The sequence below is a fragment of the Ruminococcus flavefaciens genome (assembly GCF_900143025.1).
GTDB lineage: Bacteria > Bacillota > Clostridia > Oscillospirales > Ruminococcaceae > Ruminococcus > Ruminococcus flavefaciens_I.
This window is the reverse complement of sequence record NZ_FRCT01000007.1, coordinates 1-174,819: the sequence shown is the minus strand read 5'-3', so window position 1 is coordinate 174,819 and position 174,819 is coordinate 1. Positions and strand designations below refer to the sequence as shown.

Below are 174,819 nucleotides of genomic sequence, written 5' to 3'. Positions count from 1 at the left end.
ACGACCACAACAAGTAAGCCTACTACAACTACAACATCAAAGGCAACGACCACAACAAGCAAGCCTACTACAACTACAACATCAAAGGCAACGACTACAACAAGCAAGACAACTACATCTACAACATCAAAGGCTACAACAACAACCACTACATCAACCACCACAACTACTACAACGACTACTACTACAACTACATCAACCACAACTACTTCAACTACAACAACTACTACCACAACTACTACAGAGACCACAGAAACAACGACCGAAACAACAACAACCTCTGAAACTACAGAAACTACCACAAGCACCACAACTACAACATCAACAACTTCAACGACCTCAGAAACAACAACTACGACAACATCTACTTCAACCTCAACTTCCACAACGACATCAACTACTACCACAAGCACTGTAACTACAACTACAGAAATTGATGAAGGACCTGATATTGAAATGGGCGATGCATCTGGTGACGGAAAGATAGACGCAGTTGATGCAAGCATTATCCTTACAATTTATGCAAAGAATTCAACTTCGCAGACAGTACCGCTGACCAAAAAGCAGAAGGAAGCATATGACGTTAACGGTGACGGTAAGGTAGACGCTCTTGACGCATCTTACGTTCTCTGTTACTATGCATACATTTCTGTATCTCATGACGGTGATTTGCTCACGCTGAAGGAATTCGTTCAAGGCAAATAACATTAAGAAAAGCCGTATTCGCAATGAATACGGCTTTCTTTTATATTCAGATGTTAACAGTCTCCGCAGAATAACTGGTAAAGACGGTCTGGCATATGTGCTTCTTCTTTACCGTTTCGCCATACCCAACGTTCTCTGAAGTTGAGCTGGTAAACAGTTCCGTCACTGTCTGTAATTGATGTGTCCGGCAACCCGTCACAGGTGTAAGGCATATATGAAAGGCTGCGGACTATCTCGAACATTTCGGGACAGGTATAACAATAAAATGTAATAGGTTCGTCAGATATATTTTTTTCAGGCTGTGCAGGAGAGGTAACAGGTTCAGTTGGCTTAGTGACAATTATTACGTCAACAGGCTCTGACGGTTCGGTAAAGGTATAATCCTTTGGCTTTGTAGCAATTGGTTGTTGGCTGCCGTCAGGCGAAGTTACCACAGGAAATTGCTGTGCACGGCTTACGAATTCTTCAACACCGCCTTTATCAGCCTGAGTAGTTACGGTTTTACTGTTGCTTTGAGATATCATATTTGTCTCAGCGTTTACAGGTTCTGAATCAGTTGTTACAGCCGATTTGTTTTCTTCATTTACGGCAATAGTTACGGCTGTATCTTTATTTGTACTTTCTTTTGTTGTTGTTTCTTTTTTCTTTGTTTCTGTTGCAGACTCGCTATCGGTCTTCTTTTCAAATGGCGAAGTCTCATTAGTTTCCGATATATCCGAGGGGAGAGCAGGATCATCGAGCATAGGCGGACGATTTCTGAACATCAGTGCTCCGCCTGCACCGAGACCTGCAACAAGCAGGAAAACCGCCGCAATAAGAGCATATTTCTGCCATTTGCTCTCGTGATAAAGCTCAACTCCTGAAACCGTGATATTCTTTTCATTTTTACTATCTGCTGACGACATATGCTTTTGTTTTATCTCAGCCTCTTTTATAAGATCGTCGTCGATAAGGTCAATTACTTTAAAAAATTTCAGCTTATTCATAATCGTAACCCTCTTTCTTTAAATAAGCCTTCAGCTTTTTTCGCGTCCGAAAAAGATAAGTTGCAGCTGTACGCTCCTTGATATCGAAGTATTCTGATATTTGGGCAAGACTGTCACCGTACCAGTAACGTCTTACGAATACCTTTCGCTGCAGCTCGTCCTGAGTTCTGAGAAAACGGCTTATAGCCTCGGCGAGTGCTTTTTCCTCACCCATATCCTCTCGGTAGTCTGGGATACATTCGGAAAGCTCGTCCAGCGAAACGGCAAACTTGTTGCTGCGTTTTTCTGCGGAATTGTATTTGAGCTTGTCCAGAGCCTTGTGCTTGACTGTGTGGCAGAGATAGGTTTTCAGGTCAGTGGGAGAGTCGGGAGGGATATTGCTCCAGACCTCATAATATGCTGAATTCACACATTCCTCTATGTCCTGTAGGTGAGAAAGGATATTTCCTGCGATATAAAAGCAGAGCTTATGATATTTTCGCTGCAATTCTGCTATTGCTGTCTCATCTCTTTTGCGGAACAATTCTATTATTGAATTATCGTCCATGGCTGAGCCTCCTTTCGTGAGGCGTGAGGTCCTCTTACTTATATAGTTGAATTATTTCAGAGTATATTTCACTTTTACGGAAATTTTTCGGAGACGATAAAAACAGCCTGTACTTTAAGTACAGGCTGTTTGCGGTATAAGCTGAATATCAGGTTATTGCGTCAACACCCAAGCCGTTAGCAACGGAAATATCAAGTCCGTATCGTGCTATATTATCAAGGGAAAGTGCTTTGAATTCATCGACAGTTACGTAAATCACCAGACGCTTCGGGTCGTTCATATACTCATATCTGATGTTCTGTTTATCAAGCTGTTTTACGGCTTCATCAGCTATGTGCCTGTAATAAGCCTTTTCAGCTTCGTCATTGGCAATACGGTTTTCTTTCATTAATTCGTTGATATCAAGTCTGAGTTTTTCCTCAAGGAATTCTCCGTCAACGATATATTTTGAAAGGAGCTCCTCACCGAAGTATTCGACTCTGTCCTCATACCATTCCTTCGTCCATTTCATGCCGGTGGGAGTACCTGTTGTGTAGACTATTTCGCCGTATTTCAGTGTAGGACCGTATCCCATAAGGTCGCGGAGCTTCTCCATGTACTCACTGTAATTTGCGTTTGCATACTCTGATAATTTTTTACCTTTGTATACGTAATTGTAGTCTGGACTTGATGAAAGCTTGAAGTTTATCGTGAGCACTTCGTTACTTGGCTTGCGGAGCTTTTCGTACAGGTTGGACATTACTTCTTTTCCGTTCCATTTCACATAGATCGAGTCATAGAACATGATGTCATCATCGGATTTAGCTTCATAGGCTATCTGTGCAGCTTCCCAGCCGTTATTGCTGATACCGATACCGTTTTCACCCACATAGAAATACATTGTCTGCTCCATAAAACGTTTTTTTTCGTCAGCTTTCCAGCCGAATCTGAATGTGATACAGCCTGTGTTTCCTGTTTTGTAATTGGAGAAGTCTATCTCGGCAGTTTCATGGTGGTAAAGGTCATAGCAGCCGATGTTGGCGCTGATATCGATCGACTCCAGATCTTCCTTTGCAAACTCTTTTGTGAACATGCTTTTCTCACCATTTATGAGGAGTCTTTCATCGTCGATTATTTTGTAGTTTTCTGTAGCCATGATGCTGTATTCATGGTGTCCTGAATTTGGATAGCCATCCGAATCGTAATCAGAATAATTCTGACGTGATAAGATATCTCCCATAGCCATATCTACTTTGAGAACTTCGCCCTTTGCACAGAATGAATCGCAGTTCAGTACAAGTCTCTGCGTTGTTGAAGCACTGCTGCTCTCGGCTCCGCCTATAAGGTATTCGGAGTTGTCAATGTTTGCAGAGCTTATGTCAAGGAGCTTAGCCATATAGGTGTTGTCCACCTTCGGATAATCATTAAGCATTGGATTTCCTATGAGAATGTAAGCGTGCTTTTCATCGAACCACTTTATCTGAGCAAGATTGCCTTTTGAGTAAATGTAGTACTTATCATTAAACTCATAATATGCGTTGTCTGCATTGGTATTTGCAGTCCTCATGTCGGACTTGTTTATCTGAGCATCAGTGAGCTTTGGATAAGCAACTAAATCCTCTGAATACTGCGGAAGATCATTGATTATCAGATCGTAGTTCTTGCCTGAGCCGTCATTAAAGATGTAGAAAAGGGAGAAGGAATTATCATACATCCAGCGGCTATTTATAGAAAACTGAACGAACTTTCCGTACTGAGTGAGCTGGTCATAGGTAACTATCTTGTCTGCAAGACCGTTTTCCTCGATATACTTTGTATATTCCTCATAGCTGTTGAAGCCTATCGTCGTAGGCTCGGAAGGAGTAATATCTTTTTCAAGGCTTATCTTTTCGCAGCTTAGAACGTTGAGCAGCTCTGTAAGATCAGCTTCGGAATCATATGTCCTTACCTTGCAGTAATGACTGTCGTCAATGTTGAAAAATGCGCTTATGTCATTCTTGCCGTTATCAAGGATAATGTACTTATCATCAATAGTTTTTGCGACTTTGAAGCCAAGTCTGCTGTCAAAGTATTCCCTGAAGCTTGCCGAGGCATAATCTGAGTCATTCAGATAGTAGCATATCTGGTATTTCTTGCCCTTATAGTTCACATTGTAGATTATGCCGATGTCCTCATAACTCATGCGCGACATAAGAGCCATTCCGCTGAGCTGAATTTTTTCAGCACCGTCTTTTTCTGTGAAATGATAGATATATCCGTCATTTTTGAAGCTTGCGAACATCTGCTTATAGCTGTCGTGGTAGTGTTCATCATAATCCTTGAGATCATAATTGGCGATAGTAGTGACAGCGTCATTAAGGCTCTTTACTCCGATAGGCTGAGTCAGGGGAGTAAGGGGAGCTGTATCAGGCATTTCAAGTGAAGCAGTAAGCTTTGAGCTTTCGCCCTGAGTTACATATATCTTGCCAAGCTCAACGGACTTATCGCCATTTGTTCCCTTAACGATTATTTCTGTTTCATAGTTCTCGGGATAGCGCAGGTCATCGGGAGTCCAGAAAATATAGCCGGTTTTGCCTATTTCATATGTTGTGCCCATATTTTTTATTGGTCCGCTTCCTGCTTTTATATCCCAGTATGTAAAGTGACCGTCAGCGGCTTCAAGTGAAACATTATATTCGGGAGAATCAAATTCCAGTAAAATGCCGATACCCGACCAATTGCTCATAGCAGGATCGTAAGGAGTCCTTATTGATACGATATCGCCAAGAGCGGACTGTACATCGGACTGAGCACCGTATTCAGCGATATATCTGAGCTTTGCATCATCAGCACTTGCTCCGATAGCAATTGCCTTTTCACCTACATAGAAGCCTATTATTGTACTCATTCCCGAATATTTACTTGATGCATCATATGGATTTTCTTCATCATAGATCCAATAGAAATGGAAGTCTATGTTTCCCGAGCTGCCTATTTCATAATTGGAGAAATCTATCTCGGCAGTTTCGTGATGATATGAAGCATAGTCATCGTATTTACGGCTGATATCAAGGGATTTCATATCATCTTTTGTATACACTTTTTTGTATTCGCTTTTTTCTCCGTTTATGATAAGCGGGGAATTATCTATTTTCTTATATGTACCGAGATCGCAGGCGTTTATTCCGTATTCGGCGTGACCGGGAGTATCGAAAGTCGGATAGCCGCCATATTCTTCATGATATGAGTAGCTGTCGCCCATTGCAGCATCGACTTTGAGCGTTTCACCAAGCTTGCAGAAGGACTCATAGTTCAATACTATCCTCTGTGTCGGGCAAGGCTTACTGCTAACTGTAGAGTCGGTTATACCAAGCAGCATCTTCTGTATTGCCTGTGCATCGCCTACGGTAAGTCCGTCGCCGTCAATATCTGCATTTAACTTTCCCTGTGCGGTAAGGTGTGTCTCTGCTGTACCGCCTTCGCCGTACTTGTTAGGATTTGCAAGAGCCTGCATTATAAGCACGATATCGGACATATCAACTTCGTTGTCGCAGTTGGCATCTCCCTTGAGAATGTCCCTTGAGGGTGCGCTTTCAGCAGCATATGCTGTTGCTGTGCCTGCAAAAGGAGCTGTAAGACAGGCTGCTGCAAGCATTATGGACATGATCTTCTTTTTCATAATAACACCTCTTTTTTCATTTTTTCAATACATTTCTCCAAAGCTTAATATTCCTTAACTTCCGTGATCTTATATCATGAGTCTTTAAGCACGGCAGTGAATGAATTGTCATCGACCTGAGTTATAACGATCTTATCATACCTTACATTGTTGTCTTTATCATAGCTTTCAAGAATTATCGTGCTTTCGGAATGGTTCTGTGTGAGCGGTTCCCATAGAATCGTTCCGCCGTTGCCTATACTATATGTTGAGCCGAAGCTTACAACAGGTGCACTGAGATTTCCTATATCCCACCACCTGAAGTTTCCGTTATCGGTGGATAAGTAAGTGGTATATCCCTGTGACTCGATATCAAACAGGATACCGATTCCCTTGCTGACGTCCTGACTGTTTGAGAAGTCGTTATTTACGGGTATGACCTTGCCTGTGACCATTTCTGTATTTATAGGGGAATTATCGGCAGATCTGTGGTAATATGAATTATAAACGTTTACCGTAAGAGATGCCGTGGGCTTATGAGGAACATCTGTTGTTGATATAGGGCTATATGAACCTCCATTCGTAGTGGTGGAAATACCCGGAGATGCATGAATAGGTTCTCCGCTTGTTGTCTGTGTAACCTCAGGGAACGGCTCGTCTTTTTGAGCTGCCGCTTTAGTCGATGTCGAAACCTGTGTATTTGTGAATGATGCAGTAGTTTTAGCTGTCTGCGTTGTGGAAGGAGCTGCGGAGCTTGGCTTTGTACTGCGGGTTGCAGCCGTATAGGTAACAGCAGTTGTATGTATATGATTTACCGCTGTTGCAGTTGTTTTGTTCGCTTTTGAAGCAGTTACAGCAGTGGTGACGGCTTCTGTTTGTGTGACAGTCTGAGTAACAGACAGCTGCGCAGTTGTTGTCGGAGCAGTTGTTGTTTCAGTTTCGATCAAAGCATCGTCAGTCACCTGAGGCTTTACAGGAACATCTGACGGTCGGTCGAGGTGCTTGTAATAACCGAGCCCGATGACTACTGTCAGGCAGAAACAAGCTAATATCGGTACAGTGCGCTTGATGAAAAGTCCCCGTTTTTTCTTTTTCTCCTGATATTCGTCATATCTGGAAAGTAAGCTCTGATACATCTCATCGTTATTCTTCATACTCAAAGCCACTCCTTTCCAGTTCGGTCTTTAACGCTTTTTTGGCGTTATACAGCAATGCCTTTATCTGCTTATTGCTTTTGTGCATTATTATGGCTGCCTCCGAATTGCTGAAGCCCTCAAAATAGCTGAGATACAGTATCTGACGGTATTCAAGCTTCAATCGGTGCATAGCCTTGTGGACTGTGCGCTTTTGCTCACTTTTTATGTAATCGCCTTCGATATTTTCCTCGTCGGCATGATTATCCTGTTCTTCCAACGGAACGACACTGAGCTTTGTATGCTTTCGGAAATATTTTGCGGTAATATTCCGCCCGATAGCATACAGCCATGTTTTGAACGAGCTTTTCCCCGAGAACTTAGGACGTTTTTTCATGAGCTCAAAAAAAGTGTCCTCGGTCAGTTCTTCAGCTGTATGGATATCCTGAACAAAGCTGTTCAAATAAAGTATCAAACCTGCCCGATAGGCACAGATTATCTCATGAAGTCCCTCATTGTCGCCCGCAAGAAAACGGCGGTAGCTACTTTCACCGTTATCCATAGGGGGAGCCCTCCTCTCAGGTCATTTTTTAAACCCTTTCACTTTATTAGTACCATTTTTTATGAAAAGGTCAAAGCATATCTAAATATTTTTTATTTTTAATCATTATATCATGGCATAAAACTTATTACAACAGTTTTTTATTAACGCTATTAATTAAAATATAAAAATATCTTGTAGCCTGTTATGTTTTGCTGTATAATTTACAATAGATATAGTGAAAGCCATAATAAATGCATTTATAAAGCTTGAAGGCGGTGAGGAGAATGACACACGAGGAGTTTCGCAATAAAATGAAAATATCCCCTCAGCAGGCTCATAGGGAGCTGTTTGAGACTTATTGCAATTATGTTTATACCATAGTTTTCAACAGGCTCAGAAGCTGCGGCAGCCGTGAGGATATTGAGGAATGTGTATGTGATGTATTTGCGGACGTTTACTGCTTTTATGACACTGAAAAGGAGATCAGCGGTGACATTTCGGGCTTTATCGGTACAATCGCAAGGCGAAAGGCAGGGCTTATCTATAAAAAGAAATGTTCAGTCGTTGATACTGTTTCCATAGACGATGATCTTGTGCAGGAGCTGAGATCAGAGCATGATATTGAAAGTGAAGCAGATGCTAATGAGAGGCGCAGGATAATACTTGATATGATCGCGGAACTTGGCGAGCCTGATGCAACGCTGATAATGCAGAAATACTACTACGGACGAAGTGCAAAGGAAATAGCCGAGATAGTGCCGATGACTCCCGAAAATATAAGAGTCCGCAGCGGACGAGCCGTCAGGAAACTGAAGGAAATGCTTGAAAAAGCAGGTATCTCTTTATGAGGAGGGTTATCTATGAATAATAATGATCTTAACCTTGATATACTTGAAAATGCTGATGATAAAACGGTTGACAGGCTTTCGGAAAGCTATAGAGCAGTTTCAGATAATGACATCTCCAGACTGTATGAAAGGTCTGAAACTCTTTATAAAAGCAGGGCTGGGAAGAGCGAGGACGAATATTCCGAAACAGTTTCGGGTACCGAGATATACCGCAGACCTGTGTGGAAAAAGCTGTTTACTGCTGCGGCTGTATTTGTGCTCTGCGCAGGTGTGGTGACAGGCGGAGCGTTGCTTATGAAAAATCGCCCTGTAAGAGATGGCAGACGTACAGGCAGACCCGATGATTTTTCTGCTGCTGAACTGATAGGCTCAACAGAGGAGATACCATACGAGGATATTCTTGATAAGGATATGTTCAAAATGTCCTATGAAAACTATACCTCGCCAGAAAATCCTTTACAGCTCAGCGGCGGACCTTATGAAAATGCCGCTGTTGCAAAGCCGTTCAAATCCGTTCTTGTTGATAATGACTCTGTTATCGCAGACATGAATTTATGGATATTTCCTGTAGTAAACGAAAACAGCTACATCGGATTTATAAATTGCGATATGCGCTTTCCTCTGAATGGTGAGCCGTCGTTTTATGGCAGTGAGGGCTATGCACCTAAGCTCAATGAGGCATTGCAGAAGGGCAGTATAGCGTTGTTCGGCACAGTTGACGGAACATACGGCATATATGAGGACAATACCGTTATTGAGCTTGATGCGGGTATTCCGCCATACAGCGGAAATATCACCTTTGAGCAGGTAAATAAGGGATATAATCTTGTAACTGTTGATTCTGCGGCTGATATCATATATAATAAGAATGGTGAGGTATGGGCGAATATAATATCTGTTCCCGAAAAGATATTTGAAGCTCCTACTCTTCCCGATGAGCTTAAAGGCAAGCATATAAGAGAATATGAGCCGATATGTGAGTATGTTTTTGATTTAGAAAAGATAGAGAATGATGCTGCTCACGCCGATAACCTTATTATCGGTACTGTTGACAGCATATCATATAAAACAGAGCTATTTGAACACGGCGGTACTCCCTATACTCAGATAGATGTCACCGTAACAGATGATATTGCAGGCAAGGTTTCTGTAGGAGATAAGGTCAGCATAGCTACTGGCGGAGGCTATATCTCCTTGAGAGAAATGAGAGGTGATGATCTGTACAATACGGGCGGCAAGTACGGTGACGGAATAAATATGACAGAGGAGGAGATAGACAACGAATACTATCATGAGATAGTTTTCAGCGGAGAAGTTCCTATTATCGGTAAGGAATATGCCTTTTTCGTATCCGAAGGCAAAAATGGTCTGTACAGCTCTGTGGGAAATGAATTCGGTATGCTTTACAAGTGTGGAAAAGTCTATATACAGCGTAACAGTAACGGTTACAGCTTATTTGAGCTTGATGATATAAAGGCAATGATGAAGAACAAACTTGAAGCCGATACTCTGCCACATTACGATATCCCTGAGTCTACGGAGCAGGTAACGGTAAATGTTGAGAGCGGAAAGTCTCTGATAGTTGAGCTTGATTGAGCGCATATAACCGTGATTTATATAGAAGCTTATACCTTTTATCGGGGGAAACATTCTGAGGAAAGACTCTTCCCAAATCCATTTCCAAATAAATATCAAAAAATCTATGTATCAACCAAAGGCATCCTGTATTTGCTTTACAGGGTGTCTTTGTTCTTATTGATGAAGTCATTAATGCATACAGGAGCTATGTTGCGGTTGTTTTTTGGAAAAATATTGGTTAGTGCTATATTACAATAATATAATAATTTATTGAATTACTGCAAAAATAATTTGTTAGCCGTGACTATCAAAAATCGTCATATACATAACAATGTTATATATAATTTTTTATCAATTCTCAAGTGTTTTTGTGTTAATAGATGATAATTGTTTGCACATATTGACTTTACTATAACAGTGTTATATAGTTAAGAGGAAAAGTGCTTTAAAAGAAGTGATAAAATGTCTGAAAAAAACAATGATACATATGAACGTATACTTAATGCTGCAAAAGAAGAATTTTTGAGAAATGGATATCATTCTGCTTCTTTGAGGAATATAGTTAAGAGTGCAAGTGTTACTACGGGCTCGTTATACTGGTATTTCAAAAGCAAGAAGGAACTTTTTGATGCTATAGTCGGCGTTCATTATCGGCAAATGCTTGTTCTTTATGATAAAGCGAGAAACAAGGTGTTTGATTTTTCGTACAATAAAAATAATGAAGCTGTAAACGAGGTAGGCAGTAATTGTTTTATGGAAATGCTTGATTATATGTATCTGCATATTCCTGAATTCCGAATACTCATATCAGGTGCTGAGGGAACTGAATATGATGATATTGTACATACGCTTGCTTTGCGAGAGATCGAATCGTCTGAGCTCTTCATCGGAACTGTTTCAAAAAAAGAGGAAGTTGTTTCTCCCGAGCTTGCTTACATTGTAGTAAGCGGTATGTTTTCAGGCCTTTTTGAAATGATAAAACACGATTATCCTTTGCCTAAAGCCAAAAAGTGCATGAAGGAATTGTATGATTTTTATGCAGCAGGTTTTTCTTATATTATGAATTCCTCTTGATAGTATATATCATGAGTATTTTTTTGATAAATATGTTAGTGCATACTAATTAGCTGATGCTAATTTTTTGTAAATATTATAAAAGGAGAAGTATTTATGAGTCGAGCAGATAAGAAGTTTTTAAAGGTCAGCGGATTGACCAAAAGCTTTGGTACGGGGGATACCAAACAGGATGTGTTGAAAGGTATTGATTTTACTGTTGCAAAAGGAGAATTTTGTGTGCTTCTCGGTCCGTCAGGTTCGGGAAAATCCACTCTTTTGAATATACTTGGAGGTATAGACAGTGCTGATAAGGGAGAGATACTGATAGCAGGGGATAAGCTGAGTGCTATGAATGAAAAGGGACTTACCAACTACAGGAGAAAGCATCTGGGATATGTTTTTCAGATGTATAATCTTATCCCTAATCTCAATGTTAAGGAGAATATAGAAACAGGTGCATATCTTTCGGATTCGCCGCTTGATATTGATGAGCTTTTGAAGACCCTTGGACTTTATGAGCATCGTCACAAGCTGCCTAACCAGCTTTCAGGAGGACAGCAGCAGCGAGTATCTATTGGCAGAGCTATAGTTAAAAATCCTGATCTTCTTCTGTGTGACGAGCCGACAGGTGCGCTCGATTATACAACATCTAAAGAGATACTTCAGCTTATCGAAGAAATAAATCAAAAATACGGCAATACAATAATCATGGTTACTCATAACGAGGCGATAAAACTTATGGCAGATCATGTTATAAAGCTGCGTGACGGAAAGATACGTCACGATGACATGAATACCAAGAAGATCACAGCTGCCGAGCTCGAATGGTAATGGGAGGATATAATGGAGAATGAAATAAAAAACGGCGCACGCTGTAAAAATCCTCTTAGAAAAAGGGTATGGCGCGATTGCTTAAGAGACTGGAAACGCTATCTCATGATTTTTTTAATGCTTGTTTTGACAATAGCGTTTGTATCAGGTATGTATGTTGCTAATAACAGTATGGAGCATTCACTTGCTGAGAGTGTTGATACATATGCTCGTGAAGACGGCCATTTTGAGCTTTCTTCCGAGGCAGATGCTGAGCTTTTATCAGCACTTGAAAAAGGCGAACAGGCAGATGTTGCAGTAATACTTCGTGAAAGAGCCTACAAAGAGGCGGAAGGAGAGGTCGAAAAGGCTGTACGCGACGCTATAAAGGAAAATATAGAAGAAAGCGTTGCTTCTGCAATAGAACAGCAGGTTAAAGAAAAGATCTATTCTGCGTCTGCGGAAACAGAAAATGCAATGACCGATGAGCAGAAGGAAGAGATGTTCAAAAAAGCTCTTTCTGCTGCAATGGACGAGAATTACGATAAAGCTGTAAAGGAAGCATTGGAGAAAGCATATGACTCTGATGAATACAAGGACGCTTTGGAGGATGGCCTTGAAGAGGCAAAGAAAAAGATAGACGAAGAGATAGATGAAAAAATCGGAGAAGCAAAAGAAAACTATGAGCTCGATGCAAATGCAGTTCCTGTGCCAGTTAATATATATGAGCTTTTCTACAAAGAGCTTGATGAAAGGATAAATTCCGATGCTTCGTATGAGGGAACTGTAAGAGTTTATATTGATCGTGATAAGGTCGACAGGTATGATATCCTTGAAGGAAAAGCTCCGCAAAATGCCGATGAGATAGCTATTGATCGTATGCACGCCGATAATAAGAAGCTTAAAGTCGGTGACAGCCTGATCGTGGGCGGAAAGGAATTCAAAATATGCGGTCTTATTGCTCTTGTTGATTATACGACTCTTTTTGAGAGCAATACCGACACTATGTTTAACGCTCTTACTTTTGATGTTGGCGTTATGACAAAGGAAGGCTACGATGGTTTAAATTCATCGGAACATAAAAACTATGCGTTCAGATATACTGAAAAGCCGTCTGATGAGATCGAAGAAAAGGAAAAATCAGACAGCTTCCTGAAAGTTCTTATTTCGCAGACAGCAGTGTCAGAAGAAGAACAGGAGATAAAGGAGTATGTTCCTGCATATCTTTCCGAGGCAATCAATTTTGCTACGGACGATATGGGCAACGATAAGGCTATGGGCGGAGTTCTGCTTTATATCCTTACAGCGGTGCTTGCGTTTATATTTGCTGTAACCATCAGCACGACGCTTGAAAAGGAAGCTTCTGTTATTGGTACTCTCAGAGCTTCAGGCTACACTAAGGGCGAGCTTGTCAGATATTATATGAGTGCTCCGCTTATAATCGGAGTGTTTGCAGCAATAGTCGGAAATATATTAGGATATACCGTTTTCAAGGACATCATAGTCGGAATGTACAGAGCAAGCTACAGCCTGCCTTCATATAAAACGCTCTGGACAAGTGAAGCGTTTATCAGAACAACGATAATTCCTATCGCTATAATGCTTATCATAAATCTTATCGTTATAGTATATTCTCTCAGGCTCACACCTTTGAGATTTCTCAGGCATGATCTGAAAAGATCGCGCAGAAAAAAGGCAATACGTCTGCCGAGGTGGAAATTCTTCTCAAGATTTCGTATGCGTGTTTTCCTCCAGAATATACCAAATTATATAATGCTTTTTGTAGGTATTACTTTTGTAATGGTGCTGCTTTCAATGGCAGTCGGAATGCCTACAACGCTTTCAAGCTATAAGGAGTCGGTCGATGAAATGATGTTTGCAGATCATCAGATTATTCTTACCTCTACTAAAGATAGCGACGGCAATGTTATTGAAACAAATTCAGAAGGTGCGGAACGTTTTTCTATGGTTTCGCTGAACTACAAGAGAAAAGGTTTTACCGAAGAGGTAATGGTATACGGTTCGGAAGAGGGCAGTCGCTACATAAAGCTTGACAAGGGCTATTTCGGATCAGGCAGCAATGCTGTATACGTTTCAAAGGCTTTTGCGGATAAATATGACATAAAAAAGGACGATATGATCGATCTTTCCGAGAAATACGAAAATAAGGATTATCGCTGGAGAGTATATGATATATTCGATTACTCCGCAGGAATTGCCGTGTTTATGTCCAATGATATGTTCAGATCTGAATTCGGCAAGAAGGAAGGATATTTTACAGGATATTTTACTGATGAGGAAATAACGGATATTGATGAAAAATATATTGCAAAGGTGATAACATCTGATGATGTTGCAAAGATAGCTAATCAGCTTGATAATTCACTGGGAGCATATATGTCGTATTTCCAGTATTTATGCGTTATAATATCAGCAGCTGTTCTTTATCTTCTGACTAAGATAATTATTGAAAAGAATGAGAGGTCTATATCAATGGTCAAGATACTTGGTTATCGTGACGGCGAGATATCTTCACTGTACATGATAACGACTGCGCTGGTTACTATAATTACCGAGCTTATAAGTCTGTATCTTGGATATATTTTCATGAAGAGCTATTGGCGTTCAATGCTGATGGAGCTGGGCGGCTGGTTTGAGTTTAAGATGACTGCATCAGGCTTTGTGAAAGAATTTGTCATGGTATTTATTGCTTACCTTATCATCACGGTGTTTGATTTTATACGCATCAAAAAAATACCAAAGGTGCTGGCACTAAAAAATACAGAATGATCATATATTGTATCGGGTCTCCGAAGCGACTGCTTCGGAGACTTTTTACTTTTATCCGGATTTTTTAAGCGATTGTGAAAAAATAATAATAATTCTTATCAAAACATAAAAAAATTAGGGTATTAGTAGATTATTAATGATTTGCTTGATTTGAAAGAAACGTTATGATATAATGCATAAAGGAATTATGCTGTTATTGAGATCAAGCTGAATTGAAAAGATATTAGTATTCTTCGCTATCCTAATTAAAATCAGGAGTAAGGTGGAGTTTTTCTTTTGTCTATTCGTTAGCTATTACTAACTGGAGGAGAATTGTAATAATGGTAACTTTACTGGAAGGATTTATCAGGTCTGTCCAAAGCAGATCTGATAATATTGCACTGGTTGAAGGCGTGAACGGAAGGAGTATTACTTACGGAGAGCTGAATTGTTATGCTGCTGCAATAGCAAAGAAGCTTTCTGAGAACGGAGTAAGACCTCATGACAGGATCGCAGTAAGCTTCAAACGCGGAACAACGCTTATTGCCGCTGTTCTTGGAGTTTTGTATGCAGGTGCGGCTTATGTGCCTGTTGATCCGTCACAGCCATTGAACAGGCGTGCTGCAATATATGAAAAAGCAGGGATAAAGCATTGTCTTACGTTTAGCGGGAGCCTTGCATCGGAATATAATGATTGCTGTAATATAATAGTTGATGAACTTCAGGATTTAGAGTTAGCAGAACTTCCTGAGGCTTATTCTGCTGATGTGGAGGATACAGCTTATATCATTTTTACGTCAGGCTCCACAGGTGTTCCTAAGGGCGTTGAAATACAGCATGGCGCTGCTATGAACACTATAACCGATATACAGAAAAGATACGGTATAATTGCAGATGACAGAGCGATAGCCGTCTCGTCCATAGATTTTGACCTTTCGGTTTTTGATATCTTCGGACTTCTTTCTGTTGGCGGAAGTGTTGTTCTGCTTGATGAAAGCACTAAAAAAGAGCCGCAGGAATGGATAAGATATGTAAACAGATATTCTGTTACACTATGGAATTCTGTGCCTGCTCTTTTTGAAATGCTTATGTACAGTCTTGAAGAAGATGAACAGCTTGAAAGTATGCGGCTTGTACTTCTTTCGGGAGACTGGGTAAAGAAAACTGTTTTCACTGAGATGAAAAAGCATTGTAAAAAAGCAGAGCTCGTTGCTCTCGGAGGAGCTACCGAGGCTTCAATATGGTCGAATTACTTTGAAGTCAAAGAAATTCGTGATGAGTGGAATGCAATACCTTACGGCTATCCTCTTACAGATCAGAAGTTCAGAGTCGTTAAGGATAAAAAAGATGCTTCTGTGAATGAGATCGGAGAACTCTGGATAGGCGGAAAAGGTCTTGCAAAGGGATACGTTGGCGAAGATAAGCTTACGGCTGATTCTTTTGTGTATGATTCAGGCGAAAGATGGTACAGAACAGGTGATCTTGGATACTTCAATGATGAAGGAGTCATGATTTTCGCAGGAAGAATGGATCAGCAGGTAAAGGTCAATGGTATGCGCATCGAGCTTGGTGAGGTAGAAAGCAAGCTTGCGTCATGCGAGGGGATAAAGACAGCCTCTGCAATGGTAAAAAGGAATGACGATGCATCTGTACTTGTGGCAGTGCTTGAGCCTGAACAGCTTCAGCCGTCAGATGATCTCAAGGCAGATTTTGTATCATCTGCTTTGAATTCTGCTTCTTATCCAAAACAGGCAGAAGCGGCTGTAAGACGATTTGCTGCGGATATTATTTCTGATTTTAAAGATGAAAGCATGGTGGCTGAAAACCTTTCAGAGGCTTTTGGACTGTGGAGAAAATGGAGCGCTTCTAATCCCGCGGACGAAACCGACGGCGGTAAATGGGACGATATACTCTCTTCAAGAAAAGAATTATATAAAAAGATCTTCAAAGGCGAGGAAATGCCGCAAGTTCTGCTTGAAGACGATGTACTTTCGCCGTCTGAGCTTTTTATAAATTCAGAGGAAGGCAAGGCTCTCATACAGAAGCTGAATGAACAGGTAAGAAACTGCATAATTTCAAGGGAGACTTGCGGAAGAAAGATAAATATAGCCTTGCTCAACGGAAAACAGGGAGATATTTATATTTCGGCTTTAAACAATATCATTGATTTGAAGGATAACGTCAATATTACATATTATGAGAGCAGTGAGGGACTGCTTTCAGATGCAAAGGAATGCTTTGCAAATATTGATATTGATATCGAGTATAAAAAGCTGATATACCCATACGCAGATATAGCATTGGCAGAAACTGCGGATATAGTTGTGATACCAAACGGACTTCACGCTTTTTCCGATGTTGATAAGGGGCTTCGCTTTGTTCAGATTATCATGAAAAATGATGCCCTTTTGTTAGCTTTAGATAACAAAGATATAGGAACAATGGGCATTATAACCGCAGGCGTTTTAGAAAACGGTTTTGCCGGCTATGATGAAAAGAGAAAAAAAGCTTCATCTCCCATGCTTACAAAAGAAGAGTGGTGCAGTGCTCTTAAACGTACAGGCTTCAGATCAGTGAGCGGAGAAGAGTTTACCGACAACGGATATTTCATCTTCAAGGCTGAGGGCAAGACCGCGTCAAATGCTGATTATGATACGATATATTCGCATTGCAGGGCAAATCTGCTTGAATATATGATACCGCATCAGATGCTTTATACTGTTGATTGGCAATTATCGGCAAATGGCAAGGTCGACAGAAAAAAGATACTTGAGCAGTTTGAACTGGAGAACAGCTCAGTCGGAACAGAGCCTGCAAGTGATACCGAAAAAGGTCTTGCAGAGATATGGTCGGAGCTGCTTGGCGGAAGAAAGATCTACAGAGAAAACAGTTTTCTTGAGATCGGCGGCGACAGCTTGACAATTTCAAGAATGATAGCAGATATAAGAAATAAGTATGGTATCCAGCTTGGTATGAAGGATGTTTTTTCAAAACCTACGCTTGTTTATATCGCTTCTTTGATCGATGAACAGCTTGCAGAAACGGAATTTGAAGAAGGCGAGCTTTGATGTCTAAAAAGGAGGATAATATGGAATATAATAATATAGCTGCTGTTATAGAACGCTTTGCAGGAAGAAATGTAAGATTATGGACTGAAAACGGCAAATTGAAATACAAGGCAGCAAACGGTACTTTGTCAGACGATGATATTGCTCTTCTTAAAGCCAATAAGTCGAGCATAATAGAGTTTCTTGAAAATGAAGATGTAAAGATTATCAAAGATGAAGAACACGCATTTGAGCCATTTGCGTTAACCGAGATACAACAGGCTTATATGCTGGGCAGAAGCAGTGCTTTCGATTACGGCGGAGTAGCTTGCCATATCTACATGGAGCTCAGATATGATGAGCTTGATCCGATAAAAGCTGAGGATATCTGGAATGAGCTTATCCGCAGACATCCTATGCTTCGCACAAAAATGTCCTTAGACGGCTATCAGACTGTTATGAAAGAGGCAGACAGGTTCAAAGTCGGTTTTTATGATCTCAGGAATATGGCTCGGTCTGATCAGGAAGTGAAGAGAAAAGAGATCAAGAAAGAGCTTGACCATAAGATATACGATCCTGAATCATGGCCGTTGTATACAGTTACGATAAGCCGCACAGAAAATGATGCGATCATGCATTTTTCCATTGAATTCCTTGTTGCTGATTGGCTCAGCATATGGAGTATTATTTCAGAGTTTGAGAGCAGGTATTTCACACCTGAAAAAGTACTTCCCGAAATAGATGTTACATTCAGGGATTATCAGATAGCCGAGCAGAAGCTTCGTCAGGGAATGAAGTACTATACTGACAGGAAATACTGGCTTGAACGTATAGAGAATTTCCCTAAGGCACCCGAGCTGCCTGTTATTGCAAAGAATGATAAGCTTGCTCCAAGATTTGAAAGACAGCAGTTCTTGCTTGAAAGTGAAAAATGGGAAAAATTCAAGTCTTTGACAAGAAAATACGGAGTTACTCCTACATCGGCAGTTATGACAGCTTATGGAATGTGCCTTGCAAAATGGAGCCAGAACAAGGAATTCTGCCTTAATCTCAGTATACTTAATCGTCATCAGATCCATAAAGATGTTAATATGATAGTGGGCGATTTTACTGCAAGCAGCTTGCTTGAAATCAACTGTGGAGGAAAAGGCTCATTCGCGGATAAGGCAAATGCTGTAAACAGTCGGCTTTTTGAGGACCTCGATCACAGACTTTTCAACGGAGTACAGGTACTCCGCGAACTGCAAAAGGCACGCGGCAACGGCGAGCTTATGCCTTATGTTTTTACAAGTGCTATAGGACTGCTCACAAATGAACAAAGCAGCATAATAGGAAAAATGACCGATAACGGAATTAGTCAGACTCCGCAGGTATTTCTTGATTGTCAGGCTATGGATACAGTTGAGGGACTGAATATTAATCTTGATTCGAGAGCGGGGATTTTTCCTGAGGGACTTATCACTGATTTCAGAAAAGTCTTCCATGAGCTTCTGGTAAGACTTTCCGAAAACGAGGAGTTATGGGACGATGAAAGCTTTGAGATCGACATTCCCGATTGGCAGCGCAAGGAGCGCGAAGCAGTAAATGATACCAAAGCATTACAGGAACAGCATCTTCTGCATGAGTATGTTCTAAAGCACCTTGAAAGCGAGCCGGAAAAGCTGGCGGTCGCCGATGCCGAGTGTGAATGGAGCAGGGCAGAGCTTCGTAAAGCTGTGATAAATATTAAGGCATCGCTTGTTAAAAATGGCGTCGGAAGAGGCGATATAGTTGCAGTCTCGCTTACGAAATCACGTTGGCAGATGGCGGCGTGTCTTGGAATACTCAGCGCAGGTGCGGCATATGTTCCTCTGGATCATGCCAATGCAAAAAAGAGAAGTGATATCATACTCAGAAAGACCAATGCGAAAGCTGTTATCACACTTAAAAGACAGAATTATGATGAGTCTCTCATCGAAATATGTATCAGTGAGCTTTCTGATGCGGAAGAGAATGAACTGACAATAGAGCAGAATAGCATAGACGACCTTGCTTATATTATATTCACATCTGGTTCAACAGGTGAGCCAAAGGGTGTTGAAATAAGCCATAAGGCTGCTGTGAATACGATAGAGGCTATGAACCGGTTATACGATATATCAGATAAAGACGTTATATTCCAGCTCTCACAGCTCAATTTTGATCTGTCTGTATATGATCTTTTTGGAGTGCCGTCCGCAGGCGGCGCAGTTATCATTCCCGATGCAGAGCAGTACAAGAACCCTGCGCATTGGGCAAAGCTGCTTGAAAAATATGGTGTTACGGTATGGAATTCCGTACCCGCACTTATGCAGATGCTTATGATATATCTGCAATACGGCGATAAAAAGGAGAATATTCCGCTCAGGCTTGCTTTTCTGTCAGGTGATTGGATACCAACAGAGCTTCCCGATCAGCTTATGGAAAGGTTTGAAGGAATAAGGGCGGTAAGTCTCGGCGGTGCAACTGAGGGCGGTATCTGGTCGATATATCACGATTGCATCAAGGGCGAAATAAAAGAAAAGCAGCTGAGCAGTGTTCCGTATGGCAGACCTCTTCCGAATCAGGGATATCTTGTACTTGATGCGGAAATGAAAGATTGTCCTGTCTGGGTCGCAGGAGATCTCTACATAACAGGAGAAAGTCTTGCAAACGGCTACTGGAAAGAGAAGGAATTAACAGAAAAAGCGTTTGTCGAATATGACGGAAATATCATTTACAATACAGGAGACAGAGGCTGTTATCATCCGGGCGGAGAAATAGAATTCCTTGGAAGAGCAGATAATCAGGTCAAGCTTCGCGGACACAGAATAGAGCTTGGTGAGATAGAAGCAGTTTATAAGAGATTTTTTGATATTCAGGCTGTCAGCTGTATCATATGTGAAAAAGCAGGCGAAAAAATGCTTGCTGCGGTTTATGTTCCTAATGAGGGCTGCGGCGAAGAGGTATTGAAGGAAAGGGACAGCGTACTTAAAGAATGGCTCCCTAATTATATGATACCTTCTTATGACATCAAAATAGACAGCTTACCGCTTACAGCTAATGGCAAGGTCGATATAAAGACAATAAGGAAATTAGCCGAGGAAACGATAAAAGGCGTAAAGAAGCAGAGTAATGATGGTAATGAGCTCACTGGACTCGAAACTGATATCGCGGGTATTATAAAGGAATTGCTCAAGCTTGAAAGCATAGGAGCTGATGATGATCTGTATGAAGCAGGTGCGAATTCTCTGATACTTTCAAGGGCAGCAGGAAGGCTCAATCAAGAGGTGGAAAGCAGTATTTCATTTGAGGAATATCTTGTACATATACTCAATGCCCCTAAAATTAGAGAGATAGCTGAATTCATATGCAGTAAGCAGTCAAAGGCAGTTGATGTGTCTTTGGAAGAGAATGTTCCGAGAGAAGATGCTTTAACATATGAGCTGTGCGCAGACAGTGAGGTATTGATAATAGTTTTCAATGAAAAACTTGATAATGATGTAAGGGAAGCATTTGACGGTATTTCTGCTGATATCGTGTTTGTTGACACTAACTTATCAGATAATGATAAAGCACAGCTGAAAGGCTTTATATCCGAGCATAAGGAGCATCGTATATATATTGCAGCCGGCGATCATATGTTGGGAAGCTGTCTTGATATTGCTTCTGAACTTATCGAGGACGGTATCATACCCAAAAAGGTAGTTATGATCGAGAGCGGTGAGGAGACCGAGGCAGAAAGAGAAATGCCTTATATGGGTGATATGGTCTATGTTGTCACTGAAACGGAAACCGAATATGCTGAGGAGGTGCGAGAGGCACTTGAAGATATATGCTTGGGAGAAATAGATGTAATATCAGGTTATGAAAGCATATCATCTGTGATCAAGGAGCTGATATCATGATAAAGAAGCCTAAAAATAAGTGGTTTGCACATCAGACAGAAAATAAGAATGCGCTGGTAAATCTGGTATGCTTTGTGTTTGCGGGAGGAAGTCCAAGCTTCTTTGCGCCGTGGAAGCAGCTGATGCCTGATTGGATAAATCTTATGCCCGTACTTTATCCTATGCGTGAAAAACGTCTTAAAGACAGTATGCCCGAGGATATAGAAACGTTCGTAAACGAATTCTTTCGTGATAATAAGCATCTTCTTGACAAGAAGATAGTTGTATGGGGACATTGTTCGGGGTCACTTATAGGAATGGAATATATAAGGCTTCTTGAGGAAAACGGAGTATCACCCTCTGCGTTTATTATCAGCGGAAGCGAGCAGCCTGAATATGTACTTGTCAGACTTCGCGGCGACAAGGGTGAGAGACCGATTTCTGAGCTTAAAGATGAGGATATAATTGCCGATCTCACAAAATATCAGATGATGGACACGGATATGCTTGAGAATAAGGTGTTCTGCAAGTATTTCATTCCGCTTTTTAAAGCTGATCTGGCTTTGTTCAAAGGATATGTGCCTGAACGGGAGCCTGAATTATCATGCCCTGCTGTGGTAATGAACGGAACTGACGATAAGTCGCTTAAATGGGATTCGGTAGAACAATGGCAGGAGTATTTTAATACCGATGTTGAGTTCAGGACTTATCCGGGAGCACATTATTTTGTAAACGATCAGAAGGAAAGGATAATCAGTGAGATAGCTGATTTTATAATCAGTAATGACAGCGATATAATACCGATTCTTCCGCAGCAAAAAAAGCTTGTACAGAGCGAATTGATCGATAAAAGCAGAGGTTGTCAGAATACGGGCATTGCCTTTGAAATAAAGGGCAGGATAGATAATGAGAAGCTTGACTGTATGCTTGAAGAGCTTCAGAAAAGGCATGATGCCATAAATTATTGTCTTGTAAAAAACAGCCGCGGAGAAATATTCCAAAGACGTATACCTGTTTTTCAGAAATGGATAGTACATGAAGCCGCAAACGAATATCCCGATTTTGAAGAGAAGAGAAAAGCTGCTCTGCGTTATGCTGAAGCAGTAAACAATGAGTATATGGATCTCTTTTCCTCACCAATGTATGAATTTCATAAATATATCATTAATGACGATCACATTATCCTTCACATAAAGGCAAGTCATATTATAACGGACGGTCCTTCAATTTCGGTATTGTATAAGGATATGGGTGACTGGTTCAGCAATGGTGCTTTTATGAATGATGATGTATGCAGTTGGCATGACTTTGTTATAGCTGAGAATGAATATTTTTCTTCTGAAAAAGGAAATGCTGACCGTACATACTGGGAAGAAATAAGCTGCGGCTGGAAAAAGGAACAAGAGCTTTCAGGTCTGAGCTTTGATAAGCAGAATAACGAGTATGAAGAAAAAAGTGAGTTCACATTAGAACTTGCTGCTATTAATTCTATTGCCAGACAGAAGAGGATGTCGCCTTTTAATCTGATGCTCTTTGTTTACAATGCGGCACTTATTAAAATATGGGGCGTAAATGAGCTTTCTGTGGGTTATACTATGACAGACCGTTTCAGCAAAGGAAAGCGAAACATGGTCGGTATGACCACACATCATTTGAAGCATCATCTGAAAAAAGACGGCAGACCCCTTTCTGAGCATATAGAAGAAAGCAGATCACAGGTAAACAACAGCTTCAGTCATTATATGCTTGGAGAGTGTATCGGTGAGGCTGAATTCACTCTTTCTTATCTTAGCCAGATCGTCCTGTTTCCTGAGTGGAAGGGCGTAGATATAGAGGTGCATACTATGAACGGAAATCAGAGATATGCATCGCTTGATTACACGCTTATGTGTCGGGAAGAGGGAGATGTGCTGAAAATGTCAATGTGTGCTGATCATGATGTGTATGACCTTCGCTTCAATTCGATGCTGGAGAAGTATATGAAAGAAGTTTTGAATGAATTGATATCGTGAATGAAGAGGTAAAAAATGGAAAATGATATTAAAAACAATGTAAGAAAAATGCTGGGAGTTCTTTGGAAGGAATCGCTTGAACTGGAGGAAGTTCCAAAAGATGAGGATAATTTCTTTGATCTCGGCGGCAACTCCTATAAGGCGTTCTTTCTTGTGGAGAACCTTCCGGATGAATACAGGGATAAGGTCGAACTGACAGACTTTTATGATTGTGAAACATTCGGCGAAATGGTAGATATCATAGCCGAGAAAATTTCAAACTGAAAAGGAGAAGAAAATTATGAAATACAGACTTACTATAACTCAGAATACCTATGCAAGAATGGAGGTAGGCGAAGGAAAACGCGGAAGCATTAATCTTTCAAACGGATTTCTGCTTAAAGGCAAGTGTGATGTTGAGCGTCTTGACAGAGCAGTAAAGGCACTTCATAAAAGACATGACGCAATGAGAATGAGTATGTCGGAGGACAGCGAGGGATTATATTTTGAGTTCAATGATGAAGAACCATACGGACTTGAAATGATCGAGCTCAGATCCGAGGGAAGAGACGAGAGATTCAAGGAAGCGTATGCAGATGCTTCCAATAGAGTAAGAACTCCCGTATCACTTGATAAAAAGAGTATGTACCGCTACTGGATCTACAAGATAACAGATGAAGAATATATGCTTTATTATGTAGCTAATCATCTTGCTACAGACGGCGGTTCAATGGCTCTTCTCAATGCTGAGCTTGCCAAGCTTTATGAGGATCCTGATCGTATAGATCTTCCTGTTTATGCAAGCTTTGCAGATTTCCTCGGCGAGAGGGAAAGACTTTACAGAGAAAAATTCACTGAGGAAGAGAAGAAATACTGGGATGACCGTATGGCAGGCTATGAAAATCCAAAGATGGAGCCGCCAAAGGTTCAGGAAACAGAATCGACCATGCAGTACGGCAGATTTACAGTTCCGCTTGAGAAGCTTGAAAAGATCTCCCGCAGCATGAGATCATCTAATTTTAACGTACTTTTCACACTGATACAGTTAGCTGCGGCAGAGCTTACAGGACAAAATGATATAGCTCTCAGATATGCGTTTGCAAACAGATTTAAAAAGAAATTTCAGGGAACTATCGGTTTCCTTACACATGGCGTTACAATAAGGCATATATTCTCACCTGAGGAGCGTTGGTCTGAGCTTGCAGTATTACAGCGAGATACTATGAATCACGATATGAAGCATCTTACATTCAGCGATTGCATAGAGGTCAAGGAGTATCTTCTTTCCTACATACCAAATAATGGTAAAAAGAGTGAGAAAATGAAGTTCGGCGATCTTGATGTTGAACCGCTCGTGTTCCATTCGCATTTTACTTCAGGAAGAAGATATGTGGGCTTTGTAGCAGTTGAACACGGCGAGGATCTGTATGTTACTCCATATTGTGATAACAGATTATACGGCAGAGAATTTGTTCTTGGTCTTGGAAGATGCATCAATAAATATGTTGATCGTATACTTGCTATGGAAGATCCGACTGTTGAGGATCTTTTTAGGGAGTGATCATATGAAGGACTTAAAGCTCATAAAGAATTATCATTCATCCGTAAATGAGAAAATACTTTTCTGTTTTCCTTATGCAGGCGGCGGAGCTTCTGCGTTCCGCGAATGGATATCGGGACTTGACGGAGTTATAGATGTGTGTCCGATACAGCTGCCCGGAAGAGAGGAAAGGATCTGCGAGAACGGTTATACGGATATGAAAAAACTGGCTGTGGACATTTCCGATACTATTGAAGATATAGTTGAAAACCGTGAATGTTATTTCTACGGACATAGTATGGGTGGCAAGATAGCTTACGAAACAGCTTTAGAGCTTTCCCGCAGAGGGAAGAAAATACATCATATGTTTATTTCAGGCTGCGAAGCTCCTCATGTGGAGATATCAAATAAGATATATGATCTTCCCGATGAAGAGTTTTGCAGCGAGATCATAAACTTTGAGGGAACTCCGAAAGAACTGTGTCAGAATAAAGAGCTTTTCAAGTTCTTTCTGCCGCTGTTAAGGGCAGATTTTACACTTGCAGAGACTTATTGTTCAAAAAAATGCAGTCCGTTGGATTGTCCTATATCTGTTATGTACGGAACAGAGGACAGAGAAGCAGAATATGAGGCAGTTAAGGAGTGGAAGCCTTATACAAGAAAAAGCTTCGATATAACTTCATTTGAAGGCGGACATTTTTTTATTAAGAGTGAAATGGAAAATATATGGAAGAATATGCTTAGCCGCATGAAGGTAGCATATGTTAAAGTGAGGTAAAAATGTATAAAAAAGATTATACCATATATGAAGGATTGAAAAACTGGGAGAAAAAAACTATCGGTAAGCATCTTTCCGAATGGGCAGAAAAGTATTCCGAAAGGACAGCCTGCTCGGATCAGGATAAAAGTATCACATACAGCGAATTATATCGCCGTGCCCGTGAAATAGCATCGGGGCTTGCTGATAAAGGGATATCAAAAGGCGAAAATGTTGTTATACAGCTTCCGAACAGTGTAACATTCGTTGAAGTTTTCTTCGGAGTTATACTTCTTGGAGCAGTTCCGATAATGGCGCTTCCTGCTCACAGAAAGGGCGATCTTGAAGGCATTTTCGCTCTTGCACAGCCTAAGGCATATTTTATTCCCGATTCTTATATGGGCTTTGATTATATTCCAATGGCAAAGGAGCTTTGCGGAGAATGCAGCTCAGTTAAGTATATTTTTGCAGACATAAGCTCTACTGATGCAGATGTAGAGAGTATCAGCAGCCTTAACGGAGCTGTCAGAGAATTTGATGAAGCATCTCCCTATGATACAGCACTTCTGCTCCTTTCAGGCGGTACAACAGGCACTCCGAAGCTGATACCAAGAACACATTCAGATTATATGTACAATTCAATGACAGCTGCCGAAAAGTGCGGGATAGATGAAAATTGTGCATATCTTGAAATACTTCCCTGTGCGCATAATTTTTCTCTTTCCTGCCCGGGGATGCTGGGATTTTTCAGCAAGGGAGGAAAGGTAGTTATGTCGCCGTCAAGCAGTCCTGATGAGGTGTATCCGCTTATTGAAAGCGAGAGGATAACTCATACTGCTATGGTACCTGCTCTTATACCTATTTTTACAGAAGTTCTCGAATGGGATCTCGGATACGATCTGTCATCATGGAAACTTGTTCAAGTAGGAGGTGCGCTCCTTGAACCTCACATCGCATCAAAGATCATACATAGCTGGCCCTGCGATCTTATGCAGGTTTTTGGCACGGCAGAGGGTCTGATCTGCTTCACTGACAAAAATGATAGTGAAGAGATCATATGCAACTATCAGGGCAGACCTATTTCACCTGCTGACGAGATAAAAATAGTTGATTCATACGGTAATGAAGTACCTGAAGGAGAATATGGCGAGCTTCTTTCAAGAGGACCGTATACGATAGACGGATACTATAAGCTTCCTGAGGTCAATAAGCATTGTATAACCGAAGACGGTTTTTACTGTACGGGTGACCGCGCAGCATGGAGCAGTGTTAACGGTCTCAAAATGGGCGGAAGAATGAAGGAGCAGATCAACCGTTCGGGAGAAAAGGTTATGCCTGCCGAGGTAGAAGGCTATCTTTGTCAGCACCGGCTTATTGATGAAGCAGCGGTCGTAGGTGTTCCTGATGAAGAACTTGGACATAAGAGCGTTGCATTCATAAAGCTTACTGAGGGAGAGAGCAGTGAAAGCATAACAAGACAGGACGTAGCAATGTTTTTCAAGGAGATAGGAGTTGCTCACTACAAGATACCCGATGCAGTCCATGTTATCGAGCAATGGCCTGTAACAAGCGTAGGAAAGATCGACAAAAAGTGTCTTTATAACATAGCTATTGAAAAGGAGCCAAATTGATGCAAAGTATAAGTTTTGATGAGCTGAAAAAGCTTATTGTGTCGAATATAGAGGGCGCAGATGATGTTTCAGGAGATCAGAATCTTATTGAGCTTGGATTGAATTCGCTAAAAATAATGCGTTTTGCAGCAAAATGGAAGAAACAAGGCATAAATGTAACCTTCTCTCAGCTTATGAAAGAGCCTTGTCTGGACAGCTGGTATAAGCTCATAGAAAGCAATTCACATGAAGAGAAAAGTGCTGAAGAAAAGAAGATATCATCAGAGTTTGAACAGATAGTATATGACAGGGAATTTGATCTGACAGATGTACAGTATGCTTATTATATCGGCAGACAGGAAGATCAGCTGCTCGGAGGAGTCGACTGTCATGCTTATCTGGAATTTGACGGTAAAGGCTTAGAGCCTGAAAGATTGATAAAGTCATGGAAAAAGCTTATTGGATCTCACCCGATGCTCCATGCAAAATTCAATGATAACGGAACACAGGAGATAATGCAGGATCCTGCCGATATTGATGTGGCAGTACATGATCTTACAGCTATGTCTGAGAATGAAGTTGAGAGGGAGCTCTTAAAGATAAGAGAAAAACTTTCTCACAGAAAGCTCGATATCGGACACGGAAAATGCGCAGGACTTGAAATAAGTCTGCTTGCTGATAATAGACACAGACTGCATTTTGACCTTGCCCTTCTTGTTGCAGATGTACAGAGCCTGAATATAATTCTGCGTGATCTCGCAAAGCTTTATAATGGCGGAAGTGTTTCTCCAGCGGCTGAAAAATTCAACTTTGAAAGCTACCTTAAAAGAGAAAAAGAAGATACAGCGGCATTTGATGAAGCCAAAGAATACTGGCAGAAGAGAGCTGCGGAGCTTCCATTGGGACCTCAGCTTCCGCTTGCTAAAAAAATGGAAGAGATAAAAGATTTCAAGGTAAAAAGAAATCTTATGAGGATAAGCAGTGAAAGGTGGGAGAAAATAAAGCAGCGTGCTGCTGAATATAAAGTTACGCCTGCTATCGTTCTTCTTACTGCGTATGCCGCTGTACTTGAAAGATGGAGCAATTCGCCTGATTTCCTTATAAATATTCCGCTGTTCAACAGAAAGACAGATATTGACGGGATAGATGATGCTGTTGCCGATTTTACAACATTGGTTCTTCTTGAAATAAACAGTAAAAACAATACAAGCTTTGAAGACTTCATGGCATCTATAAAAGAGCAGTTTTACAAGGATATCAGCTACAAGATGTATTCGGGAGTAAAAGTCCAGAGGGATATGGCGAAATATCATCCGGGACAGGTAGGAATAGCACCTGTAGTTTTTGCCTGCAATCTTGGAACTCCTCTTATCGAAGAGCAGTTCAGGAACAGTCTTGGAGAATTCGGATACATGGTATCGCAGACTCCGCAGGTATGGCTGGATTATCAGACCTATGAGGACGAAAACGGACTTATGCTTGCATGGGACGAGCTCGAAGATCTGTTCCCACAAGGAATGATAGAGGATATGTTCAAGGCTTTCGGACATCTTCTTGAGCGTCTTGCTGATGAGCCGTGGGACAAAAGTTTTGATGTGCTTCCCGAAGAACAGAAGCTTCGCCGTGAAAAGGCATTGACTACAGAAAGCTCAGAGCCTCATTATATACATACTGCCTTTCTTGAAAAAGCTGTAGCTGCTCCCGAAAAGGCTGCGCTTATAGACGGTGAAACAGGAAATGTTATTACGTATGGTGAACTTGCCGAAAACGCTATGAAGATAGCTGCATTTCTCGGCAGTATGGAGGTGCATGACGAGCCTGTGGCTGTATCTATACCGAGGGGAACAGCTCAGATCAGGGCTGTATATGGTATCTTGTCGGCGGGCTGCTTTTATGTGCCTGTAAGCGTAGGGCAGCCATTCAAGAGAAGATCGGTCATTCACGAAAAAACAGGTATCAGATATGTCATTACCTCGGAAAGTGTGGTCGGTGATATAAAGTGGCCCGATAATGTGACGGTATTCACTATTGAAGATATACTAAGCTCGGATATAGAGCATATCAGTGCTGAAAAATACCTTGGCACACTTGATGCCGCCGATTCGGACAGATCTGCATACATCATAATGACATCAGGTTCAACAGGTGAACCAAAGGGCGTAGAGATACCTCACAGAGCTGCATGGAACACGATCTCTGATATTAATAACAGATATGATATCGGAGAAAACGATACCGCTTTTTCAATATCAGCAATTGATTTTGATCTTTCGGTATATGATATTTTCGGAATACTTGGTGCAGGCGGAAGACTTGTTTGTATCCCTGAAGCTGAAAAGAAAAATGCGTTCTACTGGCTGGATATTATTGATAAATACAATGTCACGATCTGGAATTCTGTACCTGCACTGCTTGATATGCTGCTGCTTGCGCATGAGGAGAAAACTGAGAAAAGGCTTCCGCTCCGCACTGTAATGATATCGGGAGACTGGATAAATCTTAGCCTGCCTGCAAGGCTTGAAGAAGCTGCCGGCGGTTGCAGATTTGTTGCAATGGGAGGAGCTACAGAGGCATCTATATGGTCCAATTACTGCGAGGTCAAGCTTCCTCTGCCATTATTCTGGAAATCCATACCGTATGGTGCTCCGCTTAAAAATCAGGTATACAGGGTCGTAGATGAGCTCGGACGCGACAGACCTGATTGGGTAATGGGCGAGCTTTATATAGGAGGAGCAGGTGTAGCCGCAGGCTACAGAGGCGATGAAAAATTGACATCCGAAAAATTCACCTGTGAAAACGGTATGCGTTTTTATCATACAGGTGATATGGGAAGGTTCTGGAGCGACGGAACTATAGAGTTTCTTGGAAGAAAAGATCATCAGGTCAAGGTCGGAGGACACAGAATAGAACTTGGTGAGGTAGAATCGGCACTGGAGAAACTGGTATCTGTGGACAAGGCTGCTGTAACGGTAGTGGGGGATGAGAGACATCTTTCTGCATTCATGGTGCTTAACGAAGCTGATCCTGATGAGATATGCGATACTGTTTCTGTCAGTGAAGAAATGCTTGATAAGGAATGGGAGTCCTGTATGTCTGTATCAGCAGAAGATGTTCCTGGAACAGACTCTGATACTGACAGGTATATATCAGATGAAATAAAGCATATAACGGTAAGGACTGTATCCGAGGTGCTTGGCAAGCTTGGATATCAGGCTGATGCAGATATAAAGGCTTGGCTTGAAAATTCTGATATTATTCCCGAATATTATCAGCTTGCTGAACGCTGGGTGAATTTTATAAGCAAAGAGTGCTGTGAAATTGCAGATAAAAAAAATAATGGGGATTTGGTTGATCTGTCAGCGATAGAAAGCTATGCAGCAGTTTTTTCCGAAAAAGCAGGAGATGTTTTGACAGGCAAAAAGACTGCATTGGGATTATTCTATGATGAAGCACCTGAGCTTTCTCCGTTTTCTGCTCTGAAGAGCCTGTCATATTTCGGGAAAGCTTCCGAAAAATATGTTGAGCAGGTAAGCAACATTATCTCGTCTTTCGGAAAAGAAATGGATATTGTTGAAATAGGCGGTCAATGCTGTGAGATAACAAGGGCTATACTTGAAAAAAACAGCAGAAATATAAGATCGTATATCTGCATTGTCCCTTCGGCTGCTTTTCTGTCTGATGTTAAGAAAGAACTGGGCGAATTCAAGAACGTATCATTTGAAGTGAGCGGAAATGTTGATATCTCGCCGCACAGTTGTAATATGCTGATCTCATTCCATTCACTGCATCAGTGTGCTGATATAAATAAAGCATTGAGTGAATACAAAAGATATCTGACTACAGGAGCAACAGTGGTCTTTGCAGAGCTTACAGGAAAAGAACAATATCTTCAGGAATTGTCGGCAGCCGTACTTGAAAGAGGATTTACCTGTTATGAGGATAGCAGAGCTGCTTCGGGAACACCTCTCTTTACGGCAGCGCAGTGGAGCGATATTCTGAAAAATAATGGCTTTATCAGGAGCAAAAGTATAGTATCGGACAGCTGTACAAGCGAGTTTACCGAGGTATTTACTGCTCAGTATTGTGAAAAAGTAAGATCGCTGAATGAAGCAAGGCTAAGGGAGATACTTTCAGGTTATCTTCCTGATTATATGATACCGAAGCTGATGACTGTACTTGATGAAATGCCTATCACTGCGAACGGAAAGGTTGATCGCAAGAGACTTGCGGCATATGGAAAAACACAGGTAAAGACTTCAAAGACCAGACGCAGCCTGACTTCTGCCGAGGAGTGGCTTGCCTCTTATTGGAAGAAGCTTTTTGGTGTAAATGAGATCCATGCGGACGATAATTACTTTGAACTCGGCGGCGATTCTTTAACGGCTACAAAGCTGATATCATGGCTCAGACAGGATAATATAGAGATCTCGGTATCAATGATATTTGAAAACCAGACACTGGAGTCATTAAGCGCTGCAATCGAACACATAAAGGATAACAAGAGCGTGCTTCAGAAAACACATCGTCTGATCCCAAAGGCTGAGCCTGATAAGGAAAATCGCGGAGAAGCATTTCCGCTTACCGATGTACAGTATGCATACTGGATCGGCAGAAGCAATCTGTACAGTTTGGGTCAGGTCGGTACACACTGCTATTTTGAGTTGGATATGACAGACTGCGATATTGAAAGACTCAACAAGTCATTTAACACGCTTATAAAAAAGCATGATATGATGAGGGCGGTCATTCTTCCCGATGGAAGGCAGCGTATACTTGAAAGCACTCCTGATTATCTGATAGAACTTAAAACTGCCGATAATGATATGGAAAGTGCAGCGCTTCTTGATGATGTCAGAAAAAAGATGTCGCATCAGGTGATAGATACTTCTAAGTGGCCGTTGTTTGAAATACGCGCAACGAAGTATGACAGCAAGCATACAAGGCTGCATATCAGCTTTGATAATATTATTTTTGACGGCTGGAGTATGTTCCATATCCTTGGAGAATGGAAGCAGGCTTATACCGATACTCTTGCAGCAGAGGAGCTTGAATTCTCATTCAGGGATTATATACTTGCGATCGAAAGCGTCAAGGATACACAGGTCTATGAAGAGGACAAGAAGTATTGGTTCGATCGTGCTGACAATTTCTCCAAAGCACCTGAGCTGCCGCTTAAAACAGAGCCTGAGAAAGTCGGAACTCCTCATTTTGCAAGAAAGGAAGCTGTAATAAGCAAAAATGAATGGGAGCTTATCAAGTCCAGAGCAGGAAAGATAGGAGTAACTCCTTCTGTTCTTCTTATCGCAGCTTATTCCGAAGCTCTCAGAAAGTGGAGCAATAACGATAAGTTTGTTCTCAATCTTACACAATTCAACAGATTGCCTGTACATCCTCAGGTAGATAGACTTGTGGGCGATTTCACAACCCTTACGATGCTTGAAATTGACAGCTCGGGAACGAACTGCTTTGCGGACAGAGCAAAAAAGATACAAAAACAGTTATTCAATGATCTTGAACACTCGTTTTTCAGCGGTGTTGAGATGCAGAGACTTCTTACCCGAAAAGCAAATAACCGCAATGTGAATATGCCTATCGTATTTACCAGCGGACTTGGTATTGATCAGTGGAATGAGGGCAGCTGGATCGGTAAGCTTGTTTATAATATCTCTCAGACACCTCAGGTGTGGCTGGATCATCAAGTAGTAGAACGCGACGGTGCGCTTTGCCTGTTCTGGGATTATGTTGAAGCATTGTTCGATCAGGATATGATAAGAGAAATGTTCGATGCTTATACGGGACTTATAAAAAAGCTTGCTTCTGATGAAATGATATGGAAAAAGAGCTGTTCAAGTACAATAAATGCTGAAATATCCGAAGCCAGACTGAATGCTAACCGAACAGAGGGAAAGCTTCCTGACGCTGCAATGGATGAGATGTTCATTGAAAATATCAGAAAATACAGTGATAAGATGGCTGTTGCCGATGAAAACAGACAGCTTACATATGGCGAGCTGGGAGGATATGCGGGCGGTATTGCTTCCGCACTTATCGGAGCAGGCTGCGGCAAACAGGACGTTGTAGGAATATTCATGCCTAAGTGCTGGCAGCAGACAGCAGGAGTCTACGGAATTCTCTTTGCAGGAGGTATTTATCTTCCTCTTGATGTAAAAAATCCTGTGGAGCGTATCAGAAAGATAATATGCGACAGCGGTCTGAGTACAGTTATTACTTTGGCAGAATACGCAGACAGGCTTTCTGATATAGAAGGACTGAGGGTAATAAATGTTGATGATATAAAGAAGGACAGAACGGGTATCCCCGAACATTCAGTAAATGAGCTGACTGATCTTGCTTATATTATCTATACATCAGGTTCTACAGGTCTGCCTAAAGGTGTTGCGATAACACACGGAGGTGCGATGAATACTATCATCGACATCAACGAAAGATATGGCATAAATGAAAATGATACGGCGATAGGTCTTTCAAATCTTCATTTCGACCTTTCTGTATATGATATATTCGGTATGCTTTCAGCAGGCGGAGCTTTGGTATTGCCGCCTGATAATAAGCTCAGAGATCCGCAGTACTGGCTTGAGATGATGAACAGATATCACGTAACTGTATGGAATACAGTTCCTGCATTCATGCAGATGCTGACAGCATATATGTCAAGAAATTCCGAACTGCGTAAGGAAAGCCTGAGACAGGTGCTTCTTAGCGGAGACTGGATACCTGTAACGCTTCCTGATGAGATCAGACATTTCTTTAAAGATGTAAGGATAAGTGGTCTTGGAGGAGCTACCGAAGCGTCGATATGGTCAAATACATATGATATTCCCGAGAACGTTCCGTCTGACTGGAAAAGCATACCTTATGGAAAACCGCTGAGAAATCAGAAATACTATGTTCTTGATAATGATCTTTCGGATTGTCCCGATGGAGTTGCAGGAATGCTTTATATACAAGGCGAGGGACTTGCTAAGGGATACTATCACGATGAACTCAAAACACAGGAAAGGTTTATTTTCCATAATGATAAGAATGAGAGACTTTACTGCACAGGAGATCTGGGACGTTACTTAAAAGACGGTAATATTGAATTCTTGGGAAGAAATGACGATCAGGTAAAAATAAGCGGCTACAGAGTAGAATTGGGAGAGATCGAAGCAGCTGTAAAGAACTGCTGCGGTGCAGAACAGGTTGCAGCTGTTGTCGTTTCAGCCGGTGAGCTCCATTATACTGCTGTATTTGTACAGGACTTCAATGACAGCTTTGATCCTGACAGTATCATATCTGAGCTTAGAAATAAGCTGCCCGATTATATGGTCCCTGCGGTGGTAGGTAAGATCGAAAGGATACCTCTTTCCTCTAATGGCAAGGTCGATAGAAAGCAGCTTGCAGAAAAAGCCGAGGAAATGTATGAAGCAAAAGAAAACGGCAGTTCAAGAGAGATCGTTCCTCCACGCACAGAAACAGAATCGAAGATACATGATATTTGGTGCGGATTGCTCGGCTTTGACAGTATATCCGTCGAAGATCATTTCTTCGGTATCGGAGGAAACTCAATACAGGTGATACATATGACAAATTCTGTAAGTGCGGAATTCGGCTGTGATGTTAATGTGACCAGTTTCTTTGAACATCCTACAATAAGAACACTTGCGTGTTATATAGATGATATTCTTGCATCGGGAGAGTGAATGATGGACAAGAAGCTAAAGGCTGTAGTATGCGGTGCCGGCTTTGGACAGTTCTATATGGAGGCTCTTTCGCGCATGAAAGATCGTATAGAGCTTGTCGGACTTGTAGCAAAGGGCAGCGAAAAAAGCATTAAATGTGCAGAGGTATATGAAATACCGCTTTTCACCTCTAAAGATCAGATCCCTGAGGATATAGATATAGCTTTCGTTATATTGAGATCGGCAATGCTTGGCGGAGCTGCCAATGAGTATACGGAGTTCTTTTTCAATCGGGGAGTTCATGTTCTTCAGGAATTCCCCATACATCCCGATGATGTACGAAATAACTTCAGAAAGGCAAGAAAAAACGCAGTATGCTTTCATGTCGGGGATTTTTACCTTCACCTTCCGCAGATCAGAAAATTCACGGAGTATGTGAAAAGGCTGAATGAAATATGCCCTCCGAGTCATATACAGATGAGTCTTGCGGCAGCAGTATCAATGCCTGCATTAATGATGCTCAGGGATATGTTGCCAAGTGCAAATAAAATGGAACTGAAATGCGTTTCGGATAATGAAACTCCTTTTCAGGTAATACTCGGAAATATTGACGGTGTACCTGTTACAGCGGAAATACATAATGAAGTCAATACTGATGATCCGGACAGTGCGATGTATCTTCTTCAGGCGTTCAATGTCATATATGAAACGGGAAGATTATCGCTTCAGGATCCGCTGGGAGATATTTTCTGGTATCCTAAGATAAAAAGCTCGGTCAGCCGATACAGCAGCGGTGCTGCCGCAAGAGAGGCAGATAAGGACAGCGGACTGAAGGATGGTGCAGTATCACTTTCGTTTTATGGAGCTCAGGCAGCGGAAAAAGGTACAAATGAAATATGGGTACAGGCTATCATAAGCGACATAGAGGAAATGCTTGAAGGTATCACAGACAAAGCCGCATATATGAGATATTCACAGAAAACAATGACAGGCACAGCTCAATGGGAAAGCTTTAACAAGCTGATAGGATTTCCTAAAAGAATTGATGGAGTAAAGGCTTCGCCTGAACAAAAGGATATGCTCATTGAAAGAATAACAGAATTTATCACTGAAAAATAAGAGAAGGTGAAAAATGAATAAGATACTAACTCCCGAAGAAGAAATATATATATTGAAAAGACTGAATTATTATAAATCATATGGTATAAACTTATGGGCTGATGGGGAAAAGCTGAAATTCCGTTCAGAGCAGAAGCTCTCGCCTGAAATGCGTGATGAGCTTATGAATGATAAGGAATTGCTGCTTGGATTTTTCTTGTCCGAGACTGAAAGAGAGGCTGATTATTTCAGCCTCACCCCTATTCAGTCAGCCTATATCACCGGATGTCAGAAGGATTATGAACTTGGCGGGACTAATGCGCATTACTATGTTGAATATGAGATAGAGGATATAGATATAGCCTGTATGCAAAAGGCTATAAATCGCTCGATATGCGATAACGATGCATTGCGGCTGGTAGTGTGCGGCGACGGCAGGCAGCGTGTCCTTAAGAGTACGCCTGAGTATTTGTTGGAACTCAATGAAGTAACAGGTGAAGAAGGCATAATGGCTGAAAGAGAGAAATGGTCGCATCATATATATCATCTGGGTGAGTGGCCGATGTTTCATTTCGGAGTCACTAAAAAGGCAGGAAATACGTATATTCTGCATTTCAGCTTTGATTGTATAATAATGGACGCATGGAGCGCAAAAATGCTTCTTGACAGGATCTTTTCTCTTTACAGGGGAGAGAATGTACCAAAGCTGGATTACAGCTTTGAGAAGTATATGAGACAATTCTCTGCGAATGAACGATGTGATGAAAAAGCAGAAAAATACTGGGACAGCAGGATAGATGATATGCCAGAATGTCCTGTGCTGGATTACAAATGCAATTTCAGCGATGTGGGAGAGATCAGATATAAACGCCTGATGTACAGATTCAGTGCGGAGGATACGGTAAAGCTCTACGACAGACTGAAAAAAATATATATTACTCCATCGGTATTCATGTGTACGATATTCCTGAAGGTAATGTCGCATTACAGTTCAAAAAAGGATATTACAATTGACCTTACTTTATTCAACAGAATGCCGTTTGACAAGGAAGTAAATGAGACTCTCGGGGATTTCACGAATATCGGCTTTGCGTCCTATCATGCGGCTGATGAGACATTTATGCAGGAGTTGCAAAAAGTGTCTGCTCAGTTCTGGAAACTGCTTGAATTCCATGATTATGACGGAACGAAAGTGCTTAAAAAGCTGGGAAGAAGATTGCCCGGAAAGGCTCTCATGCCGATAGTATTCACAAGTACACTACAGGGCTTTGTGAAGGAACAAAGGCCACTGGGATTTCGTGAAGTATATGCCATAAGTCAGACTCCGCAAACAGCTATCGATCATCAGCTCCGCGATGATACGGGCGCCCTTTCACTTTCATGGGATTATATAACAGAGCTTTTTGATGAGGAATATATCAATAAGATATTTGAAGCGTATATTGCCCTTACAAAAAAGGTTATGTTTGCTGATAGCTGGGATCAGATTATCAGTACAGTGGAAGGAGGAGAAGGATAATGGTCGGGATTCTTGGCGGATACGGTGATATCGGCAGAAATGTCACGGCATTCCTTGAAAAATACAGTGATGTTAAGATCAGGATAGGAAGCAGACATCCTGAAAGGAAATTAAGCGGAGAACATTCAGACAGGATATCATATGAATATGTGGATATTACCGATATTGAAAGCGTCAGGCAATTTGTAAAAGGCTGTGATGCTGTTGTTAATTGTACGGGATGCAATGATGATAACGTTGTAGCGGCAGCAGCTGCTATTTCAGCAGCAGAGTGCGGATATGTAGACCTGTGCATGAATGAAAAACTGAAAAACACAGGCAAAGGCAAGGTAGTTTATGGGTGCGGAAGTATTCCGGGACTTGCCGAGCTTATGATGCTCTATCTCGGCAGAACATTCGTGCAGCCCGAAGATATGACCTTTATATATGGTGCTCTCGGAAGTTTTTCTCTGACAGCAGCTCAGGATTACCTTGAAGGTGTTTTAAAAAGCAGCAACAGATCAATGGTGTGCTGGAAGAACGGAAGTGTGACCGAATGTGATAGCTTTACAGAGCTTGAACAGCGGTTTCCTTTTACTGATGAAAAATGTATGATGTTCCCGTATATGGACGAAGGAGCGGTATATGCGGCATCTGAGCTCGGACTGAGTTCGGGGAGCTGGTATATGGCTTTTGCGGGGAAAAGGACGCTTCAGGCTCTTGAAAATTCATCAGCGGTCTATACCAAAGACAGGAACAGAGCTATACAGGCATTGAGTACTGCTTCACAGCTTGACTGTGCTGAAAAAGGAAAATTCGCAGGAATTCTTATTGAGGTAAAAGGTATCATTAATAAAGAAGGGGATAAAGGTACAAGAACTCTTTATCTTCGCTGTGATGATCCTTCAAGGCTCACAGGAGCGGTCGCAGCGGCAGCTCTTCTTGCACTCGGAACGGATATACTGCCCGAAGGCGCTTATCCGCTGTATAAATGCGGGCAGCCCGGGAAGTTCATAAAATATCTTGAAGAATTCCGTGACGTATTCGGATTTTATATTGCAGATGGCGACAGATCAGTATTTATGGAAGATATTGAAGGTGAGATCTAATGAATAATAAAGATAAAAAGGAAAAAAGCAGCAGACCTGAGCAATATTCTTTTTCCAGAGAACTTGGCGAATTTATGAAGCCCTATAAAAAAGGCTATAACAGCTCGGTGCTCATAAGTATCATAGCGGTTTTATGCGGTATTTTCTCTTATGCAGCAGCAGGCAAGCTTATAGGCAAGGTTTTTTCGGGAAATGCAAAGACCTCCGTGGTCACAGCTCTTATCGTTGGTATCGCGGTATTGAAGATAGCAAATATAATTCTTGTAAATATATCCACATGGATATCGCATCATGCGGCGTATAACACTCTTGCAGACATCAGAAAAGCGGTATCCTCAAAGCTTGTGAATATGCCTCTTGGTTATTTCGAGGTAAACGGAAGCGGAAGATTGAAAACAGTCATAGTTGACAGGATAGAGGGAATGGAGAACACGCTTGCACATCTTTATCCTGAAATGACGGGAAACCTTACAGCACCGCTGTTTATATTTGTCTGGATGTTCTTTATAGACTGGAGAATGGCTTTGATAATTCTTGGCTGGGTAGTTTTCGGAATGTTGTTCTTCAGCGGAATGATGATAGGTTATGAGGAGAAATATAAAGGACAGATCGCAGCGTCAAAGTCAATGAATCAGGCTGTTGTTGAATACATAAACGGTATAGAGGTCATAAAGACGTTCAATCAGACAGATTCAAGCTATAAGAAGTACTCGGATGCGGTCATGCACAATGCCGAATATTCAATAAACTGGACAAAACAGACTCAGATATTCACATCTATAATTCTTTCTATAGCACCGTTTTCGGTATTCCCTACAGTGCTTGCGGGAATTAAATTCTGGAGCGACAATACACTGTCAACGGAAAATCTGTTTCTTCTTATTATCCTTTCGCTTGGCATTTACGGACCCATTCAGAAGGCGTTCAGCTTTTTTGATACGCTTGCGCAGATGGGTACAACAGCCCATGAGATCAGAGAGATCCTTGATCATAATGAGATCGAAAGAAACGGTTCCGACAATAATGAGGGCGATCTTGAGCTTAAAGCGGAAAATATTTCTTTCAGATACAGTGATAAGACGGATAACGTACTTACGGGCATTTCGTTCACTGTTCCCAAGGGCAGTATGCTTGCCCTGGTAGGTCCTTCGGGAGGAGGAAAATCAACTATCGCCAAGCTGCTTGCAGGATATTGGGAGCCTGCTTCAGGAGTAATAAGTATAGGCGGAAACAGTATCAATAATTTTTCGCAGGAAAAATTCAACAGCCTTGTTTCAAGTGTGGATCAGGATACATTTCTGTTTGATATGTCCATAATGGAGAATATACGGATCGGTAAAAAAGACGCTACGGATGAAGAGGTCATAGCTGCGGCAAAGAGAGCAGGGTGTGATGAATTCATAAGATCGCTTCCCGAGGGCTATAACACCTCTGTGGGAGAAGCCGGAGGCAAGCTTTCGGGAGGAGAGCGTCAGAGAATTGCGATCGCAAGAGCAATAATGAAGGACTCTCCGATAATGATATTTGATGAGGCTACTGCAAGTGCCGATCCCGAGAATGAGGCACTTATACAGAATGCACTTTCTGAAGCGGGCAGAGACAAGACGCTTATAGTTGTTGCTCATAAGCTCTCGACCATAACCTCTGCGGAACAGATAGCATATATAGAAAAAGGAACTGTAAAATGTATCGGAACACACGAGGAAATGCTCAGAAAATGTCCCGAGTATCTTAATCTCTGGAATATAACATCATCAAACGGAGGTGAAGTATAATGTTTCAGGCAATGAAAAAAATGTGGACATTCAGTGAAAAAAGACGCGGAATGATGCTTGCCTCGCTTGCAGCACAGTTTATCATGGGTATGCTCATGATAACAGAGATAATAGTTATAATAATGGCATTCAGGTGTGTAAACGGGACCATGACGCTTTCCGAATGTCGCGGTAAGATAATCATGGTTGCAGTCGGAGCTATAATAGGTTCTTTCATTATAAGTTATTTCGGTACGATAAAGAACATACAGACAGGCTTTTATATGGCTGCTGACAAGAGGATATCAATAGCAAATACCCTGAAAAATGTTGCTCTCGGATTCTTCAATGAACAGTCTGCGGGCAGAATAAGCTCGGTACTTACCACAACTGTTTCGGATATAGAGGTGTTGGCAGTAAATGCGCTTACCGCTTGCTTTGGCGGCTTTTTAGGAGCTATAGCAATAATTATCGTTTCCCTTTTTTATGAATGGCACATAGGTCTGACTATGCTTATCGGAACGGTTGTGTATCTTATGCTTGTAAAGGCATCTATGAAGAATACGGAGAGAAATGCACCTTTTCGTACAGAAGCACAGCAGAAGCTCAGTGCTGCGGCAATAGCCTTTGTTCAGGGCATAAAAGTTGTAAAGAATTTCTCATGTAAAAACGGAGATGAAAAGCTTCAGGCTGCTATTGAAAGCAGCAGAAAAGGGAATATCAATATGGTCGATAAGACCCTTTTCAGTCAGACATTGAGTCATCTTTGTATAGCTGTATTTGAGACCCTTATAATTGCTCAGGCTGTGATACTGCAAAGGGCTGAGAGCGGTATAAGCATAGAAAAGGCAGTTATAATCATAATCGTCAGCTTTATGGCTTATTCATCGCTTCATCAGGCAGGTTCTACACTTTCAATGTTCGGTATGCTGGATACTGCTATCGAAGCTGTTGAACAGATCGAGAATACAAAGCAGCTTGAGGTCAAGGCTCCTGTTGAACATATAGCATCCTCAAAAATAGAGTTCAGCAATGTTTCATTCTCATACGGAGAGAATGAGGTGCTTCATAATGTATCGGCTGTTATTGAACCCGGCACCTGCACAGCTGTCATCGGACCATCCGGCTCAGGAAAAACTACATTCTGTCATCTCATTCCCCGTTTCTGGGAGATCGACAGCGGAACAATAAAAGTCGGAGAGGCAAATGTAGAAAACATAGAAATATCAGAGCTTGCAGACAACATAAGTATGGTATTTCAGAGAGTTTATCTTTTTGAGGATACTGTATATAATAACATCTGCTTTGGCAGACCTGACGCGACCAGGGAAGAGGTCATCGCCGCAGCTAAAGCAGCAAGATGCGATGAATTTATATCGAAGCTTCCCGATGGATATGATACTCTCGTTGAAGAGAACGGCAACAATTTTTCAGGCGGTGAAAAGCAGAGGATATCTATTGCAAGAGCTATCCTGAAAGACGCGCCCATAGTTATCCTTGACGAGGCAACAAGTGCTCTTGATCCCGAAAACGAAAAAGAGATTCTTGAAGCTGTAGATGAACTTACAAAAAACAAAACAGTCATAATGATAGCTCACAGAATGAATACTCTGAAAAATGCCGATCACATAATCTCTGTTGAGAACGGCAGGATCGTTCAGGACGGTACTCCTGACGAACTGATCAAACAGGACGGCATTTACAGCAGATTTATGAGGGAGCGCAAAAGAGCTTCTGAGTGGACTGTAAGATAACATCATTATTTAAAAAGGAGAAGATTGAAATGTCAAATGAAAATAATAAGCTCAACGGAAAAGACCTTATAAATATAGGTGTTTTTGCGGCTATTTACATGGTAATAATGGTAGCTATCTCGATGCTCGGTTTTATACCGATATTTATGATATTGCTTGATGTACTTGTTCCGCTTATATGCGCGATACCGTTTATGCTTTTCCTTACAAGAGCAAAGAAGTTCGGTATGATATGGATATTTACAATTCTCATCGGACTTCTTCAGCTGCTTACCGGTATGGGACCGTATGCTATAATCACAAGTTTTGTTTTCGGCTTGCTTGCCGATCTTATTGCAAAGAGCGGAAAGTATCAGAGCCGTTCAAAAGCTATTCTGGCAACGACAGTTTTCAGCGGCTGGGTATGGGGAGATTTTATCCCTATGTTTGTAAACAAGAATTATTTTGACAGCCTTAGCAATTATGCGGACGGCTATGCCGAATCACTTAAAAAGCTTTGTCCGCCGTGGATGCTTATAGTTCTTTTCTTTGCAGCATTTATAGCAGGCTTTATAGGAGCTCTCATCGGTCAGAAGGTACTGAAAAAGCACTTTGAAAAGGCTGGTATAGCATAATGACTGATGATATTATGCCGGGAGCTGTACACGACAGAAAGGGTGTGGTCCTTGATCCAAGGACCAAGCTCCTTTTATTGCTTATGATATCTGTTTTTTCGTGGAGCAGCATTGGCGGAAGAGCAGGCTGGATAATTCTGCCTGTTATAACACTGATACCTGTGATTTTGTTGTATTTTTCGAGGAAATGGAAGGGAGCTGTTATATCTACACTTCTGTTTTTAGCTGTAAATCTCATCAGCTATACCGATCTTAACAAACTGTCAGGCGGAGTATATTATATCATACTTATGATAGTTGGTATATTCGGCAGACTTATGCCATGTATAATAATGGCTTACTATCTTGTTTATACAACAACAGTCAGCGAATTTGTAGCTGCAATGGAAAAAATGCACGTTTCCGAAAAGATAACGATACCTTTTTCGGTAATATTCAGATTTTTTCCTACTGTCAGGGAGCAGATGCACTTTATCAAGGATGCAATGGACATGAGAGGTATAAAGATAGGTGGAAAGCACAGCAGCAAATACATCGAATACAGGCTTATCCCGTTGATGATATGTTCTGTGAAAACAGGAGATGAGCTTTCGGCAGCTTCTCTTACAAGATGCCTTGGCGGATCTGTCAGGAGAACGAATATATGCAAGATCGGGTTCGGATTTCCTGATTATGTTATTATTCTGATATTGATAGCATCAGTTGCAGCTTCGGTTATTGTAAGGCTGGTCTGAAAGTATCATGGAGGTTGAAATGATAGAATTCAAAAATGTCTCCTTCAGCTACAGCAATGACGGTTCGGCAAATGGCGGGGGCTGCTTAAAAAATATCGACCTTAAAATAAATAAAGGAGAGGCAGTAGTCCTTTCAGGCGAGTCAGGCTGCGGAAAAACGACGATAACAAGGCTTATCAACGGACTTATCCCTTATTATTACGAAGGAACACTTACAGGAGATATAATTATCAACGGAAAAAACAGCAGGGATATGTCTCTCTATGATATATCAAAGAATACAGGATCGGTATTTCAAAATCCGCGTTCTCAGTTTTTTAATGTGGATACGGATTCTGAGCTTGCGTTTTCGTGTGAAAATCAAGGAATGCCTGTTGAAGAGATAAAACGAAGAATAAAAGAAACAGTTGAACTTTTCGGCATACAAAGGCTCATGCACAGGAGCATATTCGATATGTCGGGAGGAGAAAAGCAGATCATCGCGTGTGCTGCCGTATCGGTGGCTGATCCGGATATTATCGTACTGGACGAGCCATCCTCAAATCTTGATATGAGAGCTACAGCGGAACTTAAAAAATGTATAAGGATATGGAAGTCTCAGAAAAAAACTATTATTATTGCTGAGCATCGTCTCAGATATCTCAGTGATATTGCAGATAGGGTGTTCTATATCAGAGAGGGCAGGATAGAGAACAGCTTCACGTTTGATGAACTGAGAGAAAAAAGCTTTGAGGAGCTTAAAAGTCTCGGACTTCGTCCTGTAACGGACGACCAGTTCAAAAAGGCAGGAAATGCTGTCTCCGAGAGTCAAAACGGTCTTACGCTAAAAAACTTCGCCTTTGCTTACAAAAGGTCTGCACCTGTATTGAAAATAGAGGAATGTTCTATTCCCTTCGGTCAGATAACAGCGGTCATCGGCAATAACGGTGCGGGCAAATCCACGTTTTCACGATGTCTTTGCGGACTTGTGAAAAAGTGCAAGGGCATTGCGGAATATAATGATAATACACTGAAAAGGCGTGACAGACTGAAAAAAAGCTTTATGGTCATGCAGGATGTGAATAATCAGCTTTTTACAGAGAGCGTGCTTGATGAAGTAATGATAAGCATGGAAGAAGAGAAAAATGACAAAGCCATTGAGATACTGAGATCTCTTGATCTTGAAGAACTTAGTGACAGACATCCCGCGTCTCTTTCAGGAGGACAGAAACAGAGATGTGCAATTGCCTGCGCTATCGCTTCCAATAAGGAGATAATGATATTTGATGAGCCCACCAGCGGACTTGATCTAAGGCATATGTATGAGGTCGCAGATAATATTCGCTTTGTAAACAGCGATGACAGATGCATTATAGTTGTGTCCCATGATCTTGAACTCATATTGAGCTGCTGTACTTATGTTGTAAGACTTGAAAAGGGCGAGGTCATAGAGCATTATCCACTTGACAGCAATGGTATAGGCAGACTTGTGGATTTTTTTGAAGAGCCCTTCAGGAGTTCATCAAAAGATGTATCCTGAGTTCGTATCAAAATAATATCATGGTTGAGTTTATAGTATACTGGTTTACAGTATCAAACTATAAAATTCTGATGAAAGGAGGGAAAACGATGAAATTAAGAGTATTAGCATTAGCTGCTGTATTTGCTGTTGCGGCTGTAAGCATGGTATCCTGCATACCGCTTCCGATTTAAGCCAATGAAGAGCCTGTAAAAGATCAGCCGACTGTGGTAAAATAAATGATATCACATGAGGCTGATCTTTTATTGATGCTCGAACAGAAAGGATAGTTTTCAGGTGATATGGATATACGGATCCGTACAATAGATGAAATAAAAAATGCAAGATCACTGCCTGAGGCTGATGTGATCGAAATATGGTATGTTGATATATGTAAAGACATAGATATCATAAAGCGCAGTATGTACCTGATAAATGATGCAGAAAAGGAAAGATATAACAGATTTCTAAGGGATAAAGATAAACTCAGATATGCTTGCGGGAGAATATTTACAAAAATGATCTCAGCTGCATATCTCGGATCAAAAGCAGAGGATATACTTATATATGCAGACAAGTATTACAAGCCACATATAAAGGAACATAGCGATATACTCAAGTATAACATTTCTCATTCGGGAGATATGGTGCTTCTGGCGTTTTCTTCTTCGGGAGAGATCGGTATCGACATAGAGCAATTTGATCCTTGTATCGATGAGAGCGAGATATGCTCTGCATTTCATTCGGAAGAGATCAAGGCTATGGCTGTAGGAGATAATAAAAGGCAGTTTTACAGGATATGGACTGCAAAGGAAGCATATGTCAAGGCTGTAGGAAAGGGATTTATGATCGCTCCGAACAGCTTTTTCGTAGACGAAAATGGGATAGTACATGATGAGAACGATGATAAGGCATATCTTTACAGAGTAACAGGACTTAATGATTTTAACGGCTATTTTGCGGCACTTTGTTATAAATCAAATGGTATTCGATAACCGACGTTAGATGGTTATTGCCCTGAGCTTTGTTCAGGGAGCGCAAATTTCTTTATGTCAAGCTCATTTTGCTTTTTCGTGCAGAATAAAGTGCAGGGAGAATTTTTTCTGCACTTTGGCAACTTAAAATTAGCTGTAAAACGTATAATACAACCGATTTTAAACTGTTGAGCAGACATTGGATTCAGAGGAGGAAAAATGAGTACAATAGAAAAGCAGCTCTGTGATATTGTAAACGAGCTTCAATGTGATTTTGAACAGGATAATAATGATGATATCACTATATTCAATCACCCCGACAAGGAGGCGATAATAGATATTCTTACCAATTTAAGGAAGATAGTTTTTCTTGGCTATTTCAGAAACAGAGCAATAAAGGTGCGTACACAAAGAAACAGTCTTTCCATGCTCGTTGAAGATGTTTTTTTCAAGCTTGTAAAGCAGATAAAGATCGTTCTGAATGCAGAAAGCGAAGATGACGATGTTGTTACCGAAAAAGCAATGGAGATAACATTTTCCTTCATAAACCGTATGCGTAAGATAAAAGAATATATAGATTCTGATGTGCAGGCAGCTTATGACGGTGACCCCGCAGCTTACAGTATAGATGAGATAATCTATTCATATCCGGGATTGTTTGCGACCTTTGTCAACAGAGTGGCACATGAATTGTATCTGCTTGGTGTTCCGATAATTCCAAGAATGATGACAGAATATGCACACAGTAAAACAGGTATAGATATACATCCCGGAGCTTCTATAGGAAAGAATTTTTTCATTGATCACGGTACAGGTATAGTCATAGGTGAAACTACAGTTATAGGGGATAATGTAAAAATATATCAGGGTGTAACGCTTGGCGCATTATCAACAAGAGGCGGACAGCAGCTTAAAAATAAGAAGCGTCATCCGACTATAGAAGATAATGTTACGATATATTCGGGGGCATCTATTCTGGGCGGAGATACTGTGATAGGCAAAAATGTCGTTATAGGCGGAAATGCATTTATAACTTGTTCTGTTCCCGAAGGAGCAAAGGTAAGTATCCGCAGTCAGGAACTAAAGTATGATTACGGTAAGGATAAAACTATAAAAACAAAAGAATATTTTGATGATGATAGTTGGTTTTACGTGATCTGAGATATAATAAAGTCGGAATTTTGGAATATCGGGCAGCTTTTTTATCTTATATGCAGGCGAAGGTATAATATATAGCATTGGACATCAAACTCAGCAGATCAGGGTACACTTCAGTTTCGACGTTGCAGTCGCTGCAAGTGAATATACCAAAAAGGAAAAGGCTGCGTAGGCTATTCTACGCAACCTTTACTAAAAAAATAATATTTCTTTATTAGCGCTGTGATTGAGAGAACCCCTTTTTTTAAAGGGGTTCTCTTAATAATCGGTGTAAAATTGCCATATAAATATCCCGGTTATATTTGCGAGCTTTTCTGTATCAGTTATCGTTTTTCTTGTAGTTCGGATCGGTGAACAGGTAGTATCCTTCGGTAAAGCCGTATTCGTTTCTCAGTCTTACGGCTACGGATTCTTCCATGTTCACATCTTTTATAGTGTATACACCCATTGATATTATTTGCTTGGTACCGTCAGGGTGTACCATTTTTACGGATATCATACTGATAAAGTCGCCTATTTTTTCGGATTCTATAAGGGTATTATGTTTTTCATAATCAACGTAAGTACCGTTCTTTTTTATTTCGACTGTAGCGGTTGATGCAAGGAAGATCTCGGTCATAGTATTTTTATCGGGTGGGGGACTACATATTCCTCCGGGTTGTGTTGTAACATCAGAAGATGCAGATGTTACAGGTGCTGTAGTAACTACGAAAGCTCCTGTAGTGGGGGAGGCGGTTGTTGCATGGCTCTTGCCTGTAGATGTTGTGGGCAGAGTTGTTTTTGTTGTCACATCTGACGGATGAGCAGTCGTTGTCAAAATCGCTTTGGTCGTGGTGATTTTTCTTGTAGATACCGGGATTGGAGTTGTTCTGTCAGGCGAAGATGTTCTTATAGGAATTGCTGCGGTAGTTCTTTGTGTTGTTATGATCGCAGCGGTACTTGTTGCAGCCGCAGTTGTTTTTGGTGTTGAAGTAGTTTTGGTTTTCACTGTGGTCGTAGATGAAAGGGGTGAGGTTTGAGTGGTAGTCACTGTATTTTCTGTTGCAGTTTCTGTTGTAATTACTGTATCGGTATCCTTAAAGCCTTTAGGCTCCTGAATAGCAGGTCTGAGCTTCCATATACCGAAGCATACAAGTACAGCTGCGCAAAGTCCCGAAACAGTCAGGGATACTTGTTTGATACGTGCTGCGCGTTTTTCCTTTTTCTCAAGAATGGCATCGACTTCTCTTGTAACTATTTCAGCCATTTCTTTATAGTCCATCATACGAATATCCCTCCTTTTCAAGTTGTTTTTTCAGTGCGCCCTTGGCGCGGTACAGCAGGTCTATGACCTGCTTTTTTGATTTTTTCATTATCTTTGCCGTTTCTTCGTGATCGAAGCCTTCAAAGTAGATAAGATACAATACCTGGCTGTATTCAGGCTTTAAACGATTTATAGTCCTGCGCAGCCTGATCTTTTCCTCGTCCTTTATATAGTCCTGTTCTATGCTTTCTTCACCTGAGATATCGGCAGCTTCTTCAAGTGCGACTTCACGGCGCTTCGAGCATTTTCTGATGTGATCGAGAGCAGTATGCCTTCCTATGGCGTACAGCCATGTCTTGAAGGCTCCTTCACCCTTGAATTTGGGCTGTTCGGAAAAAAGCTTGATAAATGTATCTATAGCCAGTTCCTCCGAGCTGTGGATATCACCGACTATACTGAAAAGGTAAAAAATAAGTCCATCTTTATAATCGCGGATTATTTCTTCGATCGCTTTTTTATCTCCTGAGAGAAAACGGCTGTAACATTCGGCACCGTTTTTCATAGTATTCTCCCTTCAATAATTGATCGTGAAATGCAATTAGCAATACATTCTTCTATCAATTAGTCGTAAAAAAACACTTGAAAATCGCATTTCTGTATGAATTATCCTGAAATTTGTAGTATATGAACAATAAAAGCGAGCTTTGTATAGTTATTATAACATATTTTTGGGGATATGAATAGTTTTTTTGAAAAAAATGCGATTTGGGTATTGAAAACTGCGACTAATTAGTGAAAAGGCAAGAAAAGTACATCAGATACATTCCCAAAAACTTTATACGATATCGTATATCTGATTATGCGATATTACCTTTAAAGGAGGTCTTACTATGAAAAAAATGATAAATATTCTGCTGACGGCTTCAATGCTTGCAAGCTGTATCGCTGTCCCGTTCACTGCTGTTGCAGCTGATAATCAGACTGCTGTGGTACAGACGAGTGAAGCTGAGGAAAACATTAATATTTCAGAGAAGCTGAAAAATGACATCAATGCAGGACTTGAAAAGATAGACGTAATGATGTGGTGTACATTCAGGATCGATTATTCCAAGATCTATCCTCGTGTAAACAAAGCAACGGAGGAATACAAAGAGTCACTGGATACATCATTATATTCAGCAGAAGAGATCAACGAAATGGTCGGAGCTTATAAAAACGATCTTTCCCAGAAGAAATATGAGGAAGCTTATGCTGCTAAAACAAAAGAAGTCTGTGATTTTATAGGAATTGACGTTTCAGAGGCGAATTTTACGGGTACAGCTCTGAGATGCTCATTAACTCCCGAACAGATATACAAGATAGCAGGCACAGACCTTATCAAGGGCGGAGTTATCGAGCAGTCTGAATTCGTATCAGGCGAGGAGTTAGGATATACGCCTGTTGATTGCAACGACTCTGATATCACATTCAATGAGATCAGAGTGATGTCACTTGATGAACAAAAGGCTTTGTTTGCAGAAAGGGAAATGACAGAAGGTCTGAAATACAGGTTATGGTCAAAAGATGATATGGCACAAATGAATAAGATCGGAAGAGTATGGGTCCTTCTTGAAGCTAATCCGTTCCCTGTATCAAATGAAGCTCTTGCAGAAGATTACAAGGTATGCTGGGAAGATGACAAGATCATCGAAGAAATGGGACTTCCGACAGATATGTTTGCAATAAAACAGAGAGGAGCTTTAACTGTAGATAAAGGCGAAGGTTACACTAAGTACTGTGCTTTTGAGATTATACCTATAACAGCTCAGGCGGATAATAGTATGTATGCGGCTTGGAACTATGTTCAGTTCAATGAATATTTTGCAGGCTTCTACTACGATTACATAGCTTGTTCTGATCCGCCGAAAGAAAATAATGATACACCGATAACAACTACTACAACACTTCCTAAAGATGTACCAATAACAACTACAACAGTTTCTGCAGAGGTACAGGAAGCAATGGATAAGCTTAACAAGTATATTGAAGACAATGGTCTTGATGCAAAGTGCCTGACAAGCGCGGAGTACCCGAGCTACTATCCGCCTCTCGTTATTGAGTACGTTACAGAAAATGTAACGACTGAGCAGAAGAAGCAGTTGATCGAATTTGCCGAGCAGAACGGTATCAGGGAGCTCTTTACAATGGTGCACATTATCAACGGCGAAAAGGTATACTGGGTCTATGATGCAATTAATGTAAAAGGCGATGCAAACTGCGACGGTCAGGCAGATATGGCAGACGTAGTTCTTATCATGCAGGCTCTTGCAAACCCAAACAAGTATGGTGAGAATGGTACAGCAGAGCTTCACCTTACAGCACAGGGCAAGGCGAATGCCGATATGGACGGCGACGGTCTGACAGTTGGAGATGCTCAGGCAATACAGAAGCTCATTCTTAATGCAAATTAAGGGTCACAATGTATGTTTTATCAATAAAAGCAATAAAGAGCGGTTCGATTTGAACCGCTCTTCTATTTAGCTGCTATGTATTTGGCAGCCTCAACAGGCTTAATAACAGCTTCTATTACAGTCACATAATATATACCGCAGGCTCAGACGGCTGTAACTGCCCGTTTCTGAGGGACAAGCAAATAGTCAGTGGAGGATCGTTTTATCATTTGATTGTCAACCTAAGCCGCAACTATAGGTTGACATTGTGATTACTCAGTGCTATAATACTGAATGAAGGAAGTGATCGACATTAATAATGCAAACAAAACAAAAAATATGGTTCTGACTGCAATGTTCACGGCTCTGATAACAGCAGGTGCATATATTCGTATCCCTGTTCCTGTTTGTCCGTTCACATTACAATTCCTGTTCACCACTCTTGCAGGGATAATTCTCGGAAAGAACAGAGGAGCTGCGGCAACAGCTCTGTATGTTGTTCTTGGACTTGCGGGACTTCCTGTTTTTACAGGCGGAGGCGGTATAGGTTATGTGTTGCAGCCTACATTCGGCTATCTTATCGGATTTATAGCAGGCTCATATATTACAGGAGCTATTGCCCATAGCGGAAAAGCTTCTGCAAAACGTATTCTTATGGGCTGTTTCGCGGGACTTGCAGTTGTCTATGCAATGGGAATGATTTATTACTATATGATAAGCGCAGTGTATATGCATGAGCCGATCGGTCTCGGTACTTTGTTCCTGTACTGCTTTGTACTTGCAGTTCCGGGAGATATTGTACTCTGCATATTATCTGCGGCTTTAGCGAAACGGCTTATGCCTGTAATTCATGCGAAAGGAACAGTATAATGGATATTAAGGATATTACTGAACAGATAATCAACGGAAAAAGGCTTACGAAAAATGATGATCTGAGTTTTCTGCTGAAAAGTGAATTAGATGAACTTACAGAATGTGCCGATAAGCTGCGAATACATTTCAGCGGCAGCAGAGCCGATCTTTGCAGTATCATCAACGGAAGAAGCGGTCGATGCTCCGAGGACTGCAAGTTCTGTGCGCAGTCTGCACATCATTGCACGGGTATCGAGGAATACAGTTTTCTTGACAAGCAGAAAATCGCGGCTGAATGTCAGCATAATGAGGAACAGGGCGTAAACCGCTTTGCAATCGTTACCGCAGGGCGCAGACTTAGCGGTGACGAATTTGAAAAAGCCCTCGATACCTACCGCACACTATCATGTGAACATAAAGTGGGCTTGTGCGCTTCATTCGGTTTGCTTGAAGAAGAACAGTTTTCAATGCTGCACCGTGCAGGAGTTACAAGGTATCATGCTAATATCGAGACTTCGAGAGCGAATTTCAAAAACATCTGCACAACTCACACATTCGAGGACAAGCTCGAATGTATACGCAGAGCTAAGGCGGCAGGACTTGAAATATGTTCAGGCGGTATCATAGGTATGGGTGAAAGCTGGCTGGATCGTATCGACATGGCACTAACGCTCAGTGAGCTTGGTGTAAGTTCGATACCGATAAATGCACTGATACCCATTAAAGGTACGCCACTTGAAAACATAGACCGCATCACCGAGCCTGATATACTCCGCACAGTTGCGATATTCCGCTTTATTGTTCCCGAAGCTGATATACGTCTTGCCGCAGGCCGTAACCTCATGACAAACTGCGGTGAACACGCTTTCCTTTCGGGAGCAAATTCAGCTATCACGGGCGATATGCTAACAACATCAGGCAACCGTATCCGCGAGGATATTGCTATGCTGAATAATATCGGCTATTCTACGGGGAGGGATAACAATGCATAACGGGATATTCGTTACAGGAACGGGTACGGATATAGGAAAGACCTATGTGACAGCTCTGCTGATCAAAAAGCTTCATGAAGCAGGCTGCGGTACTGCATATTTCAAGGCGGCTGTCAGCGGAAACGAACGTGATGAAAACGGCAGTCTCATACCCGGTGATGCTGCCTATGTAAAGACAATATCGGGTATATCTCAGCCGCTCGATACCATGTGTCCATATATTTACGAAACGGCTGTATCGCCTCACCTTGCCTCAAAAATAGAGGGTGATCCCGTGGAGCTTGAAAAAGTCAGGGCGTGTTATGAAAGACTCTGCCGTGAATATGAATACGTCATCTGTGAGGGGAGCGGCGGTATCGTATGTCCCATTCGTTTTGACAGCAAAACGATAATGCTGGAGGATATTATCAAATCTCTCGGACTTCCGACAATTATAGTTGCAGATGCAGGGCTTGGGACGATAAACAGCGTTGTGCTGACCTGTGAATACATGAAGTCTCACGGTCTGGTTATCCGCGGACTGATACTTAACAACTTCCATAAGGGCAGCATAATGGAAGAAGATAATAAGCTTATGTGTGAAAAGCTCACGGGACTGCCTGTTATTGCCTGCGTCAGTGAGAACGATACTGATATAGACATTTCAGCAGAGGAGCTTAAACGGATTTGCAGCAGGGGAGGGGGAATATGATCTGGTATCCATACGCGCAGATGAAAACACTTGATGCTCCCATAAAAATAGCCCGTGCGCAGGGCGTACATCTCTATACGGAGGACGGCCACGACCTGATAGACTCTGTATCTTCGTGGTGGAGCGTTATTCACGGCTACAATCACCCTGAGATAAATGCCGCTATAAGCGGTCAGCTTGAAAAGTTTGCTCACGTTATGCTCGGCGGAATGACGCATGAACCTGTTCAGAAGCTTTCTGACAAGCTGGCACAATGGCTGCCCGGTGATCTTGATTACTGCTTTTTCTCCGATTCAGGCAGTGTAGCAGTTGAAGTGGCGTTGAAAATGGCTCTGCAATTCAACACAAATCGCGGCTCTGAACGGGATATGATACTTTCTCTCGAACACGCATATCACGGAGATACCTTTAAGGCTATGGAGGTCGGTGATGATGAGGATTATCATTTTGCGTTCGGCGTGAACAGCGAGAAAAAACGCGGTGTTGTTCATATCCCTACTGAAATTCCGTCACTTGAAAAAGCATTTTCGGAATACGGCGAACGCCTGACCTGTTTTATCGTTGAACCTCTGCTGCAAGGAGCAGGCGGAATGCGTATGTACGATGTCAGCTTTCTTGAAAGAGCAAGGCAGCTATGTGACCAATATGACGTATTGCTGATATTTGATGAAGTCGCAACAGGCTTCGGACGTACAGGCAACCGCTTTGTGGCTGATCTTGTGCTGCCGGACATAATTGTACTCGGCAAGGCTCTGACTGGTGGATACATCGGTCATGCTGTTACAGTAGCCAACCGCAGAGTATGGGAGGGATTTCTGAGCGACGATGCAACTCATGCGTTCATGCACGGACCGACATTCATGGGCAATGCTCTTGCCTGCTGTGCAGCTCTCAAATCCATTGAGCTGTTTGAGCGTGAGGATTACATTTCAAAAATACATCGTATAGAGGAGATCACACGCCGTGAAATGTCGGGATTTACCGATCCTCGCATAAAAGAAGTGCGTATCATGGGCGGCTGCGTCTGCATAGAGGTATATGACGGTAAGGTGCTTGACGGATTTAAGAAGTTCGCATACGAACACGGAGTGTTCAGCAGAACTTTCCTGAAATATATGTATGCTATGGTACCTTATGTTATAAGCGAATCAGAGCTTATTCAGATACTTGATACCATGAAAGCATGGTTTGCGTAATTATTCGTGACTCTGACGGCTGTTATCAAACGAAGTCCATATATTGATCCGATGCAGCCGTCATGTCAATTTGTTCGCTGTACGTATTCAAAAATACAAATCTGAAAACATTTATCGCTGGCTACTTGACTTTTTTATTTTCGTATGCTATACTAATCTCATTAAATGATATTAGTGGAGGGCATATGGAAAAGATCATAAAAATCCTAACTGATCCGATATCAAACAGGATCATTCAACTGATACGAAAAAACAAAAAAATGACTGTATCTGAAATACTTACTGCCACGCCCGATATTCCGAGGGCAACTATATACCGCAGGATCGAGAAATTGACTGCGGCAGAATTGATAGAGGTTGTTGAAACACATAAGGTCCGCGGACAGAACGAAAACACATACGCAATCAAAAACATATACATAACTTCAAGTAAAAACAGTTCTGACGATATGAAGATAATGACGGCGACCTTTATCAGAATATTCAATCTTTGCAGCGAATACTTTAAACGTGCTGACGCTGATGTTGACAGAGACAAGCTCTTTATATTAAACTATGCAATTGCTCTTTCTGACAACGACTTTTCTGATATGGTCAATGAACTGTATGCTGTTGTTGACAGATACCAGAATAAAAAAATTACGGAAGATGCAAAAACACGAAACCTATATCTGATGTCATTACCAACAGGAGGAGAATCAAATGAGCCGTAAAAAAGATATCCTGCACTGCTATTCTGAAAGAGGGATCTGTTTGTATGATACAGTTGAAATCAACGGTATCATGCAGTATATTCAAGTCAGAGGCGAAAATAAAAGTGCACCTCTGCTGCTGTTTCTTCACGGAGGTCCTGGCGGTTCAATGGCAGGACTGTGTCACATTATGCAATCCGAATGGGAAAAGAACTTTACGGTTGTAAATTGGGATCAGCGAAACACCTGTAAAACCTATCTTGCAAATAAAAACAATGCAGCAGCCATTGCACAGACCGGCAGCATTTCTGACTATATGGCAGATATTGATGCAGTGATCGACTATCTTCACACGATATATGATTTTGAAAAGATCATTCTGGCTGGTTTTTCCTGGGGCAGCCTGATCGGTGCTGAGTATGCCAAAACACACGGCGATCGTGTATCTCACTACATCGGAATCGGTCAGCATATCCACTACATTGACGGACTACAATATTCCTGTGAATGGCTGAAAGATGCGGCAAAGGACTCTGCTTCGGACATAAATAAAATACAGCGCTTTCTTGACAATATACCGCAACCACCTGAAATGAATGCTACATTTCTGAGATCATTACAAGGCTTTTCTATGCTCGGTGCGAAATATATCGCAAAGGACGGAAGACCGTTTCCTTTAAAAGATCTATTGACCTCGCCATTTTTGAATCTTTCCGAAAAGATGTCCATGCTGCGGTCAGATCCCAAACTGTTTACAGGAACTTATCATACACTCATGAACCATGATTTCAGAAAGAATCTGCATTTTGATATGCCTGTTCTGTTTGTCAGTGGTGATGAGGATTTTGTATGTCCGAATCAGCTTTTAGAGCGATGTTTCGATGATATTTCAGCGCCTTTTAAGAAGATTGCTGTGATACCGAAAGCAACACATCTATGCTTCTACGATCAGCCTAGGGTATTTCTGAAAGAAATTACCGAATTTATAAACATAACAATGTAGCCTTTTTCGGGTATAACGAGGAAAAAAGGCTGGATTTGCCTGTTTCAGTGAAACAAATACAAAAGTTCGGCATAGGGGAGATCGCGATTGCAGCGGCAAACGTTATATCTTTTCTGTGGAAGGTTAGGGGAGCAGTGGTAAGCTGTATTTATTTGAAGCACCGATAGATATGTTGAGAAGTGCGACTATTGCAAATAGTATAATAGGCAAAGAGGACGCATGGACAGCTCATTCACAAATATGTCTTGCAGGAACGTCAGATGCAGATCCGGAGCATTACTTCAAATCACATTCAGAGGGCGAAGAGATACGTTTCGTTCTTGATAACGACAAGGCAGAACGTGAAGCTGTTCACATGATCTTAATTTCTATCGTTATCCGGAAAAAATGATAAAGGGACATATTCTGCCGCCAAGTTTTAAGATAACAAATGAAAAAATCGTACAGCGTCATATGAATGCTTGCTGTCTTGCTGAATTTTTTAGGCTTTATCCGGATAGTTTTTCATCAGTAGAGGGATTTGTTCTGTCGGAGTATTACGGCGAATTCAGAAAATTCATTAACGAAAGACAGGATAGTCTTATGCATATACTCTATGAATCTATTCCAGCTGAACTCCATTCGAAAATAGATAAATGGCTCAATGAACTGTCTTCTGAAAATGGAAATCTATATGATGCCTATGTGCAGACGATCAATGATATAGATCAACTTGAAAAGTATTCAGATGAACTGAAGAAAAGCGGTACTCCTCAGGAACTTCGAATGGCTGCAAATGTTCAGAATGCGATCAACACTATAAAAGATACAGATATACTCAGCTTTTTATCAAGGAAGAGTATACTTCCTAAATATGGTTTTCCTGTGGACAGCGTAGAATTGTTCACAAGTCCGGCAAGTTATAGCTTTCAGAATACTTCGAAGCTAAGACTTTCTCGTAATCTGGCAATTGCAATAGCTGAGTATGCTCCTGATTCAGAGGTAATTGCAGATGGAAAACTATACAAAAGCCGATATATAAAAATGCCTCCGAAGAAGAATCATGCGCTTATTGAGAAATCTTTTGCGATTTGTACTAATCCCGAATGTGGCTGTGTAAATACGGCATTAAGCCGTACCGATCTTCAATATCAATGCAAGATATGCGGCAGTGACGTTGAGTTGATGGGAAACTATATCGTTCCGCAATATGGCTTTGTCTCAGAGTTACGCTCAAAAAAGCAACGATGAAAAAGCCTGACCGTACTTATCGCGGAGATGTTCACTATATTGGCAACAGCAGCGGTGATACGGAAGAATTCAAAATCGGAGAGATAACTGTAACAGTTACTAAAACCAAAGATGATGAGTTGCTGATAATGAATAGAACCCCTTTTCATATGTGAAAAAGCTGCGGATTTACAGTTAGAAATAACGGTGGTTTGAACGAACTCTCTCAATATAAAAAAGAACAGCATAGATCATCTGAGGGAAGGGTTTGTACAAATAAACTGTTTGACAAAGTGTATCTTGGTCATGAACTTAAAACTGACGTAGCCATAATAAGTATTTCTAAGCCATTCCAATCAGATTAGGCACTATCTGTACTTTATGCTCTTCTGGAGGGGGTTAGTTCTTATTATTCTATCGAACGAAAGGATATTTCCGGATGTCTGTATTATTCCCGAATCGGCGATAAACTGCACACTGTATTCGTTCTATATGATACGGTACCGGGTGGAGCTGGTCATGTTTCACGCATCACCAATGGCGGTGATAATGAACTTTTAGCTGTACTGAAAGAGGCATATAAGGTCGTTGATGAGTGTAACTGCGGCGGTGAAGAAGGCAACGGAGCTTGTTACAGCTGCCTTTGTAATTATGAAAATCAGCGTGTTCACGACAGACTTAACAGAGGGCTTGCGAAACGTTATTTATCAGAAATACTGGAACATGACTAATCAGGTTTTTAATAATATGATATTATGGCCGTCTCATGACGGTCATTCTTTTTGCTTCAAATATAATATGATATAATGAATTTTATATTTGAGAGAGGATGTATTTATAATAGATATTATGATAACGGAGAGAAATAACATCATATGTTATATTTTCTTTTCTTATCATTATTTTGGGGAATGTCGTCTATATTTGATAGCTCCTATAATGATACCTTTATTGAAGAACTACCTGAGCCTACCAAATCTTCGATAATCGCTGTATCAAAGTGCTATACAAATAAAGTATTAAGGCTAATTATATACCGGAATATCTTTGATTATTTCAAATGCCTATTATTTTGATTTTTGAAATATATATAATTATTAAGATAATAATTATTATCTTAATAAAAGCTTTTATATTTTCTTCCATATATTGTATTTCCCGATTTTTCTTGAAAATGAAATATATATTATTTCAGTGATAGTAATTATTATCACCACTATCTTATTCATTTTCAGAGAAAGGAGGAACGAGAAATGTTCGACAACAGCCGATATCTTACCTGTGGTGTAGACAGCACTATTCCATTGGAACTGCAGTTATTTCTATGGGAATGCGTAGAGCATATGCCTGCTCCGAAGGACTACTTACAGGTGTTTGAGCTAAGTCCATCGGGTTCTATGCAGTCTATCGTTCACAGCTCGGAAGAGCCAGAATATCGCAAGGTGTACATGATACCGTCAGGTGCATCGATTACTGAAAAGCTGTATATAATCGACGACGGCGACCACAGCACAATGCTACTTGCAGAAGAATACTAAAATGAATGCCAGCCCCTTCGGGGGCTGGTTCTTTCTATTTACGGAGGTTTTTACAATGGAAGATAACAAAAATAATGCATTATACTGCTCTCACTGTGGAGCACTTATTGGCGAGGATGAAGACTATGAAGAAGTTAACGGCGAGGTAGTCTGCACAGACTGTTATGAACGGCATACTACAACATGTGACCGCTGCGGTGCAGTTATCTGGACAAATGATAGCTATGGGGATGAATATACGTCTTTATGCCATCACTGTTACGAGAATCATTATACCCGTTGCTCCTGCTGCGATACCCTGCTCCACGAAGATGACGCCTACCATCTTGACGGGTACGACTATTGCAGTGAGTGCTACCACGATGAAGTCGATAAATCGCGTAGTATCCACGACTACGGCTACAAGCCCGAACCGATTTTCTATGGTAATTCTGAGCGATATTTCGGCGTTGAGCTGGAGATTGATGGAGCGGGCAAAGACAGTGATAATGCTGATGAATTGCTTAGAATAGCCAATTCTGACGGCAGCAGCGAACACATCTACATCAAAGGAGACGGATCCCTAGACGACGGTATGGAGCTTGTAACGCACCCGATGAGTCTTGAATATCACAAGAACTATTGCTGGGATGATATCATGAAGAAGGCTATATACCTAGGATACCACTCACATCAAACTTCAACATGTGGTCTGCATATACACGTTAATCGCAACTGCTTTGGCGAAGACCGTGAGGAGCAGGATGTAGTGATAGCTCGTATTCTATATTTTGTTGAACATCACTGGAACGAACTTCTCAGATTCAGCCGTCGAACTGAGTACAGTATGAACCGTTGGGCCGCCAGATATGGCTTTGAAAAAACAGGTCGTGAGATACTGGATAAAGCTAAAAAAGGAAACAATGGCAGATATGCAGCTGTGAACCTCATGAATTATGCAACTATAGAGTTTCGCCTGTTCAGAGGTACGCTCAAGTATAACACGTTTATCGCAGCGTTGGAGCTGGTTGATGCTATCTGTAACCTCGCTATCAGTCTCACTGATGAAGGTATGCTTAGTTCTGCTGCAGAGTGGGACATTGCAAAGGTACTTAATTATATCAAGTATAATGATGATACATACATAAGGTCTATTACATTTCTTTTTCCGAGGGTAACACAGAGCAAGTTTTTGAAGTACAGCAAAGCATTTCGCAAATCTGGCATTAATACATACAGACTCTTGGACAGCCCTGACTGGACGGCTCCTGTCGAGGGCAATATAGCAGTATATAAGCATATTATAGAGAACTATAATATTGCAAAGTCTGGCAAGCCGTCTAAGAGAAAACTCCTTAAGATAAAATAAAATTGTGCTATTATAGCACAATTCGGGAGTGATATTTATGAGAGATAAAAAAAGATAGCCCGAAAAACACGCTTACTCGGACTATCCTTTTATACATCACGGTTAAATAATGTACTCTCATATTATAAAGCATTAATATTCAAACGTCAAGTACCCCGAGTATAAAATGTGCTATTATAGCACATTTCGGGAGTGATATTTATAAGAGATTAAGGGTAGCCGAAAACGTCTTATTCTCGGTCTACCCTTCTACATCTCTCACGGATAATGTAACCTGATATAATATGTCAAGAGCTTATATAACTGTAGCAACTCCAATTGAGTTAAAATAATACCTATGTAAACCTATGGCTGCTGTACAGTCTTTATACATTCTTCCTCCTTCTCCTAAATAATATTTATAGCCTTTATAATTTAACCATGTATTTTCTAACCTTTTGCCATCTTTGCCATAATAATACCATTCGCCACCAGATTCTACCCACGCATTGCACCATTTAGCACCACCACTGGTTTTTTTACCACAATAATAATTATCCCCATTAATATTAAGAAAACCAGTAACCAGTGCTCCCTTGCCATTTACATAATATTTATCATCTATCCATTTGTCTCTTTGCAGGTTACCTTTTTTGTAATAATGCCATTCCATTTCGTTGTTAACAAAATTTTTCTCTAGTTTCCAGCCAGTATAATTCTTATCAACGGCAGCATAAGTAGTTATTATATAGCTATCAATTGTGTTTGGTGAGATGGTCTTAGATAGTATTTTTCCTGTTCCAAGAATTGTGAATGCCATTGTGATTGCTGAGATTGTTTTGATTACTTTTTTCATTTGTTTCAAGTCCTTTTTGTAATATTTAAGGTTGTTTTTATAACCTTATGTGTAATATTATATATAAACAAACATTAATTGTCAAGATATTCGAGAATTAATAGTGCAAATTTCATAGGAGGTATAAAATGCGTATCACAGACGAACAAAAACAGGCAGCTCATGAGGTTGACCTTGTGAGTTACCTTGAAAGCAAAGGATATGAATTCAATCATCGTGGAACAAGCTATAAACTGAGAATTGCCAAACCTTTCCCCGGGGATATGTCAAGTATAAGTATATTCGATGACCGAAAAGGTTGGAAGCGTTGGAGCAATGGTGAACACGGTGGTGACGCTATTTCTTTTCTCCAGAAGAATATGGGAATGAGCTTCCAAGAAGCTATACTTGAACTTACAGGAAGTGGTACAGCTTATGTTGCACCGCCGCCAAAGGCTGATAATCATATACATGAAACGAAAGACCTTGTGCTGCCTAAGAAATGTGAGGGTAAGTATTCAAGGGCTTTTGCATATCTGAACAAAACACGGTTTATTGATCCTCAGATAATATCCAAGATGATAGCTGACAAGAAGATCTTCCAAGACTATCATAACAATGTAGTCTTTGTAGGCTATAATGAGGACAAAAAGGCTGCATTCGCCTGTGTCAGAGGAACAAATACAAAAGTCCAGTACCGTGGAGACTGTGACGGCAGCGACAAACGATACGCCTTTTCTATGGAAGGTAAAGGCAGCAGCGGTAAGCTGTATGTATTTGAAGCTCCGATAGACCTGTTAAGCCATGCTACAATGGCGAACATGATAACAGGAAAAGAAGACGCATGGATAGCTCATTCACGAATAAGCCTTGCAGGAACGTCAGATGTAGCTCTGGAGCATTACTTATCATCACATCCAGAGGTCAAAGAGATACACTTCGTACTCGATAACGACAAGGCAGGAAGAGAAGCTGTTGCAAAATATAAGCCTAAGTATGAGGAAAAGGGCTATAAGGTCGTAGATCATATGCTAAAAAATAAGGATATGAACGATGAGCTGAAAGAATACATAAACGCTGCAACTGTAATAAAACACAACAATGAAGGTATAAAATGATAAAGGAATAAAATGACATAAAAGCAGTATAGTGTAAGACTATACTGCTTTAATTGAATTCCCATTATGTATATAAAGCATCCATAATAACTTCGAAAGAGAACACTGATATTACCTTATCATTGAAAAATGATATATTAACCATATTTTTTCTTTAATGTATCATTTATTTCTGCAATACGAGGGTCAGAATTTCTTTTTAATAATTCAACCTGAATAATATCACTTGTATCAATAATATATCCATTTAGTTTTCCTTCGTAATTTATTCTATACCACTTTAAGCCAGTAGCATCATCTACTACATATTGAGTCGAGCAAACTATTTCTCCTTTTTTAATTGTTCCTATAACCGATTCTGTTTTGTAAGAGGAATATAGTTCTATGTCGCTATCTACTAAAAGAGCACCTGCATCATTTTCGATACACACTCCATCAGAATCAAAATTACACCATCCTTCTAAATTATTTCTTGTAGGTGCACACCCTGTTACCATAACTCCGGTATTATCGAATAAATAGTACATTTTGCCGTTATATTCTAGCCAGCCAATATGAAGTGAACCATCTGCATTAAAATAGTACTTTTTATCCTGTATTGTCTGCCAGCCTGTTTGCATAATGCCTTTGGAATTCAGATAGTACCATTTGCTGTTAATTTCTTTCCAACCAGTATGCATCATTCCGCTTGGATTGAAAAAGTACCATTTACCATCAATTTTTTTCCAACCTACCTGCATCGATCCATTGGTATTCAGATAGTACCATTTGCTGTTAATCTCTTTCCAACCAGTATGCATAGTTCCATTTGGATTAAAATAGTACCAATTGCCACTTATCATATGCCAGCCTGTTTCCATCCAACCATATATATCAAAGTGATACCAGTAATTATCGATCTTTTCCCAGCTGTTTTTTGTGTATGAACTATCGTCATGTTTATACCACCATTTGCCTGTATTTTCATCCTGTATCCACTTTCCGCGGACATTCTCATCATAGGCTCCATAGGCAATTAAGTGATTACTTTGTTTTTTTAAGAAATCGTTTGATGTGTTCCAAAGTACAGGTGTTGAAAAAATTGCTAACGATAGGATTGCGTTGAGTATTTTCGCTTTTTTCATAGTAAGACTCCTTTTAATTATTTTGAATGCTGGTATTAACATTCAATTATATTTTACATTATTTAATTATTAAAGTCAATAATCAAAAAATTGGGATAACCACTAATTTAAGCGAAAAGATAGAATTATAAATAGCATCATAGTCATGTATGACTAAGATGAGTTTGACGGCGAGATCATCAACGTGGAAAACTTCGATAGTATCGAAGATATGGTTGAAAATGGTCTTTCAGATCTTGACTTCGATACTCTTATATCCGTTGACGATGATATACTTGAACGTCATGTTGCAGCAGCTGCGCCAAAGGTAAGCGATCTCAGCATAGGTGATGTTATCATCTATGAGGGAGCACGCAGAGAAGTTGAGAATATCAGCGATAAGAGCATTATGCTCAAAGCTCTGGATTCTCCTGACTTCGGCGGAGTTCTTGTAGGTACTGCGGAAGTCCTTGCTTATGACGGTTGGCAGGAAGAAATGAATAATAAGGGATTTGTTATTCTTTCTAAGGGAAGCTCGGTTGTAAAGGAAGAAAGTCCTATTCATTTCGGAGTGCTTGGTTATGGCGTTACTGCTTATGATACGTCCAGAACCGATCCAGAGACAAATGATTATCCGATAGTGGCACATATAACACCAGAGGGCGTTGTAACAATTCGTGACAAATCCCTGTCTGCCGAGGATTTGGAGCGTATAAACGAACAGGCAGCTCAGGCTCGTGAAAAGTTTATTGCTGACTGGAACGAACTGTCAGTTGCAGAGCAGTACAGTAAGCTTCTGAACGCAGCTGATATTACTACGTCAGTAAATATCAGCAAGGATAGCCTTTCTATGGAAGAAACGATAGAGAAATATATGCCTTTCGTTATCTTCAAAGAGGGAGAACGTCCAGAGCCACAGGATATAGTCAGCAATGCAGTTGAGAGTAAACCGACAGTTGCCGTATAATGTTGCTGAGAGTGTTATTATACCTAAAAACTTGCAGCGCGAAAATAGTGATGTACAATGCTTTACAGATGATGAAGTAGATAAAATTGTAAAAGAATCGGTACGCTGCTATAAGAACGGCAGAAGAATTTATCGTCTTGGTGAAATAGCAATTTTTATTGTCAACACAGGTTTGCGTATAGGAGAGGCTCTTGCTCTGGAATGGTCGGATATTAATTTTAAGAAGAAAACGCTGAAAGTCCGAAAAAACATGGTATATGTCAAGTCAAGATCAGACAATGGAAAGGCTTATCAGTATATAAAGCAGAAATCGACAAAAACAAAGAATGGCAGTCGTGTCGTTCCACTTAATTCCACTGCCATACGTGCGCTTATAAGCTTAAAAGGGATAAATGGTAAAACACCGTATGTTTTTGCAACTTCAAATGGAAACAGAGTTACCCCTAGAAACATAGACAGGATGTTTCGTAGTATTCTCCGAGGTTGCAATATTAAAGAGACAGGAATACATACTCTTCGTCACACATTTGCTAGTAGGCTATTCGCCAAAGGCGTGGATGTTAAGATCGTCAGTGAACTGCTCGGACATTCAGATGTTGGAATAACATATGATACGTATATTCACCTTATTCAAGAGCAGCGTATAGTTGCTGTTGACGTTTTAGAAAATGTGCTATAATAGCACAAAATGCCATCTGTTTAAATAGTATAAGTTTTTTTTGATGGTGAAAAGTAAATTTAACGTATATTCTAAACATTATCAAGAATGACAGCATATTTAAAAGGAATTAGTTATGTTCTTTTAAGTGTTTTAATAGAATTCTGAGAGAAAGAGAAAACAGGCAAATTGCGAATATAAAATGCAACTTACCTGTTTTTTTTGCAACTTACTTGTCTAAATATACATCTTACCTGAAAAGCATTGATTATATTCAGAAAATAATATAATATAACGTTAGTCCGAAATATATCAGGTGGTACCACAAATTAAAAATTATTGAAAAATTGTAAGGAGAATTATTATGAATATTAAAACTAGAAAAAGTATTGCAGCTATTCTTTCTATGGCAGTAATATGCAACTCAGTGGGATTCATCGGAAGTTCATTAAACAGTATAATAGCACAATTTCTGTACCCAAACTAATGTTGAGCAAAAATGTATTAAAAGATATTGACTTTTACTGTGTTTTGGGCTATAATATTGAGTGTAAAAAGAAACGCTCGTTAGATTTGATACGAATGGAGATGATAATAGTGGTATTCGGATATTGCCGTATATCAAAGCCAACACAGAATATAGAACGACAAGAAAGAAATATCCTTGCTTCTTTTCCAAATGCAAAAATCTATAAGGAAGTCTATACAGGAATAGTGTTAAGCCGTCAGGAATGGCAGAAGCTTATTAAAAAGGTTCAAAAGGGAGATACTATTGTGTTTGATAGTGTGTCCAGAATGAGCCGTAATGCAAGTGAGGGTATAGAACAGTACATGGAGCTGCTTGACAAAGGCGTAGAGCTTGTGTTTCTTAAAGAGCCGTATGTCAATACCATTAATTATAAGCAAGCTCTCAGCGGCGGCATAGAGCTTGTAGGCAACGATATAGCAGATGTTTATATTGAAGCCACAAACAAGGTCTTGAAGCTTCTTGCAGCAAAACAAATAGAGCTTGCATTTGAGCAGTCTGAAAAAGAGGTAATAGATATTCGGCAGCGAACAAAAGAGGGAATAGAAACAGCTCGTCTGAATGGCAAACAGATTGGCTGCGTAAAAGGCAGTAAGTTGCTTGTAAAAAAAGAAGCTCCTGCGAAGGAGCTTATAAGAAAGCATTGTAAAACTTTCGGTGGCACTCTGAATGATATTGAGTGCATAAAACTGGCTAATTTAAGCCGAAACACATATTATAAGTACAAACGAGAGATAAAGGAGGAGCTGCTCAAAGAATAAATTGTGCTATAATAGCACAATTTTACGCTTATACTAAATAAGTTGATTTATAGCAGTTTCTTTTCTCTAATATGCCGATTGACAATGATTAAATTATATGATATTCTAAAGAAAACAAGGAGGTACATCATGAAAAGAGTATTTATATCAATAGTAGCATTAGCAGCAACACTTAATCTTTGCGCTTGCGGAGATAATTCTGAGAATAAATCGAAGAACAGAGAAAAATCAAACTCTAAGGTTGAAACTCAGCACACAACAGAAAAGGAAATACTTCCTGATGTAGCTAATAAGTATACAATGGTGGACGCTTTTGATAAAATAGATGGTAGTTTTTCGGGAGTTTATCCAACAGACCTAAGCTTCTTTTATAATACATCGGAGTCTGATTATAATCAAAAAATCAGTTATGATTGCACAATTAAGGTCGCAGATACCGAAAAAATAATCATTGAAGTTAAAGCGGATTATTCTAAGTATGAAGCTGATCTCGAGGAAATGGGATACAAGTTTGAGACTGATTCCAAGATGTATGAATATAGTACTGGTGATATTCTGACAAATCTATTAAGAGAAGATCAACTTACAGATGAGAATGTAAAGACTATTAAGGAACATATATACAGTACTATATGTTCAGAAGAAAGCAAGGAAAACATTTTAGGAGTATACGCTTTACTTCCCAAAGAAGAAGTTTTTTTGAGTGATTTCAAGTGCTATGATAATGGAGAAACTGGATTAACGTCCAGTGGGTATGAGAAAGAATTGCTGCAAAAAATACCATCAAAACAGTTCTTTGTAATATCAAAATCTCAAAAAAACTTTTCTGAAGAAACTGAATATGAAATAAATTCGTTTGAGGTTCGTTTTGAAAAAGGAAAGGTAGCACAATGCACTAATCCAAATTCAGAGTACTTATTAGATGAAAATGGAAGAGTGGTAGAAGAAACAATAGACGAAACAAATTATGGTGAATACTTTAATAAAATTCTCGCTGCATACGAGCAGAAAGGGTATTCGTTTGATGTAAAAGAAATTACAGATACCATGAAATAACTTCCATAAAGATAACCGCCTTACAAAAAAGTAAGGCGGTTATTGCTATATTCGGTCAAAAATTGCTAAGAAAAAATAAATTAAATTTTTTTGGCGAAAGGGGTTGACATGGGATATATAAATGTGATATAATGCTATTAGCTAATAAAAAGCACCCCCACAAGGCATAGACGGTCGCCAAACCGACTACGCCTCGTAATCATACAGATGACGTCAACATCTGAATGACTTAGTGAGAATGCTATTTACGTGCGGTGTAATGATTTTACATTATATTATAGCACTTATAATAGACCTTGTCAAGCCTTTCAGTTACGTTGCGGTGTCTGAAGGGCTTGTCTTTTTGCCTTGTAGTAGGCTTTTTATTGCATTGCAAATTCCCAAACCGAAAAGGAACTTGACAATTGAATACGATTTGAAGCGAGTTTACTAAGACCTATCTTTATTGTTATGCATTACCGAGATCTGTTGCGAGATTAGTCGAATGAGAACAATCGGGAGAATGTGCCAAGACATGAGCCTGTTTAGCTATGCTAAAATAATTCTCAGAAATCGTTGTTTGTATTTTGGTCTGAATGTTTGACCAATCTGAAAAAAAGAAAAGGCAGTAACCCATTAATATCATATATTAAGGTATCATGAGCCATGAGGTTTGAGTAACAGCGAATGTCGTGATGTGAGATAACAATTGGAAGCCGCAAATTCTTCCTCTTGTGAGACATAGCGTAAACGCCATTCGACAGCTAACAAACAAGCATAGCGACAAATCTAATTTTTTTATATATGAAAATTTGTCAGAGTACATACAGTGTCCTCTGACAAGTTATCATATAATCGTTCTGGCAGGGGCAGAAGGACTTGAACCCTCGGCACGCGGTTTTGGAGACCGCTGCTCTACCAACTGAGCTATACCCCTAAATTTTATTGCTTGTTTACTGCAACATAATAATTATATCAGAAAATGAATAAAATGTCAACAGTTTTATAAAAAATTTATTTTTTAACTTTATGCTTGCTGCAATTCATATAATAATGATGATTCACCCCCTCGTTCTGAGGGGGTGAATCAATTATCATCAGAACTTTAATGCTGAACGGATTATCTGGAAACGAGCGATGAGGAAGTCAATAACGGAAGTGTTGTTATTGAACATTCCGCCGCCACCGCCGCCGAAGCCGCCGAATCCGCCGCCGCCAAAGCCGCCGCCGCCGAAGCCGCCGCCGCCGAAGCCGCCGCCGCCGAAGCCGCCGCCACCGAAGCCGCCGAAGCCGCCTTCAAATGCCCAGCTTTCTTCTGTGGTTACTGTATCGGTGTCTGGCTCATCGGAGTTGAACTGGAAGCCCCAGTTGCCCTGCTGCTGGTTCCACTGGTTGTTGCCCTGCTGCTGGTTCCACTGGTTGTTGTCCTGCTGCTGGTTCCACTGGTTGTTGCCCTGCTGCTGGTTCCACTGATTGTTGCCCTGCTGCTGGTTCCACTGGTTGTTACCCTGCTGCTGGTTCCACTGATTATTGCCCTGCTGTGTATTTGTATTTACCTGAATACCATTAGCGCTCTTAGTTGTATTTGCGTTGAACTGGTCAACAGTAAATGCTGAAAGGGGATCAGCCTGAACGTGAGGACGGATCATGTCAGCATATTTTGAAACATATGCTTCAGGATCACTGTAGTAGTTAAGGATATCCTTTACATAGCCCACATACATATCGTAGTATTCAGGAACCTGGAGAAGCTTAGCAAAAGGTCTGTTATCAACAGTTGCCTGATAGAGGCTTGTTGTGATATCAGAGTTTACGGAGTCTGTACCGCCCATGAAGTTACCTAAGCAGAGGTTGTAGTCCCAACCTACGAAATAGTGTTTGCCGCCTGTATAGATAAGGTAGTAGTTATGTGCAAGTGAACCGTTGTAGCTGTCGTAGTTACACATTACAGCATTTACAGCAAAGCCCTTGAGGAAGCTTGGAACGTCCATTATATCCTCGATGAACTTATAGTTTGAAGAATTTAACTTGTTTATAGCAGATTTGAGTTCTTCAAGGTGAGCGAGCTGTTCGTCCTTGCCGAATTTAAGGTCAAGGTTGTTAACAGGCATTTTCTCGGTAAATGTGCTGTAGCTGTCTCCGCCGCCGAAGCCGCCGAAACCGCCGCCGCCTGCCTGATTGCTTCTCTCAGTAGCCTTATAGAGGTTTGTATCATCGTCAATAGCATAACGCTCTGCAAGTGTAGTACCCGGCTGTTCAGCGATCATATAGAAGCTGTAAAGCTTTCCGTTGAGGTACATATCTGAATAGCCTGCAAGAGGAGCAACGCCGTCTATCTCATACATAGCGTTGTAGCAGATGATATCTCTCATACATGAAGGGTCTGAGTAGAAGTTGTTAACGCAGAACTCTGTAAGACCGTGATAGTTATTGAGCTTCTCGTATTTATCCAGCTTGAAGCGGAAGCTGTACTTGCCGTTCTGAACCATCATTCTTGAGCTGTTGCCCTTTGTTCTGATACCAACGTTCTTGATCTCTTCGCCGTCGATAATAACATCACAAGGAGCCCATTCTTCCTGCTGAGCAACCTTCATAAAGTTGTTCCAGTCATTTTCTGACATCTTAACTTCTACTTTATGAACTGAAGTCTGATCGAAGAGCTGACCATAGAGCTGCTCGTCATTTTCCATATCATTGTTTACGTCCTTGAATGAAGCAGGCTTTCCTGCCTTGAAGGTATTTCCTGAGCTGTGCTTCTGCTTTATACCGCCTGCGAATACCTTATAGCTGGTACCATCTGCAAGGTCTGGAGAAGAAACGAGAGCGAACCTATACTTCTTTACAGTATTTGTTTCGATAATGATCTTATTTGAAGAATCTGTAACAGCTATAGGATTGTTCTTTGACCATTCCTTTGCGAAGTCAAGGAGCATAGCTGACTGAGCAGTAGAAGTAAGGTTCTCTATCTGGCAGTCTGTAGCAGTAGCAACGATAGTACCGCCTGTAAGGTTTATAGCACCAGTGCTTGTAAGGCTCTTATCGCCGCAGGCACTGATATCACCGCCTGAGATATTGATATCTGTTTCAGCCTGGATAGCGTCCTTGCCGCTCTTTATAACTACTGTACCGCCCTCGATATCAACATTGCCCTTTGAGGACTTGAGACCGTCGCCTTCAGCGTTGATGTTGAGAGCGCCGCCCTTTACGACCAGTGAGGTCTTGCCCTTTACAGCATCGTTTCCGTCGTTCATGTTGAGAGCGTCGATATTGAGTGTACCGCCTGTGATCTTGATATCGTTGTTACATACGATAGCAGGCTGAACATTAGCTGTTATAGTGAGAACGCCTGTACCTGCATCGCCGCCCTTGATAGTGAGATCGTCCTTAGCCTCGATTACAGCACTTTCAAGGAAATCGCCTGCGTAAGCAGTTTCGGTATCGGAAATGGTATTCTCTGTACCGTCGGCAATAGTGATAGAGGTCTTGTCTGCATTCTTTATAAGAATAGCAGGAGCGCTCTTGCCTGTGATCTTTGCACCGCTGAGAACAAGCTTTACGGTATCGGGGTCAGCCTTGTCATCCGGAACTTCAACGTAGATCTGACCATCGTTGAGAGTACCGTCGATAGTGAATGTACCCGAATGTGATATAGTTACCTTTGAGCCGTTTGCTGTAGCGTATTTGCCGTCAACAGTAATAGAGTTTCCGTTAAGGTGGATCTTTGTATTTACGTCCTCCTTAGGAACGGTAACAACAGTTTCTGTTGTGGTAGTTACAGCAGTTGTAGTAACTACAGCGGTAGTCTGACCGCCCATGTCCTTATAGGACTCGGGAAGTGCTGTGATAGCGTTGAGCAGATAACGCTGTATTGAAAGAGCATCGCTTGAAGTAAGACCAGAGCCTCTTTCAAATACATCGGCTCTGTCAGCGCCTTCCTGAGTGAGATGACCTTCGGAGCTGCCTGTTACTCCGTACTTACTTGGATTTGCAAGGGACTGCATTACAAGTACAGCGTCGGACATATCGACAGTTCCGTCACCGTTTGCGTCACCGTAAACAATATCTGCTGCTGAAGCCGCGGTTACAGCTACAGCTGCTGAGCTAAGTATACAAGCAGACATTAAGCCTGCAAGCATGGTTTTCTTTTTCATCAGTACCATCCTCCTAAATATCTTTTTTGAGAGATATTGTTAATAGATGATTACATAATAATGAATATATCTTAAAATAGTCTTAAATCAACCTTAAAAAACAGCATTTTTGCCGTAAAACGAACAAAATAATTTTGTTTTGACTTATTTTGTGTATATCAATTAATAAAACTTTTATAGAATATATGTATACTTATGATATATTTCACTTAAATTATATTACTTTAATCTCATAACGTTATAATATTATCAAAAATAAAGCCCCGTAAAAACGGGGCTGAGATCAATGTCTGTTCGTGATCTTTTTTATTGTTGTAAGCATTGGTCGGAAATTAAGTACTGTTATGAAAGCGGTAAATGCTGCCTCATAAAATATGCAGCCCTTGAAGCTGAATATAACAGGTATGCACATAAGCAGAAGTATAGCTGTATTAAGTACAGTCCTTGGCATTGAGAAGCTGAAAGGAACATAGCGTCTTGCATCTATCATTCTTATACAGTAGCACAGCAGATAGCTCAGGAAGGTAGCAAATGCTGCGCCCTGAATTCCCCATATAGGGATAAGTATGAGATTGAGGACGATATTAACTACAACGACAGCTATTATTGTATAGAAAGCATTTTTAGTGTGCTTTGTAGCCGTATATATACCCGAAAGGAAAAGATTCAGACAGGTAAAAGCGGAAGCCGCGATGAGAAGGGGAGTGAACAGAAATGCGATCTTGTATTCGGGGAAGGTGCTGTAGTTTATGAGTATAGCTGATACAGGCTTTATAAAGAGTATCAGCCCAGCCGAGCCAATGAAAAGGATAGCTTCGTAAGCCGAATACACCTTTGAATAGAATTCATTGCGGTCTGCCGAATCGTTTTCGGTTATTGCCGACATATTCCATGCCTGGAAGAAGATAGTGGAAAGCATTGTAACGATATTGGGTATCTTGGTGGCAGCGGAATAAATACCTGCCGCTCCCTCGCCGAGAAAGACCTTGTCACTGTGCATATTTCCGATGAATATCTGATCTGAAAAGCCGGTGAATGTCCACATTACGGTCGTTGGTATAAGTGGGATAGTAAACTTGAGCATACTTTTTCCGAGGCTTTTGCTGAAGCTGTGAATATCTGCGTATTTGTGCAGCTTTGCGGTTATAAGCAGGAATATAGTCGAGCACAGATCCGAAAGGATTATAGATATTACAAAACCTCGTACACCCATTCCGAGCTTTGATATAAACAATATATTGAATATGAAAAGGGCTATGGTTACGAATATACCTTCGATAGCAAACAGAGTGACCTGTCCTCGCGCTCTTACGAACTGAGAACACAGAGTTCTGAGCGCTGATGCAAAGACGAGCAGATACAGCAGAACGGCGTATCCCGTTATCGGCTTCAGTATAGGTATCATATGCAGCAGCGGGACAACAGGCAGCATTATGACGAGTCCGCCGAACATTATTATTCCTGCCGTGGTAAAGACTTGTTTTTTATCGTAGTCATTATCAAGACCATATCGGACTATGGCTTCTGTAAGTGAGAACGTGAACACAGGCAGAAGAAATACTACAAGTATCTCAAGAAGTGATTTCGTATACAAGTCAGACGGGCTTATGTGTTTGGTGTAAAGATTATTGAGCAGCAGCGAGAAGATTTTTGCGCCAAAACTGCCCACAGCGAAGATCACCGTGTTGACGGCAAGCTTTTTATATTTGTTCATTGTCGATTCCTCCGAAAATCAATACTACCATTTTACCACTCTTTTCAAAGGAAAGCAATGCATTTTATGCCGAAACATAATAAAAAAGCATTCCAAATTATGTTTGGAATGCTGTAGTTTATTGTTAAAGAAGCAAATCTGAGTACTCTGTCATCACTTTTTTTGCCATTTCGCATGCCGATGGAGACATGGACTGGATTATAAAGAGGAATTTTTCGCCGTCCTCTACAGTGGTCCATATTATCCTTACATCTCTTAGGATAAACTCTCCGTCCTGATTTCTGATATGGAACGGTTCCTGCAGGATAGGATTTTCAGTTATTTCGATATGCTTTTTTACGAAGTCGAAGTCCGTGAATTTTATAAATCTTTCTCGCTCGTCTTCAAGGACCTCGTTCTGGGCAAAAAGCAGTCTTGCCTTATCGAGCGGCATTGTGATATACTCGCTGTTAATGCCGATTTTTGAGTAGAGTCTTGTTATAATACGGTTTTTGGCATGATCTATTACGGTTATATGGTCATAAGTATCAATGAGGACATGGCTGTACTTTTCAAACAGCTGCTCACGGTTGGCATTTCGTGTAGGGTCAAATGACTTTATACTTGCGGCAAGCATATATTTATTTTCGGTCTTGGCAATGCATTTGGTTGAATATGTGAAATAAACATTGTTGGCATAGTGATCCTTTTTTATGAGCTTGCCTGTTTTCAGCGATTGCTCTATCTGCTCGGACATATTCTGAAAATATACCTTTGGCATATTGGCTATTGCAGCCTCGATCTCGCCGGTATTGTTGTAACCAACTTTCTTCACTTCTTCAAGATAAGCCCTGTTTGCGTACTGGAATTTGACCTTGTTGCCGCACACCTCTACAAGAGCGAGAGAAGTAGGGCTTTCGCGCAGAACGGAGGTATCGTCGATAGGGAAGTCGTCTGAGGAGATGACGTTGAACGGATCGGGACTGAGGAAATTCACCTGTCCTATAGTGTCCCAGTATTCGCTTTCGTTACGGTTCTCGACGGATATGTCGGCTTTTGCGAGATATTCTATATACATTTCGCTGCTCATAGGCTTTGAGTAGTAATAACCCTGGAGCATTTCGCAGCCGATAGTGCGCAGAAAAGTTATCTGCTCCTTTGTCTCGACACCCTCTGCAAGAGTGTGTATGCCTATGGCTTTAGCCATATTGACAACGGAGGAGAGTATCTTTTTCGAGCGCATACCGATATCGCTGAGGAAACGCATATCTATCTTCAATACGTCGAAGCTGTAGTCTTTAAGCACATTCAGCGAGGAATAGCCGCTTCCGAAGTCGTCCATGAATATAGCGAAGCCTGCCTCGTGGAAGCTGTCGAAAATCCTGCGGAAATAAGCCGTATTATCCAGCATTACGCTTTCTGTTATCTCGATGTGGATAGCGGTAGGAGGAACGTTGTACTTTTTTAAGATATCGGAGATAGCCGTCAGCATATCCATTTCGTTGAAGTCCAGACGGGAGAGGTTTATTGAGAACGGGTGCAGGGGCAGACCTTTCTCGCGCATCTCATTATAAGTATAGCAGATATTTTCGAGGATCATCAGATCAAGCTTATGGATAAGCCTTCTTTTTTCGAGGACGCTTATGAAAAGGTAAGGGGAGAGGAGTCCCATTTGCGGATCCTGCCAGCGAGCAAGAGCCTCGACACTGCATATCTGTTCTGTAAGTGTACGTATAACGGGCTGGTAATAAGCGCGGATATAGCCTTTTTCCAGAGCATCATCGAAATTATCGATAATATATTGTTCATCAATATGCTGCATAACAACTCTCCTTTATAAGATAGTGTAAAAGCAATTTAGCAGAAAAAGCTGAAACAGGCTTTCGTTACGCTTGTGCGCGTACATAGTGAAAGTGCTCTGACAGCTATAATTATGTTATATCAGCTCATAGCTTTTTTATATTATAACATATATGGACAAGTAAATCAATGAAAAATGCAAAATTTATTGAAAAAATAGAAATATTAGATTTTTGTGTGTAGAAAAAATGATTTTACTGCTGAATAAAAGTCATTTTTGCAAAATATCACAAAAATGCTGTTTACAACAGTTTAACTCAAAAAAATAATATACCAGAAGTATTGAAAACAAGGCTTGAATTATACTCATAAAAGCTCCTGATTGTGCAAAATAACAAAAATAAAATGAAAATAAGAAAAATTTAGGAAAGTTATTGACAAAAGCAATTGCGTGGTGTATAATATGATTGTAAACAAAAAGTATAAAGCAAACGCACTAAAGGATATGAGGCAGCCGAGCCGTTAACTCGGCAAATATATTTATGAAAGGAAAATGACCTATGATGAAAAAGAATAATACAAAAAAGAACAGAACAGCGAGAAAGTTGTTACCGGCTGCTGGAATGTTAGCAGTTTCGGCTTCAATGCTGGCAACCTCCACCTACGCGTGGTTCACAATGAATAAGGAAGTTCAGGTTAATGGTCTTGCAATGCGCACAAAGGTTAGCAGCAACTTGTTGATTTCTTCAAATAATGAGGAAGGTACATATAAGGCAGATACGCTGGTTGAAGGACGTAAGGCACTTTTGGAGCCTGTATCATCTAATTCGGCAAATACTGGTGATTTCTTCTATACGCTGGATGCTGCTGAAGATGGTAGCAAAGCTCATGGATTGACAGGTACAGGAGCTGTAACTTACGATGCCTATAATGAAACCGCAACTGGTAATGCTACTGCGGCGGCTGCTGGAAAGTATAAGCATGATGCAGCTTTCAATACCGCATATGGTATCGATCCTGCGGCTACTGATTTTGGCACTGCATATGGATACATTGATTATGTTTTCTACCTCAAGGCAACTGGTACAGCAGATGATCAGGAAATACGAATGACGAAATGTGATCTTGATATGGCTGCTAATTACAGTGCAGAGACACTCTCTTACGGAGCTTTAGGAACAGGCGATAATGCGTGGAGAGTAGCATTGTTCGCAACCCAGTTAACAGAGGATCAGGCTGGTAAGGGTAATTCTGGAGAAAATGGCGCAGCGGTTGGGCAGATTGATCCTGCTGCATCCGGAAAAAGCGCAAAGTGCATTCTAAAGACTGCGAGTGCAGCGTATTTTAATGGCACTGCTGCGGATACTGCTTCTACCAAAGCGGCTGTAACAACAGGCTCTGGTTTGATTGATACGATCGATTCTGGTGAAACCAAGTATTATAAGGTTCTTGTACGTGTATGGCTTGAAGGTGAAGACACAAGCTGTAATTCCAAGACTTACGCTGCTTTGCAGGATGGTCAGTGGAAACTTGATCTCGACTTCTGGCTTGCTGAAAGCGGTGCTGAATCTGTTACAGTTGGTAATGAGACAATAAATGTTAAGGCTGCTACTACAATTACCGGTAACACTTGGAATGCTACCAAGACACCAACTCAGACTGCGGATACTGATCCAATTGAAGTTGTAACAGCAGCTCCTTCAGGCGGCTAATAACTAATCACTTAAATTGCTAATAACTGAATAAGAGCTGCCTCCCTAAGCTCTTAGAAAAAGTTCAGAGCATTAAGCTAACATAAAAAAGCTTTCATGATCATTCCTCCATAAATGGGATTTATAGCCTCCCCGATAGCTTCTTCCGTTAGGCAGCAGTCTGACGGGTGTTAATAAAGAAAGTTTCATCATAGGCTCATAAATACCTCTATAACGTAACGACCCCCTCTGAGCACGGAGGGGGTCGTTATTTGTACTAAAAGTAATAAAACGTGCCTGTTATACATTTTTGTATGCACATTTATTACAAATAGTAAACGCTATTATTATATATTCTGCACATTGAAAAGGATATATAAAAATGATATAATAAAGTAGAGCTATTGTGCTTTAATGCCATAGCTATGCCCTTTTGCAATCATAACACACACGGAGGTGAAGCAGATGAACGATAATAATTTAAAATATAATATCGGTGAGCTTGCTCATGCATCTGCTTCGTACCCGCCTCCGCCTTCCGATAAGCAGAAGGAATCAGAGCAAAATCGCAGAAAATCTTTAGTAAAGCTTATAATTATCGGTATCATGCTGCTGATCGTCATTATCGTAAGCGCACTTTCCTGGTTCACCATGAACACTCAGGTGGAAAGTTCTGGGATGAATATTAAAACTGCGACATTGCCGTTTGATATTGCAACGAAGGGCGCAAGCATCAGAAATACCGATATTATGAGTACATCAGATGGTAAGTACATCTTGAATACAAGAAATGGTATTTATAGTGAAGGAAAATTGGGGACTTTTGAAAACCAAGCTGGAACAAGCGGAACATATTACACAGGTGATAGTATTCTGCTGAGATATGATACGGGTGCTTCTGAAATCGGTCCCGATGACAGCGGAGAATTAAGCCTATATGTGATCCCCAAGTCAGATGATGCTATGAAGGTGAAAGTTTCTCTTAATGTAGTTGCTTTCGCTGAAATAGAGAAAAAGGACGCTCAAGGAAAAACGGTTACAAAAGTGGTAGATGGCAAGACAGTTCCCGACACCGTTCTTGTTGAAATTACAGATGAAGCGGCAATAAGAACAGCGGCAGCGAATGCAGGGAATACAGAAGTTGCTGATTCAGCTTCCGATTATGTTTCGGCTGCAAATTATCTGAAAGGTCATATCATGTTCTTTGGCGGACGGGGTGATACAACAAATGAGACCGAAAGCCTGAGATATTCTTATGTGACCCCGTACACCACAAGAACGATCAGCAAATCTATTACTGCCAATAATGAGGGGAAAGCTATACAAGTGCCGATCTATTGGATGTGGACGAATACGCTTGGTCAGATAGCGTTTAAGAAAAACAATTCATTAAGAAACGGTATGCCGGTCGTAGCTGATATGACAGATGCACAGATAGCTGCGATTCCAAATGATCCTGTAACCGATAAAGAAAAAGTAATTCAATATTTGAAGGATAATAAGAATTCGGTATTGAAGGATTGGAATGATATTCTTACAGGCGATGAATTACTTCAAACGCTTAATACGAATCCTAACCCTAAAACCATATCGGAAGTTGTTGACGGTTTGATCGACAATATTGATAACACCAACAATTTCAACAGACTAAGTGAGTGCTATAATGCAGCAGACTTTTTGATCGGCACTAAGGTTGCATACTTCATGATTGAAGTGACGGTTGAAGCCGATACATAAACGAAGAAAGGAGGGTAGCTCATATGAAAAAAATAATAAAGAAATTCAAGGAGCTGCCTCTCTCGAAGAAAATCCAGCTATCAGCAGCGGTATTCATGACAATGGTTTTTATAACGGCAATACCCGTTTATGCTTGGTTCACGAACCAGAAGAAAGCAGCAGAGATGTTTAAGGTCATGTATCCAAATGCCTTGTATATCAATGCAGCTCATAGAGAGGACAGGATCAATTTCGAGCTTGATGGAATTGATGTGGATAATACTTATGCCGAAAGACCCGATGGAACGCTGCTGACGGACGGCGATGGAAAGCCGATCAAAAAGACTAAGAAATACTATATTTTCTCTGTTTCGGGTTCAAATGCAAATGGGTACATACTTCAAATGGCACATACAAACAATAACTTATTCAACTATAAAATATATGATGCAACCCAGTATGACTATTTAACCGGTGCTGATGCCCCCGACGATACACCTACTGATAAAATAGTTCCCAGCGGAACGGATACGGAGAGGATAATACCATATACGTTACACGCCGACAGCCATAATGAGAATACAATTCAAGTTGTTGGTGACGAGTATGTTGATGGCGAGACTTCGACCAAGTATTATGTTCGTGCTGAAAATACTGTTTCAAGCGGTGAATACAAAAACGTATCAGGAAATAAATCGTACCCAGCGAATACAGGTAATAAGTATTATACCAAAACATACGGAAGCAACACAAATGTAGATACTTACTCTGTTCCTTCTTACTGGCAGGCAAGAGTAACTCTACAGAATACAGAGATAGATGGCAATAAACAATTCTGCAAATATTATATTCTTGAAGTAAGCTGGGGTTCTGAACAGGATACACAGGAAGATAAGGAAACAGATATGATCTATTTCTCTGTTGAGCGTACAAACGGCTGATTATAAATACTAAATAAAAAGAAAGGAGCGGCTGCTTATGTATAAGAATATTAAGAGCTTTATCAAGAAGCAGTGGCTTCTTATATGGATAACTGTTGTTACGGTATTATTAACTGCAATGAGCGTTTCGGCAGAGTATGGGCTTACAACAAATATGATGAATCGAGTTGTAAGATCAATTTCATCGCAGGGTATGATGTTTTCATCGAATTATCTTGTGGAAAACGGAAGTCAAACATATATAGCAAAATATGTTTCCAAAACAAATCCTTTTGAGATAGATGTTTACCTATGGAATTACAGTATGGACAATATTTCAAAATGGTATCCGGAGGACATTGACTACACATTCAAAGCCGAACTTGTTGACAGCAAAGGCAATACGTTGACTTTAGAAGAAAGTGATACACGTTCAGTCATATTGTTAGATAGTGTCGGCAATGAAATCGTGACGCTTAGAAGAACAACAACGGAATACACCAGCGGTGTTCAGACTTTAACATATGATGAAGCGCAATCTGATGAAAACCGGTTCACTATCAGATATCCAAGTGATTGGGATCTTAATGACATAGACTTTTGTGTGCGGATAACCGTTTCTCCGTACAGAGGAGATAATAGCAATAAATATAAAGACCTGAAAGATATATCTGCTGTTCTCGGTCTGAAAGAATCTTTAAGCTCCGGATCAAGAGGCTGGAGAGGATATATAAGTGAAGAAGAAAGCTCAAAGTCCATATCTGACTGCGACGCATATAATGTTGTTGTCACCGGTTCCGGTAAGGCTACGATAACCTTAACATGGGATACAAGATACCTTGACTTCAACGAGTATTTTTACAACAGCAGTAAGAGCATTTATGATTTTGGAAGCGGAGAAGTAGGTTACTCAGTCAATGCTTCTGAAAACACAGCAACAATAACGATCAATGCAGATACAGGCAGTTCTGTAACTTCAAACAGAAACAGATACGATATACAGCTCTATAAAACCGGAACGGCTGAACCCGCTTCGTGGGAAGTGCTGAATCAGTGGCTTACAATGAATGTTTCGACTGAATAACGACAGCTGTTATACATTCTGCTGTCAAGCCTTTAGGGAGTATGATGCAAATGAAAAAAATAGCATATAATTTTTTACACAGCAGAGCATCAAAAAGAATAATTAGCGGTATAACTGCTATCGTTATGATGTTTGGTGTTTTGCCTGTTAATGAGATAAACGAGGAATTTAAGGGCTTGCGTTCGCAGTATTTATCAGCATCGGCTGAATCCGAAACAACCGAGGACGATGATCCTATCTATACCCATGTTCCCGCTGACAGCAACAAAATCTCCGTTAAGATAGAGGATCTCGTTAGTTATTCGGAGGCGTGCGCTAAGTACCACAAGTATCATAAAGATGATGAACTTACTATTTTAGGTTCTCAGGGCGATACGCTGTATTTCCAAGCCGGGTTTAAGGGGCTCGGAACATCGACTTATCCCTTCGGCGGCTCGGTAACAATTGAAAATAATGCAAATGTTACTATCAATTTAGACGCTCCGTTATTTAATTATGTTTACGATGATGTAGCATTAAACGGCAGCAATTATATCAATATTTCAAGAGAATATGATGGCGGACGTTCCGATATTGCCCATAACACCCCTATACTTGCACAGAATGTATTGCATAGAAACGGAGGAGCAAGCTGGAAGGCAAACGTATCAAAGCCGAGTGATGATCAGGACGGTTTAAGCTATAATCTTTCTGTTTTTGGCGGAATGATCGGCACAATGGAAGATAATGCTTCACTTTCTGTGGACATCACTATGAATACATCCGGTGGAGATACTGAGCCTGCAGTAATTGACGGCTATGATTCACTCGGTTTCGCTTGTGGAACTATGAAGTCCGGTGCTAATCTAACGTTTACAATGTCCTCAGACAGAAAAATTGCTGATATTAACACAACAAGCGGCAATGTTGGCGGACTCGTCGGAACGGTTGAAACAGGTGCAATATTTACATATAATGGAATTAATAACCAAAATGCAACTAAGCTCATAAAAACCGAAAGCGGATATGCTGGCGGCATAGTAGGCAGTAACTCAGGAACTGTAACTCTTAACCTGCCGAGCGGTACAACTTCGTATACTGTCGATCAGTATATCGAGGGAACTTCGGGTGCAGGCGGCGTTTATGGCTATTACTCTCCATCTGAGGATATGATCTCGGCTACGGTGCATAATGATGAGACCGGTCAAGACGAAACTTTAGATAACAGCTTTAATACAGGGAATTATAATATTGACTGTCAGGTAAACGGAAATGGTTATGCCGGCGGTCTTTTCGGCGTGCTTGATACCGTTTATGATGTGACGATCAATGGCGGAGAAACGGTTACTGTCAACCATAATTCAGGAGATTGCACAGCATATGGCGGACTTATTGGACAGTACAAGGCTGATGCATTGAGCAGATCGTTAACAATAGGCACTGTGACTGCAAATCCGTCTAAGGGTGGAAATGCCGCTTATTACGGCGGTGGTATAGGACAGATAGAATCCACGACACCTTCTTGTGTGAAGTTTAACGGCTTTACAGTGAACAAGGCATATAATGCAGGCGGTTTGACCTTTGGCGGTCTCGTAGCTTCGGCTGATAACGCCTTTGTTGATGCAGCCAATGTTACTGTCGCTGTTGACGGCACATTTAAGGGCGGAGCTATGATCGGTCATACCGAAAGCGGTATTCTCCGCATGAGTGGTTCTACGGATATATCAGGTGCAAAATCAGCTGAGCCTATTATAAATGATACCACTGATGAATCCATATATGTCGGGCAGCTCGTAGGATACCGAAATAATGCTCTTGTATTTGCAGCAGATGATAACTGGAGCCTTGTCAGATATGACGGAGATGTCAGCGTAGATGATATTGGTGCATGGGGAGAAGTACTCAGATATTCTTCGGTTCTGACTGTTGATGAAACTGCCCATACCGTGAAAGTCAATTCTCCTTCAAGCTCCTATACCTCTATCGGAAGCACATCTGATTTTGTTATCAGTGCGTTGGATTTTCAGTTTGATGAAACTGATTTGCTATCGTTTACAACTACGCATACTGATATAAGCAGTTCGGCGATTACGATCTCATCAGCTATTGATCTTTCCGGTACAGGAATCACCGGACTTACAAGAGATAATGATATCGGTTCGGAAGGTGCGAAATGCACATACTCAGGAAAAATCTCAGGAAGTAAGATCACACTTGCCATCGGCGAGCCTTATGGCAGCGAGATAACGAGCCATGACAAGGAAGGCAGAGGAAAGATCTATCGCCATTCCTATAACGGGCTTGTGGGTATTGCGAACAATGTCGAGTATAGCGGTGTTCAATTTGACGGAAGTGTTGATGTTTCAGCACAGAAAGCCATTTTTGTCGGTACTGCTGCTGCACAGGCAAAGGGAACGTTTACTGCCTCAAGCGTTAAAACACTGACCGCTCTTAAAATGTCTATTGACGGCAGTAGTGTCGTATATGCCGGAAGAATGATCGGATGCTGTACAACGGGTATTGCAGGGATCACTGTTTCTGAAAGTGAGTTTGACGGCAAGCTGACCGGAAGCAACAACGCTGACACTACCTGTTTTGGCGGTGTTATCGGAAGGATCACTCATGCATCAAATACTGATTTAGATTGGAGCTTCAGCACCGTATCACTCAAGGGTGAGGTAAGCAATACAGCGACAAAGGAACAGCGTATTGGCGGCTTGATCGCAGAAATAAATGGATTTAGCTCTAATGGCGACCTGAGAACGATTATTCTGGACGGCGTAACGATCAACGGTTTGAAAGTGAGCGGAAAAGTCAACGACAATTCTCAGGGCGGACTGCTTGGTTATTCCTGGCTCAATACAAATGTTGACGTTACCTCAGTTACTTTATCAAACAATCCGACTGTTTCGATGACAGGAACGGGATATACCGCAGGTCTTGTTTATCGTGCAACGGGGCATTGGGCAGTTGCCTCTCTTGATATGTCCGGTATCAATATTATCGCTCCGAACGCAGGTTCGATCGGCATGATCGTAAATAAAGGTATTTCAGCCGATGATGCAAAGCAATACACGAACGAATCAAGGTCTGCGATCTATCTTGAACTTCTTTCTGCTGACGCATATACTTTGTCGTGGGGTTCACAGAAGAGCTTGCCTTCTGAAAGAGCAGACTATGTTTTTGATGAGCTTTGTGCTTATAGTGCGGCAGGAGCTTCAAATATCATGAGAAATGGTAACGGTATCATTTCAGTTCCTACATCCGGCTTAAAAATGGATACAACCGCCGAAGACAGCCTGAGCTATGATGCACAGACCACAGAAGGTGAGACGGCGAATCCGAATACAAGATACTATTATAATCTCCATAATATTGATAAAGGAAAGACACTCTCGGCTGACGCTGAAAAGCTCATGGCTTGGGGTGTACGTCAGTATGCCTGCAAGAACCTGACAGGCTGCTTTGCGGATCCTTCTTTTTCAAATAATACGATTCCTAATGCAACATACTCTATGAAGGGATATAGTTGGTATCCTGTTACTGTAGATGACAATGTTACTATCAGCGGAACATTCAAACTTTTTAATAAGGAATTTGAGCTTTGTGAAGCTATGAGTTCCAATACGTGGTCATCGCTTTCTCAGGGAACAGCCGCAACACAGCATTATATGCTTCATAATGGTCTGTTCTATAATATGAAGGGCAAGAAAACGCTGACTGTAAACAATGTTACACTTCAGGGTAATGTAGGAAAAATAAGTGACGGTTCAGGCTCCGTTATCTGCGGTTTTCTTATCTGCGGTACTGCACAAGGCAGTTCTGCTACAAATAAGGCTTCCGTTTCTATCAACGGGTTGACTTTAGATGGTGCGTATATTCATGATATTTCTTCAAGTGATTATGCTCCGCTTATCATCAATAATATAGGAAGTCATACTAATCTGAATGTAAAGAACGTCAGCACAAATAATACATATAAGTCTATGACAGCGACTTCATATCCCGGTTTGCTTGTAGACAGTTATCCAAAGGCAGCGAGCAGTTTGATCGGTAATGTTGGCTTGGATACCTCTGCAACAGGTCTTAGTGTTGAGTTCTCTGCTATAAGGCTTGACGGAAGAACAAGCGCTGTAGATGATACCAATGGATTTAATACCGAGCTTGATAATGCTTATGGAACAGAACGTACTATCTTCACAGCAGCTACCTTGTTGAATAAATTCCAGTATGATTCCGGTTCTAACGGAAAATATGATTACAAACTGAACGAAGACTGGAACAGCGGACATCACTATATTGAGGACAGTGAGCATAATAAAACATATCTGGGCGTTACTTACGGTAAAGAAGTAGGCTATAAAGATACTGATACAAATACTGAATATCCGGGAAAAGAACGCATCTATATTGAGGGTAATAGGTATACTAACCCCATAGACGGCAATGACGCTACAGGTACTTATCTCGACTTTAACGGTTTTCTTCCTTATGTTGCTGTTTCGTACAATAAGTCTAACAAAACGCATCAGCTTAAAATCAATCACGGTGCTACAGTCCTTTCGGGCTGCGGAACTTACAATGATCCATATATTTTGGCTTCTGGTGACCTTGAAACCGTTGCGGCCATTATAAACGGTGGTACAACAGGTACGATCATTCTACCTATAAAGTCTTCAAGTGCGGAGTACAATGCTACTGGGCTTCTTGCCGCTGATTGGGACAGCTATGGTGATGCAGCGTACAAATGGGATAGTTCAACTTCAAAATTCAGACAGTTTACCACAACAAACGGAACGACTACGTATTCTGGTACAGGCTTTGATAAAGATACAGTCAGACAGTATCTTGCACACGCATATTATTCACTCAATGCTGATATTGAAATAGCAGATGGCTTTGTTGGCTTAGGCAGCATTCAAGATGATACAACTGGCAAGTATTATTTCCGTGGCGTTATAGCAGGTAATGGTTATACTATTACTAACAAATCAAGCGAGCCACTGATCAAATATAGCAATGGTTCTGTTGTCAAGAATGTAAATGTTATAGTGAATAAGGGCATAACAGCAAATGGAACAATTACGAGCGGAGCAATAGATAATCTTACTCAAAATTCTGCTGGGTCATTTCCTTCTGCAAAAGCCTATGGTGCAGTTATCGGTCAGGTTCTCGGCGGAGATAACATTATTGATACGGTTTCTGTGGCTTTTACAAATACTACGATTACAATAGACGGAAGCAAGGCACAACTTGTTCCGGTTGGCGGCTATGTTGGCGTAATTGAGCGTGGTGGTGTTTATTTCCGTGGAATGAGCAGCTTGAATGCTACCGATATTCAGGGATTAACAAGTGCTGTAAACAGCCATGTTGCTGAAAATGATAAGCAGTATTTGTATGTAAATCCTATCATCGGCAGAGTTATCAATGGTTTTGCTGTAACAGAAAGCAATGCATACAGACCTTATGAGACAGGCACTCGTAAGCTCACCGGCGGCGAGACAGAGCAGACTCTTACGAACGAGAACGGCGCCGTTACCATGAAAAACGGCAACAAGCACTATTCCATAACCGATATCAGCGCAAATGAAGAAAAACTTGGTAATACCAGCACAACTTTATCCGTTCCAAACGGGCAGGCTTTCTTTGTTATGTCGCTACTTGTGAACAGTGGTATGTCAAATAATTCGCTTGGTTATAATGCAAATAATTACCAGGTTTCTCGCTGGGCGGCATATAATAACATTGGTCCTGATGCTGTTAATACGACCGGCTCTGACTATAGTATTGCACATGCTGATCTGACACAGAGCAACACATCGAACAAACGTGTAGGTTGGTTGATGCATAACTATACCTCCGGCACTACTGATATCAGTGGTGCAAACAATACTACGATCACACTTACCCAAAACACACGATATGTTCTCCCCGACGGCTACAAAGGAATCGGAAATATCTTCCAGAATAACGATTATTATCGTATGAAGATATCTACCCTCACTGGAAACGGCGCAACGGTTGAGCAGGGAACGTATTATTATTATTATGATCGTGATTTTGATTATCACCCTGAAACTTCCGGCACTTTTACCGGATATCTCCCGAATGGTAATTATCAGGGTGGATTGGGTCTTATCAACTATACAACGCATGCGCTTTCAGTTACGAATCTCTATTTGACAGGAAGTGTCAAGACTGATCTGATAAACGACAAAGACGGGAAAACGATGACTAAAACCTGTAAAGAGATTTCCAATGATAGTAATCATAACGATTCAAATACTGCATACTACAATTATTTATGTGCAGGAATGCTTATCGGTACGATAAAAGGAAATCTAACTGCAAATAATACAATTCTTAATAATATTGATGTACTTGGAATAAGCCATAGCGGCGGAATGACGGGCTTTTTTACAAACAATGGTAATACTTTATACACGCTCAACTATACTGTAAGTGGGGACATTTCTGTATACAACTCGAAAGACATTAGAGTACATGGCAGAACCTGCGTTGGCGGACTTATCGGAAAGATCAATAAGGGCTACGCTAAAGTAGATATGAATAAGCATACATTTAACCTTACAAAAGTAGTATGCGATACGGAATCAAGGAATAGTGATTATTACTATGACTATGGTGTCGGCGGTTTTGTTGGTATGATGAGAGCGGGTCAAAATAGTGTGGATTCTGATTCTACTTTGAGTAGCAATCCTACAAATTATTTTAAGAATATCATTATTGGAACAGAGGATAAAACACAGACAGTAATGAGTAAAGGTGATGTCTTTACCGGCGGCGTAGTTGGTATCATGAACAAGTGTAAAGGTATCAGCATTGAGAATTGTGATTTCTATAATTTGTCTGTCACATCTGAATTAGCTGCCGGCGGACTGGTGGCATTTCCAACAACCTATACCCCTGCACGAGCAGTCAATGTTAATCTTTACAGTCCTCTTGGTTCAACAATCGAAAGCACAAATGATTATGCAGGAGGACTTATTGCAAGTTCTGATCCAAGAACTGGAGTTGGAGACGGAAGTCGAGAATTTACATTTGACCGCTGCTTGGTAGAAAACTATACAATCTCGGGTAAAAATGGTGCAGGTGGTGTTATAGGCTTCAGAGGTTCTTGCGAGCAGAAGCCATTAGTTCTAAAAAATATTGAGGTCAAGGACTGTAAAATAAAATCAGATAAAATAGCTGGCGGACTTGCGGGCGAGATCATCAATCCTCTTATCGGATACAATATTCTTCTGAATAACGTTACATTGTCTTCAATAACAAATGGTGCTACTACAGACAAATCCGGGCACATATGTGGCTATGTTGTTAAAAAAAGACCAAATATGTTAAACTATGGCAATATCAATCGAAATAACGAAACCAACACGCCATTCATAAAACTTGCCGGCTTTTCAAGACAAGGTACAGATGCAGACATGGAGAATGATATTGTCGGAAATTGCTATTTTGCAGATAATATATACGGTGACGGCGGTTATGTTATTTTTGCTGACTATGACGGTAAGGCACTTTCAAATAAAAATGATAAATTCTCGAATGTGACCACGAGCGGTACTAATGTTGAAAGCAGTGACAACTTCCGCCCCTATGTTTCTACATCACCGAAGTTCAACATATCTGCTTCTCAGTTTCTAACCGGTGACGGAGTAAGTTCGGCGTTCTATGATGCTTCAACATTTAAGCATATTATAGACGATATTACATCTGAAAAGAATAAAAGATACAGCTATGCTGCGGCACTTACGACTGAACAGAAAAAAACGGTAACAGACCACATCTCAAATTCCGCTAAAGAATATAATAACTATGCAGGTCTGCCGAACTTCCCATTGCTTGTTGTTGATGACACTGATTATATGGCTATCACGCCAATGATAGATGATTATCTGCATATGTTGACAAATACGACCTATGGCTACGAAACTGATCTTACAGGTGTATATGAGGTCGGTTTGCACAAGTGTATATGGAACGGTTCATCTTTCGAGGTGAACACCGACACAGCGAGCGGCTGCCTGAAAAAATACAATTCTGGCGGTAAAGACTATTTCAGGATGACAGCCGATGATGTTGATACTGGTGTAATCCCACAGTTTACACTTATGGACATCAAATTCATAGATCCGAATGACAGCTCCAAGGTGGCATATCATCTTTATGTACCGATCTATGTGAAAAAGCTGCTGCAATTTAACTTTACAGCTTCGTTTGCTTCCAATACTGACTACTTTACCTCAGCATACATATATTATGGCAATACCATGTTTGAGAATCTCGGAAACCCTGTAACGCTGAAATTTGAGTACCAGTATACAAGAACAGTAGACGAATGGAAAGCATCTATCAACAGCGGCGACAGCGTATTGACTAACTACTCCAAGAGCCTTATTCTTAACAATCAGACCGGAGCATGGCCTGCCAATACAAAAATGGTGCTTGTTGATGCATCGAACGGCGACAAGAGATACTATCTTGATACTCCGCCAAGTGGAGCATCTGTAGACCTCATCGACTTCACTTCTGATGCAGAGCGAACAGAGCATTATACACCTGTTCCGCTTAATGATCTGATGACTGTTACCATAGAAGGAGATGAGGGCGGAAAACTTTTGAAAACCGATTCTGAAGGAAGATCGGAAACGTTAACTATAGGTACAAAATCATATCCTGCAACTGTAAAGGGAGCAGATGGAAAATTCTATGCTTATGTCAGCGAAGACGTAATCCCGAGCGGAGCGGAAAGGTATTCAGTTACGAGTGTTACTTACCCTAAAGCCGAACGATATTACCTAAGTATTTTTACTCCCAAGAGTAACGACACCACGATATATCACTATGAAATATCCTCGAAGGAGAGCTTCCCGAAGCCGGATGGAGATGATACTTGGAGACCAAACAAAATACTGAACAAAAGTCAGGTCGTTCATCTGTTCATAGGTGATCTCTATGTCAACGATCTTACTCTTGAGGTAGAGCCGAGAAAGCACGGTATTCAGCTCATGGATAAGGATAATAACTTCCTTACTGTAACAATGACCGCAAACATCTCGCTTACACAAACTGCTAAGAGCGCTGGTATCGGCGGCAATATGGGCAACAATCTCAGTACCTCCAAGATTTATCAGACTTTCGTTCAAACCTATGATATGCTGGAAGATATTCAAAAAGATTCGGAAATTGGTATCGTTCCCGAAGCCGGATTGAGTATAGGCGACCGAGAAGGAGCATACTATATCAAGGCGGGCATCATCACAGACGATACTATAGAGAGCGATAGCTACAAAATCGATAACCCTGAATATCTCTATGATCCGAATAAAGATACGCAGATAGAACTTCGCAATAACGAAAACCTGATCGGCTATCTTGCAGATACAAGCAACGGCAATGCTGTTACACTTCGTGTCAAGTATGACCTTGCTTACTCTGCCAATGATCTAAGCTATCAGTTCCCTAAAAAGGGCGAAGGCGTTGATGACAATATCGGAACTAAAGTTATAGGTTATTCAAACATATCGTCATCGGTAGAAAGTGCTGCATATAGTGCTACTTCGGAACGCAAAGAAGATAACTATTCAAATGGAGAGGCGGCAGGAATACGGTACTATACCGCTGATGATACGAAGGCATCCTTGAATTATATGGTTGTCGAAACAAAAAGTGATCCAGCCGGACCGTATAGCTATCTTGGAAAGAATGCTGTAGAGCTGGGCAATACGTTATCGTTTGTAGATACAAATGCAGTGTATGATACCCGAAACCTGAAAAACTCTGATGAATACATCGAACTCACTATGGAGCTTTATGGTAAATGGGATAATTATACAAGCAGTGTTGCCATTACCGACTATCTCAAGAACATCAAAATAGACGGAATCGGTACTAATGTACTGTTCGACCAAACAAAGACTGATGCGGTGCAAACCAATACGGGTGTTAAGGTCGATACGACCGGAGGCAAGATCAGGCTTTGGGTGAAGAAAGATCAGCTAAGTACACAAGCTGATGGAATATATCTATTCCCGATCAGTTACGATGTTCTGACAGGAGATGAAGCATTTAACAATGGAGGCTTCAAGTATTCTAACTATAAAGTATCGCTTACGGCGGTAACTTGCAATACACTTGGCAGTACGACATATTCAAAATCTTCATATGCAACTGATCATTTGATCTACACTAATGCCAAAGTCGAGCCGAGCGTAATAAAATGAAACCTCATAACGATAAGACGAGATACAGAGCAAAATCTGTATCTCGTTTTTTTATATACGCGCCATAGCCTACTATATCCATATGCCTAATATGATATATTGAAGTAACTGTATGCTATTCCCCCCGCAAAAATGTTGGCGCAAATTTCTGCCAACATCTTGCCAACATTCTGCCCACCACAAACATCGAAATATCTGCTATACTGGAATTGTGGTCAAGGCACAGCAAACGGAAACCGCCGAGACCAAATAATATAATCGGAGGTATGCTAATGAAGCATTACAACGACTTCCTGATCGTTGGCATCGACCACGGTTACGGAAACATCAAGACCGCCAATACGGTCACGCCGACGGGCATCACCAAACTCGATGCCGCACCGACCTTTACAAAGAACACTCTTTTCTTTGAGGGAAACTATTATCAGATCGGTGAGGGACACAAGGAATATCTTGCCGATAAGTGGCAGGACGATGACAACTACCTTTTCACGCTTATGGGCATCGCCCGTGAGCTGAACCGTGAGGGTATCACATCGGCTAAGGTTTACCTCGCCGTGGGACTGCCGATTACCTGGGTAGGAAGACAGCGTGAGAGTTTCCGTCAGTATATGCTCCAGAGGGAGAGCGTGGATTTCAAATACGAGGAAAAGCTCTACTCCGTCCGCATTATCGGGTGCTATGTTTATCCGCAGGGGTGCGGGTGTCCGGTGGACACCTCTGCGAAGCAGAAGCACCGACCGAGGCGACAGCCGAGACCGCTGCCGTGGTGGAGAAGCTGAATGAGATGACAGGTCTGAGCATGATCGCTGATATCGGCAACGGAACGGTCAACATCATTTTTGTCAGCAACCGCAAGGTTATCAACACCAAGACCTACACCGAGAAAATGGGTGTGAATCAGTGTGTAAAGGCTGCATCCAATGCGATGATGAACAAGCTGGGTGTCACCGTGGACGAGACGATTATTCAGAGCATGATCCGCTACGGAACAGCCGACATTGACAGCGAGTACGCCGAGGTTCTCCGTCAGGCGATTTCCGAGTATGCCGAGAGCATTTTCGCTCTGCTCCGCAAGTATGAATATGACCCGAAGATGATGCGTCTTTACATCACGGGCGGCGGTGGAAAGCTGATAGAAAATTTCGGAAGCTATGATAAGGACAGAGTGACTATCATCGGAGATATATGTGCATCGGCTAAGGGCTATGAGTTTTTCGCTGTCGCACAGCTCAGGAAGGAGGGTAAGTGATATGGGCAAGGACAGAGAGTACGTCAGGACAACCTGTTTCCGGTTCAATATGGAGAACCCCGAACACGCCAAAGCCTGGAACTATCTCCATAACTATGATAAGGATAAGATCAAGTCCACCAATGTGGCAGCCATTACAGCGGTCAATGACTACTTTGACCGTATGTGGAAACTTGCCGATGATCCTTATTTCGAGACCCGTCAGCGTGAGGAGCGTTTTGTGGAGCAGATCGTATCGGAGGTGGGCAAGGCATTTATCGCTGAAATGCCGAAGTTCCTTGCAAGTCTAATGCTCAGTCTGAACAGGGGCTACCCTATGCAGACAGCACCGATGCAGGCTGTCTCCGTAGGAACGGAGAACAGCAGAGGATATGCCGAGGACGGCTATAACAATGTCACGGAGGACAAAAAAACTGCCGATGATGACGATTATTCCGGTATTGATTTTGATTTTATCGGCGGCTGATACTGCTTGAAACAGCTTTTTCACCGTACTAATATCGGAGTGTTACAACAATAGCAACAAATCAATAGACAGTGGAAAAATCGAGGGTAAACCGCAAAAATGCCCGATAGCATTTTATGCGAAAAAAGAAAGCCTGCAAATATCACAGATGAATTTGCAGACTCGAACGCAATTGGCGGAGAGAATTGCTTATGAAAAAACGGCTTATCGCCGTGATGTCTTGTAACAACAAGACCGTGACCCGTCGGATTGCGCCGGGCTGGTAGTACCAATGTAGTGACACATTGGTCTCCCAGCTCAGAGGGCGTGTCTCGGTTGTCGCCTCGGTCGGTGCTTCTGCCTTCGGCAGAGGTGTCCACCGGACACCCGCACCCCCTCCGAGACCTTCCCCAAGAGCCGCACAGCGGCAGAAAGGAGCGACTATGCCAAATCGCAGGCGCTATCACTCGATCAGCCTGAAACTGACTGAAGAGGAGCTTCAGCTATGGAACACCAAGCATGAAGCAAGCGGTCTGAGCAAGACCGACTATCTGATGAGTGCGATTCAGGACAGCGAGGTAAGGATTTACAGCGTGGCAGATGACATTGCACCGCTTATCCACGAGATTCGCAAGATCGGCACGAACCTCAATCAGCTTGCCTACTACTCCAACATCGGGCAGGACAGCAAGGTGAGAGCCGAGATCGGGGCTATCCGAATTACCAACGAAGCTGTTATGAAGCGGATACTTGCATTTCTGGATAACCCGAAGTTTTCAATCAAGGGCAGTAGCTGATGTACGGAAATGTCAACGTAGATTACAAGCCCTGCAAATCGCAGATACAGCTTGACCGGGCTTCACGGTATATGCTGGGTGAGCTGCCCGAACAACAGCAGGCAGGTGTCATAAAAACTGCACCGCACTTGTGTTGGGAGATGAACTGTGACCGCAACATTTATTCCTGCGACATACTCACCACACGAAAGTTGTTCGGCAAGCGTGATAACAAGCGGACGAACCGTGCATTCAAGATGTCGCTGTCGTTCTCACCCGATGATAATGATAAGCTGACCTTTGAAGAAGTGTTCAATATTGCAAAGGAGTTCGCCGAGAAGTTTTTTGACGGCTATCAGGTCATGTTCGCAGTCCATACCGACAAACCGCACAAGCACGTCCATTTTCTTGTGGGCAATTGTCACATTGAGACAGGCAAGGCATACCGCCGCAGTCAGAAGGACTTGCAGACCATGTGTTAGTTTTTCGGGGAGCAGTGCATGAAGCGAGGTCTTACCAACTCTGTCCGCAAGGATTATTATAATGATAATCCCGACCGTGACAAGGAAACATTTGCCGAAAAGCAAATGAAAGCCAAAGGCAAGGAGACCTTCAAAGATGAATTTCGGTAGGTTATCAGAATCGAGTGTGCCGATCCGAACAACAAGACCTTAGAAGATGTGGTAGCTGCCTTAATGAAGCATTATCATGTTGAGTGCCGTGTCAAGGGCAACACCATATCCTACCGTCACCCAAATTATACCAATAAAAGCGGTAAACTTGTCTCGGTCAGAGGCAGTAAGCTGGGTGACAAATATACAGTGAAAGGAATCAAATATGAGCTTACCAAGATTCAGCGAGGACAAGAAGCCGAAAGAGCCGAAGCCCTCACCGCCGACACCACCCAAACCGCAGACAGAACCCAAACAGCAAACGGCGTACTTCACACGGGAACAGATGATAAAAGAAGCGGAGCGTATCCACAGGGAGTACGAACAATCACGCAAGGCACAGAGACAGGGGGCAGCAGTAATGGAATCTCAGAAACCGCACAAACAGGAAACACCGCTTCCGGAACTGAACGCAATCGAAACGAGAGTTCGGGAAATGGCGGAGGAGATCGGAGTATCCTCGGTGGACGCTCAGAGGGACGAGAGGGTTCTCCTTCTGGTAACGGCAACGCTAAAGATGTGCCAACTTTTGAAGAACTATTCGACAGCTATAAACGGCGAAATACAAAGGTTGTCCGAACATCAGATGCAGAATCTGAGCCTGCAAGAACAGTACGCAAAAAGCGTCAGGACAGAGGTCTCTGACAGCGTTTACAGCATCTATCATCAGGTCAAGGCGCAGGAGAAGGAAGCTATCAACGAGCTGATGCAGTATGTGCAGGCAAACAGCGATCAGATGGAGAAGGATATTACTTCTTGCACCGATAGCGTGAAATCGGCAACAATAGCGGCGAAAAATGCTTCAAAACAGATAAGTGAGTCGGTGAAGCGGTTCTGCACTGTCAGAACGATAGGAGATCTTCTTTACTACGCTGCACCTGTTGCGGTGGTTATAGATGTGCTGCTGAGACTATTTAATTTCACCTGATGAGTTGGATTCCTCGGTGTCCTCCTCATCATACTCCTCCTCCTCATCATCAAGGTCATCATCGTAATCATCTTCATCTTCAAACAGGTATTTCAGCGGCTTCGTTTCCATAATATCCGAATCAACATCTAAGGCGAAATTGAATACCCATTCGAGCTTGTCTTCAATGAAATCGGATTCTCTTTTGTGATCCATTAAATATATGTGGAAAGCATTGGAAAGATCGGATTTTGAACTGCGATCATTCATTTTCAGCAAATGGCACAATCCTCTGACATACAGTGCATCGGCATAGGATTCGTATCTGAGAAGTAATCTTGACCTTATCCGAATATGCGTAATAACGGCTCTGTCAGCCTACGCAAGAGCTTCATCTGTTTTACAGGTCATGAGGAGCAAGTGAGCGTAACGGGTGATGACACGGCACTCTTCCACTTTTTCGCCGTTATCAAGGTCAAGACCTTCAAACAGTTCAATACTTCTTTTGTAGGCTTCATACAATTCTTCGGTGGAATCAGCCGTGTCCGAAAGGTCAAGATAATAGGCATAGCTGCCTGCGGCTTCTGCTTTCAGATATTCATCGTCAAGTGCCATGATCTTTTCAAGAGCATTTTTCTGAATCTCTAATGCCTTGACATAATTTCTCTTTTCGGCTTCGATAGCGGCTTCTTCCAGCTCTTGTATCGCAAGCTGTCTCGGCTCACTTAGTCCACGCAGGGCAAAGGTTCTCTGATTCAGTTCTTCCATACGGTCAACATCATGCATCCGCCAAAAGAATTTGAAACAGTCATAGGCGACTTCCACAGCCTCAGAGGCAGGCTTTACTATGGGGAAAAATGCAAACTCAGCTATGATATTTCTTATATCGCCGAAATCGTACTGAATACTTTCATCATTGCCAATAAGTCTGATTCGGTCTATCAGCTCACGGCAGGTATTCTTGTCGTGTTTCAGGACGCTGAAAACAATCTCCGATATGAAATGGCTCATCTGTATCATGCCGTTTGAAGTCTCCGATACAAAACCTGCGTCGATCAGATCGTCTATCGGCTGAACACTGTTAAGCCCAAACATGGCTATGGCTGCATCTTTTCGTATGGGGGCTTCTACTGCAACGTGCATCATACACAGAACCTTGCGGTGGAGTTCCGATAATTCGGAAAAGCCGAACATATTTATCAGGACACCGATGAGCGACTCCTTCATGAGCTTGCCGTCTTTTGTAAAGGTCACTTTCTGATCATATTTGGTATAATCTCCGGCGAGAAGCTCAAAGGTCAATCTTTCTGTCGTACAGCCGCCCTTTTTCAGCATTTTGCCGACTATCTCTATGAAAAGAGGGTTTCTTCCGAGCATACAGACAATGCCCGAAAGCCGAAATTCATCTAAGGGCGTGGGGTTATCAAAGAACTTTTTTGCAAGCTCTACGCCGTCATTTTTGGAGATACCATTCAACCTGAATGTGGTCACTCCCTCATACCGCCTGCGTGAAGTAAAGATGACTCTACATTTCAGTTTGGGAATATCGTCCACGCATTCATCATCTTCAACGCCAATATTAAAATTGTCAATGACGATAAGAGTGCTTTCATCAAGTGTGCGGAGAGTATTAAGGCTGCCGATATATAGATCGTCATTAGCATCACTAAGCGAAACAGGCACTTCCGAGTTCATATTTGAAATGACACGGCGCAGACTGCCGTTATAGAAATAATATCCGATCTTCTTATATTGAGAGCCGTATTTTTCTATGTAGGCACGAACGAACTCACTTTTCCCAATACAGGGAAAGCCTGTCACAAACACCTTGCTGTCTCTTTCTAACAATGTGTTCAGAGCATCAATATCAGGCGCATGACCGCAGAAATGCGGACACGGCGGCAGGTATTCGCTGTTGGCAAATAATGTGTCGGGCGTTGCCGGTGAATTTGTGTTTACAGAGGGTACATCAGCTTTTTTCTCTATAACTCTTGTACGTCACAGCAAGGAAGGCGTTGACAGCAATATCAAGGGTATTGAAAATGCGACGATAACAGGTAAATACAGCATTGATTCAGAGGTAGACGCAAACAGCTCTGATTGTAGGCTTACCGTTGATCCGAACGGTAACTATCTATGTTTTCAGACTGCATCAGCTGATGAATCCGTGACCCTGAGAAATGCATTAAGCAATACCAGTGGCAAAGGATATTTTGAGATCTATTCAAAGATCACAGTGGATTTTGCTGAAGAATCATTAAATGATGAGTTCCCTGAAAGAGATTCGACAGAAAGATACGGTGTGAATGTTGAGGCTGCATCAAATCTGGCATATGATGATAGGACCCTTGCGTATACGAGTATGTCAGAAAGATATCCTGATGATGACCACTTCTATTACATTGAGTCGATACCTTCTGCAACACTGCGTTATTCATCTTTGAAAGATGATTCAGAGCTTTATGATAATATTGGTTTGAACAGTAAAAATCAGTCAACTCTCGGCGTGAACGGAAGATCGGCTAATGAAGCAAACAGAACATCAATGCCCGTAAATACAGAGGCTATATACAATGTTCAGGCATTGTCTGATGCTGAACGAGCAAGTATATTAAAGCTTACGTTTTCGTTGAGTAAAAAGGAAACGGATCCTTAAACGGGGGCTATAACTTACGAGCACATAGACGATATGCAGAATTATATCAGCGGCAAGATCAGCTTCAGTTCAGGCACTGCTGTGGTCAATGTAGATGCTCAGGGCGAAACGGCCGAAGTAAAGCTCAATGCGGCAAATTGCTCAAGAGCAGGCGGAGTTTATGATATTTTTGTAGTTTTTGATGCTATAACGGGAGAAGGATTTACAGACTATTCAAATTATAAGATCGATCTTAAAGCAGAGCTTTATGAAACAGATAATGAAGAAGGAAACATAACAAACAGTGTTGCAAACGATTATCCTATCTATACCAATGCAAAAATAAATCCAAATATTATTAAAGCGTTGAAAAACACATAATACATAATTATTGACTGCGTTTGATTTTAAGCGGTCGCTGAAGGAGAAAAATTCTTCTGATGCGGCCGCTGATTTTTGCATATAGCTTATTGTGAGCATGAGAGCGAAATGGTATATATTTTTTGTGGAAAATGACAATATAATAAAAGATAGGCGCTGAATTTTGGTTGTTTTTTGTAGCAATTAATAGTTATTTCATTGACATTGCGCAGTAAATATGGTATAATAAAACAAATATAAAAATTATATGTAGTTAGAAAGTGGGTGGAGAAATGGCGGAAAAAGTAATACAGACCACCGTTGGCGGTCTCAGAGCAGTAGAGCTTTATTTTCGTCCTGTCAGAGAGATATCGAACGGAAGTACAGCCTTTTATCAGTCTCAGACGCGTCTTAACTCTCCAAAGCTGGGAGTTCTTTCACCCGATAAATATCGTGATGTATGCGAGATGACAAGTCAGGCTGAAAAGCTTTTTCAACTGGAAATGCTGCAGGCGCTGGAGGCTTGTGAGAGATTTACGGAACGAGAGCTGAATTACGGCTGGATATCGGTATATATGCCTGTTCGCTTTCTCAAAAACGAAAAGGCTGCAAAGACTGTTGTTGAGATATGCCGAAAAAGGGAGATACCGACAAACCGTATTTGCTTTGAGCTTTCCGAAAATCTTCTTGCCGAGGACGACGGAAAGGCGGCTGAGTCAATACAGACTATGCGAAATTTCGGCTTTCACTTTATGCTTACGGGATTTGGCGGAAGCTACTGTCCCATGATGCGATTGTCGAATTTTTCGGTAGATTACGTAATGCTCAGTCCCGAGGTGGCTAACTACATAGGAAGGGACGAAAGATCGGACAACGCGGTCAAATCCATAATATCCTTCGTCAACGACATAGGCTCGGAGCCTGTTGCTGACGGAGTATTCAACAGCCGTCAGGCTGAAACGCTTTACTCGTTTGAATGTTCCTACTGTGCAGGAAGTCTTTCGGGAAAGTATGTGACAGAAAGATATATCAGAAGGAGAACAGATACTTGAAAAAATGTATATACGGTTATTTTCCCTATGGATATGGTATAGGGGAAATGCTTCTAAATTGCAGGAAATGGAGAGTTCGCTGTGGATAAAAAGGTAATTGATGTCCTTGAACTCAGAAGAACCGCCAAAGAGGTAAAACGTCATGTTATCCTGATGAGGATACTTGCTCTGCTTGTTATAATCCTTGTACTGATAATCGCCGTAGCATATGCGATATCGTATTTTTACGACAAATTCGGCAGCTTTACGGTAAAGGTAAGCAAGTATGACATGGTGCATCAGGGACTTACACTTTCAGAGACACCTGAATTTGATAAGGCGACTGCTGTGCTCAATGCGAATATCGTTTATGATATGACGAATATAAGCGGAAATGACCTTCCCGATAATATAGATAAGATAAACGGAAGCCATAATGGTCCTAACTATATTGCGTATACGTTTTATCTTATAAATTCGGGAGATGATACGCTCACTTATACAGGGGAAATGTCAATAGAGAATGTGACGAAAGATGTCGATGAAGCTATCCGAGTCGCTGTTTACAAAAACGGTGAGAAGACCGTATACGGTAAAACCAAGTCAAACGGCGGCGGAAAGGAAAGTGACTGTGACAGTGAGTTCCTTTCATCTTCATTGGTCATGCGTACCTCTACCGAGGGTTTTGAGTCCAACAAAAAGGACAAATACACTGTGGTCATTTGGCTCGAGGGAAACGATCCCGACTGTCTTGATAATATAATAGGTGGAACATTAAAGCTTAGTATGAACTTCAAGATAACAGAGTCTACATAATAAATCCCAAAGGAGTTTTTACAATATGAAAAAGGCACTGAAAATAACAGTAAATATTTTCGCATGGATAGTACTGATAATAGCACTTCTTATTACTATAATCGTATTTTCCTCCGACAAGAATAACGGAGTAGCCAATTTATTCGGCTATATACCGATGACTGTTGAATCAGACTCGATGGTACCGACGTTCAATAAGGGTGACCTCATAATCTGTAAGGATATTGATGATGTAAATGCACTTAAAGAAGGCGATGTCATCACATTCTGGACAATAATCGACGGAAAGAGGGTAAAGAACACCCATAGAATAGTAGGTGTCAATGACACTGACGGTGCTCGCAGCTTTGTTACACGAGGTGACAACAATCCGATAGACGATACACTGCCTGCATATGCAAGCGATATCATAGGCAAATGGACAGAGACTAAGATAGCCAAATTAGGTAATGCAATGAATTTCCTTCGTACCAAAAAGGGATTTTTCATCTGTATCCTCATACCTATGGCAATATTCTTCCTGCTCGAGCTTTATAAGTTTATTATCGCACTTATCGAGGTAAAGCGTCCCGAGACTCCGGAGATAGATGAAGAGGAGATCAAAAGACGCGCTATTGAGGAGTATCTTGCAAGCAAGGGCGAAACAGCAGAAGCTGCCGAAGCTGTTAAGGATAAAGCTGAAAAGACAGCCGAGACTGTAAGCGAAAAAGCAGAAGAAACTGTAGAAGCAGCTGCTGAAAAGGTTGAAGAAACAGCTGAAAAAGCAGCAGAAGCTGTAGAAGAGGCTGCTGAAAATACAGAAGAAACAGCAGAAAAGGCTGAGGAAGCCGCTGAAAAGGCAGCAGAAGAGGCTGTAGGAGACTCCGCCGAATAAGTTGACACGATATATGCGGAAGCATAGATCTTCAGGAGTTTATTATGAATGAATTTCTAAAATGGTTTTTTGAATTTATTTCGGAAATGCTCAAGGGCTATTCGGAAATAGTCCGCGGCATAGGGCACGGAATAAAACAGATATTCAATATAAAGAACTATATTGACATATTCAAGCAGCATTCCCAGAATTACGGTGCATTAAGCTGGGTGCTGTCCATACTGGCGATAATCATAGTTGTGGCTATCTATGTGCTTATTATACTTATGATAATCCTTGGTATAAGAAAGTATATCAGATTCCGTCATTCCATTGTCAGCAACGAAGATCTGTTGGAGGAAATATCAGACCTCCAGCGAAAGGTGCTGAAAATGACTAAGGAGAAGGACGAGATAATGGCTATGAAGGTCTCGCAGATGGGACTTCCCGCAGGCTCGGGAGCACTTTCTCTTGCAGACGGAAGTATGGCTGCCGATGCAGAGGGCGGCGAGACTGCACCTGCTGTTGTTGAGAGCGGTGTTGTACAGACCACAGAACAGAGATTTTCAAAGCTCATCGAGGTCGATGCATTTTACAAGGAATATGCTCCGCCTGAGTATGACAATGAGATAGACCTTGCAGGCATATGCGAGAATTTCCGCAATTTCGCCTGCTCAAGAATGCATCTTTACTATGAACCAAAGGTAATATGGCTTTTCCTTGCAGGTATGGCTTCTACGAAGCTCATTATCCTTCAGGGTATATCAGGTACAGGTAAGACATCTCTGCCGTACTCCTTCGGTAAGTTCTTACAGGTGGATACTACTATCGCTTCAGTACAGCCTTCATGGCGTGACAGAACTGAGCTTTTCGGTTACTTCAACGAATTCACCAAGAACTTCAATGAGACCGAAGTTCTCAAGAGAATATATTCATCGGGCTATAACAACGATATAAACCTTATCCTTCTCGATGAGATGAACATTGCCCGTGTCGAGTATTATTTCGCTGAGATGCTCTCCATTCTCGAAATGCCTAACGCAGACGAGTGGGAGCTTGATATCGTTCCGAACGTATGGAGCACAGACCCTGTAAATCTTGACAAGGGCAAGATACGTATTCCTCAGAATATCTGGTACATCGGTACAGCGAACAACGATGACTCTACATTCGCTATTTCCGATAAGGTATACGACCGTGCTCAGCCTATAAACCTTGACTCTAAGGGCGTTGCATTTGACGCTCCCGATACGCCGCCTATGAACCTTGGCTTCGATCATCTTGACAAGCTGTTCAGAGAGGCGTTCGACAAGTACCCTATATCACAGGAAAACTTAAAGAAGATACAGCAGCTTGACCTTTGGGTAATCGAAAAGCTGAGAGTTGCCTTCGGTAACCGTATCTTAAAGCAGATGAACCTTTTTGTTCCTGTATATGTAGCCTGTGGCGGCGATGAGCTGGACGGAATAGACTACATTCTTGCTACAAAGATATTCAGAAAGTTTGAGTCTCTCAACCTTGCGATGCTGAGAGAGGAGCTGCGCGAATTATGCGTATATATGACTAAAACTTTCGGTAAAAATAAAATGAACGAATCTATAGCTTATCTCGAAAGACTACAGAAGCTGTTCTGATATGGAAGAGCAGGTGAGAGCAAGTGAACGGCTTGTACAGCAACTGGTACCATGAGTTTGAAGAGATCATGGAAACAATGGGCGGCGATGAGTTATATGGTACACTTGGTTCTCTCCTCGAAGCCAGCAAAAACAATTTTGCCTTCAATAAGAAGATAATGGAAAAGGCGATAGATGTTTCGTGGGTAGAGGCGATCGAAAACGGAATAGTCCACCTTGACAATTTCCTGAGAAACCCCAGACGTACCATAGAGGACGTTGAGGAGATAGTCCCCATAGCTCTTTCGCGCAAGACCACCATAGAATCTGTCAAGCATCTGGCACAGCATACAGACCTGATACAGAGCGTTGACAGAAAAACGGGGAAGATAACCCCTTCAAAGATACTCAATGTGCATAAGGAAGAAAGCCTTATTACATACGAGAACAGGTTTATAAACACACTTATAGACAGGCTTTACATTTTCATATCACGAAGATACGAAAAGCTTGCCGAGGTATCAAAGGACGAGGAGGTCTTCACTCTCGGGTATGATACCGTTATAAATGACAGCACGGGCGGCAAAATGAAGATAGACGTTAAGATAGAGACTGTTGACAGTCTCGACTCCTACGATGCTAACGGCTATACCGTGTGGCAGAGAGTTGAAAAGCTCAAAAAAGCCATAGAAGGCTATAAGGGCTCGGAGCTTTGCAGGACTCTCGGAAACAACTTCATACGCCCCCCTGTAATGCGTACAAACGCTATCATGAAGAATGTCGACCTGAAAGCCTGCCTTACGCTATGGCAGTACATAGAAAGCTATGACAAGGTCGGCTATGAGATAAACATACAGAATAAGGCTGTAGCACCTCAGAAGGAATACGTTGAGGACTTTTACAAGCTTGTAGTGCTTAACCTGCTGCTGTTCCGTTCGTACATGAACAACGACAACGAGGATAAGCTGAAGGAGCTGAAAAAACATACCTCAAAGCCTATAGCACCGAAGTTTCTGAAGAAATTCGACAAGGAGCTGGCGGCGGATTACAGTGTATCATCTGAGACTGTTGCAGGATACATAGCTGCGGATTCCGATTTCCGACTGGAAAAGCGGCTTCCAACCGACCTTAACCTCATGTTTGAGCAGATAACTGAGTGTATCAACATCGAGACCGCTTATATGGCGGAACGCGAGAAGCTCAGGCAGGAAGAGGAGAAACGCCGAAAAGAGGAGGAAGAACGCCTCAGAGAACAGCAGCGTATCGAGGAAGCAAGACGTGCAGAGCTGGAGCGTATCCGACTGGAAAAGGAAGAAGAGGAGCGAAAGCTTCAGGAAATGCTGGCGAAGAAGCGTGCCGAGCAGGAGGCTGCGGAGCGGGAACGTCAGCGGCTTGAAGAGGAAAGACTTGCCCGTCTCGAAGAAATACGCAAACGCGAGGAAGAGGAAAGACTCAGACGGGAGGAAGAAGAACGAATTGCTGCCGAGCGTGAACGTATCAGGCAGAATAAGGAAATGGCACGAGCCGAACTCGGTGAGGCTGAGGGAATTGATGAAGAGACTCTCAATAAAGCTGCTGATGAGTCAGAGCTTGAAAAGCAGGCGTACAACGAAGTTACCGAAGATGAGATCGAGGAAGCTAAGGCAGAGCTTGACAAGTCTGAGGAGCAGGATGAATTTGAGGATCCCAGAGCTGTTGCAGCCCGCAAAAAACTTGAACAGCAGAAGCTTGAAAGGGAACGTGCCGAGGCAGAGCGTGCTCAGCGTCTCAAAGCTGAAAGACAGCACTTTGAGAGCAAGCCATTCAAAGAGATATACCGCGAATATTCGTGGAATCCGATATATGCACTCATACGCCTTATAAGGCATATACTTGCTGTGGTATTCGGCATCATACCTGAAGATACCGATAATCCGCGCTATAAACAGCTCCTTGCAGAAAAGCAGCAGAAGAAGCAGGAAAAGGAGCGCGAAAAGCAGGAACGCGAGCATATGGAGATGTACTACAAAAAGTACGGTCAGGACTTCAAATATCGTTTCAGACGCTTTATCGCTGACATGAAGTTCAAGCGAAAGAAAGCAAAGGAAATGAAGAACAAGCCTCGTCCCGCATATACTCCGCCTGTAAGGACTCCCGAGGAGCAGAAGGCTATTGACATGGAAATGAAGCGTCTCTACAAGGAGTACCGTGTAAGCCTTGTCAAGAAAATACGCAGAGCTGTTGAAACTCGAAAAAAGGAGAAAAAAGAGCTTGAGGAAGCTATCCGTGAGAGCGAGGCGCGTATTGATGATTATAAAGTCAAAAATGAGGAGAAGGAAGACAATTCCTCAAAGATAGCTAATATCATCGTTGCAGTCATAACTGCCGTGGCACTTGCTTTCGTAGTATATGTAATGGTCTGCTCGGCTCGCGGAAAAGCCGTGAATGTATTCGGTAAGAGCGTATTGAAGGTAGTTACAGGAAGTATGGAGCCTTCTATCCATACAGGTGACTATATAATCGTTGAAAAGACCGATGTTTCCGCACTTTCAGACGGGGATATAATCACGTTCTATTCCGACCAGAGCGACATAAAGGACAAGCTCATAACTCACAGGATAATCGGTAAAAATCCCGACGGTACATATATAACCAAGGGCGATGCAAATCCCGTGCAGGACAGCACAGGTGTAAGAGAAGAACGCATAGTCGGAAAATATACCCGTAAGTCAAGATTTTTCATATGGGTGAATTCCTTTGTTGACCTGAAAAAGCTTTTGCTTATTCTGGTCGTAGTGCCTATGACATTGATAGCACTTTATGAAGCTAAAACAGTAACGAAAATAGGCAAAGAGGCTGCCGAAAGCAGCAGAGAGGAAGCCGACAGAAAGCGTGAGGCTGCTGTGAGAGCGGCTATCGAAAGAGAAAAACGCCGTCTTGAAGAGATGGGCTATGATCCAGAAAACGAGGTGAAGCTGAGTGAATCAAGAGAAACTGATGAAGAGGAGAATGATTAGAGCAATCATACTTTTCATTATCACCTTTATTGCTCTCCTCGTGTTCATAGCTCTGTATATGGACGAAACAAAGCGGGTACAGGAGACTTACCGCAAGCAGTACAGAACAAATCTGACAAAGGTCATTGAGGATATCGACTCCTACAAGAAGGGTGAGGGCGATCACGAGCTCAGATATATGCGTATAGTAAGCGATATGAGCGGTGCTAATTCCTTTGCCTTTCTCCTGAAGGACTTCGATGACAAGCAGATAATAATTAATGAGCTTACCACCTGTACGATGAAATATCCCGAGCAGATGAAGGAAAAGCTTGACGATATGAGACAGGCACTCAGTGATATCCTTGATAATGTGGACAAGGGCTATGAGGAAGCGTCAGCGGTGGTAAGTTCGGTTGATAAAAAAGGCTATTGATGCAGGGGGAGGTTTCAGCATGGGCGAGAAAAGAAAGCTTAAAAAGGAGATAAAGCTCTGCATGAGTACGATCAAGGAGATCGAAAGAAAACGTTCGCGTTCTCAGTCGGCACTTGTTCAGGCTATCCTGCTTCAGGAGCAGCCTGACGAAACTGATGTAGAGTGGTTCAATAAGTATACGGGAGAGATAACAGCCTGCCGTAATCATATGATAGAGCTTCAGAAAAAGCTCAAATCGCTTGGATAAATTATCAGAACGGACATTATCGGACATACGATAGTGTCCGTTTTCTTTTAAGAATCAAGATGTAAGAACTAAGAGCTAAGATATAATGATTTCTTCCTCCTATAAAAGGGCATAAAAAAGCACTTTTTCAACGGAAAACCATTGATTATTGAAAAAATAGTTTTCAGTTTCTATGCGTTGCACAAAAAAGATACGCTGAATTTGTAGATTTTTAATAATAGGAAGGCGGATAAAAATAAAAAACGCCCTGTAAAACAGGACGTGTCATTAAGAGTGGAGGCGAGGGGAATTGAACCCCTGTCCGAAAGCCCATTCATGCAACTTTCTACGAGCGTATTTTACCTATTATGATTCCCTGAGTCTGCCGCCGATAAACGGGCTGTAGTCACAGGTAGTCCGTATACAACTGACGGACACGGACACTTCCGACAGTCGTTCACCGCTCATCGATGCCCAAGCGAGAGCCGCGGTACTCCCTCGGTGGACAGAAGCTGACTTAAGCAGCTACCAGTTCGCTATTTCTAGAAACTGTAATGTTATTTCTTGCGTTTATATTTAAACGTGGCGCAGGTTATGGAGATCACGCCATTCTCCGCTCGCTTATCACACTTCAAGACCCCCGTCGAAACCTTTACGCCCCCATAAATTATGAGGGTACAGGTTGGGGAGCTTTAGTGCTCCAACTGATATTATACTATATTTCCGAGAATTTGTCAACAAAAGATTTATACCTAAACTTACGGACTTTTAAAGCCTTTAGCCATTAGCCGTTAGCCCTTAGCTATTAGCTTGTAGGGGCGCACAGTGTACGCCCGTCTGATATCATAACAATGTTATCTCTTGTTTCTCCGCGTCAACGTGTGCTATAGCACCGTATGGCAGTATCGCACGGGGACTTCCGTGACCGAAGTTTACATTATAGAGCATGGGGAGTTCCGCATTATCAACGACCTCGCGCCATACGCTCTTGTACTCCTCGTAATATTTCTCGTTCATGGGCTTACCGATGATGATGCCGTTAATATTTTCAAAAACTCCCTCATTTTTAAGTGCTGCAAGGTATTCTCTCAGGATTTCGGGAGTCGGCATGACTTCGCTTGTTTCCGCGAAGAGTATCTTTCCGCGCCATTCATCGGCAGTGGGGAAGATATTGTATTTCCTTGTTATTTCGCTTTGTTTGGCGAATTCTTCTTTAAGCTGAGGATATATCTCGAATTCATGGGCGAGTATTTCGCCGAACCTGTCTGTATTGCCTGCAATGAGCATCTCGCCCATGCTGTCGATACAGCCGCCCAGCAGTTCGCCCTCAAAAACAGGACTGCCCTGCAAAAGCTCATAGCCGTGTTCTTCCTTGTGGAAAATTGGCATAGTTCCCACAGCGCCTGCGGAGAAGTCTGCTCTTTCCTCGTACCACACATCTGACGGAGTTATCCTCCTGCCGTGATATGGTGCAAAACAGCTCTCGAACTGTGCCTTTGAGTAGGGGAGCATATCTCCGGAAAGCTCCGCTAAATCGCACATGAAAGCCTGACCGTAGAAGGTCTGCAAGCCTAATCTGTGGAACATAAAGTGGTTATTGGTAGTATCGGAAAATCCTAAAAAGAACTTAGGGTGCTCTTTTACAGCATTTATGAACTCCTTGTCCTCCATAAGATAGGGGAAGGTGCGAAAGGTCTCTATACCGCCGATAGCGGTTATTATGCCTTTTACGGAGTCATCGAGAAAAGCGGATTTCAGGTCAGCTGCACGAGCCTCGGGGTGACGCATGATAAAGTCATTTCCCATGAGTGCGTATTCGGTGAAAACGGGTTCAAGCCCGAATTCGCGGAGCTTCTTTTCGCCCAGTTCTTTTTCGTGGGCGCAGTATGGCTCGCCGATAATACCGCTTGAAAGGCTTATTACAGCGACTTTATCGCCCTTTTTCAGTGGCATTGGGTATAACATGGTAGTATTTTCCTTACCTGTTGCGTGTTTTCATATTGCGGTCTATTTCGCGGTTGGCATCGCGTTTTGCGATATCTGCACGTTTGTCGTAGAGCTTCTTACCCTTGCACAGACCCACCTGCATTTTTACGCGGGAGTCCTTAAAGTATAGACTCAGGGGGATAAGCGACAGTCCTTCCTGTTTGAGTGTGCCGTAGAGCTTATTTATTTCGCGCTTGTGCATGAGGAGCTTTCTCACTCTCATGGGGTCGCGGTTAAAGATGTTGCCTTTCTCATACGGAGATATGTGCATACCGCGGACGAAAAGCTCGCCCTTGTCGATAGAGCACCACGAGTCTTTAAGGTTAACGCCGCCCTGACGGATAGATTTTACCTCAGTTCCCACAAGCTCAATGCCTGCTTCGTAGGATTCGAGGACAAAGTAATCGTGACGGGCTTTGCGGTTTTCAGCAATGGTTTTAGTGCCTTTTGAGCGCATTTTATCATCTCCTGTTCATGTTAAAATTATACACTATCGCAGTGTAAAAGTCAACAGCAAGACCTTGAAATATGCGTATATATGTTGCAAAAACCACGGAGCTTCACACTTTTCCTCGCTTTTTTATCAAAAAGGGTATAAAAAACAGGAGTATGCTGCTTTATCTCAGGCATAACTCCTGTTTGTTTTATTCTTTTTGTAAGAGCATTTATCAGCCGCAGAACAGCTCATAGAGTCTGTCAGGCATTGGAGCATAGCCCCAGTCTGTGCCGTCAGTTCCGTACTTCAATATCCACCTGTATTCAAAATTCAGCGCATATACTCTGTTGTTATCGTTTGCGTCTATGAGATAAGTATTTGGCATACTGTAGTTATCATCGGGAGTATACGTGAGGCTTCTGAGTATATCAAACATTTCAGTACACTGATATGCACGCCATGTTATATTTGGGTCTGACGGTTTAATAGTACAGGGCAGATGTATTTGCCATTGCTCTGTTGTTATTGCTTCTGTTACATTTGGGGTTGTTGTTTTTGCTGTAGTTACAGGAGCAGGCGCAGAGATCGTCACGTTACCGCTTGTTCGCGGAGTACTGCAAACAAGGGTAGTCACATGAGCAGGGGCTGTCCTTGCAGGTTCTGTTGTTTGCTTTTCATCGGGAGCGTTATTCTCGGTAACTACGGGTTGCTCGTCGTTATCATCAGGAGATGTGACGGCAGCAGGCTTATCCTCCTCATTTGCCTTGCTTGTGGCAGCTGTATTATTGCTTTCCTTTGTTTTTTTGATTTTATCCTTTTCTTTCCTGTCAGCATCTGTGACCTCAGTTTTCTTATCCTCGGTCACTGTTGTGCTTTCAGTAGCCGCAGGTATCACTACTTCAGGCGGCTCTGTGTGTCTTGTGGGGCGCTGATTGTAGAGCATAGCTCCTACGCTGCCCAAGCCAGCCATAAGTATGAACGCCGAAGCGATAGCGGCAATGCGCTGCCACCTGATACTGTTACGAACCTCAACTCCTGATACAGTAATAGCAGGCTCCTTACTTGTGCTTGCTTTCATTTCTGAGCTTATTTCGGCTTCTCTGACAATGTCGTCGTCAATGAGGTTAACGGCTTCAAATATATCCATTTTATTCATGCTTGAAACCCTCTTTCTTCAAAAAATCCTTTAGCTTTTTTCTTGTCCGAAAAAGATATGTAGCAACTGTTTTCTCGTTCATACTGAAATATTCGGCGATCTTTGACAGACTGTCGCCGTACCAGTAGCGTCGCACGAAGATCTTCCTGTGCCGTTCGTCCTGTGTCCGCAGAAAGCGGCTTATGACCTCTGCAAGCTTCTGAGCGGACATATCGTCCTGCTGCCTGTCTGGGATACACTCGGCAAGCTCGTCCAGCGATACACTTAGCTGAGGACCGCGCTTGGCAGCTGAGTTATATTTCAGTTTGTCTATAGCCTTGTTTTTGACTATGCGGCACAGGTATGTTTTCAGGTCGTCGGGTTCTTCTGGCGGTATCTTGCTCCATATGTCATAGTAGGCGGAGTTTATGCACTCCTCGATGTCCTGACGCTGAGAAAGGATAGTGCCTGCGATATGATAACATAGTCTGTCGTATTTCAGCTTCAGCTCTGCAATTGCCTGCTCGTTTCTTTTTTGGAAAAGCTCTATGATACTTTTATCATTCATGGAAAGTTCCTCCTTTCGGGAGGTTGAGGTCCCTCTTGCCTATATAGTCGATTTTTTTCGTGGGATATTTCACTTTTCTGAAAAAAGTACTCTTTCAAAAGTTTTTGAGTCGATCATAATTATTATACCACAGCAGGAATAATAAAAGCAGCTTTTTGCATATTTTAGCTTTATTGTAATAAAGTGAAATAATGTATTTTTTGTGTCGTGAATATCAATATTTTGCTGTTTATGATAAAATTCAAACATAAAACGTGATATATTAATATAAATAGAGTGTTTTGTCCACCAAATCTGTATTATTTAGGTTGTTTAGATTAGTGCAAAGTGTTAAAATTAATTAGAGAAATGCTATAAAAATCGTCAATATATTACATATAGAAATATACTGACGACTGTAGAGATAGTATTTGGAACGTTATTACAGGGGAAATTAAATAAGGAGGAATTACTCATGAAACACTTTATTCCGAAAAAGGCTGCATTATCAGTGATTTTGGCGGCTTCTATCGCTATGCCGTCAACGGCGGCTACGGCAGGTATGATGACCTCTGCGGCATCTACTATTTCAAACCCGATCATATGGGCAGATGTTCCCGATGAGGACGTTATCAGAGTAGGCGATACATATTATATGGTAAGTACTACTATGTATTTCAGCCCGGGAGCTCCTATTATGAAGTCAAAGGACTTAGCTTCGTGGGAGATGTGCGGCTATGTTTACGACAGACTCGCTGAGGGCGACGGCGAAAATCTCGTTAACGGCAAGCACGATTATGCAAAGGGACAGTGGGCTGCAAGCCTTAGATATAACGAAAAGAACGGCAAGTTTTATGTTTTCTTCGGCAGCTACAGTACTAACAAGTCATATATTTATTCTACAGATGATATCGAGCATGGTGAATGGTCAAAGGTCGAGCTGAACGGTATGTACCACGATGCTTCTATCCTCTTTGATGATGACGGAAGAAATTATCTTGTTTACGGCGGCGGAGAGATCAAGATAAAGGAATTCAACTCCGATATGACAGGTTTCAAGTCAGGCGGACTTGACAAGACCTTATTCAAGACGAATATAACGGGATATGTTGCTGGTGAGGGCTCACATATCCAGAAAATAGGCGATTATTACTACATATTTATTATTGCATGGCCCAGCGGTACAGGACGTGTCGAGATATGCTACCGTTCAAAGAGCCTCACAGGAAACTGGGAGAACAAGACAGTTCTCGACTCCAATTTAGGTTCTTATAACAGCGGCTGTGCTCAGGGCGGTATAGTTGAAACTCCCGAAGGAAAGTGGTACGGACTTCTTTTCCAGGATCACGGCTCTGTAGGACGTATCCCTGTACTTGTTCCCGTAACATGGCAGAACGACTGGCCTATGATGGGCGTGAACGGAAAGGCGCCGCTCACTCTTGATCTTGGTTCCGGCAAGGGCACAGACCTTGCAGGCGATGACAGCTTTGACTACTCCACCAACGACCTTGCTCTCGAATGGCAGTGGAACCACAATCCCGATAACAGTGCATGGTCGGTTACAGAGCGTGAGGGCTGGCTCCGTCTGAAAAACAAGACTATTGCTTCACATCTGCTCAATGCAAGAAATACCCTTACCATGCGTACAGAGGGTCCTGCCTGCAGCAGCTACATAAAGCTTGATGCATCAAATATGAAGGCTGGTGACTATGCAGGTCTTTCCGCATTCCAGCTCAAATACGGCTGTATAGGTGTCCGTGTTGATGACAGCGGCAATAAGAAGGTATATATGTCGATCAACAGCGGAAATGAGGTAGGAAACAGCTCAAATAAGATAGTTGCCGAGCAGAATATGAGCGGCGATGAGGTATACCTCAAGGTTGACTTCAAGTTCGCTAACGTGGCATCTGACGGAAGCTCCTCAAATAATATCGACAAGGCTAATTTCTACTATTCTTATGACGGACAGAACTGGACAAAGCTTGGTCAGGAGCTGTCAATGTCATATGATCTGAAGCTCTTTACAGGCTACCGCAGCGGTATCTACAGCTATGCTACCAAGACTACAGGCGGCTATGCTGATATCGACTTCTTTGAGTATGAGCGTCAGACATGGAACGGCTGCAACGGCAGCAAGGTACTCAGCGGCACTCCTGTTATCATCGAGCCCGATGAAAACGGCTATTACTTCCATAATACATTCGACAGCGGCAGCGATTCATGGACAGGCAGAGGCTCTGCAAAGGTTGCAGCTGACAAATCCGAGTATTATGCAGGTTCAGGTTCTATCGCCTGCACAGACAGAGAAGCCAACTGGAACGGTGCAGTACGTTCACTTTCCTCATCAGTATTCAAGGGCGGTCAGGAGTACAGCTTCAGCACGGTTGTAAAGTATAACGAAGGACCTGCTTCACAGAAGTTCTATCTTACTCTCCAGTACAATGACGGTACTGAGGTCAAGTATGACAAGATAGCTACCGTTGATGCTGTGCCGAAGGGCGAGTGGGTACAGCTTTCAAATACCAATTACAAGATACCCGAGGGTGCATCTGATCTCCAGATGTATGTTGAGACAGATGCCGACGAGTACAGCTTCTTCGTTGACGAAGCTATAGGAGCTGTTGCAGGTACTGTTATAGACGGACCTAAGGCAGTCGTGGCTACAACTACGACTACAGCTCCTGTTGTTACGACACCTACAGTTTCAGCTCCTTCACAGGACCTCAAGGATATACTTGATTCAAAGGTATCAAAGTGGGGAGATGCAAACGGTGACGGCGAAGTAGATATGGGCGACGTTGTTCTTATCATGCAGTCGCTTGCAAATCCAAACAAGTATACTCTCAGCGACCCAGGCATATACAATGCAGACGTAAGCGAAGCAGGCGGCGGTATTACTTCAAACGATGCTCTTGCTATACAGAAGTATCTCTTGGGTATTACCAATAAGCTTCCCGAGAGCTACTCCGATAATATCAAGACAGTTACCGCACCTGCAACAACAACTACTACCACAACTACAAGCACCACCACAACAACTACTACGACTACAGCTCCAAAATCAAACTTCAGATATAACGCAAATCTTCAGTACCGTGCAAACGACAGCTACCTTAATCAGTGCTCACAGGCAGGCAAGATAGTTAAGGAAAGCTACACAGGCATCAATGGCAAAAAGTCGCTTAATGTTTATCTCCCATACGGCTATGACGAGAACAAGAAGTACAATATCTTCTATCTAATGCACGGCGGCGGAGAGAACGAGAATACAATATTCAGCAATGATGTCAAGATGCAGAATATACTTGACAATATGATAAAGAACGGCGAGCTTGAGCCTATGATCGTTGTAACTCCTACATTCAACGGCTGTCCTTCAAATGACGGAAACATGGGAGCAGGCACAGTATGGAACGAGATGCGTCAGAGCATTATTCCATTTGTTGAGGGCAAGTATTCCACATATGCTGAGAAGAATACTTCACTCGACAACCTCAAGGCTACAAGATATCACCGTGCATACGGCGGATTTTCAATGGGCGGCGGTTCTACATGGAATATGCTTATAAACAATCTTGATATATGCGCTTACTATATGCCGCTGTCAGGTCACTGCTGGGGCGGTGTACAGGGAGTTCAGAACGCTATCGACAAGTCAGGCTTCAGCCAGAGAGAGTATTTCGTACTTGCTGCTACAGGCGACAAGGATCTTGCATACAACAATATGCTCGGACTTATCAATCCTCTCAAGCAGGATACAAAGCGCTTTACTTATACATCTGACTTCTCAAAGGGCAACTTCTACTTCCTCGTTGCAAACAGTAACGACGGTATCGAAAAGACTCACTGGTGGGGATATGTAAGATGGTACATCTACGATGCACTTCCTTACTTCTTCCACGAAGGACAGTAATATACATTACTTTATAGTTTGTTTGTATATAATTTAAAGCTTTATCCTCTCTATTTGATACAACAAATTCCTCAAAACGAGAAACACCGCAGCTTCTACCCTCGAAGCGGCGGCGTTTCGCTATGTTCATATATCATCAACGATGTTGTTTATCCACACATTGCTGCGCACCATGAAGTAGCCGATGAATACCTTTACGATCTCTGAGAAGGTAACTGCTGCAAAAACGATGCGTATGTCAAGTGATGTAAAATAAGAAAGCACTGCGGCAAGCGGTATCATCAGTAACCATGTGAAGCCGAAGTCGAAAAGGAAGGTGATACCTGTTTTTCCACCGCTTCTCAGAGTGAAGTAGCAGGCGTTTGTATAGCCCCACATAGGCATTGTAAGAGCTTGAATGAGTATCATGTATGAAGCGAGAGAGCGAACGGAGTCTTCCGTGTTGTAAAATCTCGGGAAAAGCTCTGCAAGTGGCAGCATACAGACAGCAACGGTCGCTGCGGCGGCAACTGCAAAAAACAGCAGCTTATTGTCAAGGTCACGGGCTTCCTTCAGCTTGTTCGCACCCAGCTTTGCTCCTACGAGTATAGCTATGCAGGCTCCCATTTGAAGGTATACCGAGCTGAAAAGGTTTGTCATGGTGCTGGAAATGTTCCTTGCAGCTACTACCTCAGTGCTGCGCACGGAATAGCACTGTGCGACTATGGACATTCCCAGCGACCAGAGAAATTCGTTTATGAAAAGGGGAGTACCGCGCCTGATTATATCGGCAGTAAGCCTTTTAGGTATGGTAAAGCCGCGAAATGCACCAACAATGTATTTGTTTCGCTGAGGGTGAGTGTGCGCCCAGACTATCACCACAAGGGCTTCCACAGTCTTTGCAATGACGGTTGCGATAGCAGCTCCCTTTACGCCCATTGCAGGCATACCGAGCTTGCCGAAGATAAGACCATAGTCCAGCAGCACGTTTATACCCACAGCGGACATAGCTCCTACCATAGGGATACGTGTTTCCCCGCATTCGCGGACTATGCTGGAATATGCCTGACCAATGGCAAAGGGGACAAGGCTGAATATCATTATCCTCAGATAATCCATTCCATAGCCGAGTATCTCCCGAGCCTGCTGAGGGTCGCTTTCCTTGCTGATGAAGAGCTTTATCAGCGGCGAGCCGAAAAGCTCAAATATAGCGGCGGCGACAAAGATTATAGCCGTACATATGAGCAGTCTGAAACGGAAGGTATATTTCTGACCTTCATGGTCACCCTTGCCGAAAAACTGCGCTCCGAAAATGCTCGGACCTGCGACTGCACCGAAAACGGTAACGTTAAAAACAAAAATAAACTGGTTGACTATGGAAACACCGCTCATAGGCTCGGTACCCATGCTGCCAACCATGATATTATCTATGAGACTTACGAAATTGGTGACAAGATTTTGCAGTATCATGGGAATGACCATGCTGAGGACCGTTTTGTAGAATGTCCTGTCACCGATGAATTTCTTTCTGAATTGCGAAAACATATCTACCTCCTGCTGAATAGGACATATTATAACATAATGGGCAGGAAAAATCAAGGGGGCGATATAGTAATATTACCAAAAAAGAAAAAATAGTTGTATTATTATGCAGCTTGTTGCATTATAATTGTTATATAGAAGAAAAATATAGCTATCATGCACAAAGTGAGAGAATGAATGATAGTATAGAAGGGATATTAAAATTTAATAAGGAGGAATACTATGATCCTGAAACGAATGTCAGCAATTGCTGTCAGTCTGGCAGCAGTCATGTCGGCTGTTGACACGGGAAATATTGCAGTTAACTCAACTGCCGCAGGTACTCAGGCGGTCTTTTTTGTTGCGCCTGACGGAAGCGACAGCGGTGACGGCTCCGTGGAAGCACCATTCGCAACACTTGAGAAAGCCCGTGACGAGGTGCGAAAGATCAACGGCAGCATGACGGGAGATATCGTCGTGTATCTACGCGGCGGTGATTACCGCGTAACAAAGCCTGTTGAGTTTGATACCCGTGACTCCGGTACAGGAGGCTTTACCATAAGGTATGAAGCCTATGGTGATGAAGAGCCTGTTATCAACGGCGCACAGAAGGTCACAGGCTGGACTAAATTCAACGACAAGCTCTGGTCGGCACCTCTTGACAGAGATATCAAGCTGAGGAACCTTTATGTCAACGACCGCCGTGCCAATATGGGCAGCGTGCAGGTGCAGGCAAAGGGCGGCTACGGCGACTACAACATAACCGCAGGACAGGCCGATTGGGCTTGGGACTCTGGCAAAAAGAGTGATGGTATCGTTTATGATGCAGGCTCTATGCCTCGTGTAACTTCAAATTTCGATGACCTTGAGGTAGTAAACGGTACTACATGGAACGAAAATATAGTCTGCTCCCGTGATATCAAGTACGACGGCAGCAGAATGATACTGCTCATGCAGCAGCCCTACGGTGCTATAGCTCAGACTCCCGGCTGGGGAGCAGGCTTCAGTACAGGCGGTACTCATACTATCTACAATGCATTTTCGTTCGTTGACAGCGAGGGAGAATTTTTCTTCGACAAGACTCAGAAGGTGCTGTACTATTACCCACGCAGCGGCGAGGATATGACTACCGCAGATGTTGAAGCTCCTGTTGCTGACGGACTTATAAAAATCGCCGGAAATTCTTTGACCGAACGTGTTCAGAATATCAGCTTCAGCGGCATAACCTTTGCAAATACGGATTATCAGCTCACAGAGGTAGCAGGCTCACACGGAAAAACTACCTGTCAGGCTGCTCAGAGCTATACTGCCTTTGCGGACTCGAACTGGCACTCCAAGAAGTACGAAATGGTAGATACTCTGCCTGCTGCTATACATATCACAAGCAGCGACAACATAAAGCTCACAGGCAATGTTGTAAAGCATACAGGTGCAGACGGTATCTCAATGACCAATGACGTTATAAATTCAGAGGTGCGCGGAAACTTCGTTACCGATATCACTTCAAGCGGTATTACAGTGGGTCACCCGCAGCATATCTACATAGGCGATGCTGCGTGGAACAATCACGAGAAGTTCCCGAAGGAGGTCGAGGGCTTATGCAAGAACGACCTCATCACTGAGAATTTGCTTTACGATATAAGCGTAGTTCACGGTTTCGGCGGCTGTGCAGCTATTACGGCATATTTCGTTGACTCTGTGAAGATACTCAATAATACTATCGAAAAGACTGCCTACAACGGCATACATCTGGGCTGGGGCTGGTGCAATTTCAAGGACAGCACCACCTGCCGCGATAATATGATATGCTATAACAGAGTAATAAATTCTCTGAACCGTCTCCACGACAGCGGCGGTATCTACACTATAGGTCAGATGCCTGGCACTATAATCAACGAGAACTACGTACAGGGCATACCCGCAGGCGGTCCGGGAGCACCTACCTACGGACTCCATAACGACGAGGGTACTACATATATCGAGGAGAACGACAATGTTCTCGAAATAAGCCCTAATGTAACTTATACTATCAACTGTGAGGAATACGGTGACAAGCACCACCTCACAATAAAGCGTACATACGCTACTGTGAACAAAATGGGTAAAAATCCGCCGTACAGCGACATTGATACTCCTATCGTAGTATCCGATAACGTATGGCCTTTTGCTCAGTACAAGGTATGCCTTAATTCGGGTATCACCGATGAATATCGCAGTCTTATGCCCTCATGGCTTAAATCCGCGGCTGATTATGCATTCCCTGCAAGCTGTGCAACTACAGGCGGCAGCAAGCTCCCCGTAAGAAAGGTAGACGGCAATGTATGGATAGCTCCCGACGGCACAACAAGCTTCAAGGCAGGAGCTGATATGACAAGAGCAGGCGGAAGTACGGGAAGTATAAGGACTCCCGCAACGGAAGGCGAGTACCGTATTTACGTCCTTGACAGAGAAGGAAAGATACTCAGCAAATCAAGCCATATCCTCCGTATAAAGGGTGTGGGCGGAAATGACAGCAATGTTATCGAAGCTGAGAATTACGATTATAAGTCAGGTATTGACGTTGAGAACTGTTCTGAGGGCGGAAGTGATGTAGGCTACATCGAGGACGGCGACTACATAGGCTTCAAGGATATCGACCTTACAGGCGCAGATAAAATTGATCTCCGCGTAGCTTCAAACGGCTCGGGCGGCAATATCGAGGTAAGACTTGACAGTGCTGACGGCAAGCTCATAGGCAAGGCAGAGGTTTCAAGCACAGGCGGCTGGCAGGACTGGACAACAACGACCTGCAATATCGAGGCTGTAAGCGGTAAGCATGACGTATATCTGGTATTCACGGGAGGAGAGAGCTATCTCTTCAATCTGAACTGGTGGAAGCCCAATACTCCTGCGGGTGAATATATACTCGGCGACCTTAACGTCGACGGTGAAGTTGACGTATTCGACCTTTGCAGTATGAGAAATGCAGCTGTTGACGGCGACGCAGAGCGCTTCGAGGCAGCAGATATCAACGGCGACGGTGCAATAACCGAGGACGATCTCGTTCTGCTTAAAAAGTTCTTATCAGGCGAAATAAAGGCATTTGTCTGATAATGGTATGAGCTGTGCATAATAAGTGCGGCAATGAAGTCCGAAAGCGGTCAGGAAGACTGCTTTCGGACTTTTTTCATCTGTATTCTGCGACTTCATCAAGAGACTTGCGAGGTCTCGGAAATGGAACTTCCGCAGCATAGCCGAGTGCAACTGCGCCGATAAGCTGTGACTTCGTTCCGATAAATTCAGCAAGCTCATTGTAGGCATAGCAGGTGTTTGCTATCCATAATGTTCCGAGCCCCAGCTCTGTTGCTTTGAGAAGCATATTTTCGATAGCTGCACCAATGGAAAGACTGTCGCAAATCTCGGTGATACGGGCAAAGGTGTCAATTTCGCTGAATGGGGAGCTGCCGTTTGTATTGAGCACCATTATTATCACAGGAGCTTCCTGCATTATTTTAAGTGTATTGAAGGCATCGGACAGCATATATTCCGAATTCGGCATATTTGCAAACTCTGCTTTTGTTTTTATGAGTCCTTTTTCCATTGCGGAAAGAAGCTCCTTTTTGGAGTTCTCGCTGTAGACAATGAACTTCCACGGCTGTCGGTTTTTAGCTGACGGAGCAAGGATAGCGGCACTGAGTACTTCATCTATGAGCTCCTTTTCAACGGGCTGTGAGGTGTATTTTCTGATGCTTCTTCTGTTTTTTATCTGATCCATTGTTATTCCTCCCGTGTTTTAGATTTATATATTTATCATTATACAGTAATATTTTTTTAGTGTCAATATATCCTCTTCAAGCATCAGAAATAAGCGGTTTTCTTGTTGACGTTGGCGGAAAAAAGTGGTATAATCATTTTTGCAGTTAATGCGAAAGGAAGATAATATGAAAAAGGATATCAATATTCGTGAGCTTGCTCCTGACGACAAGTGCGAGGTAATGGCTATGATGAGGGAGTTTTACGACTCTCCTGCGGTGATACACAAGTCATCGGACAGTGTGCTCGAAAAGGACTTTGAGGACTGTATCAGCGATATGCCTTTCCTGCGGGGCTTTATGCTTGAATTCAACGGCGAGGCTGCGGGCTATGCAATGACAGCACTGGGCTATACCACGGAATACGGCGGTATTTGCGTATGGCTCGAAGACCTTTACATAAAGCCCGAATACCGAAGATTTGGGATAGGTACTGCGCTTTTGAAGTTTATAGAAAAAGAGTTCCCACAGGCTGTCCGCTTCAAGCTTGAGATAGAAGAGGAAAACGAAGCGGCTTTTTCATGCTATTTCAGCAAGGGCTACAGGCTCTCGCATTACGGTCTTATGACTAAGGAGACAGTATGACGGGATTGCGTAAATATATAAAGGCTCAGCCTGTACTTGTTATATCTCTGCTGCTTGCTGCGGCGACAATGTTCATAATACCGCCCGATAAGGAGTATATCGGTTACTGCAACAGGACAGTGCTCATCGAGCTTTTTGCGCTCATGGCGGCTGTTGCGGGACTGCGTAGTATTGGCATTTTCGATAAGCTTACAAAGGTGCTTTTGAGCAAAACAGGCACAGTCCGCAGACTTGGTGCGGTGCTTACGCTCATATGCTTTTTCAGTGCCATGCTTGTAACAAATGACGTTGCACTTATTACCTTTGTGCCCCTTACGCTGCTTATTTTCGGCAGTATCAATGACAGCAAGAGCCTTATACTCACGGTAGTCCTTGAAACTGCGGCGTCAAACTTAGGAAGCATGATGACTCCCGTGGGAAATCCACAGAATTTGTTCCTATACGATAAATACGGGCTTACGGCAATGACTTTTCTTAAAACTATGCTGCCCGTCGGAGTTGTGGGACTTGCGGCTGTAATGGGACTTACACTGCTTCTGCCGAAGGACAAGTGCAAAGCCCCCGAAAGCAAGGATACGGAGATACCAAAGCTGAAAGCGGCTGTGTATACGGGACTTTTCCTTGTGTGTATCGCGGCTGTGTTCAGGCTTATCCCTGACTGGGGGTGCCTTATAGCGGCGGTTGCGGCAGCGGTAATATGCGATATAAAGCTGCTTGGCAAGGTGGATTATGCGCTTCTTGCTACTTTTGTGGGCTTCTTCGTTTTCGTTGGAAATATCGCAAGAATAGAAGCTGTAAGCGACTTTTTCTCCCGTATACTTACAGGCAGAGAGCTTATATCGGGAGCACTTCTTTCACAGGTCATCAGTAATGTGCCTGCGGCTGTAATGCTGGCGGAGTTCACTGATAACGGTACGCAGCTTCTCCTCGGAGTGGACATTGGCGGATTCGGAACGCTTATCGCGTCGCTGGCAAGTCTTATATCCTTCCAGATATACCGCAAGGATAAAAATGCGCAGACAGGACGATATTTTGCAGTATTTTCAGTCATAAACTTTGCACTTCTGGCACTTCTTTTAGGAGTTCAGTTCTTAATAGGCTGATATAAAGGACGGATAACTGTGATACCTATATATCAGCTTATACTATTTATCGGGGGAAACCTTTCTGAAGAAAGGCTTCCTCTGACGGAGGCGCGCCCCTCTGCCCTTCGGGCATCTCCCCACACTGTGGGGAGTAACCCCGAACCCCTTTCCAAAGACTTTTTTAGCTGATTTTTTCTCAGATAGGGCTCGCTCTGTGTATTACAGAGCTTTTTGTTTTCTGCGAGCCCTATCTGAGAAAAAATAAAACTGAAAGTTTTAGGGAGAGAGTTTGAGAAAAGCCCTTTTTCAAAAGGGGGTCTCTCAATAATAAGCGTAAAACTTCTATATAGATGTCACGGCTATTTAGCCCTTTCTATAATAGGGCTGAAAAACCAAGAAATTCAATGGAAAACCATTGATTATCAGAAAAAAATATTTTCAGTTCTATGTTTTGCATAAACTTAGCCGTTTGTATTTGTTAGATTTTACTGTGCAGACGGCTTTTTAGTTGAGAGTTGAGAATTATGTAGTCGTGGGCGGCAATATTCAAAGTTGATAATTGTACTTTGACGGGACGCTGAAATTCGCTCTCAAAAGGCTAACGGCTAAAGTCTAAGGGCTCACAGGCGAACTATCAGTCTGCCTTTGTGTAATATAATGATGTTATGCTGTTTTTATATGTCATTATTTTACATATAAGCACATTTGTGCGGTAAAATCGCGTAAAAAAGAGACAATAAATCATTGCCAAATCGTGAACAAAATAGTATAATAATATTGACATGGGACATTATGTCCAAAAAATATAAATCATTGGGGGAATAATCAATGAATTTTAAATTAAAGAAACTTACAGCCGCTGCTGCCTCTCTCGCAGTTGCTGCAAGCTCAAGCCTCAGCATGAGTACCTCTCTCATTGCTGACGCCGCTTACGGAAATGGCGGAAACGGTTCTGCTGTAATGGAGTACCTTGACCGCGGAGTTTACGCCATAAAGTCTGGCAACGGTATGTTCATAAGCTGGAGATTTAATGCAAATGACGACGATAACGCTGAGTTCCAGCTCTTCCGCGATGGTCAGCTCATTTACACGAGCAAGTCGGGCGACCCTACGAATTACTGGGACGCAAGCGGCAATTCAAGCTCAAAGTACCGCGTTGATACTCTCGTTAACGGCAATGTGGTGAATTCAGAGGACTGCCGCTTTACGTCGGGCTCGAATTACTTCGATATACCGCTGAAAAGTCCTGGAAGTATCTATTCGCCCAACGACTGCTGTGCAGGCGATGTTGACGGCGACGGACAGTATGAGATATTCGTGAAATGGGATCCTAACGACTCGCAGGATAACTCCAAGACAGGCTATACGAGCAAGGTTTATATTGACTGCTACACCCTCACAGGCAAGCAGCTCTGGCGTATCGACATGGGCAGGAATATCCGCGCAGGTCAGCACTATACTCAAATGGCTGTTGCAGACTTCGACTGCGACGGAAAGGCAGAGCTTATAACTAAGACCTGCGACGGTACTGTTGACGGTACGGGTAAGGTAATAGGCAATGGTAATGCCAATTATGTTGACAGCGCAGGTACTATTCTTACAGGTCCCGAGTACATGACACTTTTTGAAGGCGCAACAGGTGCGGCTCTGGATACCATAGATTTCCCTGTACCGAGAGGTACTGCTACAGGCAACGAAGCCAAGAGCACATGGGGCGATAACTACGGAAACCGCTGCGAGCGTTACAACTGCGCTATTGCTTACCTTGACGGCGTTCACCCTTCGGCAGTTTACGGCAGAGGATATTATACAAGACTCACACTTTCGGCTGTTGATGTAAAGGACGGCAAGCTGGTTAAGAAGTGGGTATTCGATACTGGATTCAATAAGAATGACCCTGCTTACGGCTGCGGAAACCACAACGTAATGGTGGCTGACTTCGATAACGACGGCAGACAGGAGGTCTGCATGGGCGCTTGCTGTATCAATGACAATGGAAAGCTTCTCTGGTCCACAAAGAAGATGCACGGCGATGCTATGCACATCGGCGACCTTGACCCCAACCATGAGGGTCAGGAGGTATTTATCTGCCACGAGGACGGAAATTACGGTATTTCTCTCGTTGACGGCAGAAACGGTCAGATAATCTGGCATTACGACGGCGATAAGGATACGGGACGCTGCTGCGCAGACAATATCGTTGCTGGCAACAGCGGTGCGGAGTTCTGGGGCTCAAGACCTGCTAATGCAGTATTTGATGTTTCAGGCAAGCAGATAGGCAACAAGTGGCCTGCTACAAACTTCCTTATCTACTGGGACGGCGATCTGGAGCGCGAGCTTCTTGATGATATCAACATTACAGACGGTGCGGCAATAAACAATTATCCGACAATTTTCACAGCTACAGGCTGTGCTTCAAATAACGGCACAAAGGCTGTTCCTTGTCTTACAGCCGACCTCTTCGGCGACTGGCGCGAGGAGCTTGTTCTCAGAACTGAGGATAACTCAAAGCTTCGCGTATGGTGTACAAATACTGAGACAAAGTACAGACTGACAACTCTCATGCACGATATGCAGTATCGTATGCAGTGCGGCTGTCAGCAGTCCTCATACAATCAGCCGCCACACCCAAGCTTCTATCTTGGCACAGAGGCTCAGCTTCCTGCAAGACCTAACGTTAAGCTGAACAATACTCCTCCCGAGCCTGTAAACGGCAAGCTTGTGAAGAATTTCCTCGTTAAGGACAACGCTAACTCAGGTTCATGGAAGCTTATGGAGTCCAACAAGACAGGCGGTCCTATCTACGGCGACAGAGACTTTACATATACTTCACTTTCGTCCGAGCTTGAAAACTGCGAGTACATTATGACTGCCTGCAATTCAAAGAATACAGATGCGGACCTTGCGGAATTCACAGCAGCAGCCAAGTCGGAGGTCTATGTTCTCGTTGATACCCGCGAGGAGGAGGCAAATTCCGTTCCTTCATGGCTGGGCAGCTACACAAGAACAGACCTTACAGCAGCTTCAAGCAATGGTGTAAGCTTCGTGGCATACAAAAAGACTGTTGAGGCAGGCGAAAAGGTAGTTCTCGGCACAAACGGAATGACAGGCAATGTTATAAACTATACTGTTTTCGTGAAGGAGCCGACTGTTGTTACAACAACAACTACTACCACAACCACGACAACAACTACTACAACGACCACTGAGACTACAACTACAACAACAGAAACGACTACCACTTCAACGACCACAACAGAGCCTGTAACAACCACTACAAACGGCGGTGTTACCGTAACTGTATGGGGCGACTCAAACTGTGACGGCGAAGTTGATATGTCAGATATAGTTCTTATCATGCAGAGCCTTGCAAATCCGAATAAGTACGGTGAGGGCGGCTCGGATAAGTCCGCTATAACTGCACAGGGCAAGGCTAATGCCGATGTTGATATCAGCAGCAAGGGCATAACTTCAAATGATGCACTGAGAATACAGGAATATCTCCTCAATAAGATATCGACACTTGACCCTATGGCTAAGTAAATATTAAAAAAGCTGCATGATATTTCATGCAGCTTTTTTGTAAATATGCTGTTGCACTTGACAAATATTTTCAAAACTGATATTATTAAAATAATAGATAGCAGGGGATATGTTTTCCGCAGCAGAGGAAAATGTTTTTTGAAATTTGCACTATATGTTGTATCTGCACTGTGATCTATGGTTAGAATTTTGAGTGATCGTATCAAGTCTTTGTTTTCGTTACAAAAGGAGTTTGCAGTATGGAAATAATAAAGGAAAAGATCGACAGCGGAAAAGCATTTGATTTTGGCAGGACATCTAAGGGATACGCAAAATATCGTGACATATATCCAAAAGAATTCTATGAAAAGCTTGTAGAATGCGGTATCGGTGTCAACGGTCAGGAATGTCTTGATCTCGGTACGGGAACAGGCGTTATACCGCGTAATATGTACAAATACGGCGCAAAATGGACAGGTACGGATATTTCGGAAAACCAGATAGCACAGGCTAATCTTCTGGCGCTGAACAATAAAATGGATATCAGATTCCGTGTTGTTTCAGCTGAGAATATGGATTTTCCTGATGAAAGCTTTGATATCATCACAGCCTGTCAGTGCTTCTGGTATTTCGATACCAAGGAGCTTGCACCTAAACTGGCAAGAATGTTGAAAAAGGACGGAAGACTTGTCGTGATGCAGATGGCATGGCTCCCCGAGGAGGACAGGATAGCAGGTCTGAGTGAAAAGCTGGTGCTTGAGTATAATCCTGAGTGGAGCGGCGGCGGCTGGACTCGCGGTCCTGTATATATATCCGATGATGTGCTGGAATCGTTTGATATCGTTCACAGAGAAGGCTTCGACCTTAATGTGCCTTTTACTCGTGAGAGCTGGAACGGCAGAATGAAGACCTGCCGCGGCATCGGCGCTTCGCTCTCGGATGTTGAGATCGCAGCGTGGGAGCGCGAACACAGAGCTTTACTGGCGCTTACTGCTCCTGAGGAGTTCGATGTGCTGCACTATGCAGCTATAGCTGTATTGAAAAAGAAGTAATACAGAGGGGGAACGGGGATTATTTGATCCGGAATAAATTTTTATATAAGGATCAAGGAAGATAAAATGAAAAGATTTTTTGCAGGAATAATTGCATTATTCACAATTGGCGTGGCTGTAACAGGCTGTGTTGACAAAAAGAGTGATAATGGAGCGGCTGCTGTTGAAGCAGAGGAGAAGGAAACTGTTCTGACCTCGGAGGAGATAGCAGAGTATATCGAAAAGGGCGCAGAGATCAATGGTTTTGAGAAGGTTGAGGACGCTGCCGATCATTTTATAAAGGCTGTAAAAGAGCGTGATACGAGTCAGCTTGAAGATGTTTTCTATATCAGGGACGAGGTAGAGTATCTGATGCCCATTGATCAGGGCATCTTCGGTCTGATCTATAAGCAGGCTGTAGCTCTTATGGCAGAGCCTGATTATGAAGTCGATCATGCTAAGGAAATAAGAAGCTATAATGATGAGGAAATGCAGCAGGCTGATGATATTGCGAATATGTACTATGTTTATGCAAGCATAGAAAAAGCTGTTACAGGCGGCAGGGAGCTTACCGACGAGGAGAGAACTGCTGCAAGCAAAAAAATATATGCCTTTGATTTTGATTTCAATGGTATCGAAAGACCTGTAAAGGTAACAGAAGGAAAGTTTTATGAGGTAGGTCTCAAAAAAAGCGATGACCTTATAACGATGCTGTTCTCGATGTACAATGTGAACGGTGAAAAATGGCTGATACAGAGCGTGGAATGTAACAGAAAGCTGCATAATGACGAGTAAATAAAAAGCGGTCCGTTTTTCGGACCGCTTTGCTTTAGTCAATATAGAAAATTCTGTCAGGCAGACGCTCTGGAATAGGCTCGTGCGGAACATCAGGTATTCCGAGGGCGAGATGACCTATGCCGATATACTCTCCTTTGAGACCGACTTTTTCAAGTATCTCCTTGCCGAGATCGCTTTCCATTTCTTCTTTTGCACGATGTATCCAGCAGCTGCCGAGACCGAGCTCCTGTGCTTTCAGCATCATATTTCCGAGACTGAGACTTCCGTCATAGACAGCGGTAGGGATATCCTTAGGAGCAATTACGAGAATAATAATAGGTGCGCCGTAAAACGGGTCAAAACCATCTGCCCAGCCGCCGATCTTTCTGTTTTCTTCTGCAATGGTATCACGAAGCTCTTTATTTGTGATAGAGATAAGTACAGGTGCCTGCTTTCCTCTGCCTGAAGCAGCGTAAATACCTGCTTCCAATATTTCGTCAATAAGTGCCTTTGACGGCAACAGCGATGAAAATTTGCGGACGCTTCTGCGTTCCTTGATTATTTTTGTAAGCTTGCTCATTATACGCTCCTCCTAAGCATTTCAAGATATATACATTATACCATGAAAAATCAGAAAAATCAACAATTTTCGGAAAGTTTTTGTCATATTTTTATAATTCTTATAAAAATAGTGTTATTTCATAACCGGTCATATTTATTTTGCAAGTATTGACAGCTTAGATGGTTTATTATATAATTGTCACATGAAGGGAAGTGCATAGAATGATGATAAAGAAGGCTGAAAGCTCAGACCTTGAAGCAGTAAGAGATATAGCTCACAGTGCTATTAAGGCGGTATATCCTCATTATTATCCTGCGGGGGCAGTAGAGTTTTTTCTTGAGCACCACTGTGACGGAAATATAATCAGGGATATCGAAAAGGACAGGGTATTCCTGCTGAAAGATGATAATGGATTAAATGTGGGAACAGTAACAGTTGCTGAGAATGAGATGACAAGGCTTTTTGTGCTCCCCGAGTATCAAGGAAATGGCTATGGAAGCGTACTCATAGGATTTGCGGAGGAGCGTATTGCAGAGAAGTATGATACGGTCATGCTTGATGCTTCATTTCCTGCAAAGCCTATATATCTGAAAAAAGGCTACAGCTTTGTGAAGTATAACTCTATAGAGTGTGCAAACGGAGATAAGCTTTGCTATGACGAGATGATAAAGAAAATAAAGTAAATGAAAGCCGCTGGTGCAAACGCATCAGCGGCTGTTTTCATTCATTATCAGTCAAGCTTTGTAAATCGCCTGACATCACCTGCTTTTCCGATGAACATTGACTTTGGGCGTGCCCATACCTCGCCGTCCTTGACAGACTTGTATATTACAAGCTCCTCCATAGTTTCGGTATGACGGGCTACAGCAAGAAGCTCATATTCGTTGCCCTTGAAATGACGGTATTTTGCACCTACTTCTATTTCGGTCTCCTTGTCAACGGGGACTTCTTCGTGCTTTGGCTCGTTATTTACGATATCGTCTGCAACGATTATCATTGAAGAATATGGAGTCATACGCACATGAGCGTTTGAGTTTTCAACGCTGATAGGTGAAGCGGTGAAAACGTCAACAAGTCCCGAAAGGTGAGTCTGGAAATTAAGGTCGTACTCACGGTCTGAAAGGTTGAGAGCAACATAAACAGTCTGTTCTCCAAGTACCTTCTTGAAGAGAAGCTGCTGATTTGTTATCACTATGCGCTCATAGCTTCCGTTTCTTACTGCCGGATATGCGCGGTAGATGCGGCCGAGCTTTACTATGTGGTTATAAAGGGAAACGTTTCCGTGCTCTGCCATATCGTTGAGATGCAGACATGGACGGAGATTATCGTCGGAATTGTTTTCCTTTCTTCCCTCTACACCGTATTCGCTACCGTAGTAGATAGAAGGTATACCGGGCATGGTGTACATAAGTGTGTATACAAGCGGCAGATGAGCGTTATTGCTGAGAGTGCTTGCAAGACGGTTGACATCGTGGTTGTCGACAAAGTTATAGAGGTCGATATTGCGGTAAATGCCGCCGTTAGCACCTGACTGCCTGTTGATAGAGTAGTCTATCTCGAAGTAGTTCTTATCGTTGTGGGACGACCAGAGTCCCTTATAGCATTCATAGTTTGTAACGGTATCCAGCATCTCGGGATTAGCCCAGCGGTTGTAGTCGCCGTGGATTATTTCGCCCATAAGCCAGAAATCGGGCTTTTTGCTCTTGCAGAAGGTTCTTATCCTCTTGATGAACTCGAAATCAAGACAGTCGGCAGCGTCAAAGCGTATACCGTCGATGCCGAAGGACTCTATCCAGTAATTTATAGCGTCGATGATATGGTCACAGACTCCGGGATTGCGGAGATTGAGCTTTACAAGGTTGTAATGACCGTTCCAGCCCTCATACCAGAATGGGTCTCCGCAGGGGCTCGGACCTCCGAAATTAAGGTTCTGGAACCAGTCACAGTACTGTGAAGCCTGTCCTTTTTCCTGTATATCAACGAACTGTGGGAACTTTCTGCCTACATGATTGAAAACTCCGTCAAGAATGACTCTTATACCGTTTTCGTGAAGTCTGTCACATATAAAGCGGAATGAATTATTATCGCCAAGACGTCTGTCTATCTTTTTGTAATCGATCGTATCATATCCGTGTTCAACGGATTCAAAGACGGGTCCGAAATAAACTGCGTCAACGTTCATCTCCTTTAAATGGGGTATCCATAGAAGCACTTTGTCAAGACGATAAGTAACGTCTTCGTTTCCGTCATTGAACTTGGGTGCACCACAAAATCCGAGAGGGTAGATGTGGTAGATTATGGCGTTATCATACCAGTTCATAATCAAAACTCCTTACATTTATTTATTTGAGCCTTCCATATAGTAGGATGCTTCCATATCGGCAACATTCAGAGCCAGAGCCAGAGGATACATTTCCAGTGCTTTGCCTATAGAACCTCTTTCCTCTGTGCCGCCGTATGAAAAGCCCATGTGGTAGCGTATTGCAAATGCCTCCTCGCGGGTCAGGCGATTATCGCCGTAAAAGAAACCAGAGAGTATGTATACGGATTTTTCGCCGTGTCCGTAGGGGAGAGTGTCGTTTATAGCGTAAAACGGTACTTTTTCCCATTGACCTGTTTCGTCGTTCTTTTTATTTCTCATCTCGACAGTATAGAAATTGACCTTGCATACATCGTGGAGAAGGGCTACAAGAGCAATAGTTTCTTCGGAATAATCCATACCGTAAAGCTCTTTTGTGCGCGGACGCGAAAGATAGTCCTTCAGACAATGGTAAACGTTGAGACTGTGCTGAACGAGACCGCCTTCATATGAACCGTGAAATCTTGTACTGCTGGGAGCAGTAAAAAAGTCGCTTTTTTCAAGGTATTCCAGAAGCTTGTCAGCTCCCTCACGTTTTATGTTTTCCTTATATATCGAGATAAATTCTTCTTTTGGTGTCATATATGATACTCCTTACACTACTATATAAATATTATACCACAAATTGCAAGTAAATTCAATAGGTGTATATAATTTTTTTATTAATAATCACTATAATTGGTATAACCTCTTTGTATTCGGTGAAAAAACCGCAGGAAAGACTTGAAATTTTCTTTGAAATATGGCATAATTAAAACATAATTTAGCGAAGCAAAATTATGTTTTGAGCCATTAGCCTTTATTCAATAGTCATTAGCATTTTTAGTTTCGGATATTATCCGCACGATACAGCGGCAGATCCGCTTCCTAACGGCTGAGAGCTAACGGCAGACGGCTTCAGAAATACGGTATCCGCTGCCGTAAAGCGGAAGTTAAGGAGGAAAATATGTCCAATCAGCTTTGTATCGTTCTTGATTTCGGCGGTCAGTACAACCAGCTCATTGCACGAAGAGTACGTGAGTGCGGTGTATACTGCGAGATAAAACGATTTGATACTCCTATCAGCGAGATAAAGGCTATGAAGCCTACCGCTATCATTTTCACAGGCGGTCCGAACAGTGTGTATGATCCTGCATCTCCCCATATTTCTAAGGAGATATTTGAGATAGGCGTGCCTATCCTCGGAATCTGCTACGGCTGTCAGTTAATGGCATACACTCTCGGCGGCAAGGTTGAAAGCTGCGAGAAGAGCGAATACGGCAAGATCGAGATAGATCAGAATACAGACAGCCTTATATTCAGGGACGTTCCCGAAAAGAGCATAGTATGGATGAGCCATACCGACTTTGTAAGTCAGCTCCCCGAGGGCTTCAGCGTAACTGCAAAGTCTCAGGACTGCCCATGTGCAGCCTTTGAAGCTCCCGAGAGAAAGCTCTACGCTGTACAGTTCCACCCTGAGGTAACTCACAGCGAATTCGGCAAGCAGATACTCCATAACTTCCTTTACAATGTCTGTGGATGTACAGGTGACTGGGTAATGAACGACTTTATTGAGAATACTGTCAAGAAGCTCCGCGAGCAGATCGGCGACAAGAAGGTAATTCTCGGACTGTCGGGCGGTGTTGATTCCTCTGTTGCAGCAGGACTTCTCAGCCGTGCAGTAGGCAAGCAGCTCACCTGCGTATTCGTAGATCAGGGACTCATGCGCAAGGACGAGGGCGACTTCGTTGAAGAGACCTTTACAAAGCTTTTTGATATGAATTTTGTCCGCGTAAACTGCAAGGACAAGTTCCTCGCCGCACTTAAAGGCGTAACTGACCCCGAGCAGAAGCGTAAGATAATCGGTACTGAGTTCTATAATGTTTTCTGGGATAAGATCAGAGAACAGGGTACAGACGGATTCTTTGCACAGGGTACTATCTATCCTGACCGTATAGAGTCTGGCAGAGGAAATCAGGCAGGTCACGGCAGTACAGCTGTTATAAAGACTCACCATAACATGGTCAAGATGCCTGATGATATCAAGTTCGCGGGAACTATCGAGCCTCTTGGCGACCTCTTCAAGGACGAGGTCAGAGCAGTCGGTGAAAAGCTGGGAATCCCCCACGATCTCGTATGGAGACAGCCGTTCCCGGGACCCGGTCTTGGAGTTCGTATAATCGGCGAGATAACAGAGGAAAAGATAAAGATATTACAGGAAGCAGATGCTGTGTTCCGCGATGAGATACGCAAGAGCGGTATCGAGGAGCAGCTCAAGCAGTTCTTTGCAGTCCTTCCCGATGTGCGTACAGTCGGCGTTATGGGCGATCACCGTACATATGACCATCTTATCGCTATCCGTGCGGTAACTACCGACGACTTTATGACTGCCGACTGGGCAAGAATACCATACGATGTACTGGCTAAGGTGTCCAACCGCCTCTGCAATGAGGTCGAGCACGTTAACAGAGTAGTGTATGATATAACCTCTAAGCCTCCGGGGACTGTGGAGTGGGAATAATAAACAAGACCTCAGAAACGGCGTAGATACGCCATTTCCGAAGCCTCAAAATCTCAGTGATAACAATTTGATAACAGGGAGCTAAGCGGAATTATTCTGCGGTTCAAGTGGCTTATAAGTTGCGCCACTCTTTCGCAGGTTCATGCTTACCGCAATCATCGGTCGTTTTCGGCCAATTGAGCTTCCATTCTGTATATTCGGCCTTGCTGATCTTACCGTCAGCAAGGTCTTTTTTTCGTCTCTGCCACTCAGAAAGGAGGTCAGTCATCAGGATAGAGCCGAAAACAATGCCCTTTCTTCTGTTGTCGTCCTCGTCCTCGCAGTCCTCAATGCTGATAGGGTAATGCTCGTCAAGCTCAAAGAGCATCATCATAACGCCCTCAGCTCCGAGAATCTCATCGTCTGCAAGAAAACGAGGGTTCACGTCCAAGGCCTCGGCAAGCAATTCGACAAGTGCCTGCTTGGGTGTGCGAGTGCCTGATTCATACTGTGCGATGCGGACATCGGCAGACCTCTCGTCAAAGCCGACTGCCATACCGAGCTGTTTCTGCGTCATTCCTCTGAAATCACGAATGCGGTGTATCTTATCTCCTATAATGCTCATGGTGGTTCACTCCTTATATATTTCTGTGTTAGCAAAATCTCATACTATCCAGGTAAAGACCTCGGCTGCACTTTCATAGTCATCCATATGAGCTTGGATATTCCAGATCCACGCAGTTGCAATATAGATGAATTCTTTCTCTCGGTCAATCAAATAGAAAGAGACAGCCTTTGTGCCTGACGGTGCTTCCCCATTAAAGTCATACCATTCCAATTTATTATCAAATTCTTCGGGAAATAGCTTAGCCATGTCATTGGGATCTGGAAAACTGATTGCAAATGTTTGAGAGCCTTTTGTATAACCATATGTAAACAAACGCTCGTCAGAATCTCTGCTTTCAATAGGAACGGAAGTCTTAACATAATATTTCTTTCCAATTTCAAGGGAATCCGTTCTTATTCTGATCTGTTTTTCTTCATAGTCAGTCGCTTCAATGATATGGTTTTCATCATTATTGATATACACTCCATGTGATGTGTTCCAGCTATCCACTATATCGAATGAGATATTCTTTTCGTCCTCATCTACGATCTCAATGTCAACAAGCGGTGTTCTGAGTACAGTCACATTGCTTTCAAGCACCTTATCTTCTATCATATGATTCACCTCCAGGATAGTAGCTTTACTGCATTATAACATATTTGTTTAGGATAGTCAATAGATACTAAACAAAAAAATTTAGAAAAATTTCGATTTAGGGGTTGACAAAAACAAAAATGTTTAGTATAATAAGACTAAGCAAAAATGTTTAGATAGAGAATTTTGCTTATCGGATACGCAAATGCGCCCGATACCACACAGAACAATATTTTAAGAAAGGGTTGACTACTATGTCAGAAAAGTTTATCCGTGCAGAGGAACTGGCAGAGATCTGCTCGAAACTCTCGATGTCGAGGAGGAGCCGCCGTTCTGATTCTTATGATCTCAGAGCGAGTATTTTTACAAAATCCGAGCTGAGATTTTTGCTGAAAATATCATTTAAGATATGATGTTTTTGAAAAAAAGTAATGCGGATTTTTGAATAAATGTACCCACAATTTCGGCTGCTGAGTCAGCCGATAAAAGCCCCGCAGGGCACAATAGATACTTTTGATAGACGGTCGCTCGGCTGTCGAAAGTATCTTTGCGTTACTCTTGCCAAGAGTAACAGAAGCTAATTCGGCTCCAGCCGAATTATTCGGTGCTCCGCACCGATCGCCTGCTGTGCAGGCTTATCCATTTTCTCAGCCGCATCAGCGGCATATTCATAAGGAGAGTGATCGTATAGTACAAAGAACTCTGAGCGGCTGTTTCGGTCGTGGAGACCTCAACCACAACAACCGTTCTATCATAACCGAAAATGTCAATAAGGACAGGATCCGTGATGATATAATCATCTGTCAGCGTTCATTGAAACAGCTCTATCATGAACTGTTCGATGAAGCGCTTGCGGAGTATAACAATAAGCAAACCAGACGTGACCGGAAGATCACAAATTATCAGGAACATATCCGCCACAGCCGACAGGAAAAAGAATTCCATGAAGCGATATTCCAGGTCGGCAACCGTGATGATACCGGAGTGGATTCCGATATGTGCAAGGAAGCGGCTGCGGTGCTTGAAGAATATGCCCGCAGCTTTGAAGAGAGAAATCCCCATCTGAAACTGTTCAATGCTGTGATCCACATGGACGAAAGCACACAACATCTGCACCTTGATTTCGTTCCGGTATGTGATGAAAAACGCAAGAACGGAATGCGTGTCCGCAACTCTCTGACCGGAGCTTTACGGCAGCAAGGACTTGAAGGTGAGGGCATCTCCAATACCATTACTATGGCGTGGCTCGAACAGGAGAAAGAGCATATCGGTCAGCTCATGCTCGAACATGGTATCGAATGGGTAAAGCTCGGCACACATGAGAAGCATAAAAGCGTTTCAAAGTACAAGGCTGAGAAGCTCCGTGAGGAAATCGATTCTGCCGACAAACTGTTAGACATGAAAATGTCTGAACTCAGCTCGGTCGAAGAGCAGGTCAGAGCGGCAGAGAGTACGCTTGAAGATAAGAAACAGGAACTATCCGAAAGCGAAGAAAGGCTCTCCTCGGTGACAGCAGAAACAGAAAAAGCAGATGCCGATCTTTCAAAGAAAGTCGAGCAGATCAACAAGGCTCTGAAATATCTGCCTGACCTAAGGAAACATGAGGACGCTGACCACGAATATCTTGTTGCTGTATCTGAGCTGCACGATATGCTGAAAAGCGGAATGTCTATCCTTAGAAACAAGGATTCGATCATTAGTCGTATCGACACCTTAAAGCGCCTTACTCAAAAGGCAATGGACAAACGTGACAAAGCTGAGCTCACCATTTATGATCTTCGTCAGCGAGGCGAAGAAGTTGTTACCGAGCGTGATAATGCTCTTGAAAAGCTGAACGCTGTCAGGGCGGAGAAATCTGCACTGTACTCCGAACTGAAAACAGTCAAGGCTGAAAACATGGAGTACAGCGAGGTACTTGCTATGCTCGAAAGTATAGCACCTACTATTCTCAGACATGCGAAAGAGATGCTGAGAGAGCAACAGCAGAGAGAACAGGCACAGCAGTTAGCGTATCAGCCGCCAAAAAAGAAAAAGTCTTGGGACTTGGAATAACAGGAGGAATTATTATGATCATCAGAAGCAAAGACAAGGTTCAGGAAAATGGCAAGAACAAGCCCGTATGGGTTCTCGACACCGATGCCCTGACCGTTACCCACAACACACCAGATGCCGCACCGAGCGTTACAGAGTTCAGCTCTGATCACATCAAGTATCACCTGCACTACTCGGCGGAGTACCGTCCAACAAGGCTGAAAAAGCTCGTCAATGACGGTACGATACTCAGCTACCTGACCGAGCTTGACCGTTCCGTAGCAGAAGCCATAGAACGCCAGGTCGGAATGATGCTCGAAAATGATACCGAGTATCTCAGAGCCGTGGCGGTCGGTGATCTTGCAAAAGCGAGAGGTCTGGAGAATATGGATCGCCAGATTGCCAGAGAGCCTGTGTATGCGGCTATGGTGTATGTGTGATGAAGTAAAAAATCTATAAACAAAATGAGAAAGCTGAGGAAAAATCCCTCAGCTTTCTTTCACTATTCTTTTATTCAATTTATTATTGTTATCAACGAAGCATTCATAGATTTTAGGAATTCCAGCTTCTCGAGCCAATGCAACAATTAAATCTCGGGTTGGCTTTTTAGTACGCAAACCGATGATTACTCCACTGGGCTTAAATGTTATGAACTTTGACCCATTCCCCTCTAAATCATTATGAAGAATTCTCCATTCCTTGTCATATTCATGGCATTTATGCTTGATAAGGCATACTCGTTCATATTGCCAGCATTGTGAAGGGAGAATACTATATATCATTTTACGAAAATCGGGATGATAATTTTTCAAAGCAGAATCAATTGCAACGAACCGTGCATAGTCCGTAGCATCATACGTTTGATTTGAGTAATATACGGGATATAGAGAATAATTAGGATGAGAAAAAGGCATTTCAGCATTTTGGGGGCGAGTTACCATCTCTGGTGTAATGTTATACATCAGTGCAAATCCATAATGATTATCAGCATATTTTAACCATAGGACTTCGTTAAGATCTTTTTCAGTAAAGCATATTGAACGATGTCTTTTTTGGATTTCTTTTCTGGTTGTATCAATGATATTTGTTCCTAATGTTGTCCAATCCTCTATACTGCGAAAACTAAAGAACTGAGAAAGCCTAGCCTCTGGAATATTGAGTAGAAGCGCTAATTGATTTAGGTTTTGCGGATTAAGCAGAGCATTTAATATTCCATTTTCTACAGTATTCCAGTTAATTGAACAAAACGAGTCAAATGGATCATCATAATACTCAGCAGAAGAAAAAAACAGACGATTGGTACGCATTGCTTCAAGGCTATTTGTATCAGCTTTTCTAAATCGGTACAGTTTTTTCGGGTACTTTATAGTTTCGGTTAGTTTTCTACATTCTTCTGGAATGTTCTGACCTGTTAAGGAAGTCAATGTTTCCCAAAATATTTTTCTATCCTTGTTATTCATGTAATCCCTCTTTTCACATATTATTTGGCTTGCAATTATTATACCATAGTTTCATTCTTATTTCAAGTGATAAAGCCGAAGGATTCTGCGTGAGTCCTTCGGCTTTATTTTGTCAGCTCGGCTGTGATTTTCCCCAGCACAGCAAACTGCTCCTGCGTGAGCTGCCTGCCCGTCTGAGCGTTTTTGATACGATAGGCATCGACCAGGGCTTTGACAGTCTCGGTCTGTGCTTCGGTCAGTCCGTGAGTAGAGAGCGCACCCTGATGCTTCATACCGCAGAGGGTGTCCATTGAAACGTTGAAGATGCTGGCGATAGAGCGAAGTGTCTCAAATGGCGGTGTCATGGTATTAGCTTCATATTTGCTGATAGTACCCTCGGTAACATCGAGCATTTCTCCGAGCTTCTTCTGCGTTATTTTTCGTTCCTTGCGTAATGATCTTATCAAAGCACCGAGATCATACACTTGCCCTCACCTCCAAGTTTCTCATTTGGAATATTATACCCGATTATACTTGCTAAATGCGATAGAATATGCTATAATATATTCTATACACGAAAGTTTTGGCGTGAAAAGTTTCAGTAGATGCAAGTTTTCGGAGGTGTAATATGGCAGGTAACAGTAATCTCCATATGTCGAAGGCAGGAAAGTGTGGGCTGCGGTATGATGTGAATTTGAATGAATAAAACAAAAAAGAGCTAACCAATAACCGTGGTACTAATATAGAAGCTTATATTATTTATCGGGGGAAACCTTTCTGAAGAAAGGCTTTCCCCCGAACCCCTTTCCAAAGACTTTTTTAGCTGATTTTTTCTCAGATAGGGCACACCAAAAATAAAAAAGCCCCGCAAGTAATGCAGGGTGTGCCCTATCTGAGAAAAAATAAAACTGAAAGTTTTAGGGAGAGAGTTTGAGAGAAGCCCCTTTTTCAAAAGGGGTTCTCTCAATAAATACTACAAAACTGCTATATGGGTATCGAGGTTAACGGTTAGCTCTTAGTTTTTATTCCATTATCCAATCAATATAAATGGACTTGGATATGGTCTTGGTTGGGAGTTTCAACATAGTTTCGAGGCTGTTGCAGCCGTCGGCGCAGGCGGCTTTTGCAAGGGCTCTGTACCTTGCATCGGAGGGATGCTCAAAGCGTATCTCCTCGACTCCCTCTATCTTTTTGCCGAGGGACGAAGCTATCATTTCAGCTTTTTCGCGGGAATTGTTAATAGCGGCGTCGATAACCTGCTTTTCCTTGTCTGCTTCATCGGAAAGATAAAATGCAACATCATACTCCACGTTTGACAGTTCTTCCAGCAGGGAAGTGAGCTTTGAGAGTGCAGAGAGCTCAGCCTTCATGTCGAGGGTTATGCGCTTGGTGTAATTGTATGAATTCCTGCTGCTGTAATCCTCGTTAACTGAGTCGGAATCAAGCTGAAAACGGTCAGGCTCTATGCCGAGGTTTTTCTGCATAAGTGCAAGGAACTGCTCGGTTTTCTTTTTGCCAGACTGTATTACCTCTCCAGAGGAAGGGGCGTTTGCACGTATGGTAACTGTAACTTTAAATATGTCCACAGGAAAATCTATTTCGGCTGTTCCCGTAACGCTGAGCCTGCTCATATAAACACTCCTTTATATAGGTTTATTCAGATACTGTATATCCATATCCACATCGCCGTTGATACCGGGGATATGACCGTATGCACTTGCCTGCCAGATAGCGTATTCACCGTCGTAGTCGGTCTCGTCAACGAAGTGCGCCAGCCATACGGGAGTTGAACTTTTAGTTTTTTCGCTCCATATATTATTGAGGAAGTTCTTACTGCTGTAGAGCATAGGTTTGTAGCCGTTCTTGGTGACTTCATCGGCGAATGCGGCGTATATTTCATTGATATCGTGTATGCTCATGCCGTATTTCTGGAAGTTTGTGAATTCCTCCCAGTCGAAAACAATAGGCATATCAAGTGCATGACCGTCAAGCTGGTCGATTATCCAGCGGACGTGCTCGCGGACTCCCTCCTCGGTATTGTCGGTGGTGTAGAAGTACACTCCCACATCGAGACCAGCGGCAGTAGCGTTTTCAAGATTCTGACGGAAGTAATCGTCAAGGGTGACTTGACTGTAGTAATATCCAACACGGATTATTACGAAGCTGCACCCTGCATCGCGTACTGCGTTGAAGTCGACATCGCTCTGCCATACCGAAACATCAATACCGAAGCGCACATCGTCGGTGTTGTAGTTATTGATGAAATCGCTGTAATTCACACGGGGATTGTTGTCGGCAGGCTTTGGGACTTCATTGACTACATTGATGTTCATATCCCATGAAACATAGTTGCCTGCGCTGTCCGTAACAGTAGCGACAATGGGGTATGAGCCCACCTTATTCGGGTCAATTTCGCCCTCATAGGTGAGTGAAGGGTGCTTGTCGAAGTTGTCGGCAAAGCCTACATAGTTGTTAAGGTCAAATGCTGTACCGACCTTGTGATTAGGCGACCAGCCTGCATTGATGATAAGGGGCTCGGTTGTATCAATAACGCTGTATTGCAGCTTCTGGCTGAATTCGGCGCCATTGTAGATGTATGGGACATCGACCTCGAATACACCTGTATCAGAGGTATTGACCATTACAGAGCCGTCCTTGAGTTCAACGTTTTTATCGGTTATGAAGTCATCAAGCTTTATGTCCTCATAGACCTCCAAAGTATCGCGGCATCTGAGAACAAGGTCTTTTGGCGGATCGACCTTAGCCGTGGTAGTGACCGCAGTTGTGGTCTTTTTGGTAGTAGTTGTAGTCTTTGCGGTAGTTGAAGAAGCGGAAACCGTAGTTGTCACAGTTTCTTTTGTAGTATCGCTGCTGCTGTTTTTGACTTTTTTATCGCCGCAGCCGGCAAGCAGGCAGCCTGCAAAGACGACAGGTAAAATATATCTTAATTTCATAAGTTTCCTTTCAGGTATTTATTTTTTATAATTATAACATATTAAATTTGATAATGCAATGAAAGAATTGAAATATTCTTGACTTTATCTCGGTAATATGCTATCATAAAAATATAAGCAAGGCGATAATGCTAAAAAGGAAGTGATACTCCCGAAGTTACGGCTGCTGCCAAAAAGCAGTAAGCGTATGTGTCGGAAAGTGCGGACGATCAGAATTTAATGAAGCACAGGCTGCGGTGGCGGTCTGGTTCGTTATGCAAATTGATCGCTCTGCAAATAAATGTGAAAATGCCGCAGAGTGATCTGCGGTTTTGTTATTTCACGCCTTGTTTACGAAAGGAGTATTGCTATGATAATTGATTCGCATCTTCATCTTCCCGTGGACTATCCCGACTTTGCTTCAAAGAGAGAAGCTCTTTTGTATGAACTCAAAAAGAATGGTGTTGACCGTGGTATTGTTATCGCGGACTCGGAACTTGAAAGCGTTATCGGTTCTGTCAGGGACTGCGCCGAGCTTTTCGAGGGCAGCGAAGTTATAAGTGTTATTGCGGGGATAAGTCCGAATTTCGGATTTGAGACACAGCTTGATTATTGTCGTGAACTGCTTGAAAGCAGGAAAATAGTGGGACTGAAGGTCTACACGGGACACGAGGATTTTTACTGTACAGACTTATGTCTTGCACCGATCTATGATCTTGCTGCGGAGTATGACGTTCCCGTGCTTTTCCACAGCGGCTGGGATAATTCTCACTATGCTGTACCTGAACTCCTGAAAAAGCTTGCTGACAGCCGTCCCGAAAATGTATTCGTATATTGTCACTGCTTTTATCCAAAACTGAAGGAGTGTTTTGAAGTTCTGAGCGATTGCGGTAATGTTTATTTTGACACCTCATCGGTGGCAGACGATGAAAGTCTGATACCTCAGATAAAGCCTGCACTTGAAGAAGCCATGCATCATATGCCGACGCGATTTGTTTTTGGCTCTGATTTCGGCAGCTGTTCGCAGAAAGTACATCTGAAATTAGCTGAAAGTCTTGATATTACCGTGGAGGAGAGAGAACTGTTCATGCACAAAAATGCGGAAAGAGTTTATAAGCTGTAAGGAAAGTATTTTTGCTGTTGCTTTTTTCTTGACCTTATGATATAATATTTAAAAAATGTGGGAGGCGAAAGGATAGTGTCGCCTGATGTGTTCATTTGCTGTCGGCTGACGGACGAAAACGGTCGTGCAACGCCCGAAAGGGAGATTGCCGACGAGATATATGACCAGCTGACCATAGAAGGTATAAATGTTTATTATGAGCCTGTGGCTGTGCGCGAAAATGCAGGGGCTGAAGCAGATACGGAAACTGTCGTAAAAGATGCAGGTATTTACATTGTAATAGCGGCAGCGGAGGAAAGCTTTTATGCAGAACCGTTCAGAAGCCTGTGGATAAGATGTGCTGCCGAGGTTCGCAGAAATGCCGAAAAGACTATCATAACCTGTGTCAAGGGAATAGGCTCGCAGCAGATACCGCAGGAGCTGCTTGACAATATGGTGCGTGATATAACGCGTATAGACTTTCTTACGGAGCTTATCAGAAGTGTTAAGAAGCTGACGGAGGGCAGTGATGAGGTGGGACTGAGTACACCGCCCGACAAGCTGCTGAAAAGGATAGAAGGCTTTCTTTCGGCTGAGGATTTTGAAGCAGCAGGGGAGTACTGCCGCCTTATAACAGAGGCTTCTCCGCAGAACTGGCAGGCATATTATTATGCTTTCCTTGCTGACAGAGGCTTGCGGAGTGAAAACGATCTTTTCCTTGAAGATGTTGTTGACGGTTTTGCCTGTGAATATGCAGAAAGCTATGGTGCAGATGTTTCCGATGATGAATATTTCCGCAGCACTTTTGCAGACCTGCTCGGAAATCATATGCGCAGAGCGCTGGAGTATTCATCGGGGGATGACAGGGTAAGGCTTGCGACTGTATATGAAAGATTTGTAAGCGCAGTGCAGGACGCGGTTTTCGCTATCGAGCAGGAGGAGATAGACGGAGAAGAAAAAAAGGAGCTTGAAAAGCTCCGTATTAAGCATGAACATGAGCAGTCGGAAAGAGCGGCTGTAAAGCTGAAAAAGCAGCGTATACGCACACGTTTCCTCACATATATGTCAGTGATACTGACTGTTCTGACAGTGCTTGCAGTGCGCTTCGGATTTAAATGGGCGATAGTTCTAATTGTTGTCGCAGCTGCCGTCACTGTGCTTGGCATCGCAGGGCTTGAAAAGTAAAAAACGCCTTCATGGAGCATCTCATCAGATGCCCCATGAGGGCGCATTTATTTTTCTTCTGTTTGTCTGAACTGCAATGGAGTAACACCGTAAAAGCTTCCGAACAGCTTTACAAAGTATGAGGTGTTTCCGTAGCCGACGTTTATGCCGACTGTTTTTACTGACATATCCGTAGTTTTCAGAAGCTCGGCAGCCTTATTGAGTCTGCTGGTTATAACGTCTTTGTTTACGCTTACGCCGAATGTTTCGGTATAAAGATGCTGAAAGCGTGAACGGCTGAGGGAAAGCTCCTTAGCCATATCGTCAATGGAATAGTCTCTGCCCGGCCAGCGGTATATGGACTTCCTTATCCAGAGGAGCTTTTCAGAGTATATACCCTCGGGACGGTCGTGATTTGCTTCCTTCTGCATCAGCTTTTCCGATATTTTATACATGAGCAGCTGGAAATAAAGATCAATAGCCTTCTCCCTGAACGGATCCGAGGAGTAGTGCTCAAAGCACATACTGCGTATCATTGCCGACATATCTGTTATATCGGCTATATCAACAGGACGGTCAAGGGGGATATTCAGGTCGCTGAGCATTTTCTGTTCCTTTTCGTCGGGGAAGAAATGCATCCAGTCGTCGAAGTATTCACTGCTTGCAGGAAAATAATACTGTGGGGTATTTGGTCTGTATATTATAAAAGAATGTGCAGAAGTACGCATATCCTTTTTTCCTATTTTGAAGTGCGCCGGCGTTTTTACGATCAGCAGGAGCCAGCTTTCTGTTCCGTCAGGTCTGTCTATACAGAAGCTGCGATCGTGCCTGTGATTGTAGCCGATCTCTATCATTTTCAAGGTTTTCATCCTCCAAAAGCTAAAATCATATTAATATTATACCATAGCGCGGATAAAAGTGTCAATAAGAAGCAGCACGAAAGTAATATATAAATATATGATTTCCCGATAGTTGATATCAGATACATAATATGATATGTTTTTTATAGCTGAATAAGAGTATTAATGTTACGTTTTTGTTACAATTATGTTGAAATTTTATATATTTATTGCAAAGTAGGGAAAAGTATGGTATAATAATAACATACAGAGATCAAGCGGCAATAAATACATATTCAGATTAAGTAAGGGGGCTTATATATGGATTTCCAGTCTTTTGTTGACAGTATACCGACTGCGGCTTGTGTTGTATCGGTAGAAAAGCTTGAAAACGGTAATTACGGAAAACTGCGTATCGTTACGGGAAACCGTCCTTATATAGACAGTATCGAACGTCCTGCCGAAAATATTGTAATGCTTACTAAGAAATTTGTTCCTAACAGTGAATATACAAATTATCTGAACCGCGACCTTAATTTCGAGGACTCATGCTACAGAGCGGCAGTATTGAAGAAGTGTATCCATGCATATGCACACCCTGCGAGGTTCGATGTATGGTTCAATATGTCATTCCTGCCTCTTTGCCCTGATGAGGGCAACATATGCTATTGTATGTATATTATGGAGATCAATTTCAAGCCTGATGCAAAGCGTATGTCAAATATATCCTCTGAGATAGCAACAGCTGTTCTTGAGACCTGTATCAAGCTTAGAAGTGCAGGGGATTTCAAGGAAACGATGGACTCTATCTGCAAGGATATACGCGACCTCTGTGACTCCGAGCACTTCTGTATCCTTATGATGGATACTGAAAAACGCAAATGCTCTGTGCTTGGTGAAGCATTATCAAAGGATACGAAGCTTGTATCTATGAATAAGTATCTTGATAATTTCTATGATATTGCAGAATCGTGGAAGGATACAATTGCAGGCAGCAATTGCCTTATTGTTAAAAATGAACACGATATGGAGGTCGTTAAGGAACGCAATCCTATATGGCATAATTCTATCACCAGCGCAGGCGGAAAGACTATCGTTCTTTTCCCTCTTGAATTCAAGGGTGAATTGCTCGGCTACATATGGGCTATCAATTTCAGTTCGGAAGCCGCTGACAATATCAAGGAAACTCTTGAACTGACATCGTTTATTCTTGCATCTGAGCTTTACAGCTATCGTATGATAGACAAGCTGCATATCCTGAGCTCTACCGATATGCTCACAGGTGTGATGAACCGTAACGAGATGAATAACTATATTGATGCATTGTCTGCAAAGGAAATAGACAAATCTGTAGGAGTATTGTTTGCCGATCTCAACGGCCTGAAGAGCGTAAATGATGATATCGGACACGAAGCAGGTGACGAGCTCCTTAAAAATGCTGCAAACGCATTGCGCGATGTATTTGCAGTCTATGAGATATTCAGAGCAGGCGGCGACGAGTTTGTAGCGGTAGTTACAGATGTGACCGAGGAAGAGCTTAACGCGAAGGCTGAAAAGTTAAGAACGGTAAGCAAACGATATCCTAATCTCGTGTTTGCAATAGGTGCGGCTTACGAGAGCAGCGTTAAAAATGTCCGTACAGCACTCCAGAACGCGGATAAGCTTATGTATGAGGACAAGAAACGCTATTATGATCTTCACCCCGAGAAAAAACGCGGATTTATCGATAAAAGAAACGGATGATCCGAAAGGACTTCTGACATGACCTCTATGTCGGAAGTCCTTTTGTTTCCCTTCCGAGACTTGACAATATCTTCCATAAAGTGTATAATATTCTAAGTGACTTTATAATGAATATAAGGTCCTTTTTTGTTCGGGAGGAATTAACATAAGTATAATGAAAAAAATCCTGCTGATCTTTCTGAGACTTCTTTCAATACCGTATGGCTACATGGTATTGGTAATAACGCTGCTGCACAGACAACCTACAGGCACACACAATGTTAAGCCGCCTTTCTGGGAAATTGCAGAGCTTATTAAAGGCAACGAAAAGCTGCTTTTCGATATAATCGGTAATATATTGCTTCTTTTGCCGCTTGGCATATTCCTGCCGCTATGGATAAAAAAGATTGATGAAGTAAAAAAAGTGGCTTTAGGCGGATTTCTTGTTTCTTTATTGATCGAGATAACTCAGCTGATAACTACACGGGGATATTTTGAGATCGACGATCTTTTCCATAATACTCTTGGTGCAGTTCTTGGCGGACTTATTGGCTGCCGCCTTGCAAGGAGGATATTCCCGAAGGAGGAAACATCTCAGGAACAGTAAAAAAGGCTTCCTTTTGTTAAAAAATGCAAAAGGAGGCTGTTTTTTGTGCCTGAAAGCATATGCTCGCGGAGCTGTCTGACAGCATATCACTTTCAACTTGTTTATCTTTTTTTGGCACTTTTGGAAATGCCGGATAGTAAAAAATATATATGTGATATTTTGTTACATATGTTATATAATTACGCGTTGGATAGTGCTGTTTTGGCAGGCTAATTCGCACCGTCACAATTATTGGGCCTTGTGTGAACAAATAGCAACTTTTGGAAAAAATATATCCAGCATATTTAATATATTTAATGTTGAAATCTCTACAAAATGTGTAAGGAATGGATAATATTACGAATAGTCTTTTTCCCCCTTGACAGGGCGTATATAAATATGATATAATTACACAGAAATTACGGAAAGTAACCTATAGCTTTAATTATACAATTTGTCATAACATTACACTTCGGAAAATATTTTACTACATAAATTTAACAAACAACGTAATTGTTCATATTTTGGAGGGTATATGTTTATGAAAGTTTCTTTTTCACCGCCTGATATTTCGATCCTTGAAATACATGAGGTTTGCGAAGCGTTGAAGTCGGGCTGGATCACAACAGGTCCGATGACAAAAAAGTTTGAAAATGAAATTGCAGAAATGATCGGTGTAAATAAGGCTTGCTGTCTTAACTCTCAGACTGCCTGTGCGGAAATGGCATTGAGATTGCTTGGGGTAGGAGAGGGCGACGAGGTCATAACTACTGCATATACATATACAGCGACAGCTGCTGTTGTATGTCATGTGGGAGCAAAGCTTATCCTGGTAGATACTATGCCAAACAGCTTTGAGATAAATTATGATCAGGTCGAAAAGGCAATAACCGAAAAAACCAAGGTGATCATACCTGTTGATCTCGGAGGCGTTCCTTGTAATTATGCAAGACTTTTTCAGATCGTGGAAAGTAAAAAGTCCTTGTTCAGACCTGCCAACAAGATACAGGAAGCTATCGGCCGCGTTGTCATAAGTGCTGACGCAGCTCATGCGTTCGGAGCTAAGTGGCGCAATATGTATGTCGGCAATATAGCAGATTTTTCAAGCTTCAGTTTTCATGCTGTCAAAAATCTCACAACTGCCGAGGGCGGCGCATTGACATGGCGTCCCATCGACGGTATAAGCGACGAGGAAATATATCATCAGCTCCAGCTTTTCAGCCTTCACGGTCAGAGCAAGGACGCTCTTGCAAAGACACAGCTGGGTGCATGGGAATATGATATCGTCGGAACATGGTACAAATGTAATATGACTGATGTTGCAGCTGCTATCGGACTAAAGCAGCTGGAAAGATATCCGCATATGCTTGATTACAGACGACAGATAATCGAGTATTATGACGAGGCGCTCAGTGATATCGGTGTTGAGACACTTCCGCATTATACCAACGAGCACACATCTTCAGGTCATCTTTATATAACAAGAGTACCTAATATTACAATAGAAGAAAGAAATGAGATAATCCGCAGAATGGCTGAGGAGGGCATAGCAACGAATGTCCACTACAAGCCTCTTCCTATGCATACGGCATATAAGAAGATGGGATTTGATATAAGCGATTATCCTAACGCTTATGCTCATTTCGCTAATGAGATCACTCTTCCGCTTCATACCTGTCTTACCGATGAAATGGAAGATTACGTAATAAATAATTACGTAAATATCGTAAAGGAGTATCTCTGATAATGCGCCGCTGGGAGAATCTCCCTGCTTTTATGAGAACGGACGAGGTAAGACCATATTGGGAGATTCTATGGAAAAAGCGCAGACATATTGCAGTGAAGAGAGTATTCGATGTTATCACTGCAATGATACTTCTTATAATTGCAGCGATCCCGATGTTAGTGATCGCTGTGATGATAAAGCTCGACTCAAGAGGATCTGTGCTGTACAGACAGGAAAGAGTAACTGCTTACGGAAAGCATTTCAGGATACATAAATTCCGCACTATGGTCAAAAATGCCGACCGCGTAGGAACAGCGGTCACTGTAAGCAATGACAGCAGGATAACAAGAGTCGGTTCTTTACTGCGCGGATTGCGCCTTGATGAGCTTCCGCAGCTCATAGATGTGCTTGAGGGCACTATGAGCTTTGTGGGCACTCGTCCCGAAGCATCGAAATACGTTGACGAGTATCGTCCCGAATACAACGCTACATTGCTTATGCCTGCCGGTATAACCAGTGAGGCGTCTATCAGGTTCAAGGACGAATACCAGCTTTTAAGTGCTTCTGAGGACGTTGATAAAACATACGTTGAGCAGGTACTGCCGCGAAAGATGAAATGGAACCTGGAATCCATCGAACGCTTTTCATTTTTACGCGAGCTGCTGACCATGCTAAGAACAGTAATGGCTGTTTTCGGAAAAGATTATGATTGAGGGGTTTGTCAGATGATTACCATCAGAAATATGACAGCGTCAGATAAGGAAAGCATACGTGTTTTGTCTCGGCTCCATACCCGTGCTTTCCCTGATTTTTTCCTCACCCAGCTCGGTGTGGGATTTCTTGATGCTCTGTATGAAGGTTACCTCTCTGATGAGAGGTCGGGTATAATAGTTGCCGAAGAAAACGGTAAGCTTGCGGGGTTCATAGCTTACTCGTATGATTATCCGAATTTTTATAAGGGACTGATAAAAAATCATCTTTTTAAGTTTGCTTTCTGCTCTATGGGAGCAGCTATAAGGCATCCTTCATTTATCAAAAGACTTCTTGGAGCTTTCAAAAAAAGCGATTCAGTAGTCAAGGACGAAAAATATGTTGAGCTTGCGTCTATATGCGTTGATCCCGATATGGGCAAGAAGGGTATAGGCTCAAAGCTGATCGACCACCTTAAAGGCATGGTTGATCTCAACAAGTTCGCATATATAAATCTTGAGACAGATGCTGTAAACAATGACGGCGTAAATCGTTTTTACAGAATGAACGGTTTCAAGCTTGCAAGAAGTTACTTCTCCTCTGAGGGAAGAAAAATGAACGAATACAGATTCGAGGGATGATATGTCGGTCAAAATGCTTTATATCCTTAATGTTGCGGATAAAGTGAATAATTTCTCGTATTCTGCCATGGTCGCTGCACAAAAACTCGGGATAGAATTTTCAATAGCAGGAAACTGGAGCTATCCCGATGAGGCAGCGAGGAAAGCTGATGAAAAAAAATATGGTATAAAGATCTATCAGGTCGATTTTATTCGTGCTCCTTACGATCCTCGTAACTATAAGGCTTATCGTCAGATAAAAGCTATTATAGAGCGCGAAAAATTCGACCTGATACACTGCAATACGCCTATTGGCGGTATAATCGGAAGATACGCAGCAAGGAAATGCGGTGTGAAAAAGGTCATATATCAGGCTCACGGCTTCCATTTCTATAAAGGGGCACCATTCATTAACCGCACTCTTTTCTATAATATAGAAAAGCATTTTGCAAAGGATACAGATGTTCTTGTTACAATAAACCATGAGGATCTTGAAGCGGCAAAGGCTTTTAAGCTGAAAAATGGCGGAAAGCTGAGCTATGTCCACGGAGTTGGAATAGATCTTTCGGTTTATGACAATATAGCAAGGAACAGAGATGAAAAACGAGAAGAGCTGGGGCTTGAACACGATGATATCGCAGTTATCTCGGTGGGCGAGCTCAACAGGAATAAAAACAATATCGCTATAGTGCAGGCTATGTCAAAGGTAAACAACAAGCACCTGCATTATTTTCTGTGCGGCGTGGGTCAGGAGAAAGAAGCTATAGAACGCTTTGCTTCCGAGCATGACCTTAAAGAGAATATCCATTTTCTCGGCTACAGAAATGATGTCAAGGAGCTTTTATCAGCCTGCGATATTTTTGTGATGCCTTCATTCAGAGAAGGACTTTCACGCTCTCTCATGGAGGCTATGGCTTGCGGCCTTCCTTGTGTTGTTTCAAAAATAAGAGGCAATACAGACCTTATCAAAAAGGGCGGCGGTTTTCTGTGCTCACCTGCTTCGTCAGATGAGTTTGCCGATGCGCTCATAGCTTGTCTGATAGCTGACAGGAATACTATGGGCGAAAAAAATATGCAGGCTGTGAAAAAATACGATCTCAGCATTGTAATAGCTGAATGGGAAAAGATCTATAAAGATGTATTATTGTAAGGATTGTTGTTATGACAAGATCTGAAAAAGGTGTATCATTTAGCATATCTTCAGTTTGCTTTCTGATATATTTTCTGTTAAAGCCGTTTTATATTTTCGATAGCGGTACTTTGCAGCCGGGAGACTTCTTCCTGCTGATGTCCTTCGCTTTTCTGGTATACGAAAGAAAACGAGGACTTAGAAATGATGATTACGTATTCGGAGTATTCCTCCTGTGTGTTATTATTATAAATAGTATTTATTTTCTGATTTTTCGTTCAAGTTTTTTTGTAAAATCCTGTCTTTATTACGTATTCAATTACATTGTTATACTATGCTTCCGGCATTTTATGTATAACAAACCATGGCTCAATGCACTCGGCTTGGTCTGTAAAATGAATCTCCTGATACAGCTGGCTATTTTCCTGCTTCACAAGGGAAGCTACTGGGAAGGCACCTACAGATATATGGGAACCTATACTGACCCTAACCAGCTTGGATTTGCGATAATTTCCACATTATCAATACTCTTCCTGCTGAAGGACAAATGGAAATATCTTTTTGTACTTGTAGCATTGTTCCTCATTATGCAGACCTCATCAAGCGGTATGCTGATAGCGCTGTTCATACTTGTCTCAATGGATAGTATGATAATGCTGAAAAGAGCAATGGATAACGGCGGTATATCCTATACCGTATTATTCCTTATAATACTTGGTATTGGCGGCGTTATCGCACTTTTCATGCTTGATATCATCCATATCGACTGGGATCACTTCCGTGTATCGGATAAGCTTAACAGTAATAATTCGGTATTGCAGAGCTTCATAAATGACCGAGCACTGAATGTAGCTCAGGACCACCCCGAGTATTTCCTCTTTGGATATGGTGAGGGCTTCCAGTTCCCGAGATATGGACATCAGGAAGAGATGCATTCAACATGGATATCATTATGTTATTATTACGGAATTGTGCCGTTCTGTATACTCCTTGCATGGATATACTCGAATGTAAGACGGATAAAGCTTGAGGTGCTGCCGATATACTGTGCGATATTCCTTGAGGCATTCACACTTGTAAATCATCGTCAGGCATCTTTCTGGATGATAATTCTTCTTGCAAATGTATGCTGCCGTGACGACAGCGATAACGGATATGAATTTTATGATGTATTAGAAAATGAGGGGAATAAAAGTGCGTAATTGTTTGGTGACGGTATTTTGTCTAGCCTATAATCACGAAAACTATATCAGAACTACATTTGAGGGTTTTATTAAGCAAAAGACTTCATTCAAATTCAAGGTACTTGTCCATGATGATTGTTCAACAGACGGTACCAGAGACATAATAAGGGAATATGCCGAAAAGTATCCTGATATCTTTGAAACGATACTTCAGGAAGAAAACAAATATCAGAAGGGAATAGATATTGAAGATGAATATGTATTCCCGAATATAGACAGTAAGTATGTAGCCGTATGTGAGGGTGACGACTACTGGACAGATCCGTATAAGCTTCAGCTTCAGGTGGATTATATGGAAAAGCACCCTAAATGTATGCTGTGCGTACACAATACAAATAAAATATTTGAAAATGGAAAGTCTACAGGCACTATCTTCAATCCCTCACGAAAGGCAAGGGATTATTCTATGGAGGATATTATCCTTTCGGAGCCTGCGGCATATTTCCATTTCAGCTCCTTTATGTGGAGAAATGAGACCATGAGGAGAAAAAATCCTGCCTTTGATATGGACGGTATCGGTGATTATCCTATGGCACTGTATTTTGCATCTATCGGATATATCCACTACATACCGAGAGTTATGTCGAGCTACAGACTTAATTCTGTAGGTTCATGGTCATCAATGATGCATTCAGACAATAGCAAAAAGGTGCGTCAGCATAAAAACATTATCAAAGGCTTCAGATCAATAGACATATTTACAAAGCATAGATATTCCTACACAATAAGGAAGGCTATAAATCGTGAAAGTGCTAAGATCATGGTACTTGAGGACGATTATGCTTCACTTGTAAGATCCCCCCGCTGCATTGCCGCATTATGCAGGACTCTGACTCATAAGGCAGTCAGGAAGTTATATGAAATATTTCAGGCGGTGCGCAGCAGATGAGTAGCAGAGATACAGTAGTAAAGAACCTTTTCTGGAGACTTGGAGAGCGCTTCGGGGCAAAGATGGTACAATTCCTTGTACAGATCGTCCTTGCGAAGATGCTTGCTCCAAAGCTCATGGGTACTATAGGACTTATCCTTGTCTTTATCGAGATATTGCAGATATTTATCGAAAGCGGACTCGGAAATGCTCTCATACAGAAGAAAGATGCAGACGATCTTGATTTTTCAAGCGTTTTCTACTTCAACTGTCTGATATGCGGTCTTGCGTATCTGTTGATGTTTTTTGCCGCACCTTTTATTGCGGATTTCTACGAAAAGCCTGAGCTTACGCCTATAATAAGGGTAATGAGCCTTGTTCTCATAGTTTCGGGCATGAAGAATGTTCAGCAGGCTTACGTCAGCAAGAACATGATGTTCAAACGCTTTTTCTTTGCAACGCTCATCGGTACTATCGTTGCCGCTGTTGTGGGAATAGCGATGGCATACACAGGCTTCGGATTATGGGCAATAGTTGCACAGAATTTAGTCAACATTACCATAGATACCATAATACTCTGGATCACTGTAAAATGGCGTCCGAAGAAGTGCTTTTCGTTCCAGCGTCTTAAATACCTTTATTCCTATGGCTGGAAGCTCTTTGCTTCATCGCTTATGGAGGTAATATACCTAAAACTCAGAAACCTTATTATCGGAAAGAAATACTCAGATGAAAGCCTTGCTTTCTATACCTACGGCGAGTATTTTCCGCAGTTTATAACGAGTATACTCAACTCCTCGCTTGACAGTGTTCTGCTGCCGTCTATGGCTAAGGTGCAGGATTCCCGTGAGAACGTCAAAAATATGACAAGACGTTCCATAAAGATAGGCACATTTTTAATGATGCCCTTTATGGTCGGCATAATGGTATGTGCAGAGCCTATAGTAAAGATCGTCCTTACACCGGATTGGCTCCCTATCATTCCGTATCTGAGAATCCTTTGTATTTCCTATGCTTTTATGCCTATACATACAGCAAATCTAAATGCCATAAAGGCTATCGGAAGAAGCGATACTTATCTCAAGCTTGAAGTAATAAAGAAATTTGTTGATTTTGGTGCGATAATCGCAACGATGTTCATATCTGTAAAAGCAATGGTATACGGAATGTTGGTATCATCTGTAATAAGTCAGGTCATAAATGCATGGCCGAACAAAAAACTGCTCAATTACAGCTATTTGGAGCAGGTGGTCGATATGCTTCCGCAGATATTAGCATCGGCTGTCATGGGCGGAGTTGTATATCTTGTTAACTTCACAGGGCTTCATGACATACTTCGGTTAGTTATACAGGTACCTTTAGGTGTTATAGTGTATCTGCTTTGCTCAAAGCTTATGCACATCGACAGCTATGAGTATCTGGTCGATACCTTAAAGAGTCTGTTAAACAGAAAGAAGGATAAAGAAATATGAAAAAACTTATGATACTTGGCGGATCGGCTTTTATAATCCCCGTCATCAAAAAGGCACAGGAGCTTGGCTGCTATGTTATCACCTGTGATTATCTCCCTGATAATATAGCACATAAGTATTCGGACGAATACTGCAATGTAAGTGTCATTGACAAGGAGGCGGTACTTGAAGCGGCAAAGAAACATGAAATAGACGGAATTATTTCATTTGCCTGCGATCCCGGTGTTGCATCTGCGGCTTATGCAGCAGAAAAAATGGGGCTCCCGTTCCAGGGACCTTATGAATCCGTAAGGATACTTCAGGATAAGGGATTATTCCGAAAATTCCTTACAGACAACGGTTTCAATTGTCCTCATTCAAAGAGCTATAACGATAAGAAGGCGCCATTCGATGATATTGATTTTTTCGACTGGCCTGTTATAGTAAAGCCTGTTGACTCGGCAGGAAGCAAGGGTGTTACAAGAGTTGATGATCCCGCTAAGCTTTCCGAGGCAATTGATATCGCCCTTGATGCAGGACATAACGGACACTTTATTATTGAGGACTTCATCACATTCAAGGGCTTCCATTCCGACGGTGATTTCTTCACCGTAGACGGAAAGATAGTATTCGGACCCTTTGCCGACCAGCTCTTTGACAAGAAGGCAGTTAATCCGTATACGCCTGCTATGCTGATCTGGCCATGTACTATGGACGCTTCCGATGACAAGGCACTGCATGACGATCTGCAAAGACTCATGTATGCACTGAATATGAAAACAGGTATATACAATATCGAAGTATGTGTGGGTGCAAACGGCAAGCCTTACATCATGGAGGTATCACCTCGCGGAGGCGGCTGCCGAATAGCTGAGATACAGAATATGGCATACGGTGAAAATGCTGATCTTATCGAGAATGAGATAAGAAAGGCTGTAGGACTTCCTCTGACAAAGATAGAGGAGAGCAAATGCGACGGACACTGGGTACAGTTCGATATCCATTCCGAAACAGACAGTGAGCGTATCCTGAGATCGCTTACCATTGATCCCGAGATCGAGAAAAAGTATGTTAAATACTCTATGATAACTGCCAGACCCGGAGATGTAGTAAAGCCATTTACAGGAGCTAATATGACATTAGGCGATCTGTTCCTGAGATTTGATACCCGTGAGGAACTTGACGATGTAATGTCCCGCTCAAATGAATGGGTAAATTTTGAATTTGAAGATTGAGATGCAGAATTTAACAGAGAGGAAAGGGGATCGGTACCTTTGCGGTGAAGGAAATACTTCATCACGCATTTTATAATCTTAACCGTCACAGGTTAGAGCTTGAATGTCTTGCAGGAAACACTATATCATCAAGACTTTATGAACATTGCAGATCAAAAAAGAAGGCGTCAAGCGCAAAGCTGTATTTAAACAAGGTGAGTATACAGATATGTTTGTGTACTCGATATTAAAAGAAGAATATATGGAGTTAAAAGAAAATGGATGAGAATATTTTAGTTACCAGATCTTCTATGCCTGATTTTGAGGAATACTGCGATGAGATAAAAGGATTCTGGGACAGCCACTGGCTTACAAATATGGGCGAAAAGCATATGCAGCTGCAACAAGCCCTTGAAGAGAGATTTGACGTTCCTCACGTTACACTGTATACTAACGGTCATCTTGCTCTTGAAAACATACTTGCTGCAATGAACCTGCCAAAGCACGGCGAGGTCATCACATCTCCGTTTACATTTGCTTCAACCACACACGCTATCGTCAGAAACGGACTCAATCCTGTTTTCTGTGATATAAATGACACTGATTATACTATAAATACCGATCTTATCGAAAGACTTATAACAGATAATACCTGTGCTATCGTACCTGTTCATGTATACGGAAATCTCTGCGATGTTGAAAAGATACAGAAGATAGCCGATAAATATGATCTCAAGGTAATATACGATGCAGCTCACGCATTCGGAGTAACATATAAGGGCGTAAGTGCTGCCTGCTTCGGAAATGCATCAATGTTCAGCTTCCATGCAACAAAGGTTTTCAATACTATCGAGGGCGGTGCGCTCTGCTTCAAGGACGACAGTCTTGTTCAGAAGCTCAATGATATGAAGAACTTTGGCATACACGGCCCCGAGGACGTTGCATACATAGGCGGAAATGCCAAGATGAACGAATTTCAGGCTGCTATGGGTATATGCAATCTCAGACATATTGATGACGAGATAGAAAAGCGCCGCAAGGTCACAGAGCATTACAGGAGCCGTCTTGAAAATATAAACGGTATAATCCTCTGTAAGCCGCAGAAGGACGTAACTCCTAACTATGGTTACTTCCCTGTGGTATTTGACGAAAAGCTTTTTGGCGCAACAAGAAACGAAGTATTCAAGGCACTTGCTGACAATGGCATAAATGCAAGAAAGTACTTCTATCCTATATCGAATACCTTTGAGTGCTTCCACGGCAAGTACGATGTCAGTGAGACTCCTGTTGCACTGCATATAAGCAAACGTGTGCTCACACTTCCGCTGTATGCTGACCTCAGCGAAGAGATCGTTGACAAGATATGCGACATAATCCTCGGCTTGAGAAAAAGCTGATTAAAAAAACTAAAGCAAAAAATATATCATTTTTAGAAAGGCTGAAACCATGAGGAATGATGAAAGAAGCGTAATTAACTTTAAAGAGATATTTTCTCTTATTTTCAGAAGATTATGGCTTATAATCTTATTTGCAGTTTGCGGTGGAATAATCGCTTTCTGTGTATCAAAATATCTTATCTCACCAAAATATGAATCACACATCAAGCTGTATGTTCAGGGAGATTCACCTATGCTGGCTAACGGCGGTGCAGCAGGAAATGAAGGAAACGACGTAAACAACCTGAAGCAGCTCACCAATACTTATATCGAGGTCCTCAATGACGATCTCGTTATGCAGGAAATAGGAACTAATCTCGTAACAAGATTCGGACGCGATATAATAAGCAAGGTTTTCACTGTTAACGAGGAGAACAATATCCCTGCAAATGAACTCCGTGACACTATATTTATCGAAAGTGTTCCGGATACTCTCGTTCTTAATGTGCAGGTAATCACAAAGGATCCTGAGGTCTCTGTGGCAATATGCAACTACTTTGCTTTATATTCAGATCTTTATCTTCAGAAGGCTATAGGAACAGGATGTAAGGCACAGTATATGTCATGGGCAAAATACAACGGAACTCCTGTATCACCAGACAAAATGAAAAACACAGCCATCGGTGCTGTTTCGGCAGTGCTTTTCGCACTTCTCCTTATATTCCTTATGGACTTCTTTGACGACTCCGTAAGAGATGTAAACGCTCTCAGCAACAGATACGACAGAGCTGTTATCGGTGAGGTCGGACGCTTCAAGAGCAAGTCGAAAAAGGGCGATAAGAAGGGCGGATTTGTGAGCCTGTTTGATAAATATGTACCTCTGAGGATCGTTGAGAACTATAAGGCTATCCGTACAAGTATAATCTATACTCTTCAATCTTATGATAAGAAGGTCATATCCGTTTCATCGGCAGAACCGTTTGAAGGAAAGTCTATCACAGCTGCAAATATAGCTATTACTCTTGCACAGGGCGGAAATAAGGTGCTTCTTATTGATGCCGATCTCAGAACTCCTGTTCAGCATGAGATATTCCGCATGAGAGAAAAGAACGGTCTTGCAAATGCGCTGACACGTATTTCCGATCTTGACAGCTGTATCAAGAAAACATTTATGGATAAGCTCGATATCATTACCGCAGGTGATGCAGTATCAAATCCTTCAGAGCTTGTTTCATCCGAAAACATGGATATGATAATCGAAAGACTTGAGGACAGATACAATTATATCATCATAGACACACCTGCTGTAAACTTCTTCACCGATGCTGTAGAGGTCGCAAAGAAGGTTTCGGGCATGGTAATGGTCGTAAGATATAACGAGACCTCATCAGCCGACATTGACTCGGCAATGAGCAGAATAGAATTCTTTGAAGCTAATATGTTAGGCTTCATTCTCAATGATGTAAAGAACAATAAGAAGTATAATAAATTTGTAGCTCCAAACAGAAATGTGACATCATCTGCCAAGAGAACAGATGCACAGATGATGAACAGAAACAACTCATCATACAGATCAAATAACGGCAGCAGAAACAGGAGCGTAAACAACAACAGACCAAGAAGATGACAGCTTCACAATAATTTTGGTCTGAATTGATATGATAAAAAACAGCGGCATATACTTTTAAAAAGTATTGCCGCTGTTTGATTTTTTCGCATACCGTGATATGACATACATGATATATAACTTTCATGCGCAGAGAAAAAAATAACGCCCCACATTAAAGTAGGGCGTTAAACTATCTGCGGCGACTTGTCGCTGTGTATGTGTTACAAAATGAATACTACTTCCGTAAGCGAAAGGAGAGTAAGCCGTCTGTAAAAAGAAAGCGAGCCTGCGAGCGCCAACGTGGTTGGGCGCGCAGGCTCTGTGCTGTGTATGTGTTACAAAATGAATACCACTTCCGTAAGCGAAAGGAGAGTAAGCCGTCTGTAAAAAGAAAGCGAGCCTGCAAGCGCCAATGTGGTTGGGCGCACAGGCTCTGTGCTGGTGCCGGTGGCGGGGGTCGAACCCGCACGGTGTTGCCACCACGAGATTTTGAGTCTCGCACGTCTGCCAATTCCATCACACCGGCACATTGTTATAATTATAACATATGATAAAAACAATGTCAATAGTTTTTTACAAATTCAGGCTGCCGATTTTATGGCAGCCTGATCATTTATCGTAAATATAGTCTTTTTCGAGTCTCGTCTCAAACTCCTCAACGGGGAGAGGTCTGTCAAAGTAGAAGCCCTGAGCGAGATTGCAGTTATTATCTGCCAGAAGCTGGACCTGTTCCTTTGTCTCAACGCCCTCCGCGATACATTCAAGACCCATTTCCTGAGCCATAGCAACGATATACTTGAACATAACGCTTTTCTGAATCGGGTTTTCCTCATTTTCCGCAGGAAGCAGGCTTCTGTCCAGTTTCAGTACGTTCCAGGGTATCTCCTTGATAAGATTAAGTGAAGAATAACCTACACCGAAGTCGTCAACAGATGTGGATATGCCTGTTTTCTGGAGTCCGCTGATAGTGCGCTTCAGGTCCTTGAATTCCACATCGGTAGTAGTTTCGGTAAGCTCTATTTCGATATATTCATGTGGAACATTGTTCCTGTCGACAATATCAACGATATGCTCCAGCAGATCCATATCCGAAAGGTGACGGCGTGAAAGATTTACAGAGATGCGGACGACATTTTTACCGCTGTCAAGCCATCTGCGTATATCCTTGCAAACGGCGTCCAGCATATAGAAATCCAGCTTGCAGATATCGCGTCCCTGTTCGAGAACAGGTATGAATTCGGCAGGTGAGACAAGCTTGCCGTTATGCAGCCAGCGGCACAGCGCCTCAGCACCTGCAACATATCTGCCGTTGATAGCAACCTTTGGCTGATAATATACAAGGAACTCTCTTTCCTCAAGAGCCTTTGGAAACTGAGCGGATATATCGTTATTTCTCTTGTTCCTTGCCAGCAGTGCGTCATCGAAGTATGCGACATCGACATTTGAGGCGTTTTTGGCAAGGTGAAAAGCAAGACTGACTCTGTCCATGATATCTGTAGGGAGTATAACGCTTTCGGTATTCTGGATAATATATACACCTACCGTAGCGCAGATAAATATACGCTCCTTTTTGTTTTCGTCGTAGTATACTCCTGTACCGTGAAGTATATCGAGGACCTTCTGCACCTTATGGCTTTTTATGAGAGTAATGAAATTATCTCCGCCTATTCTGCATACAGTCTCGTTTTCGTCGTCAAGGAGCTCCTCGATAAGGGCAATGAACTTCTTCATTACCATAGTACCGTTTTCGCGTCCGATATGCTGATTGACAACGGAAAAACGCCTGAGATTAAAGCGTACAGCGGAATAAAGAGCTATTTTATCAGCTCTGCATATATTTTTGGCACACTTCATAAAATGCCTCAGATTATACATATTCAGCTCACTGTCATAAAAGGTGAGTTTATGTGTAAGCTGAGTGAGTCTTTGTTTACCCGAAAAAAAGCTTAACAGCGATATCAGGGTATCTATATATTCAAGCTCTTCGTCCGTCCATATCTGGTCGTCATTAAGTGAATGGACGTTATATAAAGCAATTTTCTCATCAACAGTATTTATACGTTTGGAAATAAAATTGGTTTCTGAAAAGTGGCTGCATTTATAAAAACTTATTGTTTCGTAAACACCGAAGTGAAAAGAAGCTTCATTTTCATAGCCTAACATTTCAGCCTTGCCTATCCTGAGGGCACAACAAAGCGCAGCTATATCCCTGTAAAATCTTTCATTATTCAGATTAGGGTAAAGCCGAATTTGTGTAATTATTTTGTTTAGTAATGTCAGGTGCTCATTTGTATTCATTCATATCCACTCCGAATACAGACAAAGGTCTGTATCAGATTTGCCTTTTTATACAAATTTATTATAACATATGATAGAGAGAAAAAAATGTATATATTATTAATATAATGTAAATTACACAAGATGTTAGGAATTATTTGATAATACTATTCAAAATATACAATTTTAATAGGTTTTACAGTGCTAACATACATATAAATATGTATGCAGAAGCAAAAAAATTAAAATTCAGCAATTAAAAGCTTTACAGCAGAAAAGTGTTGACAGTCAAGGCTGTGTATGGTATAATTTTTATGGACCTTTATGCTGTAAAACAGCGTTGAACGTTGATAGGAGGCACTTTGATATGAAGAAGATAAATGTCAGGACAAGTCACCCTTATGAGGTGCTCATTGAGAGGGGCATACTTGCTGACTGCGGAAAATATATAGCCAATGTTACAAAAAGCCGAAAGGCAGCAATAATCACAGATGATATCGTTGAAAAGCTGCATTTGCAGACTGCTCTCGACTCTCTTAAAAAAGAGGGATTTGAGTGCAGTGTTTATTCATTCCCGAATGGTGAAGAGTCGAAATGCCTTGAAACTCTTGGGAAGATATACGATTTTCTCTGTGAGAGCAAGATGACAAGAAGTGATATAATAATCGCTCTCGGCGGAGGAGTTGTTGGCGATATTACGGGATTTGCCGCAGCTTCATACCTTAGAGGCGTAGATTTTGTGCAGATACCAACAACTCTGCTTGCACAGGTGGATTCCTCTGTAGGCGGAAAAACTGCTATAGATATTGCAGGAGGAAAGAACCTTGTAGGCGCATTCAAGCAGCCTGCGCTTGTTTTATGCGACAGCAATATACTTAAAACCCTGTCGCAGGAGATACTTGCAGAGGGCATGGGCGAGTGCATAAAATACGGTATGATACGTGATGAAAAGCTATTTGAGCTTATGGAGTCCCACGACCTTGCTTCGCTTGATGAGATAATTGATGAAATGGTATACAAATGTGTTGATATCAAACGTGTGATAGTAGAGCATGACGAATGTGACAAGGGAGAGCGCATGGTGCTGAATTTCGGTCATACTCTCGGTCATGCAATTGAAGCATGGCACAATTATAAGAATATTTTCCACGGCGAGGGCGTTGCGGCAGGTATGTGCATGATAACAGACCGCCTTGCACCGCAGCTTTCGGAAAGACTTAAAAAGGTTTGTGCAGCCTATAAGCTGCCTACAGGAAGCGATATCCCCATGAAGGAGCTTCTGCCATTCTGTTCGCAGGACAAAAAGAATGAAGCTAAGGACATCAATTATATAATATGCAATGAGATCGGCAAGGGCGAGATAGTGAAGGTGCCCTTTACTGAATTCTGCCGACTTATGGAGGGCTGAGAATGGATATACGCATAACCCCTTCAAAGCTTAAAGGAAGTCTCAGCGTTCCTGCTTCAAAAAGCTGTGCTCACCGCTCTATAATATGTGCTTCGCTTGCTGACGGAGTTTCACACCTCAGTGGAGTTACCATGTCTAAGGATATCGAAGCTACCATAGGAGCTATGACTGCTCTCGGTGCTGAGTTTGAAGTAAATGGCGAGGACATCACCGTTAAGGGAAACGGCGGAAGAAATGCGGATAAATGTATCGTTGACTGTAACGAAAGCGGCTCTACGCTCAGATTTATCATACCTATCGCAGCGGCTGTCGGTACAGAAACGGAATTCCGCGGCAGAGGCAGACTTCCTCAGCGACCTATTGATATTTTTACAAGAGAGCTTGGCAAAAACGGTGTTGACTTTGATTATCACAACACTATGCCCTTTACTGTTTCGGGCGGACTGAAAAGCGGCAGATTTGAGATAGAGGGCGATGTTTCCTCACAGTTTATTACGGGACTTCTCTTTGCACTTCCGCTTCTTGAGGGAGACTCCGAGATAATACTCACTTCTCATCTTGAATCGCGTCCCTATGTGGATATAACTATTGATACCCTGCGTCGTTTCGGCGTTTCCGTGGAGGAGACAGCCGACGGCTTCAGAGTGAAGGGCGGACAGAAATACAAGCCCCATGATGAAAAGATCGAGGGCGATTACTCTCAGGCAGCTTTTTTCTGTGTTGCAAATGCCCTCGGTTCGCAGGTAGAACTTCATAACCTGAACGAAAACAGTGTTCAGGGCGACAAGAAAATCCTTGAAATTATACGTGATATGTGTTATAATGGCAATATTGGCAATTATAACGCCGACTGCTCGGATATTCCCGATCTTGTACCCATACTTGCGGTGCTGGGAGCTTTCGGCAGCGGAAGATCAGTAATATACAATGCTAAACGACTTAAAATAAAAGAAAGCGATCGCCTTGAAACAACTTCGGCTTTACTTAACTCACTTGGCGGTAAGGTCACCGTTACAGATGACGGACTTATTATCGAGCCTACGGGAGCTATGCACGGAGGTACGGTTGACAGCTTCGGCGACCACAGAATAGTAATGGCGGCAGCAATAGCAGCTACCTGTATCGACGGGGAAGTAGTCATAAAGGGTGCTGAGGCTGCTGAAAAGTCCTATCCTGCTTTCTTTGACGACTACAAAATGCTCGGAGGTAACGCTAATGTCATCATTCTGGAATAATCGGATATCTGTCTCCATGTTCGGCGAAGCCCACGGACCTGCAATAGGCGTTACCGTGGATAATCTTCCCTCGGGAGAATATATAGACTCTGAGGAGCTTGCACGCTTCATGGCGAGAAGATATTCCTGCGGCGGTCAGACTGCCGTAAATTCCATGCCTCATATAATGTCGGGTATTTTCAACGAGCGCACAACGGGTGCTCCGCTCTGTGCCTTCCTTCAGAATACCGATACTTCAGCACCTCAGCATGAGGAGACCGATAATCTTGTTCGTCCGGGTCATGCGGATTATACAGGTGCGATGCGATACAGAGGCTTCAATGATGTCAGGGGGGGCGGACATCTCTCGGACAGGCTCACAGCTCCGCTGTGCTTTGCGGGAGCAGTCTGCGCTCAGATACTCGAAAGACGCGGCATCTATACAGGTGCTCATATATTACAGATACACAATGCAAAGGACAATCCCTACGACCCTGTGAATATCACAAGGGACGGAGTTCTCAGCGTGAGAATGAAGGATTTTCCTGTTATAAATGACCGTAAGGGCTGGAAGATGATAGAGGATATCAATAAGGCTTATGAGGGCGGAGAGTCCCTCGGCGGCGTTATCGAGTGTGCTTCGGTGAATGTTCCTGCGGGTATAGGCTCGCCTATATTTGACGGACTTGAAAATACTATCGCTCAGCTCATATTCGGTATCCCAAATGTTACGGGACTTGAATTCGGAGCAGGTTTCCTTTCAGCAAAAATGGTGGGAAGCCAGAACAACGACGAATTCTATGTGAACGAACACGGTCATGTGCTTACAAGGACAAATAATCACGGCGGTATCATCGGAGGTATATCCTCGGGTATGCCTATTACTCTGAGAGTGGCTTTCAAGCCCTCGGAGTATATACCACAGACTCAGAATGTGGTGAATTACCGTGAAATGACCAGTGAGACAGCTGAGAGCCAAAAGCATATCCCATGCGCTATCCCTTCGGCTGTTCCGTGTGTTGAGGCTGCTGTAAATATCGCGCTTCTCTCACATATGCTGGATTACCCAAATTTCTGTTAAGGTGACTTTTATGCAGGACGAAAATATAATGAAAATGGCAGAACGCGCCGATATTGAGATAAAGGACGTACCGACGCTGAATATTCTGCTTTGTTATCTGCTTTATAAAATAGACAGACCCGTAAGTCCCGACCAGCTTTATGATATAGCTATCGGTACGGGCGTGGTGAATTACTTCTACTATCAGGACTCTATCGGCTATCTGCTGAAAAACGGTCATATCACCTCCGAGAAGGACGATAAGGGTGAGGACTGCTATATTTTGCAGCAAAAGGGCAGAGAGTGTGCAAAGCAGCTTAAAAACTATGCTCCAAAGTCTTACAGGGACAGGCTCGTGCTTGCGGCACTTCGCTATTTTGCCCGTGTTCAGTACGAAAAGGAGCTGAAAATAGAATATGAGCCTGTTGGAAACGGCTATTATACTCACGTAAGATGTGTAGATGCTAATTTTGACCTTATGGACTTGAAGCTCTACGCTCCCGACCTTGCACAGGCAAAGATGATAGGAGAGAAGATACTTCTCAATCCTGCGGGATTTTACGGAAAAGTAATAGAGGTCGCTCTCTCAAATGAAGAGCCGCCATACGATCTTAGTGACAATTGACATGAGAGCTGTTTTATGCAGCTCTTTATTTCGTTTAGAAACGCTTTTCACTATAGGGCAGAAAAAAGCTTTTTTTCAACGGAAAACCATTGATTATAAGAAAAATAATTTTTGACTTTGTACAGGTGAACAAAAACGATATTGCTTAATTGTAGATATTGTACAGGAGATGTGGCTGTAATGGAGTACAGTATAAGACCTTTTGAAGAAAATGAGTATCCGCTTCTTGAAGATTTCCTATATGAAGCTATATTCGTTCCCGAGGGAGTTGCTCAGCCGCCCCGTGAGATCATCGAAAAGCCCGAACTACAGGTATATATCAAGGATTTCGGGAGGAATTACAGTGATATTGCCCTTGCAGCAGAGGTCGGCGGGAAGATAGTCGGAGCTGTATGGGGACGGATAATGAATGACTACGGTCATATTGACGATGATACGCCTTCGCTGGCAATATCTCTTTATGGGGAATACCGCGGTAAAGGCATAGGTACGGCACTTATGAGGGCAATCATAGCCGCTTATGCTCAGTCGGACTTCAAAAAGCTTTCGCTGGCAGTACAAAAGGCGAATTATGCTGTTAAGATGTATGAAAAAGTTGGATTTAAAACAGTTTCTGAAAATGATGAAGAATACATAATGCTGTGTGAGTGGTGAAAATATGGATACACTGAAAGCTTCAAACTTTATAAAAAACAACGCAAGACCTCTTGAAAAGGCTTTGTACAGCTATTTTTACGAAAATGGTACAAGGGGAAAGGTCATTCATGAGCTTCTGAAGTATATGAACGATGACTGCGGTTTCGGAAATGCCCTTGAACCCGATAACTGGAACAGGAATTCCACTCCTATTACAGTGAATGATGCTGTGATGACACTTTTTAAAACAGGTGCACTTGACGAAAAAAGCAGACTTACTGACAGGATAGCGCATTATCTCAGCTCTCACGACGGCTTTGACGAGGATAAAAAACGCTGGCTCTTTGCTGTTGAAAGCAATAAGGATTTTCCTCATGCAGTCTGGTGGGAGAAGAAGGGCGACGGGATACGCGGTTTTAATCCTACGGTGTCGCTGGCGGCGTTTATGTGCTGTTTCAGCGAGGAAAGAAGCTATTATATGCAGATAGTTCTCGAAGCTTTTCAGTCTCTTTCGGAGCAGGAAGAGATGATAGCTGACGACCTTAAATGCTATCTTTTAGCCTATGAGCTTATGGAAAGGCATGGTATGGCTGTTATCGGTGACAGCGGTTTTGACGCAAAGAATTTTCTGTGCAAAAAGCTGGGACAGGTCATATGCGGTGATATTTCAAAATACGGAGTCGAGTATGTTCCGGTGCCGTCGGACTTTTTCTGCGGTATTTTCGGGCAGTTCATTACTGATGATATTCGTCCGCTTATCAAGGCGGAAAGGGAAGTCCTCGGCAGTTTGCAGCTTGACGACGGCGGCTTTGACATATCGTGGCAGTGGCACAACGATTATGAAGAATTCGGGCAGGCGAGAGAGTGGTGGAGACCAAGAGTTACCCTCGATAAACTGCTATTTTACAAGTATAATGCTTGATTTTACAGGAAGGATAAGAAAATGAAATACGGACTTGTTCTTGAGGGCGGCGCTATGCGTGGACTTTTTACCGCAGGTGTCATAGATATCCTCATGGAAAATGATATAAAACTTGATGCGGCTGTGGGTGTTTCCGCAGGTGCGGCTTTCGGCTGCAACTATAAGTCGGGACAGATACGCCGTGCTATACGTTATAATACAAGATTCTGCAAAAATAAGAAGTATTGCAGTGCGCTGTCATACATAAAGACAGGAGACCTTTTCGGTTCGGAATTCTGCTATCATACTATTCCCGAGGAGCTTGACATTTTTGATACGGAGACATTCAATGCTTCGCCCGTGGATTTCTGGGTGGTATGCACAGATATCACAACAGGCAGGGCAGTATATCATAAGTGCGGAAAAATCGACTACACCGAGCTTGAATGGATACGCGCGTCGGCTTCTATGCCGATTGCGGCAAGGATAGTAAAAATAGGAGAGCATAAACTGCTTGACGGCGGTATCTCGGACTCTATCCCTTTGAAGTTCATGGAGAGCCGCGGCTGCGAGAAGAACGTTGTCGTACTTACTCAGCCTCGTGATTACGTCAAGAAGCCTGCCGGCGGCATGAAGCTTATGAAAATGAAGTATCATAAGTATCCCGAGCTTGTTAAGGCGGCTGCAAACCGCCATAAGATGTACAACAGTGAGCTGAAATATATCCGCAGTGCAGAGGAGGAGGGAAGAGCATTTGTTATTGCTCCGCCCGAAAAGCTGCCTGTAGGTCATGTGGAGCATGACCCCGATGTTATGCGAGAGGTCTACCGTATAGGCAGGCGTACTGCTTCAAAATGCCTTGATGAGCTGAAAGCTTTTCTTGAGAAATAAAAAAGACCTGTCCGAATCAGGACAGGTCTTGCGAAAATTATATCAGATGATACTTTTTTACACGGTCTGTTATGATGAGCGCGAGTATCAGCTTTATGAGATCGAAGGGGACAAAGGGCGTTACACAGAGCTTCAAAGCCTTTGAAAGCGGCATTGCGTTCCCGTCTTTGGAGAATACGTATATGAACCATACTGTGCCGAAGGCGTAGCAGACTGCAAGCCCTATGAGCATGAGCGTTATCTTTAATGCAAGCTTTTTGCCCAGGAGCTTTTCACCTGCCATGTAGATGAGTGCCATGAAAATAAATCCCAGTATATAGCCTCCTGTAGGACCTGTGAGGACTCCTATGCCTCCTTTGAAGCCCGAAAATACAGGAAGTCCTATTGCTCCGAGGAAAATGAATACCAGTATGGAGAAAAGACCGTTTCTGCCGCCGAGTATGCCAAGTGCGCAGAAAACAGCGAATGTCTGCAATGTTATAGCAATAGTTCCTATTGGTATGGATATCCATGAACATACTGCCATTATGGCTGCGAACATGGCTGTAAGTACCATTTCCTTTGTTGTAAAGCTCAGTTTTTTGCCTTTTGCTGTATTATTGACCATCGAATACAACTCCTTACATGATATAAACGCTGTATACCGCATATCAGCAGGTATGCGATGCCTTGCGTAAAGTCATATTTATAAGATCTTACATATGCATTATAGCACAGATGTCTTCCTTTGTCAACCTAAATTTAAAATTTGGTTGACAATAAAATTTTGAATAATGATTGAAATTGTTAAAGAAATATGTTACAATAAAAAAAGTATATATTTGCGAGGTGTTATTTGACATAATGAAAGTGAGCGAATTTAACGACGTTATAGTCCCCGATAGAGTTAAGGCGGACTTCAATGAGGGACTTACCTCTGCACAGGTCAAAGAAAGAGCAGAGGCGGGACAGGATAACAAGCCTGTTGAATCACCCTCCAAAACCGTCAAGGAGATCATTGCCGATAACGTATTGACGTACTTCAACCTTATATTCGTGATATTGTCCGTGCTTCTGGTAGTAGTAGGCTTTTACCGTGATCTTACGTTCATGCCTATAATCATTGCCAATGCTCTTATCGGTATCATACAGGAGATGCGTTCAAAGTCGGTGCTGGATAAGATAAAGGTACTCAATGCACCTGTTACCACTGTAGTCCGTGAGGGTCAGATAATGACAGTACCTTCAAAGGATCTTGTAATTGACGATATCGTAATATTCAAGGCAGGAAATCAGATAAGTGCAGACGCTATCGTTGTGGACGGAAACGTTTCCGTAAACGAGTCGCTGCTTACGGGTGAGTCCGATGAGATAAGCAAAAAGCCCGGTGATACACTTATGTCGGGCAGCTATATAGTTTCGGGTACCTGCCGTGCGAGACTTGAAAAAGTAGGACGTGAGTCCTATATTTCAAAGCTTACTATACAGGCTAAGAAATCCCGAAAGGGCGAGCAGTCAGAAATGATACGCTCTCTCAACAGGATAGTTAAGTTTGCGGGCGTTGCCATAATCCCTATAGGAAGCATACTTTTCTATCAGTCCTACTATATCAACCATGATACTATCCGCGCCAGCGTTCAGTCAATGGTGGCTGCCGTAATAGGTATGATACCTGAGGGACTTTTCCTGCTTGCCAGTGTTACCCTTGTTATAAGTGCCATGAGACTTGCTCTCAGCAAGGTACTTGTCCACGATATGAAATGTATCGAGACACTTGCGCGAGTTGATGTGCTCTGCGTTGACAAGACAGGTACTATCACTGAAAACGAGATGTCGGTAACAGCAGTTGTTCCTGCTTCCGATGAATATGACATAGACTCTATGCAGGGACTTATCAGCGACTTTGCTGCTGCTCAGGATGCTGATAATCAGACTATGGAAGCCATAAAAAATCATTTCCACCGTCCTGCCGGAAGATCGGCTGTATCTATAACAGGCTTCTCGTCAGAATTCAAATACAGCAGCGTTACATTTGAACGCGAATCATATGTACTCGGTGCTCCAGAGTTCGTATTAAAGGAAAAGATAGAAGAATACAAGTCAAAGATAGATGAATACAACCGCAAGGGCTACAGAGTCCTTGTGTTCGGAAAGTACAGAGGAGTTCCCGACGGAAAGGCGCTAACTGCTACTGTTGAGCCGATGTGCTTTATAATGATGGCTAATCCTATACGTGAAAATGCTCCCGAGACCTTCAAGTATTTTGCGGAGCAGGGCGTTGAGATAAAGGTTATCTCGGGCGATAACCCTGTTACCGTATCAGAGGTCGCAAAGCAGGCAGGCATAAGACACGCTGAGGAATATGTCGATGCTACTACGCTCACTACTGAGAGTGCTATAAAGGACGCTGTTGTGCGTTATACCGTATTCGGACGAGTTACTCCCGAGCAGAAGCGCAAGTTCGTAAGGGCACTTAAAAAGGCAGGCAAGACCGTTGCTATGACAGGTGACGGTGTAAACGATGTTCTTGCACTTAAAGATGCGGACTGTTCTGTTGCTATGGCTTCGGGCAGTGATGCGGCAGCACAGGCTTCACAGCTCGTTCTCCTTGAGTCAGACTTCTCTAAGATGCCGGATGTTGTTGCAGAGGGCAGAAAGGTCGTAAATAACCTTGAACGCTCGGGAAGCCTCTTCATTGTAAAGAATATATTCTCGCTGATAATATCCGTGCTCTTTATCTTCTTCGGACTTGCTTATCCGCTGAAGCCTGCACAGATATCCCTTATAAGTGTGTTTACTATCGGTCTCCCAGCGTTTTTCTTGTCGCAGATGCCTAACCGAGACCTTATCAAGGGTAAATTCATCACGAATATACTGCTCAAAGCTCTTCCTGCGGCACTTACAGACGTACTCGTTGTTTGTGCTATGGTATACTTCGGAAACATATTCAATGTTGCACCTACGGATATAGCTACGGCTTCAACGATACTTATGAGTATCGTCGGAATGATGATCGTATTCCAGATATGCAAGCCTATGGATATGTACAAGATGTGGATGTGGATACTCTGCGGCGTGGGACTTGCCTGCTGTATGATATTTATAAGCAAGATGTTCGATATAACTTCAATGTCTAACCGTTGTATCCTTCTCTGCATAAACTTCTCGATAATCGCTGAGCCGTGTCTGCGCTATATGACACTGGTGACAAAGAAAATACAGTCCTTCTTCATAAGTGAAGATAAAGACGACTAATAATAAACTGGCAGATGCTTCGTATGAGGTGTCTGCTTGTTTTTTTAGGCTGCGGCAGTGAGGAAATATTACGTGAATATACGACATAACAGGACAGGATAAGCAAGGGAAAAAGGTTTTAATTAAAGGAGAGAATGGGAAGAACTGCGGGAAATCGAATTTTTTATCGTAAAAAAGAGCTTTCGGCTGTACAGTGCAGATGCTATACTTATCATAAAGGAGGGATAGGTATGAAAAACATCATACTTGCAGCTGCGGCGGTATTTTTTATGTTTATTGCCTGCGGTAAAAAGGCTTATGCGGAAGAAAGCAGCGGCTACGAATATACTGTTATTGACAGGGAGGTGACTATAGTAGGATATAAGGGCGAGCCTGAATTTATTGAAATACCGGAATATATTGAGGGGTGCCCCGTTACTGAGGTACGTGACAACGCATTCTATAACTGTCATTCACTGAAAGAGGCTGTACTGCCCGATACTGTACTTAAAATAGGACATCACAGCTTTTATGCCTGCTATGAGCTGGAAAGCATCAGGCTTCCTGCTGAGCTTGAAGAAATAGGAATGGGCTGCTTTTGCGGTTGTGCTGCTCTGAAAGAGATAGAGCTTCCCGAAACGCTGGAGATACTGCCAGATTCCTGCTTCCGCGCCTGTACATCTCTAAGTGAGATAAGGCTTCCGCGTAATACAAGGGTGATAGAGAAGTTTTGCTTTGCAGGCTGTACGGGACTTTGCAGTGCGGAGCTTGGCGACAGTATTGCAGCCGTGGGAGAAAGAGCGTTTTATATGTGCGAAAAGCTGTCCTGTGCCGTACTGCCGCGAACCTGTTATGACATAGGAGAGCAGGCTTTCGGCTATAGCTGTGACGGAAATAAGATGACAGTTAAAACAGATATGATGCTCATAGGCGTGAATGAGTCTGCTGCTGAGAGATACGCGGCGGAAAACGGGCTTAGATTTGCGGAAAGCCATGAGACCATAGATGCTTTTGCAGAAGCCGTGGATGTTGAAAAGGGCAGGAAAGCTCCCGAGCAGGTCGGCTGGTACGGACTTGCGGTATTTGGTATGCTTGGTGTGATAACTGTGGTAATATTTTTTAACGGTAAAAAAGAGGGATAAGCTTAAATAATTGCTGTTTCGGACTGGTCTGACCAGAAATTGCGCTTTTAGTAAAATCGGCTAATATTAGTAATGTTTTATGAAATCCCTTGCAATTTCATAAGAAATGTGATATGATATATACGTATAAGTGCGTTAAGCTGATAAAGTAAGGATAGGCACTTAAATTATCGGTTTAACATATAAAATTTAATACGCACGATCTGGAGGGATCAAATTGAAAAAAGAAAACATGAAGCGGGCTGCGTGCACTGTTGCAGCTGCGTTCATCGCAACGTCGGCGATGAGTTTTCCTTCAGCCCTGGCAAAGCCATCGGCAGTTTTGGCTGCTGATGAGGTCCTCAAATACGAATTTGAGGACGGCAAGACAAGCGGAGGAAAGATCCATGCTGATGGTGCTTCCGATGTGAAGATGAGCGATTTCCCCGAGGGTACTGATCTCAGCGGCTTCTCGGGCAAGGGCTTTGCTTATCTCGATCAGAAGGGTACTACCCTCAGCGTTGAGGTAGATGTTCCCGAGGCAGGACTCTACGAGCTCAACATCGGTTACTGCGAGCCCAGTGACCCGAACAAGAAAGTCCAGTATCTCAATGTCAACGGAGTAAATCAGGGTGAGCTGACCTGCCCTTACACCAAGACCTTTGCCGAGACATCGGGAGGTGTTGTGAATCTTAAAAAGGGCAAGAACACTATTGAGCTGAAGGCTTACTGGGGATATACCTTCTTCGATTATCTTACGCTGAAGGCTGCTCCCGAAAAGCTTACCAACCTGTCTCCTACAAGACAGCTTTCAAATCCGAAGGCTTCCGATACCACAAAGAGACTTTACAGCTATCTCTGCGACCAGTATGGAAAGCACATCATATCAGGTCAGCAGGAGTATTGCGGAGACCATAACTACAACCTCTGGAACAGTCCCGATGTTTTTATCAAGGACAATGAGGCTGAGTTTGAATACATAAAGGAAAAGACAGGCAAGCAGCCTGCAATACGCGGGATCGACTTCCTTGCGTACAATACTTCGTCCACATGGCGTGACCATGCGCCCGAACGAGTTATCGAGTGGGTAAACAAGTATCATGGCATAGCCACTGTATCATGGCACTGGAACGTGCCGTGCGAAAAGGGAAGCGATGATATTGCTTTCTATGTTGAGTCGGCAAATCCTAAGTTCACTACATTCAGCTGTACAAAGGCTGTTGAGGAGGGAACATGGGAAAACAGCGTCGTTATGGCTGATATCGAGCTTATTGCAGGTGAGCTGAAAAAGCTCAAGGACGCAGATGTTCCCGTGCTCTGGAGACCTCTCCATGAAGCCGAGGGCGGCTGGTTCTGGTGGGGAGCTGAGGGCGCAGAGCCCTGTAAAAAGCTGTACCGCCTCCTTTATGACCAGCTTACAAATGTATACGGTCTGGACAACCTTATCTGGGAATGGACAGGCTCTACTTCTCCTGCGGCTGCCGACTGGTATCCGGGTGACGATGTAGTTGATATAGTCGGCTACGATAAGTATAACTGTGCGGACGGACTTGCTAATCTCAGCTCTATCTCGTCCACGTTCTACAGCCTTGTACAGGGTACGGACTGTCAGAAAATGGTGGCAATGACCGAGAATGACTCCATACCTTCGCTGGAAAATCTTGTGAACGACAAGGCTGCATGGCTTTATTTCTGTCCGTGGTATATGAATTACCTTACCAGCGAGCAGAATAACCCTGTTGACAATCTTATAGAGGTTTATCAGAGCGATTACTGTATCACTCTTGATGAGCTTCCTGATCTTAAAACATACCCTATAAACGGAGAACAGGGTGCTGTGACTACAACTGTCACTACAAAGCCTGTGACAACATCGGCTTCTAAGACAACAACTACTTCAACGTCAAAGGTCACATCGACTTCAACTTCAAAGCTCACAACAACTTCGACAGCTAAGACTTCAGCTGTTTCAACAACTTCCGCAGTGCCTTCAAAGAATTATAAAAAAGGCGATGCGAACTGCGACGGCAATGTTGATATGTCGGACGTTGTTCTTATAATGCAGTCCCTTGCAAATCCTGATAAATACGGAGAAAAGGGCACTGACAAGCTTCACATCACCGAACAGGGAAAAGCTAACGGAGATGTGGAAACAAGCAGTAAGGGACTCACTTCAAATGACGCGCTGGAGATACAAAAGTATCTTCTCGGTCTTTCAAAGTGGGATTAAATAAAAAATGATTCACATTAAAAGGGAGGAATACATGATGAATCACAAAAAACTGACTGCGGCGGTATTGAGTATCGTTACTGCTGCAACATCACTGTGTGCGGCTGTTCCCGTATATGCGGCTGATACAGAGTCTGTACAGGAATTCTGCGCACCTATCAGCGAGGTAGTCAAGGACTCAGGTCTTGACATCGACTACGCTCGTGCTCTTCAGTACTCGCTCTATTTCTATGACGCAAATATGTGCGGCGATACTGCTGACAGAGACAGCCTTCTTTCATGGCGCGGCGACTGTCATACCTATGATGCACACGTTCCTATGGTTCCGTGGGACGGAGTTACGACAAACAGCAGTAAGGGCGGTACTAACCTTTCAGCTTCCTTCATGGAAAAATACAAGGACGTTCTTGATCCTGACGGCGATGGCACTATCGACGTTGCAGGCGGCTTCCATGATGCAGGTGACCACGTTGAATTCGGTATGCCTGAGAACTATTCGGCTGCTACGCTTGGCTGGGATTACTATGAATTCCGCGACGTATTCAAGAAGCTCGGTCAGGACGAACATATGGAGACTATTCTCCGTCACTTCAACGATTATCTTATGAAGTGTACATTCCGCGATAAGGACGGCACTGTTATAGCTCATTGCTATCAGGTCGGCGAAGGCGGCATCGACCACGCTATCTGGAACAGCCCTGAGGTAGATACTATGCCTCGTCCTGCATTCTTCCTTACTGCGGAGAAGCCACAGACAGACTATGTTGTTTCTGCCTGCGCTTCACTGGCTATCAACTACCTTAACTTCAAGGATACTGATGAGGAGTATGCTGCAAAGTCACTTGACTACGCAAAGGCTCTCTGGAAGTTCGCTAACGATAATCCGAAGGAACTTTCTGATAACGGCGACGGTCCCGGTCAGTTCTATGGTTCTTCAAAGTGGGAGGACGACTACTGCTGGGCTGCTGCATGGATGTACATTGCAACAGGCGATGCAAGCGTATTTGATTACGCTGTAGAGATATTCGATTACTATGCTCCTTCAGGCTGGTGCTACTGCTGGAACGATATGTGGAGCGGTGCAGGCGTTATGTGGGCTGTTGTAAACCAGGAACACCCTGAGCTTGAGCTCGTACAGAAGATCAGAGATGCACAGGGTAAGAACCAGTACGTTTTTGACAACTTCTGGGATGATGACTGTGTAGGTAAATGTCTCAAGGCATGGAAGCAGAAGGAAACTCCTCAGGGCTTCGCATGGCTCAATCAGTGGGGCAGCTGCCGTTATAACACAGCTATGCAGCTTATCTGTCTCGTTCACGATAAGTACACCAACGACGGAAAGCCGGGCGAATGGGCTGAATGGGCAAAGAAGCAGATGGACTACGTTCTCGGTAAGAATGATATCACTTACAAGGAAGAGGCTAAATACTCTGTTCTTGCCGGCAAGAACGGCACTCACGGTCCGAGAAGCTTCATTGTAGGTTATAATGATACATCTGTAAAGAATCCTCATCACCGTGCAGCATCAGGTCTTCTTATGGCTGAAGATGCTCGTGAGCAGAGACATATCCTTTGGGGCGCTCTTGCAGGCGGTCCTGACAATGACGACGGACATGATGACGCTACAAAGGACTGGACAGAAAATGAGGTTACTATCGACTATAACGCTTGTCTCCCGGGTGCAGCTGCTGGTCTCTATGCTTTCTTCGGCACAGAGGATATGGCTATAACTCCTAACTTCCCTCCTGAAGATGAGAAGAGAGTATACGGCGGCCCAGGCGGCGAAGGCGGCGGCGGCGGTTACTGGGTAGAGGCTATCGGCCTTGACAGCCGCAACGATGACGGCACAGGTGCTGTTGAGGTTTCACTGAAGGTCCTTTCAGGTGAAACTTCTCCGTCAAAGAACATCACAGTAAGATACTTCATTGATGCTTCAGAAGTTGCTGACCCGACTATCATCGACACAAAGAAGCTTTACGATCAGTCCGAAATGGAGATCGAAGGCGCTAAGTGTACAGTAAGTCCGTTAAAGAAATATAAAGATTCAGATAGTATTTACTATGTTGAGCTTTCATGGGAAGACTGCACTATAATCAACTCAGGCAAAAAGAGCCAGTTCTCAGTCGGCTTCTACGGAAAGGGATATACAGACCCTGATACTCATAAGTATGTAGTATATAAGTGGGATCCTGAGAATGACTGGAGCTATGAGCATCTTAAAATGGGTAAGAAAACAGACTTCTTCGCAGTTGACGATCCGCCTGAGGAGCGCTGCGATTATATCTGTGTTTATGCTGACGGCGTTCTCGTAGGCGGTACTGAGCCTGACGGTTCAAAGCCTGCTGAGAAGGAGCCTGCAAAGACAACTACAACAACAAAGCCTGCTGTAACAACTACAACTACTACAGCAAAGGCAACTGTTACATCTACAACAACAACCTCCAGGGCAACAACTACTGTTTCCAATGTGAATGATGTTGCAGTTACACTTGCAGGTGATGCAAACTGTGACGGCGAGGTAGATATGTCCGATATCGTTCTTATCATGCAGTCACTTGCAAATCCTGACAAGTACGGCAGCAATGGTACAGACAAGAACCATATCACAGAGCAGGGCAAGGCAAACGGTGACGTTGACAAGAAGAGCAAGGGCATCACATCAAATGATGCACTCAAGATTCAGGAATTCCTGCTCAACAAGATATCTTCACTTTAATATTATGTAAGAAAGCGGCTCATAACCGTGGTACTCATATAGAAGCTTATACTATTTATCGGGGGAAACCTTTCTGAAGAAAGGCTTTCCCCCGAACCCCTTTCCAAAGACTTTTTTAGCTGATTTTTT

134 protein-coding genes, 2 tRNA genes and 1 other RNA gene are annotated in these 174,819 nt (G+C 42.5%); 102 read left to right on the top strand and 35 right to left on the bottom strand.

Going from position 1 to position 174,819, the window contains the following annotated elements; translation table 11 throughout:
- On the top strand, positions 1 to 705 hold a 705-nt coding region (locus BUB28_RS17045), incomplete at its 5' end, for a dockerin type I domain-containing protein (RefSeq protein ID WP_242939977.1).
- Between the two features lie 53 nt (positions 706 to 758).
- Here BUB28_RS17045 and BUB28_RS09475 read toward each other — a convergent pair.
- From BUB28_RS09475 to BUB28_RS09455, 5 genes are all read right to left on the bottom strand, one after another.
- On the bottom strand, positions 759 to 1,691 hold the full coding sequence (locus tag BUB28_RS09475; protein ID WP_072950915.1) for a hypothetical protein: 933 nt from the start codon (positions 1,689 to 1,691) through the stop codon (positions 759 to 761).
- On the bottom strand, positions 1,684 to 2,238 hold the full coding sequence (locus BUB28_RS09470; protein ID WP_072950913.1) for an RNA polymerase sigma factor: 555 nt from the start codon (positions 2,236 to 2,238) through the stop codon (positions 1,684 to 1,686). The genes BUB28_RS09475 and BUB28_RS09470 overlap by 8 nt, the downstream gene beginning before the upstream one ends.
- A 148-nt stretch (positions 2,239 to 2,386) precedes the next feature.
- Positions 2,387 to 5,875, bottom strand: coding sequence for a dockerin type I repeat-containing protein (locus BUB28_RS09465; protein WP_072950912.1), 3,489 nt, complete (start codon positions 5,873 to 5,875; stop codon positions 2,387 to 2,389).
- A gap of 74 nt (positions 5,876 to 5,949) precedes the next feature.
- Positions 5,950 to 7,008, bottom strand: coding sequence for a hypothetical protein (locus BUB28_RS09460; protein WP_072950909.1), 1,059 nt, complete (start codon positions 7,006 to 7,008; stop codon positions 5,950 to 5,952).
- A complete protein-coding gene (locus tag BUB28_RS09455) occupies positions 6,998 to 7,549 on the bottom strand; it encodes an RNA polymerase sigma factor (RefSeq protein ID WP_072950907.1) in 552 nt (183 codons plus the stop codon). The genes BUB28_RS09460 and BUB28_RS09455 overlap by 11 nt, the downstream gene beginning before the upstream one ends.
- A gap of 266 nt (positions 7,550 to 7,815) precedes the next feature.
- On the opposite strand from BUB28_RS09455, the gene BUB28_RS09450 reads away from it, so the two are divergent.
- The 24 genes from BUB28_RS09450 to epsC all read left to right on the top strand — a co-directional run bounded on the left by BUB28_RS09450 (position 7,816) and on the right by epsC (position 47,297).
- On the top strand, positions 7,816 to 8,379 hold the full coding sequence (locus tag BUB28_RS09450; RefSeq protein ID WP_072950905.1) for an RNA polymerase sigma factor: 564 nt from the start codon (positions 7,816 to 7,818) through the stop codon (positions 8,377 to 8,379).
- A 12-nt stretch (positions 8,380 to 8,391) separates the two neighbouring features.
- Positions 8,392 to 9,975, top strand: coding sequence for a hypothetical protein (locus BUB28_RS09445; protein WP_072950903.1), 1,584 nt, complete (start codon positions 8,392 to 8,394; stop codon positions 9,973 to 9,975).
- 444 nt (positions 9,976 to 10,419) lie between these two features.
- Positions 10,420 to 11,031: a TetR/AcrR family transcriptional regulator gene (locus BUB28_RS09440; RefSeq protein ID WP_072950901.1), complete on the top strand. Its 612-nt coding sequence runs from the start codon at positions 10,420 to 10,422 to the stop codon at positions 11,029 to 11,031.
- A 96-nt stretch (positions 11,032 to 11,127) separates the two neighbouring features.
- Entirely contained in the window at positions 11,128 to 11,844 is a 717-nt protein-coding gene (locus BUB28_RS09435; RefSeq protein WP_072950899.1) for an ABC transporter ATP-binding protein, read from the top strand.
- A 12-nt stretch (positions 11,845 to 11,856) separates the two neighbouring features.
- The gene (locus BUB28_RS09430) at positions 11,857 to 14,613 is read left to right on the top strand and encodes an ABC transporter permease (RefSeq protein WP_072950897.1); all 2,757 of its coding nucleotides are present in this window, start codon (positions 11,857 to 11,859) and stop codon (positions 14,611 to 14,613) included.
- Positions 14,614 to 14,933: 320 nt separating this feature from the next.
- A complete protein-coding gene (locus tag BUB28_RS09425; protein ID WP_072950895.1) occupies positions 14,934 to 17,660 on the top strand; it encodes an amino acid adenylation domain-containing protein in 2,727 nt (908 codons plus the stop codon).
- A 20-nt stretch (positions 17,661 to 17,680) separates the two neighbouring features.
- Positions 17,681 to 21,544 (top strand): non-ribosomal peptide synthetase, encoded by a 3,864-nt coding sequence (locus BUB28_RS09420; RefSeq protein WP_175547830.1) that lies wholly within the window; start codon positions 17,681 to 17,683, stop codon positions 21,542 to 21,544.
- Entirely contained in the window at positions 21,541 to 23,535 is a 1,995-nt protein-coding gene (locus BUB28_RS09415) for a condensation domain-containing protein (protein WP_072950891.1), read from the top strand. Before BUB28_RS09420 ends, BUB28_RS09415 begins: the two co-directional genes overlap by 4 nt.
- Before the next feature lie 15 nt (positions 23,536 to 23,550).
- On the top strand, positions 23,551 to 23,799 hold the full coding sequence (locus BUB28_RS09410; protein WP_072950889.1) for an acyl carrier protein: 249 nt from the start codon (positions 23,551 to 23,553) through the stop codon (positions 23,797 to 23,799).
- Between the two features lie 16 nt (positions 23,800 to 23,815).
- Complete coding sequence (locus tag BUB28_RS09405; RefSeq protein ID WP_072950887.1) at positions 23,816 to 25,075, top strand: condensation domain-containing protein; 1,260 nt, start codon at positions 23,816 to 23,818, stop codon at positions 25,073 to 25,075.
- A 4-nt stretch (positions 25,076 to 25,079) separates the two neighbouring features.
- Entirely contained in the window at positions 25,080 to 25,832 is a 753-nt protein-coding gene (locus BUB28_RS09400; protein ID WP_072950885.1) for a thioesterase II family protein, read from the top strand.
- 2 nt (positions 25,833 to 25,834) lie between these two features.
- A complete protein-coding gene (locus BUB28_RS09395; protein WP_072950883.1) occupies positions 25,835 to 27,442 on the top strand; it encodes a (2,3-dihydroxybenzoyl)adenylate synthase in 1,608 nt (535 codons plus the stop codon).
- Complete coding sequence (locus BUB28_RS09390) at positions 27,442 to 35,124, top strand: non-ribosomal peptide synthetase (RefSeq protein WP_081373464.1); 7,683 nt, start codon at positions 27,442 to 27,444, stop codon at positions 35,122 to 35,124. The genes BUB28_RS09395 and BUB28_RS09390 overlap by 1 nt, the downstream gene beginning before the upstream one ends.
- Positions 35,125 to 36,222, top strand: coding sequence for a Gfo/Idh/MocA family oxidoreductase (locus BUB28_RS09385; RefSeq protein ID WP_081373463.1), 1,098 nt, complete (start codon positions 35,125 to 35,127; stop codon positions 36,220 to 36,222).
- 13 nt (positions 36,223 to 36,235) lie between these two features.
- Complete coding sequence (locus BUB28_RS09380; RefSeq protein ID WP_072950880.1) at positions 36,236 to 37,720, top strand: condensation domain-containing protein; 1,485 nt, start codon at positions 36,236 to 36,238, stop codon at positions 37,718 to 37,720.
- A complete protein-coding gene (locus BUB28_RS09375; RefSeq protein WP_072950878.1) occupies positions 37,720 to 38,808 on the top strand; it encodes a saccharopine dehydrogenase NADP-binding domain-containing protein in 1,089 nt (362 codons plus the stop codon). Before BUB28_RS09380 ends, BUB28_RS09375 begins: the two co-directional genes overlap by 1 nt.
- Complete coding sequence (locus BUB28_RS09370; protein WP_072950877.1) at positions 38,808 to 40,583, top strand: ABC transporter ATP-binding protein; 1,776 nt, start codon at positions 38,808 to 38,810, stop codon at positions 40,581 to 40,583. The genes BUB28_RS09375 and BUB28_RS09370 overlap by 1 nt, the downstream gene beginning before the upstream one ends.
- Positions 40,583 to 42,316: an ABC transporter ATP-binding protein gene (locus BUB28_RS09365; RefSeq protein ID WP_072950875.1), complete on the top strand. Its 1,734-nt coding sequence runs from the start codon at positions 40,583 to 40,585 to the stop codon at positions 42,314 to 42,316. The genes BUB28_RS09370 and BUB28_RS09365 overlap by 1 nt, the downstream gene beginning before the upstream one ends.
- 29 nt (positions 42,317 to 42,345) lie before the next feature.
- Positions 42,346 to 42,930, top strand: a complete 585-nt coding sequence (locus tag BUB28_RS09360) for an MptD family putative ECF transporter S component (RefSeq protein ID WP_072950873.1) — start codon at positions 42,346 to 42,348, stop codon at positions 42,928 to 42,930.
- Positions 42,930 to 43,664: an energy-coupling factor transporter transmembrane component T gene (locus BUB28_RS09355; RefSeq protein WP_072950872.1), complete on the top strand. Its 735-nt coding sequence runs from the start codon at positions 42,930 to 42,932 to the stop codon at positions 43,662 to 43,664. Before BUB28_RS09360 ends, BUB28_RS09355 begins: the two co-directional genes overlap by 1 nt.
- Before the next feature lie 19 nt (positions 43,665 to 43,683).
- Positions 43,684 to 45,183 carry an ABC transporter ATP-binding protein gene (locus BUB28_RS09350; RefSeq protein WP_072950870.1) on the top strand — a complete coding sequence of 500 codons (1,500 nt, stop codon included), beginning with the start codon at positions 43,684 to 43,686 and terminating at the stop codon, positions 45,181 to 45,183.
- 20 nt (positions 45,184 to 45,203) lie between these two features.
- On the top strand, positions 45,204 to 45,356 hold the full coding sequence (locus BUB28_RS17270; protein ID WP_207647099.1) for a hypothetical protein: 153 nt from the start codon (positions 45,204 to 45,206) through the stop codon (positions 45,354 to 45,356).
- 108 nt (positions 45,357 to 45,464) lie between these two features.
- The gene (locus BUB28_RS09345; RefSeq protein ID WP_072950868.1) at positions 45,465 to 46,157 is read left to right on the top strand and encodes a 4'-phosphopantetheinyl transferase family protein; all 693 of its coding nucleotides are present in this window, start codon (positions 45,465 to 45,467) and stop codon (positions 46,155 to 46,157) included.
- A gap of 198 nt (positions 46,158 to 46,355) precedes the next feature.
- Entirely contained in the window at positions 46,356 to 47,297 is a 942-nt protein-coding gene (gene epsC / locus BUB28_RS09340; protein ID WP_072950867.1) for a serine O-acetyltransferase EpsC, read from the top strand.
- A gap of 316 nt (positions 47,298 to 47,613) precedes the next feature.
- On the opposite strand, the gene BUB28_RS09335 is transcribed toward epsC, so the two are convergent.
- On the bottom strand, positions 47,614 to 48,558 hold the full coding sequence (locus tag BUB28_RS09335) for a hypothetical protein (RefSeq protein ID WP_072950865.1): 945 nt from the start codon (positions 48,556 to 48,558) through the stop codon (positions 47,614 to 47,616).
- Positions 48,545 to 49,099, bottom strand: coding sequence for an RNA polymerase sigma factor (locus BUB28_RS09330; RefSeq protein WP_072950864.1), 555 nt, complete (start codon positions 49,097 to 49,099; stop codon positions 48,545 to 48,547). Before BUB28_RS09330 ends, BUB28_RS09335 begins: the two co-directional genes overlap by 14 nt.
- Positions 49,100 to 49,427: 328 nt before the next feature.
- Between BUB28_RS09330 and BUB28_RS17580 the strand changes: the two genes are divergently transcribed.
- From BUB28_RS17580 to BUB28_RS09265, 13 genes are all read left to right on the top strand, one after another.
- A complete protein-coding gene (locus tag BUB28_RS17580; protein WP_072950862.1) occupies positions 49,428 to 50,987 on the top strand; it encodes a dockerin type I repeat-containing protein in 1,560 nt (519 codons plus the stop codon).
- Between the two features lie 273 nt (positions 50,988 to 51,260).
- Positions 51,261 to 51,836 carry a biotin transporter BioY gene (locus BUB28_RS09320; RefSeq protein WP_072950861.1) on the top strand — a complete coding sequence of 192 codons (576 nt, stop codon included), beginning with the start codon at positions 51,261 to 51,263 and terminating at the stop codon, positions 51,834 to 51,836.
- A 5-nt stretch (positions 51,837 to 51,841) separates the two neighbouring features.
- Positions 51,842 to 52,810: a biotin synthase BioB gene (bioB, locus tag BUB28_RS09315; RefSeq protein WP_347497327.1), complete on the top strand. Its 969-nt coding sequence runs from the start codon at positions 51,842 to 51,844 to the stop codon at positions 52,808 to 52,810.
- Entirely contained in the window at positions 52,803 to 53,501 is a 699-nt protein-coding gene (bioD, locus tag BUB28_RS09310) for a dethiobiotin synthase (protein WP_072950858.1), read from the top strand. Before bioB ends, bioD begins: the two co-directional genes overlap by 8 nt.
- Complete coding sequence (gene bioA / locus BUB28_RS09305) at positions 53,498 to 54,697, top strand: adenosylmethionine--8-amino-7-oxononanoate transaminase (RefSeq protein ID WP_072950856.1); 1,200 nt, start codon at positions 53,498 to 53,500, stop codon at positions 54,695 to 54,697. The genes bioD and bioA overlap by 4 nt, the downstream gene beginning before the upstream one ends.
- Positions 54,698 to 54,882: 185 nt before the next feature.
- Positions 54,883 to 55,410, top strand: coding sequence for a helix-turn-helix domain-containing protein (locus BUB28_RS09300; protein ID WP_072950854.1), 528 nt, complete (start codon positions 54,883 to 54,885; stop codon positions 55,408 to 55,410).
- Complete coding sequence (locus tag BUB28_RS09295) at positions 55,400 to 56,392, top strand: alpha/beta fold hydrolase (RefSeq protein ID WP_072950853.1); 993 nt, start codon at positions 55,400 to 55,402, stop codon at positions 56,390 to 56,392. The genes BUB28_RS09300 and BUB28_RS09295 overlap by 11 nt, the downstream gene beginning before the upstream one ends.
- A 169-nt stretch (positions 56,393 to 56,561) precedes the next feature.
- Complete coding sequence (locus BUB28_RS09290; RefSeq protein ID WP_072950851.1) at positions 56,562 to 56,783, top strand: hypothetical protein; 222 nt, start codon at positions 56,562 to 56,564, stop codon at positions 56,781 to 56,783.
- A complete protein-coding gene (locus BUB28_RS09285) occupies positions 56,780 to 57,622 on the top strand; it encodes a hypothetical protein (RefSeq protein ID WP_072950849.1) in 843 nt (280 codons plus the stop codon). The genes BUB28_RS09290 and BUB28_RS09285 overlap by 4 nt, the downstream gene beginning before the upstream one ends.
- Positions 57,619 to 57,777, top strand: coding sequence for a hypothetical protein (locus BUB28_RS17265; protein WP_207647098.1), 159 nt, complete (start codon positions 57,619 to 57,621; stop codon positions 57,775 to 57,777). Before BUB28_RS09285 ends, BUB28_RS17265 begins: the two co-directional genes overlap by 4 nt.
- Before the next feature lie 213 nt (positions 57,778 to 57,990).
- Complete coding sequence (locus BUB28_RS17650) at positions 57,991 to 58,332, top strand: DUF1998 domain-containing protein (RefSeq protein ID WP_081373468.1); 342 nt, start codon at positions 57,991 to 57,993, stop codon at positions 58,330 to 58,332.
- A gap of 522 nt (positions 58,333 to 58,854) precedes the next feature.
- Complete coding sequence (locus BUB28_RS09270) at positions 58,855 to 59,139, top strand: DUF960 domain-containing protein (protein ID WP_072950846.1); 285 nt, start codon at positions 58,855 to 58,857, stop codon at positions 59,137 to 59,139.
- A 55-nt stretch (positions 59,140 to 59,194) separates the two neighbouring features.
- Complete coding sequence (locus BUB28_RS09265; RefSeq protein WP_242939976.1) at positions 59,195 to 60,487, top strand: amidoligase family protein; 1,293 nt, start codon at positions 59,195 to 59,197, stop codon at positions 60,485 to 60,487.
- 295 nt (positions 60,488 to 60,782) lie between these two features.
- Here the strand turns inward: BUB28_RS09265 and BUB28_RS09260 are convergent, their stop codons facing one another.
- Positions 60,783 to 61,322, bottom strand: a complete 540-nt coding sequence (locus BUB28_RS09260; RefSeq protein ID WP_072950845.1) for a hypothetical protein — start codon at positions 61,320 to 61,322, stop codon at positions 60,783 to 60,785.
- Between the two features lie 128 nt (positions 61,323 to 61,450).
- On the opposite strand from BUB28_RS09260, the gene BUB28_RS09255 reads away from it, so the two are divergent.
- Positions 61,451 to 62,419: a DUF3991 domain-containing protein gene (locus BUB28_RS09255; protein WP_072950843.1), complete on the top strand. Its 969-nt coding sequence runs from the start codon at positions 61,451 to 61,453 to the stop codon at positions 62,417 to 62,419.
- A 137-nt stretch (positions 62,420 to 62,556) separates the two neighbouring features.
- On the opposite strand, the gene BUB28_RS09250 is transcribed toward BUB28_RS09255, so the two are convergent.
- Positions 62,557 to 63,543 (bottom strand): PspC-like choline-binding domain-containing protein, encoded by a 987-nt coding sequence (locus tag BUB28_RS09250; protein ID WP_072950842.1) that lies wholly within the window; start codon positions 63,541 to 63,543, stop codon positions 62,557 to 62,559.
- A 184-nt stretch (positions 63,544 to 63,727) separates the two neighbouring features.
- Here BUB28_RS09250 and BUB28_RS09245 point away from each other — a divergent pair, with 184 nt between their 5' ends.
- The 4 genes from BUB28_RS09245 to BUB28_RS09230 all read left to right on the top strand — a co-directional run bounded on the left by BUB28_RS09245 (position 63,728) and on the right by BUB28_RS09230 (position 67,490).
- Entirely contained in the window at positions 63,728 to 64,489 is a 762-nt protein-coding gene (locus tag BUB28_RS09245; RefSeq protein ID WP_072950834.1) for a hypothetical protein, read from the top strand.
- Positions 64,455 to 65,168 (top strand): tyrosine-type recombinase/integrase, encoded by a 714-nt coding sequence (locus tag BUB28_RS09240; RefSeq protein WP_072950832.1) that lies wholly within the window; start codon positions 64,455 to 64,457, stop codon positions 65,166 to 65,168. The genes BUB28_RS09245 and BUB28_RS09240 overlap by 35 nt, the downstream gene beginning before the upstream one ends.
- Before the next feature lie 561 nt (positions 65,169 to 65,729).
- Positions 65,730 to 66,434, top strand: coding sequence for a recombinase family protein (locus tag BUB28_RS09235; protein ID WP_242939975.1), 705 nt, complete (start codon positions 65,730 to 65,732; stop codon positions 66,432 to 66,434).
- 129 nt (positions 66,435 to 66,563) lie between these two features.
- On the top strand, positions 66,564 to 67,490 hold the full coding sequence (locus BUB28_RS09230; RefSeq protein ID WP_072950829.1) for a substrate-binding domain-containing protein: 927 nt from the start codon (positions 66,564 to 66,566) through the stop codon (positions 67,488 to 67,490).
- A gap of 840 nt (positions 67,491 to 68,330) precedes the next feature.
- Here BUB28_RS09230 and BUB28_RS09225 read toward each other — a convergent pair.
- From BUB28_RS09225 to BUB28_RS09210, 4 genes are all read right to left on the bottom strand, one after another.
- A tRNA-Trp gene (locus BUB28_RS09225) sits at positions 68,331 to 68,406 on the bottom strand.
- 160 nt (positions 68,407 to 68,566) lie between these two features.
- Positions 68,567 to 71,620 (bottom strand): carbohydrate-binding domain-containing protein, encoded by a 3,054-nt coding sequence (locus tag BUB28_RS09220; RefSeq protein ID WP_072950827.1) that lies wholly within the window; start codon positions 71,618 to 71,620, stop codon positions 68,567 to 68,569.
- A 283-nt stretch (positions 71,621 to 71,903) separates the two neighbouring features.
- Entirely contained in the window at positions 71,904 to 73,334 is a 1,431-nt protein-coding gene (locus BUB28_RS09215; RefSeq protein ID WP_072950825.1) for a lipopolysaccharide biosynthesis protein, read from the bottom strand.
- Between the two features lie 124 nt (positions 73,335 to 73,458).
- On the bottom strand, positions 73,459 to 75,135 hold the full coding sequence (locus tag BUB28_RS09210; RefSeq protein WP_072950824.1) for an EAL domain-containing protein: 1,677 nt from the start codon (positions 75,133 to 75,135) through the stop codon (positions 73,459 to 73,461).
- A 538-nt stretch (positions 75,136 to 75,673) separates the two neighbouring features.
- Between BUB28_RS09210 and BUB28_RS09205 the strand changes: the two genes are divergently transcribed.
- The 13 genes from BUB28_RS09205 (at position 75,674) to BUB28_RS09160 (ending at position 94,822) form a co-directional block, all read left to right on the top strand.
- A complete protein-coding gene (locus BUB28_RS09205; protein WP_072950823.1) occupies positions 75,674 to 76,825 on the top strand; it encodes a hypothetical protein in 1,152 nt (383 codons plus the stop codon).
- Between the two features lie 444 nt (positions 76,826 to 77,269).
- Positions 77,270 to 78,541, top strand: a complete 1,272-nt coding sequence (locus BUB28_RS09200) for a hypothetical protein (protein WP_072950821.1) — start codon at positions 77,270 to 77,272, stop codon at positions 78,539 to 78,541.
- Between the two features lie 23 nt (positions 78,542 to 78,564).
- The gene (locus tag BUB28_RS09195) at positions 78,565 to 79,461 is read left to right on the top strand and encodes a hypothetical protein (protein WP_072950819.1); all 897 of its coding nucleotides are present in this window, start codon (positions 78,565 to 78,567) and stop codon (positions 79,459 to 79,461) included.
- Between the two features lie 37 nt (positions 79,462 to 79,498).
- Complete coding sequence (locus BUB28_RS09190; protein WP_072950818.1) at positions 79,499 to 80,524, top strand: hypothetical protein; 1,026 nt, start codon at positions 79,499 to 79,501, stop codon at positions 80,522 to 80,524.
- 50 nt (positions 80,525 to 80,574) lie between these two features.
- Complete coding sequence (locus BUB28_RS09185) at positions 80,575 to 90,750, top strand: hypothetical protein (protein WP_072950816.1); 10,176 nt, start codon at positions 80,575 to 80,577, stop codon at positions 90,748 to 90,750.
- A 272-nt stretch (positions 90,751 to 91,022) separates the two neighbouring features.
- Complete coding sequence (locus BUB28_RS17645; protein ID WP_431767974.1) at positions 91,023 to 91,532, top strand: ParM/StbA family protein; 510 nt, start codon at positions 91,023 to 91,025, stop codon at positions 91,530 to 91,532.
- A complete protein-coding gene (locus tag BUB28_RS17640; RefSeq protein WP_431767973.1) occupies positions 91,520 to 92,002 on the top strand; it encodes a hypothetical protein in 483 nt (160 codons plus the stop codon). Before BUB28_RS17645 ends, BUB28_RS17640 begins: the two co-directional genes overlap by 13 nt.
- A 1-nt stretch (position 92,003) precedes the next feature.
- Positions 92,004 to 92,468: a hypothetical protein gene (locus tag BUB28_RS09175; protein ID WP_072950814.1), complete on the top strand. Its 465-nt coding sequence runs from the start codon at positions 92,004 to 92,006 to the stop codon at positions 92,466 to 92,468.
- A gap of 422 nt (positions 92,469 to 92,890) precedes the next feature.
- Complete coding sequence (locus tag BUB28_RS09170; protein ID WP_072950813.1) at positions 92,891 to 93,244, top strand: plasmid mobilization protein; 354 nt, start codon at positions 92,891 to 92,893, stop codon at positions 93,242 to 93,244.
- Entirely contained in the window at positions 93,244 to 93,705 is a 462-nt protein-coding gene (locus BUB28_RS17395; protein ID WP_242939974.1) for a relaxase/mobilization nuclease domain-containing protein, read from the top strand. Before BUB28_RS09170 ends, BUB28_RS17395 begins: the two co-directional genes overlap by 1 nt.
- Before the next feature lie 18 nt (positions 93,706 to 93,723).
- A complete protein-coding gene (locus BUB28_RS17500) occupies positions 93,724 to 93,855 on the top strand; it encodes a hypothetical protein (RefSeq protein WP_278290939.1) in 132 nt (43 codons plus the stop codon).
- Between the two features lie 63 nt (positions 93,856 to 93,918).
- A complete protein-coding gene (locus tag BUB28_RS17390; protein WP_242939973.1) occupies positions 93,919 to 94,539 on the top strand; it encodes a hypothetical protein in 621 nt (206 codons plus the stop codon).
- Entirely contained in the window at positions 94,481 to 94,822 is a 342-nt protein-coding gene (locus tag BUB28_RS09160) for a hypothetical protein (protein WP_072950811.1), read from the top strand. Before BUB28_RS17390 ends, BUB28_RS09160 begins: the two co-directional genes overlap by 59 nt.
- Here the strand turns inward: BUB28_RS09160 and BUB28_RS09155 are convergent.
- Both BUB28_RS09155 and BUB28_RS09150 read right to left on the bottom strand, forming a co-directional pair.
- Positions 94,805 to 95,017: a hypothetical protein gene (locus BUB28_RS09155; protein WP_207647097.1), complete on the bottom strand. Its 213-nt coding sequence runs from the start codon at positions 95,015 to 95,017 to the stop codon at positions 94,805 to 94,807. The genes BUB28_RS09160 and BUB28_RS09155 overlap by 18 nt on opposite strands.
- Positions 95,018 to 95,179: 162 nt before the next feature.
- Entirely contained in the window at positions 95,180 to 96,649 is a 1,470-nt protein-coding gene (locus BUB28_RS09150) for a hypothetical protein (protein WP_207647096.1), read from the bottom strand.
- Positions 96,650 to 96,716: 67 nt separating this feature from the next.
- Here BUB28_RS09150 and BUB28_RS09145 point away from each other — a divergent pair, with 67 nt between their 5' ends.
- The 9 genes from BUB28_RS09145 to BUB28_RS09105 all read left to right on the top strand — a co-directional run bounded on the left by BUB28_RS09145 (position 96,717) and on the right by BUB28_RS09105 (position 105,767).
- Positions 96,717 to 97,457 (top strand): hypothetical protein, encoded by a 741-nt coding sequence (locus BUB28_RS09145; RefSeq protein ID WP_072950807.1) that lies wholly within the window; start codon positions 96,717 to 96,719, stop codon positions 97,455 to 97,457.
- A gap of 33 nt (positions 97,458 to 97,490) precedes the next feature.
- Entirely contained in the window at positions 97,491 to 97,817 is a 327-nt protein-coding gene (locus BUB28_RS09140) for a hypothetical protein (protein ID WP_072950805.1), read from the top strand.
- A 272-nt stretch (positions 97,818 to 98,089) separates the two neighbouring features.
- A complete protein-coding gene (locus tag BUB28_RS09135) occupies positions 98,090 to 98,848 on the top strand; it encodes an EAL domain-containing protein (protein ID WP_072950803.1) in 759 nt (252 codons plus the stop codon).
- An 81-nt stretch (positions 98,849 to 98,929) separates the two neighbouring features.
- Positions 98,930 to 99,643 (top strand): hypothetical protein, encoded by a 714-nt coding sequence (locus BUB28_RS09130; RefSeq protein ID WP_242939972.1) that lies wholly within the window; start codon positions 98,930 to 98,932, stop codon positions 99,641 to 99,643.
- A gap of 25 nt (positions 99,644 to 99,668) precedes the next feature.
- Positions 99,669 to 100,517 carry a signal peptidase I gene (locus tag BUB28_RS09125; RefSeq protein WP_081373460.1) on the top strand — a complete coding sequence of 283 codons (849 nt, stop codon included), beginning with the start codon at positions 99,669 to 99,671 and terminating at the stop codon, positions 100,515 to 100,517.
- Between the two features lie 44 nt (positions 100,518 to 100,561).
- Complete coding sequence (locus BUB28_RS09120) at positions 100,562 to 102,130, top strand: hypothetical protein (RefSeq protein ID WP_072950801.1); 1,569 nt, start codon at positions 100,562 to 100,564, stop codon at positions 102,128 to 102,130.
- 23 nt (positions 102,131 to 102,153) lie between these two features.
- Entirely contained in the window at positions 102,154 to 105,105 is a 2,952-nt protein-coding gene (locus tag BUB28_RS09115) for a signal peptidase I (protein ID WP_242939971.1), read from the top strand.
- On the top strand, positions 105,098 to 105,520 hold the full coding sequence (locus BUB28_RS09110) for a hypothetical protein (protein WP_072950800.1): 423 nt from the start codon (positions 105,098 to 105,100) through the stop codon (positions 105,518 to 105,520). The genes BUB28_RS09115 and BUB28_RS09110 overlap by 8 nt, the downstream gene beginning before the upstream one ends.
- 19 nt (positions 105,521 to 105,539) lie before the next feature.
- Positions 105,540 to 105,767 (top strand): hypothetical protein, encoded by a 228-nt coding sequence (locus BUB28_RS09105; protein ID WP_028518188.1) that lies wholly within the window; start codon positions 105,540 to 105,542, stop codon positions 105,765 to 105,767.
- A gap of 271 nt (positions 105,768 to 106,038) precedes the next feature.
- Here BUB28_RS09105 and ssrA read toward each other — a convergent pair.
- The 5 genes from ssrA to BUB28_RS09080 all read right to left on the bottom strand — a co-directional run bounded on the left by ssrA (position 106,039) and on the right by BUB28_RS09080 (position 109,871).
- Positions 106,039 to 106,408, bottom strand: a transfer-messenger RNA (tmRNA) gene (ssrA, locus tag BUB28_RS09100).
- A gap of 181 nt (positions 106,409 to 106,589) precedes the next feature.
- Positions 106,590 to 107,711 carry a S66 family peptidase gene (locus BUB28_RS09095; protein ID WP_072950798.1) on the bottom strand — a complete coding sequence of 374 codons (1,122 nt, stop codon included), beginning with the start codon at positions 107,709 to 107,711 and terminating at the stop codon, positions 106,590 to 106,592.
- A gap of 13 nt (positions 107,712 to 107,724) precedes the next feature.
- Entirely contained in the window at positions 107,725 to 108,189 is a 465-nt protein-coding gene (smpB, locus tag BUB28_RS09090; RefSeq protein WP_072950796.1) for an SsrA-binding protein SmpB, read from the bottom strand.
- 211 nt (positions 108,190 to 108,400) lie between these two features.
- A complete protein-coding gene (locus BUB28_RS09085; RefSeq protein WP_072950795.1) occupies positions 108,401 to 109,324 on the bottom strand; it encodes a RodZ family helix-turn-helix domain-containing protein in 924 nt (307 codons plus the stop codon).
- Positions 109,317 to 109,871, bottom strand: a complete 555-nt coding sequence (locus BUB28_RS09080; protein ID WP_072950793.1) for an RNA polymerase sigma factor — start codon at positions 109,869 to 109,871, stop codon at positions 109,317 to 109,319. Before BUB28_RS09080 ends, BUB28_RS09085 begins: the two co-directional genes overlap by 8 nt.
- A gap of 454 nt (positions 109,872 to 110,325) precedes the next feature.
- On the opposite strand from BUB28_RS09080, the gene BUB28_RS09070 reads away from it, so the two are divergent.
- Positions 110,326 to 113,763, top strand: a complete 3,438-nt coding sequence (locus BUB28_RS09070; RefSeq protein WP_072950790.1) for a family 43 glycosylhydrolase — start codon at positions 110,326 to 110,328, stop codon at positions 113,761 to 113,763.
- A gap of 126 nt (positions 113,764 to 113,889) precedes the next feature.
- On the opposite strand, the gene BUB28_RS09065 is transcribed toward BUB28_RS09070, so the two are convergent.
- On the bottom strand, positions 113,890 to 115,287 hold the full coding sequence (locus BUB28_RS09065) for an MATE family efflux transporter (protein WP_072950788.1): 1,398 nt from the start codon (positions 115,285 to 115,287) through the stop codon (positions 113,890 to 113,892).
- Positions 115,288 to 115,506: 219 nt separating this feature from the next.
- On the opposite strand from BUB28_RS09065, the gene BUB28_RS09060 reads away from it, so the two are divergent.
- On the top strand, positions 115,507 to 118,353 hold the full coding sequence (locus BUB28_RS09060; protein ID WP_072950787.1) for a carbohydrate-binding protein: 2,847 nt from the start codon (positions 115,507 to 115,509) through the stop codon (positions 118,351 to 118,353).
- Positions 118,354 to 118,429: 76 nt separating this feature from the next.
- Here the strand turns inward: BUB28_RS09060 and BUB28_RS09055 are convergent, their stop codons facing one another.
- Complete coding sequence (locus tag BUB28_RS09055) at positions 118,430 to 119,017, bottom strand: nitroreductase family protein (RefSeq protein WP_072950785.1); 588 nt, start codon at positions 119,015 to 119,017, stop codon at positions 118,430 to 118,432.
- 166 nt (positions 119,018 to 119,183) lie between these two features.
- Here BUB28_RS09055 and BUB28_RS09050 point away from each other — a divergent pair, with 166 nt between their 5' ends.
- From BUB28_RS09050 to BUB28_RS09030, 5 genes are all read left to right on the top strand, one after another.
- A complete protein-coding gene (locus tag BUB28_RS09050; RefSeq protein WP_072950784.1) occupies positions 119,184 to 119,639 on the top strand; it encodes a GNAT family N-acetyltransferase in 456 nt (151 codons plus the stop codon).
- Positions 119,636 to 120,742 carry an SLC13 family permease gene (locus BUB28_RS09045; RefSeq protein ID WP_072950782.1) on the top strand — a complete coding sequence of 369 codons (1,107 nt, stop codon included), beginning with the start codon at positions 119,636 to 119,638 and terminating at the stop codon, positions 120,740 to 120,742. Before BUB28_RS09050 ends, BUB28_RS09045 begins: the two co-directional genes overlap by 4 nt.
- A gap of 810 nt (positions 120,743 to 121,552) precedes the next feature.
- Positions 121,553 to 124,267 (top strand): rhamnogalacturonan lyase family protein, encoded by a 2,715-nt coding sequence (locus tag BUB28_RS09040; RefSeq protein ID WP_242939970.1) that lies wholly within the window; start codon positions 121,553 to 121,555, stop codon positions 124,265 to 124,267.
- Positions 124,268 to 124,506: 239 nt separating this feature from the next.
- On the top strand, positions 124,507 to 125,298 hold the full coding sequence (locus BUB28_RS09035; RefSeq protein ID WP_072950781.1) for a class I SAM-dependent methyltransferase: 792 nt from the start codon (positions 124,507 to 124,509) through the stop codon (positions 125,296 to 125,298).
- A 66-nt stretch (positions 125,299 to 125,364) separates the two neighbouring features.
- Positions 125,365 to 126,072, top strand: a complete 708-nt coding sequence (locus BUB28_RS09030; protein ID WP_072950779.1) for a hypothetical protein — start codon at positions 125,365 to 125,367, stop codon at positions 126,070 to 126,072.
- A 34-nt stretch (positions 126,073 to 126,106) separates the two neighbouring features.
- Here the strand turns inward: BUB28_RS09030 and BUB28_RS09025 are convergent, their stop codons facing one another.
- Positions 126,107 to 126,634, bottom strand: a complete 528-nt coding sequence (locus BUB28_RS09025; RefSeq protein WP_072950777.1) for a nitroreductase — start codon at positions 126,632 to 126,634, stop codon at positions 126,107 to 126,109.
- Positions 126,635 to 126,837: 203 nt separating this feature from the next.
- Between BUB28_RS09025 and BUB28_RS09020 the strand changes: the two genes are divergently transcribed.
- Positions 126,838 to 127,299 (top strand): GNAT family N-acetyltransferase, encoded by a 462-nt coding sequence (locus BUB28_RS09020; protein ID WP_175547829.1) that lies wholly within the window; start codon positions 126,838 to 126,840, stop codon positions 127,297 to 127,299.
- A 47-nt stretch (positions 127,300 to 127,346) separates the two neighbouring features.
- Here BUB28_RS09020 and BUB28_RS09015 read toward each other — a convergent pair whose 3' ends face one another.
- Both BUB28_RS09015 and BUB28_RS09010 read right to left on the bottom strand, forming a co-directional pair.
- Positions 127,347 to 128,936, bottom strand: a complete 1,590-nt coding sequence (locus tag BUB28_RS09015; protein ID WP_081373459.1) for a DUF1653 domain-containing protein — start codon at positions 128,934 to 128,936, stop codon at positions 127,347 to 127,349.
- An 18-nt stretch (positions 128,937 to 128,954) separates the two neighbouring features.
- Positions 128,955 to 129,557 (bottom strand): HD domain-containing protein, encoded by a 603-nt coding sequence (locus BUB28_RS09010; RefSeq protein ID WP_072950775.1) that lies wholly within the window; start codon positions 129,555 to 129,557, stop codon positions 128,955 to 128,957.
- Between the two features lie 364 nt (positions 129,558 to 129,921).
- Here BUB28_RS09010 and guaA point away from each other — a divergent pair, with 364 nt between their 5' ends.
- Positions 129,922 to 131,475, top strand: a complete 1,554-nt coding sequence (guaA, locus tag BUB28_RS09005) for a glutamine-hydrolyzing GMP synthase (RefSeq protein ID WP_072950773.1) — start codon at positions 129,922 to 129,924, stop codon at positions 131,473 to 131,475.
- 112 nt (positions 131,476 to 131,587) lie between these two features.
- Here guaA and BUB28_RS09000 read toward each other — a convergent pair whose 3' ends face one another.
- Both BUB28_RS09000 and BUB28_RS08995 read right to left on the bottom strand, forming a co-directional pair.
- Positions 131,588 to 132,079 (bottom strand): helix-turn-helix domain-containing protein, encoded by a 492-nt coding sequence (locus BUB28_RS09000; RefSeq protein WP_072950771.1) that lies wholly within the window; start codon positions 132,077 to 132,079, stop codon positions 131,588 to 131,590.
- A 39-nt stretch (positions 132,080 to 132,118) separates the two neighbouring features.
- Positions 132,119 to 132,676: a hypothetical protein gene (locus BUB28_RS08995; RefSeq protein ID WP_072950769.1), complete on the bottom strand. Its 558-nt coding sequence runs from the start codon at positions 132,674 to 132,676 to the stop codon at positions 132,119 to 132,121.
- Positions 132,677 to 133,213: 537 nt separating this feature from the next.
- Between BUB28_RS08995 and BUB28_RS08990 the strand changes: the two genes are divergently transcribed.
- Together BUB28_RS08990 and BUB28_RS08985 are read left to right on the top strand one after the other, a co-directional pair.
- Positions 133,214 to 134,707, top strand: a complete 1,494-nt coding sequence (locus BUB28_RS08990; RefSeq protein ID WP_175547828.1) for a plasmid recombination protein — start codon at positions 133,214 to 133,216, stop codon at positions 134,705 to 134,707.
- Between the two features lie 14 nt (positions 134,708 to 134,721).
- Positions 134,722 to 135,126, top strand: a complete 405-nt coding sequence (locus BUB28_RS08985; RefSeq protein ID WP_072950765.1) for a hypothetical protein — start codon at positions 134,722 to 134,724, stop codon at positions 135,124 to 135,126.
- A gap of 48 nt (positions 135,127 to 135,174) precedes the next feature.
- Here the strand turns inward: BUB28_RS08985 and BUB28_RS08980 are convergent, their stop codons facing one another.
- The 4 genes from BUB28_RS08980 to BUB28_RS08965 form a co-directional block, all read right to left on the bottom strand.
- A complete protein-coding gene (locus BUB28_RS08980; RefSeq protein WP_072950763.1) occupies positions 135,175 to 136,146 on the bottom strand; it encodes a DUF2971 domain-containing protein in 972 nt (323 codons plus the stop codon).
- 104 nt (positions 136,147 to 136,250) lie between these two features.
- Positions 136,251 to 136,610: a helix-turn-helix domain-containing protein gene (locus BUB28_RS08975; protein ID WP_072950761.1), complete on the bottom strand. Its 360-nt coding sequence runs from the start codon at positions 136,608 to 136,610 to the stop codon at positions 136,251 to 136,253.
- 537 nt (positions 136,611 to 137,147) lie between these two features.
- Entirely contained in the window at positions 137,148 to 137,756 is a 609-nt protein-coding gene (locus BUB28_RS08970; protein ID WP_072950759.1) for an SIMPL domain-containing protein, read from the bottom strand.
- Between the two features lie 12 nt (positions 137,757 to 137,768).
- Positions 137,769 to 139,079, bottom strand: coding sequence for a GH25 family lysozyme (locus BUB28_RS08965; RefSeq protein ID WP_072950757.1), 1,311 nt, complete (start codon positions 139,077 to 139,079; stop codon positions 137,769 to 137,771).
- A 349-nt stretch (positions 139,080 to 139,428) separates the two neighbouring features.
- Between BUB28_RS08965 and BUB28_RS08960 the strand changes: the two genes are divergently transcribed.
- Positions 139,429 to 140,181: an amidohydrolase family protein gene (locus BUB28_RS08960; RefSeq protein WP_072950756.1), complete on the top strand. Its 753-nt coding sequence runs from the start codon at positions 139,429 to 139,431 to the stop codon at positions 140,179 to 140,181.
- Positions 140,182 to 140,256: 75 nt separating this feature from the next.
- A complete protein-coding gene (locus BUB28_RS08955) occupies positions 140,257 to 141,345 on the top strand; it encodes a hypothetical protein (RefSeq protein WP_072950755.1) in 1,089 nt (362 codons plus the stop codon).
- Positions 141,346 to 141,392: 47 nt separating this feature from the next.
- Here the strand turns inward: BUB28_RS08955 and BUB28_RS08950 are convergent, their stop codons facing one another.
- Positions 141,393 to 142,178 (bottom strand): AraC family transcriptional regulator, encoded by a 786-nt coding sequence (locus BUB28_RS08950; RefSeq protein ID WP_242939980.1) that lies wholly within the window; start codon positions 142,176 to 142,178, stop codon positions 141,393 to 141,395.
- Between the two features lie 306 nt (positions 142,179 to 142,484).
- Between BUB28_RS08950 and BUB28_RS08945 the strand changes: the two genes are divergently transcribed.
- From BUB28_RS08945 to BUB28_RS08885, 13 genes are all read left to right on the top strand, one after another.
- Positions 142,485 to 143,906: a GGDEF domain-containing protein gene (locus BUB28_RS08945; RefSeq protein WP_072950751.1), complete on the top strand. Its 1,422-nt coding sequence runs from the start codon at positions 142,485 to 142,487 to the stop codon at positions 143,904 to 143,906.
- 154 nt (positions 143,907 to 144,060) lie between these two features.
- Entirely contained in the window at positions 144,061 to 144,492 is a 432-nt protein-coding gene (locus tag BUB28_RS08940) for a VanZ family protein (protein ID WP_072950750.1), read from the top strand.
- Positions 144,493 to 145,012: 520 nt separating this feature from the next.
- Positions 145,013 to 146,215 carry a DegT/DnrJ/EryC1/StrS family aminotransferase gene (locus tag BUB28_RS08935; protein WP_072950940.1) on the top strand — a complete coding sequence of 401 codons (1,203 nt, stop codon included), beginning with the start codon at positions 145,013 to 145,015 and terminating at the stop codon, positions 146,213 to 146,215.
- A gap of 2 nt (positions 146,216 to 146,217) precedes the next feature.
- The gene (locus tag BUB28_RS08930; protein WP_175547827.1) at positions 146,218 to 146,910 is read left to right on the top strand and encodes a sugar transferase; all 693 of its coding nucleotides are present in this window, start codon (positions 146,218 to 146,220) and stop codon (positions 146,908 to 146,910) included.
- A 12-nt stretch (positions 146,911 to 146,922) separates the two neighbouring features.
- Positions 146,923 to 147,528, top strand: a complete 606-nt coding sequence (locus BUB28_RS08925; RefSeq protein ID WP_072950746.1) for a GNAT family N-acetyltransferase — start codon at positions 146,923 to 146,925, stop codon at positions 147,526 to 147,528.
- A gap of 1 nt (position 147,529) precedes the next feature.
- Complete coding sequence (locus BUB28_RS08920; protein ID WP_072950744.1) at positions 147,530 to 148,657, top strand: glycosyltransferase family 4 protein; 1,128 nt, start codon at positions 147,530 to 147,532, stop codon at positions 148,655 to 148,657.
- 329 nt (positions 148,658 to 148,986) lie between these two features.
- Positions 148,987 to 149,838, top strand: coding sequence for an O-antigen ligase family protein (locus BUB28_RS08915; RefSeq protein WP_139277534.1), 852 nt, complete (start codon positions 148,987 to 148,989; stop codon positions 149,836 to 149,838).
- Positions 149,831 to 150,769, top strand: coding sequence for a glycosyltransferase (locus BUB28_RS08910; protein ID WP_175547826.1), 939 nt, complete (start codon positions 149,831 to 149,833; stop codon positions 150,767 to 150,769). Before BUB28_RS08915 ends, BUB28_RS08910 begins: the two co-directional genes overlap by 8 nt.
- Positions 150,766 to 152,220 (top strand): lipopolysaccharide biosynthesis protein, encoded by a 1,455-nt coding sequence (locus BUB28_RS08905; RefSeq protein WP_072950739.1) that lies wholly within the window; start codon positions 150,766 to 150,768, stop codon positions 152,218 to 152,220. Before BUB28_RS08910 ends, BUB28_RS08905 begins: the two co-directional genes overlap by 4 nt.
- Positions 152,217 to 153,434: an ATP-grasp domain-containing protein gene (locus tag BUB28_RS08900; protein ID WP_072950738.1), complete on the top strand. Its 1,218-nt coding sequence runs from the start codon at positions 152,217 to 152,219 to the stop codon at positions 153,432 to 153,434. Before BUB28_RS08905 ends, BUB28_RS08900 begins: the two co-directional genes overlap by 4 nt.
- Positions 153,435 to 153,478: 44 nt before the next feature.
- A complete protein-coding gene (locus tag BUB28_RS17635) occupies positions 153,479 to 153,664 on the top strand; it encodes a GNAT family N-acetyltransferase (RefSeq protein WP_072950736.1) in 186 nt (61 codons plus the stop codon).
- 27 nt (positions 153,665 to 153,691) lie between these two features.
- Positions 153,692 to 154,810 (top strand): DegT/DnrJ/EryC1/StrS family aminotransferase, encoded by a 1,119-nt coding sequence (locus BUB28_RS08890; RefSeq protein ID WP_072950735.1) that lies wholly within the window; start codon positions 153,692 to 153,694, stop codon positions 154,808 to 154,810.
- 49 nt (positions 154,811 to 154,859) lie between these two features.
- Positions 154,860 to 156,416 carry a tyrosine-protein kinase domain-containing protein gene (locus tag BUB28_RS08885; RefSeq protein ID WP_072950733.1) on the top strand — a complete coding sequence of 519 codons (1,557 nt, stop codon included), beginning with the start codon at positions 154,860 to 154,862 and terminating at the stop codon, positions 156,414 to 156,416.
- 421 nt (positions 156,417 to 156,837) lie between these two features.
- Here the strand turns inward: BUB28_RS08885 and BUB28_RS08880 are convergent.
- Positions 156,838 to 156,924, bottom strand: a tRNA-Leu gene (locus BUB28_RS08880).
- Between the two features lie 83 nt (positions 156,925 to 157,007).
- A complete protein-coding gene (locus BUB28_RS08875; protein WP_072950732.1) occupies positions 157,008 to 158,696 on the bottom strand; it encodes a bifunctional diguanylate cyclase/phosphodiesterase in 1,689 nt (562 codons plus the stop codon).
- A gap of 346 nt (positions 158,697 to 159,042) precedes the next feature.
- Between BUB28_RS08875 and aroB the strand changes: the two genes are divergently transcribed.
- The 7 genes from aroB (at position 159,043) to BUB28_RS08840 (ending at position 165,410) form a co-directional block, all read left to right on the top strand.
- Positions 159,043 to 160,083, top strand: coding sequence for a 3-dehydroquinate synthase (gene aroB / locus BUB28_RS08870; RefSeq protein ID WP_072950730.1), 1,041 nt, complete (start codon positions 159,043 to 159,045; stop codon positions 160,081 to 160,083).
- A gap of 2 nt (positions 160,084 to 160,085) precedes the next feature.
- Entirely contained in the window at positions 160,086 to 161,318 is a 1,233-nt protein-coding gene (aroA, locus tag BUB28_RS08865) for a 3-phosphoshikimate 1-carboxyvinyltransferase (protein ID WP_072950729.1), read from the top strand.
- Entirely contained in the window at positions 161,299 to 162,378 is a 1,080-nt protein-coding gene (aroC, locus tag BUB28_RS08860) for a chorismate synthase (RefSeq protein WP_072950727.1), read from the top strand. The genes aroA and aroC overlap by 20 nt, the downstream gene beginning before the upstream one ends.
- Positions 162,379 to 162,388: 10 nt before the next feature.
- On the top strand, positions 162,389 to 162,982 hold the full coding sequence (locus tag BUB28_RS08855; RefSeq protein WP_072950725.1) for a DUF4364 family protein: 594 nt from the start codon (positions 162,389 to 162,391) through the stop codon (positions 162,980 to 162,982).
- Positions 162,983 to 163,162: 180 nt separating this feature from the next.
- Complete coding sequence (locus tag BUB28_RS08850) at positions 163,163 to 163,636, top strand: GNAT family N-acetyltransferase (protein ID WP_072950724.1); 474 nt, start codon at positions 163,163 to 163,165, stop codon at positions 163,634 to 163,636.
- 4 nt (positions 163,637 to 163,640) lie between these two features.
- Positions 163,641 to 164,540, top strand: coding sequence for a hypothetical protein (locus BUB28_RS08845; RefSeq protein WP_072950722.1), 900 nt, complete (start codon positions 163,641 to 163,643; stop codon positions 164,538 to 164,540).
- A 21-nt stretch (positions 164,541 to 164,561) separates the two neighbouring features.
- Positions 164,562 to 165,410: a patatin-like phospholipase family protein gene (locus tag BUB28_RS08840; protein WP_072950720.1), complete on the top strand. Its 849-nt coding sequence runs from the start codon at positions 164,562 to 164,564 to the stop codon at positions 165,408 to 165,410.
- A gap of 37 nt (positions 165,411 to 165,447) precedes the next feature.
- Here BUB28_RS08840 and BUB28_RS08835 read toward each other — a convergent pair whose 3' ends face one another.
- A complete protein-coding gene (locus BUB28_RS08835; RefSeq protein WP_072950719.1) occupies positions 165,448 to 166,017 on the bottom strand; it encodes a biotin transporter BioY in 570 nt (189 codons plus the stop codon).
- A 242-nt stretch (positions 166,018 to 166,259) separates the two neighbouring features.
- Between BUB28_RS08835 and BUB28_RS08830 the strand changes: the two genes are divergently transcribed.
- From BUB28_RS08830 to BUB28_RS08815, 4 genes are all read left to right on the top strand, one after another.
- Positions 166,260 to 168,644 (top strand): cation-translocating P-type ATPase, encoded by a 2,385-nt coding sequence (locus tag BUB28_RS08830; RefSeq protein WP_242939969.1) that lies wholly within the window; start codon positions 166,260 to 166,262, stop codon positions 168,642 to 168,644.
- A gap of 230 nt (positions 168,645 to 168,874) precedes the next feature.
- Entirely contained in the window at positions 168,875 to 169,765 is an 891-nt protein-coding gene (locus BUB28_RS08825; protein ID WP_072950715.1) for a leucine-rich repeat domain-containing protein, read from the top strand.
- 283 nt (positions 169,766 to 170,048) lie between these two features.
- Positions 170,049 to 171,974 carry a glycosyl hydrolase gene (locus tag BUB28_RS08820; RefSeq protein ID WP_431767975.1) on the top strand — a complete coding sequence of 642 codons (1,926 nt, stop codon included), beginning with the start codon at positions 170,049 to 170,051 and terminating at the stop codon, positions 171,972 to 171,974.
- A 34-nt stretch (positions 171,975 to 172,008) separates the two neighbouring features.
- On the top strand, positions 172,009 to 174,690 hold the full coding sequence (locus tag BUB28_RS08815; RefSeq protein ID WP_175547825.1) for a glycoside hydrolase family 9 protein: 2,682 nt from the start codon (positions 172,009 to 172,011) through the stop codon (positions 174,688 to 174,690).
- The last annotated feature ends 129 nt before the right edge of the window (positions 174,691 to 174,819 follow it).

What these genes read in the sequence shown, in the direction of transcription:
- BUB28_RS09400 (WP_072950885.1), top strand. Translation starts at nt 25,080, where the DNA reads ATGAAGGACTTAAAGCTCATAAAGAATTATCATTCATCCGTAAATGAG.
- BUB28_RS09155 (WP_207647097.1), bottom strand. Translation starts at nt 95,017, where the DNA reads ATGGATCACAAAAGAGAATCCGATTTCATTGAAGACAAGCTCGAATGG.
- BUB28_RS09035 (WP_072950781.1), top strand. Translation starts at nt 124,507, where the DNA reads ATGGAAATAATAAAGGAAAAGATCGACAGCGGAAAAGCATTTGATTTT.
- BUB28_RS09420 (WP_175547830.1), top strand. Translation starts at nt 17,681, where the DNA reads ATGGAATATAATAATATAGCTGCTGTTATAGAACGCTTTGCAGGAAGA.
- BUB28_RS08825 (WP_072950715.1), top strand. Translation starts at nt 168,875, where the DNA reads ATGAAAAACATCATACTTGCAGCTGCGGCGGTATTTTTTATGTTTATT.
- BUB28_RS08995 (WP_072950769.1), bottom strand. Translation starts at nt 132,676, where the DNA reads ATGATAGAAGATAAGGTGCTTGAAAGCAATGTGACTGTACTCAGAACA.
- BUB28_RS08850 (WP_072950724.1), top strand. Translation starts at nt 163,163, where the DNA reads ATGGAGTACAGTATAAGACCTTTTGAAGAAAATGAGTATCCGCTTCTT.
- BUB28_RS09220 (WP_072950827.1), bottom strand. Translation starts at nt 71,620, where the DNA reads ATGAAAAAGAAAACCATGCTTGCAGGCTTAATGTCTGCTTGTATACTT.
- BUB28_RS09230 (WP_072950829.1), top strand. Translation starts at nt 66,564, where the DNA reads ATGAAAAGAGTATTTATATCAATAGTAGCATTAGCAGCAACACTTAAT.
- BUB28_RS09450 (WP_072950905.1), top strand. Translation starts at nt 7,816, where the DNA reads ATGACACACGAGGAGTTTCGCAATAAAATGAAAATATCCCCTCAGCAG.
- BUB28_RS09040 (WP_242939970.1), top strand. Translation starts at nt 121,553, where the DNA reads ATGAATTTTAAATTAAAGAAACTTACAGCCGCTGCTGCCTCTCTCGCA.
- BUB28_RS09255 (WP_072950843.1), top strand. Translation starts at nt 61,451, where the DNA reads ATGCGTATCACAGACGAACAAAAACAGGCAGCTCATGAGGTTGACCTT.
- BUB28_RS09300 (WP_072950854.1), top strand. Translation starts at nt 54,883, where the DNA reads ATGGAAAAGATCATAAAAATCCTAACTGATCCGATATCAAACAGGATC.
- BUB28_RS08835 (WP_072950719.1), bottom strand. Translation starts at nt 166,017, where the DNA reads ATGGTCAATAATACAGCAAAAGGCAAAAAACTGAGCTTTACAACAAAG.
- BUB28_RS09360 (WP_072950873.1), top strand. Translation starts at nt 42,346, where the DNA reads ATGTCAAATGAAAATAATAAGCTCAACGGAAAAGACCTTATAAATATA.
- BUB28_RS09110 (WP_072950800.1), top strand. Translation starts at nt 105,098, where the DNA reads ATGATTAGAGCAATCATACTTTTCATTATCACCTTTATTGCTCTCCTC.
- BUB28_RS09135 (WP_072950803.1), top strand. Translation starts at nt 98,090, where the DNA reads ATGGCGGAAAAAGTAATACAGACCACCGTTGGCGGTCTCAGAGCAGTA.
- aroB (WP_072950730.1), top strand. Translation starts at nt 159,043, where the DNA reads ATGAAGAAGATAAATGTCAGGACAAGTCACCCTTATGAGGTGCTCATT.
- BUB28_RS08925 (WP_072950746.1), top strand. Translation starts at nt 146,923, where the DNA reads ATGATTACCATCAGAAATATGACAGCGTCAGATAAGGAAAGCATACGT.
- BUB28_RS09365 (WP_072950875.1), top strand. Translation starts at nt 40,583, where the DNA reads ATGTTTCAGGCAATGAAAAAAATGTGGACATTCAGTGAAAAAAGACGC.
- BUB28_RS08935 (WP_072950940.1), top strand. Translation starts at nt 145,013, where the DNA reads ATGAAAGTTTCTTTTTCACCGCCTGATATTTCGATCCTTGAAATACAT.
- guaA (WP_072950773.1), top strand. Translation starts at nt 129,922, where the DNA reads ATGTCCAATCAGCTTTGTATCGTTCTTGATTTCGGCGGTCAGTACAAC.
- BUB28_RS17395 (WP_242939974.1), top strand. Translation starts at nt 93,244, where the DNA reads ATGTACGGAAATGTCAACGTAGATTACAAGCCCTGCAAATCGCAGATA.
- bioA (WP_072950856.1), top strand. Translation starts at nt 53,498, where the DNA reads ATGATCTGGTATCCATACGCGCAGATGAAAACACTTGATGCTCCCATA.
- BUB28_RS09210 (WP_072950824.1), bottom strand. Translation starts at nt 75,135, where the DNA reads ATGCAGCATATTGATGAACAATATATTATCGATAATTTCGATGATGCT.
- BUB28_RS09335 (WP_072950865.1), bottom strand. Translation starts at nt 48,558, where the DNA reads ATGATGGACTATAAAGAAATGGCTGAAATAGTTACAAGAGAAGTCGAT.
- BUB28_RS09175 (WP_072950814.1), top strand. Translation starts at nt 92,004, where the DNA reads ATGGGCAAGGACAGAGAGTACGTCAGGACAACCTGTTTCCGGTTCAAT.
- BUB28_RS09395 (WP_072950883.1), top strand. Translation starts at nt 25,835, where the DNA reads ATGTATAAAAAAGATTATACCATATATGAAGGATTGAAAAACTGGGAG.
- BUB28_RS08985 (WP_072950765.1), top strand. Translation starts at nt 134,722, where the DNA reads ATGATCATCAGAAGCAAAGACAAGGTTCAGGAAAATGGCAAGAACAAG.
- BUB28_RS09260 (WP_072950845.1), bottom strand. Translation starts at nt 61,322, where the DNA reads ATGAAAAAAGTAATCAAAACAATCTCAGCAATCACAATGGCATTCACA.
- BUB28_RS09455 (WP_072950907.1), bottom strand. Translation starts at nt 7,549, where the DNA reads ATGGATAACGGTGAAAGTAGCTACCGCCGTTTTCTTGCGGGCGACAAT.
- BUB28_RS09205 (WP_072950823.1), top strand. Translation starts at nt 75,674, where the DNA reads ATGATGAAAAAGAATAATACAAAAAAGAACAGAACAGCGAGAAAGTTG.
- BUB28_RS09405 (WP_072950887.1), top strand. Translation starts at nt 23,816, where the DNA reads ATGAAATACAGACTTACTATAACTCAGAATACCTATGCAAGAATGGAG.
- BUB28_RS09070 (WP_072950790.1), top strand. Translation starts at nt 110,326, where the DNA reads ATGAAACACTTTATTCCGAAAAAGGCTGCATTATCAGTGATTTTGGCG.
- BUB28_RS09470 (WP_072950913.1), bottom strand. Translation starts at nt 2,238, where the DNA reads ATGGACGATAATTCAATAATAGAATTGTTCCGCAAAAGAGATGAGACA.
- BUB28_RS09460 (WP_072950909.1), bottom strand. Translation starts at nt 7,008, where the DNA reads ATGAAGAATAACGATGAGATGTATCAGAGCTTACTTTCCAGATATGAC.
- BUB28_RS08980 (WP_072950763.1), bottom strand. Translation starts at nt 136,146, where the DNA reads ATGAATAACAAGGATAGAAAAATATTTTGGGAAACATTGACTTCCTTA.
- BUB28_RS08940 (WP_072950750.1), top strand. Translation starts at nt 144,061, where the DNA reads ATGAAAAAAATCCTGCTGATCTTTCTGAGACTTCTTTCAATACCGTAT.
- BUB28_RS09350 (WP_072950870.1), top strand. Translation starts at nt 43,684, where the DNA reads ATGATAGAATTCAAAAATGTCTCCTTCAGCTACAGCAATGACGGTTCG.
- BUB28_RS09105 (WP_028518188.1), top strand. Translation starts at nt 105,540, where the DNA reads ATGGGCGAGAAAAGAAAGCTTAAAAAGGAGATAAAGCTCTGCATGAGT.
- BUB28_RS09065 (WP_072950788.1), bottom strand. Translation starts at nt 115,287, where the DNA reads ATGTTTTCGCAATTCAGAAAGAAATTCATCGGTGACAGGACATTCTAC.
- BUB28_RS17500 (WP_278290939.1), top strand. Translation starts at nt 93,724, where the DNA reads ATGAAGCGAGGTCTTACCAACTCTGTCCGCAAGGATTATTATAATGAT.
- BUB28_RS09250 (WP_072950842.1), bottom strand. Translation starts at nt 63,543, where the DNA reads ATGAAAAAAGCGAAAATACTCAACGCAATCCTATCGTTAGCAATTTTT.
- BUB28_RS09290 (WP_072950851.1), top strand. Translation starts at nt 56,562, where the DNA reads ATGTTGAGAAGTGCGACTATTGCAAATAGTATAATAGGCAAAGAGGAC.
- BUB28_RS17645 (WP_431767974.1), top strand. Translation starts at nt 91,023, where the DNA reads ATGAAGCATTACAACGACTTCCTGATCGTTGGCATCGACCACGGTTAC.
- BUB28_RS09425 (WP_072950895.1), top strand. Translation starts at nt 14,934, where the DNA reads ATGGTAACTTTACTGGAAGGATTTATCAGGTCTGTCCAAAGCAGATCT.
- BUB28_RS09120 (WP_072950801.1), top strand. Translation starts at nt 100,562, where the DNA reads ATGAATGAATTTCTAAAATGGTTTTTTGAATTTATTTCGGAAATGCTC.
- epsC (WP_072950867.1), top strand. Translation starts at nt 46,356, where the DNA reads ATGAGTACAATAGAAAAGCAGCTCTGTGATATTGTAAACGAGCTTCAA.
- BUB28_RS08930 (WP_175547827.1), top strand. Translation starts at nt 146,218, where the DNA reads ATGCGCCGCTGGGAGAATCTCCCTGCTTTTATGAGAACGGACGAGGTA.
- BUB28_RS09085 (WP_072950795.1), bottom strand. Translation starts at nt 109,324, where the DNA reads ATGAATAAAATGGATATATTTGAAGCCGTTAACCTCATTGACGACGAC.
- BUB28_RS08855 (WP_072950725.1), top strand. Translation starts at nt 162,389, where the DNA reads ATGCAGGACGAAAATATAATGAAAATGGCAGAACGCGCCGATATTGAG.
- BUB28_RS09170 (WP_072950813.1), top strand. Translation starts at nt 92,891, where the DNA reads ATGCCAAATCGCAGGCGCTATCACTCGATCAGCCTGAAACTGACTGAA.
- BUB28_RS09345 (WP_072950868.1), top strand. Translation starts at nt 45,465, where the DNA reads ATGGATATACGGATCCGTACAATAGATGAAATAAAAAATGCAAGATCA.
- BUB28_RS09430 (WP_072950897.1), top strand. Translation starts at nt 11,857, where the DNA reads ATGGAGAATGAAATAAAAAACGGCGCACGCTGTAAAAATCCTCTTAGA.
- BUB28_RS17390 (WP_242939973.1), top strand. Translation starts at nt 93,919, where the DNA reads ATGAAGCATTATCATGTTGAGTGCCGTGTCAAGGGCAACACCATATCC.
- BUB28_RS09380 (WP_072950880.1), top strand. Translation starts at nt 36,236, where the DNA reads ATGAATAAGATACTAACTCCCGAAGAAGAAATATATATATTGAAAAGA.
- BUB28_RS09060 (WP_072950787.1), top strand. Translation starts at nt 115,507, where the DNA reads ATGATCCTGAAACGAATGTCAGCAATTGCTGTCAGTCTGGCAGCAGTC.
- BUB28_RS09375 (WP_072950878.1), top strand. Translation starts at nt 37,720, where the DNA reads ATGGTCGGGATTCTTGGCGGATACGGTGATATCGGCAGAAATGTCACG.
- BUB28_RS08820 (WP_431767975.1), top strand. Translation starts at nt 170,049, where the DNA reads ATGAGTTTTCCTTCAGCCCTGGCAAAGCCATCGGCAGTTTTGGCTGCT.
- BUB28_RS09020 (WP_175547829.1), top strand. Translation starts at nt 126,838, where the DNA reads ATGATGATAAAGAAGGCTGAAAGCTCAGACCTTGAAGCAGTAAGAGAT.
- BUB28_RS09265 (WP_242939976.1), top strand. Translation starts at nt 59,195, where the DNA reads ATGGAAGATAACAAAAATAATGCATTATACTGCTCTCACTGTGGAGCA.
- BUB28_RS09160 (WP_072950811.1), top strand. Translation starts at nt 94,481, where the DNA reads ATGCAGAATCTGAGCCTGCAAGAACAGTACGCAAAAAGCGTCAGGACA.
- BUB28_RS09385 (WP_081373463.1), top strand. Translation starts at nt 35,125, where the DNA reads ATGATGGACAAGAAGCTAAAGGCTGTAGTATGCGGTGCCGGCTTTGGA.
- BUB28_RS08965 (WP_072950757.1), bottom strand. Translation starts at nt 139,079, where the DNA reads ATGAAATTAAGATATATTTTACCTGTCGTCTTTGCAGGCTGCCTGCTT.
- BUB28_RS09440 (WP_072950901.1), top strand. Translation starts at nt 10,420, where the DNA reads ATGTCTGAAAAAAACAATGATACATATGAACGTATACTTAATGCTGCA.
- BUB28_RS09080 (WP_072950793.1), bottom strand. Translation starts at nt 109,871, where the DNA reads ATGAATGATAAAAGTATCATAGAGCTTTTCCAAAAAAGAAACGAGCAG.
- BUB28_RS09390 (WP_081373464.1), top strand. Translation starts at nt 27,442, where the DNA reads ATGCAAAGTATAAGTTTTGATGAGCTGAAAAAGCTTATTGTGTCGAAT.
- BUB28_RS09125 (WP_081373460.1), top strand. Translation starts at nt 99,669, where the DNA reads ATGAAAAAGGCACTGAAAATAACAGTAAATATTTTCGCATGGATAGTA.
- BUB28_RS09185 (WP_072950816.1), top strand. Translation starts at nt 80,575, where the DNA reads ATGAAAAAAATAGCATATAATTTTTTACACAGCAGAGCATCAAAAAGA.
- BUB28_RS09140 (WP_072950805.1), top strand. Translation starts at nt 97,491, where the DNA reads ATGCAGAATTATATCAGCGGCAAGATCAGCTTCAGTTCAGGCACTGCT.
- BUB28_RS08845 (WP_072950722.1), top strand. Translation starts at nt 163,641, where the DNA reads ATGGATACACTGAAAGCTTCAAACTTTATAAAAAACAACGCAAGACCT.
- BUB28_RS09285 (WP_072950849.1), top strand. Translation starts at nt 56,780, where the DNA reads ATGATAAAGGGACATATTCTGCCGCCAAGTTTTAAGATAACAAATGAA.
- BUB28_RS09445 (WP_072950903.1), top strand. Translation starts at nt 8,392, where the DNA reads ATGAATAATAATGATCTTAACCTTGATATACTTGAAAATGCTGATGAT.
- BUB28_RS08905 (WP_072950739.1), top strand. Translation starts at nt 150,766, where the DNA reads ATGAGTAGCAGAGATACAGTAGTAAAGAACCTTTTCTGGAGACTTGGA.
- BUB28_RS09000 (WP_072950771.1), bottom strand. Translation starts at nt 132,079, where the DNA reads ATGAGCATTATAGGAGATAAGATACACCGCATTCGTGATTTCAGAGGA.
- BUB28_RS09370 (WP_072950877.1), top strand. Translation starts at nt 38,808, where the DNA reads ATGAATAATAAAGATAAAAAGGAAAAAAGCAGCAGACCTGAGCAATAT.
- BUB28_RS09010 (WP_072950775.1), bottom strand. Translation starts at nt 129,557, where the DNA reads ATGACACCAAAAGAAGAATTTATCTCGATATATAAGGAAAACATAAAA.
- BUB28_RS08890 (WP_072950735.1), top strand. Translation starts at nt 153,692, where the DNA reads ATGGATGAGAATATTTTAGTTACCAGATCTTCTATGCCTGATTTTGAG.
- BUB28_RS09015 (WP_081373459.1), bottom strand. Translation starts at nt 128,936, where the DNA reads ATGAACTGGTATGATAACGCCATAATCTACCACATCTACCCTCTCGGA.
- BUB28_RS08970 (WP_072950759.1), bottom strand. Translation starts at nt 137,756, where the DNA reads ATGAGCAGGCTCAGCGTTACGGGAACAGCCGAAATAGATTTTCCTGTG.
- BUB28_RS08920 (WP_072950744.1), top strand. Translation starts at nt 147,530, where the DNA reads ATGTCGGTCAAAATGCTTTATATCCTTAATGTTGCGGATAAAGTGAAT.
- BUB28_RS17580 (WP_072950862.1), top strand. Translation starts at nt 49,428, where the DNA reads ATGAAAAAAATGATAAATATTCTGCTGACGGCTTCAATGCTTGCAAGC.
- BUB28_RS09055 (WP_072950785.1), bottom strand. Translation starts at nt 119,017, where the DNA reads ATGGATCAGATAAAAAACAGAAGAAGCATCAGAAAATACACCTCACAG.
- aroA (WP_072950729.1), top strand. Translation starts at nt 160,086, where the DNA reads ATGGATATACGCATAACCCCTTCAAAGCTTAAAGGAAGTCTCAGCGTT.
- smpB (WP_072950796.1), bottom strand. Translation starts at nt 108,189, where the DNA reads ATGCGCTCAAAAGGCACTAAAACCATTGCTGAAAACCGCAAAGCCCGT.
- BUB28_RS09195 (WP_072950819.1), top strand. Translation starts at nt 78,565, where the DNA reads ATGAAAAAAATAATAAAGAAATTCAAGGAGCTGCCTCTCTCGAAGAAA.
- bioD (WP_072950858.1), top strand. Translation starts at nt 52,803, where the DNA reads ATGCATAACGGGATATTCGTTACAGGAACGGGTACGGATATAGGAAAG.
- BUB28_RS09045 (WP_072950782.1), top strand. Translation starts at nt 119,636, where the DNA reads ATGACGGGATTGCGTAAATATATAAAGGCTCAGCCTGTACTTGTTATA.
- BUB28_RS08815 (WP_175547825.1), top strand. Translation starts at nt 172,009, where the DNA reads ATGATGAATCACAAAAAACTGACTGCGGCGGTATTGAGTATCGTTACT.
- BUB28_RS09320 (WP_072950861.1), top strand. Translation starts at nt 51,261, where the DNA reads ATGAAGGAAGTGATCGACATTAATAATGCAAACAAAACAAAAAATATG.
- BUB28_RS09025 (WP_072950777.1), bottom strand. Translation starts at nt 126,634, where the DNA reads ATGAGCAAGCTTACAAAAATAATCAAGGAACGCAGAAGCGTCCGCAAA.
- BUB28_RS08900 (WP_072950738.1), top strand. Translation starts at nt 152,217, where the DNA reads ATGAAAAAACTTATGATACTTGGCGGATCGGCTTTTATAATCCCCGTC.
- BUB28_RS09435 (WP_072950899.1), top strand. Translation starts at nt 11,128, where the DNA reads ATGAGTCGAGCAGATAAGAAGTTTTTAAAGGTCAGCGGATTGACCAAA.
- BUB28_RS09415 (WP_072950891.1), top strand. Translation starts at nt 21,541, where the DNA reads ATGATAAAGAAGCCTAAAAATAAGTGGTTTGCACATCAGACAGAAAAT.
- BUB28_RS08875 (WP_072950732.1), bottom strand. Translation starts at nt 158,696, where the DNA reads ATGAATACAAATGAGCACCTGACATTACTAAACAAAATAATTACACAA.
- BUB28_RS09240 (WP_072950832.1), top strand. Translation starts at nt 64,455, where the DNA reads ATGCAGTTGAGAGTAAACCGACAGTTGCCGTATAATGTTGCTGAGAGT.
- BUB28_RS09330 (WP_072950864.1), bottom strand. Translation starts at nt 49,099, where the DNA reads ATGAAAAACGGTGCCGAATGTTACAGCCGTTTTCTCTCAGGAGATAAA.
- BUB28_RS08945 (WP_072950751.1), top strand. Translation starts at nt 142,485, where the DNA reads ATGGATTTCCAGTCTTTTGTTGACAGTATACCGACTGCGGCTTGTGTT.
- BUB28_RS09190 (WP_072950818.1), top strand. Translation starts at nt 79,499, where the DNA reads ATGTATAAGAATATTAAGAGCTTTATCAAGAAGCAGTGGCTTCTTATA.
- BUB28_RS09235 (WP_242939975.1), top strand. Translation starts at nt 65,730, where the DNA reads ATGGAGATGATAATAGTGGTATTCGGATATTGCCGTATATCAAAGCCA.
- BUB28_RS08885 (WP_072950733.1), top strand. Translation starts at nt 154,860, where the DNA reads ATGAGGAATGATGAAAGAAGCGTAATTAACTTTAAAGAGATATTTTCT.
- BUB28_RS09295 (WP_072950853.1), top strand. Translation starts at nt 55,400, where the DNA reads ATGAGCCGTAAAAAAGATATCCTGCACTGCTATTCTGAAAGAGGGATC.
- BUB28_RS09215 (WP_072950825.1), bottom strand. Translation starts at nt 73,334, where the DNA reads ATGAACAAATATAAAAAGCTTGCCGTCAACACGGTGATCTTCGCTGTG.
- BUB28_RS09030 (WP_072950779.1), top strand. Translation starts at nt 125,365, where the DNA reads ATGAAAAGATTTTTTGCAGGAATAATTGCATTATTCACAATTGGCGTG.
- BUB28_RS17265 (WP_207647098.1), top strand. Translation starts at nt 57,619, where the DNA reads ATGAAAAAGCCTGACCGTACTTATCGCGGAGATGTTCACTATATTGGC.
- BUB28_RS09270 (WP_072950846.1), top strand. Translation starts at nt 58,855, where the DNA reads ATGTTCGACAACAGCCGATATCTTACCTGTGGTGTAGACAGCACTATT.
- BUB28_RS09355 (WP_072950872.1), top strand. Translation starts at nt 42,930, where the DNA reads ATGACTGATGATATTATGCCGGGAGCTGTACACGACAGAAAGGGTGTG.
- BUB28_RS09200 (WP_072950821.1), top strand. Translation starts at nt 77,270, where the DNA reads ATGAACGATAATAATTTAAAATATAATATCGGTGAGCTTGCTCATGCA.
- BUB28_RS09050 (WP_072950784.1), top strand. Translation starts at nt 119,184, where the DNA reads ATGAAAAAGGATATCAATATTCGTGAGCTTGCTCCTGACGACAAGTGC.
- BUB28_RS08950 (WP_242939980.1), bottom strand. Translation starts at nt 142,178, where the DNA reads ATGATAGAGATCGGCTACAATCACAGGCACGATCGCAGCTTCTGTATA.
- BUB28_RS08840 (WP_072950720.1), top strand. Translation starts at nt 164,562, where the DNA reads ATGAAATACGGACTTGTTCTTGAGGGCGGCGCTATGCGTGGACTTTTT.
- BUB28_RS08960 (WP_072950756.1), top strand. Translation starts at nt 139,429, where the DNA reads ATGATAATTGATTCGCATCTTCATCTTCCCGTGGACTATCCCGACTTT.
- aroC (WP_072950727.1), top strand. Translation starts at nt 161,299, where the DNA reads ATGTCATCATTCTGGAATAATCGGATATCTGTCTCCATGTTCGGCGAA.
- BUB28_RS09465 (WP_072950912.1), bottom strand. Translation starts at nt 5,875, where the DNA reads ATGAAAAAGAAGATCATGTCCATAATGCTTGCAGCAGCCTGTCTTACA.
- BUB28_RS09475 (WP_072950915.1), bottom strand. Translation starts at nt 1,691, where the DNA reads ATGAATAAGCTGAAATTTTTTAAAGTAATTGACCTTATCGACGACGAT.
- BUB28_RS08915 (WP_139277534.1), top strand. Translation starts at nt 148,987, where the DNA reads ATGTATAACAAACCATGGCTCAATGCACTCGGCTTGGTCTGTAAAATG.
- BUB28_RS09410 (WP_072950889.1), top strand. Translation starts at nt 23,551, where the DNA reads ATGGAAAATGATATTAAAAACAATGTAAGAAAAATGCTGGGAGTTCTT.
- BUB28_RS09095 (WP_072950798.1), bottom strand. Translation starts at nt 107,711, where the DNA reads ATGTTATACCCAATGCCACTGAAAAAGGGCGATAAAGTCGCTGTAATA.
- BUB28_RS17270 (WP_207647099.1), top strand. Translation starts at nt 45,204, where the DNA reads ATGGTTGAGTTTATAGTATACTGGTTTACAGTATCAAACTATAAAATT.